Here is a 230,686-nt window from a genome sequence, read left to right on the forward strand (position 1 = left end):
TATCCGGAGAGATGCGTACTGGCGCCGATACCATCCGTCTTAAACACCAAGCGATAGGCAGGCTGGGGCCGAACAAGCGTCGTGAACTCGGTTTGCTCAGTGCACCCGAAGAGCGTCTAGGTCATGCCGCCGCTCCTGGAATGTCATTGAAGGAGAACTCGGTGGTGACGGCCGCGCGCCGCATGGGACTGCTTAATAGCGGTTTCATTAATTGGAGTGCGACCGAGCAATTCACCCAGCGGGTGATTGCTGACTTTGATGTGAGAACCCCGGGCACCCATACGCCGGCCGGCTCCTTGTCAGGCGGCAACCTGCAGAAATTTGTAGTGGGACGTGAAGTCTCCCAGCAACCTGAAGTGCTCGTAATAAACCAGCCAACCTGGGGTGTGGATGCAGCCGCAGCAGCTTCAATCCGACAAAAATTACTTGACCTTGCCGACAACGGAGCGGGCGTTATTGTGATCAGCCAAGACCTGGATGAGCTACTAGAGATAAGCGACTACTTCTGTGCCCTTAACGAAGGTACGCTTTCGGCCACCTACCCCACCGCAGAACTGGAACTTGATCAGATCGGCCTGATGATGGGCGGTTCGCACGGTGCTGGCCAGGAGGGCGCTCAATGATTCGGTTTGAGAAGCGCCTTAATCCATCACGCGCTACAACAATTCTGACGCCGTTTATCGCCGTTCTGCTGACGATGATCGCCGGCGGGATCATGTTTGCGGCTCTAGGAAAGGATCCAGTGGAGGCGATACGCATCATCTTCTGGGATCCACTATTCGATCCAAATTTTGCCGACTACTCACGCCCACAACTGCTGGTCAAAGCAGGGCCACTTATCCTAATCGCGATCGGTCTGTCTGTGGGCTTTCGTGCGGGTATCTGGAACATCGGCGCGGAAGGCCAGTATATCATGGGGGCAATCTTCGGTGCAGCTACCGCGTTGGCAGTCTACCCAACCGAATCCCCCTTGATCTTCCCCGCAATGGTGATTGCGGGTGCCCTGGGCGGCTGGCTATGGGCTATGATTCCGGCCATTTTGCGCACCAAGTTTAAGACCAATGAAATTCTAGTGTCGTTGATGCTCGTCTACGTCGCTGAATCGATCCTTGCCTCAGTTGCACAGGGCGTTCTGAAGAACCCGGACGGCTACGGCTTCCCGGGCTCGCGAAACCTGCAACAGTACCCGAGCGCCTTTAACGAAGAGGTATTTGCTAACTCAGGTATGCACTGGGGTGTCATCACAGCATTTATCGCAGTGATCTTTACCTACGTAATGATGACCCGCCATATTCGCGGATTTGAGGTGCGTCTAATGGGTGAAGCACCCAAAGCCGCTCGGTTCGCCGGCGTTTCAACGACGCGCCTCGTAGTGTTCTGTCTTGGCTTCTCTGGCGCGCTGGCAGGGTTAGCCGGCATGTTCGAGGTTTCAGGTCCATCCGGTCAGATTACCATCGATTTCAACACCGGCTATGGTTTTACCGCAATCATTGTTGCCTTCCTGGGACGTCTGCATCCGATTGGTATACTGCTGGCTGGCTTATTGATGGCGCTCACCTATATTGGCGGCGAATTAGCTCAGTTAATGTTGGGACTTCCGGGCGCTTCAATTCAGCTATTCCAAGGCATGCTGCTGCTCTTTTTGCTCGCGACTGATATCTTCACCAACTACCGTCTGCGTCTCGGGGGGGCACACTGATGAACCTACTTGGAATAGATCCTATTCTTTTGATCGCTTCGCTGATGGTCTCTGCCACCCCCATTCTATTGGCAGCCATCGGTGAGACGGTTGTTGAGAAGTCGGGTGTACTGAATCTCGGTGTTGAAGGGATGATGATTGTTGGCGCTGTGGTTGGTTTTATCACCGCAGTGAACACTGAGAATCCACTGCTAGGGTTCTTAACAGCCGCTATCGCAGGCGCCCTGCTCTCTACAATTTTTGCCACACTGGTGCTCTATTTCAAATCCAACCAAGTGGCAACAGGTCTCGGATTAACCCTGGTCGGCCTGGGTGTTTCTGCTCTACTGGGCAAGCCCTATGAGGGCATCAAGTCACCAACCATCAAATCCTTCGAGATTCCGATGCTATCCGACATCCCAGTCCTAGGCCCGATGCTCTTCTCACATGACCTTATGGTTTACATCTCAATACTGATTGTCGCGCTGGTGTGGTACACGCTTAAATACACCCGCTTTGGTCTGATACTGCGTGCGGTCGGTGAAAACCACGACGCCGCCCATGCTCTGGGCTACAAGGTGATACGTATCCGCTTTATGGCGATCATGTTCGGTGGTGCCTGTGCAGGCCTCGGGGGTGCTTATATCAGCTTGGCGCGCGTACCCCAGTGGACCGAGGGCATGACTGCTGGTGCGGGCTGGATCGCTTTGGCAATAGTAGTTTTCGCAAGCTGGAAGCCCTGGCGGACACTGATAGGGGCATATCTATTTGGCGGAATAACCGTTTTGCAGCTCAATTTACAGGCGGCTGGCGTAGCAATTCCGGTAGAGTACTTGTCTATGTCGCCGTTTTTGATAACTATAGCGGTCTTGGTAATAATTTCGGCTCGAGGGAATCAGTGCGCACCTGCATCGCTCGGTCGCCTATTCCACGCCTCAAGCTGAGGCAACTAACCTTAACAGGCAACTTCACAGGGAGTACCCCATGAAACTTAAATCAATCTTCGCATCAACGGTTGCAGCTGTAGCGCTGAGCTCTGCAGCAATGGCAGCCGACGTTAAAGTCGGTTTTGTCTACGTTGGCCCCGTTGGTGATGGCGGCTGGACTTACGAGCACGAACAGGGCCGTCTGGCGGTCGAGAAGCACTTTGGTGATCGTGTTGAGACAATTTTCCAGGAGAGTGTTCCTGAGGGTGCTGACTCTGAGCGTGTAATGACTCAGATGGCGCTGCAGGGTGCAGACCTGATCTTTACAACCTCTTTCGGTTACATGGATCCCACCATCAACGTTGCCAAGAAGTTCCCTAAGGTTAAGTTCGAGCACGCGACTGGCTACAAGCGCGCTGACAACGTATCAACCTACTCAGCACGATTCTATGAGGGCCGTGCAGTACAGGGGCACATCGCAGGTAAGATGACCAAAACCAACAAGATTGGTTACATCGGCTCTTTCCCAATTCCAGAGGTAATCCGCGGTATCAACTCGGCTTACATTCATGCGAAGAAGGCGAATCCAAATGTAGAGTTCAACATTGTTTGGGCCTACACCTGGTTCGATCCGGCGAAAGAAGCAGATGCCGCTAAAGCACTGATTGAACAGGGCGCTGACGTGATCCTGCAGCACACTGACTCGACTGCACCGCAGGCAGCAGCCCAGGAAGCGGGCAATGTCATCACCTTCGGTCAGGCATCTGATATGGCTGATTACGGCCCACTGCCGCGCGTGTCATCTATCATCGACAACTGGGCACCATACTACATTGCACGTACTCAGGCCGTTCTGGATGGTACTTGGACTTCAACCGACACTTGGGACGGTATCGGTCCAGGCATGGTTGGCATCGGTGAGATCTCATCAGCTGTGCCTGCTGACGTAAAAGCTGAAGCCGAAGCTCTGCGCGATGCGCTGGCATCGGGCGAATACCATGCGTTCACGGGTCCAATCAACAAGCAGGACGGTTCTGCTTGGTTGGCTGAAGGTGAAACTGCTGATGACGGCACTCTGGCCGGCATGAGCTTCTACGTTGAAGGTCTGACGGGTTCAATTCCTCAGTAAACCTAGACTGAAACGAAACACCCGAGCCCCGGCGGTTGAATCCAGCGGGGCTTTTTTATGCTTACTCGCAAATTGCACAATCCGAACTATATTTATTAGATAATCTTTTGGATTGGGCTGTTTGCAGTTATGCCGCACTCCCGCGCACCTAAAAATTGGTCTCCTGTCGCCGCATCTACCGCGGCACTCATTGCCATTACAGGTGCAACTCCCGTTAACGCAGCTCTACCCGCCCTAACGTCTGCTCTCGGTTTCAGCATCGCTGGCGCAACTGCGGTAACAGTACTCAGTACCCTGGCGGCACTCTACTTTTGGCGCAGTGCGCGTCAACGTCAGATTTTTCTGCGTGATCTCCAACAGGGGCTGGGGCAACAGAGGCAGTTACTCGACAAATTTGATTCTCAGGTAATCGCCTCGCGTACAGACCTCGACCTAAAAATCACCTGGGTCTCACACGCACTATTGAAAATATCAGGCTACGAGAAGCAGGACCTTATTGGTGAGCCTGTCTGGAAGTTGCTTGACCCGCAGTTGGGTCATGAACTCTACACTGAGATCATTGCAACTATCGATAAGAGTGGCATATGGCGTGGAACCGTCCGCCATCAAGGCAAAGGCCCAAACTACTACTGGGTCGAAGCGACCGTTGAACCCCTCGTCGATGCCCAGGGTGAGCGCTGCGGCTATATTCAGATTCGCCAGGATGTGACCTCGCAAAAACGGTTGGAAGAGTTGTGGATGACCGACCATCTGACCGGGCTTCATAATCGCCAGAGTATCGACCAACTCTGGGAGCGCGAAATACAGCGTAGTGTTAGATACGGCGATGTTTTCAGTATACTGCTCATCGATATTGACCACTTTAAGCGCGTCAATGACAACTACGGTCATTTAGTTGGCGATGAGTTGCTGTTCCAATTCGCACAGTTGCTGCGCGAGGTATCGCGGGACACTGACCATATCGGGCGCTGGGGTGGCGAGGAGTTTATTGTACTGATTCCGAACACAAATTTGAGCAGCGCCGTACTGATGGCAGAGAAGATTCGCGAGACTATAGACAGCTTTAGCTTCACCACGGTGGGTAGAATTACTGTCAGTATCGGCATAGCGACCTACCGTAACGGGATGAATCAGGACGATCTCTTCTCAGTCGCCGATGCGGCACTTTATCGTGGCAAAGCGCAGGGGCGTAACCGTGCGGAGGTCGGTGATATTCGCGACAAACACGAACTCAATCCAGACAGGTTGATAGGGAGTTCGCCCCAGTGCAAAACTCCCGTTCACTAGAGATGGCTCAGGCTTTGGCTTTTACCGGTTTCTGCGCGTCCCATGCGATCTTCTTACGATAGATCGTCGAGGGACTTAGCTCTAACAATGCGGCCGCTTTGGGCACGTTACCATCGCACAGCGCGATCGCATTCTCTATAAACAGCTTCTCAATCTCCGCCATTGGGCGAATATCAGCAAGCGTTGTAGCCAACAGCCCGGCATTGGCCTTGGAGCGACGACGTCGTGTCTTAGGTGCGGCCTTAGTCGCGGGAGCTACCGTCGCACTGAAGCTATCTAGAGGCGGCGGTAACTGCTTAACATCAATAATGCCACCTTGGTTGAGCACCACGATATTTCGAACCACATTCTGAAGTTCACGTACGTTACCAGGCCAACTGTATTGACGGAAGACTGACTCCGCTATCGGAGAAAAACCATCGTACTGCTTAGCTTCCTCTCGCGAAAAACGCTTGAGGAAGTTATTCGCGATCAACATGATGTCATCATCCCGATCACGCAAGGCAGGCATAGAGATTGGTATGACGTGAAGACGGTAGTAGAGATCTTCTCGGAAGCGCCCGGCTCGGACCTCTTCAAGAGGCTCGCGGTTTGTCGCGCAGACAAAGCGCACATCAACCACCTCATCCTTGTTACTGCCAACTTTTTGGACAATCCCCGTCTGGATGAAGCGCAGAAGCTTGGTCTGCAAATCAAAACTCATCTCGCCTATCTCATCGAGAAATAGGGTACCGCCATTGGCCATACTCGCCGCACCTTCACGGTTGGCGGTTGCGCCTGTAAACGCCCCTTTTAGGTGGCCAAAAATTTCGCTCTCCATCAAATCCTTTGGGATAGCAGCACAATTGAGAGCGATAAATGGGCCATCCGAACGGACGCTTTGACGGTGAAGGGCCTCCGCGCAGAGCTCTTTACCGGTACCGCTCTCGCCAGTGATAAATACTGATGCCTTACTGGGTGCCGCCTTCTTGATCAGCTCATAGACCTCGTGCATCGTGTCAGAGCCGCCCACAAAGTTATGAAACTGCTTAACCATCTGATCAGACTGCTCGGGTGCTCGCTCGGCCGCGTTGGCAGCCTGCGCGAGCGCCGCTTTAGCTGTGGTTTTAAGACGTCGTGAGTCAAAGGGTTTCTCGAGAAAGTCATAAGCGCCTAATCGCATCGCATCAACAGCTTTGCCGATAGAGCCATGGGCGGTCATCACTATGATGAGACTTGGTGAGCCCGCTTCGGTCAACGCACGAAGAATCTCGAAACCATCACCATCCGGCAGTTTGACATCAAGAAGGATCAAGGGATAACTGCGCACTCTCAACTTATCCCGAGCTTCCTTAATCGTCGCAGCGATATCAACGCTAATCGACTCGCTCTTAAGGTACTCAGTGTAAATCTTGCGTAGACTCGCACTATCCTCGACGATCAAAACGTCTGCCGGATTATCACTCATGAACTATTCCTCACACCCTACTCTCGGGTGATTGATACTATTGTTGAGAATCTCGGTTAGCTCTCAAGCTTTGAGGAGAACTCGTTTAGAGCTGTAATTACCGCCTCAAGACGCGCGGGAATCTCGGGCACCAGCGACTCAACAGTTGCTGAATCACCGGCTTTGGCACTCTTTTCGATACGCTCGCTCAGATAACGAAGAGACTCTGCGCCAAAGGTCGCTGATGTACCTTTAAGCGAGTGGGCCTCGACGGAGAGCGCGGACATATCATCCTGCTTAAGATTTGTCTGGATATTCTCTAAGCGTTGAGCCGATTCCGTTTCAAATACCTCGATCAAACTTGGCAAAAACTCGACAGAGGTGTCTTCTAGAAGACGCTCCATTACCGCTAGATCAAGCACGCCACCGATTGATTTCACGAACTGCTCATCAAGTGATTCAACTACAGAGGGCATTATTTGCATCCTTTATTACCTATGGATTGTTAATACACATCCAGTTTAAGCAAACTGCGTGCCAGCTTTCTACGAATTACAAGCCAAACTCTGAGATTATCTGGGAAACTCTTCGCAGGACTTAAATAAGCACAAAAACTAATCGGCGTACGATGAAACTCCGCACGCTCCAACCGAAATTATCGATTTGCTTTGCAAAATGCAACGCTAATTGCAACGATCAGAGCAGTTGCGGTAAGGCTGAGGCTCCCGGCTTGAAATCTAGCAACTCGTCGCCTTCTATTTTCTATTGACCAAATTGGCATGGTTACTGCTAAAACTTTTAGCAAACCCGTTGAATCGTGCGCTGCACGTTAAAGGCCATCTCGATGAATATGCAAACTACGCCTCAGCCCGACACTGAGGTTAATTCCGAAGAAGCGCAACACTCTGTATTAATTGTCGATGACAGCCCGACCGAGCGACTGCGTATTACCAATATGGTAAGAGCACTAGGGTATCCGGTCGAACAGGCGGTTGATGGAGCTGACGCCCTAACAAAGCTGCAGCACAAAACACACCGTCTCATCATCAGTGATCTCACGATGCCTAACTTAGACGGTCGCGGGCTATGCCGAGAGCTGCGCAGTTCGCCAGAGTACCAGCACCCCTACATTATTATGCTGACAGCAAGTGATGATCATCAGGATCTGGTTGCTGGAATGGATGCGGGTGCAGACGACTTCCTTACCAAGCCGGCGAATAAAGATGAACTCCGTGTTCGTCTTGCAGCGGGTGCGCGTTTAATCCGCATGCGCGACTCGGTCGAGGCTCAGAATCTCAGTTTGCGCATCGCGCAACAACAGAACGAAGATGAGTTGGCGCTGGCGGCAAAGCTACAGAAAGAGTACGTACCTCAGGATCAGTGGCTCTCTCCAACACTACAACTTGCGACGCATTTCACGATGACCCGAGGTATTGGCGGCGATGCTATGGGACTGGTGCATCCAAAACCTGGTCAAACGCTGCTTTACCAAATCGATGTCATGGGCCACGGCATAGCTTCAGCGATGCTCTCATTCGCTCTGCAGAATGCCCTGCAGCAGATGCTCAATTACCACCTCAGCGCGAACTCGATGCCGCCCCTGCATCAAATCGCGCGCAGACTGAATGAGCGTTTTCCCAGCGAGCGCTTTTCTGGTCTCTACTTTACTTTGCTACTCGCGCTCATTGACGAGGAGCACGACAAAGTAAGTTACTGCCAGGCAGGGCATCCACACCCCTGCGTTATTAGTCCAGATGGAGAGCAGATCCAGATCAATCGCGGTAGCTTTCCCGTTGGTCTGTTCGATTTTGCCGATTTCGAGACTCGCGTACTGCCGTTCAATTCCGGCAGTACACTTATGCTCAGCAGCGATGGACTTTTCGACGTGCAATCGCCGTCCGGCGAAACTCTGGGTCGCGACGCAATCGAGAGCGTGCTTAAAAACGCGCCGGGGCTCGATGCAACAGAGACCATGGCGCAGATCGTAAAAACAAAACGCCAATGGCAAAGGCATCAACCACTGGCTGACGACGTCTCCGTTCTGCTAGTGAAGCGCTCGCTTTGCACGGTTAACAAACGCCCTACCCCTCGACCGCTCTTCCTCAGCATGCAACCCACAATGGAGAGTGCTATCGAGGTGCTTAGCGCTTCCGAGGCTCACTTTAAGACGCTCAACGTCGCAGAAAGATTGATCGGTCGGGTACAGACATCGCTGGCAGAGTTATTAAATAACTATGTCGAACATGCCAACTGGCACTCCGATGTTATTAAACCTGCAGTTGAGATCAAGATAGAGGTGGCAAGCAATTGTCTGCGTGTCGATATCACCGAATTCGCCAACCCTATTCCGCATCTCTGCCCACCAAAACCTATCGACCTGATGGCCGAATCGGGTCGCGGCTATCACATCCTTCTCGGTTGGATCGATAACATTAAGACGGAGCGAAAACAGGGCAAGAACCGCTGGGTGCTTGAGTATAAAAGCAGCTGATAAGAAATGTTGGCATACCCCTTGCTACGTTACCAATAGAGATAGTTTGAAGAAGCTTAGCCAGGTCGCTAAGCACAATAGAGGAAGTCAAAAATGTCAGTAAGTGTAAGCTCATACGGCGAAGCCGAAGTTGTTCACCTGCCTGAGAAACTCACCATGGCGAACGCTAACGAGATCAAAACTAGCATCAACTCAATGATCGAAGGGGGCCGCCACCGCCTAGTCGTTGATATGGCCGGCGTTAACTTTACCGACTCTTCTGGTCTGGCTGTGCTAGTTGCACTCTATAAGGGTGTTGGTGCAAAAAATGGCCGTGCTGTGCTGCTCTCACCGCAACCGAGTGTGCAGTCGCTGCTTGAACTGACGCGCCTGCAGGAGTTGTTTGAGATCTACCAGGATCCGCGTGCTGCGATTGATCGCGTGCTTGCAGCTTGAGTGACCGTTCATTGGGTAATTCTGTGAGCAGTAGTATGTCATATCAGTCAAATCAGCGGGTTGCATCAATTTCAAACGGTGCGCTCAACCATTTGGGGTTGAGCCTGTCCCGAGTCGAACCGAACCGATTTGTTAGCTGGATCGGTCTTGGGTTGATGACACCGGGCAACAAGACCCTATCCTTTGTTGATGCGACGATTCTCAACCAGTGCCGCGACGACAAACAGGCATACGAGATGCTTAAGCGTGCCGAGCTGCTAGTCCCTCGCGGGCAAGCTCTGCAGCTTCAGCTATCAGTCTACAATGTAGATTCCCAGCCCAGTGTTCCAACACAACTGCTCTACGATGAGCTATTACTAGAACTTGAGTCACGCCAGCTCAAAACCGTCTTTCTCACCAGCAATAATAGGATGATGGCCACGCTGGAGCCTCTGCTGCTGCAGCGCTATCCATCCTTACACCACTCCATTGAGACTCTGAATGATCAGTATCACTTCAGTACTACTGAGCTAGCCGCTAGATTGCAGCAATCTGAGTCACGCGTGGTTATCTCGCTATTGGATAGTCCCCAGCAAGAGCGAATGTTGTCGCGCTTGAATCGGTTGATGAAAGATCAGCTTTTCATCGGTATAGGTAGCGGTCTACCCGAAAGCATTATGGAGTTACGAGCCAACGAATCGACACTCTGGCGTCGCATTGCACTGGCGCTGCGTAAAAAACGCCACACTGTTTTGCTTAAACCAACACACTGGACTGGTTATGTGGCTCGCTGGTTTGAAGCGAAACTTCATCCTCAGGGAGATACTGCACAACTTAACCTAGCTATCCTTGGCTCAAGCTGGCGTTCCCGCCTGCTACGCACAATTATTGCCGTCAAAGCGAGCAGTTTTCGGATGCGCCGCAGGCTTGGCACGCTATTAAAGCGGGCGTTGGACCTTATCGGTGTCGGCACGGGACTTCTGCTGCTCTCGCCAGTGTTGATCATCGTTGTCCTTCTGATAAAAATCAGCTCGCCCGGACCTATTTTCTACTCGCAGATGCGCGTAGGCCTGCGCGGAAAGCTGTTTCGTATGTGGAAGTTTCGTTCTATGTATACCGACGCCGACAAGCGCAAGGCTGACCTGGAAGCTCAAAACGAAATGGCCGGCGGTGTGCTGTTCAAAATGAAGCGAGATCCACGCATCACGCCCATTGGAAGAGTTATCCGCCGACTTTCGATCGACGAGCTACCGCAGCTGCTTAACGTACTGACAGGCGAGATGTCGCTGGTAGGTCCGCGACCGGCACTACCCCAAGAGGTTGAGGCCTATCCCGTATTGGCTCGTGCCCGCCTCGAAGTGAAACCGGGGCTAACCGGCCTCTGGCAGATATCCGGCCGCTCAGACTTGCCGTTTGATAAGCAGGTTCTACTCGACACCGCTTATGTACATACCCAGTCAACCACCAACGACATTAAGTTGATTGCCAAGACCATACCTGCCGTTGTCAGCGGTAAGGGAGCTTACTGATGATTGCACCTAAAACTGCCGTACTCTTCGCTGATCGCAAGGGTGCTGAACTCGCGCCACTGAACGAACATTTTGCACCCGCCAATCTCCCTATTGGCGGAAAATGCGCGCTTGAATTCTGGTTCGAATACCTCTGCGAGCAGAAATTTAACAAGGTCTACCTTTTCGTGGGTTCACACAGCAGCGAAATTAAATCGCAGTTCCCATCCGGTGATCATTGGGGTTTTGAGCTTCACTACCTGCCTTCGCGCGGTGAAGAGGCGCCGACTGACCTGGTAGCGCGATACCCTGACCAACTGCCAAAACAGTTTTGCGCCCTTCGGGCAGACATCGTGCCCCAACCGAGAAATGCGGGCTCGATAGTGCATCTGGCGGAGGTTGATCTAGGCGTTGAAAAATCCAGAGAGAAGCTTGATCAACTGAGCTGGAAGAGTGTGCAGTCAGGTGCTCAAACACCTCACCTGCTGACAAGCTTGCAGGAGTATGCCGAAATTACCGAACGAATTCTGCACTCCAAGCTCTGGTGCTGTACACCTCGAGGCCTGATGCTTGATGATCACAAATGGACGGCGACACCTGAGTTCTCCAATGATCGTATTGACGCCATCGACGGGTCTCTCTACGTCGGTCGCGATACGGTCATCGATCGATCTGTTTCAATGGAGGCGAATGTTAGCGTTGAGAACGGCAGTTTCGTCGACCGCGGAGCAACCCTCAAAAATGCCATCGTACTACCCGGCACCTACGTTGGCCAAAACGTGAGTTTGGAGAACTGTTTAGCCTACGGCAGCTTGATGATCGACCTAAAACATGGAATTGCGCAGCAGATTGATGATCCTGCCCTGCTCTCTCCCATATCGAGTAACGCACGAGTTACCCGAACGACAAACTCAGAACGTTTCGTCGCCGCATTTCTGATGCTGGTCAGCGCTTGGGCTGTTCTACCTATCGCGCTGCTATTCAAATGCCGAGGCGCGACACTAACTGCGAAAACTACGAGCAGGTCTAACCGTGGCTCGCGCAAGTATCCGATCGGATTCGAATCACTGAGCTTCAACACAGGCTGGAGCAGCCTGAATAACTGGCCAAAGCTAATCCATGTAATAGACGGTGATCTAAAACTTTTCGGCACAGAGCTGGAAGAGCTGGAGTACGAGCCAGTTCTCGCGGACCTACCCATTAGCCAAGGCGTATTCACGCCGAGAAATCTGCATCCCAACCACCTTTTTGATGAGGTTGAAGAGCAGCTCTGGGGTCTCGAGTTAGCCAATGCTGGTAACGGATTCTTCAAACTATTGGGTAAGGCTATTAAAGCGATCTCCAACACAGTGTTCAGGCGGTCCGCTGCCGCAGCATAAAATTTGATTTATGACAGTGCAAACCAGCAACTTTGATCTAAACTGCAGTTATCAGCTTCACTGACTGCCGGATCATGCTACGCACGCTTATTACTCTTCTTCTGCTCAGTTTTACCCTCACCGCTCCCTCAGCCTTGGCTGAGGGTCGAATTCTTGTGCTTAGCGGTTACGTTGATGGGCTTCCATTTCCGCGGCGAATTAAACAGGATCTACGCGATCAACTTGAAGCTCAGATACCGGGTGTAGTTGTTCACGCCCAGTCGCTGGATATCTATCGGCCCCAACCTGAATCCCACAAACAGCTCCTCGTTGACGTTATTTCGGCGACCTATGCAGGTCAGGTCGACCTGATCGTCGCCCTAGACCCGAAAGCCTTTGAGTTCTATCGCGAGCGTTTAAGCAGTCAGTTCGGGGATACCCCAATCATATTTTCCAATGACCGCGGTGAACTGACAGCTCTGCAAGCGCATGAGTACTCACTGCTTATTCGTCCCAATTTTAGAGAGACTCTTCGCATCGCCCGCCACCACTATCCCGAGCTAAAACGACTCTACCTAGTCGGGGATGATTACAACGAGGATCTTACCGTCTCGGAACTTGACGGTCAGCTTGCCGGCATTGAACTGGTACGTCTGGGCGAGAAGAGTTTGGAGCAGATGCGTCAGACAATTAGCTCACTCGGAGAGGGCGACCTCCTCTTTTTTCAATTATTATTCGCCGATGGCGAGGGTACCCCTATGGTACCGCCTATTCGATACTTGACTGAGTTCGCTGCGCTCAGCCCTGTCCCTACGCTCTGTATGTACGCCAACTTTATCGCCCAGGGCTGCTTGGGCGGCTCTGTCTCTAGTCCAGCCGACCAGGCTCAGGCTCTGGTAGAGGCCATACAGACCTATGCCTTCAAAGAGGTTTCGCTCGATACAGCGACCTGGAGCCCCCTGCCTCAGCCTCCAACAGGACAGATTCTGCGTCGTTTCGCATCCCAGTCGGTGGTTGATTACACGGCCCTCGAGCGCTTCGGTCTTGACCAGCGCAAATTGGCTGGGGTGCGCTATGTAAACGAGCCGCAACCGATATACGCGGGTTTTGCCAAAGAGCTCGCCATTCTGTCAGCGATAGCGCTAGCACTTTTGGCAGCCACGATCGGTTATCTCTGGTTTGTCCGCGGCCAACGAAATCTTCTACACCGCTTCGCCTCGCTCTCCGATACAGTGCCAACCGGTATATTTTGGAGCGATGAGAGTGGTCGACGCTGGCATCACAATCAGCGTATCTCACATTGGGCAAATCAACTTAACATGCCCGTTGGCGAACTGCGAGAGGCGGCTCTGGCACACTTAAGTCGTCACCCGCACACGCACAAGGAGTTCGCACTTGGAAAAGCGGGAGAGATCCGCTACTTCAATGTTCGCGTCACTGAGTATCAGGATCACCCTGAGATCTTGCTACTCGAAGAGACCACGGAGCTGCACGAATACCAGCGCAAACTGCAAGAGCAGGCGCTTATTGACGAACTCACCGGCCTTCCCAATCGCCGCTCCGTCAACACAACTCTTGAGCGCTGGTGTGCCGCGAGCCATAGGGAACAACGCAGCTTTGCTGTAATGCTGTTTGACCTTGATGGATTCAAATCTATCAATGATAACTATGGCCATGCAGCCGGTGACACCGTTTTAGCTAAAATCAGTGCCCGGCTTAAATCGCGGAGCCGCCAAAGCGATATGATATCGCGCCTTGGCGGTGATGAATTTTTGCTGCTTGCCGATGGACTCGGCAGTGATATTGAGGCGCAAAGCCTAGCTCGAGCACTCTTAACAACGATTGAAGAGCCGATAGACCTTGATGAGGCCGGTGCGCGTGTATCGCTTACAGCGAGCGTTGGTATAGCCCTCTGCCCAGAACACACGAGTGATCCCGATCTGATTACGCTGTTCGCCGATCGTGCGATGTACAGTGTCAAGCGTGATGGTGAACACGGCGGTGTGGCCGTTTATAGCCCGCTTTCAGATGAGGCTGAGGCTTAAACTCTACTCACTCGGTTTCTTTGCAAGCTGTTGACGCAATGCTTGGTAGACGCCATTACTCCAACCAAAACCGTCCTGTACGGTATACTCGCCGCCACCGGCTAACTTTCCAGGCGTCTCTACATCGTACTTTTCGATCATTTTTCCATAGCTGCTGAAAATACGGTCATTGACGCTCAGCCAGGCCCTAGCCCCCCGTTCTGCTAACTCATCGAACCCATAGTTTTTCAGGCCAACAAAGGCGATCCACTGCAGCGGAGCCCAGCCGTTGGGTGCATCCCACTGCTGCCCCGAGTCGCACTCAGTCGTCACCCATCCCGCACTGCGGAGCAACCTCGCCTCGATAGTTGTCGCAACACACTGAGCCTGTTCAAAAGTGGCGATTCGCGCAAAGAGTGGGAAGAGTGTCGCCATACTCAGGTGCTCACGCTGGCTCAGATCGCGCAGATTTAGGTCCGTGAAGTAGCCTAAAGAGTCACTGAAAAAGTAGCTACGAATAAGATCGGCTCGCGCTGCCGCCGCCGCTTGATAGCGTATCTTATCGCTCGGCTCGACCTCCATCTGGGAGAGTTTGGACTCAAGTAGATAGAGTAGCGCATTCAGATCAACCGGTAGGATCTGAGTTGTGCGGATCGATGCCAGCCCCTCCCCCGCAAACCAGCGCGACGAAAAATCCCAGCCCGATTCAGCACCGGCACGCAGATCACGATAAAGGTCAGTGGCCTCGCGCTCGGACGCCTCAGCCAGCTCTACATCCTCAATGTAAGACTCAGGTCGTGGCGTGGCTGCGTCATCCCAGTAACGATTCAGAACCCCTTCTGGATAGACTGCGACTCGACGCTGCGCCTGACCAGCACTGAGCTGTTGCGACCCATCCATCCAAAACAGGTACTCAGCCCTCAACTGTGGCAGGTACTTCTGTGCACTCTCTTCATCAATCAAATCCAACATCAACGCGAAGAAAGGGGGCTGTGAACGCGTTGTAAAGTAAGAGCGATTACCGTTGGGTATAAAGCCGACTCTCTCAATCAGTGCAGCGAAGTTTGCCACCATTGAATCTACTAAAGCTTGCCTTCCATCCGCTAACAGTCCCAACTGAGTGAAATAGCTATCCCAATAGTAGATCTCATTGAAACGCCCGCCTGGAACCACGTAGGGGTGTGGCAGGTTTATACGGCTTGAATAAGGGCCTAGGGCCTCAGGCTGGCGTGTCAAAGCAGGCCAGAGCTGCGCAATATGCTCTGCCGCGGTGGATCCCGACTGAGCCAGGACCGAGGGCACTGCTTCCGATTTGAAATAACGGTCAAGAAAGGCCTTTAGATCAAAGTCAGGCTCGCTGGAGCTTTGTGCGTAATCACGGTTGATCAAATCAGCTGAGGCTTGCGGCTCTAGATCAACAAATGTCTTCGAGTCTGCAAATAGCTGCGAGCTCTGCACGGCAATAAAGAGCTCTGGGTAGAGTAGATCGGGTGACTGCATAACAAATAACGGCTCAAGTAAAACGATTAAGAAGAGAGATAAAGTTTACGCATCTTGCCCGCTAAGCGCTATATTGTTAACTAGTACCCGCCAGATGGAACTCCCCTATGAGTAGTGATAAACCCCAAGAAGTGATGCTTAAACTGCGCAACCTAACCGAGGAAGATATTCCTCAACTCGAAGCGCTGATGGACAGAGTTTACGACGATATTGGCGGCTCCTGGCCGCGTGAATCACTGAAGCGCTTAATTCACGAGTTTCCTGAGGGGCAAATCACCATTGAGGATAAGGGGCAACTGGTCGCAGCTGCGTTAGCGGTGCGTTGTAAACACGCACGGTTTACCCGCCAACACACTTATGAAGACCTACTCGGGCGACGCGAAACCTTCCGACATAACGCCGACGGAGATGCACTCTACGGTTTAGATCTATTTGTACACCCAGACTATCGTGACTACCGGTTGGGCCGACGCCTTTACGATGCCCGTAAAGAGATCTGCGTGCAGCTTAATTTACGCTCGATCATAGCCGGCGGGCGAATTACTAACTACCACAAGTACTCCGATGAGATGACCCCCGAGCAGTACATCCGGGCAGTAAAGCAGCGAGAAGCTCACGATCCTATCCTCAGTTTTCAGCTCGCCAACGACTTTCAGGTGCTACGTATTCTGCGCAACTATTTACCCGAGGATGAACGCTCACGCGGCTTTGCGACCCTGCTGGAGTGGAGCAATATCGTTTACGAACCTGAGATTCTCGAGGCTGAGAAGTTCGTCAAAAAGAATGTGCGCGTCAGTATTATTCAGTGGCAGATGCGCTCGACGAAGAGCTTTGAAGAGTGGCTCGAACAAGTGGAGTATTTTGTCGACTCAATGGCCGACTATACCGCTGACTTTGTACTCTTCCCTGAGTTCTTTAACGCGCCGCTAATGAGTATGGGTGACCAGAAGAATCAGTACGAAGCCATACGCTTTTTGGCGAGCTTCGCGCAGCAGACAATTGATGCTATCCAGGCGTTCGCGATCGCCTACAACATCAATATCATCGCCGGTAGTATTCCAGTGCTTGAGGGTAATGTGCTCTACAACAACGCCTACCTCTTCAGGCGTGATGGCTCGCATGAGGTGCAGCCAAAAATACACATTACACCCCACGAACAGCGGGATTGGGTGATCACTGGTGGTAGATCACTGCGAGCTTTTGATACCGACGCCGGCCGCGTCGGTGTTTTGATCTGTTACGACGTTGAATTTCCGGAGTTGCCTCGCCTACTGCGGGAACAGGGAATCGATATTCTCTTTGTACCCTTCTGGACCGATACCAAGAACGGTTTTCTACGAGTGCAGCGCTGTGCTCAGGCACGCGCTATTGAGAATGAAATCTACGTTGCCATTGGCGGCTCGGTGGGTAACCTGCCGCAGGTGCAAAACGTTGACATCCAGTATGCCCAGTCGGCCGTCTACTCTCCGTCAGACTTCGCTTTCCCGCATGACGCCACCATGGCGGTAAGTACACCTAATACAGAGATGGCGCTGATCGCTGACCTCAATCTCGATCTGTTAAACGATGTACGTTTAGAGGGTTCAGTGACCAACGGTAAAGATATGCGAAAAGATCTTTACCGATTGAAATGGCTGGGGGACTAGGGCACTAAGAGACCAGAGGACTGGAGGACTGGGGGACTGGGGGACTGGGGCGTTACTAGGTCCCCTACTCGCTCTTCGCCCTCCACACCACACGATTTCGCCCGTCGCGTTTAGCTTCATAGAGCGCATCGTCGACCCTCTGTAGCGCTCGCTCAGCATCGTAGTCGCCTGCCTCTAGGGTGATTCCGCCAATCGAGACCGTTAGTGAATCACTAACGCTGCTTTCTGCATGTGGCAGCGCATCCTGCTCGATGGCTCGGCGGAGCTTCTCAGCCTGGTGCTGAGCGCCCTTGGCGGGCGTCTCAGGCCAGAGCAGGAGGAACTCCTCGCCTCCGATGCGTGCACAGAGGTCTGCAGCTCGCCGAGCAACAGCATTGAGATGACGGCCAACGAATTGCAGTGCCTTGTCACCTTCAGGGTGGCCGTAGTGGTCGTTGTAGCGTTTGAAGTGGTCAACATCTAACATCGCCAACGAGAGTGGCACGCCCGATCGATTAGCCCGTGCGAGTTCGCGACGAAAGATATCGTCGAATCCACGCCGATTATAGAGCCCCGTCAGATGGTCCTTAACCGCCAGTTCCTCAAGCTGCCGCTGCTGTGCGGATAATTGCAGTTGATTCGCTATTCGCACTTTGACCGCTTCGGGTCTGAAAGGCTTGTGGATATAGTCGCTGGCACCTAACTGCAGGCCACGCGCCTCCTCCTTGTCGTCGGTCAAGCCCGTCAGGATGATAATGGGTAGACGATCAAAACGGTGCTGCGATCGAATTCGCTCGAGTAGCTCGAACCCGTTCATAGAAGGCAGATTTAGGTCGAGCAGCAACAGATCAATATCCGACTGTTGATCCAGTAACTCCCAGCCCGCCTCAGCAGTCGTGCAGGGTTCAAGCTTGTAACTATCACGCAGCAGGCGTTCCAGCAGCTTCTGGTTTGCGGGCTCATCCTCGATTATCAGCAGTTTCGGGTGCTTCACAGCCGACCTCTAAGCGATTGATGAAGTAACAGTAGTCTAAGTTAAAGAGCTACTGCCTACCCCTAGCTTAGTCGATTGCAACCAGAGCGTCTTGCGGTAGATCAACACCACTCCAACCGGTCTGCATAAAGGCGCGGATATTACCGTGGTCGCTGCCCTCGCGATTCTGCAATACATCTTCGCGGTAGTATTTACCGAAGCAGTGCAAAGTCTGCTGTTCGGTTAGACCGTTGAGGCGTGCAAAGCCCAATATTTTGCAGGAGCCCTGATTCTGTTCAGCGCTGTTCTTTTGAGATCCGTTGGTGAAGGCTGAGGGCTGGTGCTTATACTCGGCAGCAATGACCGTCATCACTTGATCGAACTCAACGGTTGCAGGAGCCTCACTAAGCTGTTGAATCAATGTTTGAGTTGCAGACATTTTCTCTCTCTAGTTTTCTGGCTGCTCAATTTGCAGCTGATTGAAGTGTTGCCAGAGCGTCTCTAGCTGGTCGATTACTTGAATCGCGCAAGCTAGCCAGTGCTCCATCTCTTGGGGTTCAAATGCGCTGAGACGTTCAAAACTTTGGAGCTGGCGGAGGGTTAGACCAACATCGCGCTCGAGCGTCGCGTAATCTAACCAAGGGTTACCCAAACCCGCATACTCCCAATCTATCAGGGTTAAGTGACGATCCCAGAGCATGTTGCCGGTGTGCAGATCATGGTGGACCAGACACTCACCGATATCAGGCAGCGTCGCCAACAGGGCCTCAGTCTCATCCACGAGCTGACCCATACCTGGTAGACTTCGACTGAACGCGTCTCGATAACGCATAAAAAGCGCCGCGTAATCTAGCAGAGGTACATCTGATATTCTATGCATCTGCTGGACCGCGCAGCATATCTCATCTACCTGTGCCGCGCTCAACTCATCTCGAGCAATTAGCCTCCCTGCGAACGGCATCAGCAGCAAGCCCAAATCTGGCATTATCAGCTCGGCAGAGATCGCCCATTCATTTGCGTAAAGAGCCCGAAGTACTCTTTGTTCTCGCCAAGGATCAACCCCAGGAGCGGTCTGAGTATCGGGCTCTACCCGAGCGATCCAGTGCCGCGAAGCGAACTCAGCTTGGAACAGCGGATGACGTGTACCCTCGCTCAATATCAACTGCCAATTGAGAGTCTCACCGAAGTGCCTGTCGAGTGCATTCCGCGCTTTGAGCGGCATGACAATGTTTTGATCAGTCGGTATCATTAGACCGTACAGCTATTAGTAAAAAATTGTTTAAAACCGCTTGCCACGTTCACTAACTTTGGCCTCGCCTATAAGGATATTAGACATGAGATCGGCTGCTATTGCGACCGCACTGCTTGCTTCAACCTTTTCTGTTTTCAATGTTTCTGCTGCTACCCCAACTTTAAACGTATACACCTATGACTCTTTCGTTTCAGAGTGGGGCCCAGGTCCGCAGCTTAAGAGCGCCTTTGAAGCTCAATGCGCTTGTGTACTGAACTTTATCGCAGCAGAGGATGGCGTCTCCATACTCAACCGCGCTCGCATTGAGAAGTCGGCAACGGAGGCTGATGTATTTCTCGGCCTAGACTTGGGGCTGATCCAGGAGGCGAGTGAACTGGGCTTAGTGCAGGCGCATCAGGTTAATACCTCAGCGCTGAAGAGTGAACTCGAATGGAACAGCGCAGAATTTGTGCCCTTCGACTACGGCCATTTTGCTTTCATCTACGACAGCCGCAAGATTTCCACGCCGGCAGCTTCTCTGGAAGAACTTATCGCTTCAGATGCCAGTCTGATCTATCAGGACCCGCGCACCAGCACCCCGGGCCAGGGCATGATGCTCTGGGTGAACGCCGCCTACGGCGACCAGAGTGCGCAGGCGTGGCGCGACATTGCCGACAACACCGAAACTGTGACTAAAGGTTGGTGGGAGGCCTACAGCCTCTTCCTTGAAGGCGGTGCAGATTATGTTCTAAGTTACACCACGTCACCGGCTTACCATGTCGTCGCTGAGGGTGTAGATCACTACAAAGCAGCGGCTTTTAGTGAAGGCCACATCGCTCAGGTCGAAGTTGCAGGCATCAGCGCCTACACCGATCAGGCAGAACTGGCGAACGAGTTTCTACAGTTCCTGATTAGTCCGCAAGCCCAGGCGATTATCCCTGTAACCAACTGGATGCTCCCCGTCATTGATGGCGTTGAGCTGCCTGAGATCTTCAACAACCTGGTTACCCCAAAAACCCTTGGCTTCTCACCGGCTGAGATCGCAGCCAACCGCAAGGCCTGGATCAATGAGTGGCGCGACGCCGCCTCTAACTAGTCATGACGAGGCTTCGATCATCCGTGTTACTGAGCGGCGGTGCCGCTCTATTGAGTTTGATCGGAGTCACAATTCTCGCCTTTCGCGGGCTCGCCGGCTTCGATGATGCCCGCTTTGATCTAACCATAGTTGGCGACAGCTATACGCTACGCATCCTTCGCTTCTCGCTCTGGCAAGCCCTTCTGTCCACCACCCTCTCGCTGGTGATTGCTTGGCCGCTGGCCCGCTGGCTGTATCAACTGCGACCAAGGGGGTTGCGCCTTTTTCAGCAGCTCTGCCTGCTCGCATTTGTCATGCCGACCCTTGTGGTGATCACCAGCATTATGCTGCTGTTTGGACCGCAAGGCAGCGTACGACCGCTATTACCGGAAGATTGGAAACTCTTTGGCCTGTCCGGCATCCTCATCGCGCATGTCTATTTAAACTTTCCACTCGCCACTCGAATACTTCTGCAGCGCTATCAAGCGATGCCCGACAGCGTCGAGCGACTGAGCGCGCAGCTTAAACTCTCGCGCATCCAGCGTTTCGCTATTCTGGAGTGGCCGCAGATTCGCCCAGCGCTACTAGCTCTGGCGGGGCTGATATTTATCCTCTGCTTCAATAGTTTCGCCGTCGTTCTTGCTCTCGGAGGTGGACCGGCATCGACCACCTTTGAGCTCGCGATCTATCAAGCTTTGAAGTACCAATTCAACCTCAGTGAGGCGTTGACTCTGGCGTGGATGCAATTTGCGATTGCCGGGGCGCTATTTGCCTTGTCTGCCCTCCTTGCCAAGGTCAACTGGCTAGGCTCATCTAGGACGACCGAGCGTTGGCAACCTCGCGGATCTCTGAGTGAACGCATCTTACGAAGGTCTGCTTACTCGTTAGGTTGGCTACTACTCCTCGCCCCGATATTGGCACTGACTAGCTCGTTGGATCTCTCTAAGTTACTGAGCATGAATCTAACTGAACTGGGAGATGCTTTGCTGCGCTCTCTCGTCATCGGGTTGGGGGCTACGCTGGTTGCGCTGCTGCTCTGTCTGCTGATCCTGCCACTGCAACCTAACCCACTGCTCGCTTGGCTATCGACTCACCATCTTGTTGCTCCTGCGATGGTCCTCTCCACCGGAATCTACATCTGGCTTTTGAGCCTGGGCAGCTTAGGACAATGGAGTTTCATTTGGCTGATTCTCCTTAACGCCCTGTTGATTTTGCCCTTCCTCATCACCCAGTTGCGCCCAACGGCCATCAACTATCAGCAGCAGTACCACCGCCTTATCAGCAACCTAAACTTAAGCCTATTCCAGCGCGCACGAATCTATATCAGCCACCTACAGTCTGCCTTGCTATCCGCGTTTGCACTCGGGTTGTTGTTGGCATTGGGAGATGTCTCCGTCTTTGCTCTCTTCGGGCGCTACGACGAACCTACACTACCCTGGCTGATTTATCGTTATGCGGGTAGTTACCGGCTGGAGGAGGCTGCTATAGCTGCCAGCCTATTGCTGTTAGTATCTGTCGCGCTTCTGCTTCTACTCGAGCGCAACCGAACAACTCAAGCGAGATAAACCACCTTGGCTCTAAACGTCGATCAGCTCAACATCGTCTATCCTGACTGGCAACGCAGTTACAGCTTCACAGTTGAAACGGGCGAGCGTCTGGCTATTAAAGGTCCGAGCGGCGTCGGCAAGAGCACGCTACTGCTCTGCCTGGCCGGATTTATCCAGCCCGCGAACGGCACCGCTTGTTGGCACAATCAAGATCTACTGACCCTGGAGCCCCATCAGCGCCCAATCAGCATGCTGTTTCAAGAGGACAATCTATTCGAGCACCTCAGTGTTGAACGCAACCTCAAGCTAGGCTTAAGCGAGACAGGAGTGGCAAAGTTGGGATCAGCGGTTGAGCGCCTCGGTATTAGTGACCAGTTGAGTAAGCTGCCGGGGCAGCTTTCGGGTGGTCAGCGACAACGCGTCGGGTTAATCAGAACGCTGTTACGGCCGGAACCACTGATTATCCTTGATGAACCCTTCGCCGAACTGGATACAGAGACTCGCGCATTGGCGCTCGAGTTCAGCCGGGAACAGATCGAGGCTGAGGGTAAAACCCTAGTGTTGATTACCCATCAGGATGAGGACATTGCAGCGCTCGCCACGCGAACGCTGCATTTGAGCTGAGACTACTCAACCAGAGAGTGGCAGAGAGTGGCGAGGCACCCTAGCCGCGGTTGTTAGCGCTTAGTAAGGCAGGAGCACCGTGGATCCAGTCGTCTTGCGTGACTCAAGGTCGGTGTGCGCTTGAGCGACATCAGCCAAAGCATAGGTCTGATTCACTTCTATCTTCACCTCTCCGCTCAATACACGGCTAAATAGATCCTCACACATGCTCTCGAGCAACGGACGCTCGGTAACGTAGGCAAAGAGCGTTGGGCGCGTGACTTTAAGAGATCCTTTAGCGGCTAGGGTAGCAATATTGAGCGGCTCGACAGGGCCCGTCGCGTTACCGAAGCTCACCATCGTCCCACGCGGTGCTAGGCAGTCGAGTGAGCCATCAAAAGTATCTTTGCCGATGGAGTCATAAACTACGTTTACACCTTTGCCATTAGTGAGTTCACGCGTGCGGGCGACAAAATCTTCCTCGGTGTAGACGATACACTCGTCACAGCCGTACGACTTCGCCAGCGCGGCCTTCTCCGCTGAGCCCACTGTACCGATTACGCGCGCACCAAGTGCCTTGAGCCACTGTACCGCTATCAGACCTACACCGCCTGCTGCAGCGTGCAGCAGAACCTGATCTCCGGGTTTGACCACGTAGCTATCGGTCACCAGATACTGCACTGTAAGCCCCTGAAGCATCATGCCGGCTGCTTGCTCGAAACTGATCTCGTCCGGTAGCTTCACCAGAATCTCTTGTGGTACAACACGCTTTTGCGCATACGCGCCAAGCGGGCGGTTGGCATAAGCCACACGATCACCCACGGCGACGAGGTCTACCCCCTCACCTACAGCCTCAACTACACCCGCGCCCTCCATACCCAAAGCGCCTGGCATCTCCTGAGGATAAAGACCCGTGCGGAAGTAGACATCTATATAGTTTAGGCCAACCGCCTCCTGGCGAATAAGTACCTCGCCTGGGCCTGGAGCACTGACTTCAACATCGACCCACTGCATTACCTCAGGGCCACCGTTTGACTCTATACGAATCGCTTTTACTGTCTCTGACATCTCAATATTCCGTTAGTTGGCGCAGGTGTAAGTAAGTGAAGCCCAATCGCTTAGCCAATCCTTACCCTTTGCACGTGGGTTTGATGCGTCCTCGATGTGGACAACATTTAGTAGAAATGGGCCCTCGCCAGCTGGAAACTCAACGTATCCATCGGCATCAGCCCTGAATTCCTGGACCTCTTCGGTCCCTTTTCTGAAGCGCCGAACCAAGTGTCCCTCAAGCGGTTCGCCCTGATAGAGTGCACGAAAACGCGCCGGCTCTGAGCAGCGCAGGAAGCCCGAATCGGGCACTAGCTCAATCCGCATACCTAGCGACTCACTCAGCCACTCAGGTTCATCTGGCCCACTCCAACTCAACGCCTTTGCGTGACGATAATAGGACTCCGTAGCATCTTTGAGGCTCTTGCCTTGCTCTTTGTACCAATCAAGCACCCACTCAAGCCCCTCATCTTTGAGGTAGTTGGTAAACTTCTCGGTATCGCGAAAGCGAATATTAAAATCGTTACTGGTGTAGGCCACCCAGGTCGCGCGACCCTCGAGCTCTAAGGTTACAGCTGGCTTATCGCCGGTGACTGCCTTAATCGGCTCGATACCGGAATCCGTACGTTTTATGAAGGCTTCGGTTTCTCGGTCAATGTACGGGTAATTTCGGCCGCTAAAATACTGCCCAATACGAATTTCAAACCCGACGGCAGTACCTTCAGGCGCTGCAAAACGCTCTGGCTCTAGCCAAAACTCGTGAGCGCTGACAGTCAGACTATTTAACGCTAGTATCAGTGTCCCAAAGGGTGCGCAGCGGCGTATCAATGTTGAATTCAAATCTATATCCACCATCAAGGAAAAATAATGCTGAGAATGACTCTCGCAGCGCTTCTGGCACTTATTGCCACTACGTTCTCTCACGCCCATGAGATTACACCAACCATCATCAATGCTGAAATATCCAGCGATAACTCTTTGCAAATTCAGCTGGATACAAACCTTGAGGCGCTGATGCTTGGGATTGGCTCTACCCATGAGGACACCGATGATTCGCCATTGGCGCAGCAGTACAACGCGTTAAGAGCGACTCCCGCCGCGCAGCTAGAGACCGAGGCTCGCTCCTTCGCTGAGGAACTCTCAAAAGAGCTCAGATTCACTGGCTCTCAGGGTGAAGCGCTGAACTTTGATTTCAGGTTAATGTCCGTCAATGTAACTGAGAACAGCGACCTCGAGATTGCACGCGAATCCGTGCTGCTATACCGCGCGGAACTAAATGAGGCGCTCAATGGGCTTGCACTAAGTTGGCCCGAGCCCTTGGGTAACTTTATATTTCGTGTTACCAGCGGAGGAGAGCTGAAGGCGGGTCTTTATGTTATGGCCGGTGAGCAATCCGACCTAGTCGAACTCAATGCGACAGGCACCCAGAACCAAAGCTTTCTGGATTATATAGTCATCGGATTTGAACACATAATTCCGCTGGGGCTCGATCACATTCTATTTGTAATCGGCATCTATCTGCTGAGTCAATCTTGGCGCGCGCTACTCTGGCAGGTCAGTGCCTTTACCCTAGCCCACACAATTACCCTCGCGATGGCGACGCTGGGACTCGTCAGCGTCTCACCATCAATCGTTGAGCCGCTCATCGCCCTCTCAATCAGCTACGTCGCGATAGAGAACCTATTCCATCACAAACTCAGCCGCGGGCGGATCGCGCTGATTTTCGGTTTCGGTCTACTGCATGGTCTTGGCTTTGCCGGTGTTCTAGGCGAAATTGGCCTAAATCCAGAGGCTTTCATCTCCAGCCTGATCGCCTTCAACATTGGCGTCGAGTTTGGACAATTGGCAGTGATCGCACTGATGTATCTGCTGTTGGGTATTTGGCTGGGCAAAACCCAATACTGGGAGCGCTGGGTGCGCATCCCTCTGAGTGTGCTGATCGCACTCGTAGGTCTCTACTGGTTCTTTGAGAGGATACTCTAACGCTTGTCGTTCGTTGGATGAGCCCACATAAGGGGTGTTCACAGAGTCATGGCGGCAGTGATGCCGCCACGAAGCTTACAGGGATGGTACACGGAGTCTCTGTAAATACTCTCTCAGGCGGGCTAGTAGAACGAACTACAGCCCCACTTTATCCAGGCCTTCCTCAAGCATATTGAGGGTACGATCGACGTTCATCAGCTTGTCGATCCCGAATAATCCGATGCGGAAGGTTTTGAAGCCTTCAGGTTCATTAACTTGTAGTGGCACGCCCGCAGCGATCTGGAAACCCGCCTGCGCAAAACGGCTGCCATTGTGGATGTCCGCCTCTTGAGTATAAGAGACCACTACGCCCGGAGCGCCGAAACCATCCGCAGCCAGACTTTTGATGCCGCGGTCTGCCAGAATTTTACGGGCGCGATCACCCAGCTCCTGCTGAGCCGATTTGAGCTTATCGAAGCCGTAGTTCTGAGCTTCTGCCATCACATCACGCAGCTGACGCAGACCGTCGGTCGGCATGGTTGCATGATAGGCATGTGCCCCTGATTCGTAGGTCTCCATGATCTGCGTCCACTTCTTCAGATCTGCAGCAAAACTGGTGCTTGTAGTCTCATCTAGACGCTCACGCGCAGCCTCGCTCATCATGACCAAGCCACAGCAGGGCGAACCACTCCAGCCTTTCTGTGGAGCGCTCACCAGAAGGTCAACACCGCACGCCTGCATATCCACCCAGATAGTGCCGGACGCGATACAGTCCAGGACAAAGAGCGCTCCCACTTCATGCGCCGCATCGGCCACTGCTTTGATGTAAGCGTCCGGCAAAATCATACCGGCAGAGGTCTCTACATGAGGTGCAAAAACGACCTCGGGACGCTCGTGACGGATCGTCTCTACCACCTCTTCGATAGCCATTGGAGCGAGCTGTGACTCAGGTTCATCAGATGCAAATTGTGCCTTACAAACCAGCTCCTCGCGTGGGATCTGACCCATTTCAAAGATCTGTGTCCAACGGTAGCTAAACCAACCGTTGCGGATCACTAGCACTTTTTTACCCGTCGCGAACTGACGCGCTACAGCCTCCATACCGAAGGTACCGCTACCGGGAACAATCGCTACAGAGTAAGCGTGATAGACCGATTTTAGCTGGGTGGAAAGATCTCGCATGACCTGCTGAAAAGCACCCGACATATGATTGAGTGATCGGTCCGTGTAGACCACCGAAAATTCGAGTAGACCCTGAGGATCTACATCAGGAAGCAAACCCGACATCCTTATCTCCAAAATTTTTAGAACTATAACTAACGGCTATTTTAACAACCGAGCGGAATCAGGCAACAACCGTAACACCAGCTAGGTGTCTGAGCTAGCGGCATCTGCAAGGCGCTGTTCAGACTCGACCAACTTAAGTGCTCGTTTAAAGTCGAACTGAGATACGGCATCACGCAGTTCGGCCATCACAGAGTCGGATACCCCCTCAACATCAACCATTAAGCACTTTTCTGCTGCCACAGGATCATAGCGCTGCAGCGCCATGCGTAGCTTTTTGAGACTCAGTTTGGGTAGTTCAGTCACACTTGACTGATCTGTAAGTTGCGTCGCCAGCCAACCCTCAACTGCCGCTATTGACTCCCGATGCACTCTCGACTGCACAACGGCTAGGTTGCGCGCCTTCGTAACCAGATCAGGGCTCTTCGGTTGACGCAGATGCTGTTAACTCGATTAAATCGCTGAGGTTCTAGCTGACTCAGCAGCGAATCAGCCAACTGCTGTGAGATGCCACGGAGGCTAAAAATCAGAGTGGCAAGACGCGGGGTACTTTTTCTAGCTTGCTCCGTGTCACCGTAGCCAACGACCGAGATATCTCTGCCAACTCTTAACCCCAAATCAGTACACGCAGACATTGCTCCCAGCGCCAGCTCATCCGTAGCACAGACAAGAGCAGTCGGGCGCTGCATAGAACGCAGTAGATAACTCGCCATCACACTACCCATAGCGAACGTTGGCTCGCCGTTAAGGATAAGCTCAGTATCAAGTTGAATACCTGACTGCCGCAGAGCTTTGCGATAGCCGAGCTCACGTTGACGCGCATATGAGTAAGGCTCTGGACCATTTAGCAGGGCAATTTCGCGGTGTCCAGCATCGATGCACTTTCGGGTCGACAGCCAGAAAGCGGCCTCGTTATCGACATCAATCCAATCAACGTCATCACTTTGACTGTTGTGGCCGAAGAGTACGAAAGGTATCCGCTCTTGGCGCAGCAAGTCGACGACTGGATCCTGTTCCAGCACCCGACCCACAATAAAGCCAACCGGTCGCTGGCGGTTTAGGTAAGTTTCAAACTCCTCGATGTCTTGAGCCTGACCGCTCTCGCTTAAACGACACAGATCGAGGTAATAACCGGCTTGTGTGATAGCCGACTGCAATGGACCCAAGATACCCTGTTTGTATGCTTGGGCAGCATGCATCTCCTCCCAATCAGCTGGGACTAAGAAGGCGACTGTAGGACGAGCGAGGTTTCCATGCATTGAGCCAGTTTAGCCTGCCCGTCCCCCCCCTTTGCCAGACTATGATGGACTAAGAGATGGTATGGGTTAGCGCTTTGAGAAAGCCCAACGCCGAAGCAGCACTCATCTTTGTTGGATCAAACCGTCCCGAACCACTGAAACGCAGAATCAACTCGCGTGAGATCTGAGTGTCCGGTACAAACCCCATAGCCCAGTGAGAAAAGGCTCGCTCTTCAATTTCAGCATAATCGATCATAAAAGGATCGATGTGACGTTGGTCTCTAGTTATGCGGTTATAGAGCTCGTTTACCGCGGCTCTGTCCCCCTCCAAGCACTGTAAAAAGTGCTCATGGCTAAAACAGAGCACTCCCGTAATCTCAGCACGAGCATTGTTGGAGCGGCTATCTGAAAGAATACTCTCAATATCCTGTACCGAGAGCCCCTCGCTTTTATGACTTGCATAGATCGCACGAATTAGTCGCATGGTGACCTCCTACGCTTCACTAATCAGCCTAGGCGCAAAACAAAGAACAACAACAGAATTTAGATAAATAATTTCTATAGGTGTTCAGCGATTAATTACAAAAGCACTGTCTGCTATTAGCCGCAAATGCGACACCTATGCATTTGGATCAGGCGAAGGATGACACTTGTACATTAAGTGCATTTCTTACGATAACAGATGTGAGTCATGCGACAGAAGCGACTCAAAACGAAAATCCGTTTTCTGGGGGTCTAAGTTGCGCACTCTGGGTTTGTTGCATAAACCTTTATGACAACAACCTTAAAAACGGTGGATGTATGAGCAGTATTACCTTACCAGCCTCGCTTACGATCCAGAGCGTCGCCGCAGATCACAAAGACCTGAGCGAACGCATCACCGAAATTGAAGCTTCAGTGCAGATAGATGCAAGCGCGGTCGAGGAGATCGACACAGCGGGAATGCAATTGCTTTTAGCGCTGGTTAACGAATTTAACACCCAGTCAGTCAAAGCCGAGTGGCAGTCTCCGTCAGAGGTATTGATCCAGACTGCCTCAATTCTCGGGATGAGCGAAGCACTAGCGCTGCCTAAAGCAGCCTAACAGTCTCTAGGAGTCAGTAATGGCAACAATTCTAGTCGTGGACGATTCAACTTCAGTGCGCAACATGGTCGCTTTCACTCTTAAAGAGGAGGGTTACGACGTTATCGAGGCCGAGGACGGAAAGGATGCCCTGGGGAAAGCCAATTCGGGAGGAATCTCCCTCGTACTCTCAGACGTCAATATGCCCAATATGGATGGCATTACTCTTTGCGGTGAACTGCGCAAGTTACCCGCCTACAAGTTCACGCCAATATTGATGCTAACCACCGAAAGCTCGGATGCGATGAAACAGAAAGGTAAGGACGCAGGTGCAACGGGATGGTTGGTAAAACCATTTAACCCCGAGAAACTGATCAGCACGATTAAACGTGTGATCAAGTAGGTGTGCTATGAGTGTAGATCTTAGCCAGTTTGTAGCAGCCTTCCTCGAAGAGAGTTACGAGGGGCTGGACGTGATGGAGTCGAGTCTGCTTGATCTTGACTCCACCGACGTAGAAACCATCAACACCATATTCCGAGCCGCTCACTCTATTAAGGGAGGGGCTGGTACTTTTGGCCTTGATGAGGTGGCGAATTTCACTCATATCGTCGAGACCATTCTAGACGCCTTACGCAGCGACGAGATGGAAATATCTCCGGATATCGTCAACCTGCTACTTGAGTCAGTGGACTGCATCCGAGCTCTCCTTGCGGCTTCTCAAGGTGGCGATCCCGTCGATCAAGCTCAAATAGATAAGGTACATTCGCGCCTCAAAGCCTGTATGGGGCAGGAAGTAACAGCTGCTGCAAGCGAGAATGCAAAGAACGATGAGTCTGGCGACAAGCTTTGGGAGATACAGTTTATCCCCAATGCCGACCTTCTCATACAAGGTCACCGCCCGGAAGCGATGTTTAGCGCTTTAAGTGACCTTGGCACCATTGAAGCCAATCTATTGACATCGCATGTACCCCCATTGGCTGAGCTAGATCCAGAGAACTGTTATCTCTCTTGGGCTTTGCGCCTGCGCTCTGAGCAGCCTCGTGCTGAAATCACTGAGATCTTTGAGTGGGTGGTTGATGATTGCGATCTGAGTATCGAAGTTGTGGATGAAACCGACACACCGAGTCAGGCCGGCACGTACACAATTAACTTTATCCCTGATCCTGAACTGCTGCACACAGGCAATGATCCTTACTTTATCTTTGACGCACTGAGTCAGATGGGGGCTTTAGAGACTCAGCTTGAGATCAAGGGCCTCCCGAAATTCTCAGACCTCGATCCAGAAAAGCTCTATCTTAACTGGCAACTTAAACTTGATACACACGCAAACGAAACCGAAGTTAAAGAGTTGTTTGAATGGGTCGAAACTAGCGCAGAGGTACAGATTACCGTTGATAGGCCTGTGGCTACTTCACCGCAAACGCAAAACAACGCCAAGTCAACTAAGCCAAACCCCAAAAATGCTCAGACAAAACCAGACGCTACAGGCTCCGCATCAGAGAGCAAAAAGGCCAAACCTGCCAGTACAGAAGCGAGCTCTATTCGCGTTGAGACCAATAAGATCGATGCGCTAATTAATCGTGTCGGCGAGCTCGTTATTACCCAAGCGATGCTAGGTCAGGTCGGCGCAGAGATTGCCGATGATGAGCATGTGGGCGCACTCGCGGAACGACTGCAAGAGGGTTTGACTCAGCTCGAACGCAACACACGCGACCTACAACAGGACGTCATGCGCGTTCGCATGCTGCCAATTAGTTTTGTCTTCAATCGCTTCCCTCGCCTCGTCCACGATGTCAGCTCGAAGCTCGGCAAAAAGGTCGAACTTAAAATGAGCGGCGAACAGACAGAGATTGATAAAACGGTGATGGAGAAACTAGGGGACCCCATGGTACATCTAGTTCGCAACTCTCTCGATCACGGTCTAGAGACTCCTGCTGAACGCCTCGCTAACGGCAAATATGAGACCGGAACACTGCTGCTGAAGGCTTATCACCAGGGCGGCAATGTCATTATCGAGATTATCGACGATGGTCGAGGGCTAAACACTGAAAAAATCCGTTCTAAAGCGCTTAGCAGTGGTTTGATCAATGAAGAGCAATCACTTTCCGATGATGAGATTCACGACCTAATATTCCAACCTGGCTTCTCTACCGCCGATCAGGTCAGCGACCTTTCCGGCCGCGGGGTAGGCATGGATGTAGTTCGTCGTAATATTGAATCACTCGGCGGTCATGTTGCGGTCAAATCTCAAGCGGGGGTCGGTGCAACGATTACCGTATCGCTTCCATTGACCTTGGCCATTATGGACGGCCAGCTTGTACGCCTCGGTGGCGACACCTACATTATTCCACTGGTATCGATTGTCGAAACCATCCAGGCCTCAGAGAAAACAATGAGCGCAATCGCCGGTGAGCGCCGACTGCTGCATTACCGTGACGAGTACATTTCTCTGATTAACCTTAAAAACCTATTCAACCTCCCAGACAGCCCCGATTCCGTGACGAACCTCGTCGCTATTGTCGAACATGGTGGAGCGAAACTAGCACTGAAAGTGGATGAACTCTTGGGACAGCAGCAGGTGGTAATTAAGAGCCTAGAGGTGAACTTCAAGCGTGTTGAAGGTCTCTCTGGTGCAACGATTTTGGGCGATGGCAGCGTTGCCCTGATTCTGGATATCGCCGGCATTGATAAGCGCAGCCATAACCAGCAACTTTTGGCGGACGAGATATTTTCGTCCCTTTCGACTCACTAAGCCGAATTAACAACCTGGAGGCAAGTATGAACTCCGAAGCACAAACACTCGAAGCTACGGGCACTAATCATGGGCTGGCAAGCTCCGGGCAGCGCCAGTATCTGAGCTTCCTTTTGGACGATGAAGAGTACGGAGTCGATATTCTCCGTGTACAAGAGCTACGCGGCTGGACGCCAGTCACGCGGGTGCCGGATATGCCGGACTACCTGCGGGGCGTACTCAATCTGCGTGGCGCCATCATTCCCGTCGTCGACCTGCGATGTAAATTTGGCCTCAAGGAGGTCGATTACGGTCCCACGACAGTGGTTATTGTGGTGAAGGTCGATAGCGGCAAAACCGAGCGTGTGATGGGCATCATTGTCGATGCCGTTGCCGAAACTTACACACTGGATATTGAAACGATACAACCTGCACCGAGAGTGGGCGCCGCTATAAATGCCCGCTTTATAACCGGATTAGTGGCGCAGAATGAACGGATGATTGTGTTACTCGATATTGACGAACTGATGAATTCTGATGAATTGGCTGTCGACTTCCAATCGGAAAGCGGCAGTGAGCCCCACTAGCGGAGGAAGTTAAAATGAAAATTAACGAACCCTGTACTGACGTTGAGATTAAGCTCCGCAAAGATCAGGAGCTGGTTACCAAAACCAACCTCAAAGGTATTATCACCTACACCAACCCAGATTTTGCCGAGGTGGCTGGCTTTACTGAAGCCGAACTCGTCGGGCAAAACCACAATATTGTAAGACACCCGGATATGCCCGTAGAGGCCTTCAAGGACCTATGGGATACCTTAAAGATGGGGCGCCCCTGGAACAAACTGGTAAAAAACCGCTGTAAAAACGGTGACTACTACTGGGTTAAGGCAAATGTAACACCGGTCTTTAGTAACGGCGAAATTGTCGAATACATGTCCGTTCGTACCCGGCCTTCACAAGATGAGATTGATGCTGCATCTAAACTCTATGCTCAGTTGAAGAAAAAAGAGGCGAAACTGCCGCCCGTCTCTGCTGTTGTTGCCAAAACGCTGAACAAAAAGCTTGCTCAATCGATCGGTGTTGCCGCACTCGCCGCTATCGCGATCACAGGTATATTGGTTGCTGCTGGTATCGGTGGCTGGGCACTTGAAATCGGCCCTGTTGTAGGTTTTGTGCTACTGAGCATTTTCACCTATCGACTCTTCCAAACTGAAGTTGTTGCACCGGTTAAACAGGCTCAAACTTACATGAGAGACATTTCCGAAGGGCACTATCTAGAGCCCATCGACATAGAACGCTCAGGAGAGATGGGGGAAATATATAGATCAATCAAGATGTTAGCCGTTAAACTTGGATTTGAAGTTAACGACGCCAAGGAGCAGAACCGTGCGTCCCAGCGTATTAAGCAGGCACTGGATAATGTTAGCTCTAACGTCATGATGGGTGATGCTGACGGCAATATCATTTACTGTAACGAGGCTGTATTGGGCATGATGAAAAAAGCCCAGGACGATATCAAAGAGCAGCTTCCGAACTTCGATGCAGACCGTATCGTTGGCTCAAACATCGATATTTTCCACAAAAAACCCGAGCATCAGCGCCGTATGCTGGAAGGTCTCAAGTCAACCTTCCGGGGCCAGATTAAAGTGGGTATTCGCTCATTTGATCTGATCGCGAACCCTGTAATGGATGATAAAGGAACGCGCTTAGGTACTGTTGTTGAGTGGAACGATGTTACTGACCAACTGACTGCTGAACGCCAGGTTGAAGAGCTGATTCAGAAAGCCTCAATGGGCGAGCTAGATCAGCGTCTAGATACCAGTATCTATAGCGGTTTCATGAAAAATATCGCAACCGGTGTAAACCAGATGCTTGATGCCGTGGTCGTACCGCTGCGCGAAGTACAGCGTGTCCTTAATTCGCTCGCGGAGGGTGATCTCACTGAGAAAATGAGCGGAAATTTCCATGGTGACTTTGCCAAACTAAACGACTCACTCGATCGCTCAATCACCAACCTCAACAACATGGTTGGCGAGATCCGTGGTGCAGGTTCAAGCATTGCGACCGCCTCCTCCGAGATCTCCAGTGGTAACACGACTCTGAGCCAGCGTACCGAAGCTCAAGCGGCCAGCCTCGAGGAGACCGCAGCAAGTATGGAAGAGATGACCTCAACCGTACGCCAGAATGCCGATAACTCTGAAGAGGCGCGCAAACTGGCATCTGATGCGCGTGAATTGGCGGAACGTGGCGGTGAGATATCTAACCGCGTTGTCGCCTCCATGGATGACATAAGCAGCAGTTCAAGCAAAATCGCTGAGATCATTAGCGTGATCGACGAGATTGCCTTCCAGACCAACCTCCTCGCCCTGAACGCCGCCGTAGAGGCAGCGCGAGCCGGTGAACAAGGCCGGGGCTTCGCCGTGGTTGCATCTGAAGTGCGTAGCCTGGCACAGCGTTCAGCTAGCGCAGCCAAAGAGATCAAAGAGCTCATCAACGACAGCGTCGCTAAGGTTGATGACGGTAGCAAACTGGTGAATGAGTCGGGTGATGCCCTCAAAGCCATCATGGATGCGATCAATAATGTATCGAGCATTATTTCTGAGATCGCCGGTGCTAGCCGTGAACAGGCCATCGGTATTGAACAGGTCAATACTGCGGTGACCCAGATGGATGAGGGTACACAGCAAAACGCTGCCCTGGTCGATGAGGTGGCCGCCGCCTCAGCGTCCATGGAAGAGCAAGCTGCGCAGCTGCAGGAGCTGGTGAACCGCTTCCGCGTATCAGGTGACGTTGGCACCACTGCCGCTTCGGGCGTTGAGAAACGCGACCGTCTGCGTGCCCTCGCCGCTCAAACGGCACCTGCTCCCGTAAAAGCACCAGCGGCTGCGAAGGCTGATGCACCCAAAAACCCTGCCCCCAAGAAAACGGCTAGCGCTACACCTAAGCTAGTGGAACCGGACGGCAGCAACGAAGAGTGGGATGAGTTCTGAGCACTTCACCTCAAACCCACCCAGATAACCGCTCTGGAGTCTCCTATGAGACTCCGGACCGGGACTCCGGCTCCCGTACCGGCGAGCAGCGCGAGTTTAAGTTCAGTCGTAAGCAGTTTATCTGGGTAAGGGATAAGTTATACGAGCACTGCGGAATTGTGCTCTCTGATCACAAAGAGAGCATGGCCTACAACCGTTTAGTGCGGCGTGTGCGAGATCTGAAGCTCGATGGCTTTGACGCCTACCTGAGCTACCTGGATTCGCATCCGGCTGAGTTCAATCAGTTTGTGAATGCGCTGACCACCAATCTGACGGCCTTCTTCCGTGAAGCTCACCACTTCGAGTTCGTGCGCGATCATATAGTGCCGCAGATTCGTCAGAGTGGTCGACGCACAACGCGAAGTTGGTCCGCCGGCTGCTCGCTCGGAGAGGAGACCTATTCGTTGGCAATGACACTCGCCGAAGCCTACGCGAACCTACCCGCGATGGACTGGCGTATACACGCAACCGATATCGACTCAGATGTTCTGGCGCACGGCTCTGCCGGTGTTTATATGCGCGAGCGACTCAATGCAGTACCCGAGCGTCAGTTGCACCGGTGGTTCCTTAAAGGGAGCGGTTCTCAAGCTGGCAAAGTTAAAATCAAACCTGAGCTGCGTCGCCACATCGATTTTCAGCAGGTTAATCTAATGGCGGACTGGCCGATTGATGGCCCTCTCGACTTCATATTCTGTCGCAACGTGATGATCTACTTCGATCAGCAAACACAAGCACGACTGCTATCGCGCATGGCTGAGCTGCTACGCCCTTACGCCTACCTGTTTATCGGCCACTCGGAATCGATCAACAAGCTCACCGACCGGTTTAAACTGGTAGGCAAAACCATCTACCAGAAGGTTAAGTGAGGCGTCTATGCTGGTTGGGTCAGGCAAACTTGAGCGCTACTGGGATCACCAATGGAGTCATTGGTTAGTCAACCTTGCGCAAGGCGACTACGCCGTCAGTGACGAGCCAATTCTTCTGACGACTGTGCTTGGCTCCTGTGTAGCTGCCTGCCTCTACGCACCCGATAAGCAGATGGGTGGTATCAACCACTTTCTGTTACCTCAAGCCGGGGCCAGTGAATCGGATTCGAGCTCGTTTCGCTACGGTATCCACGCGATGGAGGTGTTGATTAACTCACTGCTTCGTAAAGGGGCTGCTCGGGACACCCTAGAGCTGAAGGTATGCGGAGCTGCTGATGTAGTCAGTGGGCTGAGTAATCGAGTTGGTCAGGCTAATGCAGCCTTCATTCGACTCTATGCTCAGCAAGAGCAACTGAACTTGTTGGCGGCTGACCTCGGCGGGGATAACCCCCGACGAGTGGTCTTCAACCCAACAACCGGCAGCATGAAAGTGAAACGCTTAGCCCGCCACCTCAGCAAAGATGATGTACGTGAAGAGACCGTGCAGGCAGCCAAACTCGAGCGCGAGGTTTTACGCCATGCTGAGGTTGAACTGTTCAACAAGGATAAGGAGGCCATGCGATGAGCAAAGCCCGAGTTCTGATTGTTGATGACTCTACTGTGGTACGTGCAGTCCTGCGCGAGATGTTATTGGCCGACCCCGAGGTTGAGGTAGTAGGCGAAGCCGCGGACCCTTATGAAGCACGCGATAAAATCAAAGCGACTAACCCAACGGTACTTACGCTAGATGTTGAGATGCCTCGCATGGATGGGATCACCTTTCTGCGCAACCTGATGCGACTCAATCCGCTGCCAGTTATCATGCTCTCCTCCCTCACTTCTGAAGGTGCCGAGACGACCTTACAAGCACTTGAGATCGGCGCGGTCGACTGCATGCCCAAACCGACTGCGCACGATGATGAGAGCAAACTCGACGCTTTCCAGCATGAACTGATTACCAAGGTCAAAAACGCTGCGGCCTCTTTTCACAAGGTCAAACATCTGAGCCGTGTAAAGAGTGCCATCAAGCCACAAGTACATGCTCCGCGCGCCAACATAGGTCAACTGCGCAAATATGCACTTATCGCGATAGGTTCATCGACCGGCGGAACTGAAGCTTTGCGTGAGGTCATGCAGGCATTGCCAAGCGGATTACCACCGATCGTGATTGCCCAACATATACCGGGATCTTTCAGCGCCCGCTTGGCAGAACGGCTCAACTCCATTACCAAAGTTCGCGTGGTTGAAGCGCAAAACATGCAAGTACTCGAACCGGGACACGCCTATCTCGCACCGGGTGAAGCGCACCTAAGAGTAGAAAAAAGCGGCGGTATTCTGCGCGCCAGACTTGGTGACGATGCGCCAATTAACCGCCACCGCCCTTCGGTTGAGGCGCTGTTCGACTCTGTCTTGCCCATCGCTCCTGAAGCCTCTGTCGCAATTATGCTTACCGGTATGGGCGAGGATGGCTCGATGGCAATGAGACGGCTACGAGACGCTGGCGCATACACCATCTGCCAAGATGAGAGCACAAGTTTGGTATGGGGTATGCCGGGCGCTGCCGTTAAGTACGGTGCAGCCTGTGAACAGGCCCCATTAAATAGAATCGGAGAGCGCATACTGCGCCGCTTCACTGAGAAACAAGAGAGCAAAGTATGAACAACTTCAAACCACCCTGGGTGAGTCTTGGCATCGTTGTTGTCATTGCACTTGAGCAGGGCTTCAGTGACTCACAAATTATCCTCTGGCTCGGCCTCCTCGGTCTGGTGGCACTCGCTGGCTATCAACTCTACTTGCAACGTTCAAAAACGGGAGCCGTCAGCAAGACGGCTGTAAGCGACAGCGAGAACACAAAAATTTCCGGTACACTGGCTAGGAACTCAGCGCCAGCAAATGGAACACCTGGGTTGCGTGATACCTTTCACCAGGTTTCAACGAACCTCTCCTCCGAAGCAGAAATTGTGCAACAAGAGGCAGAACGTGTTCGAGAGCTAATTAGCGATGCGGTGCAGCTGATGGATGGAAGTTTCCGAACTATTCACAAGATCTCAAGTGAGCAGAGTCAGCACACCTCCGAGATCATAGCGCAGGCCCAGGCCGGTGATGGCGATTCCGGCATGAGCATGCAGGCGTTTATTACAGAGGTACAGAACTCGGTTGGCCGGTTCTCAAATGTCATGGAAGCGGTCTCCGCCAACTCAGAGACGATCGTGAACCATATCGAGCAGATGCTCGGAAAAATGGACGGAATATTCAAACTACTTGAAGAGGTTGAGGGACTCGCAAGTCAAACTAACTTGCTCGCCCTCAACGCCGCGATTGAAGCCGCGCGGGCCGGCGATGCCGGACGTGGCTTTGCCGTAGTCGCTAATGAAGTGCGCGTGCTTTCTGTTAACTCATCCGAACTAAACGAACGAATTCGTGACGAGATTGGGGCGACCCGAGCAACAATTGACGGGCTAAGTAAAACGGTCGAGAAGATCGCGAGTACTGATATCGCTCAGGCTATGGACACCCGCGCTGATGTAGAGCGCATGTTCACTGATATGAATGCCCTCAATGATTTTCTACATCACAAAATCCAAGCGGTTTCAGGCTTAGGTGGTGAGCTTAGCGTTTCCGTTGATGAAGCAATCCGTTCGCTTCAGTTCGAGGATATCGCCTCTCAAGCCCTCGGTTCACTGAAACACAATGTTGAGGCGCTTAACGAGATGGCCTCAGCCATAGAGCAGCTTGCCAACGAAAAAAATGAGATAGATGAAGAGAAGCTGCAGCAGCTCAGGGACCGTCTGGCACAACTGCTTGAGGACCTTAATGCCCGTAACAGCCAGCGAACTGTTGCCCAAGTCGATATGGACGAGGGCGAAATCGAACTCTTTTAGAGCAGAGCGGCGCGGCACACCTGTGCCCACCGCCAGAATTTAAGCAATACGTTGTTGATTGATCGATTCGCACTTCACCATCTTTGCACATTCACCGAAATAGGCAGCGACTTCAGCATTGCAACGCTCCAACAGATCCAAGCGATCATTGAAATCAATCAACAGATCGTCACCAACTATGCGGACCTTGAAAAGGAGAAAATCGTAGACCAGCTGACCCCGTTTTAGCCCTTCGGCAATGATCTCATAAGGCTCCATAAAACGAGCGGCACCGCGACTCGGCTTGGCTTCAGGCCAACGCAACCGATCAAACACCAACAAAGCTTCCCAGAGATTATGCAACTCCTGGCCGGCGCGGGATTCATCGGACCAAGATGCACCCTCGAAACAGTTGCGCGCCCGCATGTAGCGCCCTACTTTGAAGGCTCCACCCGCCTCTGCGCGCTCCTCAAAGTAGCGCAATGCCAATACCAGGTTCCGGCGCTGCTGTTCGAGATTAAGAGGCGCTTCTTTTACCGAACCCCTAGCCTCGGCTAAACGTCGCTCGTTATAGCGAGCCAACTCAGCCTCATTGGCGTGCATCTCCCCTAGCACCTCGAGACAGCGCTGATCTAAAGCCTGATCAAGCGACTCTTTTAGCTGCTCAAAGCGGCCGTTCGAGTACCAATAGGTATTGGACAGCACAGACTCAAAGCTAAGTGAGGGGGCTTTGCGAATCGCTTGACTCATCAGATCAAGCGCCTGCTCCATCAGATCCATCGCTTCGTTGCGCTGCTGTTGAAGTTGAACAACCGCTCTTAGCGACCATCCATTCTTCAAACGTTCAACCTGATCTGCCATAGAAACACCTTCCGTGCGTTGTAGTGACTTTTGTGTATTCCGTCATGATTACAACACTTGTGACTCTTATTGACAACAAAAATGAAACTAAAGCAGTTGGGTTTAAGATGAAAATGTCTCATAGAGAAAAGTGTTGAACTGCATCGGGAGTAATCGCGTAACCGGGTTAACAGTTAGTAGCCAGAAATCAGACCATGCGCGCCCCACTTCTCACGTTTACCCTTTGGAGTCTAAGTTGGACTAGCACTGCGGCACCCTCTACTGGCCAGCTTCTGCAGGAAGCGCAACGTCAGTTTCCAGCTATCTATCTGCCATCAGTCGGTTACCGTAACCCGTCAGAAGTTCTATGGGCGATGCCCGAGGATGAGGGCCCGGGTATCGCGGTGAAAGGTTTTCGGTTCGAGGGTAACAAGAGCTTAAGTGATCAGCAGCTTAAAGAGGCCTTCTCTCCCTACTCCGATACCAGCCTAACCCCCCGTCAGATCTACTCTCTGACCGACCTGATCAAACAACTTTATGCCAGTACAGACCTCGCTGTAAGCGCAAAGGTGCCGCCACAGGATGTTGAAGATGGAATAGTTCTATTCAACATCGGGGAGGCGGGTTTTGCCGGTGTTGAACTCGATTATGGCTTCGAAGATAGCTTCAACGTTGATCTTAAACAGATTGAAGCAATTGCCGGCGCCGGCGTAATTGATGTGGAACAGCCAAAACTCAGCGAAATGCAGCGCGGGCAACTGCTTGCTATTGACCTGCACGGGGTTGCGGTTTCAGGTGGCAACCATCCGAATGAAGAGGGAGATCAGCAACTCGAGTTGTGGGTGGAGAACACTGCAACCTACTCAGGAACCGTTGAAGTCGATAACTCCGGTAATCGCGAGACTGGTGAAGTGCAACTGCGACTTACTTCACTATACGCCAGCCCGTTTAATCGAGGCGGCGCAACCTATGTAAACCTTATTACCAGTGAAAACTCTCGCTTTGGCAGCGTCGCCTATCGTGGTCCAGTCGGATTACACGGAGCAACTTTCGATGTTCAGCTGGGACTACTCAACTACGACACGGGGAGCATTAGCAGTAATGCGCAAAGCTACGCACTAGGTTATCGCTACCCAGTAACAAGAAGCGTGCAGAGAAACCTATTTGCAACGCTCTTAGCAGAGCACCGAGACCTGGGATACGTTCTGAACACCCTTGATCTGACTTTCGATGGCAATCGCGCCTATCGGGTTGGCCGACTCACCTACAGCGCGCAATTCACTGTGGGCGACACCGATGAAAATAGTTCGAGGGGCAGTTTCAGTAAGATCTCAGGCTTTCTAAATTTTAGTCAGCGTTACCCCAGCGGCTGGCGATATAATGCGCGCTTGAGCGGTCAGTTCAGTGATGTCGAGTTAGACGATGCTGAACGCATGATTCTTGGGGGCCGAGAGGGGCTCAGAGGCTACACCAGCGTGGACGGTCTGACTGATAACGCCCTAATGGTAAATCTTGATCTACAAAAGCAATTAAGTGATCGTTTGCGTCTGGGGGTCTATTACGACGCCGCGCGCGCGGAGGATCCCCAGATCGCAGGTTTTCAAGCCACTATGGCCAACTTGGGCATCTCTTCGCGCATCAACCTAAAGGAAGATATCACTTTAGACTTTGATGCGGCCCGAGCACTGAACAACTCTTTTGGTGCTACACAACGCGGGGATAACCGCATCTACGGCAGATTGACTATCCCATTTTGAGCGCTGTTACAGCGAGAATTAGAGACCGAAAGGGTTAGTTTCACGAACTTCGACCCGCCCCTCCTCTCGACATTTGAGGCCTGCACCGGCGATAACGTTCCAGAGTTTTTCGATATCGTCACGGTTGAGAAACCGCCCCACAGGCGTGTACTCACCGCGACAACGTACCCTTATTGAAGCGGCAGTCCAGGCGTGGCGAGGGTTCTTTTTGATAAACTCGCAGGCTGCACGGTCGAACTCAAAACGAGATGTGGGAGCATTGCGGCCGCGTTCAAGCGTAATGCGATTTGGCTTTAGGTAGAGCACCTCTTTACGATAGCTATCGTGTGATGTGCGATAGATAAAGTAGACCAGTAGAGCGAACTCGAGCCCGGCAAAGGGCAGTACCACCCAAGCGCCCATAAACGCCCAGAATATGGCGATACCAAACACCACGAAGCCAAAGACTTTTAGTACAAAGCAATTAAACCGCCAAGATGCAGAGCGATTCGGTGTGAGAACGATCTGGACCGACTCATTGTTGTTGTTAGTAACGACCACGGGATATCTCCGACTCCCAGTTGCTCGAATCTTTTACCAACTTATATGGATTTTAGATCGATTGGTATCAGAATTACTCCAATTGTCAGACCAAAAACCGGATTGACGTATACTCTTACCAACTCAACTGCGTTCAGAACGATTGACTATGTTCCCTTTAGACTACATCGAACCCGTTTTCCGGCCGCCAAGCGAAGCGCGCTCGCTGATTCTGCAAGTCACCAACGGTTGCAGCTACAACAAGTGCACCTTTTGCACCATGTACACCGATCCGCAAAAGCGCTTCAAGGTGAAGCCGGCGTCCGAGATTGAGTCGGAACTGGTGCAGATGCAGCTCTACTCCGGTTACATCCGTCGCATTTTCTTGGCTGATGGCGATGCGATGACGCTATCTTTCCGTCGTCTGGATGAGATTCTCGACCTGATAAACCGGTATTTTCCAGATATAAACCGCGTCTCGGCCTACTGCCTGCCGCGCAATCTAAACAACAAAACGGTTGAGCAGCTGATCGAACTGCGCCAAAAGGGGTTGAGCCTCGTCTATGTGGGTGCTGAGTCGGGTGATGATCTGGTGCTTCAGAAAGTCGCAAAGGGAGAAAGCTACGCCTCTACCCTAGCCGCACTGAGTAAACTCAAGCAGGCTGGCATCAAGGCGTCCGTGATGGTCCTCAATGGCCTCGGCGGCAAACGCTACTCAGAGCAGCACGCCATCAATTCAGCCCGCCTTGTCAGTGAGGCTCAACCGGAGTACCTCTCTACACTGGTACTTACTATGCGCGATGAACAGCGCTTTCTTGAAGGCTTTGATAACGACTACGAGCCGATGTCGCAGCTAGAACTAATTCAAGAGATGCAGCTGTTCTTGCAAAACTGTGAGCTAGAAAACAGTATCTTTCGCAGCGACCACGCCTCAAACCACTTAGTGCTCAAAGGGGTGTTAGGCAAAGATAAAGAGGCGATGCTGCAACGAATTGAGTTGGCGCTCAACGCGCCTGATAGTGGTGTGTTGCGGCCGGAGTGGGCTCGGGGGTTTTGAGGGAGTGGTGTCATCATGTCGAACCACCTTCAGAAGTTCTCGTCCGGTCTGATCCAGACATAAAAAAACCAGCCTGTGGCTGGTATTTTTAGTCTGGTACGACCGAGAAGACTCGAACTTCCGACCCCCACCATGTCAAGGTGGTGCTCTAACCAACTGAGCTACGGTCGTACAACGTGGCGCGTATTATAGCTAGGACGCGGCACTTGGCAAGCGCTAATCGTCACTTGCGAGCTGAGCATGTTTTAACTGCTGTAGTTGATCACGTAGTTGTGCTGCACGCTCGAATTCGAGGTTACGTGCGGCCTCGTACATCTGATCCTCTATCTGGTTCAGCGCTTTCGCTAGATCGGCAGTGCTCATGCGGCTCGGATCGACTTGGTAGTCGGCTTGCGGCTCTGCCACTTTGCTCTGCTTGCCTCGGCCCACCTTCTTACCGGGTATAACCGCACCCTCCATGATGTCAGCAACCGACTTCTTGATACCTTTAGGAGTAATGCCGTGTTCGATGTTGAACTCAATCTGTTTCTTGCGACGGCGTTCCGTCTCGTCGATTGCGCGCTGCATGGAGCCAGTAATGCGGTCGGCGTAGAGGATGGCGCGGCCAGACAAGTTACGCGCGGCGCGCCCGATAGTCTGGATCAGCGAGGTATCCGAGCGCAAGAAGCCCTCTTTATCCGCATCAAGAATAGCTACCAGCGCCACCTCAGGCATGTCGATACCCTCCCGTAACAGGTTGATACCCACCAGTACATCAAACTCGCCGATGCGAAGATCACGAATAATTTCGACGCGCTCAACGGTATCGATATCGGAGTGCAGGTACCGTACCCTTACGTTGTGCTCCGCTAAGTACTCGGTGAGATCCTCGGCCATACGTTTGGTCAGCACAGTTACTATCACGCGCTCTTCACGGGCAACAACCTTGTGAATCTCTCCCAATAAATCATCTACTTGAGTCTGTGCCGGGCGAATCTCAACTTCGGGGTCAACCAAACCGGTCGGCCGCACAACCTGCTCACAGATCTGCTGCGCGTTGGCAGCTTCATACTTGCTGGGTGTCGCTGATACGAAGATCAACTGCGGTGCCAGGCGCTCCCACTCCTCAAACTTGAGGGGTCGGTTATCCATTGCCGACGGCAACCGGAAGCCATACTGCACCAGTGTCTCTTTGCGTGAGCGGTCTCCTTTGTACATCGCGCCTATTTGCGGCACGGTGACGTGTGACTCATCAATTACACAGAGCGCATTATCGGGGAGGTATTCAAATAGAGTCGGCGGTGGCATTCCTGGGCCGCGACCGGAGAGATAGCGGGAGTAGTTCTCGATCCCCGAGCAGTAGCCCAGCTCAAGAATCATCTCAATATCGTAGAGGGTACGCTGCTCAAGGCGCTGCGCCTCAACCAGTTTGTCATGATCGCGCAGCTCTTTGAGGCGTTCACGCAACTCCTCTTTGATATGTTCTACCGCTTCTAATAGCGTCTCACGCGGCGTAACGTAGTGCGTTTTGGGATATATGGTGGCGCGCGGAACTTTGCGCAGCACCTCACCGGTCAGCGGGTCAAACCAAGCGAGCTGCTCAATCTCATCATCGAAGAGCTCGACACGCAGTGCCTCTTTCTCCGATTCGGCCGGGAAGATATCCAGCACATCGCCACGCACGCGATAGGTACCGCGATGCAGTTCAATATCGTTACGTTTGTACTGCAGCTCTGCCAACCGGCGCAGCAGCGAGCGCTGATCAATACGATCGCCCCTGTCCAAATGCAACATCATCGCTAGATAGGATTTGGGATCACCTAAACCGTAGATAGCAGAAACAGTGGCGACGATAATTGCATCATCACGCTCCAACAGCGCTTTTGTCGCCGAGAGACGCATCTGCTCTATATGATCATTTATCGACGCATCCTTCTCGATAAAGGTGTCGCTAGAGGGAACGTAGGCTTCTGGTTGGTAGTAGTCGTAGTATGAGACGAAGTATTCGACTGAATTGTTCGGGAAAAACTCTTTAAATTCACCGTAGAGCTGAGCCGCCAACGTTTTGTTGTGCGCCATAATAATGGTCGGACGCTGGGCCTGCGCAATCACATTAGCGATGGTGAAGGTCTTACCCGAGCCGGTGACCCCAAGCAGTGTTTGCGCGGCTAATCCGGAGTCTAATCCATCTACCAGCCCGGCTATTGCTGTCGGCTGATCGCCGGCGGGTTTAAACTTCGAATGAACCTCGAAAGCCGTCTTCATTAGATCTCCGGAAACATCCGCACGAGGGCGGCTTGGGAAAATTTGCTATCAAATTACACAAAATGCCAAAAAAATTGAGGCTGATGCCCTTTTTTTGCAACGGCGGGGATTATACCTATAAGTTTGATGCTGTATAATTTCCGCGCAAATTTTGTACTAAATCGGTCTTCTAAGGACCCTTATCAAGACTTTCTTCAGAGGTATACAGGATTGGACGTTAATCTTTCCAACCGCGTAAACGCCATCAAGCCATCACCGACTCTGGCTGTCACTAACCGTGCTGCCGAACTCAAGGCTGCTGGTAACGACATTATCGGGCTGGGTGCCGGTGAACCTGATTTCGATACCCCGCTGCATATTAAAGCGGCAGCGATCGAAGCGATCAACGCTGGCATGACCAAATACACAGCAGTAGACGGCACCCCTGCTCTGAAAAAAGCAATTATTGATAAGTTCCAGCGTGACAATGGCTTGGAATACGCGGCTAATCAGATTCTGGTTTCAAGCGGCGGCAAGCAGAGTTTCTTCAACCTTGCTCTGGCTCTCCTGAATGAAGGTGATGAAGTTGTCATCCCGGCGCCCTACTGGGTCTCTTACCCGGATATGGTGATTGTTGCCGACGGTACTCCAGTTATCGTTCCAACCACTCAGGAGCAGCGCTTTAAAATCACTGCTGAGCAGCTTGATGCGGCGATGAATGAGAAGACTAAGCTGGTCGTGCTGAACAGCCCATCTAATCCAACAGGTGTCGCTTACGAACTGGACGAGCTCGAAGCACTGGCTGAGGTACTGCGTAAGTACCCTAACGCTCTGGTTGCCACTGATGATATGTACGAGCACATTCGCTTCAACGACAGGCCCTTCGTGAATATTCTTAACGCTGCACCTGACCTGTATGACCGTACTATCGTTCTTAACGGTGTATCGAAAGCTTACTCAATGACGGGCTGGCGTATCGGTTACGCAGCAGGACCCGCTAAGTTGATCGGCGCGATGAAGAAGGTGCAGTCACAGTCTACTTCTAACCCCTGCTCTATCGCTCAGGCGGCCGCTGTAGCAGCGCTTAATGGTGGTATGGAGTGTGTGAACGAGATGGTTGTTGCGTTTAAACAGCGTCATGAGTTTGTTGTAACTGCCCTCAACGAAATTCCAGGTGTTGAGTGTATTCCAGCTGATGGCACATTCTACGCTTTCCCTAGCTTCCAGGGCGTCATTGACGGTTCCGACCGTTTCGCAAACGACATTGAACTGGCTGAATTCCTGCTAACTGATGCCGGCGTGGCGCTGGTTCCCGGTTCAGCCTTTGGTGCTGAGGGTAATATGCGCCTGTCGTTCGCGACTAGCATGGAAGTACTGCAAGACGCGATTGCTCGTATCGCTAAAGCACTGAGCTAATTGCTTTAGCTGAGCGTAAAGAAACCGGGGCGCGAGCTTCGGTTTTATGCGCAAAATTAGTTCATTATCTATTCACTTTACGGCAGCAGGCAGTTTGCATTGGAATATGCTAATATATTGCCGAATTACAACGCTGGCTCGTCCAAGAGCACGTAACAAAGGACCGTTCATGAGACTCTCATTGCGAAGCAAACTATCCACCGCCATCGCTACGCTGACACTCGCAAGTGCCGGCCAAGCAGGTATGTTAGCTGACCTTTACCAGCAAGCGCGCAACTACGATGCGCAGCTCCTCGCGGCGCAAGCACAATCAAATGCGGGTGGACTTGCAGCACAAATTGCAGCGAGTTACTTAAAGCCCACAGTGAGTCTGACGGGTAGCAGCAATAAGGCTAATGGCAGCGACCTCAGCAATGGCGCAACGCTCTCGCTTGAGCAGCCACTGTTTAACTTGCAGAGTGTCTACGGCTACGAGCAGGCTCAAACACTGACTGATCAGTCTAAACTCGGCCTCTCTTTGGCTGAACAAGGTCTGATTATTCGTGTGGTGAACGCTTATCTAGATATTCTGAGCGCACAGGCTACCCTAGAGGTCGCCGAGTCACGTGAGCGCGCTTTGTCCCGCCGGTTGGACCAAGTGAACGCACAGTTTGATGTTGGTCTGATTGCGATAACCGACGTATTGGAAGCACGCGCATCTTATGATGATGCCCGCGTCGGCCTGATCGAAGCTCAGGGCGCTCTGACAAACAGCTATGAAGCCATGGAACGCATCAGCGGAAGCGCGGTGAACGGTGTTGACCCGCTCAGCGAAGAGTACCCGATCGCAGGTCTATCGGTCAGCGATACCGAGCAGTGGGTTGCTAAGGCTCTGCAGGGCAATCTAGAACTTCAATCTGCGCAGCTCTCCGAGCAGGCTGCCAACCAGAACTTAGAGGTTAAGCGCGCCGCAGGGAAACCGACACTCTCCTTCTCCGCTTCGCTCACCACCGGTAACGATCAGTTCATGGCGCGCAGCTCAGACTCCAGCATCGGTCTGCGAATAAATATTCCGATCTACACGGGCGGGCGCACCGGCAGCGAAGAGCTTAAAGCGGCTTACGAAGCTGAACAGAAAGGCTATGACTACGACGACACACTGCGTGAGGTAACTCAAAATACCCGCTCACTGGTGCGTGATATCGAGACCTCAGTTGCATCGGTAGATGCCCGCCTAAAGAGCATAGAGTCGCGTGAAACAGCACTTGAAGCAACCGAACAGGGCTTCGAGGTGGGCACCCGCAATGTGGTCGATGTACTGGATGCCGAAAATGCCCTCTACGTGGCACGTCAGAACTACGTTGATTCTCGCCTGGGTCACATCAGATTACAGTTTGCGCTCAAACAAGCGATTGGCACTCTGGCACCAGACGACTTAGCGACTCTGGATAATTGGCTGAAGTAACAGGTTCTATTTGGCTAGCCTGATGCGCTGACTTCAAACGAAAAACCGAGCTGCAGGCCCGGTTTTTTTTGTCCAGAATCCAACCGTCGTAGATTCCCGCTATATGTGCGCATTGCGCGACGGCTTACGGCACACTCCGGACCCTAGCCTCAAAACGGTGAATAGTTGCAAAGTGTAAACAGCGACCCAAAGGCTACTGAAGAGAATCCTCAGAAGCGGACGTTAGCCAAACTAACGAACGTAGAGTGACAAGTGACTGCAAGTATCGGGATTAGTATTTAGCCTCTCGGAATTGAAGGCTGTGCTTTACCCTCTGGAACCGCGTGAACAAGTGAACCCAATAACTCTGTGAATGACTGCGCAATACCAGACATTAGCTTCCAATTTTCTCAGAGCTGATAAGCGCACATTGCAGCACTTACACGATCTGATAGATTTCCCTGAAGCCGACATTTGCAGAGAGATCCTATTCCTACTCTCATCTCAGGAAAACCCGAAGAATTCTGCCCTCAAACGGGAGGCTGCCTCAAACCCGGTCAACCATTGAACGACAGACCCAACGGTTTGGCGACACCTGCGGGTATTCTAGAACTGAGAATTACGGGAAGGCTGTAAAGCTTAGATTTTGACAAGAACACTGCACCAACACTCTCGCACTCTCGTTTGATGGCTTCGTTGTCATCATCACTCAAAATCACTACGAGCGGTATTTTCAGATCAAAGCGAATGAGTCTTGAACAGAACTCTATGGCCGTTTCGTCTATTAACCAGTAATCGACTACTAAAACTTCGGTATTTAAGTACCTCATCAACAGAGCAAACGCCTGTGATGCTCGCTCGCAGGCAGGCATGCGCTTTAAAGCCCGACATATTCAGTAAGTGCTCAATCATGGCACAACTCGTATCGTTTTTATCAAGTATCAAGACGGTGGTCATGCGGAAAGCCGAGCAAGGTTAAGCAATAGAATCATAGTAGTCGCAAACGTACCATTAAATCGTGTACTTTTTATGACTCCTAACCCATCAGGACAACCAAGACTAGTCGCGCCACTCCTGACGAATTCGCTTCAATTTCTCCTTCCATGCATCTGCATCGCCATACTCGAAAAAATTGTCAGAACGCTGATGCCAGCCTCTTGGACGTCTAGCGTGCTTTATCGGACACCAAAACTGCTCAGTTCTAGCGGTGATCTCGCGACCATAAGCCATTACCCCATTTCCGTAGCCACAATAAACGCAGTTTAACTTCTCGATCGTATTCAGGTATTGCAATAGGTGACGGTCGAACACAAAGTACTTCGCACGCTTCACGCGTGGTATTCCGTATAGTCGAAAGCAGATCTGTTGGTAGATGGTTAACGAAAGATCGAGCAATGCGATCGGGACGACCATGCCATAAATGATTGGTGCTGAGAGTATGTAACTTAATTTTGCTTCGCGAAGATATTGCCATGATCCAACTCGGTAACGACGCTGAAGGTCTGCAAAGGCCTCTTCAAACTTAACCTTACCTCGCTCAAAGGTGTAGTGAAATCGTTGTTTGTGCTCTTCGAGAAGCCGGTCGACCTCTTCCGAAACATCGTTTTCAGCTTTGCGAAGTCGTTCAAGCAGTTCGTCTAACCTTGAATCTTTTGCCACCAACAACGTCTCCTGTCATAAAAACCTGATTAGTTCTTTTTATCTAACACAACTCAGCATTTCGGCGCAAAGACCACAACAGAATGCCCCTTCAGTTGAGTGAGGCTAGGGAACCTACGATCAAGTATCCAGTTTTCGGTAATCAGATCTTTTAGCCACCATTTTCGCTGGATTTGAGCCAGAACTCCCCTAAATTTCACTGTCTGGAAGCTGATTGGCAGATTCCAGACGGATTTGCCCTGCTATCGAGCCCGTAACATCTGATCTACACGCACAATGTTCGCCAGAGTAAACAGCATCGCCAACTTACCATCATTCTTGTGTAGGCCTCGGTAGCGAGCTTTTACAAAACCAAACTGGCATTTGATGATCCGAAACGGATGTTCAACTTTAGCCCGTATGCTGGCTTTCAGATATTCAGTGCGGATCTTTTCTTTGTTTATCCTTGGGTGTTTTTTCCAGGCACGGATCTTCCCAGGCTGTTCAGCGACATGCCAGTCAGCCTTCCCAGATTTCAGACTTTCGCGCTTATGAGCACCGCGATAGCCAGAGTCTGCAAAGACAAACGATTCCTCGCCATGAAGAAGGGTATCGGCATGATTCAAATCGTGCTCGTTTGCCGATGTTGTTGTGAGGCTGTGAGTTAATCCAGTACGAGCGTCCACTCCAATATGCGCTTTGAGTCCAAAGTGCCATTGATTACCCTTCTTCGTTTGGTGCATCTCTGGATCACGATCTCTTGATTTATTCTTAGTTGATGTTGGAGCCTCGATAATTGTGGCGTCAACCAAGGTGCCTTCTTTCAGGAGAACTCCTGCTTCAACTAACCACTGGTTAACTTCGGCGAATAGCTTTCGTGCCAGACCCTTGCGCTCCAGCAAATGTCGAAAGTTCATAATCGTAGTATGGTCAGGAATCGTCTTATCTAGCGATAGTCCTGAAAACTGGCGCATAGAGGCTATCTCATAGAGGACATCCTCCATGGCAGGATCGCTTAGGTTGTACCAATGTTGCATGCAATGGATCCGCAGCATCGTCGATAGCGGATAGGGTCTGCGACTATTGCCAGCTTTAGGATAGTGCGGCTCTATGATCGATTCCAAACGAGCCCATGGAATCAACTTATCCATTCGCCCTAAAAAGACCTCTTTCCGAGTCTTGCGGCGTTTTTGATTGAACTCGCTATCAGCAAAGGTGAGTTGGTGATCCATTGGATGATCCGATCAGGAGAAAGACGTGGATTCTCTCAGGCAGTAGGACTTATTCGCAACATCCATAGCTGTATACCCAACGTAAACACCAACCATTATTTTCGGTAACTCACCCGATAGAAAATACTGTAAAACACAGGTACTGCTATCAATGTCAGTACTGTAGCGAACGCTAGTCCCCCCATTATCGTTACCGACATATCCGCAAAAAACGCATCAGACAGCAATGGCGCCATACCCAAAATAGTGGTTATTGCTGCTAACGCTACAGGTCGTAACCTTGATGCACTTGCCGTTAGAATGGCAGTATTCGGCGCGCGTCCTTCAGCGATTTGCAGATCTATCTCTTCTAACAGCACGATGGCGTTTTTGATCAACATGCCAAATAAGCTCAAGAAACCTAGCAAGGACATAAAGCCAAACGGCATATCAGTAGCAAGCAGCCCGCTAACAACACCAACAGCTGCCATCGGCACGATTAACCAAATAATCAATGGCTGTCGTACTCGACCAAACAACAACACTGAAATCAGTAGCATGACCAAAAAGCCAACCGGAAGACCAGTACCCAACGCTTGTTGAGCATCTCGAGAGGACTCGTATTCGCCGCCCCACTCCAGTGAATACCCATCTGGTAATGGAATCGCCTCAATGCGCGGTTGAATACGTGTAAATGCCTTTCCTGCGGTTTCATTAAAACCCGGCTCTGCCAACACTGTTATCGTTCTTAATCGATTACGACGGTGAATTTGCGTTTCTTCGTTAACCAGTTCTAGCCCCTCTGACACTTGATAGAAGGGTATATATTCTCGCTGGCCTGAGCTCCATACCTGGCTATTCTCTATTGCATCGACCTCTGGCACATTGAGTCCTGCCATTTTTGCACGAATAGAGTAGCTGTAGTCACCGTCTTGTAAACGCCCCAGCTCAACACCAATAGATGCATATTGAATGGCTTGAGTAAAATCTGTGCGCGAAACACCTGCAATCCCAGCATTAAACGCATCGAAATGCGCATTCAGCGCCATTCCTTTTTCTCGCCAGTTATGACGAATATCGCGGATCTGCCCATCTTGCAACATGACGGCTTCGGCCTTAGCAGCCAACTCTCTTAGCACCTCAGTGTTAGGGCCTGAAAAACGAGCGGCTATCTTAGCGCCGCCACCCGGTCCAAATTGCATCCGCTCGGTATAAAAATGCGCATCCAAATCAACATTAGGCAAACGAGCAGATAAGTCCTCTATTAAAGCGTCAATCTGATCACGTGACTCCATCCTGACGAGGAAGAAACCGTAGCTTTCATTGGGCTGCTGCGGACCATAAGTAAGTGTAAAACGATCAGCACCACGACCAATGAAACTAGTTACCGACACAACATGTTCACTGTTAAGAATTAGAGATTCAGCTTTTGCCACAATATCTGCAGTTTGTCTTATGTCCTGAGATTGTGGGCCCCAGTAATGTACAAAAAACAGTGGTGCATTGGATGCTGGGAAGAAGCCTTGCTTAACCATACCAAAGCCGGCATAAGCCACCAAAGTAATCGCCAGCAGTACTGCAACGGTGATCCAACGTAATTTCAGCGCTGCCGTGAGCACCTTTAAATACCCTGTATATACGATGCCATTACTGGTATCAGACTCTTCTTCAGTGCCTACTTTGTAGAAGTACTTACCAAATAACGGCACAACGGTCGCCGCAAGCACCCAGCTTAGTAGCAAAGAAACCATAACAACGGCAAACAATGAATACAAAAACTCACCTGTTGCATCATCTGACAATCCGATGCCGGAGAACGCCGCAATGCCGATAACCGTAGCGCCAAGCAATGGCCACTGAGTACGCTTGACGATAAAGCTAGCAGCTTCAATCGCAGACTTACCCTGACGCATACGTAGCATCATACCTTCTGCCACTACAATCGCATTGTCGACTAACATGCCCATGGCGATAACCATTGCGCCTAATGAAATCCGCTCAAGCTGCAAACCCATTAACCACATCAGCAACACGGTGCCCATAACTGTAATAAGTAATACAGAACCCACTACCATGCCGCTACGCCAACCCATAAATGCCATTAAGGTGAGTGTTACCACAGTAACTGACAAAATGAGGTTGTTAATAAAACCTTGTACCGATTCGTCTACCAGTGCAGCTTGATCATATATGGGGGCCAATGTGATACCGGCCGGCAGTTCACTGAGTAATTGCTCAACTTTGGCGTTTACACGCTCACCAACTTCTACAATATTGACATCATTCAAAGCTGACACGGCCAACGTAATCGCTTCATGTCCTTGGTATCGGATCAGCACCGGTTGAATGTCGAGAGGCTCAAAACGCAATTCAGCGACATCTCGAATTTTAATAGAACGGCTGGTACCAGGGACTACCAAAGACAAGTTATATATCTCATCTAATCGATCGACCGGATTTTCGACCAACAAGCGCACTTTTTGCCCTTCAACCTGAATACGTCCGCCATTAAACGGTTTTAGGTTGTCAGCCAATAGATTGGTCAAGTCAGGAAAAGAAATGCCAAAACCGGCCAACTCAAACGGGTTAATATAGGCAACTAGCTGTTCTTGACGCACGCCACTTACCTGAACCTTCGCAACCCCTTCAGTCACTAACAGTTCTCGCCTGATTATGCGAGCAAACTCACGCAATTCATTTGGCGAGAACTCTGACGCACTTAGCGCGTAATACATGCCATAAACATCGCCAAAATCATCATACACATTGGGGGTTTGCGCACCGACCGGTAGGTTCTTCTCGACATCACGTAGGCGTTTCCTCAATTCATCCCAGATCTGCGGAAGCACATCCGAATCGAAAGTAGACTTCACCTCTACAGTGATTTCCGATACCCCTGGTTTAGAAATTGCCTCCAATTGATGCAATTGCGACATTTGCTGAATCGCGATTTCGAGTGGCTCGGTGATTTCATGCTCAACCTTTTCCGCACTGGCTCCCGGAAATTGCGTTACCACTTGGACTTGTTTGATGGTAAATGCGGGGTCTTCCAAGCGCCCAATTGAGCCGAGTGCAAATATCCCTCCCACTAACAAAACCAAAATCATTAGCCAGACATTAACCGGATTTTTAATAGAGTAGCGCGCGATATCCATGCGATTACTCCGCCATGTAGGGTTTTACAATCAGACCATCGCGCATTTTGGCGCCACCTGCAGCAACTACACGCTCACCTAGCGCTATTTCACCATTCACTAATGCGTAACTTCCCTCAATCTGCAGCACATTGATGTTCACGCGGTTAACTGTGGAATCTGCATCGTTATAACGCCACACATGAAATCCTTCGGTATCGTTGCCCTGAAGCGCCGTAAATGGAACTAATACGCCGGTATCAACTGTTTTATTGCCTAATGTCACTTTAACAACTGCTCTTGCTCCGGGTGTTAAGCTGCTATCGCGTCCATCGGCTGCAAACACCACCTTATATGTTTGCGTTATTGGATCAGGTTGCGTAGCGTGTTCAACATATTGCAGCACATATTGCTTGTGCGGAGCAGAAACAATGCTCGCACTCGCCTCAACGGGAGAGCCTTTTTGATAGCTGCTGAGTAAACGTTCCGGTACATTAATATTGAAATAAAAGCGCGATACATCTTGTACTTTAGCGACGGTTTCACCCGCGCGGACATAGCTATTATTTTCAACAATGCGCTCAGATACCTGTGCATCAAAAGGTGCCGTTAAAGTTGTATAACTCAGATCTTGTTGTGCCTTATCACGAGCGATAACCGCTAGCTCCCAAGCAGTTTTAGCATCGTCTAATTGAGCTTGAGACGACAACCCTTTCTCAAACGTAGACGTAGTTCGAGCTAAATCTCTTTTCGCTTGATCCAATCGCGCTGTGGTTTCACGTAATCGCTGTTCAAACGGCGTTGGATCGATTTGAGCTAAAATTTCACCTTGCTTGACAATAGTGCCCGTCAGCAGGTTCTCTTTAATTAATCTTCCCGAAACTTCAAAGCTCACTTCTAATGTTTTAACCGCTGACACTTCGGCGGGGAAGGCGCGTTCGGTTTGATTTGGATTACTGATCGTTTCAACCAGTTTGACTGCTTGCACCTGGGCTTGCTCAACCTCTGCCTTAGGTGCATCACTGCAGGCAGACAGCACCAGTAATGACGCCGAAAGCGCTAACGCAACGACTCCCTTGCATTTTGGTAAATATTGAAAACTCATTTTTGTTCCATTGCTTGTATCGCGTTATGTCTCATATCAAGTTGTGTAAATGGGTCTTATTTTCATCCCATAACATTCTGTGGCATCTGAATTTAACCAATCGTTCGCAAAGCACATTTATAGCTTGACCATCATCATCTTGTTGAAACTCTTTGACCCAGCGACCAATGATTTGCTGACTCACATCCAACATTCTGGCCACTTCTGTTCGTGTGTGACCTTGTTCTAGCACCAAGCTCACAGCATCCAATTTAAATTCTTTCGTATACCGCTTTCTTCCGGTCATTTACTTTCTCCAGCTAAGGTTTAATTATATACTTAACTGGACTGAAATTAGATCTCTCTGTTGGATTGGTTAAAGAATAATCCTCAGAAAATTCAATATTTTTCTGGATTTAAACGTCTGCTTCTAGGAATATTAGATATTTCTTAAGGACCGCTATGGGCCAGCACTCGTCGCTAAAGGGCTGGCTTTTATCGTCTGCTGAAGAGGTGGCGCCGTGGATTCTAACTGCACTACTTGAGCAAGAACTTCGCCGGACTATCTTCACGTCCAAATCGAAATCTAACTGATAGACCTCCGCGAGGTTGCGAGTATCTCAATTGAGATACATAATACTGTTACTACTTGGAGGATCAGTTATGGCTCACTCATCAATGTTACACGTTCGCGTCGACGACCAGCTGAAAACCGAAGCAACTGAAACTCTAGCTAACTTCGGATTGACCGTTTCCGACGCGGTAAGGATTTTGCTCACCAGAATTACTAAAGAAGGCGGCTTGCCAGCTGGGCTCACCTCAGATCCTGAAGCTCACGATGCCTGGTTTCGAGAAAAAGTGAATGAAGCTCTGCAAGATAATCGTCCTACCGTTGCCCATAAGGACGTAATGGATGAGGTTCAAGCAATGATCGACAGGAAACGTCGCGGTGCCTGAACTTGAATGGCTAGAGCCTGCCCGTGCCGATCTACTGTCGATAATCGAATACATTGCAGATGATAATCCTGATGCGGCCCAACGTGTAAAGGATGACATTGAATACAAAGTAACAAGATTACAAGACTTCCCCAGAATGGGGCGGCCTGGGCGGGTAGAAGGCACCCGAGAGTTAGTCATCTGGACAAATCATGTAGTCGTCTACGACGAAAACGCGATCTCTGTACGGATTCTGCGGGTATTGCACACCGCACAGCAATGGCCACCTTCTACCGAGTAATTTGTAGCTGACCAACGGTAACCCACTGCAGCTAAAAGGCCACTTTATTGAAGACGGATCTTTTTACACGTCAGTCTGCTCAGCTAAAACTAACGCATCGTCCAGCTCTACGCCCAGGTACCGCACAGTACTATCCAACTTGGAGTGTCCCAAAAGAAGCTGCACAGCACGCAGATCATGAGTCCGGCGGTAAATCAGCGTGGGCTTTGTTCTTCGCATTGTATGCGTCCCATAATCGCAGGGATCGAGTCCGACACTCGTGACCCACTTATCGACGATTCGTGCGTATTGGCGCGTAGAGATGGGCCGACCGCGGCTAATCCTACTCGGAAATAGAAAGTCATTACTGCCTAACCCTTTCTCATCGATCCATACACGAAGAGATTTACGCGTCTCCTCAGTGATCTCGAATTGCACCGGCCGCCCCGTTTTCTTTTGAACGACAATGGCTCTGCGCTGGATGGTGTTTCCGTGGCTAATATCCTTCACCCTCAGCCCGACCAAATCACAGCCTCTGAGCTTACTGTCTATCGCCAAGTTGAACATCGCCAAATCGCGGGTCTGTCCTGCGAGCTCAAGACGGATACGGATTCCCCATATCTCTTTAAGCTTCAGTGGGCGTTTCTGTCCGAGTAGTTTGCCTTTATTCCAGGGTACATTCTGATTTTCTTCACTCATTATTTTATCCTCGTAAGTATCACGAAGAAGTATTGATGAGCATTTCACCCCTTGCTGGCGAACGAGATCAAAGGTCTGCTTTTGGGTGATTTGAATCAGTGAAACAATGCGTTTTTACTGAGCTGCAACTCAATCTCGAGAGAGTACTTAGGTCCGGTTTGGGTCGGCATCTGCCGATCGAGGCTTTCTCTGAGAGAGTCACAGAACAGGTGTGTCGCGTCATTCGACCGGGTTGAATAACCCTCCTACACGCGCCATTTTAATCAGTGAACTGTGGGATTATCGTCTTCGTTATCTTCGATGATCGGGTGCCCACTGCTATCGAAGCCCAGCGCACCCATCGACATCGCACGATCAACCAGCTGCTGTACCAGCATCTCAGTCAGATGAGCACTGATAATCATGCCCGCCGGCGGATCGCCCTCAAACAGTTCAGGATCGACCAGGCTATCATCACGCAGTCCTAGCAGCAGAGGGTTCTCTGCGATAAGCGGGGCGAGGTCATCGGGCGAGAAGATCGCATGATCGGAAGCAACCAGAAGAGCCAACTGATAAGCGTCATGCGTACCCGTTTCCAATTGCTTCTCATACGCTGCTTCGGCAACGGCAAAAAGTTCAGAGAGTCTGGAGCGGCCTTTAGGGGGCACAAATTCTCCACTAGTTTGCGAGTAATCCACGCCGCTGATTGGCCTCACAAGGTCGAGCTCGTGCGCTTCAATCTGCGCAGCCCCCTCCTCGTCAACCGTTAACCAATCACGATTAACTGCCACAGCAATGAGCCCCTCGACACAGGCCACAATAAGGTTAGCTGAGAGAATCGCACCGACGCTTGGGTTGGCTACCTCTCTGGGATCCTCTATCAGTTCTGAGGCGCGTGCAGCGAGGAGCTTTGGGTCTTCCAGCAAGAGCTCGACAAGCTCTTTAGCCGGCAACGCTAGCTTCTTGTTGGCGACACGATGAGCCGTCATGTAAGGATAGGTGTGCCCGTTTGCCTCCATCTCATGAAGGTATTCAAGACGAACCGAATCAAGGAGTTTTGCTAGTTTTTTACTCATTTGCTATTGTTTCCGATAGATGCGCTTAGCTTAGCGCACCTGGGCGCTGTGACACCAATGCTAAATTACCGCGTTAAACGCTGGTAAGTCACACAGATGGCAACAGTAGGTAATTGGGTGTTGGCCGATCAACGTTGAATGAAACAGTCGAAACCGGGGGAGGTTTGACATGGATCTTTCAATCGATCAGAGCGATCAGGATGAGAACGTCTACGTTCTCTCCGGTAATTAAGCTTAGAGTCTAAAAGGACTTAGCGGGCATCCCGATGATGCCCTGCCAATAAACCTAGCCACAGGCACAGGTTGCTCTTCTTAGTGAAGCTGAATACCCAGCGGCTTCACCTGGGCCTTCATCGCGTCAAATTCAGCGCGCAGCCCAGAGAGTGGTATCAGTCCATAGTCCAGCGGTTCAACCGGCAGGTCGAACCAGTCAAGGGCCCAGATTCGGGTCATGATTTCGTATTCGCCTAGCAACGCATCCAGCAGAATCATCGCAGCCTCTACGCGCGGGTCCATCTCCAGCACCTGGGGTGCGTCTTCGAGGTAGATTGCTAACTCTAAACGTCCCTTGATGTTGCGCAGCGAACACCAGAACTCGTCGATACTGATCAGCTCACCGCCCAGATTGACCATATGAGGCACCGGATCAAAGCGCTCGTTAAACGCCCGCACCTTCACGCCGGAGATCTTTGGTGCGGAGTCAACCAATGAAAGTACGGTGTGGATTGACTCTGGGTAACCGTCACAACCAAAGACTAGGTCTACCGCACCCTCTTCCGACTGACGCTCGACATTAAGCGTCAAGTTATTATCGATCTCTGCCAGACGCTGACGGTAGGGACTAAGTAGTCGTTCACCGTGCTCCGGCAGTTCATGCGGCTGAGTGGTTTTGAGCTGTTCGACTGTCTGCTCAAGCTGAGACCAGAACTCATCAAGAAGTTGTGCAGTAAGAATCATCGACACCTCTTAAGTCCGCGGAACCGTGACGCCGGTCTGACCCTGGTACTTACCACCACGATCGGCATAGGAGGTTTCACACACTTGATCACCACCGATAAATAGCATCTGCGCAACACCTTCGTTGGCGTAGATCTTCGCTGGCAGCGGCGTGGTGTTAGAGAACTCAAGGGTCACATGGCCTTCCCACTCAGGCTCGAGCGGAGTCACATTTACGATGATACCGCAGCGCGCGTAGGTACTCTTACCCAGGCAGATCGTCAGCACATCACGCGGAATACGGAAGTACTCTACGGTACGCGCCAGCGCAAAAGAGTTTGGCGGAATAATGCAGACATCCGACTTAATATCCACGAAGCTCGCTTCAGAGAACTCTTTGGGATCAACCACAGCTGAGTTGATATTGGTAAATACCTTGAACTCGTCAGCACAGCGCACGTCATAGCCGTAGCTTGAGGTGCCGTAAGAGACAATTGGTGAGCCGTTAACAGCGCGTACCTGACCCGCCTCAAACGGCTCGATCATTCCTTGCTCCTGCGACATCTGACGAATCCAGCTATCTGCCTTTATACCCATTAATAGAACCCTTTGAGTAAAAACCCACTCGTGAAAACAGCGGCGAATACTAACAGAAAAGCGAGCATTTCGCTCGCTTTTTTGCTGTGCTTAGTACCCGCACATATACCGGTTGTCGCGATCTTCGCTTCGCGCTGATCCCTCCTAAAAAGGGGATCTAATCAATCATCCATGATGTTGAAAAATGGAACCTCAGCCTGCTTCGCACTCGCCAGATCTTCAATCACCGTGCGAGCGATCTCGCGGAAGCGCTGCGCGTAGTCAGACTCAGGGTCTGCATGCACTGTCGGTGTTCCCGCATCGGCTTCAGCGCGAATCTGCGAAGCCAGCGGAATACGGCCTAATAGCTTAGTGTCGTAGTCAGAGGAGATCTTATCACCACCGCCTGAGCCGAAGATCGCCTCCTCGTGACCGCAGTTTGAGCAGATATGTGTGCTCATGTTCTCGACAACACCCAGTACTGGGATGTCGACCTTAGCAAACATCTCGATACCCTTTTTGGCATCCAGCAGAGCTATATTCTGAGGCGTCGTTACAATCACAGCACCATCAACAGCGGCGCGCTGAGACAGTGTCAGCTGGATATCCCCTGTGCCTGGTGGCATATCAATCAGCAGAATATCGAGCTCGTTCCACTGGGTTTGCGTCAGCAGTTGCTGCAACGCGCTGCCCGCCATAGGCCCACGCCACACCATCGGCGTGTTGTCATCGATAAGGTAGCCCATAGACATTGTCTGCAGCCCTAGCGCTTCAACGGGGACAAAGTGCTTCTCACCTGCGGTCTGCGGACGCGTACCTGCTGGCACCCCAAGCATCATGCCCTGGCTGGGGCCGTAGATGTCAGCATCTAACAGACCGACTTTCTGGCCCTCCGCGGCAAGCGCCAAAGCCAGGTTCGCGGTAACTGTAGATTTCCCAACACCACCCTTGCCTGAGGCAACAGCGACAATTTTTTTAACACCCGGCAGCGCCGAACCTTTAACTGCTTCTGACACGATAACTCCAAACTGGCAGCGATTGATTTCCGACCAATTTAGTAGGTTTTAATGCAAAGTTCTACACCCTTAGCAAAGTGCTTAAACTAAATCAGTAGGTTAACGGGCCTTAAGTACTACACCGCACTCGATGTGATCGGTATAAGGGAACTGATCGAAGAGCGCAAAGCGCTCGATCTCGTGCGTTCCACACAACTTTTCGAGGTTCAACGCCAAGGTTTCCGGATTGCAGGAGATGTAAAGAATATCTTCATAGCCCTGCACCTGTTTGATGGTCTCATTGTCCAGGCCCGCGCGAGGTGGGTCGACGAGTACCGTGCGAAAATCGCAGGCATCAAGGTCGACACCTGCGGTACGGCGTGTGGTTAAATTACCGCGTAGCACTTGGGTAAACTCCTCCGATGAGAGACGCAGTATTGACACGTTATCGATCGCGTTTCTCTCTATGTTGACCTGTGCAGCACGTACCGAGTCTTTTGAAATCTCTGTACCGACAACCTGCCTGAAATTCTGTGCTAGCGGTAACGAAAAATTACCATTGCCGCAGTAGAACTCAACTAAGTCACCCTCTTTATTGCGGGTCGCATCAATGGCCCACTCCAGCATCTGCTCACAGACGCGGGCATTAGGTTGAGTAAAGGAATTTTCTGTCTGTTTGTAGTGGTACTCGCGGCCATTCACGTTGAGCGTTTCGAAAACAAAGTCGCGATCCAGAACAATCTTGTTCTTGCGCGAGCGGCCGACGATGTCGATGCCAAACTGCTCACGCAGTGGGCGTGCGGCTTCAACCCACTCCTCACCGATCTTGCGGTGATACAGCAGGCTCACCAGCAACTCACCTGAGAGCGTCGCGAGAAAATCGACCTGAAACAGCCGTGCACGCAGCTCTTTAACCTCTTTAATCGCCGCCAGAAACGGAAACATCATATCGGCAATGCGACGGTCTACCATTGGGCATTTGGTCAATTTGTACTTTTCATGCTTCGAACCCGGCTCGAACATGACGTAATCGAGCTCGTCATCGTCGTGCCAAACGCGAAACTCGGCACGCATACGGTAGTGCTCTGTCGGTGAACGGTAGAGCTCCATCTCCGGCGGATTAAAGCGCTCGAAGAGCTGCTGCATGCGTTGCTGCTTGGTGCTCAATTGCTCTTCGTATACAGCGGGATCTACCTGTGGCAATGCCATGTAATTCGTACCTGTGAATCTGTGTGGGCGTGTTGGGCGCGGATTCTACCACTTTATCCCAGCCGCCTGAACGCGTAGAATCTGCCGATCTTTCATTAAGCCAATCAGAATCCACCGACGATGAGCAACGAGCGTAAAATACTGGTCACCAGCGCCCTTCCCTATGCAAATGGTCCAATCCACCTTGGCCACTTGGTTGAGTATATCCAGACCGACATCTGGGTGCGTTTCCAGAAGCAACGAGGTAACACCTGTACCTATGTCTGCGCCGATGATGCGCACGGCACGCCAATCATGCTCAAAGCTGATCAGATGGGTATCACCCCACAGCAGCTGATCGATAGGGTGAGCGAAGAGCATCAGCGCGACTTCGCCGGCTTTATGGTTAACTTTGATAACTACTACTCTACCCACTCGGAAGAGAACCGCGAGTTTGCCTCGCTGATCTACACCCGCCTGCGAGACGCTGGCCATATCGCCAAACGCACCATCACTCAGGCTTACGACCCTGAGAAACAGATGTTCCTGCCGGATCGTTTCATCAAAGGCGAGTGTCCAAAGTGTGGCGCAGCCGATCAGTATGGTGACTCCTGTGAAGTCTGCGGTGCGACCTACAGCCCGACTGAGCTCAAGAACGCCTACTCCGCTGTGTCTGGTGCTAAACCGATCGAGAAGGACTCCGAACACTACTTCTTTAAACTGGAAGATTTCGAAGAGTTCCTGCAAGGCTGGGTGGATACGCACGTCCAGGCGCAAATGAAACACAAACTCAACGAGTGGTTTGAATCAGGTCTGCAGCAGTGGGATATCTCCCGTGATGCGCCGTACTGGGGCTTCGAGATTCCTGACGCACCAGGTAAATACTTCTACGTTTGGCTGGATGCACCAATCGGCTACATGGCGAGTTTCAAGAACTGGGCCGATAAGAACGGTGTTAACTTCGACGACTACTGGGCCAAGGGTAGCGATGCTGAGCTTTACCATTTCATCGGCAAAGATATCGCCTACTTCCATACCCTGTTCTGGCCGGCTGAGCTGCACGGTGCCGGTTTCCGCACGCCAACAGGTGTCTTCTGTCACGGCTTCCTAACCGTTAACGGTCAGAAGATGTCCAAGTCGCGCGGCACCTTCATCATGGCCGAGACGTACCTCAAGCACCTCAAGCCAGAGTACCTCCGTTACTACTTCGCAGCCAAACTCGGGTCAGGCATTGATGATATCGATTTGAGCTTGGATGACTTCCGTCTGCGCGTCAACGCCGATCTGGTCAATAAAGTTGTGAACATCGCGAGTCGATGTGCCGGATTCCTCACTAAGAAGTTCGATGGCCAACTGGCTGATGAACTTGCCGAGCCGGCTCTCTATGCTGATGCCGTGGCGGCAGGCACCAGCATTGCTGAAGCCTACGAGAAGCGCGAATACGCTCGCGCAATGCGTGAAATCATGGCGCTGGCCGACAAGGCAAACCAGTACATCGACGCTGCTGAACCTTGGGTGCTCGCGAAGCAGGAAGGAATGGAACCTGAAGTTCAGGCCTGCTGTTCTATGGGTATCAACCTGTTCCGCATCATTCTTAACTACCTAGCGCCAGTCCTGCCTGAGGTTGCTAAACAGGGTGCGGCCTTCCTAAATATTGAAGATCAGAGCTGGGATGCCATCCAGACACCGCTGCGCAGCCACAAGATAAACAAGTTCAAACCGCTGATGCAGCGTGTTGAGCCAGAACAGATTGAGAAAGTGATCGAAGACTCAAAGCAGAACCTGCAAGCGGCTCAAGCAACAGCGCCAGCCAAGAAGTCCAGCATCGAGCCAATCGCTGACGAGATCACCTTTGATGATTTCGCCAAGGTCGACCTACGCGTTGTCCGCATCGCTAAAGCTGAGCATGTCGAAGGCGCCGACAAACTGCTGCGTTTAACGCTGGATCTAGGTGAAGGTGAGCGCAACGTCTTCGCCGGTATCAAATCTGCCTACGCGCCCGAAGATCTCGAAGGCAAACTGACCGTAATGGTCGCTAACCTTGCGCCGCGTAAAATGAAGTTTGGTATGTCTGAAGGAATGGTGTTGGCGGCAGGCCCGGGTGGTAAGGATCTTTGGATTCTTGAGCCCCATGCTGGTGCTCAGCCGGGGATGCGGATTAAGTAAACCCTGTGGGAGGGTTATGTGGCGCTTGGCGCCGCATGACGCGATTCAGTCGGGACCTCGACTTCGTCGAGATCCCTCGGACACCGTCTTTTAAGAAAGGTCCTCATCCGGGTTGTTAAGTCGCACCAACATCGGCTCGACCGGCCCGGAATCTATCCCAATCATCTCATTGTAGGGGCTGGAGTGGCTCAGCATCGTCTCGGTAATTCCCAAGCCTTTGAACGGCTTCTTAGCGGCCAATTGTGATCGAAACATCAGAGGCTTTCCGGCGTCATCGACAACCTGATACTCCTTAGAATTAATTTTCACATTTACCAGATAGATCTCACATTCAAACGATTTTAATACCAGTTGTTCAATCAGGGGGCGTTCACTCTGTAACGCATCCAATTTGATCTTCATTCGCGCTCCTCGCGTAGCTAACTTACTGATTACGTTGCTACACTGGGGTTAGATTGCCGCCTCACTCTTCGACTTTAAAGGATACTTCAGCAGATGAACCCCGTTGGCCTCTTCCTTTTTTCACTCGTTGTTGTTGGTGGATACCTCTGGTACCGCAAACAGCCGCCAAAGATGCGTCCAATTGCTCTGTTGAAGCTCTGCTTGATCATCATTGGACTCGCCTTACTCTATCTGACGATAACCGGCAAACTGCACTGGATTGGCGCCTTTTTTGCCGTTCTACTCCCGTTTCTTACCAAGCTTTTCCCATGGGTTGTCCGAGGTTTAGGGCTGCTTCGCCTCTTCAAACGCAATCAAGGAGCAAACAAGCCGAACAGTAATAGGGCTGCAGGGCCGATGACCTCAGCACAAGCACGGGAAATTTTGGGCGTCGAGCCGGGGGCAACACGTCAAGAGATTATCGAAGCACATCGCCGGCTGATACAGAAAGTGCATCCAGATCGTGGCGGAAACGATTGGCTCGCCTCGCAGCTGAATGCTGCCAAAGAGTTGTTATTGCAGCAAATTAAGGACTAGCGAGGCTTTGAGTCCTTTAAGATTCAAGGTAGGCCCGCGTTTAGCCGCTTCTGCGCCAGCAGAGGTTCGGTGCCCGGATAGAGCGTCAAGTCACTCCCAATTAGCGGATGACTGTTGGCGAGACGTAACAGCCCCGCCTCAGGAACAAAGCGCAAACTGCGCCCAGAGCCGCGCAATCGCTCATCCTCTATCTGCAATAGCAGTTGCCCGCTACTAAGCAGACGCCAACTTCCACCGTAATTTTCACGCGCACCCGTCGAGCTGATTAGGCTCAAATCAAACCGCGAACTGTCGATCAACTGCAGTCCTATCTGACGTTCGCGTTTGGAGTCACGGCTGTAATAGCGTGTCTTTAGCAGCATGCGCTGAAGATCGCCATAGCGAGCGCAGCCTTTGAGTTGGGTAGCACCAGCGCTGAACTCAGCACTTAAGGCGTACTGGACCCCCAGTTTGTCAAAACATTGGGAGCGACGTATCGTCAGCCGTGTACGCTCACCCTGCCAGAGCCAGCGGTTACCTGAGATCGAAAACTCGGGATTAGTGAGGCGCCAGGATTTCAGCCGGGTGCTGTCATGCACCTCCAGCACGCCGTTTTTTAGATCGGCGTACCAGACCGGGTCTAGACCGCCCGCGCGTAGCTCAATACCCTCTAACTGATGCCGACAGGTGGCTATATCACCGCCAAGCATCTGCAGCTCCGATATCGGTAGACCAGGCTCGCCCCAGGCTTCCAGATAGATGCCCACCCCCATCGGAGCTACTGCCAGACGCTCAATAATCGCTTCTCGCAGCCCCTCTCTGATCTGGCCAGCGCTCTCCCAGCGCACCCTATTGCAGGCGCGCAGCTGCAGCTGATTATCGACTGCGCGCACCAAACCGCGAAAATAGGTCTGCGCATTAACCGGCAACTCGGGTGTGGATGAGCAGCCCTGCAAAACTACCAGCGTGATCGCACTAGCCAGCAGTCGACTGAAACCTCGACTCTTTGAGAGTACAGATGAAAAGGACTTCACTACGATTATGCCTATCCCCGTGCGACTAGAATCTATAAAACTTATCAGCCAAGATTTTTCTAGCCCATTAAACGTCGCAAATATGCAACATTTGAGCTAAGCTGAGCTCAGATTATGTTATTTGCCTGAGACCTAGCCAAACCTTGGTACGCTTTGTGCAGCTCAGCTTAGGTGAAATATTGTAGAAACAAAAGCTTAGCGGACCTGCCGAGCCGAAAGAGAAGACAGACGCATGCAGCAGACTGACATTATTCTTATCGATACTGAGTCCGAGGCGATCGGTGCGATTCGCGAGATTTGTGAACCACTGGTTGCCAGCGTCGATAGTGCGATAGATGAAGCAAGCGCTATAGAACAGCTAGCGCGCAAGCATTACGGCATCGCCATTGTCGACGTCTCAATCTGCGACAGCTCGGGTTTTAAGCTCTACGACTACATCCTTAAAGCTCATAAGAGCACGCGTGTTTTGCTGCGTTGCCGTCAAACCGAGGTGATGGAAGCGATCTCTGCAACGCGTAACGGCTGTTTCGCCTTTTTCCAATTACCCAGTATGCAGGTGCAACTGCCCCATCTCGTGCAGGCAGCTGCTCAGATAGACCAGCGCCGTGCAGTAAATACTTGGCGCAACCTGATGACCCACCGCTCGGCCCTGATCGATACGCTACTCGATCAGATAGGCCACTGCGCTGGTTCCGATATGCCTGTACACATCACCGGCCCCGCTGGAAGCGGTAAGCGGCTCTCTGCAGAGTTAATACATCTGGCGAGTGATCGGGCGAAATCTAATTTTGCCGTACTCGATTGCCGCGCTAAAGTGCCCGAGCAAATCATCCATGATCTGTTTGGCTACGAGGCAGGCGCGTTTCCCGAAGCTAAGACAACCGAAATCGGTATATTAAAGCGAACGGAGGGCGGTAGCCTGCTGCTGCATCATGTTGACACACTGCCTCATAGTGTACAGACCCAGATTATTAAGCTGCTTGAGACGGGGCTCTACCGCCCGCTAGGTGCGCTCTACAACGAAACATTGAAGACCCGAATCATCGCCACTGCCGATCGTGATCTGGAGTCTGAAATGATGTCTGGTAACTTAACTGAAGATCTCTACTATCAACTGCAGGCGATGCAGATCAAAGTTCCAGAGCTGGCCGAGCATGCCGAGGACATTCCTCTGCTGATCAAACAGCGGGCAAAACAGGCAGCCAAGCTTCACGACTACGCTAGCGGCAGCTTTAGCTCAGGTGCGATGCAACTGCTGACAGAGGCTTCCTGGCCCGGCAATGTTAAACAACTTTTCGATTTTATCGATGAGTGTGTCGCGGCATACAGTGAAGGTGGTGCAATTCCAGCCGAGTTTGTCGAGTCTCGCCTCGGTGATGCACCGCGTGCGGTACCGACTTTCCAAGAGGCACGGGCCGCCTTTGAGCGCGAATATCTGATTCAGGTGTTGCTGATATCCGAGGGTAATGTGACCCAGGCGGCACGACTAGCTGATCGCAACCGTACAGACTTCTACAAGCTGTTGAAGCGTAATAACCTGGATCCATCCAACTTCAAACACCGACCTGCCGTGGTCAAACGTTCAGGCCAACGCGGACCGCTTCCTCGCCCCCGCCTGAAGATGGCCTAACTGTCTCTATCTGAAATCCTGAGCCCAGACTGGGCTCAGAATAGCGATGGTCAACTACTTGAATTTGGCGATCTTCGCGAACTGCCCCCGCGTGACTCGCAGCAGATCAACCGGAGACAGTTCAATCTCCAGCCCACGTCGGCCCGCACTTACAAACACTGTACCCAAAGACTCCGCACTCTGATCAATTAAGGTCGCGAAACCTCGTTTCTGCCCTAGCGGACTGATTCCACCAACCAGGTAGCCTGTTAAACGCTGGGCTACTTGAGGATCGGCCATTGCTACCCTCTTCTGCTTCAGCGCTTTTGCAGCAGCTTTGAGGTCTAAGGTCGCAGCCACAGGAATTACCGCAACCGCCAGCGCGTTCGGGCCCCTGTCAGTCTCAAGCATCAGCGTCTTAAAAACCAGAGCCGGATCGAGCTCTAATTTCTCAGCAGCTTCTAGGCCATATGCCGCTCCGGGTGCATGTTCATATTGATGAGTATTGAAGCTTACATTAGCTCTTTTAGCGGTATCGATTGCAGGGGTCATCGGTTAGTTTGATTCCAATATCCGGATTGCACGATCACTTAGATCAATAACATCCACAATGGTACCGCGCCCCTCCATCACACGCAAAATGCGATCACCTACCCGCAGGAGCTCAACGGCATCATCGCGGCCAGTGACGCGGCGCAACAGCTCATCAGGCATAGGCTCTGCTTGGCTGTAGGTCTCGCGGTCCATCACTTCGCCTCGCTGCAGCTTCTTCTGCCAACCCGGTGGCAGATTGCCACCGCGCGCTAGCTTTTTCTGCAAACCTGGCGGTAACTGCTTAGCGGTTCCATTAGACTGGGCAGGCACGGAATCTTTAGTGAAACCGTACTCCTTCTCTAAGACTAGGCTCGCGAGTTCATCTCGTTGAGCGCTTGTTAGTTCAGCTAAAAGCGCACTGGGCTGTTCAACCTCTCGACCCTCCTCGCGAGACTGCTTCTCTGACTTCCACGATTTATCCTTTCCCTTACCCTCTGGCTTCGCCGCTACCGAGGTCTGCGTCAGGCTTAAAGCGAGTACAGCAACGAGCACTGAGTTTAAAACGTTCTTCAACATCAGGTTTAACCTCTGGTATTAACACTGTTAGTCTAAATCTAGTTCATATCTGTCCGCTTGCGCTGAAATTAGGAGGCGCTGATGCAAATCAGCCAATTAGTGCGATATCCGCTTAAATCATCTAAAGGCGAGAACTTAGAGCGTGCAGAACTCGACGCGCTCGGTATCAAGGGAGACCGACGGCTTATTCTTTGCGAACCCGATGGACGGTTTGTTACCGCGCGCAGCGAGCCTAAACTACTGCAACTTGAGGTGCAGCCCGAGTTGGATGGCTGGAGAGCATCGCATCCGAGTCTGGGCTCTACCTACATCAATCAGGAGAGCTCACTCAATGGCGAGGTTGAGGTCTGGGGGCGCAGAATTACGGCTCCGAGACTAGCTGGGTCCGAACACTGGTTCAGTCAACTGCTCGGACGCAAGGTCAAAGTTCTCTGGAATAGAGAGGCAGCCGATCTGGCCGATAAGCGTTACCCCTGGGGCCCCATATTCAGCGATGGCTACCCATTATTGGTTTGCAACACCGCATCGCTAGCTGCGATAAACCAGGCCACAGGTGGGATGTTTGAGATGAGCCGTTTCCGCCCTAACCTGGTGATCGATACGGCTCTACCCTGGGCTGAGGATGAATGGGAGTTACTTCAGATCGGCGAAGTGTTGCTGCGTCGTCGCAAACCCTGTGAACGCTGCATGCTGATAACGCGTGATCCTCAAACGGGTGACAAAGATCCGAATCAAGAGCCCCTCAGGACGCTAGCCAAGCTACACCGCGGCCCCAATCGAGAAGTACTCTTTGGTCAAAACTTTAGTGTAGAGCGCGCTGGTCAGATCTCTGTCGGTGATGAAGTTCAGCTGGCCTGAGACTCCAGCATTTCTCTTAGCCAAGCTCGCAGAGGTTTTAATCGCTTGCTGGAGGGCGACATCTCGTCAAGGATCGAGGCGAGCTGTTCGGGCGGATGACACTGTCTAATCCGTTCACGCACCAGACTCAGCGGTGCAAAGTGATAGGCAAAGTTTTGCAGCGCATCCTCGGACAGCGCTGCTCGCTGTTGGTACTCTAACCAGCCGGAAGCTCTGCTTGAAACCGGGCGTAACACCTGCACAGCGGGCTGAGCGGCGACAGGATCAATTGACTCCCCACGCCGCACGCTCACAAATCCACAGCGGCGCCAAAACTCAATGAGATCAGCGTGGCCAGCAAAGCTTGAACCGGTGAAATCCACACTCTGCTCTGCTGCACAATCCTGCAGCGACTGCAGCATTGCGCGCGCATATCCAAGCCGTCTGTGCTGCTGAGCGACGGCGATCCGAACCACCCGCCAGTACCGTTTTGCGCCAGCATCTGCCCAACCAAGGTAGTGCAACAATGACTGAGGCAGTAGATTCCCATTCGGTCGGCGCCGACCCTGCATCACCTGATTCGCCAAGGTTTCGTCCAAGGCACCCTCCGCGGCTACCCAGAGGACACCGACAAGCTCAGAGTCAATCACCAACACAAACAGGCGCTGCCCTGGTGCATCAAGCAGCAGCCTCAGGTCAGCGGGGGTAGTTCTGTAGTGGGCAGACGCTAGCAGTTGGTAGATATCCTGTAACAAGAACTCGTTATCAGGCAGGTCGGCAAGGCTTAGCTCGTAAAAACCCTCTGACAATTTTGAATCCGCACGCTCTAGCGCCAATAACAGGTAACGCTCGACCCACTCCTCCAGGATATCGCCGACTGCCCAACGCAGGGGCTCACCCAGCGCGAGACGACGGCACTCCGGCCGACTCTCCTGCAGCTGTTTGAGGAAGCGCAACCCATACCCTCGCGCATAACCCTCATAGCCATGCAAAGTACTGGAAAGCACCAGATGCTGAGCTTCAGCGGTGATCTGTTCCAGCAACTGTAGCGGCACGCCCGCCGCTTCATCGACAAGGACGCAGCGCAACTCAGTAGATCCGCTTTTAAGCTGGGCTACCAGCTCAGCTGGAGTGTAAAACCTGGGTAAAATCCGCTGATCATTCAGCTCTCGAAAGCGCTGATAGATGCTAGCCACCGCCCGCTTATCGGGTGCACATAGTGCCAGTTGCTGTGTTTGAAAAACGGGTTGCAAGGCGAGAGCTAGGCCGATTGTACTGCTCTTGCCTCGGCCTCTATCCGCATCGAGTACCGTACAGCTTCTTGGCTGCTGCCAGGCGTTCAGGAGCTGATAAACCGTTCGCTGCTGAGCCTCACCAAGATAGTGTCCAATACGTTTTGGTGGGCAGTGCGGCTGCAGTTCTGGGACGGCACAGCAGTCGGAGTAGCGCAGAACCGCGCTGGAGTTCTCCAAGGCTCGTACCAGCCAACGGATAAATCGGCCCGGCGGACGCTGCCCTGCCTCCACACCCAGATGCAGGTATTCAGGATCAAAATAGTTCGGCCAGTCGGCGGCGGGCGGCGTGATCAAAGCGAGTAGACCGCCACCCTCGAGAGTACCGATCGCCTGCGCAAGTGTAGCCGGATTAACCCCCGAGAAGGCGTCGATGATGATCAGTTGGTAGCTTCTACCGAGGTGTCTGACAAACTCACCCCGCCTAATCGGGGTCAAGCCCGCCAACGGCCGGTCCGACAGCAACAGCAGATCCTCGAAGTCACGCCCATAAGTCTGTAGCAATTTCAGCACGGACAATTCTAGCGCGCTTGCGCTCTGCTTATTATCGGCTTCGGCTTCGATTTCGGCTTGGAGCTCGATCTCTATCCAAAGCAGTGAACGTGTATAGCTTGACGAGAGCGCAGCGCGCAGATGATTAAGATCGATCATTGGTGGGTCAGACGCTAGAGCGAATAGGTGACGCTCGGCATATCAAAACCTTCCGACTCACAGCGCATTTTTGCGTTTGATTCTGAGTCCAACTCAGTTTCGAGCTGCGCAAATACGTCGGTCACCTTGATAAGACTGAGATCAGCCATTGGCTGGAATGTGTAACAAGTAAGATGAGTATTGGGCGCCAACTGGTTGACAAGCTTAAAGATTCTCTCAGCGAAACCACTGACTGCCTCATTGGTAGCCGGTAGCAGCAACCAGAGTCCACGCGTCGTATCAAGCGCGACTAGATCTCCGGGGCGGGTCATGCGCTGATTCAGCTCATCCACTAAGCTCTTTTGATGCAGGCTCTGCGTAAGGTCTGCAGGCAGCAGATGAACAACGCTGATCGGGGTGAATTCGCGCATAGCGCGGCGGCACTCCTGTTCGAGCGTGCGTTGAAACCAAAATTGGGAGATAGCACCTGTATCGCTATCAACGGGCAATTGGCGCTGCAACTCCGCCTGCATATCCTGCATCAGGCTACGTTGAAAACGCACCACCAGTAGCGCAGTGACGGCGATTGGCAGAGCCGCAATCAGAAGGCCCGTGGTGTACTCAGGTAGGCTCAGTGCAAATAGCACTAAAGCAGCGACAGTTAAGAGCAGCAGACTGGTTAATTTCCAGTACTGGGCTTCGCGATCAAATCGCCGGTCCCCCATGAAGTGCTCCTCTAATGCTAACTTTATGTATTCTGTACCAAAAACCGAGAAACGGCCAGTTGGACAGCCGTCTGAGGTTATCGGTGACGTTCAATATTCTCGAGACGCTGCTGTTCGTTCTTACGTAACAAGAGATAAATAGCAGCTAGCCCGCCGTGCTGTGGCTGGCAGGAGTGGAACGCAAGCACCTCTTCAATCTTGGGAAGCCAGAGCATCAAGCAACTGCGCATAACGTTCTGCGGTGCCTTATTATGCTTACCTCGCCCGTGATTGATTACCACAGTACGCAGGCCAAACTGATAGCACTGTTTGATAAACCCCGGCACTTCATCCACGGCCTCGGCCAGGCTACGATTGATGAGATCAAGGCGTGCGTCGGCCGCGTACTTACCCAAACGCAGGTTGCGATAGACGCCCTCCTGCACACCATCACGCTTCCACTCTATCGGATCGGCCGGATTCAACAGCTGCTCCGGCTGAAGACGAAAACGCTCATCGATCCCCTCAGCCTGTTTGCGTCGCTCCGCGAGCTGTTCGATTTCACCACGCCTTAGTGCTTCTCGCGTCGAGACTCTCTTTTCAGCCTTAAGCGGCTTGACCCCCTCACCCAACATCATCGAAGAGAAGTCACTCTTATCAGATTCGCTCATCTACCCCTCGGAAACCGGTAAATTAGTCTTAAAACAGTATATTAACTCAGCTAAGGCCGCCAAAACTCTTTAAACCACCTTAAAACCTGATATTCTCAGGTCTAACTCGCAATTACGTACTTTCAGGGAAGATTGCCCACATGCAACGCGCGCTCATCGTGCTGATTCTGCTTATCGCAGGTATCGGCGTCTATCTGTTCACTCAGAAGTCCGACTCACTTACCGATACCCAACCGCAACAGAGCCTTGAGCCGAGTAACCGGGAGATCGAACCAACGGTTGTTGAAGCGGCCAAAGAGCACATCGAGAAGCTAACGACTGAGTCTCAAGAGCAGGTGCTGGATATTACCAAAGCGGATAACTTTGTGACCGGCGAGCAGCTGCTCAAGATGCCAACGATGGAGTCGGAGCAGATAGCTATTGAACAGGTGGACAGTTCCTCCTCTCCTGAAACTGCTGAAACTGCTGAAACTGCTGAAGCAAGTGTCCAAACCACTCAAACCCACTCCCTTAACCAACAGGTTGAGCAGATGGTCGAGACTGTCGTTGAGAAGCGTGCTGAGACAGGGCCCGCTAAGACAAGCACCATGCAAACCAATCAGGCAAAACCTGCCGCGCAGAGCAGCGACGAATCTACGCAGCTCGTGGTAACCCAAGCTATAGATTCAGGCTCTAAAGTAATCCAGGGGGCCGCTGCAGCAATTCAAAGCCAGTCAGTCGTCGTGACCCAAGGTGCCGCTCCCGCTGTAAGTTTTGAGCCGGCGCAAGTTGACGCAACCAACCTAGAAGTGACCAAAGTGGGTGAAACACAAACGGCTCAATCCCTGCGTCCTGGCCAACGGATTCGCCTACAAGAGCTACTCTCTGACCCTGACCTAGCAGCCGGTACGGTCTTCTACATCCATGCCGTTTCGCCGACCGATGCGCAGGGGCTGTGGGGCATTCTGCAGCGTGGTCTGATTAAAACCTTTGCTCAGGGCATTGAACTGAAAGAGAGTGGCCGCGTATTAACAGCAGAGATACCCATGCTGGCAGACGAGACGCTGGAGAATCGCCGGAGCTCATTCCTTGGTGAGTTCCTCTATCAGAAGGTTCAAGACACCTACGTCTACAACTACCAACAGGGGATGCTTGGACAAGACCCTGATCTGATCAAACCCGGCCAGCAGTTGATTATTGTCAGCTACAGTGAAAATGAATTGATCAGCATCTTTAACCATTTTACCCAGCCCGGAGCCTGAGCAACCGGGGCTAGAGCGATAAGCAGCGAGGCAGCATGATAGACCTTTACACCTGGACGACACCTAACGGTCGCAAGATCTCTATCATGCTTGAAGCCTGTGGCCTCGAATACGAAGTACACCCCATCAATATCGGTGCCAATGAACAGTTTGCACCGGAGTTTCTTAAAATCAGTCCAAACAACAAAATCCCGGCGATTGTCGATCGTGAGGGTATCAACGCAGAGCCTACCTCGATATTCGAATCAGGAGCGATTTTGCTCTATCTCGCAGAGAAGTGTGGCAAGTTTCTCCCGTCTGACCCGAGCGCAAAACTCGAGGTTATGGAGTGGTTGATGTTCCAAATGGGGAGTTTTGGCCCTTACCTCGGCCAAGCGCACCACTTCAACATGTTTGTAAAAGAGCCTGTCCCTTATGCCGAGAAGCGCTACCAAGATGAGGCCTACCGTCTCTGGAGTGTGCTGAACACTCGCCTCGAGGGCCGAGAGTTTGTCGCCGGCGAGCTGAGCATCGCTGACTTCGCGCTCTACCCCTGGGCTGCCCGCTTTGAATTCCAACGAATTAGTCCAGCAGACTATCCAGCGGTGCATGCCTGGATGAAACGCTTGGAAGCCTTTGATTTCGTTCAACGTGGTATGCAAATACCGAGCTAAAGCTGCTGCCGAGCGCTAGACAGCAACTGATCAATCCCTGTACAATCTCGCTTCTTTCAGCGGGCCGCTCCTCTGTTCGTCTGTGCTATGTGCGCTCCATAAACCAATGACGCAAATGGCGCCACCTACCGGTTCGCTCACTAAATACAGGTAACAAACCTCCGATATGTCAGATTCTGAAAACCCGACCCTCAGCTTTGCTGATCTGGGTCTTGCGCCCGCTATTCTCGATGCACTCAAAGATGTTGGCTACGAAACGCCCTCACCCATTCAGGCAGAGTCAATTCCTGCTCTACTCAATGGCGACGACATCCTTGGACAGGCGCAGACCGGTACCGGCAAAACTGCAGCCTTTGCGCTGCCCCTGCTGAACCGGGTTGATCCAAACCTGCACCAGCCCCAGCTGCTGGTACTTGCACCAACACGCGAACTGGCAATTCAGGTCGCAGAGGCTTGTGAGCAGTATTCACGCTATCTTTCGGGCGTGCGCACCCTCTCTATCTACGGCGGCCAAGCCTACGACACTCAGCTACGAGCACTGCGTAAAGGTGTACAGGTCGTTATCGGCACACCCGGCCGTGTGATGGACCACATCCGTCGCGGCACTCTGGTGCTTGATAAGCTGCAGGCTATGGTACTCGACGAAGCAGACGAAATGCTGCGCATGGGCTTTATCGATGACGTTGAGTGGATCTTGCAGCACACGCCACCAGCGCGCCAGATCGCTCTATTCTCGGCCACCATGCCGAACGAAGTACGTCGAATTGCTGATAGCTACTTGAACGAACCAACTATCGTTAAAATCGCATCTAAAACTGCGACAGCCAGCACCATTCGCCAGCGTATCTGGGAGGTACGCGGCATGTCTAAGTTTGCTGCACTGACCCGTATGCTAGAGCAGCAGGAGCATGATGCGGCGCTGATTTTCGTACGCACTAAGACGATGACCGAAGAGCTGACCGAACAGCTGCGCTCAGAGGGTTTCCCTGCGGCCGCACTGCACGGCGATATCCCTCAGGCTCAGCGCGAGAAGATCGTAGAAAAGCTCAAAAAAGGTAACCTTGAGATTCTGGTTGCAACCGATGTCGTGGCTCGAGGTCTGGACGTGGATCGCATCACCCACGTATTCAACTTTGATATCCCGTATGACACTGAGTCCTACGTGCATCGTATCGGTCGTACCGGTCGTGCCGGCCGCAGCGGCGACGCTATTCTGTTTGTCACTCCCCGTGAGCGCGGCCTGCTGCGCCAGATCGAGCGCCGCACTTCGTCAACGCTAGAGAAGCTAGTGCTGCCGACGGCTGCAGAGATCAATCAGATGCGTGCACAGCGTTTGAAGAAACAGTTGGTTGACGCGACTGGAACCGCCGATGCGACCGCCTACCATAAACTGATCACTGATCTGGTAACCGAAAGCGGCATTACCGCAAGCGCGCTGGCAGCCGCGGCACTCGGTTTGATGAACTCAGACCGTCGTTTCTTCTTGGACGAGAACGAGCCCGATCCAAACGCGGCACCACCGAAACGCGAGCGTGCACCGCGCCAAGAGCGTGAGGGTAAACCTGGCAGCCGCCAGCGTAACCGCGAAGCACTTGATGCCGATAAACAGCGCTACTGGATCAATGTGGGTCACGATCATGGTGTGAAACCGGGCAATATTGTCGGTGCCATCGCCAACGAAGCTGGCATCAACTCGGGCCAGATCGGTCGAGTCGATATCAGCTCAGGCTTTACCACGGTTGATCTTCCATCCAACCTGTCGAAGGCTCAGCTAAGCCAGTTGGCAAAGGCTCGTGTCTGCGGGCAGTCACTCAATATTCGTGAGTGGAGTGATGAAGCACCAAAACGCGGTCGTCGTGATGACTCTGAGGGTGCACCCAAGCGCCCGCGTAAGCCGCGTGATGGCTACGCTGCAAAGGGTGGAAAGGATGCTAAGGCTGCTGGCAAATCTGATCGCCCAGCCCGTAAGCCAAGCAAACGTGCCGTCAAGCAGGACTAGTAGGACGGGTCTGGACCCGACATTCCACCGGCTGGGTGTCGCCTTAAGAGGCGACCTAGTTGATCACTACTATCCCACTGAAATAGTTGAGGCGGCCCCGTGGGTGCCGCCTCATTTGGCCGGAAAAGATTTCGGCTCGTCAATTCCCATAATGACCCGGGTCAGGTTGCTGAGCTCAGCACCGAGTAAACGGCTCCCTCTGCATTCCCTTTCAGTTTAGTTCTCAAAATGCGAAATACCAATGAAAGGTATTCAACGCATAAGGCTTTGTTTTTCCAATATTGCTCCGCAGCAAACTGGTGGCAAGGCCCTAGTATTGTAGACACCTGTTAGCGTTACACTAACGCCTAACATGAGGTGATCACAAATGAGTGCGAAACGTTACACTGAAGAGTTCAAAATCGAAGCAACCAAGCAAGTCACGGAACGCAACTACAGGCTCAGCGAAGTAGCTACGAGATTAGGAGTTTCAGAGCCGACTCTTCGCAACTGGGTTAAGAAATATGGCTCCGCGAGCTCTCAACATCATACGATTAATGATCAGCAGGAAGAGCTCCGTAAACTCAAGGCTGAGCTTAGACGTGTCACTGAAGAACGAGACATATTAAAGGAGGCCGCAGCGTACTTTGCAGCCGAGTCAAAGAGAAGTACGCGTTCATAAAGTCACGACTTGATCAGTTCCCAATCGCAGCGATGTGCAGAGTGCTCGATGTTGAACGCAGCGGTTTTTACGCCTGGCGTAGGAACCCGGAGTCGAAACGCGCACAGGAAGATAAGCGCTTATTAACGAAGATCAGGCAGTTTTGGGCTGAGAGTGGATTTGTGTACGGCTACCGAAATATAACAAAAGATCTGAAGGATGATAACGAGCAGGTCGGGAAAAACCGAGTGCATCGTATTATGCGGCAGAACGACATCTCATCTCACCGGGGTTATAAGAAACACAGAGGCTTCAGTGGCGGGGATCTTAGTCTAGTGGTGCCGAATACGCTTGCTCGAGCGTTTGATGTTGACGCTCCCGATGAGGCTTGGGTGACCGACTTTACTTACATCCGAACTCACGAGGGTTGGCTATATCTGGCTGTTGTCATTGACCTATTTAACCGTCAAGTCATCGGCTGGAGTATGAAGAACAATCCTCGGGCAGAGCTGGTCATCGATGCGCTTATGATGGCTCTTTGGCGTCGGCAACCCAAAGGAACTGTTCTGATCCACTCCGACCAAGGTGTTCAATACACTAGCAGCGACTGGCGTACCTTCTTAAAGGACCACGGTTTAGAAGCCAGCATGAGTCGACGCGGGAACTGTCACGATAACGCCGTCGCCGAGAGCTTCTTCTCGAACCTCAAAACCGAGCGGATCAAGCGCAAAATCTACCCAACACGGAATGAAGCAAGAGCGGATATCTTTAATTACATCGAGCTGTTCTACAACTCATCGCGCCGTCACGGCAACAATAATGGGATGTCTCCAGCTCAATATGAAGAGCAGTATTTACAAAAGCTGGCAGCTGTCTAGGAAACTAGGGCCTTGCCATGGATTTAAATCAATTTTTCTAGGCGATTTTTGCCATTCAACTGGAGAAATCTTCAGGCTCAAATTGGTTGAAAATTAGCGCCTCTTTGTCTCTAACTTTCAACCGTTTTATTGCGGCCTCCCGCTTCGTGGCGCTGGAGCGGTTAGACTGCGACTCCAGATAGACAATCTCAATCGGCAAACGGGCCCGAGTATACCGGGCGCCACCTTTAATCTCCCCACGATGCTGACGCAAACGTCGTTGAGGGTCTGTTGTCACGCCAGTGTAGAGCGAACCATCACCACAGCGCAGGATGTAAACAAACCAATTTGACTGAAGTTTCTCCTCGCGACTCATTGTTCTAGCTTGACTTCCCGAGCATAAGGGTATGAAAAAATATTGTTAAAACAGCAGCATTTAGTGTCACACATCAGCAAGTAGTCTGACCAAAATAGAGTAGACTCTGCGCATCTCAATTACCGCGCAGTGCAAACCTCTGCGTTAGCTTACAGGACCAAGTCCATGCTTCACACCGTTCTTATCGGTCTCGCCTTCGTGGCACTCCTCTCGATCATTTTCGAAGAGGTGATTCATGTAAACAAAGCTAAATCGACCCTCTTTCTTGGGAGCCTCGCTTGGATCCTAGTTTTCCTTTTCCCTGAGACAGGCGTCAGTGCAGAGGAGCTGAGGCACAAGTTGGACGAGAACATCCTCGAAATAGCAGGACTCTGGCTGTTCCTGATGGCTGCGATGACCTTCGTCGCCTTTCTCAACCAGCAGGGCCTTATCGAGACGTTGATATATAAAATGCTGCCGCGGCGTATCAGTGAACGCAAGCTGATGTTTTTAGTTGCTGTCTTCGCCTTTGTCTTCTCATCCCTCTGTGACAACATCACAGCGACATTGGTCTCTGTCGCGCTTGTGCTCTCTCTGCGACTGGACCGGCGCAAAACGCTGCGCTTCACCGTTATGGTCGTTTTCGCCGTCAACTCTGGTGGTGTTGCACTCATTACCGGCGACGTAACGACGCTGATGATATTCCTCGCAGGTAAAGTGGAGATTCAGGAGCTGTTACTACTCTCCCTCCCCGCTTGCGCTAGCGTACTAACCCTGGCTGCCATGCTGGCGATGCCGCTGCGCGGCACAACAGAGATTATTCCCACGCCAAGACGGGACGACCATGTCGGTAAAGTGATCGCAGTAATTTTTCTGGCGACCATTATCGGCACTATCCTGTTAAACGTCATAGCAGGCATTCCACCGGTGCTGACCTTCCTCTTCGGCTTGTCAATCATGTTCCTGATTGGGCGTTTCGCTTACTCGGAAGATAAGCGCGAGAACCTGCTGGACTACATCCGCAAGATCGAGTTCGACACGCTAATGTTCTTCCTCGGTATCCTACTGCTTGTCGGAATGCTGAAAGAGATTGGTGTTCTCGACAACCTGGTGGGTATCTACCAAGTTATGCCTGTTTACGCGGCTAACTTTGTAATGGGACTATTCTCAGCCGTCGTCGATAACGTCCCACTTACCGCTGCCCTGCTGAAAGCCAATATCGATATGTCGCATGCCGAATGGCTAATGCTGACCTATTCGGTGGGAGTTGGCGGTTCTATGCTGGTTATCGGCTCGGCCGCCGGCATAGTGGCAATGTCGAAAGTGGAGATCCTCACCTTCGCAACCTATGCCCGTTATGTTCTATTTTTGGCGATCGCCTTTGTCGTGGGGTATGCCGGAACCTATGCGATGGGCACTCTGCTACTCTGATTATCGCCATACCAAGCGAGTTCAGAGTGTAATTCCACAACTTCGCCTACAATAATCAGTGCCGGCGCAGGCAACTGCGCCTGCGCCTGCTTCGCGCAAATATCGTCTAACTGTCCCGTTAACACTTGCTGATCCGCACGCGTACCGCGCGAAACGATCGCCACTGGCGTGTCAGGTGCTTTACCGGCTCTCATAAGGCCTGCTGTCAGAATATCGAGCGTGTGCAGACCCATATAGAACACGAGGGTCTGATTTGTACCTGCAAGCTCATCATAGTCGATCTCAGCCGAACGCTTCTTTAACTGACCGGTGATAAATTTGACCGACTGTGAGTAGTCGCGATGCGTCAGCGGAATACCGGCATAGGTACTACAAGCGCTTGCGGCGGTGATCCCAGGAACCACCTGAAAGGGTACGCCAGCCTCTTTCAACTGTCGTAGCTCTTCACCACCGCGACCAAAGATAAAGGGGTCACCGCCCTTCAGACGCACAACTCGCTGCCCGGCTTTGGCGTGCTGTACCAACAGATCGTTGATGCCCTCCTGCGGCACCGCGTGGTTATCGCGCTGCTTACCTACATAGATCAGATCCGCATCTCGACGGCAGAGCTCGAGCACCTCAGGAGAGACCAGCGCATCATAAAGCACCACGTCGGCCTGTTGCATCAGCCGCAGCGCCTTAAAGGTGAGCAGTTCAGGATCACCAGGACCCGCGCCCACCAGATAGACCTCACCGACCTGATGATCAGCATCAGCACGCTCAATCTGCTCGATCAGCAGCGCCTCTGCCGCTTCATTCTGCCCTGCAAAGACTCGCTCCGCCACGCTACCGCTCAGTACCTTCTCCCAAAAGTTACGTCGCTTATTGACGGTATCGAACTTAGCCTTCACTTGAGCGCGAAACCGCCCCACCAGCTCGCCTAAATTCGCGTAACTTGGGGGTATTAGCGTCTCGAGTTTAGCGCGCAAATTGCGCGCTAAGACCGGTGCCTTACCCGCTGATGAGATTCCAATCACGATCGGGGAACGATCAACAATTGCAGGGAAGATAAAGGTGCACAAAGGCGGGTTGTCCACCACATTCACGGGTAGACCGGCAGACACAGCATCCGCATGAACGGCTCGATTCACCCGATCAATATCGGTAGCGGCGACGATCAGGCGAACCCCTTTAAGGTGGTCCACATGATACTCAGCTTCGATCAACTCACCGCCAGATTCGCTAATCAGTTCTCGGACTTCAGCATCAATTCGAGGTGCAACGAGCCGCACGCGCGCGCCGGCTCGCGTAAGGAGCCGCCCTTTACGCAGGGCAATATCACCACCGCCAATCAACAGTACAGATTGACCTTTAAGGTCAAAGAAAAGCGGCAGATATTCCAACTGAAACTCCCAGTTCAAGCCCTAATTGATCGGGCGGTACTTAAATAGCGATTCGTAACCATCTTCGGCATAGAGACAGGTAAAACCATCGGTCTCGGCGATCAGTGCACAACTGGCATTGTACGGGCCGTACTCCTCCCACTGGGCGGTGCAATCATCACGCCCTCTTGAGCTCTGGCCTTCAAACAACAACTGATTACCCGCCTGACTCCAACGGTACTCCAGTTCATAGAGCTCACAGGTGCCACGTCCATCGGTCTCGCTATATGAGCCAGTGCCGTCGGCGCGAATCGTCTCGATACCAATACGCTCGCCTTGGTCACAACTGTAGGTGTGATCATATATCTGATAGCGCCCGACCGGCTCTACAGCTGGAGCGGGCTCCGGTTCTGCTAGCGCGAACAGAGTTGTAGTATCCAGCCCTTCAGCTGTGATACCCATGGAATAACCCGCTCGCAGCGGTGTCTGGCGCAGCAAATTAGCCAAGCGAGTGCGTTCGATACACAGACTCGTCTCATCGGAGCCGGCACCGTTTTGCAGTTCGTCTACAGGGAAGCTCGCAACCAGATCACCGAATGCGGGGTAATTTAGACTCATCTGCATCAAACCGTTGGGCGCAAGGCCCTCGCTTCTTAGGTTATTGGCAGCTGCAGTGGACTGCTCTCCAGTGCTCAGGGTTATGTACTGCCCGTTTACTGCAACCTCAGCCGTAAGACCGGGCTGAATATCCCCAAAATCCACGGTGGCCGATGAGCCATCGAGCGGAATTTGGCCATAGGCTGCAGCCGGCGAACCGGCCGCCAGAGATGCCAGCAGCGCGGGATTCTGAGTCGCTACACTAAACAGCAGATCCAGTTGTTTGATCGGTGCTAGCGCAGTACCAAACTCAAGATCGTAAAGTGATACACCGATGCCTTTTACGCCCTGAGCCATACCCGTCAACATACCCATCAGAGCAGGATTATTCTGTAACATCTCCTGCTGTACTTGACGAATCTCAGCACAGGCAAATGTCGCCTGAGTAAATTGATTCCACAGCTGGATGGTCACCGGCAACAACTGATCCATATCCAGACCCAGACCAAAGCCAAGTAGCTGCGCATCAAAGTCGGCGACGTGTTGGGGCACATGCCCATTCAGCAAATTCAGCTTCTGCAGCGTATCTCCAGTTTTAATCTCAATCACTGAACGACTGGCGACGCGCAACTCAGGCTCGGTCTCTACTGAGGTGTAACCACCAACAATTCGTGGCGTCCAGCCTGCAATTCGGGCGTACTCCTCGCGGCAGACCTGAGTCAACGAGTCAGCTGGACTTGGCTCCTGCAGTAGCGCCGAGAGCGCCTCGATGTCGGTTGCCATACGAGAGCTCTGTGTATTTAGGAAGGCCTCAGCCAGACGCTGAATATCCAGAACCAGATTGAAGTCGTTGGTAAAACCGTAACGTTGTTTCAGACTCGCCAACGCGCCACTGCTCTTGAGGCTTTCGGCAGGTGTGGCGATACGTAGACGCTGTGCCAACTCACCTGCACTATCGAACGGGGTCGTAAAGCTCAGCACGGCGATATCGCCGCGCTGAGTCACAACGAGATCTATCTGCTCAGTTTCGTTAGGCGGTGTTAACCGAATACTGAGATACTCGTGCCCAGCGATCCGCATCTCAGCAACGGAGAGCCCTGCGCTGCGAGCCTGTAACTCCCAGAATTCAACAAACCGGTTATTATCTTCTGCCGCAATGTGCAGAACAGGCACAAGCCCGTCAAGGAAGAGCTCTTGATTGCCGCTCATCGATAGTCCCAAGCGGGCATAGACATCAGCCATATCGCTGCCAGGAGCAAAAAGGTTACGCACGACGGCTGCACCAAAGCGCTGCAAGGGGGCGTAGCCCGAACCGCTCTCTAGCTCCTGAGCAATGGTCTCTGCGTCAAATTCGAGATCGGGTTGAGCGTAGAGGTAATCTAGCTGTGCCAACACTGCCGGCGTTGCACGCCCACCGGCGTAAAGCACCGTATCTGCGGGTACATACTCACCGAGCCGATGGTCAGCAACATCATCAGCAACCCAAAGACCCGTGCTGCCACCCACGGAGAGCAGCGCACTAGTAATCCAACTCTTTACAGCCAGTAGACCCGGTTCCATAGAAACTCCAGAGACAGTGTCAGCAGCGTTTCAGGCTGCCGAGCAATGAATTTGCCTCAGATCAGAGCTGTGTATGGAGACCACACTCGCGCGTCTCCAGCGCCTTAGTTGGATCGAAGTAGTCCAACTCGTTAGGCAGAGCGAATCGCTCAAGGTAGGCCTCTAGGTCGGCCTCACTCCAGTGGAATAACGGCGCAACCTTTAACACAGCGTCACGGCTCTGGCTCACAACGTCCAGCGACTGACGGAACTCTGTCTGATCCTTTCTTATGGCATTAAACCAAAGATCGGGTTTAAGTTCACTGAGTGCTCGCTGGAAGGGTTCGAGTTTAACCTGGCGGGTAAACTCTTCATGCTGGGGATCATCCACATCAGGGATACCTCCCATCAACACATTGCGCCGGGCACTACTCACCTGTGGAATATAGGTGACGATATTAAGGTCCAAACGCTCAATCAAGGATTCAGCAAAGCGGTAGGTTGCCGAGGTGTTGTAGCCCGAATCAACCCACAGCACCTGGATCTCGGGCTTAACTTGGGTAATCAGATGCAAAATAACCGCTTCATAGGGTCTGAAGTTCGTTGTAACCAGAGGTCGCTGACTGCGCTCCAGAGCCCAGCGCACAATCTCATCGGCACTGCGCTGATCAAGGTACTGGTTTGCAGCTTGAAGATCGAGGGTCATGCTGTCGCTTCCTGTTGTCGGTAGATTGGCAGTGGCTGATCCACCGCGCCCTGGTACTGAGCGCTGATCTCAGTGTACGCCTCTAAATGCTCACGCCTGAACAACTCGTCATCAAGCTCAACCGCGTCAAAACCGCAACGTTCAAGGAATTGTAGCTTATCACGGCTGGTCTCACCTACTGCACGAATCTGACCGCTAAAGCCTGCCACTCGTAGCTCCCGAGCGATACTGAACGAGCGCCCATCCCTCAAAATGGGAAACTCCAACGCGATCATGTCAAAACGGCTAGCGTGCAGGAGCAACTGATCCAAAGGATCCTCTCCGTTGGCACGTATCGCTTTTATAGCGGCCTGTGCAGCAGCGTCAAGCTCTAGATATTCGCTAAATGCCAAGGGCTCAGGCTGACTATCGATCGGGTGTATCTCACGATTAACTAGCAACGGCATAAACGGCCTCCTTAAATGGTGCAACGCCCAGACGACGTACAGTATCTATAAAACGCTCACCCTCGACACGAAGATCTACATAGGTCTCCAGCAAGCGCTCTAAGGTGGCAGCAACATCGTCCGCTGCGACAGCACGACCGAGGACTTTGCCAAGAGACGCATCTTCGCGGCTCGAACCACCAATCGTAATCTGGTACCAGTCCTCACCTTTCTTATCGACCCCCAGAATACCAATGTGGCCGACATGGTGATGGCCACAAGCATTGATACAACCTGACATGTTGAGGCGTATTTCACCGAGATCGTGCAGGTAGTCCAGATCCTCAAAGGTGCGGTTGATCTGCTCAGCGATATTCAAGGTGTGTGCGTTCGCCAGGGAGCAGAAATCAAACCCCGGGCAGACAATCATATCGGTCAGCAGGCCAATGTTGGCGCGTGCCAAGTTATGTTCAGTTAGCACCTGCCACACTTCGTACAGATCAGCCTGAGCTACATCAGCCAGCACCAGATTCTGCTCATGTGTTGAACGAATTTGAGCAAAGGAGAAGCGCTCAGCGAGATCAGCCACAATCTCCATCTGTAGCGCGGTAATATCACCGGGGGCTCCCAGGTGCGGCTTCAACGAGACAGTGACAGCTCGGTAGCCCGGTTGTTTGTGCGGATGGGTATTGCGCGCATACCAGGTGCGAAAATCTTGATTGGAGTCGAGCTTCTCATCCAGCGTCAAATCGGCTGCGGCATCTTCTCTGTAAGGGTGATCTGCGAAGAATGCGGTGACGCGGTCAATCTCCTGTTGAGGAATCCGTAGCTCGCCATCTTTGAGAGTTTGCCAATGGCGCTCAACCTGTTCGGTAAAGGCTTCAATGCCCATGGCTTCAACCAGTATTTTGATACGCGCCTTGTACTTGTTATCACGTCGGCCTTTGAGGTTGTAGATACGCAAAATCGCCTCAAGATAAGAGAGCAACTCCGGCGCAGGTAGGAAGTCCCGGATCTTCTTACCGATAATCGGTGTGCGACCGAGCCCACCACCCACAAGCACCTCAAAACCGAGTTCACCGGCCTCGTTGCGCACAAGATGTAGGCCCACATCATGTACCTGAGATGCCGCACGATCTTCACTTGATCCAGTGACTGCTATCTTAAATTTGCGCGGCAAATAGGCGAATTCAGGATGAAGCGTTGACCACTGGCGTATCAGCTCACACCAGGGGCGTGGATCCTCGGTCTCGGATGGGTGAATACCGGCAAAGTGATCGGTCGTCGTATTACGAATACAGTTCCCTGAAGTCTGAATGGCATGCAACTGCACTTTCGCTAGACGCTCTAAAATATCCGGCACCTCTTCTAGCTTCGGCCAGTTGAACTGAATGTTGGTGCGTGTAGTGAAGTGACCATAGCCTTTATCGAAATCACGCGATACCTCAGCCAGCACACGCAACTGCTCGGCGCTCATCAGCCCATAGGGAATTGCGACACGCAGCATCGGAGCCTGACGCTGGATATAGAGACCATTCATCAGCCGCAGAGCCAAGAACTCATCTTCGCTGAGCTCTCCAGCGATAAAACGCTGGGTCTGATCGCGATACTGCGCAACGCGCTCATCAATCAGGCGCTGATCCACTTCATTGTATATGTACATCGTTTTTCTCCAGACTAACCGGCCAGCACAAAGCGCAAACCGATTGCCATTAACAAACTTCCTATCACCGGCTGCATCACACGATGCGAGAGCCTTGCTCCCAGGTAACTGCCGACAAACACACCCGGCAGTGACCCCATCAGCAGATTCAGCAGCAGCGAGGTATCAACGCTACCCATCTGGTAGTGTCCCAACCCAGCAACCGCGGTTAGCAGCACCGCATGCAGCAGATCGGTACCAACAATCTGTGCCATCGAGAGTCGTGGGTAGAGCAAGATAAGCACCGCAGTACCTAAAGCTCCGGCTCCCACCGATGAGAGCGTCACCAGCACACCCAAGACTACGCCGGCTAACAGAGTTAACAGCGGACGTAGCTTTTTAAGGCGCTGCCCTATCTCTGTTTCGCGCATACCCTCGGCTAGTAGCTTCACGCGCTGACGCATAAATACTGCAATCGAGGTCAACACCAGCGAGAATCCCAGGGTTAAATTGATAACCTGCTCTATCAGAGCCTGTGCCCCGAAGCTCGCGAGTAGCTCCAGCGTTAACAACGAAGCGGGTAAGCTGCCGGCCAGTAGCAACACAACAACTCGGTAGTGCACCAGTTGCTTGCGCGCATACCCGAACACTCCACCGCACTTGGTGATCGCTGCATACAGAAGATCGGTACTCACTGCGACAATCGGCGCTACTCCAAAACCCAAAATCAAGATAGGGGTCATCAGTGCGCCGCCACCGATACCGGTCAAACCAACGACAAAACCAACCACAAGACCGGCCAAGGTGTAAGCAATTTCCACTTTAAAGCCCTCTAAATCCGGCGTTGTATATAACTTTCGGCGATATTAAATAGAAATACATATAACTGGAAATACTATTTGCCTGTTTATTTATAACGGAATCTTATATACCTACTTGAAATAAAAAAAGGGTTGAATATAACCAAATGATACTAAGCAAAGTTTTAAATATTCTTTTTACTTATATCAATCCATGCTGATAATAACCTAAAGTTTTAACCAACCCTTAGGTACATCTGATGCAACAGCTCAGCGAACAGCGCCTCACACACCTGCAGCAATTAGAGGCAGAGAGTATTCATATCATTCGAGAAGTAGCCTCCAGCTTTGACAATCCGATCATGCTCTACTCTATCGGGAAGGACTCTTCTGTGATGCTCCACCTAGCCCGCAAGGCTTTCTATCCAGGCAAGCCGCCTTTTCCTCTGCTCCACGTGGACACCACTTGGAAATTTAAAGAGATGATCAGCTTCCGCGATCAGATGGCTGAAGAGTCGGGCATGGAGCTACTGGTGCATATCAATCAAGAGGGTGTGGATATGGGCGTGGGTCCGTTCACGCATGGCTCATCACGCCACACCGATATTATGAAGACTCAGGCGCTTAAACAGGCATTAAACAAGTACAAGTTTGATGCAGCTTTTGGCGGTGCGCGCCGTGATGAAGAGCGCTCGCGCGCAAAAGAGCGAGTCTTCTCCTTCCGCGATCGGCACCACCGCTGGGATCCCAAGAATCAACGTCCAGAACTGTGGAACATCTACAACACGGAGGTGGATCAAGGCGAGTCAATTCGCGTCTTCCCGCTAAGCAACTGGACTGAGCTAGACATATGGCAATACATATACTTAGAGAATATTTCTATCGTTCCACTTTATCTTTCTGAGGTGCGACCTGTGGTCGAGCGGGATGGCATGCTGATCATGGTAGATGACGAAAGAATGCCAATTAATCAGGATGAGATCGTGCAGCACAAATCGGTGCGTTTCCGCACTCTTGGCTGCTACCCGCTAACAGGTGCGGTGGAGTCTGAGGCCAACACCTTGCCTGAGATCATTCAAGAGATGCTGCTGGCGACAACTTCGGAGCGCCAAGGCCGTGCGATCGATCACGATAGCGCCGGCTCGATGGAACAGAAAAAGATTGAAGGGTACTTCTGATGAACCAAGAACAGGACTTAATTGCTCAGGATATCGAGGGCTACCTTGCGCTTCATGAAAACAAGGAGCTACTGCGTTTTATTACTTGCGGTAGTGTTGATGACGGAAAATCTACGCTGATCGGCCGCCTGCTCCATGACTCAAAGTTGATCTACGAAGACCAGCTTGCCGCGGTACAGAACGACTCAAAACGCATCGGCACCACAGGCGAGGAGATCGATCTCGCCCTGCTTGTAGACGGTCTGCAGGCGGAGCGTGAGCAAGGAATCACCATTGATGTCGCCTACCGCTATTTCTCAACAACTAAGCGTAAGTTCATCATCGCCGATACACCAGGGCATGAGCAGTACACCCGTAATATGGCGACGGGCGCATCCACTGCAGATCTCGCTATCATTCTGATTGATGCGCGGCACGGCGTGCAAACACAGACGCGTCGCCACAGTTTCATCGTCTCGCTGTTGGGCATCAAACACACCATCGTAGCCATCAACAAGATGGATCTAGTCGACTACTCACAGCAGCGCTACGAGGAGATACAACAAGAGTATCGCGATTTTGCTCAGTCACTTAATTTGAGTGACCTACACTTCGTGCCACTCTCTGCACTCAAAGGCGACAATGTGGTGAACAGCTCCGTCCGCATGCCTTGGTATACAGAGGCGCCTCTGCTCTCCCAGCTTGAGACGATTCAGATTCGAAAAGTGCATTCAGCAACACCGTTCCGCTTCCCAGTACAGTATGTCAACCGCCCTAACCTCGATTTCCGCGGCTATGCCGGCACGGTAACGAGCGGTGCAGTGCGAGTCGGCGACGAGGTTAAGGTTCTACCCTCAGGTAAACTTAGCCGTATTAAACAAATAGTCACTTGGGACGGTGAACTACCCGAGGCGTTTGCACAACAGGCCGTCACATTGACCCTTGAGGATGAAATCGATATCTCTCGTGGCGATCTACTGGTGCACGCCGATTCAGCTCTCAAGCCATTACGAAACTTCAATGCGCACCTCGTCTGGATGAGCGATGAGCCTCTGGTGTCGGGCCGTGCCTATGCGCTCAAGCTCGCTAGCAGCTCAACCAGCGCGGTGGTGAGCCGCATCCACCATCGTATTGATGTAAATTCGCTGGAACGCTGCACCCCAGCCGCACTGGGCCTGAACGAAATTGCCGAGGTCGAGATCAGCGCCGAACGCCCAGTGTTAGCAGATGATTACCAGTCATTACGTCAGACCGGGGCATTTATTCTGATTGACCGCCTAACCAATGCTACCGTGGCGGCGGGTATGGTTTCGAGCTCAGAGCACGTCGTTGACCGTATCACGCTCTACTCTCAACCAGCTGTCTCAAAGGAGGATCGAGCTATACGCCTGGGCCAACAGGCACTGGTGATCGGGCTTCCAAACGCAGACAGCACACTGCTCTACACGCTTGAAAGAGCTCTGTTTGAGCGTGGACGACTGGCCTTCATAGCTGCACCTGGGCAGCAGCAGGCATTGGTTGATGCAGGGCTGATTGTTCTGAGTCAATCCAGTGAGGGCGCCGATTGGATAGCATCCTGTGAGCAGGGAGCTGATCTTTTCCTCAATGAGCGCTTGGATAACGCACAACGGGTAGAATTGATTCTGGATGCACTAGAGCAGCACCAAATCATCTAAACCCCCTTAAAAAACAGGGTAATAGCGCGCTCCGTTCTTTGGAACGGGGCGTATACCTGGGTTACAATATCGATTCGCTCAACCTGAGAGCTTGTCAAAGAGTAAGGGACAGAATGACCGATTTTCTGCTGATACTCATCAGTACCGTACTGGTCAACAATTTTGTGCTGGTTCAGTTTCTTGGACTCTGCCCATTCATGGGTGTTTCCAACAAGCTAGAGACCGCTATGGGCATGTCTTTAGCGACTACCTTTGTGCTAACGCTCTCATCGGTTTGCAGTTACCTGGTCTACACCTATCTGCTGCAGCCGCTCGATCTAATCTACCTGCAGACCGTATCATTTATTCTAGTGATCGCTGTGGTGGTGCAGTTCACAGAGATGGTGGTCCACAAGACCAGTCCCCTGCTTTACAAACTGCTTGGCATCTTCCTGCCGCTGATTACAACCAACTGTGCGGTGCTCGGTGTTGCACTGCTTAACATCCGCAAACAGAACTCCTTTGTGGAGTCTATTGGCTATGGCTTCGGCGCAGCGGTTGGTTTCTCTCTGGCACTGATCCTATTCTCGGCGATTCGCGAGCGCATTGCTGTTGCAGAGGTGCCCGTACCCTTCCGGGGCGCAGCCATAGGAATGATCACCGCGGGTCTGATGTCGCTGGCCTTTATGGGCTTTGCCGGCTTGGTAAAATTCTAGGGTGAGTAACATGGACGCGATTCTCACCGCAATTGTCGTGCTATTTGGGCTCGCGCTCATATTCGGCTTAGTCCTCGGCTATGCCTCAGTGCGCTTCAAAGTAGAGGGCAATCCGATTGTAGATCAGATCGATGCGATTCTGCCTCAGACACAGTGCGGCCAGTGTGGTCACCCAGGCTGCCGCCCCTATGCTGAAGCAATTGCGGGCGGTGAAGCGATCAATAAGTGTCCGCCTGGTGGGCAGGCAACCATTGACCAGCTCGCAGAACTGCTGAATGTGGAGTCCATCCCGCTCGATGCTGAACACGGCAGCGAGGATGTACGCAAGGTCGCCTACATTCGCGAGGATGAGTGTATCGGCTGTACCAAGTGTATTCAGGCCTGCCCTGTCGATGCCATTCTCGGCGCGGCAAAACAGATGCATACGGTTATTGTGGCGGAGTGCACCGGGTGCGACCTATGCGTCGATCCTTGTCCGGTCGACTGTATCGATATGATTCCGGTCGCAACCACGATCGGCAACTGGAAATGGCCAGCGCCGCCAAGCCCTATGCAGATCATCGCAACAGATAGACCAGCACAGGCAGAGGAGAGCCAAGCATGACCGTTTACGCTTTCCATGGCGGCATTCATCCACCCGAGAATAAACTGCAGTCGACGCTACTGCCTGTAGCCCAGGCCAACCTCCCGTCGCACTTGATTATCCCGGTGCTGCAGCATATCGGCATGGCCGCCGAGCCGGTGGTTAAGGTGGGAGATTTGGTATTGAAGGGACAGGTGATTGCTGAGCCCGTTGGACGTATATCTGCAGCGATACACGCACCCAGCTCCGGGCGGATAATCGACATCTCGCAACAGCCTGTACCCCACGCCTCAGGGCTCGAAGCTGAGTGTATCGTCATAGAAACTGATGGTGCAGAGACCTGGTGCGAATATGAGGGGCTCGAGGATTACACCCAGATACCTCCTCACAAACTGATCGACTTTATCCGCTCTAAAGGGATCGCTGGTATGGGCGGCGCAGGCTTCCCAACCGATGTGAAACTGCACCTAGGTGATGACCATATTGTAAACACATTGATCATCAATGCGGCCGAGTGTGAACCCTATATCACCGCCGACGATATGCTGATGCGCACCGACCCTGAGGCTATTATCGGCGGCATAGAGGTGATCGCTCACCTGCTAAAGCCGCACCATATTTTGATTGGTATCGAAGATAACAAACCCGAGGCAATCGCCGCACTCAATAGTGCAGCGGAGGCTTGTGCCTTGCAGATCGATATCCAAGTTGTACCGACCAAGTACCCCTCGGGAGGAGAGCGCCAGTTAATTCAACTGCTCACCAATATCGAAGTACCAAGCGGCAAAATACCGGCTGATGTTGGCATTGTTTGTCAAAATGTAGGCACCACTGCAGCGATTTATGAAGCGGTTACCACTGGCCGTCCGCTCATTTCGCGCATTGTGACGCTGACTGGTGATGCGCTGGCACAACCACAGAACTATCGCACCCTGCTGGGTACGCCATTTACCACTCTGCTAGAACAAGCCGGTGTCGATCAGCAGCGCCTGAGCAAACTGATAATGGGCGGCCCGATGATGGGCGTTCCCGTCACGAGCCCCCACATACCCGTGATAAAAACGACCAACTGTATTATCGCTACAACGGTCGAGGAGATGCCCGCACCGCCACCTGCACAGGCGTGTATCCGCTGTGGTCTTTGCGAGCAGGCCTGCCCTGCGCAACTGCTGCCGCAACAGCTTTACTGGTTCTCCAAGGGCAAGGAGTTTGAGAAGGCGCGCCAGCACAATCTATTCGACTGTATCGAGTGTGGAGCTTGCGCCTACGTCTGCCCGAGCAATATCCCACTAGTGCAATATTACCGCTTTGCCAAATCAGAGCTCCGCAATGAGGAGCTAGAACAGCGCCGCGCCGACCATGCCCGGGCCCGCTTCGAGGCACGCCAAGAGCGCCTCGAACGTGAAGCCGCGGAAAAAGCCGAGAAGCGCAAACAGCGATCGATTGAAGCGGCTGCGGCTCAAGCCGCTCGCAAAAAGGCGCAACAGCAGGCACAAGCTGAAGCTGCAACAGAGAATAGCAGTGCAGCAAGCAGTAATGAGGCCGAGGTGAGAGCGCTTAAGGTAGCTGCCGCGGTCGCCCGAACTAAACTGAGTAAAGCGGAGAAAGCGCTCAAGAGCGCTCAGGATAAGGGGCTGGATGGAGTAGACAAGTTAGAGGCTACGGTAGCTCAGTTAAGCGCTAAAGCTGATGAAGCTCAGGCCGCCTATGACAAGTCTTTGAATGCTAATAACAGCAGCTTGGAAATCGCAAAATCAGACGCAAAATGCGACGCAAATCAGGAAAATGGCCCTGATACACAGGCCCAAGAGCAATCTGCCGAGGAGCTAGACATGAAGGCCCTCAAACAGCAGGTATCAATCATGCGAACCAAGCTGAAGAAGGCCAAGGCGGGTAACCCTGAGAGTTCCGAGATTGCGTCATTGGAGAGCCGTTTAGCCGAAGCCAGCGCGACCTTAAAGGCCGCTGAGGATAAACAGATTGAGCGGGCTGCCGCAGAAGGTATAGACCTTAAACAGCTCAAGATTGACGCAGCCTTAGCCAAAGCTGCAGTCACGAAACTCGAACGCGCTGCCAAGGCTGCGCAGAGCGATGATGAACGCGAAACATTGGAGGCGCAGTTGCCACAAAAACGCGAAGAGGCTGATCAATTAGCCCAGAAGCTGGCGAGGTTCGAATAACAGATGCTGCTACGCTTGAGCTCCCCCCACGTCACCCGTAACAACAGCACCGCTGGCGTGATGCAGAAGGTTGTGCTGGCAATGGTACCGGGTATAGCGGCGCTTACGTTGCTATTTGGATGGGGCACCCTGATTCAGGTCCTACTCTGTGTAAGTTTCGGCCTTTTGTTCGAAGCAGCCGCTGTGCGACTTCGCAAACAGAATCTGAGCTTTTACCTGTCCGACTACAGTGCCGTTGTAACAGCGCTACTGCTAGCAGTCGCAATTCCACCCACAGCACCCTACTGGGTCGCGATCGTCGGCATGCTGGTCGCGATTCTCTTTGGAAAGCAGGTTTATGGGGGGCTGGGTAACAACCCATTCAACCCCGCGATGGTAGCCTATGCGCTACTTCTGGTCTCCTTCCCAGTTCAAATGACGAACTGGGTCTTACCGGGCGAAACGCTTGCCAGCGCCACGCAGACACTTTCATTGATCTTCGGCGGCGCCACTTCGACTGGCTTAGGTATAGATGGACTCACCGGCGCAACACCACTCGACCTACTGCGTAACCGCAGCGGTGTAACCACCTCAGAAGTCTGGTCAGGCGCAGAGCTCAGCGCTATCGCCTCCGCTTACCAGTACGTAGCACTGGCTTGGTTAGCAGGCGGGCTCGCCCTGCTCTATTTGAAAGTCTTTACCTGGCACACTCCTATCAGCATGATCCTGAGCCTTCTGGTACTCAGTGCGCTGTTCTATGGGTACGATCCGGATAACTACCTTGATCCGCTCTCGCATCTGACCTTGGGCGCAACCATGCTAGGCGCATTCTTTATAGCTACCGACCCAGTCTCGTCAGCCACGAGCACGCGTGGCAAGCTGGTATTCGGCGCAGGCATCGGGGCACTGGTCTTTGTAATCCGCACTTGGGGCAACTACCCCGATGCGATCGCCTTTGCAGTACTGCTAATGAACCTTAGCGCACCCCTAATCGATCAATACACCCAACCACGTACATACGGCCACAAGGGGATCCGCAAAGGCCCAAGGGGTGAAGAGTGATGCAAGAGATTTCGGAAAAGCCAACTAGATTGCTGGATGCGGTACGGCGCAGTGGCCTGGGGATCAGTCTGTTTGCCATCCTGTCTGCGGGTATTATTGCTATTACTCAAGTGAACACCAGAGAGCAGATCGCTGCTAACCAGGCTGCGGCGGCTGCGCGAGCGCTGTTTGAGATCTACCCTTCATCCATTGATCCTGAACTCTATCAGCATCAACTCCAGCTATCCCCAGACAGCCTTGGGCACAGCGCGCAACAAATCGCTTACCAAGCGATTGAAGCGGGTCAGGTGAGCGGTGTTATCTTGCCTGTGCGCACATCTGAGGGTTACTCCGGCGATATCGACCTGCTAGTGGGCGTCAACAGGGACGGATCCGTGGGTGGTGTGCGTGTAGTCACGCATCGGGAAACACCGGGACTGGGTGACAATATCGAGCTGGCAAAATCAGACTGGATTCTCAGCTTCAACGGTCGCTCACGTGATGGAAGTGACGACCCTCGCTGGGCGGTACGCAAAGATGGAGGCGAGTTCGATCAGTTTACCGGCGCAACCATAACGCCGCGCGCCATCGTCGATGCGACAGCTACAGCACTTGACTACTTTGAGGCGAATCGTGCGCTGCTACTTGCCCCGGTTACCCCCCAGACAGGAGGAGCGGAATGAGCACTGAAAACGCTAAACTGATCAAGCAAGGCTTGTGGGATAATAACCCGGCACTGGTACAACTACTGGGGCTATGCCCACTGTTAGCTGTAACTAATTCGGTTGTTAACGCGCTGGGACTGGGTATTGCAACGCTCATCGTTCTGACAGGTTCCAACCTGGCGATCTCACTGTTTCGCAATTTGGTTCCGGAATCTGTGCGTCTGCCGATATTCGTTATGATCATCGCCGCGCTGGTAACAGCGATCGAGCTTCTGATGCAGGCGCTCACCTATGATCTCTATCTGATTCTTGGAATCTTCATCCCATTGATCGTGACTAACTGCATCATCATGGGGCGAGCGGACGCCTTCGCATCACGCAACCCAGTGCGCGAGTCACTGGTCGATGGCCTGTCCATGTCGATTGGTTTTCTGATCGTGCTGGTGCTTTTGGGTGCACTTCGCGAACTTGTCGGCACCGGCGCCCTGTTTGCCAACATGCAGCTACTCTTCGGTGAAGCTGCCCGTGATTGGCACTGGGTGATAGCCGTCGACTATCCGCAGTTCCTATTCGCCATACTGCCGCCGGGTGCGTTTGTCGCACTCGGTCTGCTGATAGCGATCAAGAATGTGATCGACGCGCGAATAGAGGCTAAACGCAAAGCGCTAGAGTGCGCCCTCCCTCCACACCAGGGCGTTAAGGGCAATAAACGCGTGCGGGTAACGGGGCATATCTCGTGAATAAGCAAAAACGCACCGAGATCTTCGAGCGCCTGCGTGCAGACAATCCCCAACCCACAACCGAGCTCGAGTACAGTACCCCCTTCGAATTGCTGGCCGCTGTGCTCTTGTCAGCCCAGGCGACTGACGTCGGCGTCAACAAAGCGACGCGCAAGCTCTTCCCCATCGCTAATACACCGCAGGCCATTATCGATCTCGGCATCGACGGGTTAAAAGAGAAGATAAAAACCATCGGCCTTTTTAACACCAAAGCTGAGAACCTGATGAAAACCTGCCATATGTTGGTGGAACTTCATAACGGCGAGGTGCCGGAGGATAGAGAGTCACTCGAGGCACTACCCGGTGTGGGTCGCAAAACAGCTAATGTGGTGCTGAACACCGCGTTTGGACAACCGACGATGGCCGTAGATACGCATATTTTCCGAGTCTCTAATCGCACTGGCATAGCACCCGGCAAAAATGTACTGGAAGTTGAGAAGCGCCTGCTGCGCTTGGTGCCCAAAGAGTTCTTAGTAGATGCCCACCATTGGTTAATTTTACATGGGCGTTACGTTTGTGTTGCTCGTAAGCCACGCTGCGGGGCCTGTTTGGTTGAAGATCTGTGTGAATTTAAGAAAAAATCTGATTACGCTTAGCGATCCAAACTGGTCTAATACTTGCTTAACCTCTCAGGAAGAGAGAATCTCGATCATTCAACACGCAAAGGGACTAAGTCATGTTGAGCATTACTCGTGACCTCCGCAAGAACACTGTCGTTATTGGCGATGACATTAAAATTCGTGTGGTATCGATTAGCGGCGGCCAGGTGAAGCTGGCTATAGAAGCACCCAAAGAGTGCAAAATTCTGCGCTCGGAACTCATTGAAAAGCAGGATGAGTCGGCATAGGGCCTAACACCGGCCAACTCACATGCTAGAATGGGCGCCCGTCAGTTAAGGAGTGCCCCATGAACCAAAACGAAGCGAGCAAGCCCCAGCAGGGTGAAACCAACCAGACCAAAAACGGTTATCTGGCCCTCATGTCTCGTCTCGTGATCGACGAAAAATTGCCGGTGCGCTTCATGTACAAGACCGTTCCCGAGCACCTCAACGACACCGGATGGCGTCTATTCACGGGCTACGAGGACGAGGCCTTTCTCGCCGACGAGCAGGTCAACATGATTCCAATTCCACTGGAACGGCTCGTGCAGATCGACGACTCACTCGCGCCACTGCTGGAGTACAACGCCGGCACAGTATGGGAACGCCACCCAGAGTCAAACGGCTGGGAGCGGGTCTACGATTACAAGATTCCATCATCCAATGTTGATGTTGCGATCACTAACGATCCCGACCAGTTCAACGAGACTCACTGATCGCATCAACTAACAGACTTGAAATCCGAATTACCCATACCCATATCTTTCTATGAGGCAGGGGCGTAAGCACTGTCCGTTAATCGCGTTAGGCCTTAGGGGTAACGCAACAACTGAAGATATATACATATTGCTTTGAATTGAGGATATGACCATGCGTAATTTTGACCTTTCTCCGCTTTACCGCTCTGCAATCGGTTTTGACCGTCTAGCGAATATGCTCGATGCAGCCAGCCGCAACGAGCAACAGCCAAGTTATCCGCCATACAATATCGAATTGACCGGTGAGAACGCCTACCGTATCAGCATGGCGGTTGCCGGTTTTTCACAAGATGAACTTGAGATACTGAGTGAGAGCGGCAACCTAGTGATTCGCGGCAAGAAAGCCGAGGAGCAGGTTGAGCGCCAGTACCTCTACCAGGGCATCGCGGCGCGTAACTTCGAGCGTCGTTTCCAACTCGCTGACCATGTGCGGGTCGAGAGCGCGACTATTGCTGATGGCCTCCTGCACGTTGATTTGGTGCGCGAGATTCCTGAAGCGATGAAACCTCGCCGTATCGAAATTCGTTAACGAAAGAGTTTCGACTCAAGAGGCGACCGACTGGCTCAAGAACCCAGTAGGTTGGCTCTTGAGCCAACCTTAGCTATTTGGAAAAAGCGTCTGCATCACCTGTTGATTTGCATGCACTATATGCAGGCGCAACAACTCCGAAGCCGTCTTCACATCACGCTTGAAGGCGGCGTGCATAATCTGCTCATGCTCATCCACCTGCGGTTTAACGTTACTCTCTACGGCATGACTTAAGGAGAGTCGACGAAAGCGCTCGGATTGATCATAGAGTGTCGAGATAAAGCGCAACTGCCACTGCGATGGACAACCGCTTATCAGCGCCATATGAAAGCGGCGATTCTCGCGCGTGCGTTGCACAGCCGCTTCACTGTCTGTTAGATCAGTTTGTTTGCGCACGGCTAGCTCGCGGTGACGGGCTCCTGCAATACGCGCCTCCCAGTCCAGATCACCTAGCTCAATCGACTGTCTGAAAGCGTCTACTTCGAGCATCTCTCGTAGGCGTGAAACCTCAACAAACTCCTCTGCAGAGATTGGTGCAGCCCAGTAACCGCGCTGACCACGACGCGTTACTAGCCCCTCGGCCGCCAAACGAGATAAGGCTTCTCGTACCGGGGCTGCGCTCGAACCATAGCGCTCGGCAAGAACAGCGATGGATAACTTCGATTCAGGCTCTATCTCACCCTCTAAAATATCGTTACGCAGTTGTTGATACGTTGATGGATTTTCGATCTCTTCCACGGTTGCGCCTCAAAAGTGGTTTAACGCAAATTATCGCCGAAACAGCCAATTAGGTTCTAGTTCTCAAAACCCTAAAAAAGATACTTTTTGCAATTAAGTACTACTTAACTACGCTCTATCCGCGTTTCGGGTCGATTTAGGAGATTCAAGCCCGCCTTGTAACGGCTTGAATTAATAGCCGGGTCCAGCGCACGTACCCGTAGCGGCTGCGGCAGTTGCGGACGCAGAAGATGCATTAGCTTTCGCCCCTCGATATTAGGATCGAGCCATTGCTGCGCCTCATCCAACCCTAAACAGGCAGGCTGGCGTGTATGAAATGGCTGAAAACCCACAACGGCTTGTGTGGTTATCATCGTACAGCTGTAAAATTCAGTCTCCAGTCCCTGCCAATGCGACCAAAGACCTGCAACCGCCATTGCCCCCTCCTGATACTCCACCAGATAGGGTTGCTTTATCTCACCCTCTTTACGCCACTCGATAAAGCTCGACATCGGAAAAATACAGCGCTGATGATGCAGCGATGGCTTGAACGCCGGACTGGTTGCTAGTGTCTCTGAACGCGCATTGAACATGGAGTATCGTGTATCGGGCTGCTTTGCCCAGGCAGGGGTTAACCACCAGCGCATGGGTTCCAAGCCAGTCTCGCTCTGGGCTCTCACAACCACCGGAACCTGCTCAGTCGGAGCGATATTAATGGCTTCAGGCAACCGCTTACCCTGGGTCTGCAGCCCAAGCCCGTCCAGCAGTTCTCGCACCGCCTCACTATCCAAAAGATTGTAGCGTCCACACATGTTTTATCTCCGACAGCGCAAAAGATTTCATTCTAGGAATCGGCGTTCGACACTGGCATAATTAATACATTAGGAATTACTAATTAATGGGAAACCCAATGTTTCATCCTAGATTTACACCCCTTATCCAGTCCATTCTTATGAGTCTCGTTATGGTAACTATAATGACCTTCGTAATCACTGCGGTAAACACGGGCTTTAGTGAGGGTTTCGTGATTCGTTGGGGCGCTGCCTACCTGGTGGCATGGCCGATCGCATTCTCAGTAATCCTGGTCTTTGGTCCTCGTGTTCAGCGTCTTGCTACGAAGCTGTGTAATGCAGGCTAACTCATTCGCAAAATCCAACCCGGATCTACCAGCCTAGCGTTTAAGCCGAAGCTCTTTTGCAGTAATCTGAGCCAACAGAATCTGAAAAGGAATCCTTGTGCGCGTATTCAATCTTGGCTCAATCAATATCGATCACATCTTTCGCCTGGGTCACTTTCCTGCTCCAGGTGAAACCCTCACAGCACAGGATTACCTCTGTTGCCTCGGCGGCAAAGGTGCGAATCAAAGTCTAGCTTTGGCACTGGGTGGCGCGCAGGTACTGCATATCGGTCGAATGGCGGCACCCGATGAGCACTTTATCTCACCGTTACAGCGTGCGGGCGTCTGTTTAGATCAGGTCGCTACAGATGCAAAGGCGAGTGGCTCGGCGGTGGTATTGGTCGATCAGGAGAGTGGCGAGAATCAGATCATTATTAATCCGGGCGCCAACCAACAGATCGCCAGCGCTCAGATTGATATGGCGCTGGCACAGGCCAGCGCAGGTGATTGGGCTCTGGCGCAAAACGAGACGAATAACGTTAGCCAGTTTCTACAGCAAGCAAAATCTAGAGGTATGAATGTTTGCTACAGCGCTGCACCCTTTGTCGCTGAGACCGCTCTAGCGCTTCTGCCCCACACCGATCTTCTTATCGTTAATCAAATAGAGGCGGCGGCTCTAGCAAGCGCACTGGATTGCCCACTGGATAAAATACCGGTACCCCATCTGGTTATCACGCTTGGCGCTGATGGCGCTCGCTATATCGGTGAGGATGGCGACTGGTCGCTCCCGTCTCCGAAAGTAGAGGCTGTTGACACTACCGGGGCGGGAGATACATTTTTAGGCTTTATGCTCGCCTCTCTGACAAATGGTGTCAGTATGCGCACAGCTATGCACCAGGCACTGGCAGCTGCAGCGCTGCAGGTGACCCGCAAAGGGACAGCGGATGCAATTCCAAGCCTTGATGAAGTAAAACAATTTATGGCTGCACAGCCCTCAATAAGCTGAGCCCAGAAGGAGGGCTATGAACGTTAAACAGGTTGACTACAACTCCATGACCGCGGGTGATGATCTGGTCACATCACTGCATGAATCTGGTTTTGCTGTGCTGAAAAACAGCCCGATCACGCCAGAGCGCATCGACGCTTTCTATAAGCTTTGGGCGGACTTTTTTGCAGGCCAGGAGAAGCATAACTACACCTTTGAGCCGAGCAAGCAGGACGGTTATTTTCCGTTTCGTAGTGAGAATGCCAAGGATGCTCCAGCCAAGGATTTGAAAGAGTTCTATCACGTCTACCCCTGGGGCAAAGTACCCACAGGTGTAGAGGCCGAAACTCGCGCCTTCTACGCCGACCTACAGACCTTGGGTAGTGAGCTCCTCAACTGGATACAGACATATACACCCGACGCAGTGACCAACAACTTCTTCGAATCACTGGATAAGATGATCGCCGGTAGCGAACAGTCTCTGCTGCGAGTGCTGCACTACCCACCCATCGAGGGTGAAGTTGAGCCTGGTGCCGTCCGAGCAGCCGCTCACGAGGATATAAACCTGATCACCCTACTCGTCTCGGGCTCACAGCCCGGCCTCGAAGCGAAAGACAAGCAGGGTAACTGGTTCCCAGTAACCGGTGGTCAGGGGATGATCACCATTAACACCGGCGATATGTTACAAGAGGCGAGTGGCGGTTACTTCCCGTCGACGACTCATCGCGTAGTGAACCCAGATAGCGGTGCAAACGTCTCACGCTACTCCATCCCGATGTTCGTGCATCCACGTAAAGAGGTGCGCCTCAGTGAGCGCTACACAGCGGGCGAATACCTGGAACAGCGTCTCAGGGAGATAGGCCTAATCAAGTAGGAGGGATGTGCGCGCAGCGCATTTCCCGACCGATCCTTCCAGCGTAAGGGGGTTTGCGGCACAGCCGCACGTCGGGCTTCGCCAGATCCCTCCCACAGGATTACCGAGATACTGGCTTCATCCGTTTAGCGAACGAAAGTAGCGAAAAACCCAACTGATCACTCAATATTCGCGCCCTCTCCTTATAGGCTTTCTGACTCAGAGCGGGCATATGATGTGTGGCAAAGAGCAACCAGTTACCATCGGGTGTGGTCGAGGTAAATAGGTGCTCAAACTGCTTATCCAGCAGATCGAGCACCTGATCTGCTCGATGCTCCTGCCAACAGTTGAGCACTAGCCACCCTTTGGGTTGTAGGCGCTCAATACAAGCTTGCAAAAAACGGTCGTCAATCTGAGTTACACAGAGCCCTTGAGCATCATACAGATCCGAGAAGATCAGATCGAAACGTTTCCCGATCGGTTCCTCGACATAATCTGCAGCATCCTGAACCACAAGATTCATCGCTTTTGAGCGTGGCAGATAAAAGTATTTGTAAGCGAAGTCGACCACCGTTTGCCGCAACTCTACGACCTCCTGCTTCACGCCAGGACAGGCTGCAGCCATTGCTGAGTTGAGCGAACCGGCTCCTAAACCAAAACAGAGCACCCGTTTGGGCTCGACATAAAGTAAAGGTAGCAGCATGGAGCGAATGAACGGATATTGCGGATGGGACGGATTCGCCTTCAGGATGCAACTCTGTTCATCCTCATCGCCAAAGCTCAGGAAGCGACGATTGCCATCATCATAAACAGCGACTGTGCCGAGCCAATCTTGCTCACGGGCGATGCATTTGCCGTTCACCGGCTTGGTAACTCCACAATCACGCGCGCTCCCGACCCGAGTCGGCTTGAAATTCGTATGTCCCCACCGTGACCTCGAATAACCGCCTCTGCTCGGCTCAACCCCATTCCTAGAGCCTCGCCAACCGGTCGTGTCGTAAAGAAGGGGTCAGCTATTCGGCTGAGGTTGCTCGGCTCGATACCACAGCCAGTATCGCTGATAACCAGTCTAACCTTCCCCTGGGCTTCACTCAGGCTGAGCGTAACATCACCACCCTCTCGCGTGGCCCAGGCAGCGTTGTCGAGCAGCGCCTGTATGGACTGCTTAAGCTGTACTCGATCGCCACTAACACGACCTTTACATTGAAGATCCAAAGTTACATTGTCGCCGGCTAACTCCTTAATGAGGCCGACCAAATCGATATCAGGTCGAGTAAGCGGCAACTCGGCTGTAAAGGCTCGCAGACTGTCAACAATAGCGCAAATTCGATCCACACCCAGACGCATATCGAGCAGCATATCAGCGTAGTCCTCAATGATCTCATTGAGTTCTGAGGACGCAAGCGCAGACCTGGTTGCTTCAACAGACTCAGACGGGTCCATGAACCTTCTCATTAAGTCCAGTAGACGCGGCAAGTCACTCTGCAATAGCGACAGATTACTCTTTAGAAAACCCAAAGGATTATTTATCTCATGCGCAGCACCCGCTGCAAGCTGGCCCACACCTGCATAGCGCTCGGCAATTAGCCGTTTCCTCTCCGTCTCTTTCAGCTCGGCACGCAGCTCGACCGTTCGCATACCGACCTCAAGACGAGCAATGACCTCCTGGCGTACAAATGGCTTACTAATGTAATCATCAGCGCCGGCCCCTAAACCCTCAGCGATATCAGCACTCTCGGATTTGGCAGACGCCATGATGATATAGGTGTTCGCATCAGGAGAATCGGCGCGGATCATGCGGCAAAGTTCAGGGCCCTGGAGCTCTGGCATCACCCAGTCCATAAGGATTAAGGTACTCTCCAAACCGTGAAACTCGCTCCAGCTAAGCAGCTTCTCCGCTGACTCAAACATAAGCGCAGAGTACCCAGCCTCACGCACGAGGTGTCCAAGGTGCTCCCGACTTACGGAGCTGTCATCAACAATGAGTACCTGCATGATCAATCCGATAATTGTTCATAAAACGAGACTTAAGCAAGATGCAAGCCAACTTCGAGACATTTATGACTTTTATTTAAACTGCAGCAGGTCAATCTACGAAATAAGATAAGTTTTTGCAACGAAACGCAGTATCGCGATGAGAGTGGCGGGAAAAGTAGCAGAGAGAGTGGCGAAGGATGCTTAAAACTGTGCACCCTCCGCGCGAGCAAGAGCGTTTACGGACGAACGTAGGCGTAGCCCTGAGACTGAAGCTCCATTAAGCGTACGACGCCTGAGGCGGTCATTGTCGTACCATCGAGTAAGGCGACTTTTTTGCCAGCCTTCTTCTCCATCTTAGCGAGCGTGTTACCACAGGCTGCGAAGGTGTAGTTATCGTCGAGAGAGAGTGCATCGATGCGATCTTTGACCGGACTCTTCATCGTGTACATCTGCAGACCCGGACCATAAGCGACAATCTCTACCTTGACGCTATCGCCCTGAGATTCATAGTGCTTCTGCACGTTCTGAGCATTATTCAGTGCAATATTCATCTTCTGCGGATCGTTATCGCTCACCTGAATGGCCAGCTTGTACTCTGCTGCGCTTGCGATGCTCGCTACCAGAGACAAACCTAATGCCAAGATACTCTTCTTCATCGTTACTCTCCTTTTTATTGTTCTTCAACCAACTGCAACAGACTGACCATTTCATCGGCGCCGCTTGTCTCTTTATTCTCCATCAGGACTGCCCGATCGCGTACCTTGACAATCGAACCATCACGACGCTTCAGGCGATAAGTGATGTCCCAACCTATAGCATCATGGTCACGATACTGCGCAACCACACGTTCACGGTCTTCGTTATGCACCACATCTAGGAAAGTCTCCGGGTCTCGAGTCAACACTTCAGACTTACGCTGCAGAAAATCCTCTAGACGAGAGCTCACAAAGAGCACATCAATCATACCACGACTGGTGACCAAAACACCGTCGTCCATAACCGAACCGACAGTCTGCAGCAAGTGCTGTATATAATCAGCACGGTCCTGAGACTCGCTGAGTTTGGTGGTCTCGGTGAAGGTCAGTACCGCACCTGAAATAACCCCTTGGTCACGACGGTATGGAGATATATTCATCAGATATTTCTCACCCGGACGCTCGATCTGACGGCGCACTGGCGTACCGGTACTGATTACCGAATCGATTAACGCACCCAAATCATCGATCTCGATGTGCTTGGGCAGTTTGGTGAGCTTGTGACCAATGTCATCTGGCAATATACCGAACAGACGAACAGTCTGCGGTGTAAAGCGCGTAACGCGATGGTCGACATCCACAACGATAAGCCCCATATCGAGCGATCGCTGGATATTGTTGAGCGTCTCGTTCGTATCTGTCAGCAGTATCGATTTAGCCTGCAATTCGTCGTTGACGGTGGTCAACTCTTCGTTGGTTGCCTGCAGCTCTTCGTTGGTAGTTTCAAGCTCTTCGTTAGAGGCTTGCAGCTCTTCAGTTGAGGCCTGCAACTCTTCGTTGAGCGCTTGCAACTCCTCGTTCGAGGTTTCCAACTCTTCGATGACGGCCTGCAAGTGGTCACGAGTACGATCGAGCTCCTCTTCCAACTCCGTTAGCGCGCGGATATCCTCTGGAGTAATCGACTCAGCACGCAGCGTAGCGTTCGAGCTCGTTGACTCCAAGCGCTTGAAGGTCATCAGATAGATATGCGAATCAGTCACTGTGTCGAGCAACTTACGCACGATGATATTTACCGACGCGGCGGTCTCCTCATTCGGGAAACGGAAGCGCACCATGTGCTCAACCTTCTCTGCGTCGCTGCGCGAACAACGGTTGACCAGCGCTCGCACTTCAGTCTGAAGTTGGGGACTGGCAAGGCTAACGATATCGAAATATGCCTTTCCGGGCTGTATCTGCAAGTACGCAGAGACATCACCGAAATACTCCATTGGTTGGAATGCATCGTTTAACTGGATTGTAGGTGGAGCGAAGGTATCCACCAGAACACCGCGCACTCGTTCAGCTAAGCGAGATACCGGAGCAATCGTCTTACTTGCAGCTGAATCACCATGACTCATCTTCGTAGCAAAAGAGGCCCCAAAGCGGCCATACGAGACAACACCCGATTTGCGGCGGAAGATTTTGTTGGTTTTGCTGACAACTTCAAACAGCTTGTCACCGGTTGTACTGATAGACTCAGACTTACCCATGAACAAGAAACCGCCAGGGGTCAGCGCGTAATGGAAGTTATTCACTAGCTGATTTTGAAGCTGAGAACTTAGGTAAATCATTAAGTTACGGCAGCTTATTAGATTCATTTTGAGGAACGGCGGATCTTTGATCAGATCATGGCGTGCGAACATACACATGTCGCGAATCCATTTCTTAACCCGATACTTAGTGCCCTCTCGATCGAAGTAGTTGTACAACACACGCTCATCAAGATGCTCGATGACGGCATCAACATAAGCGGCGTGACGCGCCACCTCAAGGCTAATGTCATCAATGTCGGTCGCAAAGATCTTCACTTCATAACCACGCAGCGTTGGGCCCAACCTCTCGGCCAACATAATGGCTATAGAGTAGACCTCTTCGCCGGTCGCACAGGCAGGTACCCAGATACGAATAATGCGTGTCTCAGCTGCTTGCTCGATCACGTTATCAATCACGGTACCCAGCGAGGCAAACGCCTCCGCATCACGGAAGAACCCGGTAACGGAGATCAGGAAACTACGTTGCAGGATCTCCAACTCCTCGGGATCACCATCGATATGGCAGAAGTACTCCTCAATAGAGTTCAAACGTAACGCACTTATTCTTCGCTGCAACTGACGCTCCAGCGTCGCCTTTTTATATTGTCTGAAGTCGACGCCCGTGACGGTAAAGACGCGATCAATGATGCCATCCATTGAGACAACCTCACCAGTGCTGGCCTCATCCTCCTTGGAGCTCGGCAGCCCAGCGGGGTGCTTATGCAACTCTGGTAGGTAGGCAGCGATCTCTTCCGGGCTCAGAATCAAATCGGCCGTACGAGCACGAATAACTGAATTCGGCATACCGTCATACTTCGCGGTTTCAGGATTTTGCACGATCGTGATGCCGCCAGCGTCGCGAATCGCACGACAGCCCTGAGTACCGTCAGAGCCCGTACCCGAGAGCACAATACCGATAGCCTGATTACCAAAGGCTTCGGCGACAGAGTTAAACAGCTTATCAATCGAGGGTTTCGCCCCTACATCCGTCGTTGGTACCTTCAGATGAATGTGACCATCTTTGACGACAATGTCGGTATTCGGTGTGTTCACGTAAACGGTATCGGGTTTGATAAGTGCACCCTCAGTTGCACCGACCACGCGATACTCACAATCTTTCGAAAGCAACTCTACCAACACAGATCGGTGCTGCGGCGCCATGTGCTGCGCGATTACAAACGCGATATACCCATTGGGTTTACTGGCACGCAACAAAGAAGTAATCGCCTCAAGTCCACCCGCGGATGCGCCAATTGCGACAACTATAAGGTTTTGGAAGCGTTTATCATCCTGCGCTTCCTCGACCACTTCTACCGCCTTTTCCGGCTTCTTATCTGCCACTCTCGTTTAACTCCCGGTGCTTTATCACTACTGACACCTGTTCAATCGTTTATATTAGTAATTTCTGTAAATGCGAGGCTATTATGCGCAGCCTTCGCAACTTTGCTCTGTAACTCCGCAGCGCGCAGCAACTCGTGGATCACCTCTTGTGCACCGCCACGGTCAACCCGCAGATCATCGTTGTGTACTATTGAGCTGCAAGCGCCATAGATTCGAACTTGACCATATTCCGCATCGATAAGATCGAGTTTGTGCTGCAATTGCGACAAAACTTTCCCTGTATCGGACTCGACTCCATCGTTTGAGCAAGCCGGAATCAACACCATAAACTGATCCGCCATATGCCGACCCAACAGCATCTCTGGACTATCAGTCCCCTCGGCGATATCTAGCAAGTTCTGAGCCAGAAGCTCAAGCAGGCTGTCGCCTTTACGATAGCCCACCCGTGAATTGATTACCGCCATGCCATCAATATTGATCAACAGTAGAACTGTACGCGCATGGCTAAACAAGCGTTTAATCAACTCAATGGATCCGCGTTCAACCAGCCTAACTCGCTGCATTAGACCTGTACAAGGATCAAGCGCCAGGCGGGAGCGCAGGCTGTTAAACCGCTTACTGATTTGAAGGAAAGAGTGCACACGCAACTGCAAGCGCGCAAAACTCATCGGTTTTTCAATGAAATCTAGACCACCCGCCTGATAGGCTAAACGCTCCATCGACGAGTCAGCAAAGGCGCTGTAAAAGAGAACCGGTACAAACTGGTCGCCACTGAAGTGCTCGGATAGACGTTCGCACAGTTCGATACCATTCATTTGGCCAAGCACGATGTCCGCAATCACAAGATCGACTCGACCTCCGCGCGACACAAAATTGAGTGCATTCTCAGCATTGGAGAATGTCACGACGTTCCCAAGATCCGACAGGCAGTCGATCAGAGACTGCTCAGTCGTTGGGTCATCTTCAACAACCATAATGGTCGCCTTTTCGCGCTTTAATCGCTCGATCATCTCATTCCTGTGTATCGCACCGGAGCAGCCCGCGGGGGAACCTAGCTAGTGTCTGTACCATAGTCCGGTTAAGAGCATAACTCCATGATTGTGAGGCATTCACAACTAGAACAATAGAGATAAAAAAGGCCAATTCAGCTCTTAGCACTGAATCGGCCCATTGTGTATCAAACCTAGGGTCAGCGTTGCGGCATATCCGCGCGACCATAACCCAAACTAACGCTGGCATCCTCGGGTATGGCAGGAATGCCCTCATTCCACTCCAACCAGGTCTCACGCATCGATTTGAGTCGTTCAGGCTGATTCTGCGCCTGATTCGCCCGCTCGCGAGCATCGTTTACCACATTGAAGAGATACTCATGTTCATCAACCTTGAGATACTTCCACTCTCCCATGCGGTAAGCGCGCTGATCGCGGAAGTTTTCAACAAATACGTCTGCACCCTCGAGCAGTTTGTGCAGCTTGTCCCGATCCTCAGACGTTTTAATATCCAAGGTGACCGACTTTTTGCCGCGGTTAAAGGTCGGAAAAAAGCCCCGCCCCATACCGCTAAGGTCCCGAGTTTTGTCACCACCGGGTGGCTCGATCTTGATCACCTCAGCACCCATAAAGGCGAGAAACATACCGCAGGATGGCCCCATAATCATGTGACTCATCTCCACCACACGAATCCCGGCTAAAGGTCTCGCTGCACTCATTCTGCTCTCCCGGTTCAAAGTTCTCAGATATCGCAGGCTAACGACAAAAGAGGTTCGCATCAATCTACCCCGTCGTTTAGTATCCTAGCCAACGTTAACCCAACAATGACTCTCACCTGAGGTTAAGCAGTAAGATGGCACAGATCGGTTTTTTGGATGGCGGTACGGGTCAAGAGATCTACAAACGCGCTGGCAAGCCAGATGCCCGTCTCTGGTCTGTGGAGGTTCTTCTGAAGCAGCCAGAGATTGTGACTGAGGTTCACGCAGACTTCATCGAAGCGGGCTGCCGTACACTGACAATAAACACCTACACCGCCACGCCCACACGGCTGGCAGGTGCCGGTATCGCTGAGCTGGGTAACCAGATCTTTGTCCAAGCAAAACAGGCTATGAATGAGGCGATTGCACTGAGCAGTTCGGATGTTGAACGCGCCGGCTGCCTGCCTCCACTGCACGGCAGTTATCTCCCCGACCCTCCCCGCAGCTTTGACTCCATGCTGCCCGAGTTCCAGCAAATCTGCGAATTGCAGGCAGACCTGGATCTGCTACTTATTGAAACCATGTCAAACAGTACGGAAGCACGTGCCGCCTGTGCCGCTGCCACTGAAACCGGCCTGCCCTACGCACTAGGGTTTCGCGTTGAACCCAACGGCAAGCTGAGGTCAGGCGAAAGCCTTGAGCATGCTATTGAGGTATGTCTACCCTACAGCCCGAACGGAATCTGGCTAAACTGCAGCGCGCCAGAAGATATCAACATTGCGCTCCCTCACATCACACACTTCAATCTGCCGTTTGGAGCCTACGCCAACGGCTTTATATCGATCGAAGCGCTAGCCGCCGGCAACTCAGTGGCACTTTTGGGCGAACGATCCGATATCACTCCGCAAGTGTATGCTGAGCTGTCTCAGAGCTGGGTAGACAAGGGCGCACGCCTTATCGGCGGCTGCTGTGAGGTTACAGCTGAGCACATGCGAGTGACCGCCGAGCGGCTGATTGCATCTAACAATCAACTGGTAAAATTATCTGAAGTTCTAAAGTAGTGAGATTTTCTTCTAGAAATTCACGCTTACTGGCTGTTATCTTGTTGAGAGAATAAAACCAACTCTGAGAGTCCAATGTGTGCAGTGATTGGCCATGAGCTGCGCACCCTTGCCAGTATTCTTAAAATGCAGATGGAGAACGCAGCGCGCCACCAAAACAGCATTGATAAAGCGCTGTTCAATAACACATTGGACCAGTTAATTGATGTGATCGATACGCTGCGCACCGTCTCACAACCCGAGCACATCGCCAACGCTCAACTCAGAACAGTGATGCTGAGCGATCTGATCAGTTCACAAATTAGTGTTCTTAAGACACTAACTGATGAGCACAATATAAAGCTACGCTCGAACTACCAGCAGCTATCAAATATCTTGCTTAGGTTGCCCGTCGGACCTCTAAAACAACTGATCTCCAATCTTGTCAGAAATGCAGTCATCCACGCTCACAGCAAAGTTGTGGACCTTAACGTACAGGTTGAGAAGTCAACCGCAAGTCGCGCGCACTTAACACTTGAAGTCAGCGATGATGGCAGAGGTATATCGGCTGATGAGATTGAGCGTCTTTTCAAACCCTACGAGCGAGGTGAAGAGACATTCAATGGTAGCGGTCTTGGCTTGCATGTCTGTAAAACCATTGCTGAGTTGATGGGCGGAAACCTCAGTTTAAAACCCAACGCAAACTCAGGCGCGAGCTTCATCCTAGAATGGGATGCTGAGTTGGCCACCGAATCCGACCTAACGACAGAACAATCCGAGGACCCAAATGCAGTCCTTCCCGGCTTGAGTGTTCTGCTGGTAGAGGACGACAACGCGATCCTTGAGATGACTGCAATCATGCTAAGCGACTATGGCGTCAAAGTCAGAATCGCTAAAAATGGGCTAGAGGCGTTGAAAGTATACAATGAGAGTCAAACAGACTTAGTGCTCACCGATATTTTCATGCCAAAAATGAGCGGTGTAGAGCTGACGGCGGAACTGCGTCGTCAAGGTACCGAGCGGCCGATTATCGGACTAACGGCAGCGACACTGGGGCAGGAGACTGAGGCGATCAGTCGAGCCGGAGCGAATGCAGTTCTCAATAAACCGCTGAACCCCGTCGATCTCGCGCGAACGCTTATTAGGGTCGCCCCCCCTTCAATAGCCCACTTGCCAAAGGCTGCCGCACATCGGATACTCGGCGCACTCATATCTAACCGACCAAGGAGCTGCCGGTGTCACAGATCAGCAAAGATAAAGTTGTGCAATTTTTTTATACCCTGTCAGATGCTGACGGCAATCAAATCGAGACCAATCGAGAAACCAACCCTATGGCCTACCTACATGGCCACAACGGAATGCTTGCTGCGATAGAAGCAGAGCTCGAGGGCAAAAGCGTAGGAGACCGTTTCTCCCTAACGCTCTCCCCCGATCAGGCGCATGGCGAACGTCAGCCCGATTCAGAGATTCGTGTACCAATGAAACATCTGCAGGGCCTTCCCAAAGGTCAGCGTAGCTGGAAACCGGGCATGATAGCAGTTGTAAAGACGGAGCAAGGCATGCGTCAGGTGACCGTTGTGAAGCCGGGCCTAAAGATGGTAACTATCGATACCAACCACCCGCTAGCCGGCCAGACTCTAGGCTATGAGATCGAGGTGGTCGACGTACGCGATGCCACAGCAGAAGAGATTGCGCATGGCCACGCGCACGGTGTTGGTGGCCATCAGCACTGACAACGCATTAAGAGCTGCATCGCTCGTACAGAACTGCCGTAACAAAAAGCCCCGCATCTGCGGGGCTGTTTGTTTATATGGCGGTCAGGGAGGGATTGACTCATTTCGGCTCGTGGCCGAAATGCCCCTGCGGGCGCCTTCGGCGGTCCAAATTGCTCTCGCAATTTGTCGAACCCTCTTCTCGGGTTCAAATCTACAGCCCAATCAACAAAAAGCCCCGCATCTGCGGGGCTGTTTGTTTATATGGCGGTCAGTGAGTGCCTAAGCGGCAGGCTCATGTCCCTCTACAGACTCCAATGGCACTTGTCAGAACCTAGAATCAAATACTTACATACCCTCGGTTCACCTTCAAGAGCGTCAGTTTGTCTACACTTTCTACAACACCCCTTTGTCATGCCTCAGTAGGCTACATGACACACCATCATCATCTGCTCTGGCAGGTTTCATAATTCCTCCTGTAAGGCTCTGTAAGACTATCTGAGAAGCGTTACGTTAACTGCATTACATCTTGATCTAGGTCGAGAGAAGATCAGGGCGGGGTCTATATAGGGGCGGGGGTGGGGAAAGCACCTCTTCTATTGCGTATGCTGCTTGTCAGATACAAGTTAGGTGAATTTATAAAAATTAATTCTAGTAACTGCCGTCACAGGTCAATCCATAGACTACAAAAATACCCTCACCAAATATTAACTAACTTGGCGCGACTACTGGACTGATCAGAAACTAAGGACAGTGAGAAGTTACGTAGCAACACGACCAGCAAGAAGAAGTATGCTTAAGCGGGTATCACGCTGCACAATCTGCGCTGACATACTGAAGAAGTGTGTGTCAGTGCAGCACCCTATTTAGCCCCTAAACACGACAGCCAGAACAGCACTAAAATTGACTTTTTGGTCCATTTGTGATACCCTCTTCTGCGTAGTAAAACATTAAAACTAGTGATCTTTAATCACCCTTTTACTACAACTTCAAACATCCCTCCGAACAACATTAAGCCCCAAAACATCAATTACTAACACCATTTCATTAAACGTAAATCATTGATATTAAAGGCTTTTTTATAATAACTTCAAATACCTTAACGTTAACTGTTTTTGTGTCGTGTATTCAGATTGATGTTCACGTAGAAGGTTGATGATTACCGTTCTCTTTATCTGTGTCTTGTAACAGTAAAAAGCATCAATTGATGAGATCGTTCACATCGATAGAATAATGCCTTAACACGTATCAAAGGGGTGTGGTTCATGGGACATAAGAAGAATGAAGGTTGTGATGTAGACTCTGCAGTCACCACTTCCGTCCCTATGTGCATAACATCTCTAGACACTGAGCTACTTCGCCTAATAGAGGAAGGTAAAGAGAAACCAGTTAGCGAACGAGGCAAAACACACACCTTTCCTAATGATCTGTATCTCGCTCCATCCAGTGGCTTGCAGGGGCAGTTTGACGAGCTTTTAAACGACCTAATACAAATCCCAGCACCTAAGCAGAAAACCTATCAGAAGGCTTACAGAGCCGTCTACGAGCAGATAATGCTTAACCTTTCACGCTGTGTCATTACAAGGCTATGGCTCTGTATAGCAGCGTCAAACAAACTTACCGCATCAGGTCAGTGGAAGTATCGACCAAATCAATGTCATATCTATAAAAGCGAGAGGATAACTGGAGCAATCTTAAATCTGTTGGTTGAAGCTGGTCTTGTCTTCAAAAATACTGGTGAATCTTTTGAGAAAGGAAACGTAGAAGATCACTACTATCCGACAAGATCACTTGCCATGCAGCTTGTTAAGTTCTCACCATTCGTAGAGCAAAACATAGTGCCCAGTTCAAAGCACCTGAAGATCAATAAACCTGACGAAGCGTTTAAAGATTTCAAGTGGAGTGATGACCACCAAGATGTAAAAGACATCATCACTATTAACGAGTTTGCTAGGCATCAGTCGTGGACGCTAAAAGCCCCGATCAGACAAACATTTAATGGAAACCCTTTTACTGTTGGTAGATTGATAACACCTTTCCAGAACTTACCGTCCAGAGATTATGAGATACGTCTACGCACCCTGATTAATGGCAACCCTATCGCTGAAGTAGACTTTAATGCCAACCATCTGAGAATTTATCTAGCCTATCTTGGCAAGCCATACGAAGGTTTAGACCCTTATGCAGAGTTAGCAGAAATAGCAGGTGTTAGTAGAAAAGAAGTCAAAGGCTTTATGACAGTAGCTATGAACTGTTGCAGCCTTGAAGAAGCAAAAGGGGCAGCACTGTCAGAACGAGTCTCTCACCAAGCGTCAGAGAAGATCAGTGAAGCATTCCAGAAAAGGTTTAAAGGTGTCGAGTTGCATTCAGGGTTTGGAGTTTATGCAATGAATTACGAGGGACTGATCCTAAAGGATGTAATGCTTCAGGCTGTAGCCAAAGATATATTCACGTTACCAATACATGACGCTGTTGCCTGTGAAACTCAACATTCTGAAGTCGTCAATCAGATCATGCACTCGTCATGGGAGAGGATAATTCAGGATATACATAGCAATAAAGCTGTGAAAACGATTACCAAAGTTTCAACTCTGCACACCTCATGAACCTCTGCCCTTGATGCTGCGATCCTTTTGGGGTGCAAATGTAACCAGAGTGCCCTGTACTACCCGTAACGACGAGTTTGTATTTCCTGAACGATGGCTAACCACGATGGAGATCATCCTTCAGAGAGCGTTTAAATATTATGGATACAAAAACTCGTTGTTAAATAAGATCAAGAAAACTAGCAGAAAGGTCCACATCACCTGGGACTGAAGCTTGGCAAGGCCCTAGTTTCCTAGACAGCTGCCAGCTTTTGTAAATACTGCTCTTCATATTGAGCTGGAGACATCCCATTATTGTTGCCGTGACGGCGCGATGAGTTGTAGAACAGCTCGATGTAATTAAAGATATCCGCTCTTGCTTCATTCCGTGTTGGGTAGATTTTGCGCTTGATCCGCTCGGTTTTGAGGTTCGAGAAGAAGCTCTCGGCGACGGCGTTATCGTGACAGTTCCCGCGTCGACTCATGCTGGCTTCTAAACCGTGGTCCTTTAAGAAGGTACGCCAGTCGCTGCTAGTGTATTGAACACCTTGGTCGGAGTGGATCAGAACAGTTCCTTTGGGTTGCCGACGCCAAAGAGCCATCATAAGCGCATCGATGACCAGCTCTGCCCGAGGATTGTTCTTCATACTCCAGCCGATGACTTGACGGTTAAATAGGTCAATGACAACAGCCAGATATAGCCAACCCTCGTGAGTTCGGATGTAAGTAAAGTCGGTCACCCAAGCCTCATCGGGAGCGTCAACATCAAACGCTCGAGCAAGCGTATTCGGCACCACTAGACTAAGATCCCCGCCACTGAAGCCTCTGTGTTTCTTATAACCCCGGTGAGATGAGATGTCGTTCTGCCGCATAATACGATGCACTCGGTTTTTCCCGACCTGCTCGTTATCATCCTTCAGATCTTTTGTTATATTTCGGTAGCCGTACACAAATCCACTCTCAGCCCAAAACTGCCTGATCTTCGTTAATAAGCGCTTATCTTCCTGTGCGCGTTTCGACTCCGGGTTCCTACGCCAGGCGTAAAAACCGCTGCGTTCAACATCGAGCACTCTGCACATCGCTGCGATTGGGAACTGATCAAGTCGTGACTTTATGAACGCGTACTTCTCTTTGACTCGGCTGCAAAGTACGCTGCGGCCTCCTTTAATATGTCTCGTTCTTCAGTGACACGTCTAAGCTCAGCCTTGAGTTTACGGAGCTCTTCCTGCTGATCATTAATCGTATGATGTTGAGAGCTCGCGGAGCCATATTTCTTAACCCAGTTGCGAAGAGTCGGCTCTGAAACTCCTAATCTCGTAGCTACTTCGCTGAGCCTGTAGTTGCGTTCCGTGACTTGCTTGGTTGCTTCGATTTTGAACTCTTCAGTGTAACGTTTCGCACTCATTTGTGATCACCTCATGTTAGGCGTTAGTGTAACGCTAACAGGTGTCTACAATACTAGGGCCTTGCCACAGTGTGCCAGAGCCATCGAGCTCTGGCGATGGGCAGAACGGCCAATAGCCTTCGACCGTCGGTTGTGTTCCAGGTCTAGAGCACACTGATCACGCCGGCGGGGCCGAAGCGCTGCCAGGGCAGTCCCTGCACCAGCGCCTGGAGCTGTTCCGGGTGCAGCTCCACCCGGTCTCCCCGCCAGGCCTCGGGCCATTTGAACTTGCCCTGATGCAGGCGACGCGCCGCCAGCCAGACACCCATCTCGTCATGCACCAGGACCTTCATCCGGGTGGCGCGGCGGTTGGCGAACAGATAAGCGCAGTGCGGCTTCGCCGCACCAAACACCGCCACGACACGCGCCAGGGCGGTATCGGGACCGGCGCGCATATCCAGCGGTTCGGTGGCCAGCCATATCTCGTCGATGCGGATCATCGCAGCAGATCCTTGAGCCAATGCAGGCAACGGTCGCCGTCAGCCAGGGGCCAGTTCACGACCAGGCTGCCGCCTGCACGCGGGATCTCGATGCGGATACTCTCGCCAGAGCCCGACGCCTGCGGTTGGGGCGGCTGTGCCGGCAATGCGATGGGCAGAAAAGCCGGAGGCGTCGACGTGACGTCCTGCCGCCGGGCTGCGCGGATCCATTTATGGACCAGGTTGACGTTGAGGCCATGATCCAGGGCAATCCGGGCGACCGACGCCCCTGGTTGCAGGCAGTCGGCCACGATCCTGGCCTTGAATTCGGCAGTGAAGCGGCGACGCTTAATGGGGGCTTCCGATGTGCTTAGCATGGTCATAACAGGTGTCCACTTATAAATAGGTGGACACTATCGCCAGCGGGCAGCCAGGTGCTCAAGACGGGTTCGCCGGACGCTTACCTCAGAGATACTTTTAAGCCACTTATTTAAAGCAGCACTAGCACTATTGGTATTGCTGATGTCAGACTTGTTGTAACGAGGGAAGCAAAAGTCATTTACCTTATTGGCAACAATACGTTCTGCAGCCCAGAGTGAATAACCTACTAATGGAACTTTGCGTTTACTTGAGGTTGTTTTCAGTGAACGATGTTTGTGTGGTTGAATCACAATGTGTGGTACATCTGCTTCAAGTTTAATGTCATCTATTAATAAACCAACAGCTTCCCCAAGGCGCATCCCTGTGTCACTTATCAATGCTGTAAGCCATCGCATCTCATCATCTAGCTCCTTACATTTTGCTTGAATAAGACGAAGAGTATGGTTCTTGATAGGCTTTCTTGATGCTTTGTCAGTCTGTTCAGGAAGGTAGACACCGCTAAATACGTTTCGTATCTCAAGACCCAGTTCGCTAATTGCAAAATTAACTATCGCTTTGATGATACTAAAGGCTCTTCTAACTGAGCTACTATTTAAGCCTTTCTGAATCAGCCACTCCCTAAACATAGCAGCATCAGTCCCCGCATACTGATCAAGAGGTTTATCTCCATGACACTGAATAAGGTAATTAACGATGCGATCATTTGATTGTCTGAAAACCTTCGACCGTCCGGAGCCTTTAATATCTTGGTAAAGGTTCTTAGCTTCGCTAATTGTCATAATGCTGCTAGTAGCCATGACAGGAGATGTAAGCAGTTTGTCCTTGAATAGGGGAGAGCCATTACGTAAACGAATATCTAACCAATATTCATCAAGTCGAGACGCTATTATGGATGCAGCTTGTTTGGCTTTAGCTGCTGATCTAGTTTGGAGGCTCTGAACTATACGATCAGTTTGATAATACTTTCTAAGGTCAGAAGGAATCCATCGACTGAAGTAATAGACACCTTTCCTAGTGTATGTGTATCGAAGAGACGGAGTTGTTTGGTACATAATTTGTCTACAGTATTGTCTACAGCCAGTGGAGGCTGATGAGTTAAACGTACTTCTGACAAGGGTTGCAGAGGAATCTGCATTGAAGAAATGGCGGTCAGGGAGAACGTCGAAAAGTATATAGCATCACTCGCATCATACAATCATACATGATTAAGCCACTGTTTTTATTGATTTATATATTCAAATCACTAGGATACTTACTATACTGCCCACACCTAATGACGGTTCAAATGACGGTTCCACTAGCCGAACTATACCTGAAGACAATCTACATTTACCCCTGAGTATCCCCCACATGGCCCTCACCACTTCTCAAATCAAAGCAGCAAAACCCGACGTCAAACAGTACAAGATATTCGATCGAGACAATCTACACTTACTCGTTCGACCCAACGGCTCCAAGACCTGGAAATATGGCTTTAGACTGAACGGTAAACAAAACACATATACCATCGGCAGCTTTCCAGACGTGAGCCTGGCTGAAGCAAGAGAAGAAGCCAGCAACGCTCGAAAGCTAGTGCAGAGGGGTCTGAATCCAACCACAGAGAGGCGCGCTCTTCTGACCAAAACTTGTAGTACACATAAAGTGTTCAGTGCGTATTGCGATGAATGGATCGCAAAGCAAAACCTTCAGGCATCAACTGAAAAGGACCTCAAGCAACGGCTAAAGAAAAATATCTACCCGGACCTAGACAAGGCTCCGGTGAATCAGTTTACGACCAGAGATCTATACGACGTACTGAAGAAAATGACTGACAGGGGTACGAAAGAGACAGCGATGCGTATGGCGGGGGTACTTCGCCGCGTATATAACGAGTTATTTCTGCTGGGTATTGTAGAATCCAACCCAGCTCAGGGCCTTGCTGAGCTATTACCCAAGGTAGACCAACAAGCTAAAGGCAACTTCGCTCACATTACCAGTGCTACAGATCTAAAAATGCTGCTGCTAGCAATCCACAAACCGGCACCCCGCCGAAATGCCGCCGTATCACAGGCTCTTAAACTCATGCCGCTTCTATTCTTACGTCCAAAGAACATCCGGTTTATGAAATGGGAGCACATCGACTTTGACGCCGCACTTCTCACTATCCCGGGATCGGAGATGAAGATGCGTAAGGAGTTGAAGGTACCGCTGGCCAATCAAGCGATCGACATCCTTCGGGAGGTCGAGAAGACAAGGCACATGACCAGTTCGTATGTATTCACGACCGCCCACGGTAATGGAAAACCAATGAGTGAAAACACCACCACCTACGCTATCAAACGCCTCAGAAATCCAGATACTGGCGTTCCCTTCGGTACGGGTTTCATGACAAGTCATGGATTCAGACATACTGCTAGCACCATGCTGAACGAGATGGGGCACGATTCTGATGCAATAGAGCTTCAGCTCTCACATGAAAGCAAGGATCGTATCAGGGCCACCTATAACAAAGCACAGCTCATGGATAAGCGTCGACAGATGATGCAGGACTGGGCTGACTACCTGGACAGTTTGATTCAGTCGTCGCTGTAACGCCAAATCTGACGAATCAATAATTATCCCGGATCAACTTGGCAGGGTAGTCGGCTACCCCTTTTCAAGCATCAAAATATCATTATAAATAGTTTGGTATATCGCTGATCACACATATCGACCGCATCCTGCGATTCCCACAAGCACATCACCTGTGCTCTCTTATACTCTCAATCTGAGGACCTACCAATCATGGAACCAATCCATGCAGAAACCAATCACGCGGTTCAACCTAAAACCTTCCTACGTTGCAAAGAAGTATGTGCTAGAACGTCGCTGTCCCGTTCATACATTTACCAGCTAGCCCGTCAGGGCAAGTTCCCACAGCCTATCGATCTTGTTCCTGGTGGCTCGTCCGTTGCCTGGATCGAGGACGAAGTAAACCAGTGGATAAACGATCGTATTGAATCAGCAAGAGGTACCGCGCAATGATCACATTCTTCAGTAAGCCAATTTCACTCAAACAACAGCGGGTTACTCCTTGGCCAGAAAACCAACTGTTATTGATGATCGAAGCACTCGAATACGCAGGAAAAGTCGGCATCACGAAAATGCACCTCCAAAGGCAGGACTTTCTCGGAGTGGACGCTAAGATCCGTCAGCTGGAGCAGCATGGGGCGATAATTGAACGCAGACGAGTGAATCAAACTGACCACAGAGGAGCTGTGCGAGCACGGATCGCTCACTACACCTTGGTCGGATTCCATGACCTGCCAGAATACGACAACCCATATCGACGATACTACGAGTCAATCAGCGGGAACTTATATAGTTCGACTATTACTCACTAACTCCGCGGGAGGCTCTGTTCTGGAGCTTCCCCTTTTCCCTCCAGCTACGCAAAAAAGGAGTCGCATATGACTACCGCAGACGCATCCAGCAGCGATGCGCCACCACCCATCAGTGCAAGAGATCAGGCTCTCAGGAAGGTTATGAAAATGACCTTAGACAACAACACCGTACAGGCACGCAAGGCACAGGCAGTATCAATGGAGTTTGTCATCGAAGGTATTGCCGCACGGGGTGATATCACTATTCTATATGCCAGCCCTAATACGGGTAAGACCCTGCTGACACTGAGCCTGCTCGCTCAAACCAAGCTGAGTTCTGAGTCCACCCTTGAGATATTTCATGTAAACCTAGACGACAGTTTCGATGGCTTGACACAGAAAGCTGAACTCGGACTCTCCGGCGGATACCGGGTTCTTGACACTAAAAAATTCGGCAATCCGCTTAAAGCACTGAATGAGATATTTGCGACCCTAATCGACGGCGATGCCGCCAAAGATACGGTATTCGTGCTCGATACTGTTAAGAAGTTTACAGACCCAATGGACAAAAAAGCGTCATCGGCTTTTATGCAGGGGTGTAGAAAATTTACTCAGGCCGGGGGAACGTTGATTCTGCTAGCGCATAACAACAAGCAGACGCCAAATAACCCTACCCCGACGCCAGGCGGCACTAGCGATTTACAAGACGATGCAGACTGCGTTTATGTAATGAGCACAATTAAGCAGGTACCCGGTGCAACCGGAACTGAATACCACGTTAAATTTGAAAACCGGAAGGCGCGCGGGCCTAATGCAGCAGAGGCGTACTTCTCTTTTACCAAGGGCGAAGATGCTGACTACGTGGCGATGTATCACAGTGTCAGGCGGGAGAGCACACCGACTACCACCAACACATCGCCCATACTGGATCCCGCAGTCACCGATTCGATCCTTCACCTGCTGTCAGCTAGCTCTCTCACCCAGACAGAGATCATAGAGCAGCTAAAGGGGGTGCATGGCAAGAATACGATAAGAAGCCACTTGAAAGCGCTAACAGAGAGTGATGGTGACGACAGACAAATTTCTAGTGAGAGAGGCGCGAACAACTCGGTAATTTATCGATTGATAAATTGAAGCCGGTTTGCCGGTTTGCCTTCCCCCTGGGGGTGTAGGCAAACCGGCAAACCTAGACATAACGCCTAAGATTACTTAAACACCAACACCGAATATGTCGCTGAATCAACTCCACCCAACAAAAGCGACACCGATAAGCTAACCGTAGAAATAAACAAAGCGATATTCGACCGGTAATTCACGTTGCTAAAATACATCTGATTGTAATTATATCAACAACAACACTGTTGCTTACCGATGTACTAAAGCCAGTATCTGGTGTAGACGCAGCGATGTCAGCCGATACGCTATTTGTATAACTAACATCCGTTCGCCTTGAGCTGGACGATTGAAACTTCTGATGCGTTTTGGAGACATCAAATTGGTCGACCAAAAACCGTATGGAGCCTATATAGGCTAGCCAAACTAAGTGACTTTTAGCCATCGCCCGTGAATTAACTTCTTTCTGGAACTAGAAGCTAACCGCCTGGATTGTCAAAACTATGGGTTAGTCCCAACGTAATATGCACAACTCGATCCTCAAACGAGCGTCAGGTTTAACGTAGTATTTTGTTCCGGAGCGGACCAGCTTTTGCGTCGTATTCCTCCTGACTGATTGCCTCTTTCTCGCGCAATTGCGCTAACTCCAGGAGTTCTCGTCTGGCTGCTTTAGCGCCAAACTTTGGCTTCACTCGAGAGTAATCCACTCGCCTTAAATAGCGGATAGTGATCCATAAAAAGCAGCCAAGAGTAAACAACGCTCCAAGCCCACCGACTGTATCCGCCAAGTCGAAATACCAAAACCACTCTCGCCACTCATCACCATTCAAACCGTGCGGTTCGATTGAGCGGTAGTACTCCATAGACCACGCGCCCAAGGCAGTGACACAACCCCCAATCAACATTAAGGATATTTGGAGACGATTTGACGCCCAGAAGCTTCTCATAATTTATGTAACTCTTTGATTTTTAGTTTTAGTCAGACCAGCATACATGCCTAAATTCCGGCGTTTATTGCTCTGCCAGCATCGCGATTTACTTTAAACGCCTCAGCCTGCATAAAGATATCCTTGTACACCTCATCCCTATCAACAGGCGGATACCCAAATCGAGCCAATAACAGAATCAAATCGACTTTAAGCTCCGCTTTAACATCATCTCGCTGGCTCCAGTCGGTGTACTTGGCTTTATCATCGACAACCGCCTTAACCTCTTTAGCCAGTTCCAAAAGCTTATCTTCCGGATAAGTAAAGTCGTATTTCTTAGCTAACGCTTTTAGGATGTCGTAGAACGCTTTCTCTTCTAGGCCGATGCCGAGATCTACGAAGGAGTTCACTTCGATTTTAAGTTCTTCGTAAAGCTTAATAATATCGTCCGAGAAATCTTCAAGCACGTTGCTTACTAAGACATCATCTTCCTTACGCTCGTTGTATTTCTCTACAAGAGCTTGGAAGCGCTTACTAAACTCGATAGCCTGTGCGCGGTTAGTTTTACCAAATTGACCGATGGCTTTAGCTAAGAGCTGCTGCAATAGCTTAATTTTGGTGTTGGGAAGCTTAATCTTCTCGATCTTAGCTAAGTAATCATCATCGAAGATATCGACCTCTCCGCCTTCACCGAGCTTAAAGATCTCCTCTACACCATCACTCCTAATCGCCTCTTCAATCAGCTTCTTTACCTTAGCGTTCATCTGCGCGGTATCGGGTGCTTCACCTCGAGTCAACTTGAAGACGATAGACCGAACGGCAAAGTAGAAGTGGGCTTGATCCCTATCCTGTTGTGAAAGGCTCTCACTGCCTGAGCAAATGTCGTAAGCGGCCTTCAAGCGTTTAACCAGTGCCATAAAGCGCTTCTCTTGCTTATCGGTCATCATGGCGTACTCAGCAGCCATGTTTAAGCACTGAAGCTGTTTAAGCGGTTCACCGGTAAAATAAGGCGCTGCATCGAACTTATGAAACATCTTATTCAGTAGATCCAGATGATCTTTAACGGCTACTACGGATGTCTGTATATCTTCAAAGTTCTGTTCATCGGTCTTTGAGTATTGAGCCAAGGCCTTATTCATCTGGCTCTTGATGCCGATGTAATCAACCACCAAGCCTTTTTCTTTACCCTCGAACTTACGGTTAACGCGTGAGATGGTCTGGATAAGATTGTGACGCTGTATTGGCTTATCGATGTAGATCGTATCCAAGAAAGGAACATCAAACCCTGTAAGCCACATATCTACAACGATAGCGATCTTAAAATTAGAGTGCGGGTTCTTAAACTGACGATCTAACTCTTTACGGTACTCTTTGGTGCCTAACAGGTCGTATAGCGCTTTAGGGTCATCTTTACCGCGGGTTAGAACCATCTTCACCCGTTCAGAAGGCTTAATCTCTTTGAGCTGCTGCTCTGTAAGATTTCTGGATCCGTCGTGCTCTTTGACTTCGAACCACTCAGGGCGGAGCTTTTTAAGCTCTTTGTAGACCTCGTAAGCGATTAACCGTGAGCTACTCACAAACATCGCTTTACCCATAACAGTGGCGGCTTCAGCAATGCGGTTCTCGTAGTGTTTAACAAAATCCTCAGCTAACGCTCGAATACGATCAGGATCACCCAGGATAGAGTTAAGGCTAAGCATCGATCGCTTACTCTCATCTATCTGGTACTCATTGGTTCCGGCTTCAGCACACTCCCGGTAGTACTCCTCGATATCCTGCAGTTTGCCGTAATCTAGTGTTACCTTGGCAGCACGCCCTTCATAAACAATACGAACAGTAATCTCATCGGCTACCGATTCGGTCATGGTGTAGGCATCGACCACCTCACCAAAGACATCGAGCGTTGCATCAATCGGAGTACCCGTAAAACCAACAAAGGTGGCGTTAGGCAAGGAGTCATGTAGGTACTTCGCGAACCCATAGGTGCGCTTAACACCCTGCTCTGTTACGCGTACTTTCTGATCCAGGTTAATCTGGCTTCGATGTGCCTCATCAGAGATACAGATAACGTTAGATCGATCCGTTAATAGTTCGGTGTCTTCGGTAAACTTGTGAATCGTAGTTAGGAAAACACCACCACTGGTTCGTCCTTTCAGCAGCTCACGCAGCTGAGCACGGCTTTCTACACTAACAACCGTCTGATCCCCGATATACCCCTTAGCGTTGGTGAACTGCTTAGAGAGCTGATCATCCAGGTCAGTACGGTCGGTAATCAATACAATGGTTGGGCTTTCAAAATCGACGCTTCGCATCAGCAAGCGCGTCAGGAATAGCATGGTGTAGCTCTTACCACACCCTGTCGCACCGAAATAGGTACCACCTTTACCGTCGCCCTCAGGCTTACGGTGAATCTTTATGTGGTCGTATAGTTTGGTAGCTGCATAGAACTGGGGATAGCGGCAGACAATCTTATCTTCACGTTTAGAGACATCGGGGAAGTACACGAAGTGCCGAATAACAGGAAGCAATCGCTCCTTATCAAACAGCCCTTCAATCATCGTATGAAGGCTGTTGATGCCCTCCTGAGCGATGTTCTCGTTGCCCGTCACCTTCCGCCAACTATAGAAGAACTCGTAAGGCGCAAAGAGGGAACCAAGCTTAGAGTTCACTCCATCGGAGATTACACAGAGCACGTTGTACTTCATTAGCTCAGGGATATCCCGAGCGTAGCGTGTGGTTAACTGTACGAACGCATCATGCAGTGTTGCCTCTTCACGAATGGCACTCTTAAATTCGAACACCACCAACGGCAAACCATTGATATAGAGAATGCCATCTGGGATACGTTTCTCATGCCCTTCAATCTCTACCTGGTTAACGATGCGGTAATAGTTGGAACCCGTATCGTAATCGATCAGCTGGATAAACAGATCCTTCTGATCCCGATCGTCACGCTTAAACACGAAACCATCAGCAACCAGCTTGTAGATGCTCTTATTGGATTCGTAGAGATCAGCCGATGTGTAATTCATCAGCTGGCGCACGATGCGCTCTATCTCATCAGGGGTGATGCCCTCGGCGGTGTAACGTTCACCAAGAAATTTCTCTAGATCCTCACGAATGAGTACTTCACCTGGCTCACGAACCAGCTTTTCACCGGAGGTGTAGGGATACCCCTGCTGCTCCAGAAGTTGGATAATCGCGAGTTCTAACTGAGCTTCTGTGAACTTGGTCATAAGGCTTCAGCTACCTGCTGCTCGGAATCAGAAACTCTAAGCTCCCCAGATAACAATTTGGGCAGCAACGTATCTCTCAAACCTGAGAGCGTTTTCGACTCACCCTTGTTACTTGAAATTCGCTTGAAGTTAGGCTCAGACAGGTCCTTAAATGCTTTGAGTAAGTCATTAGATCCCGGAAGCGCCAGGTAGAACGTGCCGAAACTCGAGTTCTGGACCCTCTGACGTCCAGACGATCCAACCATACCGAGCTGACAATGAGCGCGAAATTCTTCCAAGCGGGAAAGGCACGCCACAAATGCTGATGATATCGAACCCGCACCTCTGAGTACGATGAACTCAGTAGATCCGAAACCCACTTCACCAGGTTCCAAGAAGTCTACGAGACCAGTTTTACCATTCTCTAAACACGGAGTTATACGGGCAAACAAAACATCACCCTGCGAGAACTTCGCACCACCCGAAAACTCTTTGTTTATTACATCGCTGATCTCAAATCCCGACGTTGGTAAAGCTTTCATATCTACGAAAGGTGCCACATCACCCTTCTTCAAAGATAAACGAGGATTAACCTCTATCGCTTTGTCAACTGGCACCGAGTTCCACCCCTCCGGTATCCACCCCATCTCATCGGTGAACACAAAGCTACTGGGGAACTGAGCCTGGATCTCAGGTGGTAGTGGTTTGCGCTGATCACCTAACGCCTGACGGGCAGCAGCGCGAGCTTGTAGCGGCTCGGGTATCTCGTTACCAGCAGCCAGGGCGTTATCGATAACGGGATCAAAATCCACGAACCAACTATGAAACAACGCCTGCGCCATCGCTTCCAGCGTTTCATTCATCTGGCGGTTGAGTTCGATTTTGTTCTCTAGCGCATCCAGTACTTGCGCAATCGCTCGTTGCTCTTTGACATCGGGGATGGGAAGCTCAAGTGTTAAAAAAGACTTATGATTTAGGTCCTTCTGTACCGAACCCGACGCTATTGAGTTCACGTACTCGATCACCTGTCGCTGTTTCAAAAACCAGTAAAGGTAGTCCTTGTCGAGGCCCTCATTTGGGATCACTTTGAAGCAGTTATTGTGAACCACACCATGCTTGTTTCTGAAAACCAAACCGACTTGCCCAGTCCTGGTATATATAAGCTCATCCGGGCTAGCTACAAATTTCGCTGCAATAGAATCAGCATCGATGAACTGTGATTTCGTGGAGTTTATGAGGTCGGTTATACGAAGAAGGGGCAGCTCCCCTTTCTCTTTAATTACATGGCGCGACTTCGAATTAACAGCAAACCCCTGAGCAAGTGATACGTAATTAAAAATTGGTTCTAACGACCAGCTAGTTTCCATACCCAAGCCCTGCCAGGTTCTGTTTAATCACAGCGTCCAACTTTTCTGATTCAGCCATCTGCTGATAAAGCGTCTGAGTTAGCTCACTCATCTTCTGTTCGAACGGTATGCCATCATCCTCAAGCTCGGCAGCACCCACATAACGTCCAGGCGTTAACACGTAATCGTTAGCTTTGATCTCATCGAGTGTTGCAGATTTACAGAATCCCGCCTGATCCTCATAAGTACCGTCCTTAGCTTCACCACGCCATGCATGGTAGGTGCGGCTAATCTCAGCCAGATCATCTGTGGTGAGTTCTTTATGGGTACGATCGATCATGGAGCCCATATTACGAGCATCGATAAACAGGGTTTCTCCGCTACGATCACGGAAGGCTTTGCGTTCATCGTTAAAGCTTTGTGCCTTTTTGTTTTTGGTAATGAACCAAAGACAAACAGGAATCTGTGTGGTGTAGAAGAGCTGCCCTGGTAGAGCGATCATGCAGTCCACAAGATCGTTCTCGATCAGCTTCTTACGGATCTCACCTTCACCCTTGGTGTTGGTACTCATCGATCCATTGGCCAATACAAAGCCGGCTATACCGTTCTCTGAGAGCTTACTCACCATGTGAAGAATCCAGGCATAGTTAGCGTTACCTGTTGGTGGTACGTCATAACCTGCCCAGCGTGGATCGTTTGTCAGTTCGTTATCCGCTCTCCACTCCTTAAGATTGAAGGGAGGGTTAGCCATGATGAAGTCAGCTTTAAGATCGGGGTGCTGATCTTTAAAAAAGGTATCCGCCGGTACATCACCAAAGTTGGCAGCGATACCACGAATCGCTAAGTTCATCTTTGCTAGCTTGTAGGTGGTACTGGTCTGCTCCTGCCCGTAGATGGAGATATCCTTCTTATTACCCTCATGGCTCTCAATGAACTTGATCGACTGCACGAACATACCGCCTGAACCACAGCAGGGATCGTAGATCTTGCCTCTGTATGGCTCGATCATCTCTGCAATCAGGTTAACCACACACTTCGGTGTATAGAACTCTCCACCACGCTGACCCTCTGATGCAGCGAAGTTACCCAGAAAGTACTCATAAACACGCCCCACCACATCCTCTTCACGATCTGCTGTGGTGTCGATGTTGCTGATGGTATCAATGAGTGAAGCCAGGTTGCGTGGCTCTAATCCTTGGCGGGAGAAGTAGTTATCTGGCAGTGCGCCCTTCAGGCTTTTGTTGTTCTTCTCGATGGTATGCAGCGCAGTGTCTATACGCAGCGCAATATCTTCCTGCTTCGCTTCCCGCTGAATGGTGGACCAACGTGACTCCTCAGGTAGGTAAAAGACGTTCTTCATCGCGTAGAAATCGACCATATCTACGTAGTCGCCCTGCCCCTCGTCAATCATCTCCTGCTTACGCGTTTCAAACTTGTCGCTGACAAACTTCAGAAAGATGAGGCTGAGTACGATGTGTTTGTACTCCGATGAGGCAACGGTACCGCGGAGCTTGTCGGCGGATTCCCAGAGGGTTTGTTCGAAGGTCTTCGTAGATTTCTTTGCTGGCGCTTTTGCCATGGTTATAGCTCTCTTAATTCTGTGCGGTTGTGGTGTTATTGGTACGCATTGATCTGGCAATCTCTTGTAGCGGCTGCTTTAACGCTGCTTCAAAGCGCGCAATGGTATTCAGGTGCCACTCTATCCACTCTGGCCAACGCTCCTTATCGTAACCGTCTACCTCAGTGGAGACCTCAATACGACAGGCTTTTTTGTTTTCAAGCGGCAGCCATATTAACGTTCCACCGAAGCTGGCTTCAATCTGCTCTTTACGCTCGTGAAGCAGATCAAAAATCTGCCTGTTTTCATCAGCATCGAAGCGACTGATGGACAGCTCAACTCGCAGCTCCTTCTGCAACAGCAATAACCCATAGGGGCACCCACGCAAACCAGAGCCTGCGTTGAGCCAGTGATCTTTAGAGGGGCTGATATTGGAGTACAAATCAACTGCAGACTGAGAGAACCGCTCTAAGAGCTGTTCCCAGTATTCAAGGCGTATACGGTGTCGATTTTTTAAAACGGCGTCAGCCGTCTTCTCTTCCGCCTCTTTAGCAGTGATGCCAATCATCAACTCACTTGCTTCGGGCGTGGGGATAATCTGATCGATATTGAGCAGGAGCTGATCCTCCAGAGAGAAGGGTGTCACTTTAAAACACTGAACATCGATCCCTTTGCCCAGTAACCACAAGGCTGTACTGGTAACCTCTTTACGGAAATTAGCAGCGATGAGCATAACTCGCTGATTGTTGCCCGGGTTTAACTTCACCTCGTCCAAGCTTGGGGCTTCGAAGAACTCGCACAGCTGCTCGACTGCGTCGATACGCTGTGACGCGTTCGTAGAAGCCTCACGATCCAAATACTGCTGATAGATCTTTACGATGTCTTTAGTAGTGAGACTCGAGCAGTACGAGGCGTATTTCAGCGCCTGCCAGACCACATCCCGACCAGAGTCGTCTAGTTTGTTCTCTATGATTACAAGCTGACCCTCTTTATCTAAAGCCAGCAGATCCAGACGCTCACGCGTGTCATCGAAACCATCGAACTCTTTTTGGATTATCAGAAGATCTTCACCGAGCGCACTGGGCTGGTTAGCCAGCCATTCCTGAAGATTACGGCGCTCGCTTAAACCAAGTTCAGTAAAGGATTTGCGCTCGACAGCGTTTATGCGATTAGCTTGTATGTCTACTTTGAACACAAAAGACTCCACGTCTGCTGACAAGTAATAATCAGAGTAGCATATTCTCAAGACAGAGATTTATCAGAAGAGGTGCCGCCTACTCAGGTTTTCCAGAGCCTCTTCAATTACTTATGGAGCCAGTGCTTCTAGGCGAACGAGTAATGTGCGAACCTCCCCCCCCCCCCCGGAGTGATACTCCAGGAAAAAACAATCAGTAAAGAAAATGTCCAACACTGCAGCCGGTCATAAGTCGTCAATCAACATCTGCATGCTCGTATCGACCAGACTCGATATTGACCAGTGTTTCTCTGATCTCTCTTTCATCGTGAATTGGTATCACGTGTGAGGATGCCATGTTGACGAAACCACGGAAGAAGTAGTTCTTATCCGGTTCAAACAGCATTTCAGGATCTTGCAGCCAGCCCATGTGATAGCGGCGCACACCGGGCTCCACCTCGAAGTAGTCCCACTCTCCGGTATTAATCTCCGACAGAACCTCTCCATCCAACTTGAAAGGAACATCCCACGCGGCACCTAGCAAGCCAGTTTTCCACTGGTAGAAATAGATGCCCGCCTTGCCTGCAACAGGCTGCGAGTGGTCACTAGTATCCACATAAGGCTTAGCGCCTTGTCCAGCACACCCCGCCAAAATACCTACCATTGTGAACATAGCTATAGACTTATACGCTGACATAAAATTATCCCTAAGCAATTGATTCCATATCGATTAATAGAAGCACACAAAGCCGGCATTAGTCTACGAATAAAGATACGCCAGTTGACGTCGAACACGATTTGCCAAATTAGCTGAGTAGCCCAAGCCAAGCACGGGTTGACTCCGGACCGCAGGGTGCAAAAACAAACTGACGGTTTAGTTGACGGTTCACTATGATTTAAAAACAAAAAACCCGCTATTAATCAGCGGGTTATTTGCTTTATATGGCGGTCAGGGAGGGATTCGAACCCTCGGTACGTTGCCGTACAGCCGCTTTCCAGGCGACCTCCTTCGACCACTCGGACACCTGACCTAAACGGGTGTGCTCATCGGGTGGGCGGAGCCGCTGTCCGATGGCGAGTGAGCGCGGCATTGTATCAGCTTTTAGTTAAAGCTCAAGCGCTTAGCGCCGGGAAAATAGTGGCTTTTCGCGCTGTATATGCAGAGGCTTTTCTATAGAATGGCAGACACTGATTTTATGGTATTGGAGTTGTCGATGTTGTGGCCTGTTTTGGCAGTTTTTGTGGGTCTGATCGTGCTGGTTTGGAGCGCCGATCGTTTTGTTGACGGTGCGGCTGCCACTGCGCGGCACCTGGGCATGCCCACACTACTGATCGGCATGGTCATTATCGGCTTTGGCACTTCCGCACCCGAAATGGTTGTATCAGCTCTTGCCGCGTTGCAAGGAAATCCAGGTCTTGCACTGGGTAATGGCTTTGGCTCTAACATCACAAATATCGCTCTAATTCTGGGTCTTACCGCCATACTCGCCCCCATTGCTGTACAGTCGCGTATTCTCAAAGCAGAGCTGCCGGTGTTGATGGGCGCAACCTTGCTGGTCGGCGCCCTACTCTATGATCTAGAGATCAGCCGCCTCGACGCCTGGATTATGCTGATCGTCTTTTTTGCAATCATGGGCTGGTCGATCTGGCGCGGTATGCGTGAGCCCAAGGATGCGCTGGCCGACGATATCGCCCATGAGCTGAATGAGGATCAGATGCCGCTAGGTAAGGCGATGATCTGGCTACTGATCGGACTTGCGCTACTCATCGCCAGCTCTCGCCTTCTGGTTTGGGGTGCGGTAGACATAGCGAGCGCTCTCGGTGTCAGCGACCTAATTATTGGACTTACTATCGTTGCCATAGGCACTTCACTGCCTGAGCTTGCCTCGTCAATTATTGCTGTGCGCAAAAACGAGCACGACTTAGCAATTGGCAATGTGATCGGCAGCAACCTCTTCAATACACTCGCTGTTGTCGGCATCGCCGGCGCAATTCATCCCTTGAGCGTCGCCGCTGAGGTACTCACCCGAGACTGGGTGGTGATGACAGGACTGACTGTTTCACTCTTTGTCCTGGGGTACGGTGTGCTAGGACGTGGCAGAATAAATCGTATCGAGGGTGCACTACTTTTGGCAGCCTACGTTGGCTACGCCGGTTATCTCTTCTACACTCTGGCGCAGGCCATCTAAACACAGCTTACAAGGAATATCGGCATGCTACGCGGATTTGCAATAGACGCTAATAAACTGCGTGAGCGCGAACTGGATGCCAATGAACCTCAGGCTCAGCTGCAGTCACTCTGCTGGATTGACCTACAAGACCCCACTGACGAAGAACGCCTTTGGGTTGAGCAGTGTCACCCTCAGGCGCTGCCGGAGGCAGACGAAGTTGAAGAGATCGAATCGAGCGCCCGCTACTTTATCGAGGGGCGTGATATCCATGTCCACTCCCTCTTCCTGACCCAGAGCGAAGGCCGTTACAACACCACAACCGTCGCTTTCACACTGGCGCCCGAACGTCTGCTCAGTTTCCACGACGTGGACCTGGCCGACTTCCGCCTGATTCGTCTGCGTGCGCGTCGCGGATGGATTGAGACCCGTAACCCGCTGCAACTGCTCACCACCATATTTACACAGAAAGTTGATAACCTTGCCGATCAACTTGAGGATCTGCATACCGAACTGGAGGAGATAGGCCACGAGGTTCTGGAGAGCCAGAGCAGCGGCTCACATGAACAAGCGCTAGACCGACTCGCTCGACTGGAAGACTCCAACGGTAAAATCCGCCTCTGCCTGATGGATACCCAACGCTCGATCTCGTTTTTGATGCGCCACATCCGTAATCAGACTGAGGAGCAGGAGGCCTGTCGCGAGATTCTGCGAGATTTGGACACACTCATGTCTCACGCCACCTTTATGTTTGAGAAGATTAACTTCCTGATGGATGCCGCGCTCGGTTTTATCAATATCCGTCAAAACCAGATCATCAAGACCTTCTCGATCGCTGCGGTGGTTTTTCTGCCACCTACTTTGGTCGCTAGCATATACGGTATGAATTTCGCTCATATACCCGAACTTGCATGGAGTGCAGGGTATCCGCTTGCACTTGGCGCGATGGTTGTTTCGGGAATTGCCCCGTACCTCCTCTTTAAGCACAAAGGCTGGCTCTGATAGTCTAGAACGAAGCCAGAATCCCGCCTGTGTCTAATTGGAGATGGACCGGGCTTCGGCAGTTTTTGGCATAAAAACTGCAGCAGAGTTTAGCGTTTACCTCTAATGGATAGGATGTCCAACCAATGAAATACAGACCTCGTCTGCTCGTCTTAGTTGCGCTTACCCTCGGCCTTTCAATGTTGTCACCGACGGTCTCTGCCCGTAATGTGCTTGTGATTTGGGGCGCAGATGCAGGCCAACCCTGGACGGCTGCCGTCTCCGAGGCACTCCATAGTGCACTTAAATAGTCACAAGAGCGGATTAACCTCTACTCTGAGTCGCTCAGCTATAACCGCTTAAAGGTCTTACCCAATCCCACTATCTGGGCGACGCACTTAAACCAAAAATACGCTGACGCGCAAATCGATATAGTGATCAGCTTCGAGCACGTTGCAGCTAGGCAACTCTACGCCGCCTATGGTGACCTTTTACCGCTGGCTGTTAAATTTGCCATCCTCGGCAATGGCGACTTGAAGCAGATCGAAGCGCTGCCGTGCAACAGCGCGATCACTTATGCGGTGATGCATAGGGATGGAGTTGGCGAAGCACGCAATCCGCGTGTTGTGCTTGAGGAGATTCTGCAACGCGCCAAGGTGCCTGTATTTGTTAATCACTCCACGCTCCTAATAACCGGCGTTGTCGGCGGGCACACGCTTGATACCGATAAAGTCGCTAAACTCATGCGAGTGCTCTATGCCGAAGATCAGAAAACTCTGCAAATGCTGACGACTGCCCTACTTAAGAAACAGGGTGCACAAGTCGTGGTAGCTAATGACGGTTCAGAGGCGCTAGCGCTATTCGAAACCCAGGATTTTGATTTTGTGCTAACCGATATCATGATGCCCAATCTTGATGGTTACGGTCTCACTCAGGCACTGCGCGAAACTGGGTACCGCAATAAAATAATCGGGCTAACAGCGGCCACCATCGGTCTACAGACAGATCAACTACTAGCAGCCGGTGCGGATGCAACGCTTAGCAAGCCTGTCGATATCAACAAATTAGTGGGCCTTGTAACGGCGACCGCCCATAGCTTATGAGGGTTTAACTCCGGTGTAATTCGCTAGCTGCTTCAGTAATTGGCGCTCTAGTTTATCCAGCTGGGTGTGTAAGCGCATTCTTTGCTCTGTACACTCAGCAGTCTTTATACTTACACGCAGCTCGTATGATGCGCGTACAAGCGCGTCAACAGATTGCGCAGACGCTGAGCTCGGCTCCTGTGACGTAGAAGCTACCGAAAAGCTCTTGAAATAGGGATTGATCGTACGGCGCATTTTCTCAAATCGCTTCAATTTAACCTGCTGAAGTTTAAAGCGTGCTTCTGTTTGCGCAAAATGACACTTAATACTCCTATGACCTTTACTCAAAAAAATTACGATTTTTTTAAAAGTTTTTCTCAATTTGTGATTTATCGGCACACATAACCCACCACACTTCAGATAGATGTTGACCCAAGCGTACTAGCTTGCTAGTGTACTAGTACATGAATACACCTGACTATTTCGACGATCTCCTAGACCACCTGCACGGCATCGAATCACGTGATGATTTCGCTAAAGCACTGCATGGTCTGCTGACCCCTACTGAACTTGCGGAGGTGTGCAAACGCCTACAGATATTCCGCATGCTCGAAGCGGGTGTGCCGCAACGCGAGATCGCTAAACAACTGGGTGTGGGTATTGCCACAGTGACGCGCGGATCGCGCGCGCTCCAAGCGGAAGAGAGAAATGATTAAACGCCCTGCCAAGATAGAGCTGCCGCGTAAACCGAAGTACGTTGCTCTAGCTGCAGATATCGACTTCTTTGAACTGTTCAAGAAGATCGAAAAACGCTTCGACACCTGTTTTATGCTCGAATCACTCGGCGAAGAGAGCTACATCTCACGCTACTCAATTATCGGCTTTGATCCCGAACAGCAGATCTGGGCCAGCGAGGGCGCGCTGCACATCGATGGCCGTGACGGTAGCAGTGAAGCCTACGAAGCTGAAAACCCCTACTACCTGCTGCGCGATATCGTGCCGCAGGACATTATCTCGCGTCGCTACGCTGGCGGCTTAACCGGTTATATCGGTTATGACTGCATGAACTATTTTGAGCCCAGCCTCAAACTGCAGCGTTCCGAGCTGTTCGATATCTTCCGTTTTGGTGTGTACAAGGACGGCCTGATCCTCGATAAGATGACCGGAGAGGTGTTCTACTTCTACTACGCCGACAGCCGCCTGGAGCTCATCGAGTCGATCATGCACGCCCCCTGCCCGCCCAATGGCGCGCTAAAGATCTACAACCTAGGCGACACCATGACCAAAGCGGATCACGCCGATGCGGTGATGAAGGTGAAACAGGATATTATAGATGGCAAGATCTTCCAAACCGAGGTGGGCTTTAAGAAGCGCTTCCGCCTCGAGGGTGACAGCATCAATATCTACGAGCAGCTGCGCGAGGTGAACCCCTCACCGCAGATGTACTACGTTAAGTTTGGTGAGCAGAAACTCATCGGTGCTAGCCCAGAATTGCTGTTCCGCCTACGCCAGGGCGAGATGGAGACCTTTCCACTCGCCGGCACCACTAAGCGTGGCGCGGATGCAGTGGAAGACCAGCAGCTTGCGCGTAAGCTGCTCAACGATCCAAAAGAGATCGCCGAGCACAATATGATTGTGGACCTGCACCGTAACGATATTGGCCGGGTAGCGCGCTTTGGTACCGTAAAAGTGCGTAGTCTCATGGATATCAAACGTTTCAGCCATGTGCAGCACATCTCCTCAGAGATCGTTGGCATCATTCATGAAGATCACGATATGTTCTCGGCTCTGGCGAGCAACTTCCCAGCGGGCACGCTAACGGGTGCACCGAAAATTGAGGCGATGAAGATTATCGATGCGCTCGAGGCTGATGGTCGTGGCCCCTACGGCGGTGCTGTCGGCCACTTCTCGTTCAACGGTGACTGCACCTTCGCTATCCCAATCCGCACGGTCTTTGCTAATGGCGAAAAAGCCTACGTACAGACCTGTGGCGGTAACGTCTACGACTCCAACCCTGAAGATGAGTACGAAGAGATTCGGCGTAAATTTGCCGGCACCAAAAAGGTGCTGGATCAGTTCATCGTGGAGGAGCAGGCATGAGTTCGATGAAGGTTCTAATTGTAGATAACTACGACTCTTTCACCTACAACCTCTACCAGTTTATCGGTGAGGTGCTAGAGGCTCAGGTACAACAGGGCGAACTCGAGAGCTTTGATATCTTGGTAAAGCGCAATGACGAGCTCGATCTTGAACAGATCAAAGCCTTAAATGTCGACCGCATCATCATCTCCCCTGGACCAGGTTCCCCGGACGACCCAGACTACTTCGGTGTCTGTGCCGAGGTTATCTGCACACTCGGCCAAACAACACCTCTACTCGGTGTCTGTCTGGGCATGCAGGGCATCTGCCATGTCTTCGGCGGCAAGGTGATTAAGGCGCCTCTACCGATGCACGGTAAGATCAGTCCGATCACGCATAACGGTGAGGGAGTATTCTGTAACATTCCTGATCAACTCGAGGTGATACGTTACCACTCGCTGATTGCTGAATCTGAGTCAATTCCAGACTGTCTTGAAGTTACGTCTGCTGTGGGCGAGCTGACACAGGCCGATCTAACCAACCTTGAGCGTATTCGCCAGGGTGGTGAGTTTGAGATCATGGGTGTGCGCCACAAGCAGTACCCCATTCAGGGCATACAGTTCCATCCTGAGTCCTTCGCGACTGAGGGCGGCCGTGAGCTCATCCTAAACTTCCTGATACAGGCATAACAGTTTGTAGGAGGGTTGTACGCGAAGCGTATTACCCGACCACCTTCCAAATCGGGAAATAGAACTACGTTCTACATCCCTCCTACCGTTCTTCGGCCTATACTTAAAGACGAACGGAAGGAGTAGCCAATGGCGCGCATTACCCGCGAGTACATTAAATCTCTGCCAAAAGCAGAGTTACACTTGCATCTAGAGGGCTCTTTGGAGCCCGAACTGATGTTCAAACTCGCTGAACGTAACAAGATCCGCCTCAACTACAGCAGTATTGCAGAGATCAAGAAGGCTTATCAGTTTTCTAACCTTCAGTCCTTCCTCGACATCTACTATCAGGGGGCTAAGGTTCTCTGTACTGCAGATGATTTCTACGATCTCACCACCGCTTATCTAGAACGCTGCAGAGAGGACGGTATCGACCATGTTGAACCCTTCTTTGATCCGCAAACACATCTAGAGCGCGGTGTCGCACTAGAGGCGCAACTTGAGGGCATTGGCAATGCGCTGCGCGATGCTGGCTCACGCTGGGGGATGAGCTATGGTCTGATTCTCTCTATCTTGCGCCACCTCCCTGTCGAAGAGGGAATGAAAGTCTATGAGATGGCCCGCCCTCATATAGGTGAATTTATTGGCATCGGCTTGGACAGTTCGGAGCGTAACAACCCACCACGAAAGTTTGCGCCAATCTATGAGGCGGCTCGAGCAGATGGACTCCGAGTGGTAGCGCATGCGGGTGAAGAGGGCCCACCAAGTTACGTCTGGGAAGCGCTCAATAGCCTTCGTGTGCAGCGGATAGATCACGGTGTCAGAGCGCTGGAGGATGGCAAGCTGGTCGACCATCTCATAGAGCGCCAAATTCCGCTAACCGTCTGCCCCAACTCCAACATTCGCCTCAAGGTTTACGGGAAGATGGCAGATCACCCGATTCTGCGCATGCTCGAGCAGGGTATGAATGTAAGTATCAACTCCGATGATCCGGCCTACTTTGGCGGTTATCTAATCGATAACTTTTTGGCTGTGGATGAAGCACTTGGCATGAGTCGTAAAGAGGCTGCCCTGCTGGCACGCAACAGTATCGCCGCGGCCTTTATCGATCCAGATCGCAAAGCGCAGCTGTTAGCGCGCTTGCCGATACGAGAGCTACAGAGCTAGTCCTTAGTCTCGGAGCGTTTTTGACAGACGCGGTGTAACTGTTCCAATTGCTGTTGGCAGCGCGAGCACTTGCCACACATCATCAGATGCGCACCTAGGCTCATCTTCTCGATCAGGCTTAAGGGGGCATCAAGCTTCTGCGACATCTGTTCAGTCGCGCGCTTACAGCTCATCATTGCTCGATCTCCTCACGCCCATACCAACCCCGCTCCAGACAGCCACGAATTTTCAGGCGTGCCCGGTGCAGCATCGTCCAGACGTTCTGCTGCGACAGGCCCAGCGAGTCACAGATCTCGTCGGTCTCGATTCCCAGCAGTTCTCGCATCGCAAACACGCGCGCCGTTCCTTTCGGCAGATGAAAGACACACACATCAAACACCTGCCAGAACTGTTCGTGTAAGTAGGAGGACTCGGGTTGCACCCACTTCTGCGGTTGCTGCCCACTAACCCAGTGCGAACGCTCATCAAACATCTCATCAACCTCAGCCACCTGATCGGCGTCGAAGTCAGTGGTAAATTCACGCGAGCGTCGGCGAATCTCATCAATCAGCTTGTTCTTCAAAATCGCAAAAAGCCAAGTCTCAAACTTTGACTGCCCATTAAAGCGATCAATAGCCTCATAGGCTGCCAGTAAGGTGTCTTGTACTTTGTCCTCGGCTAAAGCTTCATCCTCTAGCTGCAGACGCGCGAATGCAAGCAGGCGCGGGCGCACCGTCTCAAAATGCTCTTCAATATCAATGACGGCTGCGTTCATAAGGCTCCTCGTCTCTAACTTGCATCATTAGATCAGCAAAATGAGTGCCAAAAAAACGCGGCCACTCGGGTTGTCACGCTTAACAGCCTAGCTCAGACAGATGGGAATTGCCTACTAAGCGACTCGCTTTGGAAAGATCAGCGAGTAGCGTTCACAGAGTGCCTCAAAGCCCTCGACCGTCACGGGATCAAGCGGTACTCCCTTCTCGCGCCTTACAGCAGCTTCGGCCCACTCACGATCACCTGGCGCCATAACCTGTTTACCTTTGGCCGGTTTGGAACTGCGCAGTTGGGAGAGGTAGCGATCCATAATTGCCGTTGCAGCGATGCGTCCAACAAAACCGTCCGGATCAATCGCCATAACAAAGGCGCCCATCTCTCTTGGCCGGCTGTCACTCAAATCTCCCATTGGCGCTATTTCAGGGCTCAAGCGCATATCGGATAGAACCGCAGAGAAAATCTCTGCCATGCCCCCCAGAGCGGCCCCCTTAAAACCGAAGGCTGCACCCACAGGCGCCATCATCTCTGCTCTGTTCGGGTCATTGGTATCCACACCCTCAGTGTCTGAAGCGACGTCATCGGGTAGATCAACCCCGAGGGAGGCGTAGAGCTGTACACGATTGACTGGCACCGACGAGGTGGCCATATCCAGCAACCAAGGATGCTCTTTACCGGTCGGTACAGCCATCGAGATGGGGTTAGTCCCGTGAAAGCGCTCCGCGCCATCATGCAGCCGCACAAAAGCGTCTGAGTTACCAAAGGTGAGGCCAATCATACCGGCACGCGCCGCGTGCATAGAGTATGCGCCAGCCGGGCCAAAGTGCGAGGAGTTCTGTACCGCGACCCCCGCAATTCCGGTCTCTCGAGCCAGAGCGATGGCATGATCCATCGCTGCATACATGACCCGCCCACCCTGAGCATTATCGCCATCAAGTATCCCCGTTCCCGCTTTAACCTGGGTAAAATTGAGGTTGGGTGTTCTATTCAGACGACCAGTTTCAAACACCGCTATGTAGTGCGGCAACAGCCGTACGCCGTGGCTATCCACTCCATGAATGGAGCCATGCATGATTGAGTTGGTACAGGCCGTTTGAGTCGGTTCATCAGCGCCGCAGGCGCTCAGTGCTTCGCGGCAAAAACGCTCTAGATCTTCGTAATCAACACACGTTCTATTTTGCATCAACTACTTCCTTACGCTCTCAGCTTCAACAGTTGTGGACCAGTAAAACAAAAACAGCGTGGCAGTCATAGCTGGCACGCTGTTTTATATCGTTCAGGCTGGCAATTAGGCGGCTGCACGCGCCTCTGATTTCGCCCGGTTGATTGCTGAGATCAGTGCGCGAAGCGATGCACCTAGACTGTCGTTATCCAGCGCCATGCCGCCAACGCGAGCGCCATCAACATTGATCAGATAGTATGCGGCAGCCTCGGCAGCGGTACCCTCTCCAATGGCATGCTCGGAGTAATCAATCACGTTGACCTGCTGCCCCGACTGTTTCGCCCAGGCATCAAGGAATGCGCTGACAACACCCTCACCTGAGCCATTCACCTCAACCTCTTGGCCATCAATGACCAACTTCGCATGGACAATTTCATGCCCGTCGCGCTCGATCTGATAGCCTTTGAGACTGATCGGAGCCTGATCAACAATGAAGTTATCTTTGAGCAGATCAAAGATCGCCTGACTGCTCAGCTCAGTGCCGGCCGCTTCAGTCGCCTTCTGCACTACTGGTGCTAGCTCGGTCTGCATCCAGCGTGGCAAGTGAATACCGAAGTCGCGCTCCAGCACAAACGCCATACCACCCTTGCCTGACTGCGAGTTAACACGAATAACCGCCTGGTAATCACGACCGATATCCTGCGGATCGATCGGCAAGTAAGCCACCTGCCAATGCTCCTCTTCGCTCTGTACATGCAGACACTTCTTGATGGCATCCTGATGGCTACCAGAGAACGCGGTGTAGACCAACTCACCAATCCACGGGTGGCGCGGATGTACCGGCAGACGCGTGCACTCGGTGTAGACCGTGATAATTTCGTCTGGATTCGACAGATCCAGCATAGGATCAACGCCCTGGCTGTAGAGGTTCATCGCCATGGTGACAATATCCATATTGCCAGTACGTTCACCGTTACCCAGCAGTGTACCTTCAACACGGTCGGCACCGGCTAAGAGCGCCAACTCACCGGCAGCGACGGCACAGCCACGGTCGTTGTGAGTGTGCACCGAGACAATCGCTGATTCGCGGTTGTTCAGATGACGGCAGAAGTACTCGATCTGGTCTGCAAAAACATTCGGCGTAGAAACCTCTACCGTCGATGGCAGATTAAGGATGCAGCGCTTCTGAGGTGTTGGCTGCCATACATCCATTACGGCGTTACACACCTCAACGGCGTAATCGATCTCGGTGCTGGTGAAGCTCTCGGGTGAGTACTCAAACATCCAATCAACATCAGGGAACTGCTCAGCGCCCTCCATGACCCACTTAGCACCCTGTACAGCGATCGCTTTGATACCCTCTCGGTCTTGGCGGAAGACACGTTCGCGCTGCACGGTGCTGGTCGAGTTGTAGACGTGAACAACTGCACGTTTAACACCCTTCAATGACTCGTAAGTGCGATCGATCAACTCTTTGCGCGCCTGCACCAAAACCTGAACGGTCACGTCTTCGGGGATTTGGTCCTCTTCAATCAACCAACGAATAAAGTCGTAATCTGGCTGACTTGCAGATGGGAAACCCACCTCAATCTGTTTCAGCCCCAGTTTAACCAGCAACGTCCACAGGCGCTGCTTCTGATGCACGCTCATCGGCTCGAGTAGTGCCTGGTTGCCATCACGTAGGTCAACCGAAGCCCAGATAGGCGCTTCAGTAATCTGTTTGCTTGGCCAAGTACGATCAGCGATGTTGATCTGCGGAGCGGGACGGTAACGACTGTGGTTAAACATGGGATGCCTCAAATCAAAAATATTACCCTAGATCCTGATCATTCTACGCCGATTCGAAAGCAGAAGATTGCGAACTTTGCGCTATTTTAGATTTTTAATTTGCATTAATTGCTCATTTTAAAATATAAATAGCAGAATATTTTAATTAAAAGAGCTATACAGAAATGGACCGCTACGATCGACAGATTCTCGAGATACTTCAAAAAGAGGGACGCATCTCCAATCAGGAGCTGGCCGACAGAGTGGGACTCTCACCCTCCCCCTGCCTCAGACGTGTGCGCGCGCTCGAGGAGAGCGGCCTGATCATCGACTACCGCGCTATCGTCGATGCTCGCGCACTGGGCTACAAGCTGATGGCGATTATCCTAATATCTATGGACCGCCACACGCCCGAACGCTTCGCCAACTTCGACCGAATCGTCTCGAATCTGCCGGAAGTACTCGAGTGCCTACTAATTACTGGCCAGGATGCCGACTACCAGCTCAAGGTGATCGTCAACGATATGGATGATTACCAGCGACTGCTGCTCGACAAGATCACCCGCATTGAGGGCGTCAGTGGCGTGCACTCAAGTTTCGTGATGCGTCAGGTGGTGGCCAAAACCGCTCTCCCCATCTCCCAGTAGGAGCGCCCACTGTAGGAGCCCCCTCGCAGAGATGGCGACCCTCAAATCACCAGTCGCGCGGTGCGCTAGCTCTTACCCGATTAAATAATTGCCAAGCAGCTTGCCCATATTGAGAAATCTCTAATACTCTTGGGCCTATACCAACGTGAGCTCTTGAGAGAACACTCTATGAACAATCTTAGAAACGCCTTAGTCGCCAGCCTTATAGCAGTTGCAACTTCTTCGCTGGCCGAAACACCTGCTGACAAGTACCCAGAGTCCCTGCTCTACGATAAACCGGTGCAGGTATCGAACTCGGTTTGGTCTGCCATCGGTCAGCTTAAGTTTTACACCTATGAGAATGCGGGTCATAACAACAACCTCTCATTCGTGATTGGCAACGAATCAGTGCTTGTAGTGAATGGCAGTAGCGTGTATCTCTTGGCTCAGGCGCTGCACGATGAGATCAAGAAGATTACCGATCTACCTGTGAGATATGTGGTCAACGAAAATGGTCAGACGCACGCCTCAGGCGGTAATAACTACTGGAAAGAGCAAGGCGCCACCATTATTGCCCATAGCGATGCGGCCGAAGAGATTGAGAACCACGGGCCTCAGGGGCTCGAGCGACTCAACGAGTTACTGAAAGAGCGAGTCGCTGGCAGCGAGATAATCCCCGTCGACCAAACCTTCGATGACCGTTTAACTCTGGATTTAGGTGGCCTAAGCGTTGATCTGTTACACCTTGGCCCCGCGCACTCAGCCGGCGATATTACCGTGCATGTGCCAAGCGAAAATGTGGTAATCGCTGGCGACATCGCCTTTCACCAGCGCATGTTGCCTGTTTTCCCTGAGACCGACACCGCTGAGTGGATAGAGACTTGGGTAAATGAGTTCACTCCACTTGCGCAGGCTGCGATCATTATTCCAGGCCACGGCGACCCGACAGATTTTGAGCAGGTAGATACCTTCACTCGCGGCTACCTAGAATTCCTGCGGGGTAAAGTCGCTGAACTGCTGGACGAGGGCGGTACGCTGGCGGATGCCTACAACATAGAGCAAGCAGCCTACATGCATCTGGAGACCGCCGACGAACTGGCGGGCAAGAATGCGGGCCGAATCTTCGAAGCGATGGAGTGGGAATAGGAGATAGAGTGACCGAAGGCTTCACCCTCCGCCCCTATCAACAGCAAGCGGTTGATGCGACGCTAGCGCACTTCCGCCAATCTGATGCCAGTGCCCTTCTCGTCTTACCTACCGGCGCTGGTAAAAGCTTGGTTATTGCCGAGCTTGCGCGTCTGGCTAAACGCAAGATTCTGGTGGTGACCCATGTACAAGAACTAGTGGAGCAGAACGCCGCCAAATTGGCCGCGCTGGGTCGCTCACCGGGCGTCTACTCTGCCGGTTTGAAGCAGCGTGATACCAAACCTCAGGTGGTGTTTGGCTCCATCCAGTCGGTCGCCGCCAACTTAGATCAGTTCGCTAATGAGTACTCTCTACTAATTGTCGATGAGGCTCACCGAATCAGTAACAACACCGGCTCCCAGTATCAACAGTTGATTGGCCATCTGCGCGACCAAAACCCCGGGCTCAAGGTGCTGGGGCTTACTGCAACACCCTATCGCCTCGGTTATGGCTGGATCTACCAGCGCGACTATCGCGGATTTGTGCGCAGTGAAGAGCCCCGTATCTTTGAGCACTGCATCTATGATCTGCCATTGCGTGCGCTGGTGAAACAGGGCTACCTGACACCTCCACGAATGGAGAACCCGGCAATCGCGCACTACGACTTCTCATCGCTGCGCCCGAATCGCGACGGGCTATTTGCCGAAGCCGATCTAAACGAGTTGCTATCCCAGTGCCCGCGCGTCACCGAGGCGATCTGCCGCCAACTGGTTGAACTAAGCGTGCAGCGCCAGGGTGTAATGGTCTTTGCAGCCACGGTAAAACACGCCAAGGAGATTCTGGGTTACCTACCTCAAGCTCAAAGTGCTCTGGTAATCGCAGACACAGATGCCGCTGAGCGCAAACAGGTGATACAAAGATTCAAGTCACGCGAGCTCAGGTTTCTCGTCAACGTCTCAGTACTTACCACCGGTTTCGACGCACCACATGTCGACCTGATAGCTCTACTGCGCCCCACTCAGTCAGTCAGCTTGTTTCAGCAGATGGTCGGGCGCGGACTGCGTCTAAACGAAGGAAAAACCGAGTGTCTGGTAATCGATTACGCTAACAACAGCATCGACCTTTACGACCCTGAAGTGGGCGAACCCAAACCGGCGCCCGATACAGAGCCCGTGCAAGTCTTCTGCCCTGAGTGCGGCCACGCCAACCTCTTTTGGGGACGCACCGATACTGAGGGTGATGTGATCGAGCACTTCGGCCGGCGCTGCCAAGGGTTATTGGAGAGCGGTGAGCAGTGCAGGTTTCGCTACAAGTTCAAACGCTGTGGTGGCTGCGGCAGCGAGAACGATATTGCAGCACGCAGTTGCCATAGCTGCAAAGCTGATCTGATTGACCCAGATGAACTCATCAAGCGTGCACTATCTCTCAAAGATCACAAAGTGATTCGCTGCGCTGGTGTGTCGGTAAAAGCTGAAGATGGAGCGGTGCGCCTTATCTACCACGATGAAGATGGGCAGACACTCTCAGAGAAGTTTGATCTTGGCCAGGTAAACCAGCGCGCTCTGTTCAACGCCCTCTTTGGCTGCCGAGCCGAAGGTGGCGCAAAGCCACTTAACTTCAGCTCTAATGAGGAGCTGCTTAGCTACAGCACCTCAATCCCGCACCCCGATTTCGTCATCTCCCGCAAACAGGGCAAGTTCTGGCGCATCGCCGAGCGCCTGTTTGACTACCAAGGCCCCTATCGCAGGGCTAATGAGCTGTAGGTGAGTTTGTAAGAAATGAGATGGACCCACCCACTCTGTGCCAAGATTGGTTTTTGAGAATCAATCAAGTACGGCATCCAAGAAGGGGGTCCACATGAATAAGACTAGCATTATTGGTATCGATCTGGCGAAGAGTGTTTTTCAAGCTCACGGTATGACGAGCAGTGGTAAGCAGACGTTTTCGCGTCAGCTCAAGCGCGCTGAGGTCGCCAAGTTTATAGCTAAACAACCCAAGTGCATTATTGGTATTGAGGCGTGCAGCGGTTCTCACTATTGGGCCAAGTTATTCAAGCAGTATGGTCATGATGTGAAGATCATCCCGCCTAGCTACGTAAAGGCGTACGTGCGGGTTAATAAAAATGATAAACGGGATGCAGCAGCGATTGCAGAGGCAGCGTCCAGAGAGCAGGCGCCGGTAGTAGCTGTTAAAACGACGGAACAGCTCGACCTACAGGCTCTGCACCGAGTCCGCGAAGACTCGGTTAACAACCGTACGCGCATCGGTAATCGGATACGGGGACTACTTGCTGAACAGGGCGTCGTAGTTAAGCGTGGACATGCTGCAACTCGCTACGAGGTCGCTTTGATACTTGAGGACGCTTCGAACGGGTTAAGTTACGGTTTAAGAGAGATCATTGCCGATCTCAGAGAGGAGTGGCTACGCTGCGATGATCGAGTTGATTACTACACCTCACGGATCGAAAAGATCGCTAGGTCTGATGCGCGCTGTAAACGGTTGATGACGATACCTGGTGTAGGCCCAGTCATATCGACCTTGCTGGTTGCGTATGCGGGGAATGGTCAATCATACCGGGGCAGTCGCGACCTAGCCGCCTCGTTAGGCTTGGTGCCCGCCCAGCACTCAAGCGGTGGTAAGGACGTGTTACTGGGGATCAGTAAACGAGGAAATCGACAGTTGCGCAAGCAACTGGTACACGGCGCGAGGGCTGCATACCGCTCACTAGAGAAATGCCCCGAAAGCAGCCGACTTGGCTTATGGGCACAGAGCTTGAGGGCTTCAGGCAAACACGTAAATAAGATCGTGGTAGCGATCGCAAACAAGCTGGCCCGTATCGCCTGGAGCTGCTTAGTAAACGAAAGAGATTACAAAGCGTTGTAATCAACGCAGTACGGAGCCTGCCCAAGGCAGGATAAATAGAGTTAAACCCAACCAAAGAGTTGCGCAGAACGTTAAGACACGACAGATAAGATCGACTTGCTGAAAATCTGAAGATCCCTGTGGCTCACCAAGAAGCCGGGTAAGAGATAAGAACAGCAAGAGCACATCTCATAATGGCCCGGGTGGATACGCCCAAACTGAGAGGCCGGATATAAGCGTGCAATCTACTTCTATCGAGTCAAAACGGTCTTGCAACAAACGGGTGGGTCCATATAAGGGATTTAGGGCAAAGCCCTATTTCCTGACACCTGAGGGTCGCGAACATACGCTTGGCGTAGATTGCTCCGACAGGCTTAAGAAGGCTGAATAACCTTATCGTACACCGCGCTCTCTTTAAGCATCTGATCGATCAGCGCCTGATGCTCAGGTGCGTAGCCATGGTCATCCTCCCACAACTCATCAAAACGGATGCAACGCACGTAGTCGTGGATATCGTACTCAAATTGGTGACATTGGGGGTTTTTAACCGCTTCGATTTTGAGGCGTTTAGCGAGCTCGTGCAGATCGATCAGAGATTCAGGTTTGAGTACAACGAAAACAACAAACTTCTCAGCCATGGTTTTTATCCTTATCGCGGCGGTTGAGCTATCATCTTAGGGCATGTCTGGTAATTTATGCCAGCAATCAATGACCTATAAATTCTTGAAAGGAAGCGCTCATGGATCCGGTCTGGATAGTCATCGCCGTCGTTGCCCTACTGTTGATCGGATATCTGATCTCTATCTACAACCACCTGGTACGCCTGAAGCATCAGGTCACTCAGTCCTGGGCGAACATCGATGTGCTGCTCAAACAGCGCCATGACGAGCTGCCAAAACTGGTGGATACCTGTAAAGAGCACATGGGCTATGAGTCCGAGACTCTGCAGAAGATCATCGAAGCGCGCAGTGCTGTCTCGGGCGCGCGTGAGTCCGGCAACGTTAAAGCCCTAGGGGCTGCTGAAACACTCTTGCGACAAAGCCTTGGCTCACTCTTTGCCGTGGTTGAGGACTACCCAGAGCTGCGTGCATCAGACTCTTTTGCCCATCTACAGCAGCGCATTACCGGTCTCGAGAATGACATTGCAGATCGGCGCGAGTTCTACAATGACTCAGTCAATGCGTTGAATACTCGTATTGAGCAATTTCCAGATGTTTTGGTCGCCCGACAGTTCGGCTTCAGCGCAGCAGAGCTTCTCAAGTTCGATGCGGCTGAATTAAAAGATCACTCTATTAAGTCACTGTTTAGCTGATAAACGCGCGGTATGTTTCTACGGCTCGATCCGCTAACTCAGTCAGAACTCTGGTGGTTTTCGGCTGGAGTCGTCATTGCACTACTCATCGTGCTGTTTGTGCTCTTCTATCAGCTGCGAGTCTATCGTCTTATCACCGGCACCCCCACCAGCCAACTTCGCTCAGCCGCGCAAGGTTTCGTGGAACTTGAAGGCTACTGCGTCGGCAACGCCTACCCATTGACCTCGCCCTACTCCGACAGGCCTTGTGTCTGGTATGAGTGCAAAACCTACAAGAAGGTGAAACGCAAGAAGGGCCATAGCTGGAAACAGATCGACCGCCAGACGAGTCCCCACTGGTTCAAAGTCGCCGACCCAACCGGCGAGGCTTGGGTGGACCCCAAAGGGGCTAGCGTCCATACCCAAATCAGCAAGACTTGGTATGGAAATACAAGCTTCCCCCGCTCAGGTGGGGGGCTGTTTGGCAGCAATTATCGTTTTACCGAGGCGTTGTTGATCTCCGACAGCCCCTTCTACGGCCTCGGCCGACTCCGTACCCTTAACCACGAACAGCTCAGAGCCCTGCAGGTGCGTGACTGGATTAAACAGAAACGCAAAGCTGGCCCCGACGTTGAGCTGATCGATGACAAAGGCGAAGGTGATAGCGTCTTTTTCGGCGACCAACCCACTCTTAACCTACTGCACAAACCCCAGCGTTGGGGCTATCCATTTATCCTCTCCGGCACTTCCCAAGAGCGAACCGCTAGTAGCATCAAGTGGAATGTCACCTTCGCCCTACTCGCCTGCGCCGGCCTAACCTGGTTCCTAGTAGAACTCCAGTACGCCCCGATCAAGTAACATATGAGAGACCTTGGCACAGTCAAGGTCGCGAACCTGCAGATAGATGGCTTATAATCGACCGCTGTTAAACACTCAATTCTGATCTCTAAGGAATACAGATGCAGCAGCGGACAATCCGTGTTGGTGATATCGACGTCTCCAACGATAAACCTATGGTGCTTTTCGGCGGTATGAACGTGCTCGAGTCACGTGACCTAGCGATGCAGATTGCAGAAACCTATGTTGAAGTCACCACAAAGCTGAACATCCCTTACGTCTTTAAGGCGAGCTTCGATAAAGCCAATCGCTCATCAATCAACTCCTTCCGTGGCCCCGGTTTGGACGAGGGTCTGAAGATCCTTCAGGAGATCAAAACTACATTCGGCGTACCCGTCATCTCTGATGTGCATGAGCCCTACCAGTGCAAACCCGCCGCTGAAGTGTGTGACATTATCCAGTTGCCTGCTTTCCTATCCCGCCAGACTGACCTTGTTGTTGCGATGGCTGAGACCGGTGCTGTGATCAACATCAAAAAAGCGCAGTTCCTCGCACCCCATGAGATGGGCCACATTCTGCGCAAGTGTGAAGAGGCCGGTAACGATCAGCTAATCCTCTGTGAGCGCGGTAGCTGCTTTGGTTACAACAATCTGGTGGTAGATATGCTCGGCTTCAATACCATGAAGGAGTTTGCCTACCCAGTGATCTTTGATGCGACGCACGCACTGCAGATGCCAGGTGGACGCTCGGATTCAGCCGATGGCCGACGCGCTTTGGTAGCACAGTTATCACGTGCGGGCCTCTCACAGGGTATTGCGGGGCTCTTCCTCGAAGCGCACCCTGACCCTAATATTGCCAAGTGTGATGGCCCTTGTGCGCTGCCACTGTCAAAACTGGAGCCTTACCTGGCACAGATGAAAGCGGTGGATGAGCTGGTGAAATCCTTCCCTGAACTGGACACTTCAGCCACCTAAGACCTAAGGTGACAGTATGGAGACACCTGATTCTGCTGTTACCGCATACACCTCACTGCAGCCCGATCAAACGATCGGGCCGTCTCACCACCGTTTTAAACTGATATCAGCAGGGCCATCCCACCCACCAGGCCAACTCTGGAGTGCTCAGGACGTCACCACTACAACGCCAGTCGATGTCTCGCTGCTCATATTCGATCCACGTCAGTTCAGTGAGCAGAGCCAGCTTGATCGCCTGCGCACAACGCTGAACCGTACGAAAACTCTGAAGTCGCCATTTTTGGCGCCTGTGTACGGGCAGTTTTTCTACCGCGGTATGCTCTTCATCTCCATGCCTCCGATGCGCGCAGTTACGCTGGCACAGCTATTAGAGAGTGGCAAGCTCGCCAAGCTCGATGAGCGCCAACGGATTGGCGTGCTCAAACAATTAGGACGCGCTCTGCACGCCGTACAGATGGGACGGATGAGTCACGGAACCCTCTGCCCGGAACTGATCTACTTGGTACCAGGTAAAGGCGTTCAACTGCTCGGCACCGGTTGGTACAACGCTTTGGATGCTGATAGTGCTGAGCTCAGCTATGGGCTCTATCAACCGGAGGATCATCTAATCCGCGGGACCGCCAGCGCTAGCGGCGACGCATATGCGCTTGGGCGTCTCTGCATACAGCTGCTCAATCGCGGCAAGCTCGAAAGCACGACCCGTCCGCCTCAGCTGGATGAGCAGCGGTGGGCGAAACTCAATGAGCTGATAAGCAATCGACCCGAGGCGGAGGTCCAAGCGCCTCTGCAGTTCATTAGGGAGCTGTTCAGTAATCCTGAGGAGGTTGATGTTCCCATTGATACGGGCGAGCCACAGCAACCTACGACAGCTTCGCAGGCAATGACCAGCGAGGCCGTTGCAGATACCAGCGGCTCTTTGTCTGCGGACTCATCACCAAATCTCAACCTAGACGCCAGTGCACCCTCTGCTAAAAAGCCCTCTGCCCTACCTCGCAAGACTGGCGGCATCCGCCTGGATTTGACCGCCCTCTTCAACCGCCCAATTTTCCTTGTGGTTGGTTTCCTAGCGGGCTTGATGGTGTCACAGATATTTAACCTAGTGCTTAATACCGGACCTGCTGATGGCGTAACGAACGATCGGAAGACACCACCAACCACGCGCTCAACACCGGTCGATTCAGTAATAACCATGGCGGACGCAGATTCGCCAGCGATAAACCCATTTAAACCTGAGAATATTGAGGTGATGGCACGCAACCATCTGTCGATATTTGAGCACCCCACGCCTGAAGGTATCAGCGCACCACTGATGATCAGCCTGCCGACCGGCCGCTTTCTGATGGGCGACGTGCAGGGGGTCGGCGATGATAACGAGCGGCCTGTGCGCGAAGTTGTCGTCGAGAAACGCATCGCACTGAGCCGCTTCGAAGTGACCTTTGAGGAGTATGATCAATTTGCCAAAGCGACTGAGCGCGATCTACCCAATGATATGGGCTGGGGCCGCGGGAAACGGCCCGTCATTAACGTGAGCTGGAACGACGCCCAAGCCTACGCCGAGTGGCTAACGCTGCAAACGGGTCAGCCTTATCGATTGCCCTCCGAAGCTGAGTGGGAGTACGCCGCGCGCGCTGGCACTGAATCAGCCTACTGGTGGGGCGACGCGCTGCAGCCCGGCATGGCCCTCTGTGACGACTGCCAAGCCCTAACTGAGACCCGTAAAACTGCTGACGTGGGCAGCCACCCTGCCAACCCCTGGGGCCTGTTCGATATGAACGGCAATATCGATGAGTGGGTTGCTGACTGCTACACCGATAACTACATGGGCGCCACCAACTCTCAGAATGCCCGAACTAGCGGCGGTTGCGGGCAGCGAGTTATGCGCGGCGGAAGCTGGTTTGAGATCGCCCGCTTAGTGCGCTCTTCAGCGCGCTATCGCCATCCGCCAGAAGCGAGCCGGGACAGCTGGGGCTTCCGGGTCGCAGTTGATCTAAACTAAATCGTACGAGGGATCTAACGCGCAGCGTTACGTTCCAGACCCTATGACACGAAGAGGCCCCTATGTTGCGACACAACCTTGCAATTCCGCTGATCGCTCTTGTTTCGGTGTTTAATGCGGTCGCCCAGACAGAACAACAGCCACAGGCGCTGCAGCAGTCTGCTGGCCAGCATCAATTAACCCTCTATCAATCTGATCTTGCACTGGTGACAACTCGCTTCAACCCTGCACATCCTAGCCAAAGCCTCAGGATTGAGGGACTACCAAGCGCGCTTCTTCCCGCAAGCGTGCAAGTCGCTAACAGCACCATCAGCCATCAACATTGGCTGACCGGTCTCAGCTTTGAACAACGGCTCGCCCATTATGTGGGCCAAGAGCTCACGCTGGTACATCTCGACCGTGCAGAATCACGCAGCGGCAGACTGCTCGGTTTCAATGGCGCCTATCTAGAGTTTGAATATCAAGGCAGCGTTCTGCGCTATCCGATCAATGGTGAGTGGCAACCCCAGTTACCCACATACTCTCCCAGCCAAACACAACTTAGCCTGCAACTCCCCTTGGCTATGAACGCACCCAGTTTTGACCTCAGCTATCTCAGCCGTGGTTTAAGTTGGCAGGCGGAGTACCAGATCGAGTTGCAGGGCGAGAACAGCGTCGATCTCAGAGCACGCGCAGCCCTGCACAACCGCTCCGATGCCGATTTCAACAACGCAGCACTGAACCTTCTCGCTGGCAATCCGAGAGTTCCTCAGCAGGTACAACCGGTGATGGAGATGCGCGCGATGGCCCTCGCTGCGCCCGCCGCAGCGGATGGAGTAAGCGTCTCGGAAGTACAGGGCTACCAACTCTTTACGCTGCCCAACCGATACACGCTCAACGCCAACTCTACCCAACGTGTTCCGTTGCTCAGCGCTAAGGCGCTGCCGGCTAAGGTCAACTATCAGATACGCCATCCCGCCTACCACGGCATGCGACGCGGTGTTGAGCAGCAGTATGCCCAACAGCAGCTGCGCTTTGATCTGGATGAGAACCTTATTGATAAGCCCCTACCTGCCGGTGAGGTGGAGCTGTTTAAGCGCGATAGTCAGAATAACCTACAGTTCGTCGGATCACAGCGCCTCGGGCAATATTCGCCGGGACAGCAGATCGAGCTTAATTATGGAGAGGTATTTGATCTGCGCTCCGAGCGCCGTCAAACCGAATACCAGCGCAACGGCAACACCTACCTGCAGGGGTGTGAGGTTCGTATGATTAACGGAGCCAATGAGGCACGCGCTCTCGAATATTTGGTAGACGTGAACGAGCAGTGGTCACTCGTCGATTCATCCCAGCTGGCCACCGTCGATGGCATGCAGGCGCGCTGGCTGGTCGAGGTACCCGCTAAAGGCGAGCTGAGGCTCAGCTACACCCTGCGGCTGATGCGTTAGAGTCGGGAACTTAACGCTGCGCGTTAGATCCCTCGTACGAGCGATCTGCCGAAGGCGTGTTCGCGACCTCGTTATGCGAACCGGTCGCTTAGCCCACAGACCGAGTCTTCGTGCGCATCGTAACGAACTCCTCCGCGGCGGTCGGGTGTATCCCGATGGTGCGGTCGAAATCTGTTTTAGTCGCACCGGCTGTTACCGCTACTGACAGACCTTGCATGATCTCACCGGCATCGGCGCCTACCATATGGATGCCGACAATGCGCTCGCTACCCTGCTCTACAATCAGTTTCATCAGTGTGCGCTCCTGACTGCCGCTGAGTGTATGACGCATGGCGCGGAAGTCAGAGACGTAAACATCAATCTTGCGTCCCTGTTGAACAGCCTCCTCTTCAGTCAGTCCGAGCGTGCCGATATTGGGCTGGCAGAACACCGCAGTGGCGATCATCTTATAGTTTGGCATCGGAGTGCCGGCATCGCCATAAAGCTGATCGACCAGCGCCATCGCTTCTGCGAGTGCGACCGGCGTCAGTTGTACCCGATCAATGACATCACCGAGGGCATAGACCGAGGGCGCAGTGGATTGGAACTGCTCGTTCACAATAATCGCGCCCCGAGCGTTGAGCTTCACGCCAGCGCTTTCAAGCCCCAGGTTTGCCGTCTTAGGAACACGGCCAATGGCATAGAGAATTTGATCGACTTCACGCACTTCACCGGACTTAAGCGTTACGCTCAGTGAGCCATCTTCGTTCTTGACGATGGCGACCGGATCTTCATTGAAACTGAGCTTCACACCCTTGCGGGCCACTTCAGTCGCGGTGAACTCACGCACCTCTCTATCGAATCCACGCAGGAACAGATCGCCACGGTAAACCAGCTCAGTCTGAGCGCCGAGCCCGGCGAAGATGCCGGCAAACTCAACGGCAATGTAACCGCCGCCGACTACCATCACCCGCTCAGGGAAGGTCTCTAAATCGAACACCTCATTCGATGTGATCGCATGCTCGGCACCTGGAATCTCAGGCAACTGCGGCCAACCACCGACAGCCACCAGAATACGCTCGGCGCTAATCTCACGCTCGCCCACACGCACGGAGTGTGCCCCAGTGACAACCGCTCGGCCATTAATCAGGTCACAGCCTGAGTTGGTCAGCAGATTGCCATAGATACCATTGAGCCGACTGATCTCGCTCTTTTTGTTGTCGCGCAGTGTCGGCCAGTCGAAATTGATCTGTTCTGCGTCGACACCGAAGCCTCGTGCATCCTCCATCCCTTGGCGGTACTCGGAGGCGTAGACATAGAGCTTCTTCGGTACACAGCCCACATTGACGCAGGTACCGCCTAAGTGCAGATCTTCCGCAATAGCTACCCGCACACCGCGAGCCGCGGCCATACGCGCTGCACGCACGCCACCGGAACCGGCACCTATTACAAAGAGATCATAATCATATTGGCTCATGGGAGCTTATCCTCGCGCTTAAATCGAAAAGTTGTGGCAAGCTTAACCTGCAGAGTTCGTTAGTTCTATTTGAACATCTCTACAATGATGATAACTTTAAACTATTGACCTGCATTCTACGCTAGCCTCAACCTATTAAGGGAGTTTTCATGCTGCTTATCTCTTTTAACGTCAATGGTATCCGCGCCCGCCTGCATCAGCTAGAAGCGGTGATTAAGAAGTACCAGCCAGATGTCATCGGCCTACAAGAGACTAAGGTAACTGACGAGCAGTTCCCATTTGAGGCGATAGAAGCTTTGGGTTATCAGGCGTATGTACACGGCCAAAAGACCCACTACGGCGTCGCGCTGCTCTCGAAGCAACCAGCCCTGCAGATACAAAAGGGCTTCGCTAGCGACACTGAAGAGTCACAAAAACGCCTAATCGTTGGGGACTTTGTCGCGGCGAATGGTGAAACCGTGCGGGTGATTAATGGTTACTTCCCTCAGGGCGAGAACATCAAGCATGAGGTGAAGTTTCCCGCTAAGCGTAAGTACTACGCTGATTTGAATGCCTTTTTGCGCAGCGATAATGATCCTAGCGCCAGGGTTGCCGTGATGGGTGACCTCAACATTTCACCAACTGACCTCGATATCGGCATAGGTGAAGAGAATCGTAAGCGCTGGCTCAAGAGCGGAAAGACCAGCTTCCAGCCAGAAGAGCGTGAATGGTTGGGGCAGCTTCACGCCTGGGGCCTACTAGACAGCTTCCGTGAACAGCATCCAGATGAAACGGGCCACTACAGCTGGTTTGATTACCGCAGTCGCGGGTTTGAGGATGACCCGCGTCGCGGTCTTCGTATCGATGCGATCCTGACCACTGCATCGCTGCAAGCAGCCTGTATTGAGACCGGCATCGATCTAGAAATTCGAGGTATGGACAAACCCTCCGACCACGCCCCCGTTTTCGCAAAATTCAACCTGTAGTAGGGTTGTATCTCGCAGCGATATTACCCGACAAAATGCCGAACGGTCGGGCAGTACACTGCGCGTACTCCCCTCCTACAGAGGCGCGATACTCCTAGCTGGCGTGCAACACCAATACATCACAGCCGATATGCGCCAGCAGCCGCTCGGTGGTGCTGCCCAGCAGCAGCCGTTCGAGCAGGCTGTGCTCATGCGTTCCGAGTAGCAAAATATCTATACGTTGCTCCTCAACGAAACGCGGCAACTCCACCTGCACCTCCCCCTCCAGCAACTGCATTAGCGGCCCACCGACGGGGCGATCGATCCGACTGAGCAGCGCTTCAATTCTATTGCGGTGCTCTTCACCAACGCGAGACTGCAAGCTGGCGTAGTCCGTGATGATCTGCTCATCAAATATCGTCGCCTGCGGTAGGCTCAGGAAACAGTGCACCACATGCATCTCGGCACTAAGGCACTGCGCCATCAAATCTGCAGTTTTAAGCAGCTCCACCTCCAACCGATCATCGCCAGTGTCTGTATGAAAGGGGTTCAGCGCTACTGCGATACGGGGGTGAGCGGGCCAGTCAGTGCCATTGGCGAACAGCACGGGGGTATGCAGCTCACGCAGGAGATCCTGCTCTTCTCCCCCAATGAGCCAATCAAGGAAGTCGTGATTTTCACGCCGAGGCACCAACAGCAGATCAGGTTGATAGCGTTCGGCCTGACGCATCACCGCGCTGAGGAAGTTAGAGTGCCAACAGACATCGGCAACAACATCCACATCATCCCCAAGGTCTGCTAGTAGCTTGTCGGCCTGATTCTGACGATGGCGCGCGTAGAGTTGGCGTGCCTCCGATTCGGTTTCTGGTTCATCACCGCTCGCCGCCTCGAAGGCTGGATGGTAGACGGTTATAAACCACTCTGTATGGCCGGTCTCGCTGGTAAGGTTAAGCCCCTTATTTAATTGGGCCAGCGAACGTTGTGCCTCTTCGGTTGTTACTAATACACGCTTGTACATCGTACTCTCCAAACAGCATATATCTAACTATAGGCAATGGATGATTGGTCGTGCACGGAGATTTACATTCTGTTGATCTGCCACTAATATTAGAAACCTTGCATACATCCGAAATTAACTGAGTCCACCGAATGAGCGATACGACCGCTACCCGCCTCCCACCTGAAGCACTTGCACTGATGCGCGAAAATGCCGGCAGTGCCGCGCGCTTGATGAAGGCCCTAGCGAACGACAGCCGCTTGATGATTCTCTGTTACCTTGACGGCAAAGAGCTCTCTGTCAGTGAATTAAATGAAAATCTAGATCTGAGTCAGTCAGCTCTATCCCAGCACCTAGCGGTGCTGCGCCGCGACGGTTTGGTAAAGACGCGCCGCGATTCTCAGACTATCTACTACTCACTCGAGGGTGACCAGGCTAGCCGTATCATCGCTACCCTGCATCAAATGTTCTGCCCAACGTAACGCCCCGCAGGCGCAGCTATTGCGGCTAGATCAACAACGCGTATACCAGGCTACCCGCAAAAATACTGATCAGCGGATTTTTCAGCGTCCACTGCAAGAGTGCGACACACAGAGAAGAGACCAGCACAACACCGAGCGTTACGCTGCTACTGATCAAATCCGCTGTCGCGTAGACCACCAACAACACCATCAAGACCGGCGGCAGATATCGCCCTAGATATCGCAGAAGCGGGTGTTGAGCGAACCGACCTAGCAGCACAAAAGGCAGCGCGCGCGTCGCAAAGGTGGCAAGAGTACCCACTAGGATTACACCCCAGATGTAGCTATCCATCGTCCACTCCTGTAGGTGACCAACAACAATCCAAGCGCCAGCGTGATAGAGACCAACAACATCTGACCGGACCAGAGCCATACAGCCAGGGCCCCAATACCTGCAGCCGCCAGCATCAGACCGGCACCTCGAACAGCGCGATACTGCTCGACACAGAGCACGATAAATAGCGCAGGAAGTACAAAGGCTAGCGACTCGGTTGGGATATCGACGCCCTCACCAAACAGCGCGCCTATCGTGCACCCAAGTACCCAGTAACTCTGATTAATCATCGTAATGTGCCAGTGGAGCGTCTGGTCTGCTCGCTTCTCTTGTGGCAAGGCAGTGATCAGGGAGTAACTCTCATCCGTCAGTGCAAAGATCATATACCACCGTCGCCAACCCCTGAGCTTAAGCTCGCTCAACAGGCTCAAACCGTAAAAGATATGGCGTGCATTAAGCAGAAATATCGCTATTGCGACAGACACCAGACTCGCCTGATTGGCAATCAGTCCGATACTGAGAAACTGAGCTGACCCAGCAAAGATGAAGAGCGCCATAGCAGTTGCCATAAACCAACTGTAGTCCAGCTGGCTGGCAAACAGCACGCCAAAGGCCATGCCCAAAGGGACATACCCGAAAGCGACCGGCAGAGTTGTAGATAAGAGTCTGCGCACCTAGAAAACACCGTCAATTTTGTTGATTGGAAAATACTGCAAATTTCATAAAGACTGATAGAAAAATTTAATTTTTCGCCTACTTCAAAGCTGAATTATATTCCGCGATATGGGCTGCTGATGATTATTTAGACAGCGAGCTCGTTCTACAACCTTGGTGCAGGAGTAACAGATGGGCACTAAAGTTAAGGTCGATCAGAACATCGACGATATAGAAAACTGGGATGACTCCTTCGAGGATGACGTCGAAGCCAACACGCGCTCTAAGCTACGCTACAACAGCAAACGCCGTCGTGATATCGAAGACATAATGGAAGAGCGCCGTCTGGCTCGCGAACTACAAGACGGCTGGGACGAGGCTTACTAGAAGCTTTAGTAGAGAGCTTACTAAAACGCATAACTAGCGGTTTTATAGCATTAAATGTCATAAACGCGACAAAGTTATTGCGCCGTTCTCCAGCCTCTGGTTTTATCGGGTTGTCTGGGCGTGAGAGCCGTTACGGTTCTGGCGTTTAGCAACTCGGTCGATTCCAGCGACGCAGCTGGGATCGGCCACCCACTTCTTCGCGTACCATCTCATATCTATTTTGCGCACTGCTGCATTCTGCTAGCATTGGCCCTCTATTTTTACAGCCGTATCGAGTTTGTTAATGAATAAATTCTGGAGTCCGCAGATCGCAGATCTGGTGCCATATACCCCGGGTGAGCAACCCAAGATCGCTGACCTAACCAAACTCAACACTAACGAGAGCCCCTATCCGCCGGCTCCGGGTGTCGAGAAGGTTCTGCAGCAGTTCGATAGTGCTCGTCTACGCCTCTACCCTGATCCAGATGCCAGTGAACTCAAACAGGCCCTCGCGCACACTTACAACGTTGAAGTTAACCAAGTTTTCGTGGGTAACGGCTCAGATGAGGTGTTGGCTCACGCTTTTATGGCCTTCTTCCGCCAGAGCAAACCGCTGGTAAAGCCCGCGATTACCTACAGCTTCTATGAGGTCTACGCCGACCTGTACGGTATCGAACTGCTGAATATGCCGCTCGATAGCGAGTTCGGCATTGATCTAGACGCTTTCCCAACAGATAACGGCGGTATTATTTTCGCAAACCCGAATGCGCCGACCGGTAAAGCTGTGCCGCTGGCTCAAATCGAAGCACTGCTGCAGCGAAACACCGAGTCTCTTGTGCTCGTGGATGAGGCCTACGTCGACTTCGGCGGAGAATCCGCTATCGCTCTGGTCGATAAGTACCCCAACCTTCTGGTAACACAGACCTTCTCTAAGTCTCGCTCACTGGCAGGATTACGTATCGGGTTCGGTATCGGACATCCGGACCTTATCGACGCACTCGAACGGGTCAAAAACTCGTTTAACTCCTACCCTATGGATATGGTGGCGATTCAAGCCGGTGTCGCCTCGCTGGCTGACAAAGAGTACTTCGACGAGTGCACGGCCAAGATCATCGCCACGCGTGAACAGACTGTTGCCCAACTTGAGGAGCTCGGTTTCACCGTTCTGCCTTCAGCGACAAACTTTGTCTTCGCCCAACACCGCTACCTTGAGGGTGGTGAGCTGATGGGATTCCTGAGAACTAAGGGTGTATTAGTGCGCCACTTCAGCCGCCCAGAGATCGCTAACTTCCTGCGAATCACTATTGGCACCAACGCTGAGATGCAGCGGCTCATCGATACCCTTAAGCAGCACCCTGATATTATCTCACTGCCGGTAACCGCTGAGTGACACCTTACAGCCAGGGCCTCCTCTACGGCCTGGGTGCGTACACCATCTGGGGTGGCTTCGGCCTGTTTTTCACACTGCTGGCCGACGTCCCCTCAGATGAGGTTCTAGCGCACCGCGTTATCTGGTGCCTACTGATTGTCATCGGGTTGATACTCATATCGGGCAAACTTCGAATCACGCTTGATATCTTGCGCCAGCCCAAGACGCTCGGCTGGCTAACGCTGACCTCCATTCTGATCAGCCTAAACTGGTGGATTTTTATCTGGGCGGTAGCACAGAAAGAGGTCATTCAGGCCAGTTTGGGTTACTTTCTCTCCCCTCTTGTCGCCGTGATTTTAGGCCGAATTTTTCTGGGAGAGCGACTCAACAAGTTACAACAAGCATCGGTCGTACTAGCAACGATCGGCGTCCTGTGGCAACTCTGGGCGCTCGGTAAGGTGCCTTGGATCGCGCTATCCTTATCTAGCCTGTTTGGGTTTTATGGCCTAATCAGAAAGCAGGTCCAAGTGAACTCAATCTCGGGCTTAACCATCGAGTCGCTACTCGTCGCTCCGATCGCACTCGGATATGTCTACTATCTGTCACAACAGGGGCAGAACCACTTCTCCTCCCATCCATGGGAGCTTGTGGGTTCAGGCCTCATGACAGCCGTCCCACTGCTGCTTTTCGCCTCCGCTGCCAAGCGGCTTCCTTTGAGCACAGTCGGCTTCCTTAACTATCTTGCACCCACACTGCAGATCATTAGTGCAATCTTCATTCTGCAAGAGCCCTTCCCGCTGCAGAAGATGATCAGCTTCATGTTTATCTGGGCCGGCCTCGTCGTTTTCTCGATCAGCATCTACAAAGAGCTAAAAACAGCCCGCTAAAAGTTGCTCCCTCGCCATCCCCTGCTAGGCTCAAAGTAGTGCTCGGAAGAGCAGAGCCAAATGAGGAGCCGAAGGATGAGCCAAGTCGTCCATGCCAGCGTTGAGATGTGTAGTGCCTATATCAGTGCATCGCCTGACATTCTTTTTATCATCAACAGAGGCAAGATTGAGCCGCTCTCGGCCGGCGAAAATAGTTGGCTGGACCTTAAAAAACTTGGTGCGCTAACACTCGAAGAGCTTTTCACTGAATCGCTCAACGCGACAGTCTCCCAAGGGCTTGTTGAGGCTCAGGAAGCAAGTGATAAGCGCGCCAAGGTTGAACTGATCTTGGGTCCCGACCAACCGCAAATCTGGGGCTATTTGGGGCTGGATAAAGGTCAGGTGTTTGAACTCACTCTGGTCTCCATCGATGGCGATCGTACACTGGCCTCAATGCGCAACACCACCGAACTGAGCCGTCTTCAACAGGCACACCTGCGAGATGTAATGCGCGACCCCCTCACGGGCCTGCGCAGCCATCGCGCGCTGATTACCGTTCTAGAGAAGGCCTTTGGTGAGGCGCAACGCTTCGACAATATGCGCTTCGCCTTGGTCATTGCGGATATAGATAACTTCAGTGATATCAACGATCAGTATGGCTGGGATGCGGGCGATCAGGTACTAAAACGCTTTGCTGAAAAGGTGACCGCAACGCAGCGCAGCTCCGACTTCATCTGTCGCTTTGGTGATGACCTCTTCGCTATGCTGCTCTCTGAGTCAGATATTGGTGATGCTGTAGGGGCTGGCGAGCGTCTACAAAAAATCGCTAGCGAGTTGGCGTTTGAGTTTGCCGAGCAACCGCTGAACCTTACCCTCAGTGTTGGCACCAGCGCCTACACTCACGAACAGACCGAGTCTGTGCATGAGATGATTCAACAAGCCCAAGAGAACTTGCTGGTCGCTCAGACCCGCGGCGGAAACAGCGTCGTCGCCCCCGTGTGACTTGTAGGTAACCATGTAGGAGGGATATCCGCGCAGCGGATGTCGCGACCAGCGGCCCTGAGCCCCGCATAAACTCTACATAAACTCTGGTTTAAGCCATTCAACAGCAGTTTATATACCTCCGTTTAAACTTCAGTACTCTAGAGACCGATGGTATTTCGAGCTCTACTGGATTGCGTCAACCGACACATCCAACAGGAGATCAAACATGTCCAAACTATTTGTAACCAGTCTGATTGCAGCGACCGCCCTGAGTGTTTCGATTGCCCAGGCCGGCGAGCGCCTCCAGCTCAACGCTGAGGTAAAGCAGCGAATCAACGCCAGTCTCACCAAGCAGGGATATCAAGTAGGCAAAATTAAGATTGAGGACGGCCTTTATGAAGCCTACGTCAGGAAAGATGGTATGCGCTTGGAGGTGTATCTTGATAGCGATATGAATATTGTGCGTGTCAAAGAGGACTAGCTCACGAACTTGGGAGGGATCAACAATGCAAAAGGTTTACGTCTGGGATCCGTTAGTACGACTATTCCACTGGTCACTGGCAATCAGTTTTGCCGCCAATGCCTTTGTCGTCGATCAGGACTCTGATCTTCATGAATACATTGGCTACACCGTGATGGGGTTAGTACTGATACGCATTGTCTGGGGGTTCGTTGGCACGCAATATGCGCGCTTTAAGAGTTTTCCTCCAAGTGTTAGCGACTCGCTTGAACAACTCACCGACCTGGCACTGAGACGTAAACACCTGCATCTGGGGCACACGCCTCTGGGCGCATTGATGATCTACAACCTCCTCGCCTCGCTGTTGTTGTTGACCCTATCTGGCTTCTTAATGACAACTGACCTCTTCTGGGGCACTGAGTGGACTGAAGAGCTACATGAGGCGTGCGTCAACTGGATCGAGTTCTCACTAGTGCTGCACATTGGTGCGGTGATATACGAGAGCCACCGAACAAAAATCAACCTTACCTATGCTATGGTCAATGGCAGCAAGACAATACCTGAGACTGGGGAGTAAGTAGATGCGGACGAGGATCAATGGCAACAAACAGGCAACGATGCTGCTAGCTATCATTGTAGTGCAGGTATTCTGTGCCGGTTTTTTTGCCATCGACGTGATCTCTGACTTTACTGATGCCGATGCTGAACTCAGCTCACACCTCTATGTCGAGGCCCTTGCCACACTGACCTTGGCTATGGCTGTTGTGCTGGAATCGCGGCAGCTGATGCAGTTGTTGCGCAGCAAAGCACATTTGGAAGACCGGGTCCGCCAGTCTGAGATGACCGTGCATCAACTTATTGAAGAGAGCTTCAGCCGTTGGAGTCTCTCCCCGGCCGAGTACGATGTAGCCATGTTCCTTTTCAAAGGACTCAACGCAACAGATATTGCGAAGATTAGAGGTACCTCGGAGGGAACGGTTAAAGCTCAGTGCAGTGCTGTGTACCGCAAAGCGGGCGTGCAGAACCGCGCAGAGTTGCTGATGGCGGTAATGGACTCACTCTACGACAAAGAATCTATGGAAACCGACTGGAAAGAATCATGAACTCAAATTTTCTAAAACTTAGCGTCCTCAGCGTAGCACTTATCAGCAGTGGCGTTCAGGCCGACCTTGTTATCAAATCCGGTCAGGTAATTGGTAGCGATGGCAAAATTTACGATGGCATGTCGCCCCAGACTGCAGCAGCTCTGGCCGCACAGGCGGAAGCGGGTGCACTAAAAACAGGCATCATTAACGGCAATTTCTACGTTATTCTGGACGACGTCATTTCCACGGTACCTCTGCGGAGCCTGAGTAATCTCGAGCCCGAAGAGCGTGTCAGTTTAATCAAAGAGAGTTTCGCCCTCGAGGCACGTGAGGCCTACGAGGCTGAATATCGAGCAAGCCTCAGCAACACAGTTGCAACCCGGTTAGAGGCTGAGGTCGAGGAGCGGCTCGAGGTCGCAGAATCAGACGTAGAGCGAGAGATCGACGACCATCTAGATGATATTGAGCACGAAATTGAGCGCGAAGTCGAAGATCACCTAAACGAAATCGAGCACGAAATTGAGCGCGAGGTCGAAGATCACCTAAACGAAATCGAGTACAAAATTGAGCGCGAAGTCGAGAGTCACATGGAAGAGATCGAACACGAAATCGAAAGCCATTCTCAGGAGATTGAGCGTGACATCGAGCATCACAGCGAAAGTCATGACGACGACCACGACGAGCATGATGACGACGATTAAATAGTAATCAACCGTCGGAGGGATATCCGCGCAGCGGATGTCGCGACCCAATACACATGATCGCCTCCTCGGCTACGCCGAGAAGCCTCCTACGGGTTGAAGGGATCTGCGCAACGCGCATGTTCGCGACCTTTTTAGATAGAACCCGCCTCAACCATGTAATTGTTGGCACTGCACATCGCCGAGTCGTCGGACGCCAAGAACAGCACCATGCGCGCCAAATAGACGGGCTCAATGAGCTTGGGAAGGCACTGGCGCTGACGCTGCTTCTCCAAGGCCTCTGGCGTTGCCCAGAGCTCCTTCTGACGCTCGGTCATTACCCAGCCGGGCACCACCGTATTCACACGGATCATATGCTGGCCAAAGTCCCGTGCAAGCGTGCGGGTCATACCGTGGACTGCAGCCTTGGCGGTTGCGTAGACAGGGAATCCACCACCAGCTTCCCACCAGGAGTTAGAGCCCATATTGATGATGCTACCGCCCCCGTTCTTGATCATTCCCGGCGCGACCGCCTGACAGGCGAAGAACATATGCCGTAGGTTAGTATTGATGCGATCGTCGTAATATTCCGGCGTCACTTCCGACCAGTCGTGACGATCATCGCGTGCCGCGTTATTGACCAGCACATCAAACTCACCGCCCTGAGCAATTAGATCGATAACAGCCGCTTTAAGGGCATCGATATCGCGCAGATCAAGTTGACGGAACTGAAAGCTGTCTGCGCCCAGCTCTGCTTGGAGCGCTGCAGCTGCGTCTCCGTCCATGTCCAGCGTCGCCACCCGAGACCCCTGGGCCACAAAGGCCCTAACAATCTCTGCCCCGATCCCACTGGCTCCCCCGGTGATCAAGACATGCTTATCTTTGAGGCTTGGATAGATCGCAAAGTTATTGCTCACATTGAACTCCCATTCGAAATCACTCTTTTCCTGATTTACTCAGCTCTCTCATCGGTGCAGAGAGCTGTTCGACATCGTCAACAATACGGCGGTAGAGCAGCTGATAGACCCGCCCATCCCGTCTGTAGGGTTCGGAATAACCCAAGGTTGACCGATAGAGAAACTCCTTACCCGACACGTCATAGGTACGCACCAGCACCACCTGACCGGGATTATCACGCACAATTTTTTGACGTTCGTAATCCTCTGGTTGATAAATTTGGCGCTGAATCTTATCCACATCGAAGCTCGTCAACATGCGCAAATGCGGTGTGGAACCCCGAACAACCTCACCCATACCGGTATCCAGATCGATCTCTATGAGTGTCATTTGAGCCGTGTCGATAACGGTATCTACCACGCGTTCCTGCTCTTCCAAGCGGCGCAGTTGCTGGTTAATCTGGTACTGGTTACGAACTGCATCACTGACATCGATGATGACACCGCAAGCCTGCCAGCCATCAGAGGAGTCAAGGAATTCAAATCTAAACTTAACCCATATGGATACCATCCCAACTGCGCACGTTCAACTCGAACGTCTGCGTACCCTGATTCTGCTGCTGATATGTGATCGACTCTCACAACTGCTGGGCCGAGAAGCCAATGGCATAACTCAATAGTTTGTCGGAATCGACCAATGGAAATTGCTGCGTGGGTAAAGCCATCAGCATCCGGGATGTATCATCTAAATCAAACAGATCCGTCGACACATCGTAGGTAAAAGTTCCTACATCTCCCATCCGGGTGGATCGCTGTAACCGCTCATAAGCAGCTTCAAGCGCCAGAGCCGCTTGCTTCTCTTGCGTGATGTTTTTCACCAGAAGTAAACGGCAATGATCACCCTGCTCGTTTCTAAAATGACGAATATTAGTCTGTCTGACCCAATCCAAATCTTCGCGTCCCGGGAGCATTGACCGAAACTCAACAGGTACGCCGGGCTGTTCGAGGGTTTCAGAGATAACCTGAGCCTGCTCACCTAAAGCATTCTCTCTTCGGCTACCCGCCAACTGGGGTTCCAAATCAGGATTTTTCGAGTAGTTGTAGAGATAGCGAGCCTCACCTGTGGTGAGATTCTCCTCAACGACGTTTTTCCGATCAGCGTCCAGCGCCTGTTTTAACATCAGCTCGAGTTGCTTAGATGCTTGAGTCCGCCGGGAGTAGTAAATTCGAATACATTCGCCGTCAGTATCCTGGCGCTCTTCTATCAGTCGCATCTCGAACCACTGGTAGTCGAACCAAGCGTCTTGTTTGAATGGAAACTCCACAACCGCACCAACCTGGCTCAATGCGGCCTTCACCGGCTCATGAAATGCAGTTGGAATATGACGAAGGCGCTCATCGCCAGTGACTGGCCGATCTCCGCCGCTTGAGTAGGTTTGGCGTGAGATAAAACCGGACTCGCCTGTCGCTGGTTTTTCCCACAAAATTTCTATATCGGCCGCTTTAATCACCTCTTTAAGGAGCGACTCTAAATCTATATCCACGCTATCATCCTGATATCTCTGCTAATCGCATGATGCGCGGTTTACGGCGTGTCGTAAAGCACTTCCTGAGTCTGTTTCTCCAGCCAGGCGGCCAGTTTTCGAATATCAATGGGTTTGGGAATAATCAGATCGGCACCTGCCTGCAGCATATTCTCTGTCTCATCACCAATCGTAGCTGCAGTAAGGCCCACCACCGGACCACCAAAACCTTGCGTGCGCAGTGCGCTAACAAACTCATAGCCGTTCATTTGAGGCATGAAAATATCGCTTAAAATCAGATCAAACTTGGACTCAGCACAGCGCTCTAACGCATCGCTACCGTGCTCTGCGACGGTTACCAGTGCGCCTTTGGACTCCAGCATCTTCTGTGTCAGCATCCGAATGGTGAGGTTATCTTCGGCGATCAATACGCGCTTGCCCTCGAAGGGGTTGACCGACGCCTGAGGAGATTCTACATGAGTCCCCCCGACCACGCGCAAGATCGGCATCTCAATATTAAACGAGCTGCCTCCACTGGGTGTCGTTTCGTGGAAAAGCTCACCGCCCAATCCACGAATCAGATCTCGGCAGATAGGCAAACCCAAACCTGTCCCGTCCGCTTCAGTATTGCCGCGCACAAACGGCGTGAAAAGTTGTTCAACCTTATCAGCAGGAATGCCTTTGCCATTATCAAGCACCCTAAGATGCAGCTTGTCCTGCGGATTATCGGTGGCGCTAATCTCTACGGCTATTCGGACCCGATCGCCACCCGAATGGATCAATGCGTTTTTCGTCAAGTTAGTCAGCACTTGGCGGACCGACGAGAGCTCGACTTCAGCGTACTGAAAATCGGCACGTTGAAGGTCGAAGGTCAGCGAAAACCCCTGCGACTCAGCCATTGGCCGTAAGCTGGTCACAATACCTTCGAGAAACTCGGGTAGCTGAACCACTTTTCGTTCTCGAGTCCGCTGTTTATCTGGCTGAGCAACCTGACGAAGATCATCGAGCACAGTCACCAGATGCTCTGCTGTACTTTTCAGCATCTGCTGGGTCTGCTGCAGATCGCTGACAGTGCCGCCTTGCTCAGTGCACTGTTCGAGCTGTTCAGCTAACATTTTTAGCGTCGCTGCGGGTGTTCTCAGCTCGTGTCCAATGACCGCAAACATCTGTTCGCGGCGCTGTTGCTCCTCCTGCATCTGCAGTTCGCGCTCGACTCGTTCAGTGACATCGAGCATCACGCCCTCAAGACTAAGGTTGCCGCTCGGGTCAGTGTAACGCTCAATGTGGACCTCTAGGTAACGCAGTGAACCATCCTCTAAGCGCACCTTACGATCAACCTTGTGATGCCGTACGTCCTGGTTAATCCGCTCCAAAATTTTCGCGCGCGCTTCATCTCTGTTATCCAACTCAAACGCGCTTAGGTACAGATCCAAAGACAGCACAGGAAACTGCTCTACCGGCAGATTGAGCAACTCACGCGCGATCGAATTAAGTTCTATTCGATCATCTTCAAATTTATAACTGAAGGTCCCAATGCGGGCGGTTGCCGTTGCACGCTCAATCTCGGCATTGCGCTGCTTAACCTGTTCATTCGCGCGCTGTACGTCAGATATATCCACCAACACCGCATCGCAACCTAGATAACGCTCTCCATCAAACTTGGGGAGGAAATTCATTTTGAGGTGTCGAACCTCACCATTTTGATGCAGGATACGCCGAAGTCTTGTTCTACTCCCAAAACCAGCCACGATCCTAGATCTCAGATTAAGAGCAGTCTCTCGCTCGTCCGGGTGTACGCGTGATAAGTAATCTTCGAACCTGGGTTGGGGGTAGAGCTCGTGTGGAAGGTCCAACAATTCGCGTGCTGTTGCATCGAGCTCAAGTAGACCGGACTCATAGTTCGCTGACATAAGGCCAACTCGCGCTGTTGACGCCAGGTTGTATAGCTGATGATTCAGGTTATTGAGTTGATCTACTTTTCGTTTGAGTTCCAGCTCGCGCCGCTTCTCATCTGCGATGTTGAAACTCATCAACAAGCGCTCAGTCTCACCATTATCGTTGATAGACTCCCCAAGATTAATCATGCGGTGCCATTCACGATGACCGGCCGGCATTAACCACTGGTACTCAGCACTGCCGCCTACTTGTGAGACGCCCTCTAGAAAAGCATCTCGCTCTTCAGGAAGCATTTTTTCAGTACGACGCTCTGCACATAGCGGGCGCTGTTCATGCGACTGTCGTGCATGACGCACCACATATCGACCTGTTTTAGTAGTTAGATTTTCGACTAACAGATTTGCCTGAAAGTGATTAAGTCCACGATCGATCGCTTTTTCATCCAATGTTCGCGCGTCTTGCTCAGCCGTCAAGTTCCTCACAATGATGAGTCTGAAATGCTCACCTTCGGTGTTTTGATAAAATTTGACAGTCTGAGCCTCTACCCACACCTCGCGTTGCTCGTCTGGTGACACGCATCGCGCAATCTGAGAGTGCCCAATTTCGTCAAGAGCCCGATCTAAAAGTTCACGATACTTGGGATCAACAGCCGGTCGAAATCCTGTTACACCAATCAGAGGCTGCCGGATCTTCCCCATTTTTGAGGGACCCAGAACAAACCAGGAGTCACCGGTATCAAGGTTCTCTTCAACGAGGGTGACCCCAACTGATGCTGCCTTCTGAATTTCTGGCGCTTGGATTTTCTTCCCTGCAAGTGCTCTGCTCTCAACTCCACCGGCAGACTTGCGTCTATTCCTTCCCATATCGTTCATGCGAATAACTCTGTTTGTTAGCTATTATCAATGACAGAGCAAAATTAATGCCAATTTTTAGACAAAAAAAACGCCCTCTTATGAAATTTCACAAGAGAGCGTTTTATCTGGTTTTTAGGAGCGAGCGCAGCACGTGACCAATGATTTATGGCCGCGGTGCTCCCGCTAGATCTCTTAGGCGCTTAGCTCAAGCAGCAGCTTGTTCATGCGACCAATATAAGCAGCTGGATCTTCCAGCTGACCACCGGCTGCCAGTTGTGCTTGATCGTGAAGAATCAGCGCAAGGTCGGCAAAGCGATCCTCGTCTGCTTCCTGATCGAGTTTGGTGATCAGCGGGTGCTCGGCATTGAACTCGAATACTGGCTTGGTATCCGGCACAGCCTGACCCGCCGCTTCCATAATACGGCGCATCTGCAGGCCCATATCGTAGTCACCCAGTACCAGACAGGCTGGTGAGTCAGTCAAACGCTGGCTGACACGCACAGACTCAACCTGAGACTCCAACACCTTACCGAGGCGCTCAATCAAGCTCTCGTAAGCTTTACTCTTCTCTTCGAGCTCGGCTTTCTGCTCTTCGCTCTCCTCTTTATCGAGTTTGAGCTCGCCCTTGGTCACATCCTGGAACGACTTACCGTCGAAGTCGAAGATGTGGCTCATCATCCACTCATCGATACGATCGGTCAGCAGCAACACTTCGATACCTTTCTTACGGAAGATCTCTAGGTGCGGGCTGTTCTTCGCGGCATTGTAGGAGTCGGCAACCAGGTAGTAGATCTTATCCTGGCCTTCTTGCATGCGGCCGAGGTAGTCCTCGAGCGATACCGTCTCGTCGCTATTACCTGTCTGGGTAGAGGCGAAACGCATCAGCTTGAGAATACGCTCACGGTTAGCGTTATCCTCAGCAGGGCCCTCTTTGAGTACCTGGCCAAACTCTTTCCAGAACTCTTGGTACGCCTCTGGGTCTTTCTTACCAAACTTCTCGATCATATCGAGCGAGCGCTTGGTAAGTGCAGACTTAAGCTTATCGACGGTTGGATCTTTCTGCAGAATCTCACGTGATACGTTGAGTGATAGGTTGCGTGAATCTACAACGCCTTTAATAAAGCGCAGGTAGAGCGGCAGGAACTGGTCCGCCTGATCCATGATAAACACGCGCTGCACATAGAGCTTGAGCCCCTTAGGTGCTTCACGGTTCCACAGGTCGTACGGCGCTTTAGATGGCAGGTACAACAGCGAGGTGTACTCAAGGTTGCCCTCTACACGGTTATGCGCCCAGGTGATTGGCTCCTGGAAGTCGTGCGATACGTGCTGGTAGAAGCCTTTGTAATCCTCGTCGCTGAGCTCAGACTTGTTGCGGGTCCACAGGGCGGTTGCTGAGTTGACGTTCTCCAGTTCAGTTTCCGCCTTCTCTTCAGACTCATCCTCTGAGGGCATCGCATCTTTGAGCATCTGCACTGGCAGAGCGATATGGTCAGAGTACTTCTTGACCAGCGAGCGTAGACGCCAGCCGTTGGCGAACTCTAGCGCATCATCTTTCAGGCTCAGTACAATACGGGTACCGCGCTCTGGCTTATCGATCTGCGCCAAAGTGAACTCGCCCTCGCCTTCAGATGACCAGTGCACACCCTCTTCGCCAGGCAGACCCGCACGACGGGTGTAGACATCCACTTTGGAGGCCACGATAAAGGCTGAGTAGAAGCCAACACCAAACTGACCGATCAGCTGACTATCTTTCGCCGCATCGCCAGAGAGGTTAGATAGGAAATTAGCGGTACCAGACTTAGCGATGGTACCAAGGTGGGCAATCACATCATCACGCGACATGCCGATACCGTTGTCGTCGATGGTGATGGTTTTGGCTTCCTCATCAAAGCTTACTTGAATGCGCAGATCGCCATCGTTTTCGTAGAGATCGGCATTAGAGAGCGCTTCAAAGCGTAGCTTCTCTGCCGCGTCAGACGCGTTAGATATCAGCTCGCGCAAAAAGATCTCTTTGTTTGAGTAGAGCGAGTGAATCATCAGCTGCAGCAGCTGTTTCACTTCTGTCTGGAAGCCTAGAGTTTCGGTGTTCTGGGTTTCTGTTGCACTGCTCATAATCTAAAACCTGAATATCCTTTCAATCAGTGAGTTTTAACCTCTCACAGATATGGGGGACTCAGATTGAATTTCAAGCCTCGTGTGCAGATTCTCTGCTAGCGTTGAAAATCTTCGGTATGTCCAAGTGTCTTCAGCGTCGATGAAGTGAACTCACGCCGGTAGAGAATCCAGACAACGATCACGGCGATCGCCATAAACAGCGCGGAGTGTATTAACCACCCCAGCATCGCAATAGCGAAGTAGTAGGAGCGCAGGCCAATATTAAAGTTGTTCGCCGCCATGGAGGCCATCTTCGCTATGCGGTTGGCGTGTGACTCTATCTCTTTAGTGTCATCAGCAGTGAACTGAGGTGCGCCGCCGATCATCACAGAGACGAAGCCGTACTGGCGCAGACTCCAGGTGAATTTGAAGAAGGCGTACACAAACAGCACCATCAATGAGAGAATTCGAACATCCCACTGAATCGGTGAAAGCAGCTCAGCGCCCGGCACCGACGCAAGTAGCCCCATCGCCGTCTCGCCGCGGGTTATCAGTGTCATAAGACCTGCGAGAATAAGCATGGTGGTGCTGGCAAAGAAGGTAACGCCGCGCTCTAAGTTAGCTACTGTTGTGGTGTCCGGCACGCGCATGTCGCGCACCAGCATCTCGCGCATCCACTCCAGCCGGTAGAGATGCATCACACTCGCTAGGCAGGGCTCGTGATAGCTAGCTCGGCGGGCATAGGTTGCGTAACCTTTAAAGCAGATCAGAAACCATACAAGCGCCAGCAGGTCGAGACTGAGTAGTTCGAGATAGCCGCTAATCGTCATGCTTAGTTCCTGAAATTACAGAGGATTTCGCTCAGTATGGTCGCACAACCGCTCAAGTGCAACGCCCTTCTATAGGAGTGATATCCGTGCAACGGATGTCGCGCCCCTAGGCTTCACATCGCCTCCTTCGCTGCGCCAAGAAGCCTCCTACAGAGGCATCGACTGTGTTAGCATCGGCGCAGTTAAGGAGTCCAAGATGTATCTAGAACTGATCGACCTATTCTGGCTAATGCTCATCGCAGGCGCAGTACTCTTCTGGTATCGCGGTTTAGCCGTGCGCGAGCGCGCATTGGTGGCCGTACGTAAACACTGTGACGAGATGAATCTGCAGTTGCTCGATCAGACAGTCGCGCTGCGTTCACTCTGGATAGGACGCAACAGCCAAGGCCGACTAAGCCTTCGTCGCCGCTACGGTTTTGAGTTCACCAGCACCGGCGACGAGCGCTACCAAGGCCAGATTTCTTACTTAGGAAACAGAGTCGAGACCATCCAAACCGACGCCCACCGCCTGAATTCCTAGGGCACCTGCTGTATGAGTGCAGTTCATTGCGCGATTATGCTGCCTCTCAGCTGAATGCTTCACCGAGCCCATTGGAGCTTCTAAAGCCTCTTCAAATAGGCGGCAATCTTCCCAGCCTCTTCCGTTGGCATCTCTTTCCAAACCGGCATTTGCAAATTCTCTCGATGCTTCCCGCGAATAAAATCCACGATTTGACCGCTACTCAATTTGGTATTTTTATTCGCAGGAATACCGGCCAAAAAATTGCCGTTGCCCGCATTGTGATGACAGCCAGCGCAGTGAAATTCAAATAGCTCTTTACCGGTATTCAGCTCAGGGTGGTCATGTTGATCCACATCTTCGCTACACCCCTGGAGCAAGGTCAAAGGAGCTAAGAACAAGAATGTTTTGATAACGTTTTTACGCAAGATTCTGACCTCTACAAAGAGTATAGGTCAGTCTCCTGGAACTAGGCGCAGTTTAGACGGAAGCTTGAGCCGCCAGACAGATCGCGCTGAAATCAGCTGCCTTCAATGAAGCACCACCAACCAGACCACCATCAACATCAGCCATCGCAAAAAGCTCAGCCGCATTGCCCGCGTTGACTGAACCTCCGTAAAGAATCGTGGTCCGCGATGCAATCTCTGCATCCTGCTCTGCCAGCAGGTTACGGATAAAGGCGTGTACCTCTTGCGCCTGTTCAGGCGTAGCGGTCTCGCCTGTACCAATCGCCCAAACGGGCTCATAAGCGATAACAATTTGCGCAAAGGCTTGAATGTTCGCGCTATCTAAAACAGCACGCACCTGCGTCTCAATCACGGCCTGCATCTCGCCCGACTGGCGCTCCTCTAGGGTCTCACCCACACACAGGACAGGCACTAAACCCTTCTCCAGGGCTTTGTTTACCTTAGCGGCTACCAGCGCATCGGTTTCGCCATAAATTGCCCGGCGCTCAGAGTGGCCTACAAGTACAAAACCTATCTCTAAGTCGCGCAGCATATCGGCACTAACTTCACCGGTGAAAGCGCCCTTGTCCTGATCACTCATGTTCTGAGCGCCAACATGGATGCTGTTAGCAGAGCAGAGATCGGTCACCTGAGGCAGGTAGACAAATGATGGACAAACTGCGACGTCAATATCTTTGCAGTCGTCAGCTGTCGACTCCAGCGCTTCAATCAGCGCCTTATTCGCCAGTAGAGACCCATTCATTTTCCAGTTACCCATGACTAGGGGACGACGCATGCTTTACTCCAGTAGAGATAGTTTGTGTTTGTATAAGAGGCGCTAGCTTAGCCTGCTGCGCCCCCTTTTTTCAACGAACGAGTAAGAATCTAAAGACTATTCTTGAGCGTCATCGGCATCCAACAGTTCAGCCTGCTCTGCAACCTCTGCACGCACATCAAAATCGCGTGGCCAGTCATTTGCATCAAAGTGTTCAACGGTTTGGTTTTCCATCTCGCTCTCCATACTCTCTGTTTAAGACCTAATTTCGGTTAGAAACAGACTTTTTCGTTATTTTTTTACCGTTTATATCGCCTAACTGCGCATAACAAGCCTCATTTATAACGAAATATGTATTTCATTTACAGATAAATTGGAAAGTTTTATACCTTTCACCTGCATAATATCGATCCAATCGATTGAAACAATCCAAACCTATCGATTTAAATGAACGATGACTGACGTAAACTATCAGAACCGAAAATGGAGGATTCTATGGGACTGTTAGTCGACGGTAAGTGGCACGATAAGTGGTATGACACAGCAAAAACCAAGGGTAAGTTTGAGCGCTCGATAGCTCAGTTTCGCAACTGGATAACGGCTGACGGCAGCGCAGGTCCATCGGGTGAAGCTGGCTTCAAAGCAGAGCCCGGGCGCTACCACCTCTACGTCTCCTACGCTTGTCCCTGGGCGCATCGCACGCTGATGATGCGCAAACTCAAAGGTCTCGAGAATATGATCTCCGTCAGCGTGGTCCATCCGCTGATGCTGAGCCACGGCTGGACATTCGCTACTGACTTCGACGGTGCTACCGGCGATCATCTATTTGATTACGACTACTACTACCAAATCTATACGCGTGCCGATTCTAACTACTCCGGGCGTGTTACCGTGCCTGTCGTTTGGGACAAGCAGCAGGACAAGCTGGTCTCTAACGAGTCCTCCGAGATTATCCGTATGTTCAACTCTGCCTTCGATGATTTGGGCGCAACGCCGGGTGACTACTACCCGCAAGAGCTCCGCGCTGAGATAGATCGAATCAATGACTGGCTTTACGAGTCAGTCAACAATGGCGTCTACAAATCCGGTTTTGCCACTTCGCAAGAGGCATACGACGAGGCGGTGGAGGCGCTGTTCGAGCGCCTAGAAGAGGTGGAAGCCCTGTTAAGCAAACAGCGCTATCTCTGTGGTGATCGTTTTACCGAGGCGGACATCCGGCTCTTCCCTACCCTGTTACGCTTCGATCCTGTCTATGTGCAGCACTTTAAGTGTGATCGCAAACGCATCGCTGACTATCCTGCGCTCTCAGGTTACCTGCGTGAGATCTATCAGATGCCGGGTATTCGCGAGACCAGCAATCTGCAACATAACCGCCACCACTACTACCGCAGCCACGCAACCATCAACCCGCACGGCATCATCTCTACCGGCCCACAATTCGACTTGGATGCCCCACACGGCAGAGACCACCTGTAGGAAGAATATCCGCAACGCGGATGTCGCGACCCTCGTAGCACAAGTCGCCTCCTCGGCTTTGCCAAGAAGCCTCCTACAGGACGATTACGACGGTGAGTTGGGTGGTAGCGCCGAGGACGCTGGGGACTAGGTTGCCGACTCCGAAGGCTTCGACACTGGCCGCATCCGCACCTGCATCCACTAACTGTTGGCGCAGCGTTTGCGCGTGGCGCTCGGACTCTCTCTGCGCTAGCGTTACGTCAGTGCCTGACTGATGTACCACCAAACGGACTCTTGACCCGCTCTGCTCCATCCAGTCAACCAGCTGTTTAACGGCTAACTCGGGTGACTGCGGCCAGTGTGGCAACACCATGTAGCCTTGAGCATCGAGCGGTGCATACCAAGCGGTTTCAACCGCCTCGTCACTGCTAATGAGATCTAGGTGTAGATAGACTCTCTGATTACCTCGACGCACCGCGTAGAGCGCAAAGTGCTGGCCATTGAGTTGCGCCGCCAAGTAGTGCTGCGAATCATCGCGCCCGTAGAGCGTGGCGTAACGGAATAGGTCATTAGCCCAGATATTACTGGCGCCGCATTCACGCCCAGCACACTGGTAGAGTATTTTCGCGCCTGACTGCTGCAGTTGAGCGCGCATCGCTTCGAAGGGCTCAGCGGGCTGATGTGAGCGCGGGATCTCCCAGGTAAACTGCTGCAGCTCGCCGGCAAGGCGCAGGTCTTGATCGGCTCTAATTTGGCGATCTATTTTAACGACTGCACCCAAAATTAGGCGGTAGTCGGAGACGGAACGGCTGCGGTAACGATCCTCTTGTGCCAAGTCATAAGCCGTTAGGCCAGCAGGCAAGTTGGGCACCTCAGCAGCCGTGACTGAAACCGAAAGAAGAGTAGCAACAAGCGTAGCAAATACCCTAAGCATCAAAACTCCAAAACGGTAGATAGGTTAAGCGTCTATCCGCTCACTAACCCTTAGCATAGAATCTGTTGAGCGCCTCAGCTACCGCATCAACCTCGGGCTCTTCCATATGAAGATGATGGCCACCCGGCAGCTCAACTTGCTCAATATCTGGTACGACCCGCACTCGCTCTTGGGTCAGGGGGCGTTTAAGACCAGAAGCCCCGCTAATGAGCTGTACCGGCATACTCAACTGGCACAATGCGGCACGAACCTGCGACTCGGAAAGACGGATTATCGAGGGGAGTCGCAGGCGTGGATCACAGGCGTAACGGTAGAGCCCCTCCGGAGTTTCTCGCGTATTACGTTGCATCAGCAGGCGAGCTGCATTTTCGGGCACAGAAAAGACGGTATTTGAACGTGAGCGTACCCAAGCCTCAAACGCACGCGGGCGTATCTCTTTGGCTGGCTTTTGATGATCTTCAATCGCAGATCTGAGATTCTGGGAGAACCCCTCCTCAGAATCGGCCAGCGGACCCAAATTCTCGATTAGGCCCAGACGCGTGACCGTCTCAGGCCAGCTTGCGGCGAAGAGGCTAGCGATACCTGCCCCGAGTGAGTGCCCCAAGAGCGCGAATTGCTCTACTTCAAGCTGTAACCGAACTTGATAGAGATCCTCTACATAACTCCAGATCGGATACCCCGAATCCTGGCTACGCCAGTCCGAAAGACCATGACCCGCCATATCGAGAGCGATCACTCGATAGCCTTTGATTCGCGGCGCAAGCAGCGCAAAGCTTGCTGCGTTGTCCAGCCAACCGTGGAGCGCTAGCATCAGCGGTTGATTCTGATCGCCCCACTCAAGCGCGGCGAGAGTGCGGCCATTGACGGTAAAATTCAGTGCGCGCGGCTGCGTACTCACAGTTCGTATCCGGCTACCCGTTTTGCTAGACCCGCGGCAGGGACATCCATCTCTAATATCTCGACCTGCGCGGGGTAGAAGCTTGAGCCCAACGTCAGAGGGCCCTCTTGTAGATAGCCACTGAGCCACCCAACAAGTGGCATATGAGTCACCAAGAAGGCGGTGCTATCTAGAGGTAGCGTCTGCAACAACTCGCAAACCTGTTCAGGATCAGAGTCAGGCGTGAGGCTCTCAGATATTTGACAGCGGAGGCCCGTCTCCAATCGCTCAAAGGTTTGGCGGGTTCTCAGATAGGGGCTGACGAAGACATGATCGACCTGCTGTAATTCAGCTCGCAACTGCAGCGGCGCCTTTGCCAGCGTGCTCAGCCCGTAGGCCGTCAGTTGACGCTGTTCATCGGGGAAGCCGGGTGCGGCCTCCGCGTGACGCATAATTATGAGGCGCATCAACAGCCCGCCGTCTCGTGAGGCAGAGTAAACTCAACGTCGGCGCTCTGAACGCTCGCCATAAATTTACTCACCACCGCTTCAACGGGTGCTCCCTCGAACACGACCTTGTAGAGGCCTCGCACAATAGGCATGTATACATCGGACTCTTGCGAGTGTTCGCGCACCAGCTTGAGCGTGTTCACACCCTCAGCAACTTCGCCCAAATCAGCAACAATCTGATCGAGCGACTTGCCCTCACCGAGCGCGTAGCCAACACGGTAGTTGCGACTCAACGGCGAGGTACAGGTAACAATAAGATCGCCAACGCCGGCCAACCCTAGGAAGGTCATAGGATTTGCACCCATGCTATCGGCCAGACGGCTCATCTCTGCTAACGAGCGCGTAATCAGAAAAGCACGAGTGTTCTCGCCCACCCCTAACGAGGCGGCCATACCGGCGGCAATCGCGTAGATATTTTTGAGAGTTCCTGCAAGCTCAACCCCGTATGTATCTTCGGCGGCATAGACACGAAAATATGGCGCCTGCAGCAGGTCCTGTACAGCACGGCGCAGGCACTCATTGCGGCTCGCCACAACGGTTGCCGTCAGCTCGCGCTTGGCAATCTCTTTAGCGAGGTTAGGACCGCTCAGTACACCGATGGGGTTCTCGGGAAACTCCTGCTCGAGTATCTGACTCATGAGCGAGAAGGTTGCCGCCTCAATACCCTTGGTGGTGCTGATCAGCATCTGCTCGGGTTTGATAAATGGCTTGGCCTGCAGTACTACAGAGCGAAACGACGAACTTGGGATGGCAACAAACACCATCGAAACACCGTCGAGAACCGCTTCTAGGTCTGCCGATGCTTTAACACCACGCAGCAGGCGATAACCCGGAACATAGCGGTTGTTCTCGCGAGTTTCGTTAATTGCTGCAGCAGCATCGGGGTTACGCACCCATAGGCGCGCCTCCATCCCCTTCTCTGCCACCATATTGGCAACGACAGTTCCGAAACTGCCGCCACCAAGTACCGCAATTGAGGTGCGACTGCTCATTAGCTCTCCTTGGGAGGCTGCTCAGACTTTTCACTTGTCTCTGCCGGCGCTTCGGCTTCGGCTTCGGCTTCGGCTTCTGCTTCTGCTTCTGCTTCTGCTTCTGCTTCTGCTTCTGCTTCTGCTTCAACAGGAGACTCATCATTAGCCTGTGGTTCAGCAACATCCAGCGCTTCAAGATCCGGCTGATCCATCTCGGCTTCAGTCTGTTCAGGCTCTGCTACAGTCTCTTCTGCCTTGGCTTCAGTGCTCTCTTCTGAGTCTGGCTCAACGGTCTCGTCAACTGCCTCTGCTGCTTCAGCCACAACCTCTGCTTCACCCTCTTCAGCCACTACCGCTTGGTTATGTTCTGACTCATCAGGCGTCGCCGCAGGAGCAGGCATTACATCAGCCAGCAACTCAGCTTCTGGGTGGATACACTCCAGCTTAACGCCAGTCTGCGCTTCGATATCTGGGATCAGGAAAGAGTCATCTTCACAGGCGAAACAGATAGATGTACCGGTTGCGCCTGCACGGCCGGTACGGCCAATACGGTGTACGTAGTCATCCGAGTCCTCAGGCAACTGGTAGTTCACTACGTGGCTAACGCCATCAATGTGGATTCCACGACCAGCAACATCCGTTGCTACTAGCACCTGAATCTTGCCACTACGGAAGTTCTCAAGGGTTTTCAGACGTTTGTTCTGTGGGATCTCACCCGACATCATCTCAGCCTTCACGCCATCCTTCTGTAGGCGAGCAGCTAGGTCACGGGTCTGGTGGCGACGGTTACAAAAGACAATCGCGCGCTCGATACCATTCACGCTTAGGTAGTTGCGCAGCAAGTTGTACTTCTGATCACTCGAGACCAAAAACACTTTCTGGCTCACATTGTCTGTCGTTTTGTTCTCAGACTCTATTTCAACCGTCACCGGGTCGCGCGTCCACTGCGCAGCGAGACGCATGATCTCATCGGTGAAAGTCGCGCTGTAGAGCAGCGTTTGACGGTCTGCGCCTTTACGCGGAGTCGAACGAATAATGGTTCGCACATCGGGGATAAAGCCCATGCTCAGCATGCGATCGGCCTCATCTAGCACGAGCACTTCAACATTGTAGAGATCGATCTCACGGTTGCGCACGAAGTCGATCAGTCGACCCGGTGTCGCAACCAGGATATCAACTGGTCCTTCCGCCAGTGCTTTGCGCTGGATGTCGTAATCCATCCCACCCACCAGCGATACAACGCGCAGGCCGGCGTACTTAACCAGCCCCTCAGCATCAGAGGCGATCTGCAGCGCCAGTTCGCGAGTGGGCGCGATAATCAGCGCGCGCGGTTCAGCGAGTTCGGGTTCGTCTTCGAGTTTGAAGTCGAGCAGATCGGTGATCACACCAATAAGGAAAGCGGCAGTCTTACCGGTGCCAGTCTGCGCCTTGCCGATAATATCCGAGCCTTTGAGAGCCGGTTTAATCGTAGCGGCCTGAATTGGAGTGGCATACTCGAAGCCCAAGTCAGCAATGGCGCGCATCAACACGTCCGGCAGGTTGAAATCGTGAAAACGTGCTTTGCCTTCAACTTCCTCTACCTGGAATTGGTCCAAACTCCACTCTTGCTCGCTCTTGTCGCTATTGCGATCACTGCGATCATTGCGACCTCCACGTCGACGATTATTCTGGCTACTGCGCGGTTTACGGCCACGGGGACGGCGGTTGCCCTTCGTCTCAGAACCCTCGCTCTGCTCACCAGCAGAACTGTTGTCTGCTTTTGACTCTGTCGGCGCTTGTGAAGTCTGTTCTTTACTCTTTTCTGTAATCTGCTCAGTGCTCAACGTCTGTGCTCTCTTGATCTGTCTGTGTAGCTATCTCGTTTGCTACCTGTGAATTACGCGTTGAAACGGCGGCAATGCATCGAGCAGAGCCTGACCATAGCGACGGGTAACAACCCGTCTATCCAACAATACAACGCGCCCGCTATCCGATTCTGTGCGCAACAGACGACCCACCGCTTGGGTGAGCTTAACGGATGCAGCCGGCACGGAAATATCCTGAAACGCATTACCGCCGCGCTCCTCAACCCACTCTGCGAGTGTCGCATCTACCGGGTCATCGGGCACACTAAACGGCAACTTGCAGATGATAACATCTTTTAGGTAGTCACCGGGTAAATCTACCCCCTCTGCAAATGAGGCTAAACCAAAGAGAATACTGCTCTTGCCAGCATCAATTCGTTCCCTATGCGTCTGCAGCATCACCTGCTTGCTGAGATCGCCCTGTGGTATTACGCGTTCGAGCAACTCATCGTCTAACAGCTCAATGACTCGATTCATCTGCCGCCAGGAGGTAAAAAGCACTAGTACCGCCTTTAACTGGCGCAACTCACGCCCCAACCACTCAGCCACTTCATCAGTATGCTCATCCGCTTTACCCGGATCTGAACTCATCACTGGCACCTCGAGGCGGGCCTTACTAGTGTAATCGAAGGGGCTTGCGAGACGCAGAGCTGGTGTATCAACTGGCAGCCCAAGCTGGGTGAATAGCGTCTCAAACGACCCTAGCGCCGTCAGCGTCGCCGACGTTAGCACAGCGCCGTAACACTGATCCCAGAGTAACTGATGAAGGTGTTCACGGGCTGAAACCGGGGCGCTGTGCATTTCGGTATCCACACCCATTTCGTTCTCATATTTCACCAGCCAGCGCGCTGTGGGTGGCGCACCCGCCTCGTCCTGAGTCGCAAAGCTGCGCGCTAGCCAACTCATACGCTGCAGCCGCGCCCAGTTTGAACCCAAAACAGGCGCCCAGCGTTCTGCAAATCCGCGATCCAGTTCGGAACCCTCGGCCTCAAGCGCCTCTTTCACCTTGGCCAACAAGGTCTCCATCAGACCGTCTAAACGAGTCAAGGCGACACTGAGGTTTCGAGAAAGATCACGCAATGCCTCCGGCACCTCACCACGGTTATAGCGCCTGCGCCTGTCACCGTCATTCAGCAGTAACAGCTCCTCATCAAGACGCAGATCAAGCGCGCCAAGGGCATGGAGCACCTCCTGTACCGGACGCTGCATTCGCTCCACCGAATCTTTTATAATCAATGCATTATCAGACTCATCTAGAAGTTGCTTAAATAGTTTATCATATCCCTTCAGCTGCTTTTCGCTCGCTTTAGTACGCATTGACAGCGCAAAGTGTCCGGTCGCCTTCTCACCCAAATGATGCGCCTCATCAAACAGATAGATAGCATCCGAGGGCTCGGGAAGAATCGCACCTCCGCCGAGTGAAAGATCAGCCAACACCAGGTCATGATTGACCACGATCAGGTCAGCTTGTTCCAGCTCTGCCCGCGAGCGGAAAAACGGACAGGCGCTAAAGTTGGCACAACGTCTATTGGTGCATTGATGATGATCTGCAGTCAGTGGATACCAAACCGCCTCGTCGAGTTCGACGCTGAGCTCATCCCGATCACCGCTCCAACGACCCGATGCGTATTCGTCCATCAGACTCTTATAGAGTTTAAGATCCTCCGGCCCTAACCGCAGCGCCATCTCATCTTCGTAGAGCGCCATCTGATTGAGGCCATCCTGCTGCTCTAGCGAGGATTCGAGCTTGTTCAAACAGAGGTAACGCCGACGTCCCTTAGCAATCTGGAACCGGAAACTGAGATCTGTTTTCTCTAGAAGTTCCGGTAGATCTTTGTGTATCAGTTGCTCCTGCAGCGCTACGGTGGCGGTGGAGACAATCAAGGTTTTGTCTCGCGCCTGAGCAATTGGCAGCGCTGCGAGCAGATAAGCGATAGTTTTGCCGGTCCCGGTGCCCGCTTCCACGGCGACCACGTGCTTCTCACCCAAACGTGTGCCACTGCCATCCTGCATTACGCCGCCAATCTGGCGAGCAATCGCTGCAATCATCTCTTTCTGCGCGAAACGTGCGCGAAGCCCTTTAGTATCGAGAAACTGGCTGTAGGCGCCTTGAATAGTGGCTTTAAGTTCTTTATCGAGCACCGATATCCCCTTCTAGGTGTGGGCGCATCATACAAAATACTGGATAAATTTACATCAAACACTTGACGCTGGATAAACTACTGTATAAAACTACAGATAGTGTATAAACACCCAGGGGATTCCCATGAAACTGACAAACCGCCAACAGGAAGTACTCGACATCGTTCGTCGCCATATTCACGACACTGGCTACCCGCCTACGCGTGTCGACATTGCGAACGAGCTTGGCTTCAAATCAGCCAATGCTGCCGAAGAGCACCTCAAGGCTCTCGCTCGTAAAGGTGCGATCGAGATGATTCCGGGTACCTCACGCGGTATCCGCCTCGTCGGTGAAGATAACGAAGAGGAAGGTTTGCCAATTATCGGCCAGGTCGCTGCCGGTGAACCGATACTGGCCCAGCAGCACGTCGATGACTACTGCACCATCGGCTCCGATTTCTTCCGCCCCCGGGCCGACTATCTGTTGCGTGTGCGCGGCATGAGCATGAAGAACATCGGCATTATGGATGGCGATCTATTGGCCGTGCATCAGACGCGCGATGCACGAGAGGGTCAGGTTGTCGTTGCCCGCGTCGGTGAAGATGTCACCGTTAAGCGCTTCTCACGCCAAGGGCACATGGTCTACCTAATCGCTGAGAACGAAGAGTTCGACCCCATCGAAGTCGATCTTCGCGAACAAGAACTAACAATTGAAGGTCTCGGTGTTGGCATCATCCGCCAACAGGAACTCTGAGGATAAAAACAATGAACGCAATGGTCTCTCTGCCGCTTCAGGATTTCGCAAAGCCACTTCAGCTGACTGAAATTGTTCAGCACTCGGCACAGGCTGATAGCGACGCGCTGCTGCTACCAATGCTGGCAGGCCTAAGTCAGCGTGAGAGCTGGTTGGTGTTGCTGGAACCGCCCAAATCGCTTGATAAACAGCGCCTGCAAGCTGCAGGGGTGGACCTAAAGCGCGTATGGATTTTGCGTCGTGATGAGCGCCACGGTATTGATCTACTGGCTCAGCGCGCACTGCAGGCTGGCACCTGCCACACGTTGATCTGCTGGCACCAGCGCGAGTCCGACGATGCGTTGGTTGAGCAGTTAAAGAGTACCGAAGTCGATTCAGAAACCCAGTGTTTGCTTATTCGCAAGCTACACTAAGCCTCCCCCGTTTGTAGCAACCCCCTACAAACAACCCCAGGGCCACGCAAGTGGCCCACTTTTTTCGCAGGAAACATCTAATACTTACTCGATAGCGAGTTCATGAAGCGTTTTCTGTAATACTGACGCGGTAATCGGCTTTGCAATCACGGCATTTACGCCGGCTGCTTTCAACTTATCAGACTCAGTGCCCATAACTGCAGCCGTTACGGCGATGATCGGGAACTCCGGAGCAATTTCGCGCACGGTCTGAGTCAGCGCCACACCATTCATACGCGGCATCATCATATCAGTCAGCAACAGGTCAAAATGACCTTTCTTGAACACCGCCAAGGCTTCGGCCCCATCCTGACAACAGGTCACCTTTGCACCCCGTTTGCTTTAACTCTGTCCTGCTTTTCGACGGTCAACCTCATTGTCGACTTAACCAAAGTTAGCAGGAATCATGTCAGCATGTTATTGGAAAATTTCCTAGTTGAGGAAAAGATAGGTGGTCTTTTAGTAGAACTCTGGCAAAAGAAAAGTTACGCCTTTACCACTCCTGCATAGCGGCACGTTGGCGTGAAATCAGGGAGTAGAGCTCAGAGTAGAGGGTTGAGAGCGGCAGCTCTGGTGCATTTGAGCGTCCCGGTTCAATCTGCACCAGGCTAATTTCGGAGGTGGATTGCGTGTGCGACAACTTGGCTGGCGTCGCGCCCCAACACTGGGCATAACGCTGCTCCAGCTGATTAAGCCAGGAGTCGGGTGTCTCAGCAAGCACCTCAAACTCAGTCGCTTCAGCGGTGCTCTGCCCTTGGGTCTGCTGGGCGGCAATCAGGTCTTCCAGCGTCTCGATAGACTCGGTTGGCAGCGAGTATCGCTCGGCAATCTCGCGCCGATAGGCCTGCAGAGCCACAGCCAGATGAAAAGCGATTCCCGCTTCAAACGCGCCCACTTCAATCTCTTGACTCCAACCACCCGACTCAGCCGCCTGCTCTAGCTGTTTAAGCTGGATACGAGCGAAGCTGAGCGCGCGGTTTGTGCGGTTAGTGTACTGCTCGGCCAAGCTTACTTACTCTTCTTCTTGCTGTGCTCTATCTGCCAGCCTTTGTCGGTGTAGTAAGCCTTCCAGCCTGTCGCTTTGCCATCTTTCTCAGTTAGCAGATACTGCTCTTTAGTTTTGCGGCTGAAGCGAATCTGCGCTGGGTTCTTATCATCATCGTACTGTGGACCATCCAACAAGAAGTGGTACTTGGAGTCGATCTCAGCGCGGTGCGGAATCAGCTCAATCACCAGCGGTGCACGCGTTTCACGGTTACGCGGGAACTGACTTGCAGCGAGGAATAGCCCCGAAGCGCCATCACGCAGCACGTAGGTGTCATCCACCTTTTGACACTTCAGCTCTGGCATTGGAACCGGATCAATCTTTGGCGGCGCCACTTCGCCGTTGCGCAGCAATTTACGCGTGTTCTTACACTCACTGTTCATACAGCCAAAGAACTTACCAAAGCGGCCCGTCTTCAGCTGCATCTCGCTGCCACACTTATCACACTCAATCGTTGGGCCGTCGTAGCCTTTGATCTTGAAGCTGCCCTGCTCCACCTCGAATCCTGAGCAGTCCGGGTTGTTACCACATACGTGCAGCTTGCGATTGGCGTCAATCAGGTAAGAGTCCATGGCGTTGTCACAGATGCTGCAACGGTGTTTGTTACGCAGGATGCGCGACTCCTCTTCGTCGTCACCATCCACAGAGACCACTTCATCGCCTGGAATCAGGTTGATAGTGGTTTTACAGCGCTCTTTGGGCGGCAATGCGTATCCAGAACATCCGAGAAACACCCCGGTGCTGGCTGTGCGGATCATCATTTTGCGGCCACAATCGGGGCAGTCGATATCGGTCTCGGTAGGGTCATTGGCACGCATGCCACCCTCAGCCGACTGCGCCTGCTCAAGCTCATCTTCGAACTGCTCATAGAATTTGTTCAGCAACGCCTTCCACTCGATATCGCCTTCGGCCACATCATCAAGCTGCTCTTCCATACGCGCAGTGAAGCTAAAATCCATCAGATCAGGGAAAGATTCCGCCAAGCGGTCGGTAACAATGTCACCCATCTTCTTGGCGTAGAAGCGGCGGTTCTGTACTTCAACATAGCCGCGATCCTGAATGGTGGAGATGATCGCTGCGTAGGTAGACGGGCGGCCGATACCGCGCTTCTCCAGCTCTTTAACCAGGCTCGCTTCGGTGTAACGTGGCGCTGGTTTAGTGAAGTGCTGACTAGGGTCTAGCTGCTCGAGCTTGAGTGTTTCGCCCACAGCGACATCCGGCAGAATGACATCTTCGTCGCTCTTAGAGCGTGCCGACATCACACGGGTGTAACCGTCAAACTGCAGTACGCGCCCCTTGGTCACTAGCTCGAACTCGCCAGCATTCACTGTAAGACGTGTGCTGAGGTAACGCGCAGGGACCATCTGGCACGCCAGGAACTGACGACGAATCAGGTCGTACAGGCGTACAGCATCATGCTCCATGCCACTGAGGTGGTCAGGCTCTACGTTCACATCTGATGGACGGATCGCCTCATGCGCCTCTTGCGCACCCTCTTTAGAGCTGTAGCGAATGGGTACATCTGGCAGGTAGCTATCGCCGTAGTTACCCTGAATAAAGCCACGTGCAGACTCCACCGCCTCAGTGCTGAGGTTGGTTGAGTCGGTACGCATGTAGGTGATGTAACCGGCCTCGTAGAGACGCTGCGCCAGCATCATGGTCTTCTTCACGCCAAAGCCCAGACGCGTGCTCGCAGCCTGCTGCAGTGTGGATGTAATGAAGGGTGCCGAAGGCTTGCTTGAGGTTGGGCGATCTTCGCGATTGGCGACTTTAAACGCCTGTGACTGCAGTGCCGCGACGATCTCAGCGATCTGCGCTTCGCTAGTTGGACGAAAATTGGCACCGGCCTGTTTGATCACTTCCAGGCGCAGCTTATCCTGGCCAGCGGTGAGTGTGTCGGCGTGTAGCTCCCAGTACTCTTCAGGAATAAATGCACGGATCTCACGCTCACGCTCTACGACAAGGCGTACAGCAACCGACTGCACGCGGCCCGCAGATAGGCCGCGGGCAACCTTCTCCCACAAGAGGGGTGAAACCATGTAGCCAACAACGCGGTCGAGGAAACGTCGCGCCTGCTGGGCGTTAACGCGGTTAAGATCCAGCGTACCCGGCTCTTCAAATGCCGCGTTGATCGCTTTTTTGGTAATTTCGTTGAAGACCACCCGCTTGTAGCGGCCCTCGTCGCCACCGATAGCCTCGCGCAGGTGCCAGGCGATCGCCTCCCCTTCGCGGTCCAAATCGGTTGCGAGATAAATTTCGTCAGCTTTCGCTGCGAGTTTGCGAAGTTCGTCGACGACCTTCTCTTTGCCCGGCAGCACCTCGTAGTGCGCCGACCAATCTTTGTCGGGGTCGATACCCATACGGCCAATCAACTGTTCACGCGACTTCTTGCGCTTGTAGATCGCCTTCTCTTCGGGGCTCATCTTGCGTGTCTTGGCCGCTTGGGCTGCTCGCGCCTTGGGATCACTCTTACTGACGCTACCACTAGTAGGAAGGTCACGAATATGGCCGACACTCGACTTAACCACATACTGGTTACCGAGATACTTGTTTATTGTCTTGGCTTTAGCCGGTGATTCGACAATAACGAGGGTCTTTCCCATTTCAATCTTCCCTTTGGGGTTCGTTAGGCATATTTTGAGCGTTAGCAGCTGATCTTTGCGGCGCCCTTTTTAGCAATAGATGTTCAGCACTCACTCTGTCAATAGACGGGTGCTCTTAATTACAATGGGCGCTACAATACTGCCGAAAGTTTAGATTGCAACCCTAACCCGAGTTCGAGTCGCTACATATATATGAACAATGACAGCTTTTTATACGTCGTTATCCTTGCAGCGGTGCTGCTTGCAGCGCTCGGTCTCAATGCTTTTTTAGACTTCCGCAACGACCTTAATGCTAAGCGTCGAGCGCGTCTTAAATGGCTCTCAGAACAATCTGCACATACGCTCAACGCACTTGCGGTGCTCAAACAGGCGGGCTGCCGCGCAGATATTGTTGAAAAGCTAGACCAGCACGCGATGTCTCTTATCGAGGAGATGATTGCGCTGAGCCCTAAACTCAATATGGGCGCACCTGATCCGAATGAGGCCGCGTCAGCCGTTGAGCCCCAACAACTGACGAGTGACCGCGCCATTAAGCGCGCACAGATCTACATAAAGTTTGCCGAAAAACTGATGATAGAGCTGGCTAATGGTGGGCGCATCACGATGCAACTGGCGCAGTCATATAAGCAGGAACTTTACTGGCTCAACGTGACTGTAGTGGCGGATGGACACATCAACCAGGCCAAAACGCTCGAAGCAGCCGGTGCCTCCCTGCCTGCGCTTTCACATCTGAAGCACGCGAAGGCCTGCCTGGTTAGAGCGATGGTGCCGGCGGATCTAAAACAGGCGCGACTTCAGGGGCTTGAGGCAGATATCAATCGTCTAGAGGCGACAGCCCAACCTGCCAAACCGCGCTTTACGGGTTAATCAGACCGGCGCAAAACGCGCCACGCGCTCACCGTTTTCCAGCGTCACCTCCTCGGTAAACATCTCCAGCGGACGCACCCAGAGACTGAAGTCGCCGTAAAGCGTGCGGTAAACCACCAGCCACTCCTCTGTTTCTGAATGACGCGCAGTGCCGATCACTTCGTAGTCATTGCCCTTGTAGTGACGGTAGATGCCTGGTTTTAACTCTTTCATTGCATATTCCTTGGTGTTTTAGGCTGTATCGCCTCCTCGGCTGTGCCGAGAAGCCTCCCACAGAAGCCTTCTACAGGTCCATGCTGTAGGAGGGATATCCGCGCAGCGGATGTCGCGAACGCGTCAATTAAAGTTTAAGCTCTATTGCCTGCTTGGCCCGCTCAGCCAACTCATCCAGCGCGCCTGCCCGCTCCGGTTCACGCCAATAGAGCGCGAGGTGAATCTGATCTGACTCTATCGCTTCGACCTCTTTCGGCAACGACTCCAACCACTCACTGAGTTGATTAAGTCGCGCTGGCGCCAGCGTGCGCTCGCCTTTGACCCAGCTCCAACCGGCTGGCAGCCCCTCATTGGCGATCGCCTGGATGCGCGCGACGGTCCAGCCCATAAAACTGTCGCGTTCACTGCGCGCAAGATTTGTGCGAGGCAGACGATAGACAGGACATTTAAGTTCTTCTGCCTCCATCTCACCTTGTGCGCGTGGCAGAGCTAGATGCCCCAGACTCACCTGCAATCCATGTTTACGCGCCTCCAAGCGAAGCTTGGCCTGAAAACGCTGGCGTGGAGTTGGCATGACCCACATCATGGATCCGACCAAAGAGAGCATTATTAGGACGATAATTGCCCATTTCATTGAAATTATTCTCCAACAATGTGCTAAACCTGTATCAGAAGCCCAAAAACAACCGAGGCAGGAGAGCCGCTATGGCAAATTACAAACGTGTACTCGTCGCCGTGGATCTGACCAGTGACAGCGATCAGGTCTTACAACGCGCAGTCGATATCGCAGAACGTAACGGTGCGGCACTGCACCTTATTCATGTGATCGAGATCGTCAGCTTCGCCTATGGCGGCGACGTACCAATGGACCTGACCAGTCTGCAAGAGCAGATCGACAAACACGCCAATGAGCGCATCACCTCAAAAGCCGCGGCCCTGAGCTATCCGGTTGCAGAGACTGTTGTCGCTACCGGCAACACAGAAGAGGAGATCCATCAGCATGCAGCCAAAATCAGTGCCGACCTCATCGTGATCGGCTCGCACGGCCGCCATGGTCTGGCTCTTCTGCTCGGTTCAACCTCAAATGGCGTTCTACACGGTGCCAAATGCGATATCCTCGCCGTGCACCTGCAAGAGGAGGACTAACCCTCTAGCATCGCCTCGAGCTCGACCCATCTCTCCATCAATGACTCGAGGCGCTGCTCTAGCTCCGCAAGCTTCGCCAGCTCTGCCGCGACAGTCTCGTGATCATCCTGATAAAAATCGGGTGCGGCACATATGGCCTGCTGGGCTTCAACCGCGCCCTCTGCTGCTTCTAGTTCATCCGGCAAAGCATCGAGTTCGCGCTGGAGCTTATACGAGAGCTTGGTCGACGCCTTTTTCGGCTTATCCACCGGTTTCTTTGCGGCATCGTATTTAGCCTCAGCCTTCGCGGGCGCAACCGCCTCTTTCACTGGACGCTGACGCACCCAGTCGTTATAGCCACCCACGTACTCACTGATCTTGCCTTCGCCCTCAAACACCAACGTACTCGTCACGATATTATCGAGGAACTGACGATCATGGCTGACCAGCAACAGCGTGCCTTGGTACTCGGTCAGAATCTCCTCAAGCAGCTCGAGGGTTTCAACATCCAAATCATTGGTGGGTTCGTCGAGAATCAACAGGTTGGAGGGTTGGCTAAATAGCTTGGCCAACATCACGCGGTTAGTTTCTCCACCGGAAAGCGCCTTTACCGGTGTACGCGCGCGCTCTGGGGTGAACAAGAAGTCCTGCAGGTAGCTAATAATGTGGCGCGAGCGACCGTTAATATCAATACTCTCGCGACCGCCAGAGACGTTATCGATGATGCTCTTCTCGGGACTGAGCTGCCCGCGAAGCTGGTCAAAGTAACCAACAACCAGCTGCGAGCCGCTGCGCACTGAACCGGAGTCAGGGGCCTGTTCACCCAGAATAACTCGCAGTAGAGAGCTCTTGCCTGCCCCGTTGGGGCCAATCAGACCGATGCGATCGCCACGCTGAATGCGAACAGAGAGTTCTTTAATGATCGGCTGTCCGGCAAACTCCAAGTTAACGTTCTTGAGCTCAGAAACCAGCTTGCCTGAACGCACCGCCTCTTCTACATCGAAGCGCGCTTTACCCTGACGCTCACGCCGCTCTGTACGCTCGACACGCAGCTGTTTAAGGGCACGCACACGCCCTTCGTTGCGGGTTCGGCGCGCTTTGATGCCTTGGCGAATCCAGCGCTCCTCTTGTGCGAGTTTCTTATCAAACTCAGCATTGTGGCGCGCCTCGTCCTCAAGCATCTTCTCTTTACGTTCGAGGTACTGGGTGTAGTTACCCGGGAAGGAGGCGATCTGCCCGCGATCGAGTTCAACGATACGTGTCGCTATCCGATCAACCAGAGCGCGGTCATGCGAGATAAACAGAAGGCCACCGCGGAAATTGAGTAGCACCTGCTCGAGCCACTCGATCGTCTCAATATCCAGGTGGTTGGTTGGCTCATCGAGCAGCAGCAGATCGGGCTGCTGAACCAGTGCCGCACCGAGCGCAGCTCGACGCCGCCAGCCACCGGAGAGCTCAGACATCAGCTTGCCAGCTGGCAGATCAAGCTCCGTCATAACGCGCTCAATACGCTGCTCTAACTGCCAGGCATCGCGCGCCTCGAGCTCATGCTGGAGTTTTTCCAGCTGCGCCATGGCAGCCTCGTCGCCAGCGGCTAACAACTCGTCATACCGAGATCGCAGCGCCTGAAGGTCAGCGAGACCCTCTGCAACAACGGAGCGCACCGAACGCTCGTCAGCGGCAGGCAAGGACTGAGGCAGTTCGGCAATGCGTGCAACCGGATCACGACGATAGACGCCGCTGTCTATGTCTTGGCGCTGAGCTACCACACTAAGCAATGTCGACTTACCAGCGCCATTTGATCCAACCAGACCGATACGCTCGCCCGGCTCAATCTGCAGATCGACCTTATCCAAAATGGCACGCGCACCAAAGCTAAGAGAGACCTGATCAAACTGTATTAACGCCATGTAAATCCCGCAGCCGAACTAAGAAAAAAATATCGGGCGCTAGTGTACATCAACGGGTGCATCGGCAGATAGAGATGCTACACTGAAGCAAAGATCGCACGGGCAAAATTGATGAATTGGCACTGGCTTGATACTCACTTCAAAAAGCGATTTAAACCAGCAAGGCTGAACGTTTCGCTAACCCGCAAACTGCTAGTAATCACACTGCTCTGCGTTACCCCTATCGCCAGCCCACTGCAAGCCGCAAATCCAAGTGAACTAGATGCCCAGCGCGAGCTCTTTCTGAAACTTGAAAAGCTGGCTAAACAGGGCAAACTCCAACCAACTGATGCCAGCTACACGCAGCTAACGAGCTATCCACTTTTTCCCTATCTCGAGTACAACCGCCTAGTCGCCAAGTCCGATGGTGTGACTGAGGCTGACTTCCGGCGCTACGAGGCACGCTTTCCTGATCTGCATTTAGTCCGCCTTCTAAGATCACGCCTGCTTGCGGGTCTTATTGATCGTGGCCAGTGGCAGACCTACGCCAAGTACTACGCAGGCCTAGACTCGCCCAGTACCGAGCAGCAGTGCCTATTTGCACGCTCGGTTTATCGAGGTGGTGATAAGCAGCGCGCCTATGCACTCGGCCAAGATCTCTGGATTGTTGGAGAATCCCAGCCCAAAGTGTGCGATCCCCTGTTCAAAGAGATGCGTGCAGACGGTGCAATTGACTCAGAGTTGGCGCTAGAGCGCACACTCAATGCACTGGAGCAGAACCGTTCGGGGCTTGCAGGGTACGCCAAACGCTTCATCACTGAACAGAGCCTGCGTAACATTGCCGAGGATGCTTTGGCGGTTTACCGCTCACCGGAAAAGATCGTTAATCTTAGCCGCGGCATGCGTGGCGAGCTGCAAGCGCGACTCCAGAAAATTGCTGTACAACGTGCTTATCGCCAAGGCTATGAACGCGCGCTAATCCTGCTACTGAAGCTCGGCGACCAGTACAATCTAACTGCAGAAAACGTTGAACTTCTCGGCCGAGTGGGCGTACGCACCGCCAAAGAGCTGAGATCTGAGGATCGCGAGAGACTAGCAAAACTTGATCCCAGCCATTCTAGCGCCGATCTAACGGAGTGGCGAATTCGCCTCGCACTTCAGGATAAAGATTGGATAGAAGTCAAGGAGTTAATATTCAAACTTCCAGCAGAACTACAGAAAGATAATCGCTGGCGCTACTGGAGCGGTATCGCTAGCGAACGCACCGGTGGTCGTGCAGATTTCACGGAAATTCTGAAGCAGCGCAGCTTCTACGGCTTTATTGCAGCGGAGCTCCAACAGCAGCCCTTTGAACTCAACCAGCAATCACCTCAGTTCACTGAGGCAGCCCTCCAGCCCTTGCGTAAAGCACCAGAGATGGCACGAATTCAAGAGCTGGTGAAACTCGACCGTTATACTGTCGCGCGCTCTGAGTGGAACAGCTGGATTTCTAAATTAAACGCTGAACAGCGCCAAGCGGCGGCACGTCTGATGGCAGATATTGGCTGGTACCAGATGGGAATCCTTGCGGCTGCCTACGAAGGGCTTTGGAATGACATGGTGCTGCGTTTTCCTGAGGCCTATCCAGATCTTTTTATCAAGGAATCGAATCAACGCAACATTGATCCCCTGTGGTCATTGGCTGTTTCGCGCCAAGAGAGCGCTCTATTTCCTTGGGCGCGCTCTCCAGTGGGGGCGCGTGGCTTAATGCAACTGATGCCGGCTACTGCCAAACGTACGGCACAAAGAGCGCGTATTCCCTATCGTGGCCCGCACGAACTCTACGAGGCCCACACCAACGTGCGTCTCGGCACCGCTTACCTGGCACAGATGGCAAAGCAGTTTGACGGTAACCGCGCTTACGCCACGGCCGCCTATAATGCAGGCCCTCACCGAGTAACTCGCTGGCTGGAAGGGCGCGAAGATTTGCCGTTGGATATCTGGATCGAGCTGATCCCCTTTGATGAGACACGCACCTATGTACAGAACGTACTCAGTTTCCGGGTGATCTATGCGCAGCTCCGTGGTGAGCCGCGCACACTATTCAGTGACCAGGAGCGCAAGGCGCTGGTATTGGCGAGCCGATAGACTGAATTTTAAACGGAATCTTCAACTGAGCCCCTGAAGAAACTGAGTCAAATCCTGCGCGCTAAAAGGCCAATCAAGCTCAGCGGCACTCTGAGAATCACGCAACACGGGTATGCGCGTGCCATAACGCTCAACTAACTCATCTTCAAAAGCGATATCAACCAGATCGACCTCAAAGTGTTGAGGATCCACCCCGTCAACTAATAGAGGCACAGCAAGATCACACAGATGACACCCTTCGGTGGTCATTAACTCAAGTAGCCGCATCCCAATCTCCTCCCCTCTCTCTTCTCTCTGCTCTCTTGCCCGAAGTTTACTAACTTAGCCCCCGAAATAGACCCAGTTTTGTTGCACTGCAAAAATTAAACTTTTTGCTCACTTGTTCATCAGCTTATCAGGGGGTATTCTGATCAAATATTGTGCAGAGCAGCATTTTTGTTTTTTAACACCTGCGCCCTGCTCTTTGAACCGATAAAGGATCTGATTGTGATGCAGAACAACGCGCCAAACTCTATCGACCCGCAAGAGTTTATCAACTATGTGACCAGCGAAACCAACAAGATGCTCGAGAATTTCTCCGCCGCCGGCGGTGATGACATCTTCGCTCAGTTCACTCGCTCGTGGACCGAACTGGCCACTCGTTCACTGGAAGATCCCACTCTCTGGATTCGCGCAATTGCCGACTACCAGACTGCACAGTTCAACCTCTGGAAAAACCTACTGACTGGCAATGTCTCCGAAAACCCAGTTGCCGTACCCGAAAAAGGCGACCGCCGATTCCAGAGTGAAGAGTGGTCAAAGAGCCCTATCTACGACTATATCAAACAGTCTTACCTACTGACCTCGAAAATGCTGACTGAAATGGCGAGCAATGCCAAGCTGGGTGATGGTGAACAGGCTAAGCTGGACTTCTACACCAAGCAGTACATCGATGCGATGTCACCAACCAACTTCGCGATGACTAACCCTGAAGTCCTAGCTCAGGCGCTCGAGACCAAGGGGCAGAGCCTTGTTGACGGTATGAAGAACCTGCTGGCCGACTTCGAGAAGGGCCGCATCTCAATGACTGATGAGAGCGCCTTTACCCTTGGCGAGAACCTTGCGACCACAGAAGGCTCGGTAATTTTTCAGAACGACTTGATTCAGCTGATCCACTACAAGCCAGAGGCGGCACAGGTCTACACTCGCCCGACGCTGATCGTGCCACCGAGCATCAACAAGTTCTACATTCTCGATCTACAGCCGCACAACTCCTACGTGAAGTACTGCGTGGAACAGGGTCAGAACACCTTCCTTGTCTCTTGGCGTAACCCAAGCGCAGACCAGTCAGAGATTAGCTGGGATGACTTGGTTGGCGAAGGTATCTTGGAAGCTATACGCGTAACCAAAGAGGTGAGCGAAGCGGACAAGATCAACCTGGTGAGCTGGTGTGTTGGCGGTACGCTGACTGCGACGGCTTTGGCAGTGATGGCTAACCGCAAGGACACCAGCATCTCCAGCGCCACCTTCCTGACAACGCTGACAGACTTCTCTGATCCGGGTGACCTGTGCGTATTCATTGATGATTACCAGGTTAAACAGCTCGAGGAGAAAGTCAGCAAACAGGGCTACCTGAACGGCCGCGAGCTAGCGACCTCTTTTAACATGCTACGCTCCAACGATTTGATCTGGTCATATGTAGTCAACAACTACCTCAAAGGTCAGACGCCTCCGCCGTTCGATATCCTCTACTGGAACAGCGATTCAACCAACCTACCAGCTAAGATGTACACCTATTACATCAACAAGATGTACCTAGAAAATAAGCTTGTAGAACCGAACGCACTGACTATCTGTGGCGAACCGATCGACCTCGGAAAGATCAAGGTACCGACTTACTTCTTATCGACCATCGAGGATCACATCGCCCCATGGAAGGCGACCTTTAAAGCGACTGAGACCTTCGGCTCCGACATCGAGTTCGTACTCGGCGCCAGCGGCCACGTTGCCGGTGTAATCAACCCCGCCTCGAAGAACCGCCGTAACTACTGGGTTAAAGGCGAGCAGGGTCAGGGTGCGGACCACTGGTTGGAGACTGCGGAGCGTGTTGAAGGTAGCTGGTGGCCAAACTGGGCTGAGTGGGTGCGCAAGCGTGCTGGTAAGAAAGTGGATGCGCCTAAGACGCTAGGTAACAAAGAGCACAAGCCTATCGAAGCAGCTCCTGGCAGCTACGTTAAGGTGCGTATCGACTGATACCTTCATATAGGAACGATGTAGCGCAAAGCGCTACTTCGCGACCGACACAAGCGGGTCGGGAACTAGCCTGCGGCCTCATCCCTTATATGGACCCACCCGTTTGTTGCAAGACCGTTTTGACTCGATAGAAGTAGATTGCACGCTTATATCCGGCCTCTCAGTTTGGGCGTATCCACCCGGGCCATTATGAGATGTGCTCTTGCTGTTCTTATCTCCTACCCGGCTTCTTGGTGAGCCACAGGGATCTTCAGATTTTCAGCAAGTCGATCTTATCTGTCGTGTCTTAACGTTCTGCGCAACTCTTTGGTTGGGTTTAACTCTATTTATCCTGCCTTGGGCAGGCTCCGTACTACGTTGGTTACAACGCTTTGTAATCTCTTTCGTTTACTAAGCAGCTCCAGGCGATACGGGCTAGCTTGTTTGCGATCGCTACCACGATCTTGTTTACGTGCTTGCCTGAAGCCCTCAAGCCTTGTGCCCACAAGCCAAGTCGGCTGCTTTCGGGGCATTTCTCTAGTGAGCGGTATGCAGCCCTCGCGCCGTGTACCAGTTGCTTGCGCAACTGTCGATTTCCTCGTTTACTGATCCCCAGTAACACGTCTTTACCACCGCTTGAGTGCTGGGCGGGCACCAAGCCTAACGAGGCGGCTAGGTCGCGACTGCCCCGGTATGATTGACCATTCCCCGCATACGCAACCAGCAAGGTCGATATGACTGGGCCTACACCAGGTATCGTCATCAACCGTTTACAGCGCGCATCAGACCTAGCGATCTTTTCGATCCGTGAGGTGTAGTAATCAACTCGATCATCACAGCGTAGCCACTCCTCTCTCAGATCAGCAATGATCTCTCTTAAGCTATAACTTAACCCGTTTGAAGCGTCCTCAAGTATCAACGCGACCTCGTAGCGAGTTGCAGCATGTCCGCGCTTTACTACGATGCCCTGTTCTGCAAGCAGTCCTCTTATCCGGTTGCCGGTGCGGGTTCGGTTGTTAACCGAGTCTTCGCGGACTCGGTGCAAAGCCTGTAGGTCAAGCTGTTCAGTTGTTTTGACGGCTACTACCGGTGCCTGCTCTCGGGACGCTGCCTCCGCAATCGCTGCGGCATCCCGTTTATCATTTTTATTAACCCGCACGTACGCCTTTACGTAGCCAGGCGGGATGATCTTCACATGATGGCCATACTGCTCGAACAACTTGGCCCAATAGTGAGCACCACCGCACGCCTCAATACCAATAATGCATTTGGGTTGTTTAGCTATAAACTTAGCGACCTCTGCGCGCTTGAGCTGACGCGAAAACGTCTGTTTACCACTGCTCGTCATACCGTGAGCTTGAAAAACACTCTTCGCCAGATCGATACCAATAATGCTAGTCTTATTCATGTGGACCCCCTTCTTGGATGCCGTACTTGATTGATCTTTCAAAACCAATCTTGGCACAGAGTGGGTGGGTCCATCACATTTCCTACAAAAAACGGCGCATCGAGCGCCGTTTTATGTCCATTTAAAACTTAGAAGCAGGAGTAGACCGCCTGGCTATCTGAATCTAGACCAGACACAATCACCACCGCACGCACCGCAACACCCAATGGAGCCTGCCCAAGATCATGCATCAAGCGGAGGCATCGACTCTGCGACTCTTGCGCGCTGAGGTTAGTGGCCAAAATCTCAGCAACGATGCCATCCTGCACGGCATACTGTAGGTTCGTCGCTAAGCCAGACCCTTGATTATTCAAGTACGCCTCTAGCTCATTTGCGTGCACCGTCGGACCACAGGCAAACAATGCCAATGCTCCCAGTGCTTTAATCCATCTCGGTTTTTTTAGGAACCAGCTCATGCTGCACCTCGGCTTTCAATTTTGCCTTATCTAGTTACTCGTCTGCGTTAAATTAAAGTTAGACCAACGCAAGGATTCTGTGATTGCAATTTGCTCATTCAGAACGAGTAGAGATCGAGTTTGGTCCTACTCAGACTTTCCAGCGCTTTAGCACCGATTAGAGTCATCCATACGACGGGATGAGGCGTATCACGCGGCATGAGACCAAAACTGTTTTACGATGGCGGCTGTCCGTTGTGCCGCAAAGAGATCAACCACTACATCAAAATCGACCGCAAACAGCGCGTTGAGTGGGTCGATATTACGCGTGAACAAGCGCTACTAGAGGCGCAGGGCCTGAGTTTCAGCGAGACTATGAGGTTGATTCATGCGGTGGATGCAAATGGCGAGCGCCAGATTGGCGTGCCGGCTTTTCTCGTGGTCTGGGATCAACTGCCCGGGTATCGATGGCTGGCTCGGGCGGTGCGCGCAACGCGTACCACAAGGCCGCTTAATTGGCTCTACTACAAGTTCGCCAACTGGCGCTATGAACGGCGATGTAAAGAGGGCTGCAAAGAGGGCTGCGCCCTACCCCGGGACTGATCTGTCGCTAAATATGGCGTTGCCGTACATAACTCCTACAGGGTGGCCAGCTTGAGTTTACGAGCGCTGAAGCGCGAAGCGCTATTTTGCGACCCAACCGGTCAGTCCGTACCCGATAGATAACTCACCAGCAACAGAACAAGATAGACGACCACTATCCCGCGAATATAAGCCCGTACCAAACGTTCTCGTCCGACCCACTTCTCGGGATCTTCAGCTCTCGCTCTCTGCCGACCCACCCACCAAAGTCCCAGTAGTGCCGACAGGGCTGTTACCAATCCAAACCCCTGCGCATAGGCTTCAAACACCCTGTACTCCTGCTACTCGCGTCGACCTTTGCAGACGCTGTGCTGCTCCTTAGTCCCCTCAAGACCCGAGAGAACCCATACATTAGCGACTCTATCAGAGGCGGGCGCGCCTTGCAGGTCGTCGAGCAGGGTTTTGCAACGCTCTTGCGCCTCGGAGTTGCTAAGAGGCTGCTTATAAAGGTCGGCCACAGTCAGCGTACCATCATAACCCTCCCGCACCAGATAGATCATGTTCTCGCGCGTGTGTGTACCAAAACTATTGATATGGGCTTGAAGGTTGGTTGCGCTGGCATAAACCGGCGATTCGACCGAGGCTGCTGCATTACTCAGGCTCGCGGCCAACGCCAGGAGTAGTCCTAACACAGCACTAATCGCCAGACCTACGCCCCAGACAATCAGTTCAGGCGAAGCGGCTGTAGATCTCTGCCACATTGACTTTGGCTCCATATTTAGCTGCCAACAGATACATTCCTCCCATCTTGCGGTGCAAGAAGAGTACGTCCGCAGGCGGGGTGTGCCAGGCGTTCGGATCACGACTAACAGACATACCGCGTTGTTGTATCCGGCGCGCAAGATCAGAGGCGCCGAAGTCATACTCACCCTCAGTCCTGAGCGGTTCTGCCGCCAACATAAAGATATCCAGCACTACCTCTCGGTTAGCAACGTCAGCTCCTTTGGCGAAAAATCCAAGATCCTCCAGAGCGCCCTGCAAGCCTTCGCGCGATTCAGCGATGGCCATATCAATCGCGCGTTTGTAGCGAGCCACAAAGCGCTTATCAAAGGCTCGAACCGCGCCAAAATCGAGCAGCACTAACTGGCGGGTTTCAGGGTGTACTTGGTAATTGGCAGGGTTAGGGTCTGTCTGCATCAGATTGAAATGGAGCATCTCGGTAAAGAAGAGCTCCAGCATAATCGCCAGCAAGCGCGCCGCATCGTCTGGGTGCTGTTCAAGCCACGCGTCCAGCGCCTGAGCCTCAACAAAACTCATCGTCAGAATCTCTTTGCTGGTTAAGCGCTCGTAGCACTTGGGCATCTGCACTTGATCCTGCAACCTGAAGGCTTTCAGCGCCTCAGAGTACTGATTCAAATGACGCGCCTCAGCCAGGTAGTCCGCTTCCAGATGCAACTGGCGGCGAGCCTCCGCGATCAGATCATCCAAATCTAGGGAGCGAGGGATCAAGCCGCTTATGCGCAGCAAGGAGACCACATTATCAATATCACTATCGATACTCTGGGCCACGCCCGGGAACTGAACTTTAATTGCGAGCTCTTCACCATTTTCCAGACGGGCTTTGTGCACCTGACCGATCGATGCCGCCGCAACAGGTTCAAAAGAGAAGTAGCTGAACTGATCCATCCACGCCTCACCCCAGTGTGACTCGAGGCTGTCGAGCAGCTGGGTTTTTGGCATAACCATCCCTTGCGCCTGAAGTCGTGCCAACACGGCTGCTAATTCAGCCGGCAACAGCGTGCCCGCATCCATGGACAGTAGCTGCCCCATTTTCATCGCGGCACCGCGCATACGTGCCAATTTATCGGCAACATGCGCCAGGTTTTTCTGCGTAAGCACCAGTTCGCTGAGAGGAGCGCTCTCACCCTTCACCCAAAGTTTGGAGCCTTCAGCCACTACATTACCCGCGACTCGCGTGGCCAAGCCACCGAGTTTCAGAAGTCTTGATGTGCGGCTTTTTGGGACGCGTGCCGCGCGCATGGTGTTGTCTGTTGTCATGCAAGCATATACGCCATGGATAGACACTCGGACTAGTCCTCTAGATCTGTTCTAAGGTGTTGTATTCACAGGATGCTAGCCTCAAACTAACTGCTCAAGTTTCAAGGAGCTGGCCATGGATAACTTCTTCGACAAAGGTTTAGAGATGCGTCGCAGTACGCTGGGTGCAGAGTATGTAGACGATAACCTAGCTGCAGCGGACGACCTTACTCGCCCCTTCCAAGAGGCGATGACGGCTTGGTGCTGGGGCTTTGGCTGGAGTGACGGAGCGATTGACCCGAAAACTCGCTCACTGATGAATCTGGCAATGCTCGGCGCGATGGGTAAAAGTCAGGAGTGGGCGACCCACTGCCGCGGGGCGCTCAATAACGGCTGTTCCGTCGATGAGATTCGCGCCGCTATCCACATGGTGGGTATTTACGCGGGGGTACCGGCCGCGATGGAGTGTTTCCGCCATGCACGCGCAGTACTCGAAGAGGCTGGAAAACTTTGAGTTTCAACTCCAGCCGTTCAAACAGAGGGACCCCCTTCGCTTTTTCTGGCGCTCTCTCTGAGGTCAAGGCTCTGTTCAAGCTGGCCTGGCCGATTCTTCTGGCTCAGTCATCAATGACTGCCATGAGCTTGGGCGATTCTTTGATGGCCTCGCACGCCAGCGCCGACGACCTGGCAGCTGTCGCACTAGGAGCATCCATCTGGCTGCCAATGCTAATCTCCATGAGCGGTGTGATGATGGCACTAACCCCGATCGTGGCATATTTAGTCGGCAGTAAAAACACCAGCGAAGTCCGCGCAGAGCTACACCAGAGTCTGATGCTGGCGTTGCTGCTGGGGTTGATCGCAGCGGTGATGATGCGCAACGCGACGCCTCTGCTCGCCTGGCTCGGAGTAGAAATTGAGCTCCAGGTCAAAGCGCAGAACTACCTTCACGCCATCAGTTGGGGCTTCCCGCTGATGCTACTGTTTCAGTCGATGCGCTCCTTTGCCGAGGCCTTCGGCCTGACACAACCGATGATGCGGATTGGTCTACTGGCGGTCGCACTAAACATCCCGCTCAATTATCTGTTTATTTTCGGTAAGTTGGGGCTGCCCGAGCTGGGCGGTGTCGGTTGCGGGTATGCCAGCAGTATCGCCTTTGCGGTGATGTTTATTGCCGGAGCACGGCTGCTGCGCATAAGCCCACATTTTCGGGCGATGGATCTGTGGAGCCGCAGTTGGAGACTGAACTGGATCCGAATGCGACATCAGCTTGCGGTTGGTTTACCCATCGCCTTTGCCCTGCTGATAGAGACCAGTATGTTCTGTTTTATCGCACTGTTGTTGGCAGACTATGGTGCGGTCGTGATCTCGGCGCACCAGATCACTCTGAGCATCTCGAGCTTCATTTTTATGCTACCACTGAGCCTGTGCCTGGCTCTCACAATACGCGTAGGGCATCACCGAGGTGCCGGCGACCTAAGCTTAGCGCAGCGTACCAGTTACCTCGGTTTAGCCATCAGCCTAATCGTTGCGTTGACGAGCTTCTGCCTACTGCGCTTCCTCGCCGCACCTATGGCCGGATATTACTCGGATAACGCTGAAGTGATCGAACTAGCTGCCTATCTGCTCAGCCTTGCCTCTCTCTACCAGTTCTCCGACGCGCTGCAACTCGCTGCAACAGGCGCCTTGCGGGGCTTCAAAGAGACCCGTTCACCGCTCATTGTCTGCTTCATCGCTTACTGGGTTGTGGGCATACCCAGTGGTTACTACATGGCCGAATATCAAGGTTTTGGGGCATCTGGATACTGGCTTGGGATCCTGATCGGACTCAGTTTCGCCGCCGTACTTCTGGTACGACGTTTGATCAGAGTCACCCAGAATGCGCTTGCGCCCACTACTGCTTAGCTGCCTATCACTACTACTTGCCGCCTGCGGCGCCGACGAAGCCACCTCACTGGCTGATCGCTACGCCAGTCGAACTAGTAACGCGATAGATGTCGATATTGATTTGCAGTTGAAGCCGCCAGCAGAACTTTACAGTCCATTGGCCCCTAGACGGGAGCGTTTAGCCGAAGTGCCAGAGATTCGCGAAGGCCTGCTCGATCTCATCGACCTACGTCACTGCAACCTGATGCAACTGGTTAGCGAACGCAATACGAGTCTGGGGCGAATTGCTAAGCCGTCACAACGTCTAATCTATGAGCTCAAGATCCTACCGGAGATCAATCGCTGTCTCTCTGCCCTGAGTGGTGACGAGGAGAAGAGTGAACTTAGGACGAAACTTGAGCAGTATGCGCAGACTAAACGCGAGGGTTTCGCACCCCTGCTGCTCAACGCCATCTACAACACCGACGAGATGGAGCAGCACTTTTCCCTAGGCCAGCCCCCTATATCACCAGGAGATGAGGGCTACTTAGCACCCTTGGTAGAGTCGCTCGAACGATTTGGCCTACTCGCCCAATTAACTCAGCAACAGAACTGGCAGACCCCCGAGTTTACCGAATCACTAGAAACCGCCTACGAGACACTTTATCGCACTGATTTTGGTGCCCGCTGGATCAGCTCCATGGCGCTGCTTACACAAACACTTAATCAGGCTAGCACCGGCATTGAACAGCGATTAGCGGGCCGTCCGATCTGCTTTAACCGCAAGCAGAACAGTAAATCAGAGATCCTCTGGAATGTATTTGTGAAGTTTTACGTCGGTGAACTCCAGCCTTACATTGCGCAGGTAGAGCGCGAAGGCAAAGAGTGGAGTCGACTCAACAAAGCAATATTGCAACCACTATCCGAAATACCAGAATCTAGACTTGTTGCCCTTTATTTTGAAACAGATGAGAGCTCACCACTCTGGGGCCCCTATTTACAAGCGAGGCAGCGACACACAACCGCTTGGCAGACCCTACTTGAGCAGTGTGACTTGCGTCCCGGAGCGTAATTTCGCGATCCGGAAAAAATTTAAAGAACCGGTAAGACCAAGAGGGCGTATGCTCGTTCGTGCCTACTGATCTCTCCCTGAGGATGTAGACACTAGATCTCGGGGCCAACTATGGCCGGCCGGCCTGGCCTCCACCTGATCTAGCTTTACAGCGTTATACGGAAATACAACAAAAAGCGTAAACGAGGTTTAGACATGTCAAAGAAAACCGAAGATAAGGCGATTAACCGTCGCTCATTCCTCAAAGGCGGTGCAGCTGCCGGTGCCCTAGCAGCAGGTGCAGTCGCTGCACCAGCAGTACTTGCTGGCGGTCACGCAAAATCAATCACCATCAAAATGCAGTCTTCATGGTCAGCATCTGACATCTTCCAGGAGATGGCTCAGCAGTACGCTGATCGCGTAGAAGCGATGTCAGGTGGTCGCCTGAAAATCGAACTACTACCTGCCGGTGCCGTCGTAAAAGCCTTCCAGGTACTCGACGCGGTCCACGACGGTGTAATCGATGCAGCCCACTCTGTACCGGTGTACTGGTACGGCAAGAACAAAGCAGCGTCTCTGTTCGGTACGGGTCCTGTATTCGGCGGTAACGCAAACACCATGATGGGCTGGTTCTACAAAGGGGGCGGCCAGGAGCTGTACCGCGAACTGACTCAGGACATGATGGATCTGAACGTTGTCGGTATGATGGGTTTCCCAATGTTCCCGCAGCCATTCGGCTGGTTCAAAGGCGAAGTCACCAAGGCGTCCGACCTGAACGGCTTCAAGTACCGTACCGTTGGTCTAGCAGCTGACCTGCTGCAGAACATGGGTATGGCGGTTGCACAGCTGCCAGGCGGCGAGATCGTTCCAGCAATGGAGCGTGGCGTAATCGACGCATTCGAATTCAACAACCCAACTTCTGACCGCCGTTTCGGTGCTGCAGACGTAGCGAAAAACTACTACCTCAGCTCGTACCACCAGGCGTCTGAGTCGTTCGAATTCCTGTTCAACCGTGATCTGTTCGAATCGCTCGATCCAGATCTGCAGGCCATCCTGCAACACGGTGTCGAAGCGGCCTCAACATCTAACACCATGCTGGCACTTGATCAGTACTCTCAGGACCTGATGGAACTGCAGCGTGATGAAGGTGTTACAGTTCACCGCACTTCGAAAGATATTCTTGAAGCTCAGATCGCGTCTTGGGACAAGATCATCGTCGAGCTTGAGAAAGACCCATTCATGAAGAAAGTCCTCGACAGCCAGCGCGCTTGGGTAGAGCGTGTAGGTTACTTCGAGATTATGGCTGGTGCAGACGTTGTGACTGCATACAACCACTTCTTCCCGGGCAAACTGACAATGTAATTACCTCGGTAATTAACACTTGTTTGAATAGCGGGGGGAGCACTCTCCCCGCTTAGTTTTTCGAGGAAACATCAATGCTTGGTTATATCCGTTTTGCCGATAACCTCTCCGCATGGGTAGGCAAAGCTTTCGCGTGGCTCATTATTGTAATGGCCTTTGGCGTTGGCTATGAGGTATTTGTTCGTTACGTTCTCAACTCACCAACAGCCTGGGCACTTGACGTCTCATTTATCATGTATGGCACGCTGTTCATGATGGGTGGCGCATACACGCTCTCTAAAAACGGCCATGTGCGCGGCGACTTTATCTATCGCACCTGGTCTCCTCGCACTCAAGCGAAGGTCGATCTAACGCTTTACTTCATATTCTTCTTCCCAGGTGTTCTCGCTCTGGTTCTAACTGGCTGGAAGTACGGTGTTCGCTCTTGGGGTTACAACGAGGTATCCGTCAACAGCCCAGCGGGTATCCCTATCTATCAATTCAAGATGGTCATCGTTGCCGCGGGCGTTCTACTCCTGTTCCAGGGTATTGCTCAGGTTATGCGTTGCATCTACTGCATCCGCACCGGCGACTGGTTAGAAGCTCTAGATGGCGATGATGTAGAAGAGACAGAAGTACTGCTGATGCGTCAGGCAGATTCACAAAACACTCACGAAGATCAGCTTGCTGATGCTGAAGTGACTGCGAAGGATCGATAAGATGAGTGACCCGATAATCGCAATTATTATGCTCGGGCTGTTCCTGTTTATGGTACTGCTCGGTTTCCCTATCGCATTCACCCTAATGGCGATGGGCATTATTTTTGGCTACTACGCCTATTTCGATGCCGACCGCATGTGGCGCGGCTACGAACGCATGATGGCAAAGGGAGACGTCGATACCCTGAGTCAATTTGGCGGCTGGATCGAAGGCCTGTTCAACAACCGTATATTCGACCTCTTTATCAACCAAACCTATTCGGTGATGGCGAATGAGGTCCTAACAGCGATTCCCCTGTTCCTGTTCATGGGTTACATCGTCGAGCGCGCCAACATCGTTGGCCGTCTCTTCTCTACCCTGAACATCGCAGCGAAGAACCTTCCCGGTTCCATGGGTGTAGCAGCGCTAATCACCTGTGCACTGTTTGCTACTGCAACAGGTATCGTCGGCGCGGTGGTAACGCTGATGGGTCTGTTAGCACTGCCATCAATGCTCAAAGCACGTTATGACCGTAGCTTTGCTTCGGGCATCATCTGTGCGGGCGGTACGCTCGGTATTTTGATACCGCCGTCAATCATGCTTATCGTTTACGCAGCAGCGTCGGGTGTTTCCATCGTACGCCTCTACGCGGGTGCCCTACTTCCAGGCCTTACACTGGCTGGACTGTACTTGATCTATGTGATGGTACGCGCAGCGCTGCAGCCTGAATTAGCACCAAAACCGACCAAAGACGAGGTGCCAGACCTCCCGTTGGGCAAAGTTCTGTGGATGCTTCTCACTTCGTTCTTGCCGCTTGCAGTGCTGATCCTGTCAGTACTGGGTTCAATCTTAGGTGGTTTAGCAACACCGTCAGAGGCTGCATCTATCGGTGCACTGGGTGGTATTGTTTTGGCTGCAGCCTATCGCTCGCTCACCTGGGACCGTCTTCGTGAGTCCGTTTACCTCACCATGCGCACCACAGCAATGGTATGTTGGCTGTTTGTCGGCTCATACACCTTCTCAAGTGTCTTCTCGTACTTGGGTGGTGAGCATATTGTAGCCGACTTCGTAACCGGACTAGATATGTCTCCGCTGGCCTTCCTACTGCTGGCACAGGTAATCATCTTCCTACTGGGTTGGCCGCTTGAGTGGTCTGAGATCATCATTATCTTTGTGCCGATTTTCCTGCCGCTGCTACCTATGTTCGGTATCGACCCGCTCTTCTTCGGTATTCTGGTCGCGCTCAACCTGCAGACTTCATTCCTAACACCGCCCATGGCGATGTCGGCCTACTATCTCAAAGGTATAGCGCCGCCCGAAGTTAAGCTGACCGAGATCTTTAAAGGTTGTATGCCGTTCCTTGCGATGGTATTCGTAGCGATGATTCTGATGTACACAGTACCCGATATTGTCTACTACCTACCTGACCTACTTTACGGACCGAAATAGGAGCACGCATGACTGAACTACCAACAACCTCGGTGATCGCCCTGCGAGAGCGCCAACAGAGTGGCGACTTGAGTGCATTGGAGATCGTCAATGCCTACATCACTCAGGTGGAGGCACAAGAGGATAAGGTTCAGGCGTTTGCGTGGTTTGATGCTGAGTACGCGCGCGCCCAAGCACAAGCTCTGGACGCGCACCGCATGCGAGGGCTGCCACTGGGCCCTCTGCACGGCATCCCAGTTGCACTGAAAGATATCATTGATACCAAGGCGATACCGACTGAGAACGGTACGCCAATCGATGCAGGCCGCGTACCTAAACGTGATGCAGAATTGGTCTCACGACTACGTTCTGCCGGCGCTATTATCTTCGGTAAAACTCGCACAACGCCGTTTGCATACCTGACCCCCTGTGAAACGCGTAATCCGCACAACCTAGAGCACACGCCAGGTGGATCCTCCTCGGGGTCTGCAGCGGCGGTCGCGGCAGGTATGGTGCCTCTGGCAATCGGCACACAGACAGGAGGTTCAGTTATCCGACCTGCATCCTTCTGCGGTGTGCACGCAATCAAACCAAGTTTCGGCATGATACCGCGCACCGGTGTTTTGATGCAGTCGCCGACACTAGACACCATCGGTGTATTCGCGACCTGTATCGAAGACTTGGCTCAGGCTCTTGATGTTCTCGCCGGCTACGACGAGAAAGACAGTGCGACTGAACTATTGCCCTCACCTCAGGCGGCAACAATTGCGCGTCAAAAGGTGCCAGTCACGCCGACCTTTGCACTTGTTGAGCCACCAGGTTTTGATCGCGCCAGTGACGAACTCAAGGCAGCACTCAATGAACTTGGCGAGTTTCTCGGCGAACAGGTGTTCTCTACGACTCTGCCAAAGGCATTTGATGAGGCCGTTGAAGCACGGATGACCATTAACTTTGCTGAGATGGCTAAATGCTACTACCGCTACTCCAGCCAACACGCTGATCAGTTGCCCGCGGAAGTAACCGATGCAATTGCCCAAGGCGAGAAAGTGATGGCACGTGACTACATCTCAGCACTGGACTGGCGTGAGTTACTCAACGCTGGTCTGGAAGAGATGTTCGAGCGCTGTGACGCCATGATTCTGCCCTCAGCGCCGGGGGCTGCACCCGGACTTGATAGCACCGGCGATCCTATATTCAACGGTATCTGGACGCTCTGCGGTACACCGGCGATTAACATCCCAGTATTTACCAGCGAGTCCGGACTGCCTATGGGTATTCAGTTAGTGGGGCCACGTGGTGATGACGCACGACTGCTGCGTACAGCGCGTTGGCTAGCGCAGAGCCTACAACAAGAACAAATTAATGAGGAGGTCGCTTAACGATGCGATTTATACTTGCACTGGTTGGTTTTGGACTGCTGGCGGTATTCCTTGGAATTCTCGCCTTCACCGTAAACCATACTGATTTAACGATTGTCTGCGCACTGGCAGTTGCCATGTGTGGTTTTGATTTCCTGCGGTCGGTTAAGGCTAACGAGCAGCATTAACAGGCCCTTGGTCTTCAAATTTAATAACGCGGGCCTTGTGCCCGCGTTTTTTATTGTATTGCGAGCGTGCGCTTCGCGCAGATCGCTCCTTCTTAGCTCTTTATTTCCCTACCCACTGCATTATCTGGGTGATGTTCATTGCACCCGATGCCCGATCCTTCTCTTTACCATTCTCAAACCGCACCATTGTTGGCAAACTGCGAATGTTGTATTTCGCTGCCAGCTGCTGTGCAGCTTCGGTGTCTACCTTGGCAAATCGCACCTGCGGCTCCATCCGCTTAGCCGCCTCTGCAAAGGCTGGCGCCATCATACGACATGGACCACACCACCCAGCCCAGAAATCGACAATAACCGGCACATCGGTGTTGCGGATAAATTTACCAAAGCTCTCCTCATCCAACGCTATAGGCGCTCCCGTGAGGATCGCTTTGCGACATTTTCCACAGGCTGGCCCCTGCTCTAGGCGATCAGCAGGTACGCGGTTAGTGGCAAGACAGTGCGGACATGACAGATTGAGTGACTGACTCATAGAAGCTCCTAATATATTCGATAACTCTAATATTAGGGCACGACCAGCGCTTTTCAAGAGCACCCCGGTCGACATTTCTCGACGCTGTCCGAGCGCTGTACGCAAAACGTATTGCGCGACTGCTTACTGCGGATTACTTAAGATGGTCGTTTCGACAGAATTACCGGAAGCAGACATTCATGGTGCGTTAGTCTAGTCATCCACCAGTCCGTGATGTTCGCGAAGATTCAGGTAGCAGCTTCCTCTACTACACCCAACCAGTGCCCGGCCTTGCTTTCCCGATCCCTGACTTCATGAATCAAACGAGAAGCCGTGCGAAGCAACTGCGTTTCAGGCCGATCCGTTCTCTTCATGATATAGACATCCCGCCAAAGCTCAGGTTCGGTGACCTCCAGTACGTGTATTTGATTATTAGCTTGAAGATGAAAAAAGGAGGACGATGGCGTTAACAAGAGCCCGTGCCCTTCGGTCACATATCTAAGTGACGTCATCAGCTGTCCGAACGGGCGTTTACGCCGCAAGGATACCCTCGATGTTTTTTCAAACTGCGTAACTACATGGCCCAAAGAATCTTGGTTGCTGGTTATGAGCAACTCATGTTTAGCAAGCTCAGTAAAGCTAATCTGGCTTTCCGATAAAAGCGGTCTTAAGGCGGGATTATTGGGAGATTTACCCATCACCACGAAGAGTCTTTCCCTGAACAAATACTCAGCGTCGAGTCCGCTCATATCGCTGCCATCTGGCGATGAAATCGCAAGGTCTATCTCGCCCGATCTTAAAGCCTGATTCAGGCTAAACGAGAGCGATGTACGCAAGTCGAGATCTACACCCGGGTAACGCTCCTTAAAAAGCGCCACCAAGGGGACTGCCAAACTGTTGCAGGTGGGTTGATTCATACCAATACTCAATCGCCCGCTTAAACCCTCCGCCAGTGCCGAAACGTCGGATTTGGATTGCTCGATCTGCCGGAGTATCGCTGACGCGTGCTGATAGAATTTCTCACCCAATTCGGTAAGTTGCATCCCTTTATAGTCGCGAGTAAACAGCACACATCCCAGTTCATGCTCAAGATTGTCGATCTGTAGCGTAATACTTGGCTGAGCCACATCCAGCTTACGCGATGCCGCCGCAATGCTTTTTAGATCTGCCGTCGCCTGAAAATAGATGAGCTGCTTGGAATTCAAAATAGCCTCTATAAAAAATGTACCATCTATCAATATTATCCATAATTCTTATGCAGATGATACTTAGATAACATGAGCAAAAATTTAGATTCAGGAGAGACACATGGCTAAGTATTACGAACACCCAACACGTTACAGTGACGAAGAGTGGCAAGCTCGCGTCCAGCTTGCAGGCGTCTACAGAGTCTTTGCACATCTTGGTTGGGATGAATCGATTTACAACCATATCTCACTGCGTGTTCCCGGCGAGGCAGAACATTTTCTAATTAACCCGTTCGGTCTTCACTACTCTGAGGTTTGCGCATCCAATCTGGTTAAAGTTGATATTCAAGGCAACATAGTTGGACACTCTGACTGGCCAATCAACCCTGCCGGCTTTACGTTTCACGGCGAAATTCACAAGCGGGTTCCGAACGGCCACTGCGTAATGCACGTGCATACTACGCCCACATTGGCCGTGTGTTGCCTCGAAGATGGTCTGAGCTACAGTAACTTTTATTCCGCCCAGCTCTATGGAAAGGTTGCTTATCATGAGTTTGAGGGCATCACCGTTCATGCTGATGAAGGCGAGCGAATTCTCGCTAGTGCAGGCGACAAGCAGGTTCTTCTTTTACGAAATCATGGTCCCGTTGTTATTGGCGCCACTTTAGCCCAAGCATTTTCGCTCATGTGGTTGGTTAATCGTGCATGTGAGGCACAACTTGCTTCAATGTCGATGGGTAAGGTGAAAGAGATACCCACTGATGTACTAGAAAAATGTGTGCGCGACTCACTTAACTTCAATCCTAAGTATGGAGCTGGTGAAGACGCCCTAGCCGCAATGATTAGGTTAATCGAAAAACAGGACTCCACGTATAAGCGATAAGGTTGACTGCATATGATCAGGTAAACCAGAGCAATTTGTAGCGACAAATTCCTCCCTTGGCAGTGAATCCGGGAGAAGATAAACCGACAATGCCTGTACCACTATCTTAAACCGTTGAGAGTGATTTTCAGTCTTAACTACTTTTAAGATAGAGTCCGATTACCCATTCAATAAGCGAACACTAATATGCTGGATTGGGTCGACTCCTGCCGATTTGCCCTTGTCCCCCGCCTGCGGCACTTAGGAGTCATCGAGAGCCACCAGAGCCCAGATCAAAGACCCCCAAATGGATTTAGATAGCGATCCGCGGATCGCTGCGGCCTGAATATTGATGACTAAATCTTCTTTCAAGTAGGGTTTGCCAATCACACTGTCGAATCCCGCTGACATATATGCTCAATATCTTCCCTCATCACGTTAGCGGTACAGGCGATAATTGGCTTAGTGTAGTCGACCAATTCTGAATATCGAGAAATACAAGGTCGTAATCGTTTTTCAGGGCTTTTTCGACTGCCAACTCACCGTTCTCCGGTTCATCTATCTCATACGGTAGGCCTTTCAGAAGCGCGCCGAATATCATGCGATTGGTCATAACATCTTCGGCCAAAAGAATCCGCGCTGGCTGTAGTTTGGCGATATCTATCCTGGATTTCTGATCCGCTCGTGAAATGGATGTAACTGGCAGAAAAAGTTGAACTTCGAACCTACTTCCTCGATCTAGCTTGGAGGTGACACTGATGCTACCGCCCATCAACTCTGCAAGTTTTTTGGATATGGGTAGGCCTAAGCCAGTGCCAGCGCGCTCAGCTCTGAAGTTACAAGCTTGATGACGTCGTCCACGCTGCTAGGCTCCGGGTAGAGATCTACCTTTTATTCGGTAAGCTTTGATAGATCCAAAATATCGTTCACGATTCCAATAACCGAGTGGTAACTCTGCATACCTACGCTGGTGTAACGAGCGACTGTGGCCTGGTCATTCAAGTTACCGCGGATCACCTGCCAAGAACCAAAAATACCGTTCGATGGTGTTCGAATTTCATGGGACATGTTTGCAAGAAATGCGGACTTCGCGCTGTTTGCGTGATCAAGATCCTCGATCAGTTCGGCCTGAGAGGCCGATAGCTCACTCGCACGCGTAACGAATAGAGTAATCAAACCGGCAATCACTAAAATGGCCGATCCACTTGTTATCGCCCCAGCATACCGAATAACACCAACGGGCAGGTCAGAGACCTTCATCCCAAAGAAGTTATGTTCAAATAGGAAGCCAAGTGTCAGACAGCAGATTGCCAGCGCTAAAAAGAAACCGACTTCAATCTGTTGTTGCTTGACATCCAAAACGACAACAACCAATGCCGTTAAAATGAAATACAGATGCCCAATACCGGTCGCGGGCTCAACATAATTGATGACAAAAAAAGTAGCCCCCAACAATGATAGGAGCATTACGCGCGCTGCAAATTGAGGGCGGTTCAGTCGATACAAACGTATCGCCAATGAGTACCCTGATATCGCGCTAAGGCAGGTATAGACCGCTGGATAGAGTTCGTAGAACCACGCTAGGCCGAGATAGCTAAGCGTTGCGACAATTAAAAGCTGTGCAGCACGTTAGCCCAGTGTCCGATGAAAAGAGTATGAGTTATCAATCATGCAGTGTTTCTGATTTTTCAAAGATCAGCCATCCAATCAGCAAAAACTGCGCCAATGCTGAGTCGACAACAACATTCGGATCACGAATGGTAAACTCAAAGCTACACCTAACTAGTTTGCTTCAATTACTCAGACGCTTCTCAAATGTTCATTACTTAGATCTCCATCATTATCATTACATGAAGAAATTTAGGTAGTGTTCTGATAGAAATGGCCGAGAAGGGTCGGTCTTGACCAATATCAGCATATCCAAATCATCCGTCGCTATTACAATGGCGCCGGATGGGTCAAAACGTAGTCTATGCTGTCTCGCAACTCGCCTTCCGATGCGGTCTTGTCCAAAACGCCTCTAATCCCACGTCTAATCAACTCTGACAAGGTACCTTGATCAATCTTTGAACTGTAAGCGAGAACAGGAATATTTCGAGTACCTGGCAGGCTCTTCAGAAGGGTCAGTACCTCGGACCCGTCCACATGCGGCATACATACATCCAGCAGAATCAATGAGGGCTGAAGCCTTAGCGCTTTCGCGAGTGCCTCATTAGGATCGGTACAACCGTGGAGGTGATAGTCGGAGTCCAGCATCTGTTGCAATGCAGCGTGCGCGAGCGGATCGTCATCGATGTATAAAATCGATACCTTAGACATTTGCGGGCTCCGTATTTAAGCGAGTCAGCTCGTCGAGTAACTTCTCAATTGTAATCGGTTTGGCAATGACACCACTGGCGCCAACCGCTAGCAAACGATCCGTCTCTGCCCCTACTACCGCTGCGGTTACGCCAATAATTGGGCCAACATAGCCCTCGGCTCTGAGAGCCGATGTAAGGCCATATCCATCCAACTGCGGCATCATAAGATCCGTCAATACGAGATCAAATGCACCGTCTGCCTTTTTAAACGCATCTAGCGCACTTTGCCCGTTTTCATGGCATTCGATCGTGGCGCCCTGTTTGATCAGTGCTCTTTCGGTTAGCATGCGCAGCATCCTGTCGTCTTCTGCGAATAGCACTCGGTAACCTGAAAGATTTATACTTGCCTGTGCCTGTGCCTGTGCCTGTGCCTCATAGTCGAGCGGCTTCAGCGGGAAGACAACACTAAAACATGCGCCCCCAAGCATCTCACTGTCGCGGTATGTCAACACGCCGCCCAATTGGGCGCTCAACTCTTCCGCGATAAACAACCCAAGACCCGTACCATCTTTCTGCGTATCGCCTCGGCTGAATGCTGTGAACAGGCGCTCAACCTGATCAGCAGGAATGCCTTTCCCGTCATCCTCAACGCTGAGGGTTGCCCTATCACTGCCATCCTCACCCTGCGTATAGGTCAAACTCACCAAAACCTCAGATCCCTCTGAATGAATCACCGCGTTCTTTGTCAGGTTGGTCACCAACTGTCGCAGCGCTTGTTCACGGATTGAATACAACAAACCACTGGCTGTGTGGGTAAATTTTACCGTGACCTGATTATCCGATGCTAAGTGCGAAATCGCACTCAGCGCCCGCTCAATAACAGCCTCGGGTTTAGCGGTGCTCTCCTGAGATACCCGAGCACGCTCAGGCATAACCACTGTGCGCAGATCCTCTAGCACAGCTAACAAGTTGCGAGATATTTCGCGGACGTTCGTCAGTTTCTCCGGGGCACTGAGTTCATGATCATCCGCAATCATCGCCATCGAGGCCACAGGCGTACGCAGCTCATGTCCGATAACAGAAAAGAGCTCCTTCTGACGCTCCGAATGCTCTCGCAGTTGCTCTGTTGTCTGCATCAGCTCGGTAACATCTTGGCGCAAGACTAACCGTTTAAGCAGCGTGCCCCTCTTGTAGGTCCTACCCGTGTATATATGAGACCAGTGTGGCCCGCTCTCTCCGGGGTAGCGTACGGCATAAGTCATCTCAGCTTCGTCTTGAGCGAGTGTTTGGCGAAGTTGATTCGCATCAGCTTGAGACGGGATCATACTCGCTAGGGCATCGCCTATTCGAATCACGGTACCGACGGGCATCGCGGGGTGTTTGCCCTCAATCAGGGTCGCATCTCCCGAATCAATATCCAGTTCAAACAAGGTGATGTCTGCGCTTTGCAGAATAAGAGAAAGTTGAGCGCTCTTTGCATTCAGCTTCTCATATGCGCCTACCGTGAGTTTATTAAGCAGTGTGGAGCGCGCCATAACGATAGCGGTCACCACGGACATTGCGACCACCACGCTGAGCGCCAGATTTACCTGCAACGGGCCCAATGCGCTGGGGAGTGCTTCCGTTTGAAGTGCAAGCAACTCTACGGCCGAAAATGAGAATCCCATCGCAGCATACGCGCGCATGGGCAGTAGTAGCGCTATTGCCATCAACCACACGGCGACATCGATAAAGTCATAGAGAAGAGGCTTACCAAAAAAATGGCTGCTCACTTCGTACACCACAAAACCCACGAAGAGCTTGGTCATGAGTGAAAGTTTGTGTGGAGTGGAATCATGATTGCAGACCGATATGAGAACCGGAAAGACAAATAAATAGCTAACCAGCTGAGAGCCCACCCAGGCCCCTGCACCGTAGAGCAAGGGGGCGCCGTAGCGTTGCTGAAAGTAGACCGATATGATCAGTGCTGCGGTGACCAGTATGACTGCAAGCTTCAGTGACACCTGCACGACTTTACGGGCGAACCGCCCACCGTCTTGTAGTGAGCACCCTTTATTGATCACCGACAGAAAAAGGCATGATGCCAGATAAATCTCAACAGAATTAACAGTTGTCATAGCAACCGCGTCAGGCAGTGCGCTACCGGATAGCACGCTCGACGCCAGTAAGGCCAGCACCGATAATAGGAATACTTTTGAATCTGGTAAGGCAGAGTGGCGGCTATAAGCCTCTAACGACAACCACAAGACAGCAACGGCATTCGTGACCCATAGCCACGAAAACGAGAGCTCCGCATCAAAATAGAATTCAGCCGAGAGCAGCGACAGCACCAGAACAGCAAGTGGTAATAACCACACAAAGCGCGCTGCGCGAACTACCAATTGATCATTTGAGTGCATGCAGAAATCCCTATACTGTTGCATTGAGTCCATGATGACCCGCATATTAAATCGCAAAAAACGTCGCAAAATGCGACGCGTAACGCAAAAAAAACCATCCACCTCTAGAATTTTCTTAAAAATTCAACTAAACAGAAGGTTCAAACCTATCCATAGGGCTAGCAATTATCGCGCCAGGATTAAGCAATTGTCCCGACCCAGACTAAATTTGGCGGACGGGCCATGAATTTATATACGTCATATCATCCGAGGTAACACTAAAGGTAAGGGTTCATTGCTGCTGCACTCTGTCAAAAGCAGAATGCGTGGAAGCGTTAGAGACTTTCCAGTTTTAGATCAAAGCAAGCCTCACACAGATACCAAGAAATGTCTCAAATAGTTCGTCTTGACACTATCCTCGCACGTCGGCGTTACGTTGCTTGTCAAAGTGGTGCGTCTCAAAAACTCGAAACTTCCCTCATGAGGAATGTAGGATTCGCCAAAGGGATTGGCAGTCCCTATCCTCACGTTCAGATCTTCTCGAGACTGAGATGATTTTCGTGTGGCGTAAACACTAGCCCGAAAGTTTAGCGGATCTGCACGAAGCTTAAGTAGAGGTGGCCCGACGGTCCCTACCTGCATTCTTTGCAGCGTAGAGGGCGTCGTCCGCGCTCTCGACCAATGAATGTCGTGAATCGATGTCTGCCGCATCGGCTTGAGCGACGCCAATGCTGACCGTCACTCGATCACTGATCTGCGAGCCTTTGTGCACGATACGTCGTTTACGGACCGCCTCAAGCACCTTGTCTGCAGCAGCAATAGCTTGATCTAACGAGGTATTGGGCAACAACACGACAAATTCCTCACCGCCATATCTAAAGACAGACTCACCGGCTCGATTGAAATGATGACTTAGCAAACGCCCAACTTGCCTCAAACAACGATCACCAGCCACATGACCGTAGGTATCGTTGTAATCCTTAAAAAAGTCGATATCTATAAACAGAACTGCGATTGCCAAACCACTTCGTGTACTTCTGCGCCACTCCTCTTCGAGTCTCTCATCAAAGGCACGACGGTTAAGGAGACCAGTTAGCGGATCGTGTACGGACAGGTCTGTCAGGCGCATGATAGCGACTATCTGTCTTTTTACGACCAGAACGATAAGTAACAAGACAATCGATATCGCAATGAATACCAGCACTATAACCATCGCGTTGACTCGCCAATGAGAGAGTGTGTTGGCCTTAGAAAGCGATATGACACTAATTACAGAATACTTGTCGCTCAGCCGGAATCCCTTGATACGTTCATCCTGGTCGAAGGGGCTACGAAACTGGATGCTTCCCGCACCTTGAGAGAGCATCTCTTTAAAGTAGGGTTGCTCACCGATATTCTGGTCGTAGAACGTACTGACATCCGGATAACGAAAAACCCCCGAACCATCAGTTCTCAGTACCGTGACCGCGCCACTTGGTGGCAACCCCAACTGGGCATACATTCGATTGAAGTGATCGAGATTGAAATGCACACCGACAACACCCAGAAAATTACCTTCCATGTCACTCAGGCGTTTTGTCAGAAAGACACGCCTTTCAAAGGTGACTTTCGAAACTAACGGCTGGGTGATGTGAAGGTCATCAACCACGCTATTTTTATGGTGTGAAAAATAGGCTCGATCGGACACATCAATACTTTCAAGGGGAAAGTTAACGCTGTTCGCGGCATTCCATCCGTCGCGCTTGACTACGAATAGGTGACCAAAACTTTGCTCAAACTCATCTCGGCGTAGCAAATCCCGGGTCTGAAGCAGCAAATTATGCAAGTCAGGTCTCGCAGAATCGAGTAGATCCGGATCTCTTTTAATCTCCTCAACAATACGGACTAAAGACAACTCTGCTACATAGAGGGTTGCGTCGGCCTCTTTGCTTAATGCAACAGCTAAGGCTTTGACGCTCTCCTCTGCACTTTCAATTTTCATCCGCCGATCATGGGACACACTGAAGTATATCGCTAGTGCAAGCACGAGCAGGCTGAGCAAAACACCGGCTAGTATTGTACGGGCAGTTCGACCCGACTCATAAAACATCAAACCTCCGTAAGTCGCCCAAGGCACAACTAGCCTAAGCCTAGTCTGCCAGCGTCGTCAGTCAACGAGAGGTCAGCCACAAACCGCCCGCAATGGAATCGCTGATTATGATCTTTCTCCAAGTTAACGGACTCTCTAACGTCGGAACATCAACGGACCTCCACGTATGTTTTTCCGCACTGCTATTTGCTCTCACTGGCAATCAAACAAGAGCTAAGCAAAACTCCCTACTAAACGTGTTCTCCGTATTGAGTTTTCTGATAACCCCAAGCACCCTGTGCGCTAAAAGTCATATTTACACGTTCAACCTAGGTCAAAGGCCCATAGCAAAGAGCGATAGACCCCGAGATAGCACACGAGACAGAACGCTACGTGAGAAGCCTGCGCTGATTTAGACATTCCGTTTGAGCAATGACGAACGAAATTCAACCTCGGACACTAGCTGCTGCAACTCACGAAGTAACTTTGTTTCTCGGCATGAACTGCACTCACCGCAGCTCGGGAAACCTTCGCAGTCTGAAGCTAATTGCATCTGATGTTGAAGTATCGGTGCGTGCCTGCTGACGAAACGGTCGATCTATGAGCGAATCTGCTCCAGTTCAGCCTCTGCTTTGCGATGTTCCGCTTCCATTTCGCTTACCTCTCGAACAATCAATTTCAGGTTAGCCCAGCTCGCTAATCTCTACAAACGGAATTGAAGAAGATCTCTCATAGGCAGTATCTGCGCTCAAAAATAGCTAAAATCTTGCGTTCAGGTTGGGGGATAAAATTTACTGCCACAGCTTCCAATCCCAGACAGGAAAGCGCTCCTTGTTTCTGTGAACTAGACTCATTGGTAACAAGATCTCACAACTGTGATATCCGAAGAACGTAACGAGCGACCGAGATGGATATTAATAGCTGCTCCCCTGCAATCATTGCAGGCTTGATTACCCAGCTTCAGGATGCTGTGTACGTCCTAACGGACCACAAAGTTATCTACGCAAACGCTAAGATGGCCGCTCTGCTGGAAACAACCGTGGACAAACTGGAGGGCCAGTTACTTCTCAATTTCGTGGATCAGCAGTCGCTCGCGACCGTCGAGGACCGTTACCGACGCAGGGTACAGGGCGAGCCGGTACCCAGCCAGTATGAAATTGTAATGCGTACTGCTTCGGGACAAACGAAATGGGTCGTCAATCACGTCGATACGTTCACCGACGAAAACGGCGCGCTGGTCGTTATCGGATCCATGAAGGATGTCACTGAAGTTCACTCAGTCAAACACGATCTCGACATCTTCAGAAAACAGCACGAGGAGCGTCTGTTTAGGGATGCAAACTTCGATAGTTTGACGGGCTTAGCGAATCGCCTGAATCTCATTAACCACCTCAAAATAGAAATGAAACATCAGGACGATATCTGCCTCATCCTGATAGGTTTTACTGGGCTGCGCGAAATCAACGACAGCCTCGGCATTGACGTCGGTGATCATCTAATCGTGGCGGTGGCACGGCGACTTCTCACAGTCGTGGATGATGCAGAATTTCTTGCGCGCGTGACCGGTGTGCAATTTGCAGTGGTCATAAGTGGCCAGTATGAAGAGAGAATAAATGAACTTATTGACGAGGTTAGCCGTCTTTTCAAGCGCGCCTTTGTCACTCAGTTTGGTAAGTTTTATCTTAATCCAAACCTGGGGATTTCGCTTCACCCTGGCGATGCCGGTGATGAAATTACCTTACTAAGCCACGCCCATGCTGCACTATCACATGCAAAAATGTCCGACGTTATCAAATGGATTTTCTACGACGAGCAGCTCAACAAAGGGGTGCACGCTCGCATACAGATGCTGGCCAACCTGCGTGAAGCAATAAAAAAGGAGCAGCTCGAGCTCTTCTACCAACCGCAAATAACCATAGGGGAGTCCAAATTTGTTGGCGCGGAAGCGCTGATTCGATGGAAGACCCCTGATTTAGGCTATGTGGCGCCTGGCCAGTTCTTGGCCTATGCCGAATCTACAGATCTCATCATACCGATCGGCGACTGGGTAATTACGCAAGCCTGTAAGCAAGCCAAAGCGCTTCTGGAACGCGGGTATAAGGACTTTAGCATTGGTATTAACCTCTCAGCAAAGCAGTTCGCCTCTGGAGATCTGGTTCAGACGCTCAAAACAACACTCGGTCTGCTTAAACTCCCCCCTCGTTACGTCGATATCGAGGTAACCGAGTCAACGTTTTTAGATATGGGGGATGAGGTATCAAATCAACTCCAAGAGCTGCGTACGCTGGGACTATCCCTGTCTATCGATGACTTTGGTACCGGTTACTCATCGCTCTCTTACCTTCAATCAATGACGTTCAACATACTTAAAATAGATCAATCATTTATCTCGAGGCTGCCAGGGTCTGAAAGTGATCTGAACCTGGTCAAAGCGATCATTAACATGTCCAAAGCCCTTCATCTGGAGATAATTGCAGAAGGAGTAGAGACCGAGCAACAGCTTAACCTGCTGAAAGATCTTGGCTGTGACATCGTTCAAGGCTATTACATTAGCCGCCCCATGCCATCCGAAGAATTTTTGCTCTGGCTTGAGAGAAATAACCTACCAAAGTCGTGACAACCTGCCCTTTTTTCGATCAATCGATTGGTTTAGGCACTGCTTTTAAAGGTGACCGCCGACTGATGCAAAACTTAAACAGCACAGCTTACAGTGCTCAAAAACACGCGTAGCTGACTTAATAAATGACTCAAACGAGTGGGGAAAGTCATTTCCGTCCCCACTCCTTTCCACCCATTTCTACCAATCGAGAGGCGGCTCGTCGAAAGGAGAAGGCGAGATCATTGGCGGCCGAGAATTGTGCCAGTGACGCGCCCATTAGGCCCGTCGCCGACCACTCCATATTTTCACCCTCTTTGGTGCGAATCATGGTTGTCGCGAAAGAACTCGAGTTGCCCCCCAGTTCACTGACAAACAGTTCTTCATTTCCATCACTGCTTTCGACTTGCGCTTCAAAATCGACAAATAATTCATCGAGCGGGACGTTTGCCGCCAGCACCAAGCGCGTTCGAGATTCATAACACACGTCAATAAGGGTCACGAATCGTCGCGCTTCGTCGAGCTGATTGGCGTCTAATTGCGGCACGCGATCAATGATGAGGACCGGAAATCGCTTGCAGAGGGAGAGATAATCAGCCGCGCCAAGCGGTTGGTAGCATAACTCGGAAAAATCAAACCAGGCGCACCGGTCATTGAATCGGGCGACCTGCACGGTGCGACCGAAGAGTACCTCAATAACCTCGGCCTCAGTTCCGGGTGCAGTGCCACCAAATATCTCTCTCAACTGTGCCTGCATGCTGTTATCCCCATTATTATCGCCAAGGACATCCTTATTTGACCAAAAATAGGATTGACCATCCGCTCGAGTTTCGAGTCGATAATCCTTGGCGGAATCCTCCATGGATATGATGTCAAATCTGTGTTTCAACAGGTCTATGAAGGGCAAAAAGAGAGATCGGTTAAGGCCTCCCTCATACAATGCATCGGGAGAGCGATTGGAGGTCGCCACCACAACGACATTCCAATCCAGTAAAAACAGAAAAAGTCGTTTCAAAATCATGGCATCCGCAACGTCTGTTACCTGAAATTCATCGAAACAGAGGAGTTGGGCTTCCTGAGCCAGTTGCTGCGCGATCATAGGGATCGCATCATCTCGGGGGTGCTTTTGTTTGTAGACAAAAATTCGATGATGCACTTCCAGCATGAACTCATGAAAGTGAACGCGGCGTTTGGTAATTTTTGCGTGTTTAAGGCGTCGGCTGTTATTACTACAGCGAGAATCATCACCGGGAACATCAACCGACGCGTAGAAGAGATCCATCAGAAAGCTCTTGCCAACTCCGACCGATCCATGAATGTACATGCCTCGCGGTGGTGTTCCAAAAGACCACAATTGGAGCTTCTTTCGAAGAAAGGACCGGGCGCAAGCCATGGATCGCGCCACTAACGGCCGACCGCTGCTTGTAACACGGCTCTCTGTCGGTTCTTCGGTGCGCACGGGCACTGCTGGAAGCGAGGTAAGAGACTCGTGCAGGGCATCGAGTTTTTCCGCTAGAGCGACTTGCTCATCATCTCGTCTCACCTCCCCTGCATCCACCAAGCGTTCGTAGGCCGCTGTCACAGGGCCAGTCGGGAAGGACCGCCGAGCTACGGGATGTTGCGCTGTCATATTCTTCATCACCGTCGTTATAGTGGGGCTGAGAAGTTTATCAACATGGCTAGGAAAGTACGATCATGAGCGTATTCAACCCAAGCCTCTTACTGCAACTGGAAACTGATGTGGAAACCGAGCTTCTCGAAATGTCGCGTATGGGGGTTTAGAACGTTCTCCCCACCTGACACCTTTCGAATAGGCGCGTCTAGGTTCGAGAGGCTCGGTACTGACTGGGTGAAATACCCAGCTGTTTTCGGAATATGCGTGAGAAGTAGTAGGCGTCATCGTAGCCCACCGCGTAGGCCACCTCTTTTATCTCCTTATCAGTCGTGTCTAACAGGTGACATGCCCGCTCTATCTTCAATTGTATAAACCGGTTGATTGGTGTTGTTCCGCTGAGCTCTCGATAGCGTTTAACAAAGTGAAACTTTGATAGATTCACGGCGGCGGCGAGGGTGTCTAGGTCGAGCTTCTCATGCAGGTGCGAACGCATCAGCGAATGCACCCGCTCAAGCTCAGCAGTTTCACGCTGTCCCTTGATAGACTCGGTGGGCCGTAAGAGCGCAATATGTGACAGGATTTGGCGAAGCTGGTTGGCCGCATAGATGTGACTCGCTAACTCCTGCACTGAGTTACGTGCCTCCATCAGCGCCTCAAAATCGCTGATCAATTGCGCATGTAAACCCACCTGATGAATTTGATAGCCGGCATTGTTACAAGGGATCCCCGTGTGCAAAGCAAATTCTGCGGCCCGCAAACCCTCGAAGTGGGTCCAATAAATGGTCCAGGGATCGGCAGGATCTGCGGCGTACCGGTGATTCAAACCCGCGGGCACAATTAACAGATCGCCCATCTCTAGCGTGCTCTCGCTCGTTGCTGCGCTAAACCTGCCCTTCCCTTCCAGACAGTAGATCATCAAGTAGTCATCGTGAGACTCGCGCTGCATTCGGTGCCCCGAAGCTGCTGCATAGAAGCCGAGGGCACGTGGATACAAGTCGGCGGACAGCGGATGCTGCGCTAGCTGAGCCGTAAGCGAGCGAGGTACTAGATATCGAAAGCTCTCTGGCGGAAGCGGCCAATTAGAGGGGCGGCTCATATGTTCTCTTTATACCTACTACTGATTCGCGCTTTTCTGAGTCCGGTCTACGACAAATGGATCAGTAAAAACCACAATATAGTCCATTAATAGAGCAAGATTATCAATCTCCCTCTTAGGCGACTGGTGTTAAAAATCTATTTAACCCGAACGAATGGGTATCTATAAGAATAACGATTGCAGGTATTGATAATGACTAAGCGTGTCCCTCTTTTGATCAACGGCCAGATGGTCCAAAGCCAGACCGATACTTTTATTCCCGTAACAGACCCCGCAACTCAAAATGTTATTGCTGAGGTCCCGTGTGCGACATCCGCCGAAGTGGACGCGGCCATAGCCGCCGCACAGACTGCATTTGAGAGCTGGAAAGAGACCCCCGTGGGCGAGCGTGCTCGCTTGATGCTGCGTTACCAGCACCTACTCAAAGAGCATCACGACGAGATCGCCACCCTGCTATCCAGCGAAACAGGAAAGACGTTTGAAGACGCTAAAGGTGATGTATGGCGCGGTATAGAAGTGGTTGAACACGCCTGTAATATCGCTTCACTGTCGATGGGTGAGACCGTTGAAAATGTCGCGCGAAAAATCGACTGTTACAGCATCACTCAACCGCTCGGTGTCTGTGTGGGTATCACACCCTTCAACTTCCCAGCGATGATTCCCCTGTGGATGTTTCCGATGGCCATCGCCTGTGGTAACACCTTCGTTCTAAAACCCTCCGAGCAGGATCCACTAACACCAATGCGCTTGGCGGAGCTGTTCAAAGAGGCGGGCGCCCCTGACGGTCTGCTGCAAGTTGTGCATGGCACTAAAGAGGTGGTCGACCAACTGCTGACCCACAAAGATACGCCCGCTATCTCGTTTGTCGGCTCGGTTGCAGTCGGGGAACACATCTACCGTACCGGCACCGAGCATCTGAAGCGGGTGCAGGCCTTTGCCGGCGCCAAGAACCATATGGTGATCATGCCGGACGCGTCCAAGAATCAGGTTATCAATAATCTTGTCGGTGCGTCTGTCGGGGCCGGAGGTCAGCGCTGTATGGCGATCTCTGTCGCTGTATTTGTAGGCAGTGCCAAAGAGTGGATTCCGGAGCTGCGCGAGGCGATGAACAAGGTTCGCCCCGGCGCCTGGGACGACCCGGATGCGGGGTACGGCCCGCTGATCAATCCAAGTGCTCGAGCCCGTGTGCTCGACTTCATACAGCAGGGAAAGAATGCTGGTGCCCAGTGCTTGCTCGACGGTAGCGACTGCACCGTAGATGGCTTCCCCAACGGCAACTGGGTTGGCCCGACGTTGTTTAGCGGTGTCACCACCGATATGTCGATCTACAAAGAGGAGATCTTTGGCCCAGTGCTTTGCGCCATTGAGGTTGAAACGCTGGATCAAGCGATCGCCCTAATTAATGCCAACGCCTATGGTAATGGCACGTCGATCTTTACCTCATCGGGCGCCGCTGCTCGCAAGTATCAACACGAGATCAAGGTAGGCCAGGTCGGTATCAATGTCCCAGTGCCTGTGCCGCTGCCGATGTTCTCGTTCACTGGCTGGCGTAAATCCTTCTATGGGGATCAACACGCCTACGGTAAACAGGCGGTTAAGTTCTACACCGAAACCAAGACCGTTACCGCGCGCTGGTTCGAAGAGGATATAGACACTGGGGTAAACACCACGATTCAGCTAAAGTAAGCGGATAACAACAAAGGAAAGCACCATGGATTTTGAGCTGAACGAAGATCAGATCGCCTTTGCCGACCTGGCTCGAAGCTTCGCTGAAAAAGAGTTCGAACCCAATGCCGCTGAGTGGGATGAGCAGCAGATATTCCCACTTGAGACCTTGCGTAAAGCGGGTGAACTCGGCCTGTGTGGCCTTTACGCCCCAGAGGATGTTGGCGGTTTAGGGCTGAGCCGACTCGATTCCAGCATCATCTTTGAGGAGCTCGCACAGGGCTGCACATCGACTACCGCCTATCTAACGATCCACAACATGGTGGCGTGGATGATCGCAGAATTTGGTAACGAAGCGACGCGCAACCAGTGGTGCCCTGCCCTCACGGCGGGTGAGCAATTTGGCTCCTACTGCCTAACAGAGCCCAACGCCGGCTCCGATGCCGCCTCACTTAAGACAAGCGCTAGTCGCGATGGTGACGACTACCTGCTCAACGGCAGCAAGATCTTTATCTCCGGTGCCGGCGCAACCGATGTCCTCGTAGTAATGGCACGCACCGGTGAAGCAGGCGCCAAAGGGATCTCGGCTTTCGCCGTCGATGCCAAAAGCGAAGGCATCAGCTACGGGCGCAAGGAGCAGAAAATGGGATGGAACTCACAACCCACCCGTATGGTTACCTTTGATGAGGTACGCGTGCCTGCTAGCGCCATGCTGGGCGCTGAGGGTGATGGCTTTAAGATCGCCATGAAGGGCCTGGACGGCGGACGCATCAATATTGGCGCCTGCTCTATCGGTACGGCGCAAGCGGCGCTTAAACGCGCACGCAACTACATGTTGGAACGCAGCCAGTTCGGCAAAACACTGAGCAACTTCCAAGCACTGCAGTTCAAGCTCGCTGATATGACCACTCAGTTGGTTGCTGCCCGCCAGATGATTCGACTCGCAGCAAGCCGGCTCGACGCCGGACATGCCGATAAAACAGTTTATTGTGCTATGGCGAAGCAGTTTGCAACCGACGCCGGATACACCGTAGCCGATGAAGCGCTGCAGATCTTTGGCGGCAATGGCTACATCAAGGAGTATCCGCTAGAGCGCTACCTACGTGACAACCGCGTGCACCGTATCCTTGAGGGTACCAATGAAATTATGCGTCTGATCATCGCCCGCCGGGCGCTGATGCAGGATGCCGCAGAGCTACTTTAAGCGATATTAGGGAGAGAGCATGTCTGACGCGCTACTTTTAGAAAAGCAGGGCCATACCGCGGTTATTACGATGAATAATCCGCCGGCTAACACCTGGACCGTTGAGAGCTTGAAGCAGTTAACCGAGTTGGTTGCGCAGCTCAACGCCGATCGCGAAGTGTTCGCTCTGGTGTTGCGCTCTACCAGCGAGAAATTCTTCTGTGCCGGTGCCGACCTCAAGCTGTTCGCAGATGGCGATCGCTCGATGGCTCGCGACATGGCCCGCGGCTTCGGAGAGGCCTTTGAGGCGCTATCGAATTTCCGTGGCGTATCCATTGCTGCGATAAACGGCTTTGCCATGGGGGGTGGCCTCGAGGTTGCACTGGCGTGCGATATTCGTGTCGCCGAGGAGCAGGCTCAAATGGCGCTGCCAGAAGCCAAAGTGGGACTTCTTCCCTGTGCGGGTGGCACCCAGAATCTGACGATGCTGGTTGGAGAAGGTTGGACTAAGCGCATGATTTTATTAGGCGAACGTCTGAAAGCGCCGCAAGCGAAAGAGATCGGCCTAGTCGAAGAGCTGGTACCTACCGGAGGCGCGTTTGAGCGTGCAATGGAGCTGGCCAAGCAGGCCGAGCAGCAGAGTCCAATGTCGATCGCCAACTGTAAACAACTGATTCAAAACAACCGTCACCAGCACTGGGATGCAGGCTACATTCTCGAGCGTGAACTCTTCGTTGACCTCTTCTTCTCTGAGGATCAAAAAGAGGGGGTGAATGCATTCCTAGAAAAACGTTCACCCGAGTGGAAGAACCGCTAACTGAGCAAATTAAGGACCTTTAATGAGTTGCGTACTCTTTAACGAACACCCCACAAACGACGGCAACCTTATTCTTGAGGTGCATCTCAACTCTGAGCGCTCACTCAATGCACTGACGCTGGAGATGATTGAGCTGATTCTGCCGCGTCTCGATCAGGCCGCTGCGGATGAGCGAATTAAAGCGGTGCTACTGACCAGCGCAGGTGAGAAGGCTTTCTGCGCCGGAGGCGATGTGGTGAACCTCTACAAGTCGATCACTAACGAGGCGAACTCTAGTTTCCCGGTCGACTACTTCACTGCCGAGTATAGGATCGACTACCGCATTCACACCTTCCCTAAACCTGTGATCTGTTGGGGCAGCGGATATGTTATGGGTGGGGGCATGGGTCTAATGAACGGCTGTAGCCATCGCGTGGTTACACAAACCTCACACCTCGCAATGCCAGAAGTGACTATCGGGCTTTACCCTGACGTTGGCGGTAGTTTTTTCCTTAACCGTATGCCCGGGCGTACTGGCTTGTTTCTTGGTCTCACTGGCAATCCAATCTACGCGGCAGACGCCCTCTTCCTAGGCCTTGCTGATCGCTTCATTGATGCCTCCAAATTGCCGCAGCTAGTCAGTTCACTGGTGGGGGCAGACTGGAATGCAAACGCATACACCTGTGTAAATCAGGTGCTGCGCCAGCTCGAGCAGCAGTCCCAAGCGGTATTGCGCACAGACGCTCCAATCCAGGATCACTTTGACTTCATACAGCAGATCACCGATCAAGATTCGCTCGATGATCTTATGCAAGCGATGCACGAGCTCGAAAGCGAGGATCCTTGGATTCAACGCTCTAAAAAAGCGATCACCCACGGTTCGCCCCTATCAGTGCACATCATTGCTGAACAGCTCAAACGCTGCCGCCACCTTTCACTCAAAGAGGTGTTTATGGCCGAGCTCGAGTTGTCGGTACAGTGCTGCCGTCATCACGAGTTTCCAGAGGGGGTTCGAGCCCTTCTAGTCGATAAAGACGGCAAACCCGACTGGAGCTATAAGACGGTGAGCAGCGTCGACGAAGCGTTTGTGCAGCAGTTCTTTACTAGCCCTTGGGAGCCCGGACAAGCGAATCCGTTGAGCGATCTTTAACGGCAAAACTTTTTACCCTGAACAATAAACATAAGAGGGACAGAGAATGGCAACAATTGGATTTATCGGACTGGGTAATATGGGCGGCCCGATGGCCGCCAACTTGGTAAAAGCAGGTCACCAGGTACAGGTGTTTGACCTCTCAGCAGCCGCACTTGAACGAGCAGTCTCAGCCGGTGCACAGGCAGCTGACTCTGCAACATCGGCCGTCAAAGGCGCACAGTTTGTCATCACTATGCTACCGGCAGGCCAGCATGTTGAAGGGCTGTTCGTTACCGGTGATACACCGCTGTTTGATGCCGTGGAGTCCGACGCCCTGATAATTGACAGCTCCACCATTGATGCCGAGACCGCAAAGCGTGTCTCTGCAGTGGGTGCCGCTCGCAGTATCGACTTCATCGATGCACCGGTCTCAGGCGGAGTCGGTGCAGCTACAGCGGGCACCCTTGCCTTTATGGTCGGTGCAACAGAAGCTCAATTCGAGCGGGCTAAACCCATTCTAGAGGCGATGGGCAAAAACATCTTCCGCGCGGGCGACTCGGGTGCGGGCCAGATCGCCAAATGCTGCAACAACATGATGCTGGCGATTCAGATGGCCGGTGCCTCAGAGGCGTTAAATATGGGGGTGCGTAACGGTCTGGATCCGGCAGTGCTCTCTGAGATCATGAAGCAGAGTTCCGGTAACAACTGGGCGCTGCAGGTCTACAACCCCTTCCCCGGTGTAATGCCCAATGTGCCCTCCTCTAATAATTACCAAGGCGGCTTTGCGGTGGACCTGATGTATAAGGATCTAGGGTTAGCGATGGATGTCAGCCAGCAGAGTGGCTCGCCCACACCGATGGGCTCCGCAGCCCGCGCGCTGTACATGCTGCACCGTAAAAACGGCACAGGCGGCCTGGATTTCTCCAGCATTCTGAAGTTCTATCAGGAGCAGTAGATCCTAGCGTTAGTCGACAACAAATAGTCTCACCAGAATAAATATAAGAGGGATGCAGATGAGATATGACGACCAATACCAAGCCGCTTTAGATAACCCCGAGGCCTATTGGGCGACCCAGATTGATCGAATCGCTTGGTTCAAAAAGCCCGAAACGATCCTGCACCAAACTGATTTCGGAACCTACAGTTGGTATCCCGATGGAGAACTCAACACCTGCTATCTAGCCTTAGATCAACAGGTCGAGCAGGGCCGCGGTGAGCAGGTAGCGCTCTATTACGACTCGCCCGTCAGCGATACCAAAGAGGCCATCAGCTACAACGACCTCTTAGCTCGAGTGAAACGCTTTGCCGGCGCGCTGCAAGCGCGCGGCGTGGAGAAAGGCGATACCGTACTCATATACATGCCAATGATTCCAGAGGCCGCAGTAGCAATGCTCGCCTGCGCCCGCCTTGGCGCAGTTCACTCAGTCGTCTTTGGTGGCTTTGCCCCCAACGAAATGGCCATTCGTATCGATGATGCCAACCCCAAAATGATCCTCACCGCATCCTGCGGTATCGAGTTCGACAAGAAGATCGCCTACAAGCCGCTTGTCGATCAGGCGATCGATATGGCGACACATAAGCCCGAGCACACTATCGTCTGCCAACGCCCAATGCTAAGCGCCGAGCTTAACCAAGCGCGCGATCTGGACTGGTATGAATTTCAGGAGGGGTCGCAAGACGCAGCGTGCACGACTGTCTTGGGACGCGACCCGCTGTACATTCTCTACACCTCTGGCACTACCGGTCAGCCCAAAGGGATAGTGCGAGACAACGGCGGCCATGCAGTAGCGCTCAGTTATGCCCTCAACAATGTCTATGGCATGGAAGCGGGCGATGTCTGGTGGGGCGCCTCCGACATTGGCTGGGTTGTCGGTCACTCCTTTATTGTTTACGGCCCTTTGATGGGCGGCTGCTCGGCGATCTTCTTTGAGGGTAAACCGATCAAAACGCCCGATGCTGGCACCTTCTGGCGCGTCATTGGCGAATATGGGGTCAACTCGATGTTCTGTGCCCCCACCGCCTTCCGCGCGATTCGCAAAGAGGATCCTGAGGGCGCACTGGCCAAACAGTTCGACCTGAGCTCGCTGAAATGGGTCTTTGTCGCCGGTGAAAAACTCGACTCCTCGACCTACGGCTGGCTCTCTGAACTGCTGCAAGTGCCTGTGATCGACCACTGGTGGCAAACCGAAACGGGTTGGCCGATGACCGCGCCGATGATGGGATGGGACAACCCCTCCAAAGAGCGTCTGGGCTCCACCAACAAACCGATCCCCGGGTACGATATTCGCGTGCTCGACGACAGCGGCGAAGAGGTTGAGACTGACGCCGCTGGCAACATCTGCGTCTCCCTGCCGATGCCCCCGGGCGTCGCCTGGAGTATCTGGAATAACAACGAACGCTACCGCAGCTCTTACCTGGAAGCGTTTCCCGGTTACTACCACACGGGTGACGGCGGATTTAAAGATGCGGAGGGCTACATCTACATTACCGGACGTACCGATGATGTGATCAACGTCTCCGGCCACCGACTCTCCACCGGCGAGATGGAAGAGGTACTGTCGGCACATAGCGCTGTCGCTGAGTGTGCCGTCATAGGTGTGAACGATGAACTGCGGGGACAATTGCCGCTGGGCCTCGTGGTGCTCAAAGCGGGCGAAACCATCAGCGAAGCGGATCTGGTACAAGACCTAGTGCAGATGGTTCGTGACCGAGTGGGCGCAGTCGCTTGCTTCCGTCAGGCATTGGTGGTGCAACGCTTGCCCAAGACCCGCTCAGGCAAGGTGCTACGTGCAGTGCTGCGCAAGATTGCGGCGGGTCAGGAGTACACCATGCCATCAACGATAGATGATCCAGCGATTCTGACGGAGATCGAAGAGATCCTACAATCCGCAGGTTTCTGAGCAGGGTCCTGTAGGAGGGATGAGCGGCAAAGCCGCATTTCCCGACACCCAGTGTCGGGTCGCGAAATAGCGCTGTGCGCTACATCGCTCGTACATTCTTAATCCGACGTGTGTCGCCGCGAGAAGCGAGCTACCGGTTAGTGCTTGTTGGTTTTCGCCAGCAGCGCTTCGAGCTTGTTGCTGATGCGCTCCTCTTTCTCGGCTACGCGCTGCTGTTTGCGCTGCTCTTTTTGACGCTCTACACGGCGCTGTTTGTACTCCGCTAGCTTCGCTTTGGCGTGACCCGCTTCGCTCTCGTTGACGGTGCCAGACGCGTCACCGTTCAGATCGACACGGTCGGCACCCTCTACAATCGACTGCAGGTAGCGTGGATTGCGCACGTAGGTAGCCAGTGCACGTTTGATTTTACCGCGGCTCACTTTGTCATCAGCGACCAGATCTTCCTGAATACCAATCTTCAGGGGTTTAGGCTCGGCAGCGTTGAACGCTTTCGGGTAGTTTGTCTCCAACAGTTCTACCGCTGCCTGGTTTGCTGCGCGATTCTTGTTACGCGCCTTGTCTGAGGTCTGTTCGCTCACGTTCTCATCTCGTTTGTTACTTGGGCCGCAACCCTGATCGAAGCCGCATTTTAACAGCATATCCAGGCTTGTTAAGCCCCTTTTTCACAACGCGCACACTCGGATTACGGGTCGCTAATTGGGTCGGCTATCAGGCACCCTTGCGAATCAGGTAGATATACTCATCACCGCGCTGCTCTTGATCGACCAATTCGTGCCCGAGGAAATTGCAGAATTTTGGGATATCACGCTCTGTGGAGGGGTCTGTGGCTAAAACCTCTATCAGTTGCCCGGCAGCAACGTCTGAGATTTTGTTATGCAGCATCATCACCGGTTCAGGGCAGTAGAGACCACGCGCATCAAGTTGTGCATCAGGTTTCACAAAGGATTTTCCGTTCAATTACTCAATCTCATTATTGTCGCAAATACCGAGGCATGTTGTCAGCCCAGCGTTGTCAGACCGGTACGGCTACCAACCGCTTTACCGTTCACCCGCCTTCGGTCTATTCTTGAACTAAAGGGAACGCACGTAAGGAAAACAACAATGATAAGAGTTTTTATTGAGCGCCATGTTCCAACGGAACTGACCGACGCCTATAACTCACTCGCTCGCGAAAACCTGCAGACGGCGATGTCCACGACAGGCTTCATCTCTGGCGAAGTTTTACATGATATCAGCGATACAGAGAAGCGTCTGATTGTAGCAACTTACCGTACGTTAAGTGACTGGTCGCGCTGGTATCACTCGGAAGAGCGCAGGCAGATGATGGACCGAATCGGTCCTATGCTCGAGCACGAAGAGAAGATCACTATTTACGAGCTGTAGTTCAGCCTCTGCTTATCTGATCAACTCTAAATAGACCGTGATCTCCTCGCGATCGTGATAGAGATGCTTGGCTTCCAATTTATATCTGAGCTGCGCCTCGGTCAGAATGCTCTGCAACTGCTCGAGACAAGATTCCACCTCAGCAAAACGCTGCTTCATCGGCAGTTTGAGGTTAAATATAAGAATCGTTGACCAGCGATTAATCGCCCACTTGGCCATCAAC

At 52.1% G+C, this 230,686-nt stretch carries 219 protein-coding genes, 2 tRNA genes and 3 pseudogenes (2 of these 224 running past the window's edge); 115 read left to right on the plus strand and 109 right to left on the minus strand.

Annotated elements, in window-relative coordinates; translation table 11 throughout:
- The 5 genes from AC1WNR_RS07625 to AC1WNR_RS07645 all read left to right on the plus strand — a co-directional run.
- On the plus strand, positions 1–623 hold the final stretch of the coding sequence (locus AC1WNR_RS07625) for an ABC transporter ATP-binding protein (protein WP_481643916.1). 898 nt of this gene lie to the left of the window's left edge; only the last 623 of its 1,521 coding nucleotides appear in the window; its start codon lies off the left edge, out of view; the stop codon is at positions 621–623.
- Positions 620–1,699 (plus strand): ABC transporter permease, encoded by a 1,080-nt coding sequence (locus tag AC1WNR_RS07630; RefSeq protein WP_481643917.1) that lies wholly within the window; start codon positions 620–622, stop codon positions 1,697–1,699. Before AC1WNR_RS07625 ends, AC1WNR_RS07630 begins: the two co-directional genes overlap by 4 nt.
- Positions 1,699–2,622, plus strand: a complete 924-nt coding sequence (locus tag AC1WNR_RS07635; protein WP_481643918.1) for an ABC transporter permease — start codon at positions 1,699–1,701, stop codon at positions 2,620–2,622. Before AC1WNR_RS07630 ends, AC1WNR_RS07635 begins: the two co-directional genes overlap by 1 nt.
- Positions 2,623–2,662: 40 nt before the next feature.
- Positions 2,663–3,733 (plus strand): BMP family ABC transporter substrate-binding protein, encoded by a 1,071-nt coding sequence (locus AC1WNR_RS07640; protein WP_481643919.1) that lies wholly within the window; start codon positions 2,663–2,665, stop codon positions 3,731–3,733.
- 129 nt (positions 3,734–3,862) lie between these two features.
- Positions 3,863–5,020 (plus strand): GGDEF domain-containing protein, encoded by a 1,158-nt coding sequence (locus AC1WNR_RS07645; RefSeq protein ID WP_481643920.1) that lies wholly within the window; start codon positions 3,863–3,865, stop codon positions 5,018–5,020.
- A gap of 7 nt (positions 5,021–5,027) precedes the next feature.
- On the opposite strand, the gene AC1WNR_RS07650 is transcribed toward AC1WNR_RS07645, so the two are convergent.
- Both AC1WNR_RS07650 and AC1WNR_RS07655 read right to left on the minus strand, forming a co-directional pair.
- Positions 5,028–6,467 (minus strand): sigma-54-dependent transcriptional regulator, encoded by a 1,440-nt coding sequence (locus AC1WNR_RS07650; RefSeq protein WP_481643921.1) that lies wholly within the window; start codon positions 6,465–6,467, stop codon positions 5,028–5,030.
- Between the two features lie 56 nt (positions 6,468–6,523).
- The gene (locus tag AC1WNR_RS07655; RefSeq protein ID WP_481643922.1) at positions 6,524–6,922 is read right to left on the minus strand and encodes an Hpt domain-containing protein; all 399 of its coding nucleotides are present in this window, start codon (positions 6,920–6,922) and stop codon (positions 6,524–6,526) included.
- Between the two features lie 368 nt (positions 6,923–7,290).
- Between AC1WNR_RS07655 and AC1WNR_RS07660 the strand changes: the two genes are divergently transcribed.
- From AC1WNR_RS07660 to AC1WNR_RS07680, 5 genes are all read left to right on the plus strand, one after another.
- Positions 7,291–8,937 carry an ATP-binding SpoIIE family protein phosphatase gene (locus AC1WNR_RS07660; RefSeq protein WP_481643923.1) on the plus strand — a complete coding sequence of 549 codons (1,647 nt, stop codon included), beginning with the start codon at positions 7,291–7,293 and terminating at the stop codon, positions 8,935–8,937.
- Between the two features lie 93 nt (positions 8,938–9,030).
- Positions 9,031–9,372 carry an STAS domain-containing protein gene (locus tag AC1WNR_RS07665; RefSeq protein ID WP_481643924.1) on the plus strand — a complete coding sequence of 114 codons (342 nt, stop codon included), beginning with the start codon at positions 9,031–9,033 and terminating at the stop codon, positions 9,370–9,372.
- Positions 9,373–9,407: 35 nt separating this feature from the next.
- Complete coding sequence (locus tag AC1WNR_RS07670) at positions 9,408–10,880, plus strand: sugar transferase (protein WP_481643925.1); 1,473 nt, start codon at positions 9,408–9,410, stop codon at positions 10,878–10,880.
- Positions 10,880–12,238 carry a hypothetical protein gene (locus tag AC1WNR_RS07675; RefSeq protein WP_481643926.1) on the plus strand — a complete coding sequence of 453 codons (1,359 nt, stop codon included), beginning with the start codon at positions 10,880–10,882 and terminating at the stop codon, positions 12,236–12,238. The genes AC1WNR_RS07670 and AC1WNR_RS07675 overlap by 1 nt, the downstream gene beginning before the upstream one ends.
- Positions 12,239–12,312: 74 nt before the next feature.
- Complete coding sequence (locus AC1WNR_RS07680; protein WP_481643927.1) at positions 12,313–14,262, plus strand: diguanylate cyclase domain-containing protein; 1,950 nt, start codon at positions 12,313–12,315, stop codon at positions 14,260–14,262.
- Between the two features lie 3 nt (positions 14,263–14,265).
- Here AC1WNR_RS07680 and treF read toward each other — a convergent pair whose 3' ends face one another.
- Positions 14,266–15,741: an alpha,alpha-trehalase TreF gene (treF, locus tag AC1WNR_RS07685; RefSeq protein WP_481643928.1), complete on the minus strand. Its 1,476-nt coding sequence runs from the start codon at positions 15,739–15,741 to the stop codon at positions 14,266–14,268.
- 107 nt (positions 15,742–15,848) lie between these two features.
- Here treF and AC1WNR_RS07690 point away from each other — a divergent pair, with 107 nt between their 5' ends.
- Positions 15,849–17,387, plus strand: a complete 1,539-nt coding sequence (locus AC1WNR_RS07690) for a GNAT family N-acetyltransferase (RefSeq protein WP_481643929.1) — start codon at positions 15,849–15,851, stop codon at positions 17,385–17,387.
- 64 nt (positions 17,388–17,451) lie between these two features.
- On the opposite strand, the gene AC1WNR_RS07695 is transcribed toward AC1WNR_RS07690, so the two are convergent.
- From AC1WNR_RS07695 to AC1WNR_RS07705, 3 genes are all read right to left on the minus strand, one after another.
- Entirely contained in the window at positions 17,452–18,360 is a 909-nt protein-coding gene (locus tag AC1WNR_RS07695) for a GGDEF domain-containing response regulator (protein WP_481643930.1), read from the minus strand.
- 67 nt (positions 18,361–18,427) lie between these two features.
- Positions 18,428–18,778: a HopJ type III effector protein gene (locus AC1WNR_RS07700; protein WP_481643931.1), complete on the minus strand. Its 351-nt coding sequence runs from the start codon at positions 18,776–18,778 to the stop codon at positions 18,428–18,430.
- 9 nt (positions 18,779–18,787) lie between these two features.
- Entirely contained in the window at positions 18,788–19,588 is an 801-nt protein-coding gene (locus AC1WNR_RS07705; protein WP_481643932.1) for a phosphotransferase, read from the minus strand.
- An 85-nt stretch (positions 19,589–19,673) separates the two neighbouring features.
- On the opposite strand from AC1WNR_RS07705, the gene thiB reads away from it, so the two are divergent.
- From thiB to AC1WNR_RS07720, 3 genes are read left to right on the plus strand one after another with little or no spacing between them, the layout of a single operon-like run.
- Complete coding sequence (gene thiB, locus AC1WNR_RS07710) at positions 19,674–20,666, plus strand: thiamine ABC transporter substrate binding subunit (protein ID WP_481643933.1); 993 nt, start codon at positions 19,674–19,676, stop codon at positions 20,664–20,666.
- A 50-nt stretch (positions 20,667–20,716) separates the two neighbouring features.
- Positions 20,717–22,210, plus strand: coding sequence for an ABC transporter permease subunit (locus tag AC1WNR_RS07715; RefSeq protein WP_481643934.1), 1,494 nt, complete (start codon positions 20,717–20,719; stop codon positions 22,208–22,210).
- A gap of 6 nt (positions 22,211–22,216) precedes the next feature.
- A complete protein-coding gene (locus tag AC1WNR_RS07720; protein WP_481643935.1) occupies positions 22,217–22,816 on the plus strand; it encodes an ATP-binding cassette domain-containing protein in 600 nt (199 codons plus the stop codon).
- Between the two features lie 60 nt (positions 22,817–22,876).
- Here the strand turns inward: AC1WNR_RS07720 and AC1WNR_RS07725 are convergent, their stop codons facing one another.
- Together AC1WNR_RS07725 and AC1WNR_RS07730 are read right to left on the minus strand one after the other, a co-directional pair.
- Positions 22,877–23,863, minus strand: coding sequence for a quinone oxidoreductase family protein (locus AC1WNR_RS07725; protein ID WP_481643936.1), 987 nt, complete (start codon positions 23,861–23,863; stop codon positions 22,877–22,879).
- A gap of 12 nt (positions 23,864–23,875) precedes the next feature.
- Positions 23,876–24,682, minus strand: coding sequence for a DUF4198 domain-containing protein (locus AC1WNR_RS07730; RefSeq protein ID WP_481643937.1), 807 nt, complete (start codon positions 24,680–24,682; stop codon positions 23,876–23,878).
- A 27-nt stretch (positions 24,683–24,709) separates the two neighbouring features.
- On the opposite strand from AC1WNR_RS07730, the gene AC1WNR_RS07735 reads away from it, so the two are divergent.
- Positions 24,710–25,825: a HupE/UreJ family protein gene (locus AC1WNR_RS07735; protein WP_481643938.1), complete on the plus strand. Its 1,116-nt coding sequence runs from the start codon at positions 24,710–24,712 to the stop codon at positions 25,823–25,825.
- A gap of 135 nt (positions 25,826–25,960) precedes the next feature.
- On the opposite strand, the gene AC1WNR_RS07740 is transcribed toward AC1WNR_RS07735, so the two are convergent.
- From AC1WNR_RS07740 to AC1WNR_RS07755, 4 genes are all read right to left on the minus strand, one after another.
- On the minus strand, positions 25,961–27,091 hold the full coding sequence (locus tag AC1WNR_RS07740) for an aminotransferase class V-fold PLP-dependent enzyme (RefSeq protein ID WP_481643939.1): 1,131 nt from the start codon (positions 27,089–27,091) through the stop codon (positions 25,961–25,963).
- Positions 27,092–27,172: 81 nt separating this feature from the next.
- Entirely contained in the window at positions 27,173–27,394 is a 222-nt protein-coding gene (locus AC1WNR_RS07745) for a hypothetical protein (protein WP_481643940.1), read from the minus strand.
- Between the two features lie 83 nt (positions 27,395–27,477).
- A complete protein-coding gene (locus AC1WNR_RS07750) occupies positions 27,478–28,287 on the minus strand; it encodes a substrate-binding domain-containing protein (RefSeq protein ID WP_481643941.1) in 810 nt (269 codons plus the stop codon).
- Positions 28,288–28,396: 109 nt separating this feature from the next.
- Complete coding sequence (locus AC1WNR_RS07755; protein ID WP_481643942.1) at positions 28,397–28,810, minus strand: BLUF domain-containing protein; 414 nt, start codon at positions 28,808–28,810, stop codon at positions 28,397–28,399.
- Between the two features lie 317 nt (positions 28,811–29,127).
- Between AC1WNR_RS07755 and AC1WNR_RS07760 the strand changes: the two genes are divergently transcribed.
- The 9 genes from AC1WNR_RS07760 (at position 29,128) to AC1WNR_RS07800 (ending at position 38,938) form a co-directional block, all read left to right on the plus strand.
- Entirely contained in the window at positions 29,128–29,409 is a 282-nt protein-coding gene (locus tag AC1WNR_RS07760) for an STAS domain-containing protein (protein WP_481643943.1), read from the plus strand.
- Between the two features lie 19 nt (positions 29,410–29,428).
- On the plus strand, positions 29,429–29,791 hold the full coding sequence (locus AC1WNR_RS07765) for a response regulator (RefSeq protein WP_481643944.1): 363 nt from the start codon (positions 29,429–29,431) through the stop codon (positions 29,789–29,791).
- Between the two features lie 7 nt (positions 29,792–29,798).
- Positions 29,799–32,141, plus strand: coding sequence for a chemotaxis protein CheA (locus AC1WNR_RS07770; RefSeq protein ID WP_481643945.1), 2,343 nt, complete (start codon positions 29,799–29,801; stop codon positions 32,139–32,141).
- 26 nt (positions 32,142–32,167) lie between these two features.
- Entirely contained in the window at positions 32,168–32,707 is a 540-nt protein-coding gene (locus AC1WNR_RS07775; RefSeq protein ID WP_481643946.1) for a chemotaxis protein CheW, read from the plus strand.
- 14 nt (positions 32,708–32,721) lie between these two features.
- The gene (locus AC1WNR_RS07780; protein WP_481643947.1) at positions 32,722–35,112 is read left to right on the plus strand and encodes a methyl-accepting chemotaxis protein; all 2,391 of its coding nucleotides are present in this window, start codon (positions 32,722–32,724) and stop codon (positions 35,110–35,112) included.
- 119 nt (positions 35,113–35,231) lie between these two features.
- A complete protein-coding gene (locus AC1WNR_RS07785; protein ID WP_481645376.1) occupies positions 35,232–36,017 on the plus strand; it encodes a CheR family methyltransferase in 786 nt (261 codons plus the stop codon).
- Between the two features lie 7 nt (positions 36,018–36,024).
- Complete coding sequence (locus tag AC1WNR_RS07790; RefSeq protein WP_481643948.1) at positions 36,025–36,642, plus strand: chemotaxis protein CheD; 618 nt, start codon at positions 36,025–36,027, stop codon at positions 36,640–36,642.
- Positions 36,639–37,715 (plus strand): protein-glutamate methylesterase/protein-glutamine glutaminase, encoded by a 1,077-nt coding sequence (locus AC1WNR_RS07795; protein WP_481643949.1) that lies wholly within the window; start codon positions 36,639–36,641, stop codon positions 37,713–37,715. The genes AC1WNR_RS07790 and AC1WNR_RS07795 overlap by 4 nt, the downstream gene beginning before the upstream one ends.
- Positions 37,712–38,938, plus strand: coding sequence for a methyl-accepting chemotaxis protein (locus AC1WNR_RS07800; protein WP_481643950.1), 1,227 nt, complete (start codon positions 37,712–37,714; stop codon positions 38,936–38,938). The genes AC1WNR_RS07795 and AC1WNR_RS07800 overlap by 4 nt, the downstream gene beginning before the upstream one ends.
- A 39-nt stretch (positions 38,939–38,977) precedes the next feature.
- Here the strand turns inward: AC1WNR_RS07800 and AC1WNR_RS07805 are convergent, their stop codons facing one another.
- Positions 38,978–39,778, minus strand: coding sequence for a hypothetical protein (locus AC1WNR_RS07805; RefSeq protein ID WP_481643951.1), 801 nt, complete (start codon positions 39,776–39,778; stop codon positions 38,978–38,980).
- 194 nt (positions 39,779–39,972) lie between these two features.
- Between AC1WNR_RS07805 and AC1WNR_RS07810 the strand changes: the two genes are divergently transcribed.
- Positions 39,973–41,514: a ShlB/FhaC/HecB family hemolysin secretion/activation protein gene (locus tag AC1WNR_RS07810; protein WP_481643952.1), complete on the plus strand. Its 1,542-nt coding sequence runs from the start codon at positions 39,973–39,975 to the stop codon at positions 41,512–41,514.
- Positions 41,515–41,532: 18 nt separating this feature from the next.
- Here the strand turns inward: AC1WNR_RS07810 and AC1WNR_RS07815 are convergent, their stop codons facing one another.
- Complete coding sequence (locus tag AC1WNR_RS07815) at positions 41,533–42,054, minus strand: DUF2244 domain-containing protein (RefSeq protein WP_481643953.1); 522 nt, start codon at positions 42,052–42,054, stop codon at positions 41,533–41,535.
- A gap of 148 nt (positions 42,055–42,202) precedes the next feature.
- Between AC1WNR_RS07815 and AC1WNR_RS07820 the strand changes: the two genes are divergently transcribed.
- Complete coding sequence (locus AC1WNR_RS07820) at positions 42,203–43,090, plus strand: radical SAM protein (RefSeq protein WP_481643954.1); 888 nt, start codon at positions 42,203–42,205, stop codon at positions 43,088–43,090.
- 94 nt (positions 43,091–43,184) lie between these two features.
- On the opposite strand, the gene AC1WNR_RS07825 is transcribed toward AC1WNR_RS07820, so the two are convergent.
- A tRNA-Val gene (locus AC1WNR_RS07825) sits at positions 43,185–43,261 on the minus strand.
- Positions 43,262–43,306: 45 nt separating this feature from the next.
- Positions 43,307–45,334 carry an excinuclease ABC subunit UvrB gene (gene uvrB / locus AC1WNR_RS07830; protein ID WP_481643955.1) on the minus strand — a complete coding sequence of 676 codons (2,028 nt, stop codon included), beginning with the start codon at positions 45,332–45,334 and terminating at the stop codon, positions 43,307–43,309.
- Between the two features lie 210 nt (positions 45,335–45,544).
- Between uvrB and AC1WNR_RS07835 the strand changes: the two genes are divergently transcribed.
- The gene (locus AC1WNR_RS07835; protein WP_481643956.1) at positions 45,545–46,729 is read left to right on the plus strand and encodes a pyridoxal phosphate-dependent aminotransferase; all 1,185 of its coding nucleotides are present in this window, start codon (positions 45,545–45,547) and stop codon (positions 46,727–46,729) included.
- A gap of 169 nt (positions 46,730–46,898) precedes the next feature.
- A complete protein-coding gene (locus AC1WNR_RS07840) occupies positions 46,899–48,173 on the plus strand; it encodes a TolC family outer membrane protein (protein ID WP_481643957.1) in 1,275 nt (424 codons plus the stop codon).
- Positions 48,174–49,211: 1,038 nt separating this feature from the next.
- Here AC1WNR_RS07840 and AC1WNR_RS07845 read toward each other — a convergent pair.
- From AC1WNR_RS07845 to AC1WNR_RS07865, 5 genes are all read right to left on the minus strand, one after another.
- Positions 49,212–49,811 carry a hypothetical protein gene (locus AC1WNR_RS07845; protein ID WP_173482836.1) on the minus strand — a complete coding sequence of 200 codons (600 nt, stop codon included), beginning with the start codon at positions 49,809–49,811 and terminating at the stop codon, positions 49,212–49,214.
- A 242-nt stretch (positions 49,812–50,053) separates the two neighbouring features.
- Entirely contained in the window at positions 50,054–51,022 is a 969-nt protein-coding gene (locus AC1WNR_RS07850) for an IS5 family transposase (RefSeq protein WP_173494980.1), read from the minus strand.
- A gap of 95 nt (positions 51,023–51,117) precedes the next feature.
- Complete coding sequence (locus tag AC1WNR_RS07855) at positions 51,118–54,156, minus strand: efflux RND transporter permease subunit (RefSeq protein ID WP_481643958.1); 3,039 nt, start codon at positions 54,154–54,156, stop codon at positions 51,118–51,120.
- Positions 54,157–54,160: 4 nt separating this feature from the next.
- Entirely contained in the window at positions 54,161–55,240 is a 1,080-nt protein-coding gene (locus tag AC1WNR_RS07860) for an efflux RND transporter periplasmic adaptor subunit (protein ID WP_173482839.1), read from the minus strand.
- A 31-nt stretch (positions 55,241–55,271) separates the two neighbouring features.
- Positions 55,272–55,526, minus strand: coding sequence for a transposase (locus tag AC1WNR_RS07865; RefSeq protein ID WP_173482840.1), 255 nt, complete (start codon positions 55,524–55,526; stop codon positions 55,272–55,274).
- A 356-nt stretch (positions 55,527–55,882) separates the two neighbouring features.
- Between AC1WNR_RS07865 and AC1WNR_RS07870 the strand changes: the two genes are divergently transcribed.
- Both AC1WNR_RS07870 and AC1WNR_RS07875 read left to right on the plus strand, forming a co-directional pair.
- Positions 55,883–56,176 carry a type II toxin-antitoxin system RelB/DinJ family antitoxin gene (locus AC1WNR_RS07870; RefSeq protein WP_173482841.1) on the plus strand — a complete coding sequence of 98 codons (294 nt, stop codon included), beginning with the start codon at positions 55,883–55,885 and terminating at the stop codon, positions 56,174–56,176.
- Positions 56,169–56,456, plus strand: a complete 288-nt coding sequence (locus AC1WNR_RS07875; RefSeq protein ID WP_173482842.1) for a type II toxin-antitoxin system RelE/ParE family toxin — start codon at positions 56,169–56,171, stop codon at positions 56,454–56,456. Before AC1WNR_RS07870 ends, AC1WNR_RS07875 begins: the two co-directional genes overlap by 8 nt.
- 63 nt (positions 56,457–56,519) lie before the next feature.
- On the opposite strand, the gene AC1WNR_RS07880 is transcribed toward AC1WNR_RS07875, so the two are convergent.
- The 6 genes from AC1WNR_RS07880 to trmA form a co-directional block, all read right to left on the minus strand.
- Positions 56,520–57,134, minus strand: coding sequence for a tyrosine-type recombinase/integrase (locus AC1WNR_RS07880; protein WP_173482843.1), 615 nt, complete (start codon positions 57,132–57,134; stop codon positions 56,520–56,522).
- Between the two features lie 263 nt (positions 57,135–57,397).
- Positions 57,398–58,189 (minus strand): hypothetical protein, encoded by a 792-nt coding sequence (locus tag AC1WNR_RS07885; protein WP_481643959.1) that lies wholly within the window; start codon positions 58,187–58,189, stop codon positions 57,398–57,400.
- Positions 58,190–58,501: 312 nt separating this feature from the next.
- Entirely contained in the window at positions 58,502–59,146 is a 645-nt protein-coding gene (locus AC1WNR_RS07890; protein WP_481643960.1) for a hypothetical protein, read from the minus strand.
- 9 nt (positions 59,147–59,155) lie between these two features.
- Positions 59,156–59,722, minus strand: coding sequence for a dCTP deaminase (gene dcd, locus AC1WNR_RS07895; protein ID WP_481643961.1), 567 nt, complete (start codon positions 59,720–59,722; stop codon positions 59,156–59,158).
- A 161-nt stretch (positions 59,723–59,883) separates the two neighbouring features.
- Positions 59,884–60,717, minus strand: a complete 834-nt coding sequence (apbC, locus tag AC1WNR_RS07900) for an iron-sulfur cluster carrier protein ApbC (RefSeq protein ID WP_481643962.1) — start codon at positions 60,715–60,717, stop codon at positions 59,884–59,886.
- Positions 60,718–60,816: 99 nt separating this feature from the next.
- On the minus strand, positions 60,817–61,905 hold the full coding sequence (trmA, locus tag AC1WNR_RS07905; RefSeq protein WP_481643963.1) for a tRNA (uridine(54)-C5)-methyltransferase TrmA: 1,089 nt from the start codon (positions 61,903–61,905) through the stop codon (positions 60,817–60,819).
- 120 nt (positions 61,906–62,025) lie between these two features.
- Between trmA and metG the strand changes: the two genes are divergently transcribed.
- Positions 62,026–64,050, plus strand: coding sequence for a methionine--tRNA ligase (metG, locus tag AC1WNR_RS07910; protein WP_481643964.1), 2,025 nt, complete (start codon positions 62,026–62,028; stop codon positions 64,048–64,050).
- A gap of 90 nt (positions 64,051–64,140) precedes the next feature.
- On the opposite strand, the gene AC1WNR_RS07915 is transcribed toward metG, so the two are convergent.
- Positions 64,141–64,452, minus strand: coding sequence for a DUF6482 family protein (locus AC1WNR_RS07915; RefSeq protein ID WP_481643965.1), 312 nt, complete (start codon positions 64,450–64,452; stop codon positions 64,141–64,143).
- A 93-nt stretch (positions 64,453–64,545) separates the two neighbouring features.
- Between AC1WNR_RS07915 and AC1WNR_RS07920 the strand changes: the two genes are divergently transcribed.
- A complete protein-coding gene (locus tag AC1WNR_RS07920; RefSeq protein ID WP_481643966.1) occupies positions 64,546–65,028 on the plus strand; it encodes a J domain-containing protein in 483 nt (160 codons plus the stop codon).
- A 23-nt stretch (positions 65,029–65,051) separates the two neighbouring features.
- On the opposite strand, the gene AC1WNR_RS07925 is transcribed toward AC1WNR_RS07920, so the two are convergent.
- Positions 65,052–66,041 carry a hypothetical protein gene (locus AC1WNR_RS07925; RefSeq protein ID WP_481643967.1) on the minus strand — a complete coding sequence of 330 codons (990 nt, stop codon included), beginning with the start codon at positions 66,039–66,041 and terminating at the stop codon, positions 65,052–65,054.
- A gap of 232 nt (positions 66,042–66,273) precedes the next feature.
- On the opposite strand from AC1WNR_RS07925, the gene AC1WNR_RS07930 reads away from it, so the two are divergent.
- Positions 66,274–67,671, plus strand: a complete 1,398-nt coding sequence (locus AC1WNR_RS07930; protein ID WP_481643968.1) for a sigma 54-interacting transcriptional regulator — start codon at positions 66,274–66,276, stop codon at positions 67,669–67,671.
- 54 nt (positions 67,672–67,725) lie between these two features.
- Here the strand turns inward: AC1WNR_RS07930 and ybaK are convergent, their stop codons facing one another.
- Both ybaK and AC1WNR_RS07940 read right to left on the minus strand, forming a co-directional pair.
- Entirely contained in the window at positions 67,726–68,202 is a 477-nt protein-coding gene (gene ybaK / locus AC1WNR_RS07935; RefSeq protein ID WP_481643969.1) for a Cys-tRNA(Pro) deacylase, read from the minus strand.
- A 3-nt stretch (positions 68,203–68,205) separates the two neighbouring features.
- On the minus strand, positions 68,206–68,760 hold the full coding sequence (locus AC1WNR_RS07940; protein ID WP_481643970.1) for a hypothetical protein: 555 nt from the start codon (positions 68,758–68,760) through the stop codon (positions 68,206–68,208).
- Positions 68,761–68,841: 81 nt separating this feature from the next.
- Between AC1WNR_RS07940 and AC1WNR_RS07945 the strand changes: the two genes are divergently transcribed.
- The gene (locus AC1WNR_RS07945) at positions 68,842–69,618 is read left to right on the plus strand and encodes an MOSC domain-containing protein (protein WP_481643971.1); all 777 of its coding nucleotides are present in this window, start codon (positions 68,842–68,844) and stop codon (positions 69,616–69,618) included.
- Here the strand turns inward: AC1WNR_RS07945 and AC1WNR_RS07950 are convergent.
- The 3 genes from AC1WNR_RS07950 to smrA all read right to left on the minus strand — a co-directional run bounded on the left by AC1WNR_RS07950 (position 69,606) and on the right by smrA (position 72,894).
- Entirely contained in the window at positions 69,606–71,540 is a 1,935-nt protein-coding gene (locus tag AC1WNR_RS07950) for a GNAT family N-acetyltransferase (RefSeq protein ID WP_481643972.1), read from the minus strand. The genes AC1WNR_RS07945 and AC1WNR_RS07950 overlap by 13 nt on opposite strands.
- A gap of 14 nt (positions 71,541–71,554) precedes the next feature.
- Positions 71,555–72,244 (minus strand): hypothetical protein, encoded by a 690-nt coding sequence (locus tag AC1WNR_RS07955; RefSeq protein ID WP_481643973.1) that lies wholly within the window; start codon positions 72,242–72,244, stop codon positions 71,555–71,557.
- A 77-nt stretch (positions 72,245–72,321) separates the two neighbouring features.
- A complete protein-coding gene (gene smrA / locus AC1WNR_RS07960) occupies positions 72,322–72,894 on the minus strand; it encodes a DNA endonuclease SmrA (protein WP_481643974.1) in 573 nt (190 codons plus the stop codon).
- A 140-nt stretch (positions 72,895–73,034) separates the two neighbouring features.
- Here smrA and AC1WNR_RS07965 point away from each other — a divergent pair, with 140 nt between their 5' ends.
- From AC1WNR_RS07965 to AC1WNR_RS07980, 4 genes are all read left to right on the plus strand, one after another.
- Positions 73,035–74,135: a hypothetical protein gene (locus AC1WNR_RS07965; protein WP_481643975.1), complete on the plus strand. Its 1,101-nt coding sequence runs from the start codon at positions 73,035–73,037 to the stop codon at positions 74,133–74,135.
- A 35-nt stretch (positions 74,136–74,170) separates the two neighbouring features.
- Positions 74,171–74,788 (plus strand): glutathione S-transferase family protein, encoded by a 618-nt coding sequence (locus AC1WNR_RS07970; protein WP_481643976.1) that lies wholly within the window; start codon positions 74,171–74,173, stop codon positions 74,786–74,788.
- Positions 74,789–74,954: 166 nt separating this feature from the next.
- Positions 74,955–76,787: a DEAD/DEAH box helicase gene (locus AC1WNR_RS07975; RefSeq protein WP_481643977.1), complete on the plus strand. Its 1,833-nt coding sequence runs from the start codon at positions 74,955–74,957 to the stop codon at positions 76,785–76,787.
- Between the two features lie 367 nt (positions 76,788–77,154).
- A protein-coding gene (locus tag AC1WNR_RS07980) for an IS3 family transposase (protein ID WP_481642738.1) occupies positions 77,155–78,305 on the plus strand; the annotation gives its coding sequence in 2 pieces (ribosomal slippage) (positions 77,155–77,392 and positions 77,392–78,305; 1,152 coding nt in all).
- A 55-nt stretch (positions 78,306–78,360) separates the two neighbouring features.
- On the opposite strand, the gene AC1WNR_RS07985 is transcribed toward AC1WNR_RS07980, so the two are convergent.
- Entirely contained in the window at positions 78,361–78,660 is a 300-nt protein-coding gene (locus AC1WNR_RS07985) for a GIY-YIG nuclease family protein (RefSeq protein ID WP_481643978.1), read from the minus strand.
- A 165-nt stretch (positions 78,661–78,825) separates the two neighbouring features.
- On the opposite strand from AC1WNR_RS07985, the gene nhaD reads away from it, so the two are divergent.
- Positions 78,826–80,070, plus strand: coding sequence for a sodium:proton antiporter NhaD (gene nhaD / locus AC1WNR_RS07990; RefSeq protein WP_481643979.1), 1,245 nt, complete (start codon positions 78,826–78,828; stop codon positions 80,068–80,070).
- Here the strand turns inward: nhaD and cysG are convergent.
- From cysG to AC1WNR_RS08020, 6 genes are all read right to left on the minus strand, one after another.
- Positions 80,043–81,452 (minus strand): siroheme synthase CysG, encoded by a 1,410-nt coding sequence (gene cysG, locus AC1WNR_RS07995; RefSeq protein ID WP_481643980.1) that lies wholly within the window; start codon positions 81,450–81,452, stop codon positions 80,043–80,045. The two genes, nhaD and cysG, sit on opposite strands and share 28 nt — an antisense overlap.
- A gap of 21 nt (positions 81,453–81,473) precedes the next feature.
- Positions 81,474–83,588 (minus strand): hypothetical protein, encoded by a 2,115-nt coding sequence (locus AC1WNR_RS08000; protein WP_481643981.1) that lies wholly within the window; start codon positions 83,586–83,588, stop codon positions 81,474–81,476.
- Positions 83,589–83,649: 61 nt separating this feature from the next.
- Complete coding sequence (locus AC1WNR_RS08005) at positions 83,650–84,273, minus strand: phosphoadenosine phosphosulfate reductase domain-containing protein (RefSeq protein WP_481643982.1); 624 nt, start codon at positions 84,271–84,273, stop codon at positions 83,650–83,652.
- Positions 84,270–84,719, minus strand: a complete 450-nt coding sequence (locus tag AC1WNR_RS08010; protein ID WP_481643983.1) for a DUF934 domain-containing protein — start codon at positions 84,717–84,719, stop codon at positions 84,270–84,272. The genes AC1WNR_RS08005 and AC1WNR_RS08010 overlap by 4 nt, the downstream gene beginning before the upstream one ends.
- The gene (locus tag AC1WNR_RS08015) at positions 84,703–86,361 is read right to left on the minus strand and encodes a nitrite/sulfite reductase (protein ID WP_481643984.1); all 1,659 of its coding nucleotides are present in this window, start codon (positions 86,359–86,361) and stop codon (positions 84,703–84,705) included. Before AC1WNR_RS08015 ends, AC1WNR_RS08010 begins: the two co-directional genes overlap by 17 nt.
- A gap of 14 nt (positions 86,362–86,375) precedes the next feature.
- Positions 86,376–87,161, minus strand: coding sequence for a sulfite exporter TauE/SafE family protein (locus AC1WNR_RS08020; RefSeq protein ID WP_481643985.1), 786 nt, complete (start codon positions 87,159–87,161; stop codon positions 86,376–86,378).
- 239 nt (positions 87,162–87,400) lie between these two features.
- Here AC1WNR_RS08020 and cysD point away from each other — a divergent pair, with 239 nt between their 5' ends.
- From cysD to AC1WNR_RS08080, 12 genes are all read left to right on the plus strand, one after another.
- Complete coding sequence (gene cysD / locus AC1WNR_RS08025) at positions 87,401–88,318, plus strand: sulfate adenylyltransferase subunit CysD (protein WP_481643986.1); 918 nt, start codon at positions 87,401–87,403, stop codon at positions 88,316–88,318.
- Positions 88,318–89,973, plus strand: a complete 1,656-nt coding sequence (gene cysN, locus AC1WNR_RS08030) for a sulfate adenylyltransferase subunit CysN (RefSeq protein ID WP_481643987.1) — start codon at positions 88,318–88,320, stop codon at positions 89,971–89,973. The genes cysD and cysN overlap by 1 nt, the downstream gene beginning before the upstream one ends.
- A 113-nt stretch (positions 89,974–90,086) precedes the next feature.
- Positions 90,087–90,668, plus strand: coding sequence for an electron transport complex subunit RsxA (gene rsxA / locus AC1WNR_RS08035; protein ID WP_481643988.1), 582 nt, complete (start codon positions 90,087–90,089; stop codon positions 90,666–90,668).
- A 10-nt stretch (positions 90,669–90,678) separates the two neighbouring features.
- The gene (gene rsxB, locus AC1WNR_RS08040) at positions 90,679–91,272 is read left to right on the plus strand and encodes an electron transport complex subunit RsxB (protein ID WP_481643989.1); all 594 of its coding nucleotides are present in this window, start codon (positions 90,679–90,681) and stop codon (positions 91,270–91,272) included.
- Entirely contained in the window at positions 91,269–93,431 is a 2,163-nt protein-coding gene (gene rsxC / locus AC1WNR_RS08045; protein ID WP_481643990.1) for an electron transport complex subunit RsxC, read from the plus strand. The genes rsxB and rsxC overlap by 4 nt, the downstream gene beginning before the upstream one ends.
- 3 nt (positions 93,432–93,434) lie before the next feature.
- A complete protein-coding gene (rsxD, locus tag AC1WNR_RS08050) occupies positions 93,435–94,472 on the plus strand; it encodes an electron transport complex subunit RsxD (protein WP_481643991.1) in 1,038 nt (345 codons plus the stop codon).
- Positions 94,472–95,134, plus strand: a complete 663-nt coding sequence (rsxG, locus tag AC1WNR_RS08055; protein WP_481643992.1) for an electron transport complex subunit RsxG — start codon at positions 94,472–94,474, stop codon at positions 95,132–95,134. The genes rsxD and rsxG overlap by 1 nt, the downstream gene beginning before the upstream one ends.
- Positions 95,131–95,856 (plus strand): electron transport complex subunit E, encoded by a 726-nt coding sequence (locus AC1WNR_RS08060; RefSeq protein WP_481643993.1) that lies wholly within the window; start codon positions 95,131–95,133, stop codon positions 95,854–95,856. Before rsxG ends, AC1WNR_RS08060 begins: the two co-directional genes overlap by 4 nt.
- Positions 95,853–96,491, plus strand: a complete 639-nt coding sequence (gene nth, locus AC1WNR_RS08065; RefSeq protein ID WP_481643994.1) for an endonuclease III — start codon at positions 95,853–95,855, stop codon at positions 96,489–96,491. Before AC1WNR_RS08060 ends, nth begins: the two co-directional genes overlap by 4 nt.
- Positions 96,492–96,571: 80 nt before the next feature.
- Positions 96,572–96,742 (plus strand): carbon storage regulator, encoded by a 171-nt coding sequence (locus tag AC1WNR_RS08070; protein WP_481643995.1) that lies wholly within the window; start codon positions 96,572–96,574, stop codon positions 96,740–96,742.
- A 59-nt stretch (positions 96,743–96,801) separates the two neighbouring features.
- Entirely contained in the window at positions 96,802–97,209 is a 408-nt protein-coding gene (locus AC1WNR_RS08075) for an immunity protein Imm33 domain-containing protein (RefSeq protein WP_481643996.1), read from the plus strand.
- Between the two features lie 154 nt (positions 97,210–97,363).
- Entirely contained in the window at positions 97,364–97,780 is a 417-nt protein-coding gene (locus tag AC1WNR_RS08080; protein WP_481643997.1) for an Hsp20 family protein, read from the plus strand.
- Between the two features lie 69 nt (positions 97,781–97,849).
- Here the strand turns inward: AC1WNR_RS08080 and AC1WNR_RS08085 are convergent, their stop codons facing one another.
- Positions 97,850–98,518 (minus strand): GntR family transcriptional regulator, encoded by a 669-nt coding sequence (locus AC1WNR_RS08085; protein WP_481643998.1) that lies wholly within the window; start codon positions 98,516–98,518, stop codon positions 97,850–97,852.
- Positions 98,519–98,622: 104 nt separating this feature from the next.
- Complete coding sequence (locus AC1WNR_RS08090) at positions 98,623–99,309, minus strand: SOS response-associated peptidase (RefSeq protein ID WP_481643999.1); 687 nt, start codon at positions 99,307–99,309, stop codon at positions 98,623–98,625.
- A 98-nt stretch (positions 99,310–99,407) separates the two neighbouring features.
- Here AC1WNR_RS08090 and AC1WNR_RS08095 point away from each other — a divergent pair, with 98 nt between their 5' ends.
- The 3 genes from AC1WNR_RS08095 to AC1WNR_RS08105 all read left to right on the plus strand — a co-directional run bounded on the left by AC1WNR_RS08095 (position 99,408) and on the right by AC1WNR_RS08105 (position 101,473).
- Positions 99,408–99,635 (plus strand): DUF2798 domain-containing protein, encoded by a 228-nt coding sequence (locus AC1WNR_RS08095; RefSeq protein ID WP_481644000.1) that lies wholly within the window; start codon positions 99,408–99,410, stop codon positions 99,633–99,635.
- Between the two features lie 97 nt (positions 99,636–99,732).
- Complete coding sequence (locus tag AC1WNR_RS08100; protein ID WP_481644001.1) at positions 99,733–100,620, plus strand: ribokinase; 888 nt, start codon at positions 99,733–99,735, stop codon at positions 100,618–100,620.
- A gap of 16 nt (positions 100,621–100,636) precedes the next feature.
- Entirely contained in the window at positions 100,637–101,473 is an 837-nt protein-coding gene (locus tag AC1WNR_RS08105; protein WP_481644002.1) for an isopenicillin N synthase family dioxygenase, read from the plus strand.
- Positions 101,474–101,573: 100 nt separating this feature from the next.
- Here AC1WNR_RS08105 and AC1WNR_RS08110 read toward each other — a convergent pair whose 3' ends face one another.
- From AC1WNR_RS08110 to AC1WNR_RS08135, 6 genes are all read right to left on the minus strand, one after another.
- The gene (locus AC1WNR_RS08110) at positions 101,574–102,314 is read right to left on the minus strand and encodes a spermidine synthase (RefSeq protein WP_481644003.1); all 741 of its coding nucleotides are present in this window, start codon (positions 102,312–102,314) and stop codon (positions 101,574–101,576) included.
- On the minus strand, positions 102,311–103,447 hold the full coding sequence (locus AC1WNR_RS08115; protein WP_481644004.1) for a response regulator: 1,137 nt from the start codon (positions 103,445–103,447) through the stop codon (positions 102,311–102,313). The genes AC1WNR_RS08110 and AC1WNR_RS08115 overlap by 4 nt, the downstream gene beginning before the upstream one ends.
- A 218-nt stretch (positions 103,448–103,665) precedes the next feature.
- Complete coding sequence (locus AC1WNR_RS08120; protein WP_481644005.1) at positions 103,666–104,085, minus strand: DsrE family protein; 420 nt, start codon at positions 104,083–104,085, stop codon at positions 103,666–103,668.
- A gap of 14 nt (positions 104,086–104,099) precedes the next feature.
- On the minus strand, positions 104,100–107,036 hold the full coding sequence (locus AC1WNR_RS08125; RefSeq protein WP_481644006.1) for a chemotaxis protein CheB: 2,937 nt from the start codon (positions 107,034–107,036) through the stop codon (positions 104,100–104,102).
- A 41-nt stretch (positions 107,037–107,077) separates the two neighbouring features.
- Positions 107,078–108,046 (minus strand): response regulator, encoded by a 969-nt coding sequence (locus tag AC1WNR_RS08130; protein ID WP_481644007.1) that lies wholly within the window; start codon positions 108,044–108,046, stop codon positions 107,078–107,080.
- Between the two features lie 179 nt (positions 108,047–108,225).
- Positions 108,226–108,744, minus strand: a complete 519-nt coding sequence (locus tag AC1WNR_RS08135; RefSeq protein ID WP_481644008.1) for a CoA transferase — start codon at positions 108,742–108,744, stop codon at positions 108,226–108,228.
- A 134-nt stretch (positions 108,745–108,878) separates the two neighbouring features.
- On the opposite strand from AC1WNR_RS08135, the gene AC1WNR_RS08140 reads away from it, so the two are divergent.
- The 4 genes from AC1WNR_RS08140 to AC1WNR_RS08155 all read left to right on the plus strand — a co-directional run bounded on the left by AC1WNR_RS08140 (position 108,879) and on the right by AC1WNR_RS08155 (position 114,081).
- Positions 108,879–109,784, plus strand: coding sequence for a homocysteine S-methyltransferase family protein (locus tag AC1WNR_RS08140; RefSeq protein WP_481644009.1), 906 nt, complete (start codon positions 108,879–108,881; stop codon positions 109,782–109,784).
- Between the two features lie 75 nt (positions 109,785–109,859).
- The gene (locus AC1WNR_RS08145) at positions 109,860–111,137 is read left to right on the plus strand and encodes a sensor histidine kinase (RefSeq protein ID WP_481644010.1); all 1,278 of its coding nucleotides are present in this window, start codon (positions 109,860–109,862) and stop codon (positions 111,135–111,137) included.
- The gene (locus tag AC1WNR_RS08150) at positions 111,026–111,496 is read left to right on the plus strand and encodes an FKBP-type peptidyl-prolyl cis-trans isomerase (RefSeq protein WP_481644011.1); all 471 of its coding nucleotides are present in this window, start codon (positions 111,026–111,028) and stop codon (positions 111,494–111,496) included. The genes AC1WNR_RS08145 and AC1WNR_RS08150 overlap by 112 nt, the downstream gene beginning before the upstream one ends.
- 1,244 nt (positions 111,497–112,740) lie before the next feature.
- Complete coding sequence (locus AC1WNR_RS08155; RefSeq protein WP_481644012.1) at positions 112,741–114,081, plus strand: hypothetical protein; 1,341 nt, start codon at positions 112,741–112,743, stop codon at positions 114,079–114,081.
- A 233-nt stretch (positions 114,082–114,314) separates the two neighbouring features.
- On the opposite strand, the gene AC1WNR_RS08160 is transcribed toward AC1WNR_RS08155, so the two are convergent.
- The 5 genes and pseudogenes from AC1WNR_RS08160 to AC1WNR_RS08180 all read right to left on the minus strand — a co-directional run.
- Positions 114,315–115,465 (minus strand): IS3 family transposase gene (locus AC1WNR_RS08160; RefSeq protein WP_481642738.1). Its coding sequence is split into 2 segments (ribosomal slippage): positions 114,315–115,228 and positions 115,228–115,465, totalling 1,152 coding nucleotides; the frame shifts between segments, so codons are not numbered across the junction.
- A 143-nt stretch (positions 115,466–115,608) separates the two neighbouring features.
- Positions 115,609–115,944, minus strand: coding sequence for an IS66 family insertion sequence element accessory protein TnpB (gene tnpB / locus AC1WNR_RS08165; protein WP_481644013.1), 336 nt, complete (start codon positions 115,942–115,944; stop codon positions 115,609–115,611).
- Positions 115,941–116,306 carry an IS66-like element accessory protein TnpA gene (gene tnpA / locus AC1WNR_RS08170; RefSeq protein WP_481644014.1) on the minus strand — a complete coding sequence of 122 codons (366 nt, stop codon included), beginning with the start codon at positions 116,304–116,306 and terminating at the stop codon, positions 115,941–115,943. Before tnpA ends, tnpB begins: the two co-directional genes overlap by 4 nt.
- A 30-nt stretch (positions 116,307–116,336) precedes the next feature.
- Positions 116,337–117,083 (minus strand): site-specific integrase, encoded by a 747-nt coding sequence (locus tag AC1WNR_RS08175; RefSeq protein ID WP_481645377.1) that lies wholly within the window; start codon positions 117,081–117,083, stop codon positions 116,337–116,339.
- An 81-nt stretch (positions 117,084–117,164) separates the two neighbouring features.
- Positions 117,165–117,356, minus strand: a pseudogene (locus tag AC1WNR_RS08180) (DUF6538 domain-containing protein); the annotation flags it as partial.
- A 298-nt stretch (positions 117,357–117,654) separates the two neighbouring features.
- Between AC1WNR_RS08180 and AC1WNR_RS08185 the strand changes: the two are divergent.
- From AC1WNR_RS08185 to AC1WNR_RS08200, 4 genes are all read left to right on the plus strand, one after another.
- Positions 117,655–118,875, plus strand: a complete 1,221-nt coding sequence (locus tag AC1WNR_RS08185; protein WP_481644015.1) for a tyrosine-type recombinase/integrase — start codon at positions 117,655–117,657, stop codon at positions 118,873–118,875.
- A gap of 192 nt (positions 118,876–119,067) precedes the next feature.
- Positions 119,068–119,307, plus strand: a complete 240-nt coding sequence (locus AC1WNR_RS08190; RefSeq protein ID WP_481644016.1) for a helix-turn-helix transcriptional regulator — start codon at positions 119,068–119,070, stop codon at positions 119,305–119,307.
- Between the two features lie 119 nt (positions 119,308–119,426).
- On the plus strand, positions 119,427–119,666 hold the full coding sequence (locus AC1WNR_RS08195; RefSeq protein ID WP_481645378.1) for a helix-turn-helix domain-containing protein: 240 nt from the start codon (positions 119,427–119,429) through the stop codon (positions 119,664–119,666).
- Positions 119,667–119,732: 66 nt separating this feature from the next.
- Positions 119,733–120,779: an AAA family ATPase gene (locus AC1WNR_RS08200; RefSeq protein WP_481644017.1), complete on the plus strand. Its 1,047-nt coding sequence runs from the start codon at positions 119,733–119,735 to the stop codon at positions 120,777–120,779.
- A gap of 536 nt (positions 120,780–121,315) precedes the next feature.
- On the opposite strand, the gene AC1WNR_RS08205 is transcribed toward AC1WNR_RS08200, so the two are convergent.
- The 7 genes from AC1WNR_RS08205 to AC1WNR_RS08235 all read right to left on the minus strand — a co-directional run bounded on the left by AC1WNR_RS08205 (position 121,316) and on the right by AC1WNR_RS08235 (position 130,008).
- Positions 121,316–121,621, minus strand: coding sequence for a hypothetical protein (locus AC1WNR_RS08205; protein WP_481644018.1), 306 nt, complete (start codon positions 121,619–121,621; stop codon positions 121,316–121,318).
- A gap of 134 nt (positions 121,622–121,755) precedes the next feature.
- Positions 121,756–124,920 carry a type I restriction endonuclease subunit R gene (locus tag AC1WNR_RS08210; protein WP_481644019.1) on the minus strand — a complete coding sequence of 1,055 codons (3,165 nt, stop codon included), beginning with the start codon at positions 124,918–124,920 and terminating at the stop codon, positions 121,756–121,758.
- Positions 124,917–126,266 (minus strand): restriction endonuclease subunit S, encoded by a 1,350-nt coding sequence (locus tag AC1WNR_RS08215; RefSeq protein ID WP_481644020.1) that lies wholly within the window; start codon positions 126,264–126,266, stop codon positions 124,917–124,919. Before AC1WNR_RS08215 ends, AC1WNR_RS08210 begins: the two co-directional genes overlap by 4 nt.
- Positions 126,256–127,824: a type I restriction-modification system subunit M gene (locus tag AC1WNR_RS08220; protein ID WP_481644021.1), complete on the minus strand. Its 1,569-nt coding sequence runs from the start codon at positions 127,822–127,824 to the stop codon at positions 126,256–126,258. Before AC1WNR_RS08220 ends, AC1WNR_RS08215 begins: the two co-directional genes overlap by 11 nt.
- A gap of 13 nt (positions 127,825–127,837) precedes the next feature.
- A complete protein-coding gene (locus tag AC1WNR_RS08225) occupies positions 127,838–128,998 on the minus strand; it encodes a DUF4268 domain-containing protein (RefSeq protein ID WP_481644022.1) in 1,161 nt (386 codons plus the stop codon).
- Positions 128,999–129,233: 235 nt separating this feature from the next.
- On the minus strand, positions 129,234–129,674 hold the full coding sequence (locus AC1WNR_RS08230) for a hypothetical protein (protein WP_481644023.1): 441 nt from the start codon (positions 129,672–129,674) through the stop codon (positions 129,234–129,236).
- Positions 129,675–129,920: 246 nt separating this feature from the next.
- Positions 129,921–130,008 (minus strand) — tRNA-Ser (locus AC1WNR_RS08235).
- Between the two features lie 183 nt (positions 130,009–130,191).
- On the opposite strand from AC1WNR_RS08235, the gene AC1WNR_RS08240 reads away from it, so the two are divergent.
- From AC1WNR_RS08240 to AC1WNR_RS08275, 8 genes are all read left to right on the plus strand, one after another.
- Positions 130,192–131,166, plus strand: a complete 975-nt coding sequence (locus AC1WNR_RS08240; protein WP_481645379.1) for a calcium/sodium antiporter — start codon at positions 130,192–130,194, stop codon at positions 131,164–131,166.
- Between the two features lie 24 nt (positions 131,167–131,190).
- Complete coding sequence (gene corA / locus AC1WNR_RS08245; RefSeq protein ID WP_481644024.1) at positions 131,191–132,147, plus strand: magnesium/cobalt transporter CorA; 957 nt, start codon at positions 131,191–131,193, stop codon at positions 132,145–132,147.
- 125 nt (positions 132,148–132,272) lie between these two features.
- Positions 132,273–132,437 carry a hypothetical protein gene (locus AC1WNR_RS08250; RefSeq protein ID WP_481644025.1) on the plus strand — a complete coding sequence of 55 codons (165 nt, stop codon included), beginning with the start codon at positions 132,273–132,275 and terminating at the stop codon, positions 132,435–132,437.
- 123 nt (positions 132,438–132,560) lie between these two features.
- Positions 132,561–133,229: a response regulator gene (locus AC1WNR_RS08255; protein WP_481644026.1), complete on the plus strand. Its 669-nt coding sequence runs from the start codon at positions 132,561–132,563 to the stop codon at positions 133,227–133,229.
- Between the two features lie 443 nt (positions 133,230–133,672).
- Positions 133,673–133,924 carry a Trp family transcriptional regulator gene (locus AC1WNR_RS08260; RefSeq protein WP_481644027.1) on the plus strand — a complete coding sequence of 84 codons (252 nt, stop codon included), beginning with the start codon at positions 133,673–133,675 and terminating at the stop codon, positions 133,922–133,924.
- The gene (locus AC1WNR_RS08265) at positions 133,917–135,308 is read left to right on the plus strand and encodes an anthranilate synthase component I family protein (protein WP_481644028.1); all 1,392 of its coding nucleotides are present in this window, start codon (positions 133,917–133,919) and stop codon (positions 135,306–135,308) included. Before AC1WNR_RS08260 ends, AC1WNR_RS08265 begins: the two co-directional genes overlap by 8 nt.
- Positions 135,309–135,313: 5 nt before the next feature.
- Positions 135,314–135,976, plus strand: coding sequence for an anthranilate synthase component II (locus tag AC1WNR_RS08270; RefSeq protein WP_481645380.1), 663 nt, complete (start codon positions 135,314–135,316; stop codon positions 135,974–135,976).
- A 129-nt stretch (positions 135,977–136,105) separates the two neighbouring features.
- Entirely contained in the window at positions 136,106–137,122 is a 1,017-nt protein-coding gene (locus tag AC1WNR_RS08275) for an adenosine deaminase (RefSeq protein WP_481644029.1), read from the plus strand.
- Here AC1WNR_RS08275 and AC1WNR_RS08280 read toward each other — a convergent pair.
- The 4 genes from AC1WNR_RS08280 to leuA all read right to left on the minus strand — a co-directional run bounded on the left by AC1WNR_RS08280 (position 137,119) and on the right by leuA (position 140,822).
- Complete coding sequence (locus AC1WNR_RS08280; RefSeq protein WP_481644030.1) at positions 137,119–137,298, minus strand: anti-sigma factor family protein; 180 nt, start codon at positions 137,296–137,298, stop codon at positions 137,119–137,121. The two genes, AC1WNR_RS08275 and AC1WNR_RS08280, sit on opposite strands and share 4 nt — an antisense overlap.
- Positions 137,295–137,876 (minus strand): sigma-70 family RNA polymerase sigma factor, encoded by a 582-nt coding sequence (locus AC1WNR_RS08285; protein ID WP_481644031.1) that lies wholly within the window; start codon positions 137,874–137,876, stop codon positions 137,295–137,297. Before AC1WNR_RS08285 ends, AC1WNR_RS08280 begins: the two co-directional genes overlap by 4 nt.
- Before the next feature lie 114 nt (positions 137,877–137,990).
- The gene (locus AC1WNR_RS08290) at positions 137,991–139,055 is read right to left on the minus strand and encodes an Ldh family oxidoreductase (protein ID WP_481644032.1); all 1,065 of its coding nucleotides are present in this window, start codon (positions 139,053–139,055) and stop codon (positions 137,991–137,993) included.
- A gap of 105 nt (positions 139,056–139,160) precedes the next feature.
- Entirely contained in the window at positions 139,161–140,822 is a 1,662-nt protein-coding gene (leuA, locus tag AC1WNR_RS08295) for a 2-isopropylmalate synthase (RefSeq protein WP_481644033.1), read from the minus strand.
- Positions 140,823–140,986: 164 nt separating this feature from the next.
- On the opposite strand from leuA, the gene AC1WNR_RS08300 reads away from it, so the two are divergent.
- The 4 genes from AC1WNR_RS08300 to AC1WNR_RS08315 all read left to right on the plus strand — a co-directional run bounded on the left by AC1WNR_RS08300 (position 140,987) and on the right by AC1WNR_RS08315 (position 145,435).
- Positions 140,987–141,448 carry an Lrp/AsnC family transcriptional regulator gene (locus AC1WNR_RS08300; RefSeq protein WP_481644034.1) on the plus strand — a complete coding sequence of 154 codons (462 nt, stop codon included), beginning with the start codon at positions 140,987–140,989 and terminating at the stop codon, positions 141,446–141,448.
- Between the two features lie 168 nt (positions 141,449–141,616).
- On the plus strand, positions 141,617–142,573 hold the full coding sequence (locus tag AC1WNR_RS08305; RefSeq protein ID WP_481644035.1) for an MBL fold metallo-hydrolase: 957 nt from the start codon (positions 141,617–141,619) through the stop codon (positions 142,571–142,573).
- Between the two features lie 8 nt (positions 142,574–142,581).
- Positions 142,582–144,315 (plus strand): DNA repair helicase RadD, encoded by a 1,734-nt coding sequence (radD, locus tag AC1WNR_RS08310; RefSeq protein WP_481644036.1) that lies wholly within the window; start codon positions 142,582–142,584, stop codon positions 144,313–144,315.
- A gap of 94 nt (positions 144,316–144,409) precedes the next feature.
- A complete protein-coding gene (locus AC1WNR_RS08315) occupies positions 144,410–145,435 on the plus strand; it encodes an IS110 family RNA-guided transposase (protein ID WP_481644037.1) in 1,026 nt (341 codons plus the stop codon).
- 353 nt (positions 145,436–145,788) lie between these two features.
- On the opposite strand, the gene AC1WNR_RS08320 is transcribed toward AC1WNR_RS08315, so the two are convergent.
- The gene (locus AC1WNR_RS08320) at positions 145,789–146,052 is read right to left on the minus strand and encodes a hypothetical protein (protein ID WP_481644038.1); all 264 of its coding nucleotides are present in this window, start codon (positions 146,050–146,052) and stop codon (positions 145,789–145,791) included.
- Positions 146,053–146,153: 101 nt separating this feature from the next.
- On the opposite strand from AC1WNR_RS08320, the gene AC1WNR_RS08325 reads away from it, so the two are divergent.
- The 5 genes from AC1WNR_RS08325 (at position 146,154) to AC1WNR_RS08345 (ending at position 151,939) form a co-directional block, all read left to right on the plus strand.
- A complete protein-coding gene (locus tag AC1WNR_RS08325) occupies positions 146,154–146,726 on the plus strand; it encodes a LemA family protein (protein ID WP_481644039.1) in 573 nt (190 codons plus the stop codon).
- 12 nt (positions 146,727–146,738) lie between these two features.
- The gene (locus AC1WNR_RS08330) at positions 146,739–147,563 is read left to right on the plus strand and encodes a hypothetical protein (protein ID WP_481644040.1); all 825 of its coding nucleotides are present in this window, start codon (positions 146,739–146,741) and stop codon (positions 147,561–147,563) included.
- 101 nt (positions 147,564–147,664) lie between these two features.
- Positions 147,665–148,516, plus strand: coding sequence for a 3-deoxy-8-phosphooctulonate synthase (kdsA, locus tag AC1WNR_RS08335; protein ID WP_481644041.1), 852 nt, complete (start codon positions 147,665–147,667; stop codon positions 148,514–148,516).
- A gap of 16 nt (positions 148,517–148,532) precedes the next feature.
- Complete coding sequence (locus AC1WNR_RS08340) at positions 148,533–150,512, plus strand: SUMF1/EgtB/PvdO family nonheme iron enzyme (protein ID WP_481644042.1); 1,980 nt, start codon at positions 148,533–148,535, stop codon at positions 150,510–150,512.
- A gap of 62 nt (positions 150,513–150,574) precedes the next feature.
- Entirely contained in the window at positions 150,575–151,939 is a 1,365-nt protein-coding gene (locus AC1WNR_RS08345) for a DUF4139 domain-containing protein (protein ID WP_481644043.1), read from the plus strand.
- Positions 151,940–152,027: 88 nt separating this feature from the next.
- On the opposite strand, the gene gorA is transcribed toward AC1WNR_RS08345, so the two are convergent.
- On the minus strand, positions 152,028–153,395 hold the full coding sequence (gene gorA, locus AC1WNR_RS08350; protein ID WP_481644044.1) for a glutathione-disulfide reductase: 1,368 nt from the start codon (positions 153,393–153,395) through the stop codon (positions 152,028–152,030).
- Between the two features lie 149 nt (positions 153,396–153,544).
- On the opposite strand from gorA, the gene xthA reads away from it, so the two are divergent.
- A complete protein-coding gene (xthA, locus tag AC1WNR_RS08355) occupies positions 153,545–154,360 on the plus strand; it encodes an exodeoxyribonuclease III (protein WP_481644045.1) in 816 nt (271 codons plus the stop codon).
- A gap of 94 nt (positions 154,361–154,454) precedes the next feature.
- On the opposite strand, the gene AC1WNR_RS08360 is transcribed toward xthA, so the two are convergent.
- Positions 154,455–155,357: a universal stress protein gene (locus AC1WNR_RS08360; protein ID WP_481644046.1), complete on the minus strand. Its 903-nt coding sequence runs from the start codon at positions 155,355–155,357 to the stop codon at positions 154,455–154,457.
- 131 nt (positions 155,358–155,488) lie between these two features.
- Here AC1WNR_RS08360 and AC1WNR_RS08365 point away from each other — a divergent pair, with 131 nt between their 5' ends.
- Positions 155,489–155,818, plus strand: coding sequence for an ArsR/SmtB family transcription factor (locus tag AC1WNR_RS08365; protein WP_481644047.1), 330 nt, complete (start codon positions 155,489–155,491; stop codon positions 155,816–155,818).
- 25 nt (positions 155,819–155,843) lie between these two features.
- On the opposite strand, the gene AC1WNR_RS08370 is transcribed toward AC1WNR_RS08365, so the two are convergent.
- Together AC1WNR_RS08370 and AC1WNR_RS08375 are read right to left on the minus strand one after the other, a co-directional pair.
- On the minus strand, positions 155,844–156,149 hold the full coding sequence (locus tag AC1WNR_RS08370) for a branched-chain amino acid transporter permease (RefSeq protein WP_481644048.1): 306 nt from the start codon (positions 156,147–156,149) through the stop codon (positions 155,844–155,846).
- Positions 156,125–156,805 carry an AzlC family ABC transporter permease gene (locus AC1WNR_RS08375; RefSeq protein ID WP_481644049.1) on the minus strand — a complete coding sequence of 227 codons (681 nt, stop codon included), beginning with the start codon at positions 156,803–156,805 and terminating at the stop codon, positions 156,125–156,127. Before AC1WNR_RS08375 ends, AC1WNR_RS08370 begins: the two co-directional genes overlap by 25 nt.
- Positions 156,806–156,977: 172 nt before the next feature.
- Here AC1WNR_RS08375 and AC1WNR_RS08380 point away from each other — a divergent pair, with 172 nt between their 5' ends.
- The 8 genes from AC1WNR_RS08380 (at position 156,978) to AC1WNR_RS08415 (ending at position 162,616) form a co-directional block, all read left to right on the plus strand.
- Complete coding sequence (locus tag AC1WNR_RS08380) at positions 156,978–157,172, plus strand: PA3496 family putative envelope integrity protein (RefSeq protein WP_481644050.1); 195 nt, start codon at positions 156,978–156,980, stop codon at positions 157,170–157,172.
- 283 nt (positions 157,173–157,455) lie between these two features.
- Complete coding sequence (hisC, locus tag AC1WNR_RS08385) at positions 157,456–158,541, plus strand: histidinol-phosphate transaminase (RefSeq protein ID WP_481644051.1); 1,086 nt, start codon at positions 157,456–157,458, stop codon at positions 158,539–158,541.
- On the plus strand, positions 158,538–159,407 hold the full coding sequence (gene rarD / locus AC1WNR_RS08390) for an EamA family transporter RarD (RefSeq protein WP_481644052.1): 870 nt from the start codon (positions 158,538–158,540) through the stop codon (positions 159,405–159,407). The genes hisC and rarD overlap by 4 nt, the downstream gene beginning before the upstream one ends.
- Before the next feature lie 75 nt (positions 159,408–159,482).
- Entirely contained in the window at positions 159,483–160,388 is a 906-nt protein-coding gene (locus tag AC1WNR_RS08395; RefSeq protein WP_481644053.1) for a GGDEF domain-containing protein, read from the plus strand.
- A gap of 208 nt (positions 160,389–160,596) precedes the next feature.
- Positions 160,597–160,851, plus strand: a complete 255-nt coding sequence (locus AC1WNR_RS08400) for a PepSY domain-containing protein (RefSeq protein WP_481644054.1) — start codon at positions 160,597–160,599, stop codon at positions 160,849–160,851.
- Positions 160,852–160,876: 25 nt separating this feature from the next.
- Positions 160,877–161,407 carry a cytochrome b/b6 domain-containing protein gene (locus AC1WNR_RS08405; RefSeq protein ID WP_481644055.1) on the plus strand — a complete coding sequence of 177 codons (531 nt, stop codon included), beginning with the start codon at positions 160,877–160,879 and terminating at the stop codon, positions 161,405–161,407.
- A gap of 4 nt (positions 161,408–161,411) precedes the next feature.
- On the plus strand, positions 161,412–161,933 hold the full coding sequence (locus tag AC1WNR_RS08410) for a helix-turn-helix transcriptional regulator (protein ID WP_481644056.1): 522 nt from the start codon (positions 161,412–161,414) through the stop codon (positions 161,931–161,933).
- Positions 161,930–162,616, plus strand: a complete 687-nt coding sequence (locus AC1WNR_RS08415) for a hypothetical protein (protein WP_481644057.1) — start codon at positions 161,930–161,932, stop codon at positions 162,614–162,616. Before AC1WNR_RS08410 ends, AC1WNR_RS08415 begins: the two co-directional genes overlap by 4 nt.
- A gap of 134 nt (positions 162,617–162,750) precedes the next feature.
- Here the strand turns inward: AC1WNR_RS08415 and AC1WNR_RS08420 are convergent, their stop codons facing one another.
- The 6 genes from AC1WNR_RS08420 to AC1WNR_RS08445 form a co-directional block, all read right to left on the minus strand.
- Positions 162,751–163,512, minus strand: a complete 762-nt coding sequence (locus AC1WNR_RS08420; RefSeq protein WP_481644058.1) for an SDR family NAD(P)-dependent oxidoreductase — start codon at positions 163,510–163,512, stop codon at positions 162,751–162,753.
- A 19-nt stretch (positions 163,513–163,531) separates the two neighbouring features.
- Positions 163,532–164,062: a hypothetical protein gene (locus tag AC1WNR_RS08425; RefSeq protein WP_481644059.1), complete on the minus strand. Its 531-nt coding sequence runs from the start codon at positions 164,060–164,062 to the stop codon at positions 163,532–163,534.
- Between the two features lie 67 nt (positions 164,063–164,129).
- On the minus strand, positions 164,130–165,035 hold the full coding sequence (locus tag AC1WNR_RS08430) for a hypothetical protein (protein ID WP_481644060.1): 906 nt from the start codon (positions 165,033–165,035) through the stop codon (positions 164,130–164,132).
- 41 nt (positions 165,036–165,076) lie between these two features.
- Positions 165,077–167,782, minus strand: a complete 2,706-nt coding sequence (locus tag AC1WNR_RS08435) for a PAS domain-containing hybrid sensor histidine kinase/response regulator (RefSeq protein ID WP_481644061.1) — start codon at positions 167,780–167,782, stop codon at positions 165,077–165,079.
- Between the two features lie 174 nt (positions 167,783–167,956).
- On the minus strand, positions 167,957–169,876 hold the full coding sequence (gene htpG / locus AC1WNR_RS08440; protein WP_481644062.1) for a molecular chaperone HtpG: 1,920 nt from the start codon (positions 169,874–169,876) through the stop codon (positions 167,957–167,959).
- 98 nt (positions 169,877–169,974) lie between these two features.
- The gene (locus AC1WNR_RS08445; protein WP_481644063.1) at positions 169,975–170,688 is read right to left on the minus strand and encodes a DUF599 domain-containing protein; all 714 of its coding nucleotides are present in this window, start codon (positions 170,686–170,688) and stop codon (positions 169,975–169,977) included.
- Between the two features lie 196 nt (positions 170,689–170,884).
- Between AC1WNR_RS08445 and AC1WNR_RS08450 the strand changes: the two genes are divergently transcribed.
- On the plus strand, positions 170,885–171,208 hold the full coding sequence (locus AC1WNR_RS08450; RefSeq protein WP_481644064.1) for a DUF3301 domain-containing protein: 324 nt from the start codon (positions 170,885–170,887) through the stop codon (positions 171,206–171,208).
- An 80-nt stretch (positions 171,209–171,288) separates the two neighbouring features.
- Here the strand turns inward: AC1WNR_RS08450 and AC1WNR_RS08455 are convergent, their stop codons facing one another.
- Both AC1WNR_RS08455 and tpiA read right to left on the minus strand, forming a co-directional pair.
- Positions 171,289–171,615 carry a c-type cytochrome gene (locus AC1WNR_RS08455; RefSeq protein WP_481644065.1) on the minus strand — a complete coding sequence of 109 codons (327 nt, stop codon included), beginning with the start codon at positions 171,613–171,615 and terminating at the stop codon, positions 171,289–171,291.
- Positions 171,616–171,667: 52 nt separating this feature from the next.
- Entirely contained in the window at positions 171,668–172,429 is a 762-nt protein-coding gene (gene tpiA, locus AC1WNR_RS08460) for a triose-phosphate isomerase (RefSeq protein ID WP_481644066.1), read from the minus strand.
- A gap of 474 nt (positions 172,430–172,903) precedes the next feature.
- On the opposite strand from tpiA, the gene AC1WNR_RS08465 reads away from it, so the two are divergent.
- On the plus strand, positions 172,904–173,884 hold the full coding sequence (locus AC1WNR_RS08465) for a glutathione S-transferase family protein (protein WP_481644067.1): 981 nt from the start codon (positions 172,904–172,906) through the stop codon (positions 173,882–173,884).
- A gap of 73 nt (positions 173,885–173,957) precedes the next feature.
- Here AC1WNR_RS08465 and AC1WNR_RS08470 read toward each other — a convergent pair whose 3' ends face one another.
- The 6 genes and pseudogenes from AC1WNR_RS08470 to dinG form a co-directional block, all read right to left on the minus strand.
- The gene (locus AC1WNR_RS08470; RefSeq protein ID WP_481644068.1) at positions 173,958–174,797 is read right to left on the minus strand and encodes a DUF4892 domain-containing protein; all 840 of its coding nucleotides are present in this window, start codon (positions 174,795–174,797) and stop codon (positions 173,958–173,960) included.
- 43 nt (positions 174,798–174,840) lie between these two features.
- Positions 174,841–175,695: an alpha/beta fold hydrolase gene (locus AC1WNR_RS08475; protein WP_481644069.1), complete on the minus strand. Its 855-nt coding sequence runs from the start codon at positions 175,693–175,695 to the stop codon at positions 174,841–174,843.
- Entirely contained in the window at positions 175,692–176,141 is a 450-nt protein-coding gene (sixA, locus tag AC1WNR_RS08480; RefSeq protein WP_481644070.1) for a phosphohistidine phosphatase SixA, read from the minus strand. The genes AC1WNR_RS08475 and sixA overlap by 4 nt, the downstream gene beginning before the upstream one ends.
- Entirely contained in the window at positions 176,141–177,175 is a 1,035-nt protein-coding gene (locus AC1WNR_RS08485; RefSeq protein ID WP_481644071.1) for an NAD(P)H-dependent glycerol-3-phosphate dehydrogenase, read from the minus strand. Before AC1WNR_RS08485 ends, sixA begins: the two co-directional genes overlap by 1 nt.
- Before the next feature lie 389 nt (positions 177,176–177,564).
- Positions 177,565–178,962: pseudogene (gene rhlB, locus AC1WNR_RS08490) on the minus strand (ATP-dependent RNA helicase RhlB); the annotation flags it as partial.
- A 57-nt stretch (positions 178,963–179,019) separates the two neighbouring features.
- On the minus strand, positions 179,020–181,140 hold the full coding sequence (gene dinG / locus AC1WNR_RS08495) for an ATP-dependent DNA helicase DinG (protein ID WP_481644072.1): 2,121 nt from the start codon (positions 181,138–181,140) through the stop codon (positions 179,020–179,022).
- A gap of 124 nt (positions 181,141–181,264) precedes the next feature.
- Between dinG and lexA the strand changes: the two genes are divergently transcribed.
- Positions 181,265–181,873 (plus strand): transcriptional repressor LexA, encoded by a 609-nt coding sequence (gene lexA / locus AC1WNR_RS08500; protein ID WP_481644073.1) that lies wholly within the window; start codon positions 181,265–181,267, stop codon positions 181,871–181,873.
- Between the two features lie 11 nt (positions 181,874–181,884).
- Complete coding sequence (locus AC1WNR_RS08505) at positions 181,885–182,286, plus strand: SulA-like leucine-rich domain-containing protein (RefSeq protein ID WP_481644074.1); 402 nt, start codon at positions 181,885–181,887, stop codon at positions 182,284–182,286.
- 84 nt (positions 182,287–182,370) lie between these two features.
- Here the strand turns inward: AC1WNR_RS08505 and AC1WNR_RS08510 are convergent, their stop codons facing one another.
- The 3 genes from AC1WNR_RS08510 to topA all read right to left on the minus strand — a co-directional run bounded on the left by AC1WNR_RS08510 (position 182,371) and on the right by topA (position 185,973).
- Positions 182,371–182,649: a response regulator gene (locus AC1WNR_RS08510; protein ID WP_481644075.1), complete on the minus strand. Its 279-nt coding sequence runs from the start codon at positions 182,647–182,649 to the stop codon at positions 182,371–182,373.
- Positions 182,650–182,818: 169 nt separating this feature from the next.
- The gene (locus AC1WNR_RS08515; RefSeq protein WP_481644076.1) at positions 182,819–183,331 is read right to left on the minus strand and encodes a DUF6586 family protein; all 513 of its coding nucleotides are present in this window, start codon (positions 183,329–183,331) and stop codon (positions 182,819–182,821) included.
- A 2-nt stretch (positions 183,332–183,333) separates the two neighbouring features.
- Positions 183,334–185,973: a type I DNA topoisomerase gene (gene topA, locus AC1WNR_RS08520; protein WP_481644077.1), complete on the minus strand. Its 2,640-nt coding sequence runs from the start codon at positions 185,971–185,973 to the stop codon at positions 183,334–183,336.
- 192 nt (positions 185,974–186,165) lie between these two features.
- Between topA and AC1WNR_RS08525 the strand changes: the two genes are divergently transcribed.
- Complete coding sequence (locus AC1WNR_RS08525) at positions 186,166–186,840, plus strand: DNA topoisomerase I (protein WP_481644078.1); 675 nt, start codon at positions 186,166–186,168, stop codon at positions 186,838–186,840.
- On the opposite strand, the gene AC1WNR_RS08530 is transcribed toward AC1WNR_RS08525, so the two are convergent.
- Both AC1WNR_RS08530 and AC1WNR_RS08535 read right to left on the minus strand, forming a co-directional pair.
- Positions 186,841–187,053 carry a DUF1653 domain-containing protein gene (locus AC1WNR_RS08530; RefSeq protein WP_481644079.1) on the minus strand — a complete coding sequence of 71 codons (213 nt, stop codon included), beginning with the start codon at positions 187,051–187,053 and terminating at the stop codon, positions 186,841–186,843.
- A gap of 127 nt (positions 187,054–187,180) precedes the next feature.
- The gene (locus tag AC1WNR_RS08535; RefSeq protein WP_481644080.1) at positions 187,181–187,687 is read right to left on the minus strand and encodes a hypothetical protein; all 507 of its coding nucleotides are present in this window, start codon (positions 187,685–187,687) and stop codon (positions 187,181–187,183) included.
- Positions 187,688–187,758: 71 nt separating this feature from the next.
- Between AC1WNR_RS08535 and AC1WNR_RS08540 the strand changes: the two genes are divergently transcribed.
- The gene (locus AC1WNR_RS08540) at positions 187,759–188,199 is read left to right on the plus strand and encodes a universal stress protein (protein WP_481644081.1); all 441 of its coding nucleotides are present in this window, start codon (positions 187,759–187,761) and stop codon (positions 188,197–188,199) included.
- Here AC1WNR_RS08540 and AC1WNR_RS08545 read toward each other — a convergent pair.
- On the minus strand, positions 188,196–190,088 hold the full coding sequence (locus AC1WNR_RS08545) for an ATP-binding cassette domain-containing protein (protein WP_481644082.1): 1,893 nt from the start codon (positions 190,086–190,088) through the stop codon (positions 188,196–188,198). The two genes, AC1WNR_RS08540 and AC1WNR_RS08545, sit on opposite strands and share 4 nt — an antisense overlap.
- 111 nt (positions 190,089–190,199) lie before the next feature.
- Here AC1WNR_RS08545 and AC1WNR_RS08550 point away from each other — a divergent pair, with 111 nt between their 5' ends.
- A complete protein-coding gene (locus tag AC1WNR_RS08550) occupies positions 190,200–192,194 on the plus strand; it encodes a transglycosylase SLT domain-containing protein (RefSeq protein ID WP_481644083.1) in 1,995 nt (664 codons plus the stop codon).
- A gap of 21 nt (positions 192,195–192,215) precedes the next feature.
- Here AC1WNR_RS08550 and AC1WNR_RS08555 read toward each other — a convergent pair whose 3' ends face one another.
- Positions 192,216–192,461 carry a glutaredoxin family protein gene (locus tag AC1WNR_RS08555; RefSeq protein WP_481644084.1) on the minus strand — a complete coding sequence of 82 codons (246 nt, stop codon included), beginning with the start codon at positions 192,459–192,461 and terminating at the stop codon, positions 192,216–192,218.
- A gap of 222 nt (positions 192,462–192,683) precedes the next feature.
- Between AC1WNR_RS08555 and AC1WNR_RS08560 the strand changes: the two genes are divergently transcribed.
- Positions 192,684–194,426, plus strand: a complete 1,743-nt coding sequence (locus tag AC1WNR_RS08560) for a PHA/PHB synthase family protein (protein WP_481644085.1) — start codon at positions 192,684–192,686, stop codon at positions 194,424–194,426.
- A 361-nt stretch (positions 194,427–194,787) separates the two neighbouring features.
- Here AC1WNR_RS08560 and AC1WNR_RS08565 read toward each other — a convergent pair whose 3' ends face one another.
- A complete protein-coding gene (locus AC1WNR_RS08565; protein WP_481642805.1) occupies positions 194,788–195,813 on the minus strand; it encodes an IS110 family RNA-guided transposase in 1,026 nt (341 codons plus the stop codon).
- Positions 195,814–195,941: 128 nt separating this feature from the next.
- Positions 195,942–196,268 (minus strand): hypothetical protein, encoded by a 327-nt coding sequence (locus AC1WNR_RS08570; protein WP_481644086.1) that lies wholly within the window; start codon positions 196,266–196,268, stop codon positions 195,942–195,944.
- A gap of 198 nt (positions 196,269–196,466) precedes the next feature.
- On the opposite strand from AC1WNR_RS08570, the gene AC1WNR_RS08575 reads away from it, so the two are divergent.
- A complete protein-coding gene (locus AC1WNR_RS08575) occupies positions 196,467–196,850 on the plus strand; it encodes a thiol-disulfide oxidoreductase DCC family protein (RefSeq protein WP_481644087.1) in 384 nt (127 codons plus the stop codon).
- A 101-nt stretch (positions 196,851–196,951) separates the two neighbouring features.
- Here the strand turns inward: AC1WNR_RS08575 and AC1WNR_RS08580 are convergent, their stop codons facing one another.
- The 3 genes from AC1WNR_RS08580 to AC1WNR_RS08590 are packed head-to-tail and all read right to left on the minus strand — an operon-like array spanning position 196,952 to position 198,887.
- Entirely contained in the window at positions 196,952–197,158 is a 207-nt protein-coding gene (locus AC1WNR_RS08580; RefSeq protein ID WP_481644088.1) for a hypothetical protein, read from the minus strand.
- Between the two features lie 12 nt (positions 197,159–197,170).
- Positions 197,171–197,590, minus strand: coding sequence for a hypothetical protein (locus AC1WNR_RS08585; protein WP_481644089.1), 420 nt, complete (start codon positions 197,588–197,590; stop codon positions 197,171–197,173).
- The gene (locus AC1WNR_RS08590) at positions 197,559–198,887 is read right to left on the minus strand and encodes an ABC1 kinase family protein (protein WP_481644090.1); all 1,329 of its coding nucleotides are present in this window, start codon (positions 198,885–198,887) and stop codon (positions 197,559–197,561) included. Before AC1WNR_RS08590 ends, AC1WNR_RS08585 begins: the two co-directional genes overlap by 32 nt.
- A 115-nt stretch (positions 198,888–199,002) precedes the next feature.
- Between AC1WNR_RS08590 and AC1WNR_RS08595 the strand changes: the two genes are divergently transcribed.
- The 8 genes from AC1WNR_RS08595 to AC1WNR_RS08630 all read left to right on the plus strand — a co-directional run bounded on the left by AC1WNR_RS08595 (position 199,003) and on the right by AC1WNR_RS08630 (position 206,794).
- A complete protein-coding gene (locus AC1WNR_RS08595) occupies positions 199,003–199,380 on the plus strand; it encodes a carboxymuconolactone decarboxylase family protein (protein WP_481644091.1) in 378 nt (125 codons plus the stop codon).
- Positions 199,377–200,768, plus strand: coding sequence for an MATE family efflux transporter (locus tag AC1WNR_RS08600; protein ID WP_481644092.1), 1,392 nt, complete (start codon positions 199,377–199,379; stop codon positions 200,766–200,768). The genes AC1WNR_RS08595 and AC1WNR_RS08600 overlap by 4 nt, the downstream gene beginning before the upstream one ends.
- Positions 200,743–201,801, plus strand: a complete 1,059-nt coding sequence (locus AC1WNR_RS08605) for a DUF3080 family protein (protein ID WP_481644093.1) — start codon at positions 200,743–200,745, stop codon at positions 201,799–201,801. Before AC1WNR_RS08600 ends, AC1WNR_RS08605 begins: the two co-directional genes overlap by 26 nt.
- Positions 201,802–201,996: 195 nt before the next feature.
- A complete protein-coding gene (locus AC1WNR_RS08610; protein WP_481644094.1) occupies positions 201,997–203,142 on the plus strand; it encodes a TRAP transporter substrate-binding protein in 1,146 nt (381 codons plus the stop codon).
- Positions 203,143–203,216: 74 nt separating this feature from the next.
- A complete protein-coding gene (locus tag AC1WNR_RS08615) occupies positions 203,217–203,840 on the plus strand; it encodes a TRAP transporter small permease subunit (protein WP_481644095.1) in 624 nt (207 codons plus the stop codon).
- Position 203,841: 1 nt separating this feature from the next.
- Positions 203,842–205,269: a TRAP transporter large permease gene (locus AC1WNR_RS08620; RefSeq protein WP_481644096.1), complete on the plus strand. Its 1,428-nt coding sequence runs from the start codon at positions 203,842–203,844 to the stop codon at positions 205,267–205,269.
- An 8-nt stretch (positions 205,270–205,277) separates the two neighbouring features.
- Positions 205,278–206,627: an amidase gene (locus tag AC1WNR_RS08625; protein ID WP_481644097.1), complete on the plus strand. Its 1,350-nt coding sequence runs from the start codon at positions 205,278–205,280 to the stop codon at positions 206,625–206,627.
- Between the two features lie 2 nt (positions 206,628–206,629).
- Entirely contained in the window at positions 206,630–206,794 is a 165-nt protein-coding gene (locus tag AC1WNR_RS08630) for a hypothetical protein (RefSeq protein ID WP_481644098.1), read from the plus strand.
- 100 nt (positions 206,795–206,894) lie between these two features.
- Here AC1WNR_RS08630 and trxC read toward each other — a convergent pair whose 3' ends face one another.
- Both trxC and AC1WNR_RS08640 read right to left on the minus strand, forming a co-directional pair.
- Entirely contained in the window at positions 206,895–207,323 is a 429-nt protein-coding gene (gene trxC, locus AC1WNR_RS08635; RefSeq protein ID WP_481644099.1) for a thioredoxin TrxC, read from the minus strand.
- Positions 207,324–207,550: 227 nt separating this feature from the next.
- Positions 207,551–208,540: a LysR family transcriptional regulator gene (locus AC1WNR_RS08640; RefSeq protein WP_481644100.1), complete on the minus strand. Its 990-nt coding sequence runs from the start codon at positions 208,538–208,540 to the stop codon at positions 207,551–207,553.
- A gap of 70 nt (positions 208,541–208,610) precedes the next feature.
- Between AC1WNR_RS08640 and AC1WNR_RS08645 the strand changes: the two genes are divergently transcribed.
- Positions 208,611–209,372 carry a class II aldolase/adducin family protein gene (locus AC1WNR_RS08645; protein WP_481644101.1) on the plus strand — a complete coding sequence of 254 codons (762 nt, stop codon included), beginning with the start codon at positions 208,611–208,613 and terminating at the stop codon, positions 209,370–209,372.
- Between the two features lie 412 nt (positions 209,373–209,784).
- On the opposite strand, the gene AC1WNR_RS08650 is transcribed toward AC1WNR_RS08645, so the two are convergent.
- The 6 genes and pseudogenes from AC1WNR_RS08650 to AC1WNR_RS08675 form a co-directional block, all read right to left on the minus strand.
- Positions 209,785–209,964 (minus strand): response regulator, encoded by a 180-nt coding sequence (locus tag AC1WNR_RS08650; protein ID WP_481644102.1) that lies wholly within the window; start codon positions 209,962–209,964, stop codon positions 209,785–209,787.
- Positions 209,965–210,066: 102 nt separating this feature from the next.
- Positions 210,067–210,165, minus strand: a pseudogene (locus AC1WNR_RS08655) (ATP-binding protein); the annotation flags it as partial.
- A gap of 77 nt (positions 210,166–210,242) precedes the next feature.
- A complete protein-coding gene (locus tag AC1WNR_RS08660; protein ID WP_481644103.1) occupies positions 210,243–210,818 on the minus strand; it encodes a histidine kinase dimerization/phospho-acceptor domain-containing protein in 576 nt (191 codons plus the stop codon).
- Positions 210,819–211,289: 471 nt separating this feature from the next.
- Positions 211,290–211,670: a response regulator gene (locus tag AC1WNR_RS08665; protein ID WP_481644104.1), complete on the minus strand. Its 381-nt coding sequence runs from the start codon at positions 211,668–211,670 to the stop codon at positions 211,290–211,292.
- The gene (locus tag AC1WNR_RS08670) at positions 211,663–214,050 is read right to left on the minus strand and encodes a hybrid sensor histidine kinase/response regulator (protein ID WP_481644105.1); all 2,388 of its coding nucleotides are present in this window, start codon (positions 214,048–214,050) and stop codon (positions 211,663–211,665) included. Before AC1WNR_RS08670 ends, AC1WNR_RS08665 begins: the two co-directional genes overlap by 8 nt.
- A gap of 586 nt (positions 214,051–214,636) precedes the next feature.
- Positions 214,637–216,118, minus strand: coding sequence for a sensor domain-containing diguanylate cyclase (locus AC1WNR_RS08675; RefSeq protein ID WP_481644106.1), 1,482 nt, complete (start codon positions 216,116–216,118; stop codon positions 214,637–214,639).
- 886 nt (positions 216,119–217,004) lie between these two features.
- On the opposite strand from AC1WNR_RS08675, the gene AC1WNR_RS08680 reads away from it, so the two are divergent.
- Positions 217,005–218,714 (plus strand): sensor domain-containing protein, encoded by a 1,710-nt coding sequence (locus AC1WNR_RS08680; RefSeq protein ID WP_481644107.1) that lies wholly within the window; start codon positions 217,005–217,007, stop codon positions 218,712–218,714.
- 148 nt (positions 218,715–218,862) lie between these two features.
- Here AC1WNR_RS08680 and zapE read toward each other — a convergent pair whose 3' ends face one another.
- Both zapE and AC1WNR_RS08690 read right to left on the minus strand, forming a co-directional pair.
- Positions 218,863–220,251: a cell division protein ZapE gene (gene zapE / locus AC1WNR_RS08685; RefSeq protein ID WP_481644108.1), complete on the minus strand. Its 1,389-nt coding sequence runs from the start codon at positions 220,249–220,251 to the stop codon at positions 218,863–218,865.
- 262 nt (positions 220,252–220,513) lie between these two features.
- Positions 220,514–221,404 (minus strand): helix-turn-helix domain-containing protein, encoded by an 891-nt coding sequence (locus AC1WNR_RS08690; protein WP_481644109.1) that lies wholly within the window; start codon positions 221,402–221,404, stop codon positions 220,514–220,516.
- A gap of 192 nt (positions 221,405–221,596) precedes the next feature.
- Here AC1WNR_RS08690 and AC1WNR_RS08695 point away from each other — a divergent pair, with 192 nt between their 5' ends.
- The 6 genes from AC1WNR_RS08695 to AC1WNR_RS08720 are packed head-to-tail and all read left to right on the plus strand — an operon-like array spanning position 221,597 to position 229,080.
- On the plus strand, positions 221,597–223,090 hold the full coding sequence (locus AC1WNR_RS08695; RefSeq protein WP_481644110.1) for a CoA-acylating methylmalonate-semialdehyde dehydrogenase: 1,494 nt from the start codon (positions 221,597–221,599) through the stop codon (positions 223,088–223,090).
- A 25-nt stretch (positions 223,091–223,115) separates the two neighbouring features.
- Positions 223,116–224,273, plus strand: a complete 1,158-nt coding sequence (locus AC1WNR_RS08700) for an acyl-CoA dehydrogenase family protein (protein ID WP_481644111.1) — start codon at positions 223,116–223,118, stop codon at positions 224,271–224,273.
- 19 nt (positions 224,274–224,292) lie between these two features.
- Entirely contained in the window at positions 224,293–225,069 is a 777-nt protein-coding gene (locus AC1WNR_RS08705) for an enoyl-CoA hydratase (protein ID WP_481644112.1), read from the plus strand.
- 22 nt (positions 225,070–225,091) lie between these two features.
- On the plus strand, positions 225,092–226,198 hold the full coding sequence (locus tag AC1WNR_RS08710) for an enoyl-CoA hydratase/isomerase family protein (protein ID WP_481644113.1): 1,107 nt from the start codon (positions 225,092–225,094) through the stop codon (positions 226,196–226,198).
- A 46-nt stretch (positions 226,199–226,244) separates the two neighbouring features.
- Complete coding sequence (gene mmsB, locus AC1WNR_RS08715; RefSeq protein WP_481644114.1) at positions 226,245–227,135, plus strand: 3-hydroxyisobutyrate dehydrogenase; 891 nt, start codon at positions 226,245–226,247, stop codon at positions 227,133–227,135.
- Positions 227,136–227,193: 58 nt separating this feature from the next.
- Positions 227,194–229,080 (plus strand): AMP-binding protein, encoded by a 1,887-nt coding sequence (locus tag AC1WNR_RS08720; protein WP_481644115.1) that lies wholly within the window; start codon positions 227,194–227,196, stop codon positions 229,078–229,080.
- Positions 229,081–229,217: 137 nt separating this feature from the next.
- Here AC1WNR_RS08720 and AC1WNR_RS08725 read toward each other — a convergent pair whose 3' ends face one another.
- Complete coding sequence (locus tag AC1WNR_RS08725) at positions 229,218–229,658, minus strand: ProQ/FINO family protein (RefSeq protein WP_481644116.1); 441 nt, start codon at positions 229,656–229,658, stop codon at positions 229,218–229,220.
- A 130-nt stretch (positions 229,659–229,788) separates the two neighbouring features.
- Positions 229,789–230,019, minus strand: a complete 231-nt coding sequence (tusA, locus tag AC1WNR_RS08730) for a sulfurtransferase TusA (protein WP_481644117.1) — start codon at positions 230,017–230,019, stop codon at positions 229,789–229,791.
- 162 nt (positions 230,020–230,181) lie between these two features.
- On the opposite strand from tusA, the gene AC1WNR_RS08735 reads away from it, so the two are divergent.
- Positions 230,182–230,463 (plus strand): antibiotic biosynthesis monooxygenase family protein, encoded by a 282-nt coding sequence (locus AC1WNR_RS08735; RefSeq protein ID WP_481644118.1) that lies wholly within the window; start codon positions 230,182–230,184, stop codon positions 230,461–230,463.
- A 12-nt stretch (positions 230,464–230,475) separates the two neighbouring features.
- On the opposite strand, the gene rlmM is transcribed toward AC1WNR_RS08735, so the two are convergent.
- Positions 230,476–230,686, minus strand: the final stretch of a protein-coding gene (rlmM, locus tag AC1WNR_RS08740) for a 23S rRNA (cytidine(2498)-2'-O)-methyltransferase RlmM (RefSeq protein ID WP_481644119.1). Its footprint extends 857 nt past the window's final position; only the last 211 of its 1,068 coding nucleotides appear in the window; its start codon lies beyond the right edge, outside the window; its stop codon occupies positions 230,476–230,478.

Source organism: Marinobacterium marisflavi, assembly GCF_982447095.1.

Coding starts and splice junctions, on each gene's coding strand:
- AC1WNR_RS08450 (WP_481644064.1), top strand. CDS start 170,885: ATGTATCTAGAACTGATCGACCTATTCTGGCTAATGCTCATCGCAGGC.
- AC1WNR_RS08710 (WP_481644113.1), top strand. CDS start 225,092: ATGAGTTGCGTACTCTTTAACGAACACCCCACAAACGACGGCAACCTT.
- kdsA (WP_481644041.1), top strand. CDS start 147,665: ATGCAGCAGCGGACAATCCGTGTTGGTGATATCGACGTCTCCAACGAT.
- AC1WNR_RS07795 (WP_481643949.1), top strand. CDS start 36,639: ATGAGCAAAGCCCGAGTTCTGATTGTTGATGACTCTACTGTGGTACGT.
- AC1WNR_RS07965 (WP_481643975.1), top strand. CDS start 73,035: ATGCAACGCGCGCTCATCGTGCTGATTCTGCTTATCGCAGGTATCGGC.
- AC1WNR_RS07765 (WP_481643944.1), top strand. CDS start 29,429: ATGGCAACAATTCTAGTCGTGGACGATTCAACTTCAGTGCGCAACATG.
- leuA (WP_481644033.1), bottom strand. CDS start 140,822: ATGTTTAACCACAGTCGTTACCGTCCCGCTCCGCAGATCAACATCGCT.
- AC1WNR_RS08200 (WP_481644017.1), top strand. CDS start 119,733: ATGACTACCGCAGACGCATCCAGCAGCGATGCGCCACCACCCATCAGT.
- AC1WNR_RS08000 (WP_481643981.1), bottom strand. CDS start 83,588: ATGGAACCGGGTCTACTGGCTGTAAAGAGTTGGATTACTAGTGCGCTG.
- AC1WNR_RS08675 (WP_481644106.1), bottom strand. CDS start 216,118: ATGTTTTATGAGTCGGGTCGAACTGCCCGTACAATACTAGCCGGTGTT.
- AC1WNR_RS08230 (WP_481644023.1), bottom strand. CDS start 129,674: ATGTCAGCGTATAAGTCTATAGCTATGTTCACAATGGTAGGTATTTTG.
- AC1WNR_RS08190 (WP_481644016.1), top strand. CDS start 119,068: ATGGAACCAATCCATGCAGAAACCAATCACGCGGTTCAACCTAAAACC.
- nhaD (WP_481643979.1), top strand. CDS start 78,826: ATGCTTCACACCGTTCTTATCGGTCTCGCCTTCGTGGCACTCCTCTCG.
- AC1WNR_RS07890 (WP_481643960.1), bottom strand. CDS start 59,146: ATGATTCTTACTGCACAACTTCTTGATGAGTTCTGGTCTCAGCTTGAG.
- gorA (WP_481644044.1), bottom strand. CDS start 153,395: ATGAGCCAATATGATTATGATCTCTTTGTAATAGGTGCCGGTTCCGGT.
- AC1WNR_RS08625 (WP_481644097.1), top strand. CDS start 205,278: ATGACTGAACTACCAACAACCTCGGTGATCGCCCTGCGAGAGCGCCAA.
- AC1WNR_RS08010 (WP_481643983.1), bottom strand. CDS start 84,719: ATGCCGTTGCTAGTTAATCGTGAGATACACCCGATCGATAGTCAGCCT.
- AC1WNR_RS07635 (WP_481643918.1), top strand. CDS start 1,699: ATGAACCTACTTGGAATAGATCCTATTCTTTTGATCGCTTCGCTGATG.
- AC1WNR_RS08570 (WP_481644086.1), bottom strand. CDS start 196,268: ATGAGCTGGTTCCTAAAAAAACCGAGATGGATTAAAGCACTGGGAGCA.
- AC1WNR_RS08660 (WP_481644103.1), bottom strand. CDS start 210,818: ATGCTCCTATCATTGTTGGGGGCTACTTTTTTTGTCATCAATTATGTT.
- AC1WNR_RS08340 (WP_481644042.1), top strand. CDS start 148,533: ATGGAGACACCTGATTCTGCTGTTACCGCATACACCTCACTGCAGCCC.
- AC1WNR_RS08215 (WP_481644020.1), bottom strand. CDS start 126,266: ATGGAAACTAGCTGGTCGTTAGAACCAATTTTTAATTACGTATCACTT.
- AC1WNR_RS07780 (WP_481643947.1), top strand. CDS start 32,722: ATGAAAATTAACGAACCCTGTACTGACGTTGAGATTAAGCTCCGCAAA.
- AC1WNR_RS08370 (WP_481644048.1), bottom strand. CDS start 156,149: ATGGATAGCTACATCTGGGGTGTAATCCTAGTGGGTACTCTTGCCACC.
- AC1WNR_RS07870 (WP_173482841.1), top strand. CDS start 55,883: ATGGCTCACTCATCAATGTTACACGTTCGCGTCGACGACCAGCTGAAA.
- AC1WNR_RS08690 (WP_481644109.1), bottom strand. CDS start 221,404: ATGAGCCGCCCCTCTAATTGGCCGCTTCCGCCAGAGAGCTTTCGATAT.
- AC1WNR_RS08210 (WP_481644019.1), bottom strand. CDS start 124,920: ATGACCAAGTTCACAGAAGCTCAGTTAGAACTCGCGATTATCCAACTT.
- AC1WNR_RS08545 (WP_481644082.1), bottom strand. CDS start 190,088: ATGGCGTTAATACAGTTTGATCAGGTCTCTCTTAGCTTTGGTGCGCGT.
- AC1WNR_RS08605 (WP_481644093.1), top strand. CDS start 200,743: ATGCGCTTGCGCCCACTACTGCTTAGCTGCCTATCACTACTACTTGCC.
- AC1WNR_RS08700 (WP_481644111.1), top strand. CDS start 223,116: ATGGATTTTGAGCTGAACGAAGATCAGATCGCCTTTGCCGACCTGGCT.
- treF (WP_481643928.1), bottom strand. CDS start 15,741: ATGCAGTCACCCGATCTACTCTACCCAGAGCTCTTTATTGCCGTGCAG.
- AC1WNR_RS07865 (WP_173482840.1), bottom strand. CDS start 55,526: ATGACCGGAAGAAAGCGGTATACGAAAGAATTTAAATTGGATGCTGTG.
- AC1WNR_RS07985 (WP_481643978.1), bottom strand. CDS start 78,660: ATGAGTCGCGAGGAGAAACTTCAGTCAAATTGGTTTGTTTACATCCTG.
- AC1WNR_RS08530 (WP_481644079.1), bottom strand. CDS start 187,053: ATGAAAGAGTTAAAACCAGGCATCTACCGTCACTACAAGGGCAATGAC.
- AC1WNR_RS08590 (WP_481644090.1), bottom strand. CDS start 198,887: ATGACAACAGACAACACCATGCGCGCGGCACGCGTCCCAAAAAGCCGC.
- AC1WNR_RS08705 (WP_481644112.1), top strand. CDS start 224,293: ATGTCTGACGCGCTACTTTTAGAAAAGCAGGGCCATACCGCGGTTATT.
- AC1WNR_RS08005 (WP_481643982.1), bottom strand. CDS start 84,273: ATGACCCTCGATCTTCAAGCTGCAAACCAGTACCTTGATCAGCGCAGT.
- AC1WNR_RS08395 (WP_481644053.1), top strand. CDS start 159,483: ATGAGCCAAGTCGTCCATGCCAGCGTTGAGATGTGTAGTGCCTATATC.
- AC1WNR_RS07665 (WP_481643924.1), top strand. CDS start 9,031: ATGTCAGTAAGTGTAAGCTCATACGGCGAAGCCGAAGTTGTTCACCTG.
- rsxC (WP_481643990.1), top strand. CDS start 91,269: ATGACCGTTTACGCTTTCCATGGCGGCATTCATCCACCCGAGAATAAA.
- AC1WNR_RS07800 (WP_481643950.1), top strand. CDS start 37,712: ATGAACAACTTCAAACCACCCTGGGTGAGTCTTGGCATCGTTGTTGTC.
- AC1WNR_RS08720 (WP_481644115.1), top strand. CDS start 227,194: ATGAGATATGACGACCAATACCAAGCCGCTTTAGATAACCCCGAGGCC.
- AC1WNR_RS07705 (WP_481643932.1), bottom strand. CDS start 19,588: ATGATACCGACTGATCAAAACATTGTCATGCCGCTCAAAGCGCGGAAT.
- AC1WNR_RS08560 (WP_481644085.1), top strand. CDS start 192,684: ATGCAGAACAACGCGCCAAACTCTATCGACCCGCAAGAGTTTATCAAC.
- AC1WNR_RS08260 (WP_481644027.1), top strand. CDS start 133,673: ATGAATACACCTGACTATTTCGACGATCTCCTAGACCACCTGCACGGC.
- AC1WNR_RS08505 (WP_481644074.1), top strand. CDS start 181,885: ATGAACGCAATGGTCTCTCTGCCGCTTCAGGATTTCGCAAAGCCACTT.
- AC1WNR_RS08695 (WP_481644110.1), top strand. CDS start 221,597: ATGACTAAGCGTGTCCCTCTTTTGATCAACGGCCAGATGGTCCAAAGC.
- AC1WNR_RS07945 (WP_481643971.1), top strand. CDS start 68,842: ATGCAAATCAGCCAATTAGTGCGATATCCGCTTAAATCATCTAAAGGC.
- AC1WNR_RS07860 (WP_173482839.1), bottom strand. CDS start 55,240: ATGAGTTTTCAATATTTACCAAAATGCAAGGGAGTCGTTGCGTTAGCG.
- hisC (WP_481644051.1), top strand. CDS start 157,456: ATGAATAAATTCTGGAGTCCGCAGATCGCAGATCTGGTGCCATATACC.
- AC1WNR_RS07630 (WP_481643917.1), top strand. CDS start 620: ATGATTCGGTTTGAGAAGCGCCTTAATCCATCACGCGCTACAACAATT.
- AC1WNR_RS08315 (WP_481644037.1), top strand. CDS start 144,410: ATGAATAAGACTAGCATTATTGGTATCGATCTGGCGAAGAGTGTTTTT.
- AC1WNR_RS07680 (WP_481643927.1), top strand. CDS start 12,313: ATGCTACGCACGCTTATTACTCTTCTTCTGCTCAGTTTTACCCTCACC.
- AC1WNR_RS08325 (WP_481644039.1), top strand. CDS start 146,154: ATGGATCCGGTCTGGATAGTCATCGCCGTCGTTGCCCTACTGTTGATC.
- cysN (WP_481643987.1), top strand. CDS start 88,318: ATGAACCAAGAACAGGACTTAATTGCTCAGGATATCGAGGGCTACCTT.
- AC1WNR_RS08620 (WP_481644096.1), top strand. CDS start 203,842: ATGAGTGACCCGATAATCGCAATTATTATGCTCGGGCTGTTCCTGTTT.
- AC1WNR_RS08155 (WP_481644012.1), top strand. CDS start 112,741: ATGGGACATAAGAAGAATGAAGGTTGTGATGTAGACTCTGCAGTCACC.
- mmsB (WP_481644114.1), top strand. CDS start 226,245: ATGGCAACAATTGGATTTATCGGACTGGGTAATATGGGCGGCCCGATG.
- xthA (WP_481644045.1), top strand. CDS start 153,545: ATGCTGCTTATCTCTTTTAACGTCAATGGTATCCGCGCCCGCCTGCAT.
- AC1WNR_RS07930 (WP_481643968.1), top strand. CDS start 66,274: ATGCAGCAGACTGACATTATTCTTATCGATACTGAGTCCGAGGCGATC.
- AC1WNR_RS08070 (WP_481643995.1), top strand. CDS start 96,572: ATGTTGAGCATTACTCGTGACCTCCGCAAGAACACTGTCGTTATTGGC.
- AC1WNR_RS08380 (WP_481644050.1), top strand. CDS start 156,978: ATGGGCACTAAAGTTAAGGTCGATCAGAACATCGACGATATAGAAAAC.
- AC1WNR_RS08265 (WP_481644028.1), top strand. CDS start 133,917: ATGATTAAACGCCCTGCCAAGATAGAGCTGCCGCGTAAACCGAAGTAC.
- AC1WNR_RS07790 (WP_481643948.1), top strand. CDS start 36,025: ATGCTGGTTGGGTCAGGCAAACTTGAGCGCTACTGGGATCACCAATGG.
- AC1WNR_RS07810 (WP_481643952.1), top strand. CDS start 39,973: ATGCGCGCCCCACTTCTCACGTTTACCCTTTGGAGTCTAAGTTGGACT.
- AC1WNR_RS08680 (WP_481644107.1), top strand. CDS start 217,005: ATGGATATTAATAGCTGCTCCCCTGCAATCATTGCAGGCTTGATTACC.
- smrA (WP_481643974.1), bottom strand. CDS start 72,894: ATGAGCGAATCTGATAAGAGTGACTTCTCTTCGATGATGTTGGGTGAG.
- sixA (WP_481644070.1), bottom strand. CDS start 176,141: ATGCGCCTCATAATTATGCGTCACGCGGAGGCCGCACCCGGCTTCCCC.
- AC1WNR_RS07740 (WP_481643939.1), bottom strand. CDS start 27,091: ATGTCGGGTTTGCTTCCTGATGTAGATCCTCAGGGTCTACTCGAATTT.
- AC1WNR_RS07920 (WP_481643966.1), top strand. CDS start 64,546: ATGAACCCCGTTGGCCTCTTCCTTTTTTCACTCGTTGTTGTTGGTGGA.
- AC1WNR_RS07885 (WP_481643959.1), bottom strand. CDS start 58,189: ATGAGTAAAAAACTAGCAAAACTCCTTGATTCGGTTCGTCTTGAATAC.
- trmA (WP_481643963.1), bottom strand. CDS start 61,905: ATGGCATTGCCACAGGTAGATCCCGCTGTATACGAAGAGCAATTGAGC.
- AC1WNR_RS07640 (WP_481643919.1), top strand. CDS start 2,663: ATGAAACTTAAATCAATCTTCGCATCAACGGTTGCAGCTGTAGCGCTG.
- AC1WNR_RS08275 (WP_481644029.1), top strand. CDS start 136,106: ATGGCGCGCATTACCCGCGAGTACATTAAATCTCTGCCAAAAGCAGAG.
- AC1WNR_RS08145 (WP_481644010.1), top strand. CDS start 109,860: ATGTGTGCAGTGATTGGCCATGAGCTGCGCACCCTTGCCAGTATTCTT.
- AC1WNR_RS08555 (WP_481644084.1), bottom strand. CDS start 192,461: ATGCGGCTACTTGAGTTAATGACCACCGAAGGGTGTCATCTGTGTGAT.
- AC1WNR_RS07645 (WP_481643920.1), top strand. CDS start 3,863: ATGCCGCACTCCCGCGCACCTAAAAATTGGTCTCCTGTCGCCGCATCT.
- AC1WNR_RS08320 (WP_481644038.1), bottom strand. CDS start 146,052: ATGGCTGAGAAGTTTGTTGTTTTCGTTGTACTCAAACCTGAATCTCTG.
- AC1WNR_RS08140 (WP_481644009.1), top strand. CDS start 108,879: ATGGCACAGATCGGTTTTTTGGATGGCGGTACGGGTCAAGAGATCTAC.
- AC1WNR_RS07820 (WP_481643954.1), top strand. CDS start 42,203: ATGTTCCCTTTAGACTACATCGAACCCGTTTTCCGGCCGCCAAGCGAA.
- AC1WNR_RS08575 (WP_481644087.1), top strand. CDS start 196,467: ATGAGACCAAAACTGTTTTACGATGGCGGCTGTCCGTTGTGCCGCAAA.
- AC1WNR_RS08535 (WP_481644080.1), bottom strand. CDS start 187,687: ATGAAATGGGCAATTATCGTCCTAATAATGCTCTCTTTGGTCGGATCC.
- AC1WNR_RS08105 (WP_481644002.1), top strand. CDS start 100,637: ATGAACGTTAAACAGGTTGACTACAACTCCATGACCGCGGGTGATGAT.
- AC1WNR_RS08115 (WP_481644004.1), bottom strand. CDS start 103,447: ATGCAGGTACTCATTGTTGATGACAGCTCCGTAAGTCGGGAGCACCTT.
- cysD (WP_481643986.1), top strand. CDS start 87,401: ATGCAACAGCTCAGCGAACAGCGCCTCACACACCTGCAGCAATTAGAG.
- AC1WNR_RS08435 (WP_481644061.1), bottom strand. CDS start 167,782: ATGAACGATATGGGAAGGAATAGACGCAAGTCTGCCGGTGGAGTTGAG.
- AC1WNR_RS08595 (WP_481644091.1), top strand. CDS start 199,003: ATGGATAACTTCTTCGACAAAGGTTTAGAGATGCGTCGCAGTACGCTG.
- tpiA (WP_481644066.1), bottom strand. CDS start 172,429: ATGCGTCGTCCCCTAGTCATGGGTAACTGGAAAATGAATGGGTCTCTA.
- AC1WNR_RS08175 (WP_481645377.1), bottom strand. CDS start 117,083: ATGACAATTAGCGAAGCTAAGAACCTTTACCAAGATATTAAAGGCTCC.
- AC1WNR_RS08365 (WP_481644047.1), top strand. CDS start 155,489: ATGAGCGATACGACCGCTACCCGCCTCCCACCTGAAGCACTTGCACTG.
- AC1WNR_RS08130 (WP_481644007.1), bottom strand. CDS start 108,046: ATGATCGAGCGATTAAAGCGCGAAAAGGCGACCATTATGGTTGTTGAA.
- AC1WNR_RS08610 (WP_481644094.1), top strand. CDS start 201,997: ATGTCAAAGAAAACCGAAGATAAGGCGATTAACCGTCGCTCATTCCTC.
- uvrB (WP_481643955.1), bottom strand. CDS start 45,334: ATGAAGACGGCTTTCGAGGTTCATTCGAAGTTTAAACCCGCCGGCGAT.
- AC1WNR_RS07880 (WP_173482843.1), bottom strand. CDS start 57,134: ATGAGTGAAGAAAATCAGAATGTACCCTGGAATAAAGGCAAACTACTC.
- AC1WNR_RS08300 (WP_481644034.1), top strand. CDS start 140,987: ATGGACCGCTACGATCGACAGATTCTCGAGATACTTCAAAAAGAGGGA.
- rsxG (WP_481643992.1), top strand. CDS start 94,472: ATGCAAGAGATTTCGGAAAAGCCAACTAGATTGCTGGATGCGGTACGG.
- AC1WNR_RS08250 (WP_481644025.1), top strand. CDS start 132,273: ATGAAATACAGACCTCGTCTGCTCGTCTTAGTTGCGCTTACCCTCGGC.
- AC1WNR_RS08080 (WP_481643997.1), top strand. CDS start 97,364: ATGCGTAATTTTGACCTTTCTCCGCTTTACCGCTCTGCAATCGGTTTT.
- htpG (WP_481644062.1), bottom strand. CDS start 169,876: ATGAGCAGTGCAACAGAAACCCAGAACACCGAAACTCTAGGCTTCCAG.
- metG (WP_481643964.1), top strand. CDS start 62,026: ATGAGCAACGAGCGTAAAATACTGGTCACCAGCGCCCTTCCCTATGCA.
- AC1WNR_RS08095 (WP_481644000.1), top strand. CDS start 99,408: ATGTTTCATCCTAGATTTACACCCCTTATCCAGTCCATTCTTATGAGT.
- AC1WNR_RS07850 (WP_173494980.1), bottom strand. CDS start 51,022: ATGGATCACCAACTCACCTTTGCTGATAGCGAGTTCAATCAAAAACGC.
- AC1WNR_RS08540 (WP_481644081.1), top strand. CDS start 187,759: ATGGCAAATTACAAACGTGTACTCGTCGCCGTGGATCTGACCAGTGAC.
- lexA (WP_481644073.1), top strand. CDS start 181,265: ATGAAACTGACAAACCGCCAACAGGAAGTACTCGACATCGTTCGTCGC.
- AC1WNR_RS08465 (WP_481644067.1), top strand. CDS start 172,904: ATGGGACTGTTAGTCGACGGTAAGTGGCACGATAAGTGGTATGACACA.
- thiB (WP_481643933.1), top strand. CDS start 19,674: ATGAGATCGGCTGCTATTGCGACCGCACTGCTTGCTTCAACCTTTTCT.
- AC1WNR_RS08630 (WP_481644098.1), top strand. CDS start 206,630: ATGCGATTTATACTTGCACTGGTTGGTTTTGGACTGCTGGCGGTATTC.
- AC1WNR_RS08090 (WP_481643999.1), bottom strand. CDS start 99,309: ATGTGTGGACGCTACAATCTTTTGGATAGTGAGGCGGTGCGAGAACTG.
- AC1WNR_RS08525 (WP_481644078.1), top strand. CDS start 186,166: ATGAACAATGACAGCTTTTTATACGTCGTTATCCTTGCAGCGGTGCTG.
- AC1WNR_RS07855 (WP_481643958.1), bottom strand. CDS start 54,156: ATGGATATCGCGCGCTACTCTATTAAAAATCCGGTTAATGTCTGGCTA.
- AC1WNR_RS07950 (WP_481643972.1), bottom strand. CDS start 71,540: ATGATCGATCTTAATCATCTGCGCGCTGCGCTCTCGTCAAGCTATACA.
- corA (WP_481644024.1), top strand. CDS start 131,191: ATGCTACGCGGATTTGCAATAGACGCTAATAAACTGCGTGAGCGCGAA.
- rsxB (WP_481643989.1), top strand. CDS start 90,679: ATGGACGCGATTCTCACCGCAATTGTCGTGCTATTTGGGCTCGCGCTC.
- AC1WNR_RS08285 (WP_481644031.1), bottom strand. CDS start 137,876: ATGAACGCAGCCGTCATTGATATTGAAGAGCATTTTGAGACGGTGCGC.
- AC1WNR_RS08645 (WP_481644101.1), top strand. CDS start 208,611: ATGGCTAAGTATTACGAACACCCAACACGTTACAGTGACGAAGAGTGG.
- AC1WNR_RS07915 (WP_481643965.1), bottom strand. CDS start 64,452: ATGAAGATCAAATTGGATGCGTTACAGAGTGAACGCCCCCTGATTGAA.
- AC1WNR_RS08650 (WP_481644102.1), bottom strand. CDS start 209,964: ATGACCAATCGCATGATATTCGGCGCGCTTCTGAAAGGCCTACCGTAT.
- AC1WNR_RS07655 (WP_481643922.1), bottom strand. CDS start 6,922: ATGCCCTCTGTAGTTGAATCACTTGATGAGCAGTTCGTGAAATCAATC.
- AC1WNR_RS07760 (WP_481643943.1), top strand. CDS start 29,128: ATGAGCAGTATTACCTTACCAGCCTCGCTTACGATCCAGAGCGTCGCC.
- AC1WNR_RS08240 (WP_481645379.1), top strand. CDS start 130,192: ATGTTGTGGCCTGTTTTGGCAGTTTTTGTGGGTCTGATCGTGCTGGTT.
- AC1WNR_RS07675 (WP_481643926.1), top strand. CDS start 10,880: ATGATTGCACCTAAAACTGCCGTACTCTTCGCTGATCGCAAGGGTGCT.
- topA (WP_481644077.1), bottom strand. CDS start 185,973: ATGGGAAAGACCCTCGTTATTGTCGAATCACCGGCTAAAGCCAAGACA.
- AC1WNR_RS08135 (WP_481644008.1), bottom strand. CDS start 108,744: ATGAGTGCAGCGAGACCTTTAGCCGGGATTCGTGTGGTGGAGATGAGT.
- AC1WNR_RS07750 (WP_481643941.1), bottom strand. CDS start 28,287: ATGCATGCTGCCCAAGCATACAAACAGGGTATCTTGGGTCCATTGCAG.
- trxC (WP_481644099.1), bottom strand. CDS start 207,323: ATGAGTCAGTCACTCAATCTGTCATGTCCGCACTGTCTTGCCACTAAC.
- AC1WNR_RS08470 (WP_481644068.1), bottom strand. CDS start 174,797: ATGCTTAGGGTATTTGCTACGCTTGTTGCTACTCTTCTTTCGGTTTCA.
- AC1WNR_RS08425 (WP_481644059.1), bottom strand. CDS start 164,062: ATGGTATCCATATGGGTTAAGTTTAGATTTGAATTCCTTGACTCCTCT.
- tnpB (WP_481644013.1), bottom strand. CDS start 115,944: ATGATCCGCATCGACGAGATATGGCTGGCCACCGAACCGCTGGATATG.
- AC1WNR_RS07660 (WP_481643923.1), top strand. CDS start 7,291: ATGAATATGCAAACTACGCCTCAGCCCGACACTGAGGTTAATTCCGAA.
- AC1WNR_RS08405 (WP_481644055.1), top strand. CDS start 160,877: ATGCAAAAGGTTTACGTCTGGGATCCGTTAGTACGACTATTCCACTGG.
- AC1WNR_RS08485 (WP_481644071.1), bottom strand. CDS start 177,175: ATGAGCAGTCGCACCTCAATTGCGGTACTTGGTGGCGGCAGTTTCGGA.
- AC1WNR_RS07670 (WP_481643925.1), top strand. CDS start 9,408: ATGTCATATCAGTCAAATCAGCGGGTTGCATCAATTTCAAACGGTGCG.
- AC1WNR_RS07775 (WP_481643946.1), top strand. CDS start 32,168: ATGAACTCCGAAGCACAAACACTCGAAGCTACGGGCACTAATCATGGG.
- AC1WNR_RS07650 (WP_481643921.1), bottom strand. CDS start 6,467: ATGAGTGATAATCCGGCAGACGTTTTGATCGTCGAGGATAGTGCGAGT.
- AC1WNR_RS07725 (WP_481643936.1), bottom strand. CDS start 23,863: ATGTCAGAGACAGTAAAAGCGATTCGTATAGAGTCAAACGGTGGCCCT.
- AC1WNR_RS08585 (WP_481644089.1), bottom strand. CDS start 197,590: ATGTGGCAGAGATCTACAGCCGCTTCGCCTGAACTGATTGTCTGGGGC.
- rsxA (WP_481643988.1), top strand. CDS start 90,087: ATGACCGATTTTCTGCTGATACTCATCAGTACCGTACTGGTCAACAAT.
- AC1WNR_RS08185 (WP_481644015.1), top strand. CDS start 117,655: ATGGCCCTCACCACTTCTCAAATCAAAGCAGCAAAACCCGACGTCAAA.
- AC1WNR_RS08565 (WP_481642805.1), bottom strand. CDS start 195,813: ATGAATAAGACTAGCATTATTGGTATCGATCTGGCGAAGAGTGTTTTT.
- AC1WNR_RS08290 (WP_481644032.1), bottom strand. CDS start 139,055: ATGCAAAATAGAACGTGTGTTGATTACGAAGATCTAGAGCGTTTTTGC.
- AC1WNR_RS08615 (WP_481644095.1), top strand. CDS start 203,217: ATGCTTGGTTATATCCGTTTTGCCGATAACCTCTCCGCATGGGTAGGC.
- AC1WNR_RS08360 (WP_481644046.1), bottom strand. CDS start 155,357: ATGTACAAGCGTGTATTAGTAACAACCGAAGAGGCACAACGTTCGCTG.
- dcd (WP_481643961.1), bottom strand. CDS start 59,722: ATGGGTATAAAGGCAGATAGCTGGATTCGTCAGATGTCGCAGGAGCAA.
- rsxD (WP_481643991.1), top strand. CDS start 93,435: ATGCTGCTACGCTTGAGCTCCCCCCACGTCACCCGTAACAACAGCACC.
- AC1WNR_RS08075 (WP_481643996.1), top strand. CDS start 96,802: ATGAACCAAAACGAAGCGAGCAAGCCCCAGCAGGGTGAAACCAACCAG.
- AC1WNR_RS08120 (WP_481644005.1), bottom strand. CDS start 104,085: ATGAAGAAGAGTATCTTGGCATTAGGTTTGTCTCTGGTAGCGAGCATC.
- AC1WNR_RS07805 (WP_481643951.1), bottom strand. CDS start 39,778: ATGGCAGATCAGGTTGAACGTTTGAAGAATGGATGGTCGCTAAGAGCG.
- tnpA (WP_481644014.1), bottom strand. CDS start 116,306: ATGACCATGCTAAGCACATCGGAAGCCCCCATTAAGCGTCGCCGCTTC.
- AC1WNR_RS08410 (WP_481644056.1), top strand. CDS start 161,412: ATGCGGACGAGGATCAATGGCAACAAACAGGCAACGATGCTGCTAGCT.
- AC1WNR_RS08220 (WP_481644021.1), bottom strand. CDS start 127,824: ATGGCAAAAGCGCCAGCAAAGAAATCTACGAAGACCTTCGAACAAACC.
- AC1WNR_RS08345 (WP_481644043.1), top strand. CDS start 150,575: ATGTTGCGACACAACCTTGCAATTCCGCTGATCGCTCTTGTTTCGGTG.
- AC1WNR_RS07700 (WP_481643931.1), bottom strand. CDS start 18,778: ATGTCTGCAACTCAAACATTGATTCAACAGCTTAGTGAGGCTCCTGCA.
- AC1WNR_RS08330 (WP_481644040.1), top strand. CDS start 146,739: ATGTTTCTACGGCTCGATCCGCTAACTCAGTCAGAACTCTGGTGGTTT.
- AC1WNR_RS08665 (WP_481644104.1), bottom strand. CDS start 211,670: ATGTCTAAGGTATCGATTTTATACATCGATGACGATCCGCTCGCGCAC.
- AC1WNR_RS08400 (WP_481644054.1), top strand. CDS start 160,597: ATGTCCAAACTATTTGTAACCAGTCTGATTGCAGCGACCGCCCTGAGT.
- ybaK (WP_481643969.1), bottom strand. CDS start 68,202: ATGACCCCTGCAATCGATACCGCTAAAAGAGCTAATGTAAGCTTCAAT.
- AC1WNR_RS08445 (WP_481644063.1), bottom strand. CDS start 170,688: ATGACGATTAGCGGCTATCTCGAACTACTCAGTCTCGACCTGCTGGCG.
- AC1WNR_RS08195 (WP_481645378.1), top strand. CDS start 119,427: ATGCACCTCCAAAGGCAGGACTTTCTCGGAGTGGACGCTAAGATCCGT.
- AC1WNR_RS07770 (WP_481643945.1), top strand. CDS start 29,799: ATGAGTGTAGATCTTAGCCAGTTTGTAGCAGCCTTCCTCGAAGAGAGT.
- AC1WNR_RS08670 (WP_481644105.1), bottom strand. CDS start 214,050: ATGCACTCAAATGATCAATTGGTAGTTCGCGCAGCGCGCTTTGTGTGG.
- AC1WNR_RS07970 (WP_481643976.1), top strand. CDS start 74,171: ATGATAGACCTTTACACCTGGACGACACCTAACGGTCGCAAGATCTCT.
- AC1WNR_RS08415 (WP_481644057.1), top strand. CDS start 161,930: ATGAACTCAAATTTTCTAAAACTTAGCGTCCTCAGCGTAGCACTTATC.
- AC1WNR_RS07690 (WP_481643929.1), top strand. CDS start 15,849: ATGAGTAGTGATAAACCCCAAGAAGTGATGCTTAAACTGCGCAACCTA.
- AC1WNR_RS07940 (WP_481643970.1), bottom strand. CDS start 68,760: ATGTTGAAGAACGTTTTAAACTCAGTGCTCGTTGCTGTACTCGCTTTA.
- AC1WNR_RS08735 (WP_481644118.1), top strand. CDS start 230,182: ATGATAAGAGTTTTTATTGAGCGCCATGTTCCAACGGAACTGACCGAC.
- AC1WNR_RS08060 (WP_481643993.1), top strand. CDS start 95,131: ATGAGCACTGAAAACGCTAAACTGATCAAGCAAGGCTTGTGGGATAAT.
- AC1WNR_RS08550 (WP_481644083.1), top strand. CDS start 190,200: ATGAATTGGCACTGGCTTGATACTCACTTCAAAAAGCGATTTAAACCA.
- AC1WNR_RS07755 (WP_481643942.1), bottom strand. CDS start 28,810: ATGCGACTAATTCGTGCGATCTATGCAAGTCATAAAAGCGAGGGGCTC.
- AC1WNR_RS07735 (WP_481643938.1), top strand. CDS start 24,710: ATGCTGAGAATGACTCTCGCAGCGCTTCTGGCACTTATTGCCACTACG.
- AC1WNR_RS08205 (WP_481644018.1), bottom strand. CDS start 121,621: ATGGAGTACTACCGCTCAATCGAACCGCACGGTTTGAATGGTGATGAG.
- AC1WNR_RS07840 (WP_481643957.1), top strand. CDS start 46,899: ATGAGACTCTCATTGCGAAGCAAACTATCCACCGCCATCGCTACGCTG.
- AC1WNR_RS08015 (WP_481643984.1), bottom strand. CDS start 86,361: ATGTACATATACAATGAAGTGGATCAGCGCCTGATTGATGAGCGCGTT.
- AC1WNR_RS07975 (WP_481643977.1), top strand. CDS start 74,955: ATGTCAGATTCTGAAAACCCGACCCTCAGCTTTGCTGATCTGGGTCTT.
- AC1WNR_RS08305 (WP_481644035.1), top strand. CDS start 141,617: ATGAACAATCTTAGAAACGCCTTAGTCGCCAGCCTTATAGCAGTTGCA.
- AC1WNR_RS08270 (WP_481645380.1), top strand. CDS start 135,314: ATGAAGGTTCTAATTGTAGATAACTACGACTCTTTCACCTACAACCTC.
- AC1WNR_RS08280 (WP_481644030.1), bottom strand. CDS start 137,298: ATGATGAGCTGTAAGCGCGCGACTGAACAGATGTCGCAGAAGCTTGAT.
- AC1WNR_RS07955 (WP_481643973.1), bottom strand. CDS start 72,244: ATGGGGGACCGGCGATTTGATCGCGAAGCCCAGTACTGGAAATTAACC.